At 73.2% G+C, this 226372-nt stretch carries 200 protein-coding genes, 3 tRNA genes, 6 pseudogenes and 1 riboswitch (2 of these 210 running past the window's edge); of the genes and pseudogenes, 121 read left to right on the forward strand and 88 right to left on the reverse strand.

Features of this window, described 5'->3' with window-relative positions; all coding sequences use genetic code 11:
• Window positions 1–1304 carry the 3' portion of a choline BCCT transporter BetT gene (betT, locus tag ACWH4W_RS17905; protein ID WP_473076727.1) on the forward strand. 817 nt of this gene lie to the left of the window's left edge, so 1304 of the gene's 2121 nt are visible here — the last part of the coding sequence; the start codon falls outside the window, past its left edge; its stop codon occupies window positions 1302–1304.
• Between the two features lie 62 nt (window positions 1305–1366).
• On the opposite strand, the gene ACWH4W_RS17910 is transcribed toward betT, so the two are convergent.
• A complete protein-coding gene (locus tag ACWH4W_RS17910; RefSeq protein WP_473076728.1) occupies window positions 1367–1972 on the reverse strand; it encodes an HD domain-containing protein in 606 nt (201 codons plus the stop codon).
• 213 nt (window positions 1973–2185) lie between these two features.
• Here ACWH4W_RS17910 and ACWH4W_RS17915 point away from each other — a divergent pair, with 213 nt between their 5' ends.
• Window positions 2186–2731: a hypothetical protein gene (locus tag ACWH4W_RS17915; RefSeq protein ID WP_473076729.1), complete on the forward strand. Its 546-nt coding sequence runs from the start codon at window positions 2186–2188 to the stop codon at window positions 2729–2731.
• 169 nt (window positions 2732–2900) lie between these two features.
• On the opposite strand, the gene ACWH4W_RS17920 is transcribed toward ACWH4W_RS17915, so the two are convergent.
• Window positions 2901–3674 (reverse strand): CDP-alcohol phosphatidyltransferase family protein, encoded by a 774-nt coding sequence (locus ACWH4W_RS17920; protein WP_473076730.1) that lies wholly within the window; start codon window positions 3672–3674, stop codon window positions 2901–2903.
• 108 nt (window positions 3675–3782) lie between these two features.
• Between ACWH4W_RS17920 and ACWH4W_RS17925 the strand changes: the two genes are divergently transcribed.
• From ACWH4W_RS17925 to ACWH4W_RS17945, 5 genes and pseudogenes are all read left to right on the forward strand, one after another.
• Window positions 3783–4778: a zinc-dependent alcohol dehydrogenase gene (locus ACWH4W_RS17925; protein ID WP_473076731.1), complete on the forward strand. Its 996-nt coding sequence runs from the start codon at window positions 3783–3785 to the stop codon at window positions 4776–4778.
• 114 nt (window positions 4779–4892) lie between these two features.
• Entirely contained in the window at window positions 4893–5291 is a 399-nt protein-coding gene (locus tag ACWH4W_RS17930) for a 6-pyruvoyl trahydropterin synthase family protein (RefSeq protein ID WP_473076732.1), read from the forward strand.
• On the forward strand, window positions 5288–6538 hold the full coding sequence (locus ACWH4W_RS17935) for a glycosyltransferase family 4 protein (protein WP_473076733.1): 1251 nt from the start codon (window positions 5288–5290) through the stop codon (window positions 6536–6538). The genes ACWH4W_RS17930 and ACWH4W_RS17935 overlap by 4 nt, the downstream gene beginning before the upstream one ends.
• A 95-nt stretch (window positions 6539–6633) precedes the next feature.
• On the forward strand, window positions 6634–7548 hold the full coding sequence (locus tag ACWH4W_RS17940; RefSeq protein WP_473077533.1) for a class I SAM-dependent methyltransferase: 915 nt from the start codon (window positions 6634–6636) through the stop codon (window positions 7546–7548).
• Window positions 7545–8504: pseudogene (locus ACWH4W_RS17945) on the forward strand (lysylphosphatidylglycerol synthase transmembrane domain-containing protein); the annotation flags it as partial. The gene ACWH4W_RS17940 and the pseudogene ACWH4W_RS17945, both read left to right, overlap by 4 nt.
• A gap of 176 nt (window positions 8505–8680) precedes the next feature.
• Here the strand turns inward: ACWH4W_RS17945 and ACWH4W_RS17950 are convergent.
• Window positions 8681–9448 (reverse strand): creatininase family protein, encoded by a 768-nt coding sequence (locus ACWH4W_RS17950; RefSeq protein WP_473076734.1) that lies wholly within the window; start codon window positions 9446–9448, stop codon window positions 8681–8683.
• Between the two features lie 42 nt (window positions 9449–9490).
• Between ACWH4W_RS17950 and ribA the strand changes: the two genes are divergently transcribed.
• Complete coding sequence (ribA, locus tag ACWH4W_RS17955; RefSeq protein ID WP_473076735.1) at window positions 9491–10150, forward strand: GTP cyclohydrolase II; 660 nt, start codon at window positions 9491–9493, stop codon at window positions 10148–10150.
• A 36-nt stretch (window positions 10151–10186) separates the two neighbouring features.
• On the opposite strand, the gene ACWH4W_RS17960 is transcribed toward ribA, so the two are convergent.
• Window positions 10187–11413, reverse strand: a complete 1227-nt coding sequence (locus ACWH4W_RS17960) for a serine hydrolase domain-containing protein (protein ID WP_473076736.1) — start codon at window positions 11411–11413, stop codon at window positions 10187–10189.
• Between the two features lie 48 nt (window positions 11414–11461).
• On the opposite strand from ACWH4W_RS17960, the gene ACWH4W_RS17965 reads away from it, so the two are divergent.
• Window positions 11462–11911 carry a PPOX class F420-dependent oxidoreductase gene (locus ACWH4W_RS17965; protein ID WP_473076737.1) on the forward strand — a complete coding sequence of 150 codons (450 nt, stop codon included), beginning with the start codon at window positions 11462–11464 and terminating at the stop codon, window positions 11909–11911.
• Between the two features lie 99 nt (window positions 11912–12010).
• On the opposite strand, the gene ACWH4W_RS17970 is transcribed toward ACWH4W_RS17965, so the two are convergent.
• The 8 genes from ACWH4W_RS17970 to ACWH4W_RS18005 all read right to left on the reverse strand — a co-directional run bounded on the left by ACWH4W_RS17970 (window position 12011) and on the right by ACWH4W_RS18005 (window position 22595).
• Window positions 12011–14398 (reverse strand): ATP-binding cassette domain-containing protein, encoded by a 2388-nt coding sequence (locus tag ACWH4W_RS17970; RefSeq protein WP_473076738.1) that lies wholly within the window; start codon window positions 14396–14398, stop codon window positions 12011–12013.
• Between the two features lie 315 nt (window positions 14399–14713).
• Window positions 14714–15316, reverse strand: coding sequence for a histidine phosphatase family protein (locus ACWH4W_RS17975; RefSeq protein WP_473077534.1), 603 nt, complete (start codon window positions 15314–15316; stop codon window positions 14714–14716).
• A 5-nt stretch (window positions 15317–15321) separates the two neighbouring features.
• On the reverse strand, window positions 15322–16206 hold the full coding sequence (gene gnd / locus ACWH4W_RS17980) for a phosphogluconate dehydrogenase (NAD(+)-dependent, decarboxylating) (RefSeq protein ID WP_473076739.1): 885 nt from the start codon (window positions 16204–16206) through the stop codon (window positions 15322–15324).
• A gap of 6 nt (window positions 16207–16212) precedes the next feature.
• The gene (pgi, locus tag ACWH4W_RS17985; protein ID WP_473076740.1) at window positions 16213–17850 is read right to left on the reverse strand and encodes a glucose-6-phosphate isomerase; all 1638 of its coding nucleotides are present in this window, start codon (window positions 17848–17850) and stop codon (window positions 16213–16215) included.
• Entirely contained in the window at window positions 17843–18778 is a 936-nt protein-coding gene (opcA, locus tag ACWH4W_RS17990; protein WP_473076741.1) for a glucose-6-phosphate dehydrogenase assembly protein OpcA, read from the reverse strand. Before opcA ends, pgi begins: the two co-directional genes overlap by 8 nt.
• Entirely contained in the window at window positions 18775–20391 is a 1617-nt protein-coding gene (gene zwf / locus ACWH4W_RS17995; RefSeq protein WP_473076742.1) for a glucose-6-phosphate dehydrogenase, read from the reverse strand. The genes opcA and zwf overlap by 4 nt, the downstream gene beginning before the upstream one ends.
• A complete protein-coding gene (locus ACWH4W_RS18000; RefSeq protein ID WP_473076743.1) occupies window positions 20388–20573 on the reverse strand; it encodes a hypothetical protein in 186 nt (61 codons plus the stop codon). Before ACWH4W_RS18000 ends, zwf begins: the two co-directional genes overlap by 4 nt.
• An 843-nt stretch (window positions 20574–21416) precedes the next feature.
• Window positions 21417–22595 (reverse strand): glycoside hydrolase family 16 protein, encoded by a 1179-nt coding sequence (locus ACWH4W_RS18005; RefSeq protein WP_473076744.1) that lies wholly within the window; start codon window positions 22593–22595, stop codon window positions 21417–21419.
• Window positions 22596–22943: 348 nt separating this feature from the next.
• Between ACWH4W_RS18005 and ACWH4W_RS18010 the strand changes: the two genes are divergently transcribed.
• Window positions 22944–24281, forward strand: coding sequence for a 6-phospho-beta-glucosidase (locus ACWH4W_RS18010; protein WP_473076745.1), 1338 nt, complete (start codon window positions 22944–22946; stop codon window positions 24279–24281).
• A 225-nt stretch (window positions 24282–24506) separates the two neighbouring features.
• On the opposite strand, the gene ACWH4W_RS18015 is transcribed toward ACWH4W_RS18010, so the two are convergent.
• Window positions 24507–25640, reverse strand: a complete 1134-nt coding sequence (locus tag ACWH4W_RS18015) for an ATP-grasp domain-containing protein (RefSeq protein WP_473076746.1) — start codon at window positions 25638–25640, stop codon at window positions 24507–24509.
• A 239-nt stretch (window positions 25641–25879) separates the two neighbouring features.
• Between ACWH4W_RS18015 and ACWH4W_RS18020 the strand changes: the two genes are divergently transcribed.
• A complete protein-coding gene (locus tag ACWH4W_RS18020) occupies window positions 25880–26737 on the forward strand; it encodes a metallophosphoesterase family protein (protein WP_473076747.1) in 858 nt (285 codons plus the stop codon).
• Window positions 26734–27393: a 4'-phosphopantetheinyl transferase family protein gene (locus ACWH4W_RS18025; RefSeq protein WP_473076748.1), complete on the forward strand. Its 660-nt coding sequence runs from the start codon at window positions 26734–26736 to the stop codon at window positions 27391–27393. Before ACWH4W_RS18020 ends, ACWH4W_RS18025 begins: the two co-directional genes overlap by 4 nt.
• A 110-nt stretch (window positions 27394–27503) precedes the next feature.
• Here the strand turns inward: ACWH4W_RS18025 and ACWH4W_RS18030 are convergent, their stop codons facing one another.
• The 3 genes from ACWH4W_RS18030 to ACWH4W_RS18040 all read right to left on the reverse strand — a co-directional run bounded on the left by ACWH4W_RS18030 (window position 27504) and on the right by ACWH4W_RS18040 (window position 29132).
• Entirely contained in the window at window positions 27504–27743 is a 240-nt protein-coding gene (locus tag ACWH4W_RS18030) for a hypothetical protein (protein ID WP_473076749.1), read from the reverse strand.
• A gap of 167 nt (window positions 27744–27910) precedes the next feature.
• Complete coding sequence (locus tag ACWH4W_RS18035) at window positions 27911–28450, reverse strand: toxin-antitoxin system, toxin component (protein ID WP_106411419.1); 540 nt, start codon at window positions 28448–28450, stop codon at window positions 27911–27913.
• Window positions 28451–28481: 31 nt separating this feature from the next.
• Entirely contained in the window at window positions 28482–29132 is a 651-nt protein-coding gene (locus ACWH4W_RS18040; RefSeq protein ID WP_473076750.1) for a helix-turn-helix domain-containing protein, read from the reverse strand.
• 223 nt (window positions 29133–29355) lie between these two features.
• Between ACWH4W_RS18040 and ACWH4W_RS18045 the strand changes: the two genes are divergently transcribed.
• Window positions 29356–30015, forward strand: a complete 660-nt coding sequence (locus tag ACWH4W_RS18045) for an MmyB family transcriptional regulator (protein WP_473076751.1) — start codon at window positions 29356–29358, stop codon at window positions 30013–30015.
• Window positions 30016–30206: 191 nt separating this feature from the next.
• Here the strand turns inward: ACWH4W_RS18045 and ACWH4W_RS18050 are convergent, their stop codons facing one another.
• The 4 genes and pseudogenes from ACWH4W_RS18050 to ACWH4W_RS18065 form a co-directional block, all read right to left on the reverse strand.
• Window positions 30207–31313 (reverse strand): aliphatic sulfonate ABC transporter substrate-binding protein, encoded by a 1107-nt coding sequence (locus ACWH4W_RS18050; RefSeq protein ID WP_473076752.1) that lies wholly within the window; start codon window positions 31311–31313, stop codon window positions 30207–30209.
• Window positions 31314–31740: 427 nt separating this feature from the next.
• Complete coding sequence (locus ACWH4W_RS18055; protein ID WP_473076753.1) at window positions 31741–32199, reverse strand: RrF2 family transcriptional regulator; 459 nt, start codon at window positions 32197–32199, stop codon at window positions 31741–31743.
• 358 nt (window positions 32200–32557) lie between these two features.
• Window positions 32558–33490 carry a hypothetical protein gene (locus ACWH4W_RS18060; RefSeq protein ID WP_473077535.1) on the reverse strand — a complete coding sequence of 311 codons (933 nt, stop codon included), beginning with the start codon at window positions 33488–33490 and terminating at the stop codon, window positions 32558–32560.
• Between the two features lie 507 nt (window positions 33491–33997).
• A pseudogene (locus tag ACWH4W_RS18065) lies at window positions 33998–34078 on the reverse strand (DUF2510 domain-containing protein); the annotation flags it as partial.
• A gap of 273 nt (window positions 34079–34351) precedes the next feature.
• Here ACWH4W_RS18065 and ACWH4W_RS18070 point away from each other — a divergent pair.
• A pseudogene (locus tag ACWH4W_RS18070) lies at window positions 34352–37031 on the forward strand (ATP-binding protein).
• Between the two features lie 6 nt (window positions 37032–37037).
• On the opposite strand, the pseudogene ACWH4W_RS18075 reads toward ACWH4W_RS18070, so the two are convergent.
• Together ACWH4W_RS18075 and ACWH4W_RS18080 are read right to left on the reverse strand one after the other, a co-directional pair.
• A pseudogene (locus tag ACWH4W_RS18075) lies at window positions 37038–37339 on the reverse strand (carboxymuconolactone decarboxylase family protein); the annotation flags it as partial.
• A 38-nt stretch (window positions 37340–37377) separates the two neighbouring features.
• Entirely contained in the window at window positions 37378–38376 is a 999-nt protein-coding gene (locus tag ACWH4W_RS18080; RefSeq protein ID WP_473076754.1) for a DUF3048 domain-containing protein, read from the reverse strand.
• 197 nt (window positions 38377–38573) lie between these two features.
• On the opposite strand from ACWH4W_RS18080, the gene ACWH4W_RS18085 reads away from it, so the two are divergent.
• Window positions 38574–39764: a zinc-dependent alcohol dehydrogenase gene (locus ACWH4W_RS18085; protein WP_473076755.1), complete on the forward strand. Its 1191-nt coding sequence runs from the start codon at window positions 38574–38576 to the stop codon at window positions 39762–39764.
• 190 nt (window positions 39765–39954) lie between these two features.
• Here the strand turns inward: ACWH4W_RS18085 and ACWH4W_RS18090 are convergent, their stop codons facing one another.
• Window positions 39955–42141 carry an OmpL47-type beta-barrel domain-containing protein gene (locus tag ACWH4W_RS18090; RefSeq protein WP_473077536.1) on the reverse strand — a complete coding sequence of 729 codons (2187 nt, stop codon included), beginning with the start codon at window positions 42139–42141 and terminating at the stop codon, window positions 39955–39957.
• Between the two features lie 14 nt (window positions 42142–42155).
• Window positions 42156–44582, reverse strand: a complete 2427-nt coding sequence (locus ACWH4W_RS18095) for a ThuA domain-containing protein (protein WP_473076756.1) — start codon at window positions 44580–44582, stop codon at window positions 42156–42158.
• 282 nt (window positions 44583–44864) lie between these two features.
• Here ACWH4W_RS18095 and ACWH4W_RS18100 point away from each other — a divergent pair, with 282 nt between their 5' ends.
• The 4 genes from ACWH4W_RS18100 to ACWH4W_RS18115 all read left to right on the forward strand — a co-directional run bounded on the left by ACWH4W_RS18100 (window position 44865) and on the right by ACWH4W_RS18115 (window position 48283).
• Window positions 44865–45854, forward strand: a complete 990-nt coding sequence (locus ACWH4W_RS18100) for a multicopper oxidase domain-containing protein (RefSeq protein ID WP_473076757.1) — start codon at window positions 44865–44867, stop codon at window positions 45852–45854.
• A gap of 88 nt (window positions 45855–45942) precedes the next feature.
• Window positions 45943–46983, forward strand: coding sequence for a LacI family DNA-binding transcriptional regulator (locus ACWH4W_RS18105; protein WP_473076758.1), 1041 nt, complete (start codon window positions 45943–45945; stop codon window positions 46981–46983).
• A gap of 108 nt (window positions 46984–47091) precedes the next feature.
• Window positions 47092–47886 carry a VOC family protein gene (locus ACWH4W_RS18110; RefSeq protein ID WP_473076759.1) on the forward strand — a complete coding sequence of 265 codons (795 nt, stop codon included), beginning with the start codon at window positions 47092–47094 and terminating at the stop codon, window positions 47884–47886.
• Between the two features lie 148 nt (window positions 47887–48034).
• Complete coding sequence (locus ACWH4W_RS18115) at window positions 48035–48283, forward strand: WhiB family transcriptional regulator (protein ID WP_473076760.1); 249 nt, start codon at window positions 48035–48037, stop codon at window positions 48281–48283.
• Window positions 48284–48309: 26 nt separating this feature from the next.
• Here the strand turns inward: ACWH4W_RS18115 and ACWH4W_RS18120 are convergent, their stop codons facing one another.
• From ACWH4W_RS18120 to ACWH4W_RS18130, 3 genes are all read right to left on the reverse strand, one after another.
• Complete coding sequence (locus ACWH4W_RS18120) at window positions 48310–49284, reverse strand: acyl-ACP desaturase (protein WP_473076761.1); 975 nt, start codon at window positions 49282–49284, stop codon at window positions 48310–48312.
• A gap of 326 nt (window positions 49285–49610) precedes the next feature.
• Complete coding sequence (locus tag ACWH4W_RS18125; RefSeq protein ID WP_473076762.1) at window positions 49611–51875, reverse strand: ATP-binding cassette domain-containing protein; 2265 nt, start codon at window positions 51873–51875, stop codon at window positions 49611–49613.
• Between the two features lie 10 nt (window positions 51876–51885).
• Complete coding sequence (locus tag ACWH4W_RS18130; protein WP_473076763.1) at window positions 51886–53508, reverse strand: ABC-F family ATP-binding cassette domain-containing protein; 1623 nt, start codon at window positions 53506–53508, stop codon at window positions 51886–51888.
• 322 nt (window positions 53509–53830) lie between these two features.
• Here ACWH4W_RS18130 and ACWH4W_RS18135 point away from each other — a divergent pair, with 322 nt between their 5' ends.
• Window positions 53831–54445, forward strand: a complete 615-nt coding sequence (locus ACWH4W_RS18135; protein ID WP_473076764.1) for a GOLPH3/VPS74 family protein — start codon at window positions 53831–53833, stop codon at window positions 54443–54445.
• Window positions 54446–54548: 103 nt separating this feature from the next.
• On the opposite strand, the gene ssgD is transcribed toward ACWH4W_RS18135, so the two are convergent.
• The gene (gene ssgD, locus ACWH4W_RS18140; protein ID WP_473076765.1) at window positions 54549–54962 is read right to left on the reverse strand and encodes a spore wall synthesis regulator SsgD; all 414 of its coding nucleotides are present in this window, start codon (window positions 54960–54962) and stop codon (window positions 54549–54551) included.
• Window positions 54963–55396: 434 nt separating this feature from the next.
• Here ssgD and ACWH4W_RS18145 point away from each other — a divergent pair, with 434 nt between their 5' ends.
• The 3 genes from ACWH4W_RS18145 to mmpA all read left to right on the forward strand — a co-directional run bounded on the left by ACWH4W_RS18145 (window position 55397) and on the right by mmpA (window position 56696).
• A complete protein-coding gene (locus ACWH4W_RS18145; protein WP_473076766.1) occupies window positions 55397–55720 on the forward strand; it encodes a plasmid stabilization protein in 324 nt (107 codons plus the stop codon).
• 76 nt (window positions 55721–55796) lie between these two features.
• A complete protein-coding gene (locus ACWH4W_RS18150; protein WP_473076767.1) occupies window positions 55797–56501 on the forward strand; it encodes an endonuclease V in 705 nt (234 codons plus the stop codon).
• Window positions 56502–56549: 48 nt separating this feature from the next.
• Window positions 56550–56696, forward strand: coding sequence for a morphogenic membrane protein MmpA (gene mmpA, locus ACWH4W_RS18155; RefSeq protein WP_473076768.1), 147 nt, complete (start codon window positions 56550–56552; stop codon window positions 56694–56696).
• Between the two features lie 668 nt (window positions 56697–57364).
• Here mmpA and ACWH4W_RS18160 read toward each other — a convergent pair.
• A complete protein-coding gene (locus ACWH4W_RS18160; protein WP_473076769.1) occupies window positions 57365–58543 on the reverse strand; it encodes a saccharopine dehydrogenase family protein in 1179 nt (392 codons plus the stop codon).
• 90 nt (window positions 58544–58633) lie between these two features.
• On the opposite strand from ACWH4W_RS18160, the gene ACWH4W_RS18165 reads away from it, so the two are divergent.
• From ACWH4W_RS18165 to ACWH4W_RS18180, 4 genes are all read left to right on the forward strand, one after another.
• Window positions 58634–58927 (forward strand): MmcQ/YjbR family DNA-binding protein, encoded by a 294-nt coding sequence (locus ACWH4W_RS18165; RefSeq protein ID WP_473076770.1) that lies wholly within the window; start codon window positions 58634–58636, stop codon window positions 58925–58927.
• A 139-nt stretch (window positions 58928–59066) separates the two neighbouring features.
• A complete protein-coding gene (locus ACWH4W_RS18170; protein ID WP_473076771.1) occupies window positions 59067–60227 on the forward strand; it encodes a CaiB/BaiF CoA transferase family protein in 1161 nt (386 codons plus the stop codon).
• Window positions 60224–61438, forward strand: coding sequence for an acetyl-CoA C-acetyltransferase (locus tag ACWH4W_RS18175; protein WP_473076772.1), 1215 nt, complete (start codon window positions 60224–60226; stop codon window positions 61436–61438). Before ACWH4W_RS18170 ends, ACWH4W_RS18175 begins: the two co-directional genes overlap by 4 nt.
• 34 nt (window positions 61439–61472) lie before the next feature.
• Window positions 61473–63653 carry a 3-hydroxyacyl-CoA dehydrogenase NAD-binding domain-containing protein gene (locus ACWH4W_RS18180; RefSeq protein WP_473076773.1) on the forward strand — a complete coding sequence of 727 codons (2181 nt, stop codon included), beginning with the start codon at window positions 61473–61475 and terminating at the stop codon, window positions 63651–63653.
• Between the two features lie 27 nt (window positions 63654–63680).
• Here ACWH4W_RS18180 and ACWH4W_RS18185 read toward each other — a convergent pair whose 3' ends face one another.
• On the reverse strand, window positions 63681–64397 hold the full coding sequence (locus ACWH4W_RS18185) for a MerR family transcriptional regulator (protein ID WP_473076774.1): 717 nt from the start codon (window positions 64395–64397) through the stop codon (window positions 63681–63683).
• Between the two features lie 360 nt (window positions 64398–64757).
• Here ACWH4W_RS18185 and ACWH4W_RS18190 point away from each other — a divergent pair.
• The 5 genes and pseudogenes from ACWH4W_RS18190 to ACWH4W_RS18210 form a co-directional block, all read left to right on the forward strand.
• Window positions 64758–65209 (forward strand): annotated as a pseudogene (locus tag ACWH4W_RS18190) (amino acid permease); the annotation flags it as partial.
• Between the two features lie 57 nt (window positions 65210–65266).
• Entirely contained in the window at window positions 65267–65743 is a 477-nt protein-coding gene (locus tag ACWH4W_RS18195; RefSeq protein ID WP_473077537.1) for a macro domain-containing protein, read from the forward strand.
• A gap of 70 nt (window positions 65744–65813) precedes the next feature.
• A complete protein-coding gene (locus ACWH4W_RS18200) occupies window positions 65814–67766 on the forward strand; it encodes a Xaa-Pro dipeptidyl-peptidase (protein ID WP_473076775.1) in 1953 nt (650 codons plus the stop codon).
• Complete coding sequence (locus tag ACWH4W_RS18205) at window positions 67763–69046, forward strand: M14 family metallopeptidase (protein WP_473076776.1); 1284 nt, start codon at window positions 67763–67765, stop codon at window positions 69044–69046. The genes ACWH4W_RS18200 and ACWH4W_RS18205 overlap by 4 nt, the downstream gene beginning before the upstream one ends.
• 85 nt (window positions 69047–69131) lie before the next feature.
• Window positions 69132–70853 carry a BCCT family transporter gene (locus tag ACWH4W_RS18210; RefSeq protein ID WP_473076777.1) on the forward strand — a complete coding sequence of 574 codons (1722 nt, stop codon included), beginning with the start codon at window positions 69132–69134 and terminating at the stop codon, window positions 70851–70853.
• Window positions 70854–70895: 42 nt separating this feature from the next.
• Here ACWH4W_RS18210 and ACWH4W_RS18215 read toward each other — a convergent pair whose 3' ends face one another.
• Entirely contained in the window at window positions 70896–71849 is a 954-nt protein-coding gene (locus ACWH4W_RS18215) for an FAD-dependent oxidoreductase (RefSeq protein WP_473076778.1), read from the reverse strand.
• Between the two features lie 395 nt (window positions 71850–72244).
• On the opposite strand from ACWH4W_RS18215, the gene ACWH4W_RS18220 reads away from it, so the two are divergent.
• Window positions 72245–73885: an ABC-F family ATP-binding cassette domain-containing protein gene (locus ACWH4W_RS18220; RefSeq protein ID WP_473076779.1), complete on the forward strand. Its 1641-nt coding sequence runs from the start codon at window positions 72245–72247 to the stop codon at window positions 73883–73885.
• Between the two features lie 45 nt (window positions 73886–73930).
• On the opposite strand, the gene ACWH4W_RS18225 is transcribed toward ACWH4W_RS18220, so the two are convergent.
• The 3 genes from ACWH4W_RS18225 to ACWH4W_RS18235 all read right to left on the reverse strand — a co-directional run bounded on the left by ACWH4W_RS18225 (window position 73931) and on the right by ACWH4W_RS18235 (window position 77450).
• Window positions 73931–76285 carry a Tex family protein gene (locus ACWH4W_RS18225; protein ID WP_473076780.1) on the reverse strand — a complete coding sequence of 785 codons (2355 nt, stop codon included), beginning with the start codon at window positions 76283–76285 and terminating at the stop codon, window positions 73931–73933.
• A gap of 105 nt (window positions 76286–76390) precedes the next feature.
• Entirely contained in the window at window positions 76391–76522 is a 132-nt protein-coding gene (locus ACWH4W_RS18230; RefSeq protein WP_251100090.1) for an LPFR motif small protein, read from the reverse strand.
• Between the two features lie 169 nt (window positions 76523–76691).
• Window positions 76692–77450, reverse strand: a complete 759-nt coding sequence (locus ACWH4W_RS18235) for an enoyl-CoA hydratase/isomerase family protein (protein WP_473076781.1) — start codon at window positions 77448–77450, stop codon at window positions 76692–76694.
• 119 nt (window positions 77451–77569) lie between these two features.
• Here ACWH4W_RS18235 and ACWH4W_RS18240 point away from each other — a divergent pair, with 119 nt between their 5' ends.
• Window positions 77570–78151 (forward strand): HdeD family acid-resistance protein, encoded by a 582-nt coding sequence (locus ACWH4W_RS18240; RefSeq protein ID WP_473076782.1) that lies wholly within the window; start codon window positions 77570–77572, stop codon window positions 78149–78151.
• A 180-nt stretch (window positions 78152–78331) separates the two neighbouring features.
• The gene (locus tag ACWH4W_RS18245) at window positions 78332–78793 is read left to right on the forward strand and encodes an ATP-binding protein (protein ID WP_473076783.1); all 462 of its coding nucleotides are present in this window, start codon (window positions 78332–78334) and stop codon (window positions 78791–78793) included.
• Window positions 78794–78844: 51 nt separating this feature from the next.
• Here ACWH4W_RS18245 and idi read toward each other — a convergent pair whose 3' ends face one another.
• The 3 genes from idi to galE form a co-directional block, all read right to left on the reverse strand.
• Window positions 78845–79438: an isopentenyl-diphosphate Delta-isomerase gene (gene idi, locus ACWH4W_RS18250; protein WP_473076784.1), complete on the reverse strand. Its 594-nt coding sequence runs from the start codon at window positions 79436–79438 to the stop codon at window positions 78845–78847.
• A 302-nt stretch (window positions 79439–79740) separates the two neighbouring features.
• Window positions 79741–80679 (reverse strand): cation diffusion facilitator family transporter, encoded by a 939-nt coding sequence (locus ACWH4W_RS18255; protein ID WP_473076785.1) that lies wholly within the window; start codon window positions 80677–80679, stop codon window positions 79741–79743.
• Window positions 80680–80814: 135 nt separating this feature from the next.
• Window positions 80815–81795 (reverse strand): UDP-glucose 4-epimerase GalE, encoded by a 981-nt coding sequence (gene galE, locus ACWH4W_RS18260; protein WP_473076786.1) that lies wholly within the window; start codon window positions 81793–81795, stop codon window positions 80815–80817.
• Between the two features lie 240 nt (window positions 81796–82035).
• Here galE and ACWH4W_RS18265 point away from each other — a divergent pair, with 240 nt between their 5' ends.
• From ACWH4W_RS18265 to ACWH4W_RS18360, 20 genes are all read left to right on the forward strand, one after another.
• Window positions 82036–83817, forward strand: coding sequence for a DUF5941 domain-containing protein (locus ACWH4W_RS18265; protein ID WP_473076787.1), 1782 nt, complete (start codon window positions 82036–82038; stop codon window positions 83815–83817).
• The gene (locus tag ACWH4W_RS18270; protein ID WP_473076788.1) at window positions 83814–84566 is read left to right on the forward strand and encodes a phosphocholine cytidylyltransferase family protein; all 753 of its coding nucleotides are present in this window, start codon (window positions 83814–83816) and stop codon (window positions 84564–84566) included. Before ACWH4W_RS18265 ends, ACWH4W_RS18270 begins: the two co-directional genes overlap by 4 nt.
• Window positions 84554–85615 carry an iron-containing alcohol dehydrogenase family protein gene (locus ACWH4W_RS18275; RefSeq protein WP_473076789.1) on the forward strand — a complete coding sequence of 354 codons (1062 nt, stop codon included), beginning with the start codon at window positions 84554–84556 and terminating at the stop codon, window positions 85613–85615. The genes ACWH4W_RS18270 and ACWH4W_RS18275 overlap by 13 nt, the downstream gene beginning before the upstream one ends.
• 13 nt (window positions 85616–85628) lie before the next feature.
• Complete coding sequence (locus ACWH4W_RS18280) at window positions 85629–86372, forward strand: CDP-alcohol phosphatidyltransferase family protein (protein ID WP_106411370.1); 744 nt, start codon at window positions 85629–85631, stop codon at window positions 86370–86372.
• 8 nt (window positions 86373–86380) lie between these two features.
• A complete protein-coding gene (locus ACWH4W_RS18285) occupies window positions 86381–87253 on the forward strand; it encodes a glycosyltransferase family 2 protein (RefSeq protein WP_473077538.1) in 873 nt (290 codons plus the stop codon).
• Between the two features lie 92 nt (window positions 87254–87345).
• Window positions 87346–88281, forward strand: a complete 936-nt coding sequence (locus tag ACWH4W_RS18290) for an ABC transporter permease (RefSeq protein WP_473076790.1) — start codon at window positions 87346–87348, stop codon at window positions 88279–88281.
• Window positions 88274–89053 carry an ABC transporter ATP-binding protein gene (locus tag ACWH4W_RS18295; RefSeq protein WP_473076791.1) on the forward strand — a complete coding sequence of 260 codons (780 nt, stop codon included), beginning with the start codon at window positions 88274–88276 and terminating at the stop codon, window positions 89051–89053. The genes ACWH4W_RS18290 and ACWH4W_RS18295 overlap by 8 nt, the downstream gene beginning before the upstream one ends.
• Window positions 89054–89413: 360 nt before the next feature.
• The gene (gene hpnC, locus ACWH4W_RS18300) at window positions 89414–90325 is read left to right on the forward strand and encodes a squalene synthase HpnC (protein ID WP_473077539.1); all 912 of its coding nucleotides are present in this window, start codon (window positions 89414–89416) and stop codon (window positions 90323–90325) included.
• Window positions 90322–91272: a presqualene diphosphate synthase HpnD gene (hpnD, locus tag ACWH4W_RS18305; RefSeq protein WP_473076792.1), complete on the forward strand. Its 951-nt coding sequence runs from the start codon at window positions 90322–90324 to the stop codon at window positions 91270–91272. Before hpnC ends, hpnD begins: the two co-directional genes overlap by 4 nt.
• Window positions 91272–91394 (forward strand): DUF6380 family protein, encoded by a 123-nt coding sequence (locus ACWH4W_RS18310; protein WP_473076793.1) that lies wholly within the window; start codon window positions 91272–91274, stop codon window positions 91392–91394. Before hpnD ends, ACWH4W_RS18310 begins: the two co-directional genes overlap by 1 nt.
• The gene (gene hpnE / locus ACWH4W_RS18315) at window positions 91391–92818 is read left to right on the forward strand and encodes a hydroxysqualene dehydroxylase HpnE (RefSeq protein WP_473076794.1); all 1428 of its coding nucleotides are present in this window, start codon (window positions 91391–91393) and stop codon (window positions 92816–92818) included. Before ACWH4W_RS18310 ends, hpnE begins: the two co-directional genes overlap by 4 nt.
• A 71-nt stretch (window positions 92819–92889) precedes the next feature.
• Window positions 92890–93954 (forward strand): polyprenyl synthetase family protein, encoded by a 1065-nt coding sequence (locus ACWH4W_RS18320; RefSeq protein ID WP_473077540.1) that lies wholly within the window; start codon window positions 92890–92892, stop codon window positions 93952–93954.
• 121 nt (window positions 93955–94075) lie between these two features.
• Window positions 94076–96115 carry a squalene--hopene cyclase gene (gene shc, locus ACWH4W_RS18325; RefSeq protein ID WP_473076795.1) on the forward strand — a complete coding sequence of 680 codons (2040 nt, stop codon included), beginning with the start codon at window positions 94076–94078 and terminating at the stop codon, window positions 96113–96115.
• Entirely contained in the window at window positions 96115–96756 is a 642-nt protein-coding gene (locus ACWH4W_RS18330) for a 5'-methylthioadenosine/S-adenosylhomocysteine nucleosidase family protein (protein ID WP_473076796.1), read from the forward strand. Before shc ends, ACWH4W_RS18330 begins: the two co-directional genes overlap by 1 nt.
• A gap of 5 nt (window positions 96757–96761) precedes the next feature.
• Window positions 96762–97784, forward strand: a complete 1023-nt coding sequence (hpnH, locus tag ACWH4W_RS18335; protein WP_473077541.1) for an adenosyl-hopene transferase HpnH — start codon at window positions 96762–96764, stop codon at window positions 97782–97784.
• A gap of 5 nt (window positions 97785–97789) precedes the next feature.
• Window positions 97790–98944: a flavodoxin-dependent (E)-4-hydroxy-3-methylbut-2-enyl-diphosphate synthase gene (gene ispG, locus ACWH4W_RS18340; RefSeq protein ID WP_473076797.1), complete on the forward strand. Its 1155-nt coding sequence runs from the start codon at window positions 97790–97792 to the stop codon at window positions 98942–98944.
• A 28-nt stretch (window positions 98945–98972) separates the two neighbouring features.
• On the forward strand, window positions 98973–99614 hold the full coding sequence (locus ACWH4W_RS18345; protein WP_473076798.1) for a 1-deoxy-D-xylulose-5-phosphate synthase N-terminal domain-containing protein: 642 nt from the start codon (window positions 98973–98975) through the stop codon (window positions 99612–99614).
• Entirely contained in the window at window positions 99611–101026 is a 1416-nt protein-coding gene (locus ACWH4W_RS18350; RefSeq protein ID WP_473076799.1) for an aspartate aminotransferase family protein, read from the forward strand. The genes ACWH4W_RS18345 and ACWH4W_RS18350 overlap by 4 nt, the downstream gene beginning before the upstream one ends.
• 70 nt (window positions 101027–101096) lie before the next feature.
• Window positions 101097–101720 carry a helix-turn-helix domain-containing protein gene (locus ACWH4W_RS18355; RefSeq protein ID WP_473076800.1) on the forward strand — a complete coding sequence of 208 codons (624 nt, stop codon included), beginning with the start codon at window positions 101097–101099 and terminating at the stop codon, window positions 101718–101720.
• Entirely contained in the window at window positions 101717–101845 is a 129-nt protein-coding gene (locus ACWH4W_RS18360) for a DUF6126 family protein (RefSeq protein WP_473076801.1), read from the forward strand. The genes ACWH4W_RS18355 and ACWH4W_RS18360 overlap by 4 nt, the downstream gene beginning before the upstream one ends.
• 27 nt (window positions 101846–101872) lie before the next feature.
• On the opposite strand, the gene ACWH4W_RS18365 is transcribed toward ACWH4W_RS18360, so the two are convergent.
• On the reverse strand, window positions 101873–102670 hold the full coding sequence (locus ACWH4W_RS18365; protein ID WP_473076802.1) for a tyrosine-protein phosphatase: 798 nt from the start codon (window positions 102668–102670) through the stop codon (window positions 101873–101875).
• Between the two features lie 544 nt (window positions 102671–103214).
• Window positions 103215–103379, forward strand: a riboswitch (cyclic di-AMP (ydaO/yuaA leader).
• A 4-nt stretch (window positions 103380–103383) separates the two neighbouring features.
• Between ACWH4W_RS18365 and ACWH4W_RS18370 the strand changes: the two genes are divergently transcribed.
• The 3 genes from ACWH4W_RS18370 (at window position 103384) to ACWH4W_RS18380 (ending at window position 106655) form a co-directional block, all read left to right on the forward strand.
• Window positions 103384–104328 carry a M23 family metallopeptidase gene (locus ACWH4W_RS18370; protein WP_473076803.1) on the forward strand — a complete coding sequence of 315 codons (945 nt, stop codon included), beginning with the start codon at window positions 103384–103386 and terminating at the stop codon, window positions 104326–104328.
• A 225-nt stretch (window positions 104329–104553) separates the two neighbouring features.
• Window positions 104554–105339 carry an SGNH/GDSL hydrolase family protein gene (locus ACWH4W_RS18375; RefSeq protein ID WP_290009576.1) on the forward strand — a complete coding sequence of 262 codons (786 nt, stop codon included), beginning with the start codon at window positions 104554–104556 and terminating at the stop codon, window positions 105337–105339.
• Between the two features lie 122 nt (window positions 105340–105461).
• A complete protein-coding gene (locus ACWH4W_RS18380; protein WP_473076804.1) occupies window positions 105462–106655 on the forward strand; it encodes an MBL fold metallo-hydrolase in 1194 nt (397 codons plus the stop codon).
• A 156-nt stretch (window positions 106656–106811) separates the two neighbouring features.
• Here ACWH4W_RS18380 and ACWH4W_RS18385 read toward each other — a convergent pair whose 3' ends face one another.
• The 6 genes from ACWH4W_RS18385 to ACWH4W_RS18410 form a co-directional block, all read right to left on the reverse strand.
• The gene (locus tag ACWH4W_RS18385) at window positions 106812–107420 is read right to left on the reverse strand and encodes a hypothetical protein (protein WP_473076805.1); all 609 of its coding nucleotides are present in this window, start codon (window positions 107418–107420) and stop codon (window positions 106812–106814) included.
• Between the two features lie 455 nt (window positions 107421–107875).
• Window positions 107876–109261, reverse strand: coding sequence for an MFS transporter (locus tag ACWH4W_RS18390; protein ID WP_473076806.1), 1386 nt, complete (start codon window positions 109259–109261; stop codon window positions 107876–107878).
• A 54-nt stretch (window positions 109262–109315) separates the two neighbouring features.
• Window positions 109316–110239, reverse strand: a complete 924-nt coding sequence (locus ACWH4W_RS18395; RefSeq protein ID WP_473076807.1) for an amidohydrolase family protein — start codon at window positions 110237–110239, stop codon at window positions 109316–109318.
• A gap of 15 nt (window positions 110240–110254) precedes the next feature.
• On the reverse strand, window positions 110255–110938 hold the full coding sequence (gene ligK / locus ACWH4W_RS18400) for a 4-carboxy-4-hydroxy-2-oxoadipate aldolase/oxaloacetate decarboxylase (RefSeq protein WP_473076808.1): 684 nt from the start codon (window positions 110936–110938) through the stop codon (window positions 110255–110257).
• 54 nt (window positions 110939–110992) lie between these two features.
• On the reverse strand, window positions 110993–112018 hold the full coding sequence (locus tag ACWH4W_RS18405; RefSeq protein WP_473076809.1) for an amidohydrolase family protein: 1026 nt from the start codon (window positions 112016–112018) through the stop codon (window positions 110993–110995).
• Entirely contained in the window at window positions 112015–113202 is a 1188-nt protein-coding gene (locus ACWH4W_RS18410) for a 4-oxalomesaconate tautomerase (protein WP_473076810.1), read from the reverse strand. Before ACWH4W_RS18410 ends, ACWH4W_RS18405 begins: the two co-directional genes overlap by 4 nt.
• 279 nt (window positions 113203–113481) lie before the next feature.
• Between ACWH4W_RS18410 and ACWH4W_RS18415 the strand changes: the two genes are divergently transcribed.
• The 12 genes from ACWH4W_RS18415 to ACWH4W_RS18470 all read left to right on the forward strand — a co-directional run bounded on the left by ACWH4W_RS18415 (window position 113482) and on the right by ACWH4W_RS18470 (window position 123621).
• Window positions 113482–114153 (forward strand): GntR family transcriptional regulator, encoded by a 672-nt coding sequence (locus tag ACWH4W_RS18415; protein ID WP_473076811.1) that lies wholly within the window; start codon window positions 113482–113484, stop codon window positions 114151–114153.
• A gap of 502 nt (window positions 114154–114655) precedes the next feature.
• Window positions 114656–116584, forward strand: coding sequence for a sensor histidine kinase (locus tag ACWH4W_RS18420; RefSeq protein WP_473076812.1), 1929 nt, complete (start codon window positions 114656–114658; stop codon window positions 116582–116584).
• Between the two features lie 56 nt (window positions 116585–116640).
• Entirely contained in the window at window positions 116641–117075 is a 435-nt protein-coding gene (locus ACWH4W_RS18425; protein ID WP_473076813.1) for a roadblock/LC7 domain-containing protein, read from the forward strand.
• 2 nt (window positions 117076–117077) lie between these two features.
• Window positions 117078–117449, forward strand: coding sequence for a DUF742 domain-containing protein (locus ACWH4W_RS18430; protein WP_416756727.1), 372 nt, complete (start codon window positions 117078–117080; stop codon window positions 117447–117449).
• The gene (locus ACWH4W_RS18435; protein ID WP_416753775.1) at window positions 117427–118056 is read left to right on the forward strand and encodes a GTP-binding protein; all 630 of its coding nucleotides are present in this window, start codon (window positions 117427–117429) and stop codon (window positions 118054–118056) included. The genes ACWH4W_RS18430 and ACWH4W_RS18435 overlap by 23 nt, the downstream gene beginning before the upstream one ends.
• Window positions 118057–118115: 59 nt before the next feature.
• Window positions 118116–118688: a GAF domain-containing protein gene (locus ACWH4W_RS18440; protein ID WP_473076814.1), complete on the forward strand. Its 573-nt coding sequence runs from the start codon at window positions 118116–118118 to the stop codon at window positions 118686–118688.
• Between the two features lie 184 nt (window positions 118689–118872).
• Entirely contained in the window at window positions 118873–119904 is a 1032-nt protein-coding gene (tdh, locus tag ACWH4W_RS18445; RefSeq protein ID WP_416753771.1) for an L-threonine 3-dehydrogenase, read from the forward strand.
• 27 nt (window positions 119905–119931) lie between these two features.
• A complete protein-coding gene (locus ACWH4W_RS18450) occupies window positions 119932–121131 on the forward strand; it encodes a glycine C-acetyltransferase (RefSeq protein WP_106411339.1) in 1200 nt (399 codons plus the stop codon).
• Between the two features lie 36 nt (window positions 121132–121167).
• Complete coding sequence (locus tag ACWH4W_RS18455; protein ID WP_473076815.1) at window positions 121168–122073, forward strand: LysR family transcriptional regulator; 906 nt, start codon at window positions 121168–121170, stop codon at window positions 122071–122073.
• A 43-nt stretch (window positions 122074–122116) separates the two neighbouring features.
• On the forward strand, window positions 122117–122698 hold the full coding sequence (locus ACWH4W_RS18460) for a helix-turn-helix domain-containing protein (RefSeq protein ID WP_473076816.1): 582 nt from the start codon (window positions 122117–122119) through the stop codon (window positions 122696–122698).
• Window positions 122695–123231: a GNAT family N-acetyltransferase gene (locus ACWH4W_RS18465; protein ID WP_473076817.1), complete on the forward strand. Its 537-nt coding sequence runs from the start codon at window positions 122695–122697 to the stop codon at window positions 123229–123231. Before ACWH4W_RS18460 ends, ACWH4W_RS18465 begins: the two co-directional genes overlap by 4 nt.
• A 30-nt stretch (window positions 123232–123261) precedes the next feature.
• The gene (locus ACWH4W_RS18470; RefSeq protein WP_473076818.1) at window positions 123262–123621 is read left to right on the forward strand and encodes an MmcQ/YjbR family DNA-binding protein; all 360 of its coding nucleotides are present in this window, start codon (window positions 123262–123264) and stop codon (window positions 123619–123621) included.
• A gap of 130 nt (window positions 123622–123751) precedes the next feature.
• Here the strand turns inward: ACWH4W_RS18470 and ACWH4W_RS18475 are convergent, their stop codons facing one another.
• Both ACWH4W_RS18475 and ACWH4W_RS18480 read right to left on the reverse strand, forming a co-directional pair.
• Complete coding sequence (locus tag ACWH4W_RS18475; protein WP_473076819.1) at window positions 123752–124669, reverse strand: transketolase family protein; 918 nt, start codon at window positions 124667–124669, stop codon at window positions 123752–123754.
• A gap of 48 nt (window positions 124670–124717) precedes the next feature.
• The gene (locus tag ACWH4W_RS18480) at window positions 124718–125425 is read right to left on the reverse strand and encodes a transketolase (RefSeq protein WP_473076820.1); all 708 of its coding nucleotides are present in this window, start codon (window positions 125423–125425) and stop codon (window positions 124718–124720) included.
• 149 nt (window positions 125426–125574) lie between these two features.
• Here ACWH4W_RS18480 and ACWH4W_RS18485 point away from each other — a divergent pair.
• The 5 genes from ACWH4W_RS18485 to ACWH4W_RS18505 all read left to right on the forward strand — a co-directional run bounded on the left by ACWH4W_RS18485 (window position 125575) and on the right by ACWH4W_RS18505 (window position 130112).
• Window positions 125575–125648 (forward strand) — tRNA-Pro (locus ACWH4W_RS18485).
• Window positions 125649–125928: 280 nt separating this feature from the next.
• The gene (locus ACWH4W_RS18490) at window positions 125929–127149 is read left to right on the forward strand and encodes an ABC transporter substrate-binding protein (protein ID WP_473076821.1); all 1221 of its coding nucleotides are present in this window, start codon (window positions 125929–125931) and stop codon (window positions 127147–127149) included.
• Window positions 127150–127154: 5 nt separating this feature from the next.
• Window positions 127155–128075 carry a carbohydrate ABC transporter permease gene (locus tag ACWH4W_RS18495; protein WP_473077542.1) on the forward strand — a complete coding sequence of 307 codons (921 nt, stop codon included), beginning with the start codon at window positions 127155–127157 and terminating at the stop codon, window positions 128073–128075.
• A complete protein-coding gene (locus ACWH4W_RS18500) occupies window positions 128075–128908 on the forward strand; it encodes a carbohydrate ABC transporter permease (RefSeq protein WP_473076822.1) in 834 nt (277 codons plus the stop codon). The genes ACWH4W_RS18495 and ACWH4W_RS18500 overlap by 1 nt, the downstream gene beginning before the upstream one ends.
• 25 nt (window positions 128909–128933) lie before the next feature.
• A complete protein-coding gene (locus ACWH4W_RS18505) occupies window positions 128934–130112 on the forward strand; it encodes an ABC transporter ATP-binding protein (RefSeq protein WP_473076823.1) in 1179 nt (392 codons plus the stop codon).
• A 52-nt stretch (window positions 130113–130164) separates the two neighbouring features.
• Here the strand turns inward: ACWH4W_RS18505 and ACWH4W_RS18510 are convergent, their stop codons facing one another.
• From ACWH4W_RS18510 to ACWH4W_RS18530, 5 genes are all read right to left on the reverse strand, one after another.
• Window positions 130165–130701 (reverse strand): NUDIX hydrolase family protein, encoded by a 537-nt coding sequence (locus ACWH4W_RS18510; protein WP_473076824.1) that lies wholly within the window; start codon window positions 130699–130701, stop codon window positions 130165–130167.
• 22 nt (window positions 130702–130723) lie between these two features.
• Entirely contained in the window at window positions 130724–131536 is an 813-nt protein-coding gene (locus tag ACWH4W_RS18515) for an SAM-dependent methyltransferase (RefSeq protein ID WP_473076825.1), read from the reverse strand.
• Window positions 131537–131675: 139 nt separating this feature from the next.
• Window positions 131676–132344 (reverse strand): endonuclease, encoded by a 669-nt coding sequence (locus ACWH4W_RS18520; protein WP_473076826.1) that lies wholly within the window; start codon window positions 132342–132344, stop codon window positions 131676–131678.
• Entirely contained in the window at window positions 132341–132673 is a 333-nt protein-coding gene (locus ACWH4W_RS18525) for a DUF3140 domain-containing protein (protein WP_473076827.1), read from the reverse strand. Before ACWH4W_RS18525 ends, ACWH4W_RS18520 begins: the two co-directional genes overlap by 4 nt.
• Before the next feature lie 43 nt (window positions 132674–132716).
• Window positions 132717–133199, reverse strand: a complete 483-nt coding sequence (locus ACWH4W_RS18530) for a Dps family protein (RefSeq protein WP_473076828.1) — start codon at window positions 133197–133199, stop codon at window positions 132717–132719.
• A 275-nt stretch (window positions 133200–133474) separates the two neighbouring features.
• Between ACWH4W_RS18530 and ACWH4W_RS18535 the strand changes: the two genes are divergently transcribed.
• Both ACWH4W_RS18535 and ACWH4W_RS18540 read left to right on the forward strand, forming a co-directional pair.
• Window positions 133475–134662, forward strand: coding sequence for a thiolase family protein (locus ACWH4W_RS18535; RefSeq protein ID WP_473076829.1), 1188 nt, complete (start codon window positions 133475–133477; stop codon window positions 134660–134662).
• A gap of 78 nt (window positions 134663–134740) precedes the next feature.
• On the forward strand, window positions 134741–135514 hold the full coding sequence (locus ACWH4W_RS18540) for a sulfite exporter TauE/SafE family protein (protein ID WP_473076830.1): 774 nt from the start codon (window positions 134741–134743) through the stop codon (window positions 135512–135514).
• Between the two features lie 330 nt (window positions 135515–135844).
• Here ACWH4W_RS18540 and ACWH4W_RS18545 read toward each other — a convergent pair whose 3' ends face one another.
• Window positions 135845–137263, reverse strand: a complete 1419-nt coding sequence (locus tag ACWH4W_RS18545; RefSeq protein WP_473076831.1) for a diacylglycerol/lipid kinase family protein — start codon at window positions 137261–137263, stop codon at window positions 135845–135847.
• 120 nt (window positions 137264–137383) lie between these two features.
• Here ACWH4W_RS18545 and ACWH4W_RS18550 point away from each other — a divergent pair, with 120 nt between their 5' ends.
• Entirely contained in the window at window positions 137384–138145 is a 762-nt protein-coding gene (locus ACWH4W_RS18550) for a cobalt-precorrin-6A reductase (RefSeq protein WP_473076832.1), read from the forward strand.
• On the opposite strand, the gene cobF is transcribed toward ACWH4W_RS18550, so the two are convergent.
• Both cobF and ACWH4W_RS18560 read right to left on the reverse strand, forming a co-directional pair.
• Window positions 138142–138918, reverse strand: coding sequence for a precorrin-6A synthase (deacetylating) (cobF, locus tag ACWH4W_RS18555; protein ID WP_473076833.1), 777 nt, complete (start codon window positions 138916–138918; stop codon window positions 138142–138144). The genes ACWH4W_RS18550 and cobF overlap by 4 nt on opposite strands.
• Before the next feature lie 48 nt (window positions 138919–138966).
• Window positions 138967–139512 (reverse strand): DUF309 domain-containing protein, encoded by a 546-nt coding sequence (locus ACWH4W_RS18560; RefSeq protein WP_473076834.1) that lies wholly within the window; start codon window positions 139510–139512, stop codon window positions 138967–138969.
• Window positions 139513–139651: 139 nt separating this feature from the next.
• Between ACWH4W_RS18560 and ACWH4W_RS18565 the strand changes: the two genes are divergently transcribed.
• Window positions 139652–139725: transfer RNA gene (locus tag ACWH4W_RS18565), tRNA-Pro, on the forward strand.
• 68 nt (window positions 139726–139793) lie between these two features.
• On the opposite strand, the gene ACWH4W_RS18570 is transcribed toward ACWH4W_RS18565, so the two are convergent.
• The 6 genes from ACWH4W_RS18570 to iolC all read right to left on the reverse strand — a co-directional run bounded on the left by ACWH4W_RS18570 (window position 139794) and on the right by iolC (window position 146339).
• Entirely contained in the window at window positions 139794–140735 is a 942-nt protein-coding gene (locus tag ACWH4W_RS18570) for an endonuclease/exonuclease/phosphatase family protein (protein WP_473076835.1), read from the reverse strand.
• 89 nt (window positions 140736–140824) lie between these two features.
• On the reverse strand, window positions 140825–141610 hold the full coding sequence (locus tag ACWH4W_RS18575; RefSeq protein WP_473076836.1) for a GntR family transcriptional regulator: 786 nt from the start codon (window positions 141608–141610) through the stop codon (window positions 140825–140827).
• A 48-nt stretch (window positions 141611–141658) separates the two neighbouring features.
• Entirely contained in the window at window positions 141659–143530 is a 1872-nt protein-coding gene (iolD, locus tag ACWH4W_RS18580; protein WP_473076837.1) for a 3D-(3,5/4)-trihydroxycyclohexane-1,2-dione acylhydrolase (decyclizing), read from the reverse strand.
• Window positions 143527–144420 carry a 5-deoxy-glucuronate isomerase gene (gene iolB, locus ACWH4W_RS18585; protein WP_473076838.1) on the reverse strand — a complete coding sequence of 298 codons (894 nt, stop codon included), beginning with the start codon at window positions 144418–144420 and terminating at the stop codon, window positions 143527–143529. Before iolB ends, iolD begins: the two co-directional genes overlap by 4 nt.
• 37 nt (window positions 144421–144457) lie before the next feature.
• The gene (locus tag ACWH4W_RS18590; protein ID WP_473076839.1) at window positions 144458–145333 is read right to left on the reverse strand and encodes a Cgl0159 family (beta/alpha)8-fold protein; all 876 of its coding nucleotides are present in this window, start codon (window positions 145331–145333) and stop codon (window positions 144458–144460) included.
• Between the two features lie 13 nt (window positions 145334–145346).
• Window positions 145347–146339 carry a 5-dehydro-2-deoxygluconokinase gene (gene iolC / locus ACWH4W_RS18595; protein WP_473076840.1) on the reverse strand — a complete coding sequence of 331 codons (993 nt, stop codon included), beginning with the start codon at window positions 146337–146339 and terminating at the stop codon, window positions 145347–145349.
• A gap of 318 nt (window positions 146340–146657) precedes the next feature.
• Here iolC and ACWH4W_RS18600 point away from each other — a divergent pair, with 318 nt between their 5' ends.
• The 5 genes from ACWH4W_RS18600 to ACWH4W_RS18620 are packed head-to-tail and all read left to right on the forward strand — an operon-like array spanning window position 146658 to window position 151628.
• Window positions 146658–147677 (forward strand): sugar ABC transporter substrate-binding protein, encoded by a 1020-nt coding sequence (locus ACWH4W_RS18600; RefSeq protein ID WP_473076841.1) that lies wholly within the window; start codon window positions 146658–146660, stop codon window positions 147675–147677.
• Complete coding sequence (locus ACWH4W_RS18605) at window positions 147677–148756, forward strand: ABC transporter permease (RefSeq protein ID WP_472089201.1); 1080 nt, start codon at window positions 147677–147679, stop codon at window positions 148754–148756. Before ACWH4W_RS18600 ends, ACWH4W_RS18605 begins: the two co-directional genes overlap by 1 nt.
• A gap of 5 nt (window positions 148757–148761) precedes the next feature.
• Window positions 148762–149673, forward strand: a complete 912-nt coding sequence (locus ACWH4W_RS18610) for an ATP-binding cassette domain-containing protein (protein ID WP_473076842.1) — start codon at window positions 148762–148764, stop codon at window positions 149671–149673.
• A 1-nt stretch (window position 149674) separates the two neighbouring features.
• Window positions 149675–150577 (forward strand): sugar phosphate isomerase/epimerase family protein, encoded by a 903-nt coding sequence (locus tag ACWH4W_RS18615; protein WP_473076843.1) that lies wholly within the window; start codon window positions 149675–149677, stop codon window positions 150575–150577.
• Between the two features lie 31 nt (window positions 150578–150608).
• Complete coding sequence (locus tag ACWH4W_RS18620) at window positions 150609–151628, forward strand: Gfo/Idh/MocA family protein (RefSeq protein WP_473076844.1); 1020 nt, start codon at window positions 150609–150611, stop codon at window positions 151626–151628.
• A gap of 46 nt (window positions 151629–151674) precedes the next feature.
• Here the strand turns inward: ACWH4W_RS18620 and ACWH4W_RS18625 are convergent, their stop codons facing one another.
• The 4 genes from ACWH4W_RS18625 to ACWH4W_RS18640 form a co-directional block, all read right to left on the reverse strand.
• Window positions 151675–152064: a hypothetical protein gene (locus ACWH4W_RS18625; RefSeq protein WP_473076845.1), complete on the reverse strand. Its 390-nt coding sequence runs from the start codon at window positions 152062–152064 to the stop codon at window positions 151675–151677.
• Window positions 152065–152496: 432 nt separating this feature from the next.
• A complete protein-coding gene (locus ACWH4W_RS18630; RefSeq protein ID WP_473076846.1) occupies window positions 152497–153501 on the reverse strand; it encodes a Gfo/Idh/MocA family protein in 1005 nt (334 codons plus the stop codon).
• Between the two features lie 70 nt (window positions 153502–153571).
• Window positions 153572–154348, reverse strand: a complete 777-nt coding sequence (locus tag ACWH4W_RS18635; protein WP_473076847.1) for an SDR family oxidoreductase — start codon at window positions 154346–154348, stop codon at window positions 153572–153574.
• Window positions 154349–154409: 61 nt separating this feature from the next.
• A complete protein-coding gene (locus tag ACWH4W_RS18640; protein ID WP_473076848.1) occupies window positions 154410–155585 on the reverse strand; it encodes a phytanoyl-CoA dioxygenase family protein in 1176 nt (391 codons plus the stop codon).
• A gap of 109 nt (window positions 155586–155694) precedes the next feature.
• Here ACWH4W_RS18640 and ACWH4W_RS18645 point away from each other — a divergent pair, with 109 nt between their 5' ends.
• Together ACWH4W_RS18645 and ACWH4W_RS18650 are read left to right on the forward strand one after the other, a co-directional pair.
• Complete coding sequence (locus ACWH4W_RS18645) at window positions 155695–156729, forward strand: LacI family DNA-binding transcriptional regulator (RefSeq protein ID WP_473076849.1); 1035 nt, start codon at window positions 155695–155697, stop codon at window positions 156727–156729.
• A 93-nt stretch (window positions 156730–156822) separates the two neighbouring features.
• Entirely contained in the window at window positions 156823–157401 is a 579-nt protein-coding gene (locus ACWH4W_RS18650) for a TMEM175 family protein (protein ID WP_473077543.1), read from the forward strand.
• Between the two features lie 63 nt (window positions 157402–157464).
• Here the strand turns inward: ACWH4W_RS18650 and ACWH4W_RS18655 are convergent, their stop codons facing one another.
• Window positions 157465–158622 (reverse strand): Gfo/Idh/MocA family protein, encoded by a 1158-nt coding sequence (locus ACWH4W_RS18655; protein ID WP_473076850.1) that lies wholly within the window; start codon window positions 158620–158622, stop codon window positions 157465–157467.
• 180 nt (window positions 158623–158802) lie between these two features.
• Here ACWH4W_RS18655 and ACWH4W_RS18660 point away from each other — a divergent pair.
• A tRNA-Pro gene (locus ACWH4W_RS18660) sits at window positions 158803–158876 on the forward strand.
• Window positions 158877–159087: 211 nt separating this feature from the next.
• Window positions 159088–159756 carry an MSMEG_1061 family FMN-dependent PPOX-type flavoprotein gene (locus tag ACWH4W_RS18665; protein WP_473076851.1) on the forward strand — a complete coding sequence of 223 codons (669 nt, stop codon included), beginning with the start codon at window positions 159088–159090 and terminating at the stop codon, window positions 159754–159756.
• 91 nt (window positions 159757–159847) lie between these two features.
• Here the strand turns inward: ACWH4W_RS18665 and ACWH4W_RS18670 are convergent, their stop codons facing one another.
• On the reverse strand, window positions 159848–160267 hold the full coding sequence (locus ACWH4W_RS18670) for an ankyrin repeat domain-containing protein (RefSeq protein WP_473076852.1): 420 nt from the start codon (window positions 160265–160267) through the stop codon (window positions 159848–159850).
• Between the two features lie 202 nt (window positions 160268–160469).
• Window positions 160470–163076 (reverse strand): CHAT domain-containing protein, encoded by a 2607-nt coding sequence (locus tag ACWH4W_RS18675; RefSeq protein ID WP_473076853.1) that lies wholly within the window; start codon window positions 163074–163076, stop codon window positions 160470–160472.
• 126 nt (window positions 163077–163202) lie between these two features.
• On the opposite strand from ACWH4W_RS18675, the gene ACWH4W_RS18680 reads away from it, so the two are divergent.
• The 3 genes from ACWH4W_RS18680 to ACWH4W_RS18690 are packed head-to-tail and all read left to right on the forward strand — an operon-like array spanning window position 163203 to window position 165774.
• Window positions 163203–164636: a S8/S53 family peptidase gene (locus ACWH4W_RS18680; RefSeq protein WP_473076854.1), complete on the forward strand. Its 1434-nt coding sequence runs from the start codon at window positions 163203–163205 to the stop codon at window positions 164634–164636.
• Between the two features lie 59 nt (window positions 164637–164695).
• Window positions 164696–165271 carry an RNA polymerase sigma factor gene (locus tag ACWH4W_RS18685; RefSeq protein ID WP_106416139.1) on the forward strand — a complete coding sequence of 192 codons (576 nt, stop codon included), beginning with the start codon at window positions 164696–164698 and terminating at the stop codon, window positions 165269–165271.
• Window positions 165268–165774 carry a hypothetical protein gene (locus tag ACWH4W_RS18690; protein ID WP_473076855.1) on the forward strand — a complete coding sequence of 169 codons (507 nt, stop codon included), beginning with the start codon at window positions 165268–165270 and terminating at the stop codon, window positions 165772–165774. Before ACWH4W_RS18685 ends, ACWH4W_RS18690 begins: the two co-directional genes overlap by 4 nt.
• A gap of 440 nt (window positions 165775–166214) precedes the next feature.
• Here the strand turns inward: ACWH4W_RS18690 and ACWH4W_RS18695 are convergent, their stop codons facing one another.
• The 3 genes from ACWH4W_RS18695 to ACWH4W_RS18705 form a co-directional block, all read right to left on the reverse strand.
• Entirely contained in the window at window positions 166215–167006 is a 792-nt protein-coding gene (locus tag ACWH4W_RS18695) for an N-formylglutamate amidohydrolase (protein ID WP_473076856.1), read from the reverse strand.
• A gap of 146 nt (window positions 167007–167152) precedes the next feature.
• The gene (locus tag ACWH4W_RS18700) at window positions 167153–169372 is read right to left on the reverse strand and encodes an NADP-dependent isocitrate dehydrogenase (RefSeq protein WP_473076857.1); all 2220 of its coding nucleotides are present in this window, start codon (window positions 169370–169372) and stop codon (window positions 167153–167155) included.
• Between the two features lie 246 nt (window positions 169373–169618).
• Window positions 169619–170716, reverse strand: coding sequence for a mechanosensitive ion channel family protein (locus ACWH4W_RS18705; protein ID WP_473076858.1), 1098 nt, complete (start codon window positions 170714–170716; stop codon window positions 169619–169621).
• Between the two features lie 391 nt (window positions 170717–171107).
• On the opposite strand from ACWH4W_RS18705, the gene ACWH4W_RS18710 reads away from it, so the two are divergent.
• Window positions 171108–172982 carry an ABC transporter ATP-binding protein gene (locus ACWH4W_RS18710; protein ID WP_473076859.1) on the forward strand — a complete coding sequence of 625 codons (1875 nt, stop codon included), beginning with the start codon at window positions 171108–171110 and terminating at the stop codon, window positions 172980–172982.
• A gap of 250 nt (window positions 172983–173232) precedes the next feature.
• Here the strand turns inward: ACWH4W_RS18710 and secD are convergent, their stop codons facing one another.
• From secD to ACWH4W_RS18730, 4 genes are all read right to left on the reverse strand, one after another.
• Window positions 173233–175551, reverse strand: coding sequence for a protein translocase subunit SecD (secD, locus tag ACWH4W_RS18715; protein ID WP_473076860.1), 2319 nt, complete (start codon window positions 175549–175551; stop codon window positions 173233–173235).
• Between the two features lie 63 nt (window positions 175552–175614).
• Complete coding sequence (locus ACWH4W_RS18720; RefSeq protein WP_473076861.1) at window positions 175615–176046, reverse strand: hypothetical protein; 432 nt, start codon at window positions 176044–176046, stop codon at window positions 175615–175617.
• Window positions 176043–176726 carry a response regulator gene (locus tag ACWH4W_RS18725; RefSeq protein WP_473076862.1) on the reverse strand — a complete coding sequence of 228 codons (684 nt, stop codon included), beginning with the start codon at window positions 176724–176726 and terminating at the stop codon, window positions 176043–176045. The genes ACWH4W_RS18720 and ACWH4W_RS18725 overlap by 4 nt, the downstream gene beginning before the upstream one ends.
• Entirely contained in the window at window positions 176723–177691 is a 969-nt protein-coding gene (locus ACWH4W_RS18730) for a HAMP domain-containing sensor histidine kinase (RefSeq protein ID WP_473077544.1), read from the reverse strand. Before ACWH4W_RS18730 ends, ACWH4W_RS18725 begins: the two co-directional genes overlap by 4 nt.
• Window positions 177692–177972: 281 nt before the next feature.
• Between ACWH4W_RS18730 and ACWH4W_RS18735 the strand changes: the two genes are divergently transcribed.
• The 6 genes from ACWH4W_RS18735 (at window position 177973) to ACWH4W_RS18760 (ending at window position 182565) form a co-directional block, all read left to right on the forward strand.
• The gene (locus ACWH4W_RS18735; protein WP_473076863.1) at window positions 177973–178299 is read left to right on the forward strand and encodes a TraR/DksA C4-type zinc finger protein; all 327 of its coding nucleotides are present in this window, start codon (window positions 177973–177975) and stop codon (window positions 178297–178299) included.
• A 46-nt stretch (window positions 178300–178345) separates the two neighbouring features.
• Entirely contained in the window at window positions 178346–178714 is a 369-nt protein-coding gene (locus ACWH4W_RS18740; protein WP_473076864.1) for a TraR/DksA family transcriptional regulator, read from the forward strand.
• Entirely contained in the window at window positions 178711–179514 is an 804-nt protein-coding gene (locus ACWH4W_RS18745; protein ID WP_473076865.1) for a rod shape-determining protein, read from the forward strand. Before ACWH4W_RS18740 ends, ACWH4W_RS18745 begins: the two co-directional genes overlap by 4 nt.
• 42 nt (window positions 179515–179556) lie before the next feature.
• A complete protein-coding gene (locus ACWH4W_RS18750; protein ID WP_473076866.1) occupies window positions 179557–180180 on the forward strand; it encodes an Rv1733c family protein in 624 nt (207 codons plus the stop codon).
• A gap of 326 nt (window positions 180181–180506) precedes the next feature.
• Window positions 180507–181538, forward strand: a complete 1032-nt coding sequence (locus ACWH4W_RS18755) for a glycoside hydrolase family 11 protein (protein WP_473076867.1) — start codon at window positions 180507–180509, stop codon at window positions 181536–181538.
• Between the two features lie 25 nt (window positions 181539–181563).
• The gene (locus tag ACWH4W_RS18760; protein ID WP_473076868.1) at window positions 181564–182565 is read left to right on the forward strand and encodes a polysaccharide deacetylase family protein; all 1002 of its coding nucleotides are present in this window, start codon (window positions 181564–181566) and stop codon (window positions 182563–182565) included.
• Between the two features lie 51 nt (window positions 182566–182616).
• On the opposite strand, the gene ACWH4W_RS18765 is transcribed toward ACWH4W_RS18760, so the two are convergent.
• A complete protein-coding gene (locus ACWH4W_RS18765; RefSeq protein WP_473076869.1) occupies window positions 182617–183261 on the reverse strand; it encodes a dienelactone hydrolase family protein in 645 nt (214 codons plus the stop codon).
• Window positions 183262–183479: 218 nt separating this feature from the next.
• Here ACWH4W_RS18765 and ACWH4W_RS18770 point away from each other — a divergent pair, with 218 nt between their 5' ends.
• Window positions 183480–183758, forward strand: coding sequence for a DUF6343 family protein (locus tag ACWH4W_RS18770; RefSeq protein ID WP_473077545.1), 279 nt, complete (start codon window positions 183480–183482; stop codon window positions 183756–183758).
• A 13-nt stretch (window positions 183759–183771) separates the two neighbouring features.
• Here the strand turns inward: ACWH4W_RS18770 and ACWH4W_RS18775 are convergent, their stop codons facing one another.
• Window positions 183772–184818, reverse strand: a complete 1047-nt coding sequence (locus ACWH4W_RS18775; RefSeq protein ID WP_473076870.1) for a LacI family DNA-binding transcriptional regulator — start codon at window positions 184816–184818, stop codon at window positions 183772–183774.
• Between the two features lie 138 nt (window positions 184819–184956).
• On the opposite strand from ACWH4W_RS18775, the gene ACWH4W_RS18780 reads away from it, so the two are divergent.
• The 5 genes from ACWH4W_RS18780 (at window position 184957) to ACWH4W_RS18800 (ending at window position 191088) form a co-directional block, all read left to right on the forward strand.
• Window positions 184957–186261 (forward strand): ABC transporter substrate-binding protein, encoded by a 1305-nt coding sequence (locus tag ACWH4W_RS18780; protein ID WP_473076871.1) that lies wholly within the window; start codon window positions 184957–184959, stop codon window positions 186259–186261.
• Between the two features lie 10 nt (window positions 186262–186271).
• Window positions 186272–187231: a carbohydrate ABC transporter permease gene (locus tag ACWH4W_RS18785; RefSeq protein ID WP_473076872.1), complete on the forward strand. Its 960-nt coding sequence runs from the start codon at window positions 186272–186274 to the stop codon at window positions 187229–187231.
• On the forward strand, window positions 187228–188046 hold the full coding sequence (locus ACWH4W_RS18790) for a carbohydrate ABC transporter permease (protein WP_473076873.1): 819 nt from the start codon (window positions 187228–187230) through the stop codon (window positions 188044–188046). Before ACWH4W_RS18785 ends, ACWH4W_RS18790 begins: the two co-directional genes overlap by 4 nt.
• Entirely contained in the window at window positions 188043–190412 is a 2370-nt protein-coding gene (locus ACWH4W_RS18795; protein ID WP_473076874.1) for a beta-xylosidase/alpha-l-arabinosidase, read from the forward strand. Before ACWH4W_RS18790 ends, ACWH4W_RS18795 begins: the two co-directional genes overlap by 4 nt.
• Before the next feature lie 481 nt (window positions 190413–190893).
• Complete coding sequence (locus ACWH4W_RS18800) at window positions 190894–191088, forward strand: hypothetical protein (protein ID WP_473076875.1); 195 nt, start codon at window positions 190894–190896, stop codon at window positions 191086–191088.
• 14 nt (window positions 191089–191102) lie between these two features.
• Here the strand turns inward: ACWH4W_RS18800 and ACWH4W_RS18805 are convergent, their stop codons facing one another.
• Complete coding sequence (locus ACWH4W_RS18805; protein ID WP_473076876.1) at window positions 191103–192794, reverse strand: sigma-70 family RNA polymerase sigma factor; 1692 nt, start codon at window positions 192792–192794, stop codon at window positions 191103–191105.
• A gap of 253 nt (window positions 192795–193047) precedes the next feature.
• On the opposite strand from ACWH4W_RS18805, the gene ACWH4W_RS18810 reads away from it, so the two are divergent.
• From ACWH4W_RS18810 to ACWH4W_RS18830, 5 genes are all read left to right on the forward strand, one after another.
• Window positions 193048–196080, forward strand: coding sequence for a hypothetical protein (locus ACWH4W_RS18810; protein WP_473076877.1), 3033 nt, complete (start codon window positions 193048–193050; stop codon window positions 196078–196080).
• Between the two features lie 83 nt (window positions 196081–196163).
• Window positions 196164–200858, forward strand: coding sequence for a DEAD/DEAH box helicase (locus tag ACWH4W_RS18815; RefSeq protein WP_473076878.1), 4695 nt, complete (start codon window positions 196164–196166; stop codon window positions 200856–200858).
• Window positions 200859–201007: 149 nt separating this feature from the next.
• Window positions 201008–202510 (forward strand): hypothetical protein, encoded by a 1503-nt coding sequence (locus tag ACWH4W_RS18820; protein ID WP_473076879.1) that lies wholly within the window; start codon window positions 201008–201010, stop codon window positions 202508–202510.
• Window positions 202511–202787: 277 nt separating this feature from the next.
• Window positions 202788–203024, forward strand: coding sequence for a hypothetical protein (locus ACWH4W_RS18825; protein ID WP_106411281.1), 237 nt, complete (start codon window positions 202788–202790; stop codon window positions 203022–203024).
• A gap of 72 nt (window positions 203025–203096) precedes the next feature.
• Window positions 203097–203336: a hypothetical protein gene (locus ACWH4W_RS18830; RefSeq protein ID WP_473076880.1), complete on the forward strand. Its 240-nt coding sequence runs from the start codon at window positions 203097–203099 to the stop codon at window positions 203334–203336.
• A 67-nt stretch (window positions 203337–203403) separates the two neighbouring features.
• Here ACWH4W_RS18830 and ACWH4W_RS18835 read toward each other — a convergent pair whose 3' ends face one another.
• Window positions 203404–204243, reverse strand: coding sequence for an SDR family NAD(P)-dependent oxidoreductase (locus tag ACWH4W_RS18835; protein ID WP_473076881.1), 840 nt, complete (start codon window positions 204241–204243; stop codon window positions 203404–203406).
• 153 nt (window positions 204244–204396) lie between these two features.
• Here ACWH4W_RS18835 and ACWH4W_RS18840 point away from each other — a divergent pair, with 153 nt between their 5' ends.
• The 3 genes from ACWH4W_RS18840 to ACWH4W_RS18850 all read left to right on the forward strand — a co-directional run bounded on the left by ACWH4W_RS18840 (window position 204397) and on the right by ACWH4W_RS18850 (window position 207186).
• The gene (locus tag ACWH4W_RS18840) at window positions 204397–204744 is read left to right on the forward strand and encodes a deoxyxylulose-5-phosphate synthase (protein ID WP_473076882.1); all 348 of its coding nucleotides are present in this window, start codon (window positions 204397–204399) and stop codon (window positions 204742–204744) included.
• Between the two features lie 55 nt (window positions 204745–204799).
• Complete coding sequence (locus tag ACWH4W_RS18845) at window positions 204800–205702, forward strand: oxygenase MpaB family protein (protein WP_473076883.1); 903 nt, start codon at window positions 204800–204802, stop codon at window positions 205700–205702.
• 248 nt (window positions 205703–205950) lie between these two features.
• Window positions 205951–207186 carry an oxygenase MpaB family protein gene (locus ACWH4W_RS18850; RefSeq protein ID WP_473076884.1) on the forward strand — a complete coding sequence of 412 codons (1236 nt, stop codon included), beginning with the start codon at window positions 205951–205953 and terminating at the stop codon, window positions 207184–207186.
• Window positions 207187–207250: 64 nt separating this feature from the next.
• On the opposite strand, the gene ACWH4W_RS18855 is transcribed toward ACWH4W_RS18850, so the two are convergent.
• The 4 genes from ACWH4W_RS18855 to ACWH4W_RS18870 form a co-directional block, all read right to left on the reverse strand.
• Window positions 207251–208447: a TetR/AcrR family transcriptional regulator gene (locus ACWH4W_RS18855; protein WP_473076885.1), complete on the reverse strand. Its 1197-nt coding sequence runs from the start codon at window positions 208445–208447 to the stop codon at window positions 207251–207253.
• Window positions 208448–208553: 106 nt separating this feature from the next.
• The gene (locus ACWH4W_RS18860; RefSeq protein WP_473076886.1) at window positions 208554–209645 is read right to left on the reverse strand and encodes an NAD(P)-dependent alcohol dehydrogenase; all 1092 of its coding nucleotides are present in this window, start codon (window positions 209643–209645) and stop codon (window positions 208554–208556) included.
• Window positions 209642–210178, reverse strand: a complete 537-nt coding sequence (locus ACWH4W_RS18865; protein WP_473076887.1) for a DUF4334 domain-containing protein — start codon at window positions 210176–210178, stop codon at window positions 209642–209644. Before ACWH4W_RS18865 ends, ACWH4W_RS18860 begins: the two co-directional genes overlap by 4 nt.
• A gap of 66 nt (window positions 210179–210244) precedes the next feature.
• Window positions 210245–210952 (reverse strand): TetR/AcrR family transcriptional regulator, encoded by a 708-nt coding sequence (locus ACWH4W_RS18870; protein ID WP_473076888.1) that lies wholly within the window; start codon window positions 210950–210952, stop codon window positions 210245–210247.
• A 258-nt stretch (window positions 210953–211210) separates the two neighbouring features.
• Between ACWH4W_RS18870 and ACWH4W_RS18875 the strand changes: the two genes are divergently transcribed.
• From ACWH4W_RS18875 to ACWH4W_RS18895, 5 genes and pseudogenes are all read left to right on the forward strand, one after another.
• Entirely contained in the window at window positions 211211–212365 is a 1155-nt protein-coding gene (locus ACWH4W_RS18875) for a CaiB/BaiF CoA transferase family protein (RefSeq protein WP_473076889.1), read from the forward strand.
• The gene (locus ACWH4W_RS18880) at window positions 212365–213390 is read left to right on the forward strand and encodes an LLM class F420-dependent oxidoreductase (protein ID WP_473076890.1); all 1026 of its coding nucleotides are present in this window, start codon (window positions 212365–212367) and stop codon (window positions 213388–213390) included. Before ACWH4W_RS18875 ends, ACWH4W_RS18880 begins: the two co-directional genes overlap by 1 nt.
• Window positions 213387–214538 (forward strand): acyl-CoA dehydrogenase family protein, encoded by a 1152-nt coding sequence (locus ACWH4W_RS18885; RefSeq protein WP_473076891.1) that lies wholly within the window; start codon window positions 213387–213389, stop codon window positions 214536–214538. Before ACWH4W_RS18880 ends, ACWH4W_RS18885 begins: the two co-directional genes overlap by 4 nt.
• A gap of 46 nt (window positions 214539–214584) precedes the next feature.
• Window positions 214585–215124 (forward strand): annotated as a pseudogene (locus ACWH4W_RS18890) (thiolase family protein); the annotation flags it as partial.
• Window positions 215125–215215: 91 nt separating this feature from the next.
• Window positions 215216–217048, forward strand: coding sequence for an AMP-dependent synthetase/ligase (locus ACWH4W_RS18895; RefSeq protein WP_473076892.1), 1833 nt, complete (start codon window positions 215216–215218; stop codon window positions 217046–217048).
• A gap of 85 nt (window positions 217049–217133) precedes the next feature.
• Here ACWH4W_RS18895 and ACWH4W_RS18900 read toward each other — a convergent pair whose 3' ends face one another.
• Window positions 217134–217529: a hypothetical protein gene (locus ACWH4W_RS18900; RefSeq protein WP_473076893.1), complete on the reverse strand. Its 396-nt coding sequence runs from the start codon at window positions 217527–217529 to the stop codon at window positions 217134–217136.
• 232 nt (window positions 217530–217761) lie between these two features.
• Between ACWH4W_RS18900 and ACWH4W_RS18905 the strand changes: the two genes are divergently transcribed.
• Window positions 217762–218688: a helix-turn-helix domain-containing protein gene (locus tag ACWH4W_RS18905; RefSeq protein WP_473076894.1), complete on the forward strand. Its 927-nt coding sequence runs from the start codon at window positions 217762–217764 to the stop codon at window positions 218686–218688.
• A 146-nt stretch (window positions 218689–218834) separates the two neighbouring features.
• Here ACWH4W_RS18905 and ACWH4W_RS18910 read toward each other — a convergent pair whose 3' ends face one another.
• Window positions 218835–219974 (reverse strand): acyl-CoA dehydrogenase family protein, encoded by a 1140-nt coding sequence (locus tag ACWH4W_RS18910; RefSeq protein WP_473077546.1) that lies wholly within the window; start codon window positions 219972–219974, stop codon window positions 218835–218837.
• Between the two features lie 127 nt (window positions 219975–220101).
• On the opposite strand from ACWH4W_RS18910, the gene ACWH4W_RS18915 reads away from it, so the two are divergent.
• Complete coding sequence (locus ACWH4W_RS18915; RefSeq protein WP_473076895.1) at window positions 220102–220728, forward strand: TetR/AcrR family transcriptional regulator; 627 nt, start codon at window positions 220102–220104, stop codon at window positions 220726–220728.
• Between the two features lie 37 nt (window positions 220729–220765).
• Here ACWH4W_RS18915 and ACWH4W_RS18920 read toward each other — a convergent pair whose 3' ends face one another.
• Both ACWH4W_RS18920 and ACWH4W_RS18925 read right to left on the reverse strand, forming a co-directional pair.
• Window positions 220766–222277 (reverse strand): aldehyde dehydrogenase family protein, encoded by a 1512-nt coding sequence (locus ACWH4W_RS18920; protein ID WP_473076896.1) that lies wholly within the window; start codon window positions 222275–222277, stop codon window positions 220766–220768.
• Window positions 222274–223260 carry an oxygenase MpaB family protein gene (locus tag ACWH4W_RS18925; protein WP_473077547.1) on the reverse strand — a complete coding sequence of 329 codons (987 nt, stop codon included), beginning with the start codon at window positions 223258–223260 and terminating at the stop codon, window positions 222274–222276. Before ACWH4W_RS18925 ends, ACWH4W_RS18920 begins: the two co-directional genes overlap by 4 nt.
• A gap of 294 nt (window positions 223261–223554) precedes the next feature.
• Here ACWH4W_RS18925 and ACWH4W_RS18930 point away from each other — a divergent pair, with 294 nt between their 5' ends.
• The gene (locus ACWH4W_RS18930) at window positions 223555–223794 is read left to right on the forward strand and encodes a DUF5302 domain-containing protein (protein ID WP_365422464.1); all 240 of its coding nucleotides are present in this window, start codon (window positions 223555–223557) and stop codon (window positions 223792–223794) included.
• A gap of 65 nt (window positions 223795–223859) precedes the next feature.
• Here ACWH4W_RS18930 and ACWH4W_RS18935 read toward each other — a convergent pair whose 3' ends face one another.
• Both ACWH4W_RS18935 and ACWH4W_RS18940 read right to left on the reverse strand, forming a co-directional pair.
• The gene (locus tag ACWH4W_RS18935; RefSeq protein ID WP_473076897.1) at window positions 223860–224840 is read right to left on the reverse strand and encodes a DUF2804 domain-containing protein; all 981 of its coding nucleotides are present in this window, start codon (window positions 224838–224840) and stop codon (window positions 223860–223862) included.
• A 232-nt stretch (window positions 224841–225072) separates the two neighbouring features.
• Window positions 225073–225642: a DUF6328 family protein gene (locus ACWH4W_RS18940; protein ID WP_365422458.1), complete on the reverse strand. Its 570-nt coding sequence runs from the start codon at window positions 225640–225642 to the stop codon at window positions 225073–225075.
• A 267-nt stretch (window positions 225643–225909) separates the two neighbouring features.
• On the opposite strand from ACWH4W_RS18940, the gene ACWH4W_RS18945 reads away from it, so the two are divergent.
• Window positions 225910–226372, forward strand: the beginning of a protein-coding gene (locus tag ACWH4W_RS18945) for an ABC transporter ATP-binding protein (protein WP_473076898.1). Its footprint extends 1238 nt past the window's final position; 463 of the gene's 1701 nt are visible here — the first part of the coding sequence; its start codon is at window positions 225910–225912; the stop codon falls past the right edge of the window.

The raw sequence follows: 226372 nt of genomic DNA on the forward strand, positions 1-226372 counted from the left end.
GCCTGTCGCAGCTCAACATCCTGCTCGCCACCCTGCTGATGTTCTACATCCTCGTCGTCGGCCAGCCGTTCCGGCTGCTCAACGCCGTCGTCCAGAACGTCGGCGACTACGTCAGCGGCTTCCCGTCGATGACCCTCAACACCTTCGCCTACGACCAGCCCACCGAGTGGCTCGACGCGTGGACGCTGTTCTTCTGGGCCTGGTGGGTCGCCTGGGCGCCGTTCGTCGGACTGTTCCTGGCGCGCATCTCCCGCGGCCGCACCCTGCGCGAGTTCGTCGCGGCGACGCTGGTCATCCCGTTCCTCTTCACCGGGCTCTTCCTGGCGATCTTCGGAAACAGCGCCCTGTTCCTGGTGCGCGACGGCAGCACCGAGTTCGGCGAAACCGCCATGAACGTTCCCGAGCAGGGCTTCTACACCCTGCTCGACCAGTTCCCCGGCTTCATGTTCAGCGCCGGACTCGCCACCTTCGTCGGCCTGCTGCTGTACGTCACCTCCGCCGACTCCGGCGCCCTGGTGATGGGCAACCTCAGCGCCGACCTGCCCACCCCGATGACCGACGCGCCGACGTACCTGCGCATCTTCTGGGCGGTGGCGACCGGTCTGCTCACCCTCGCGATGCTCATCGTGGGCGGTGTGCAGGCGCTCACCAACGCCACCATCATCATGGGCCTGCCCTTCTCCTTCGTGATGTTCCTGATCATGGCGGGGCTCTATCTGGCCCTGCGCACCGAGAGAATGAAGGTAGAGGCCCGCGTCAGCACGCTGCCCGGCTCGCTCTCCGGGCGCACGCACCACGGCCTGCCGGGCGCGCCGAGCTGGCGGCACCGGCTGGCGCGCGCGATGGCGTTCCCCGGCCGGCGCGCGGCTGCGCGGTTCGTGGAGCAGGTGGCCCGGCCCGCCTTCCAGGAGGTGGCTCACGAACTGCGGCAGCAGGGGGCCGAGGCGGAGGTCGTGGAGGGAACCGTCGAGGAGAACGGCCTCGCCCACGTCGGCCTGCGCGTGCCGGTCGGCGACGACGACGTGTTCGTCTACGAGGTCTGGCCCGTGGAACGGCCCACCCCCGCCTTCGCCACCCGGTCGGTCGGCGAGCACGACACCTATGTGCGGTTCGAGGTGCGGCTCGCCGAGGGCAACCAGGACTACGACGTGATGGGGTACGCCAAGGAGCAGCTCATCGCCGACAGCCTCGACCAGTACGAGCGGTACCTGGAGTTCCTGCGGTTGCGCCACGAGGCGTCCACCCGCTCCAACCTCCCCGACCACCGCCCGGACGCACCGGACGCGCACCTGCCGGAGGAGTGAGGAACCCGGGCGGGGCGGCCCGCTTCGGGCCGCCCCGCCCGGACGTTCCGTACGGCCGCCCGTCAACTGCTGACGGGCGGCCGTTCCACGTGCGGGGTGAGACGGGCGAGGTCCGGGTCGCCGAACTCGTCGCGCAGGGACTGGAAGGCGGTCACCTTCTCCTCGCCGAAGCGGCGGACCTGGGCGGCGTAGGCGTCGGGGGAGAGGAACCGCGTGGGGCGCGACTTGGAGTGGAACTTGTCCGCGTACATCACCAGCCGCTCCTCCGCCGTCTCCGCCAGGTAGTCGGCGGGCGGGACGGGGAGGTTCTGGCTCATGACGTCCTCCCGGGTCAGTCCGACCCCGGTGTGGTGGGAGCAGAAGCGGCACAGGGCGGCGGGGAAGCCCTCGCCCTCCAGGATCTCCTGGCCGAGCAGGCCGTGCCGGATGTAGTTCTCGTGGTCCAGCCGTCCGTCCTCGCCGTAGAGGCGGTAGACGCCGATGTCGTGCAGGAGGCAGCCGGCCCGGACCAGTTCGGCGTCGAGGTGGGCGAGGCGCGGCGACGCCAGCAGCTGCTCGGCGACGCTCCAGACGATCTCGCAGTGGCGGTGGACGGAGACGAACGCCTCGGCCGTCGGCGCGTGCTTCTCGTGCAGCGCGCGGATCTCTTCGGGTCCCGGAATCCTCACCCGGGGAGCGTAACAACCGCGGGTGGGAGCGGGCGGGGAGTTCCCGAGCGGGCAGGGGAGTCCACGAGCAGACGGAAGAGTTCCCGCCGCTGCCCTTTTCACGCGATCCGGTGATAAGGCGCGAAGCGGGCACGCGGCGGTCGTGCGGGCCGTTCGACGGGGTGACGGGGGCGGTCGTCGCCTCCGCGGGACACCGACGACGGGGGAGACCTCATGAGCCTGCAGTTCATGCGGAACGCGGACGGCACGGTCACCGGGCGCAACGAGACCAACGGCTTCACCGTGACCCACGCCGACGAGGAGGAGGTGAAGCGGCAGTTGTACGAGGACGCGGGGTGGGAGTACACGCCCCCGCCGCCCCCGGTCCGGCCGGGAAGCCATCGCTTCGTGCTGGTGCACGAGGAGGACGGAGGCTGCGGCTTCGGGGACGAGCGGTACGCGGGGCTGCGCGCGAGGCCGCCCGAAGGGTGCGTGCCTGCCGACCACGGACACTTCGCCCTGGAGTGCGAGCGTCCCGGCAAGACGCTGTTGGACGCCGTCGCCGGCACGGTCGCAGAGGTCCGCCGCGACCACGGGGTGGTGATGAACAGCCTGGAGGTGGCCGACAGGCCGGGGGAGTGGCTCGATGCCGAGGGGCGGGACGGTGCCGTCTCCGAGGAGGTGGCGCGCCTGGTGCTGACGGCCGCCCACCGGTCGAGACGGCTCGGGTACGGGCGGAAGGAGCTGGTACGGCTGCTGGACGCCACGGGGATCGAGTAGCCGGGCGGCTCGCGGGCACCGGCTGGCGCGCGTGCGGTCGCGGGCCGTCGGCTGAGGAGGGCAGGCCGGTGGGCCGGCGGTGACGTCGGCGCGGTGAGGCCGGCCAGGTGCTGCCGGCTCGGTGACCTCGGCTCGGTGACGCCGGCTCGGTGACGTCACCGAGCTGACCTCAGCTCGCCACCAGTTCGTGCGGCGCCCTGTGCGGGGCCGTCGCCGGGACCGTCCGCTTCGCCCGGTGCCTGCGGGACAGCCACAGCACGTCACGGCCGAACGACCACATCAGCAGGCCGAGGGCCAGCGCCACGATGCCGGTGTTCACCAGGCGAGGAAGGAGCGCGGAGGCCGCCACCAGCAGCAGGACGCCCTGGAGCGCGGCCACCGTCTTGCGGGCCGTGCTGGGAGGGAGCGGCGCGGTCAGCCAGGGCCAGACGCGGGCCGCGGCGACGAACACGTAGCGCATGGCGCCGATCAGCAGCACCCAGGGGCCCATCGCCACCGACACGTACACGCTGAGCACCAGGATCAGGAAGGCGTCGACCTCCATGTCGAAGCGGGCGCCCAGCGGGGTGGAGGTGCCGGTCCTGCGGGCGACCTTGCCGTCGACACCGTCGAGGACGAGGGCGACGGCCGTCAGGCCGACGAAGAGGGAGCCAGGGGGTGAGTCCTGGAAGGAGTCCGCGACCAGCGCGGTCACCCCGCCGACCAGGATGGCCCGGCCGAGGGTGACCCGGTTCGCCGGACCGAAGGTGCGCGACCCCGCCCGGTGCAGGGCCCGGGACAGCACCGCCCAGGTGGCGATCGCGAACACGAGGCCCGTGACCCACCCCGCGGGGCCCATGCCGATCGTGGTGCCGATCAGGGCCAGCAGCAGGATCTGTACGCCCGCCCCCAAGGCGGTTTCCTGCCGGACGAGCCTCGCGTCGTACGTGTTGTTCAGGGCCACCGAACACCCTCCGGCCGTGTGACAGAGTCGATCGACGCCGCTACCTTGTGCGCGGCCTGTGCACCACTCGGTACGCGCGCAGGATCCCGATCGTTCAGGAGGACTTCGATGAACCGCGTCGCACGTGCGTTCTGGCTCGACTCGCCTGGCCGGGGGGAGATCCGTGACGTGGACCTGCCGGAGCCGGGCCCGGACGAGGTCCTGGTGCGCGCCCTGTACTCGGGGGTGAGCCGTGGCACGGAGACGCTCGTGTTCCGCGGGGGCGTGCCGGAGAGCCAGCACACCGCGATGCGGGCGCCGTTCCAGGAAGGTGACTTCCCGGCGCCGGTGAAGTACGGCTACCTGAGTGTCGGCGTGGTCGAGGAGGGGCCCGGGTCGCTCACCGGGCGGACGGTGTTCTGCCTGTACCCGCACCAGACGCGGTACGTGGTGCCCGCGGCGTCCGTGACGCCGGTGCCCGCGTCGGTGCCGGCCGGGCGGGCGGTGCTCGCCGGCACCGTGGAGACCGCCGTCAACGCCCTGTGGGACGCGGCACCCCTGGTCGGCGACCGGATCGCCGTGGTCGGCGGCGGGATGGTCGGCTGCTCGGTGGCCGCGCTGCTCGCCCGCTTCCCCGGCGTGCGCGTCCAGCTCGTCGACGCCGACCCGGCGCGGGCGAGGACCGCCGAGGCCCTCGGCGTGGACTTCGCCCTGCCCGCGGACGCCGACGGGGAGTGCGACCTGGCGGTGCACGCCAGCGCCACCGAGCAGGGACTCGCCCGCGCGCTGGAACTGCTCCGGCCCGAGGGCACCGTCGTCGAGCTCAGCTGGTACGGCGACCGGAAGGTGAGCGTGCCGCTGGGCGAGGCGTTCCACTCCCGGCGGCTGACCGTCCGGGGCAGCCAGGTCGGCACCGTCTCCCCGGCCCGCGCGCACCGCGGCTACGGGGACCGTCTCGCCCTCGCCCTCGACCTGCTCGCCGACCCCGCCCTCGACGCCCTCGTCACCGGTGAGTCGCCCTTCGAGGAACTGCCCGACGTCATGCCCCGCCTCGCCTCCGGCGACCTCCCCGCACTGTGCCACCGGGTGCGCTACGGCGACCCCGGACCCGGCGCACACGCCTGACCTGAGAAAGGACGCGACACACGCTGAACACGGGAAGGAAGCCAGCCGTACTACTCGACATCCCCGCCTCTCAGACCGGCGGGAGCAGACGCGCCGCACCTGGAGGGTCGTCCGTTGTTCAGCATCACCGTCCGCGATCACATCATGATCGCCCACAGCTTCCGCGGCGAGGTCTTCGGACCGGCCCAGCGCCTGCACGGAGCCACGTTCCTCGTGGACGCCACCTTCCGGCGTGAACAGCTGGACGAGGACGACATCGTCGTCGACATCGGCCTGGCCACACGGGAACTCGGGGCCGTCGTCGGCGAGCTGAACTACCGCAACCTCGACAACGAGCCCGACTTCGCCGGGGTGAACACGTCCACCGAGTACCTGGCCAAGGTCATCGCCGACCGGCTCGCCGAACGTATCCACAAGGGAGCGCTCGGGGAGGGGGCCAAGGGCATCGCGCGGATCGCCGTCACCCTGCACGAGTCGCACATCGCCTGGGCGAGTTACGAGCGTGCGCTGTGACCGACACGACCTTCGACAGGACCGTGAGAACGACCGGCAGGACGCGCGACACGACCACCGGGACGGCGGGCCGCAGCGAAGCCGGCCGCCTGGACCGCGTACCCGCGCAGCCGTCCTCCCGGAGGAACGGCGGAATCATCCCCATGTCCCTGCGCTCCGTGCACTTCGTCATGCCGGGCGGGGTCGACGACCCGTCCGCCCCCAGCGGCGGCAACGCCTACGACCGGCGCGTGTGCCTGGACCTGCCCGGCTTCGGCTGGCAGGCGCACCGGCACCCGGTGGCCGGTGACTGGCCCCGCCCCGGCGCCGCCGCCCGCGCCGAACTCGCCCGCACCCTGCGCGCACTCCCCGACGGCGCGGTCGTCCTGCTCGACGGGCTGGTCGCCTGCGGGGTGCCCGAGATCATCGTCCCCGAGGCGGAGCAGGGGCGGCTGCGCATGGCGGCGCTCGTCCACCTGCCGCTCGGCGACGAGACCGGCCTGGACGCGGCCGTCGCCGCCGAACTGGACGCCCGCGAACGCGCGGTGCTGCGGGCTGTGCCCGCCGTCGTCGCCACCAGTGAGTGGGCGGTGCGCCGGCTCGTCTCCCACCACGGACTCGCCCCCGAGCGGGTCCACGTCGCCACCCCCGGCACCGACATCGCACCCCTCGCGCCCGGCACCGACGGCGTCTCGCACCTGCTGTGCGTCGCCGCGGTGACCCCGCGCAAGGGCCAGCACCGGCTGGTGGAGGCGCTGGCCACGGTGACCGACCTGCCGTGGACCTGCTCCCTGGTCGGCGGCCTCGCCCACGCCCCTGAGTACGTGACCCGCCTGCGCGGCCTCATCCGCCGGCACGGCCTGGAGGACCGGCTGGAGCTGACCGGCCCGAAATCCGGCGCCGCACTCGACGCCCTGTACGCCACCGCCGACCTGATGGTCCTCACCTCCTACGCGGAGACCTACGGCATGGCCGTCACCGAGGCCCTCGCCCGCGGCATCCCGGTGCTGGCGACCGACGTCGGCGGACTGCCCGAGGCCGTCGGCCGCGCCCCCGACGGCGGGGTGCCCGGCATCCTCGTCCCGCCGGAGGACCCGGCCGCGATCGCCGCCGAACTGCGCGGCTGGTTCGGCGAGGCCGACGTGCGACGGCGGCTGAAGACGGCCGCCCGCGGGCGGCGGACCGCGCTCGGCGGCTGGGCCGGCACCGCACAGAGCCTCGCGGAAGTCCTGCGCCGGCTCCCCACCGCGTCCGGGGAGGCGGCATGACACGACCGGCCACCACCCGGCCCGCCGCCGCGATCCCGGCCCGGCCCGGACTCCGGGACGCCACCGACGCGGCACCCGCGACACCAGGGGGCGACATGGCACCCGGCGGCTCCACGGGCGGCGCGTCGGTCATCCCCGGCGCCGGACCCGCCAGGCCCCGCCCCGGCGAGGAGGAGCCGCCCCGCTACGCACCCGAGTGGCTCCAGCTGCGCGAACCGGCCGACGCCGCCGCCCGCTCGTACGACCTGCTGGACCCGCTGCGCATCCGGCTCGCCAACCTGCCCGGGCGGGCCGGCGGCGGTCTCGTCGTGCACGACATCGGCTGCGGCACCGGCTCCATGGGCCGCTGGCTGGCGCCCCGTCTGGACGGCACCCAGCACTGGGTGCTGCACGACCGCGACCCCTATCTGCTGCACTTCGCGGCCGTCGCCTCCCCGCGCTCCGCCGCCGACGGCAGCCACGTCACCGTCGAGACCCGGCGCGGCGACGTCGCCCGGCTCACCTCCGACGCGCTGGCCGGCGCCACCCTGGTGACGGCGTCCGCCCTGCTCGACGTCCTCACCCGCGAGGAGGTCGGCGCGCTGGCCGCCGCCTGCGCGGGAGCCGGATGTCCGGCGCTGCTCACCCTGTCGGTGGCCGGACGCGTGGAGCTGACGGAGCCGCATCCCATGGACGCGGAGATCACCGAGGCGTTCAACGCCCACCAGCGCCGCGGCGGCCTCCTCGGCCCGGACGCGGTCACCGTCGCCGCCGAGGCGTTCACCGAGCACGGCGCGACCGTACGGCTCAACCCCAGCCCGTGGCGGCTCGGCCCGGAGCAGGCCGCGCTGACCGAGCAGTGGCTGCGCGGCTGGGTCGGAGCGGCGGTCGAGGAGCGGCCGGACATGGCGAGGCGTGCCGACGCCTACCTGACCGAGCGGCTCGAAGCCTGCGCGGCAGGGGAGCTGCGGGTGATCGTGCACCACACCGACCTGCTCGCCCTGTGCCGGCCGGTGGACGGTGGCGCATGAGCACGCACACGGGGGAGACGGCCGGGGCGGAGGCGCCCTCGACGGAGTTGCCGGCGGCCGAGGGCGGCGCCCGCAGCCTGCTCCGGCGGCTCGGCAGCCCCGCCGTGCGCACCCGCCTGGGCTCCCTCGCCGGTGTGCTCATCCTCGCCGTGCTGTTCTGGCGGCTCGGCACCGGCGCCTTCGTGGACGGGGTGCGGCGCATCGACGGGCCCGCGCTGGCCGCCGCCCTCGGCATCGGGCTGCTGACCACCGCGTTCAGCGCCTGGCGCTGGGCGCTCGTGGCGCGCGGCATCGGCATCGGGCTGCCGTTCGGCGCGGCCGTGGCGGACTACTACCGGTCCCTGTTCCTCAACGCGGCGCTGCCCGGCGGCGTCCTGGGCGACGTGCACCGAGCCGTCCGGCACGGCCAGGACGCCGGTGACCTCGGGCGGGGGATACGGGCGGTGGTGCTGGAGCGGACGGCCGGTCAGCTCGCGCTGTTCGCCGCCGGGGGAGTGGTCCTGCTGACCATGCCGTCCCCGGTCCACGACCAGGTGCGGCAGGCCGCTCCGCCGGCCGGGCTCGGCCTGCTGGGGGCGTGCGCGGTGGTGCTGGCCCTGCGGATGAACCGGGCGCCGTCCGGGCCGAAGCCACGGGCCGTGCGCGGAATGCTCGCCGAGGCGCGGCAGGCCCTGCTGTCGCGGACCACCGCGCCGGGCGTGCTCGTCTCGTCCGCGGTGGTCCTCGCCGGGTACGTCGCCATGTTCGTCCTCGCCGCGGACGTCGCCGGGGCCGGGGCGTCGGTGGCGGAGCTGCTGCCGCTGGCGGTGCTGGCGCTGCTGGCGATGAGCCTGCCGCTGAACGTGGGCGGCTGGGGGCCGCGCGAGGGCGTCGCCGCCTGGGCGTTCGGCGCGGCGGGGCTCGGCGCGGGACAGGGGCTGACGGTCGCCCTGGTGTACGGCGTGCTCAGCCTGGTGGCCAGCCTGCCGGGCGCGGCGGTGCTGGTGGCCCGGTGGTACGCGGCGGTCCGCGCCCGCCGCGCGGCGGACCCCGCACGGCCCGCACCACAGTCCCCGGCCGTTTCCCGGCCCCGCCCGCTCGCCCCGGACACGCCGGGGCCGGACAGGCCGGGTCCGGCCGCCCGGATTCCCGCTCAGCCGTCGGAGGCCAGGAGCGAGAAATACGCGGCGAAGGAATCCGCCAGGCTCGCGAGAAGTTCCTTCCCCTTTTCCGCGGTGCCCAGCGACGGCCGGCCGATGACACCGGAATCCGTATAGGCGGACATTCCTGTGGTGAGCAGATGACGCCGGTCGTCCGAGACGTGGTCGGACGTTTCGTAACCGGGACGGAGAACCTCGGGAGAAGTGTGCAGAAGAAGGGACGTCTCGATTTCGCCCGCGTGCATGTCGGTCAGCAGCGATGTTTCGACTCCGGCGCGCACCCGCGCCGCCTCCCAGTCCTCGGGGGCGGGGAAGAGCGCCATCCGCTCACCGCGCGCGGAGGCCTCCTGGACGACGTTGCCCAGCACGTAGTTGCCGCCGTGCCCGTTGACCAGGACCAGGGTGTCGACGCCCGAGCGGCGCAGCGAGTCGGCGATGTCCCGCACCACCGCGTGCAGGGTCACGGAGGAGAGGGACACCGTCCCCGGCCAGGCCGCGTGCTCGTGCGAGCAGGAGACCGTCACCGGAGGCAGGAGGTGCACGGGGTGGGCGTCGGCGACCGCCCTCGCGATCGCGCAGGCGACCAGGGTGTCCGTCGCCAGGGGCAGGAAAGGACCGTGCTGTTCGTAACTCCCGACCGGAAGTACCGCGATCTGACGTGAGACGCCGGCTCCCCGCGTCCGTACATCCTCAGTAGTGTCCGCCGGCAACAGACCGTGCACCGGGCCGTATGCCGCCGACCGCTCGTGTGAACCACCCATATCCGTCACGGCCTTTCGTCTCTGCTTAGGAACTCGGGAATCATGACAGAAAAAATAGGCGTACTCGGCACGCAGCCTCAGCGGCGGACCGGTGTGGAACGCGTCGTGAATGCGCCGCTGCCCACCGTGTACGGGGCGTTCCAGGCGGTCGGTTACCTGGACCACGACCGCGGTGACGAACAGGTGGCCCTCGTCCACGGCGACCTGGGCGCGGACCGGGTGCTCACCCGGCTGCACTCGGAGTGCCTCACCGGCGACGCCTTCGGCTCCCAGCACTGCGAGTGCGGGGACCAGCTGGCCGCGGCGCTGCGCGCGGTCGTCGCCGAAGGCGCGGGCGTCGTCGTCTACTTGCGGGGCCACGAGGGCCGCGGCATCGGTCTGCTCGCCAAGCTGCGCGCGATGGCGCTGCAGGCGGAGGGCCTGGACACCGTGGAGGCGAACCTGGCGCTCGGGCTGCCGGTCGACGCCCGTGACTACGCCGTCGCCGCCGGGATGCTCAAGGACCTGGGTGTGCGGTCGGTGCGGCTGATGTCCAACAACCCGCGCAAGCGGGAGGCGCTGGTGCGGCACGGCGTGGCGGTCGAGGAGCAGGTGCCGCTGCTGATCGAGCCGTGCGAGAGCAACATCACCTACCTGCGCACCAAGCGGGAGCGGCTCGACCACCACCTGCCGCACCTGGACGCGGTGGCGCACCTGTCCTGACGCCCCGTCGGCCGGCGGACCGGCCACCGGGAGGAGTCATCCGGCGAGTGCCTCGTGCACCAGCCGTCTGAGGTCGCGGAAGACGGTGTGGGAGGACCTGGGCCGCACCTGCGTGTAGAACTGCACGGTCAGGTCGCGGCCGGGGTCGACCCAGAAGGTGGTGGTGGCCACCCCGCTCCAGCCGTAGGCGCCGAGGCCGGACGGTTCCCGGGTGCGCGACGGGTCGACGACCACGGAGACGCCGAGGCCGAACCCGACGCCCTCGTTGCCGGGGTCGTCGTGCGGGGGGACGCCCACGGTGCGCAGATCGGCGCCGCCCGGGAGGTGGTTGCGGGTCATCAGCCGGACCGTCTCCGGACGGAGCAGCCGCGTGCCGTCGAGTTCGCCGTCGCGGCGCAGCAGTTCCATGAAGCGGTGCATGTCATGGGCGGAGGCCACCATGCCGCCGCTGCCGGACAGGAAGCGGGGGCGGCCCCGCAGCGGCAGTCCGGCGATCGGTTCGATGCCGCCCGCGTCCGTCTCGCCGTACAGCTCCGCGAGCCGGTCCGCCTGCGCGTCGGTCACCTCGAACCCGGCGTCCGTCATGCCGAGCGGCCGGAAGACACGCTCGGCCAGATACGCGTCGAGGGGGCGCCCGGAGACGACCTCGACGATCCGGCCGAGCACGTTCGTGGCGACGGAGTAGTTCCACCGCGTGCCCGGGTCGAACAGCAACGGCAGGCCGGCGTACACGTCCGTCGTCCCGGCGAGGTCCGTGCCCGGCGCCACCGACGACTCCAGCCCGGCCGCGCGGTACAGCGCGTCGACCGGATGGGCGCGGTAGAAGGCGAACGTCAGTCCGGCGGTGTGCGTCATCAGGTGCCGTACCAGCAGCGGGCCGGACGCCGGACGCGTCCGCACCTCCTCGCCCGAGCCGTCCACGTACACGCGCGGCTCCGCGAACGCCGGGAGGTGCCGGCCCACCTCGTCGTCCAGGGACAGCAGCCCGTCCTCCACCAGCATCAGCGCGCCCACGGTGGTGACCGGCTTGGTCATGGAGTAGATCCGCCACAGGGTGTCGCTCTCCACCGGCAGTCCGGCCGCCACGTCCCGCGCCCCGTACGCCGTCAGATGCGCCACGCGCCCCGCACGGGCGACGGCCACCAGGAACCCGGGCATCTCCCCGTCGTCGACCCGGCGGGCCAGCTCCCGGTCCAGCCGTTCCAGCGCGCCCGCGTCCAGCCCGGCCTCGCCGGGGTCGGCCTCCTGCCGCAGTACCGCCATCGCACACCTCCGGGGAACGCCGGCCCGGTGCGGGCCGTTGATCGAAGCATGACCCAGGACGCAGAACAGAACGCACTGCTCGCCCTGCTCTCCGAGGGGCACGACGGGGTGCTCGTCACGCTGAAACGCGACGGACGGCCCCAGCTGTCCAACGTCATGCACGCCTACTACCCCGACGAGCGGATCATCCGCGTCTCCCTCACCGAGGACCGGGCGAAGACCCGCAACCTGCGGCGCGACCCCCGGGCGTCCTACCACGTCACCACCCCGGACCGCTGGGCCTACACGGTGGCCGAGGGCACCGCCGAGCTGACGCCGGTCGCCGGGCAGCCGTACGACGAGACGGTGGAGGAGCTGATCCGGCTGTACCGGGACGTCAACGGCGAGCACGAGGACTGGGAGGGGTACCGGGCGGCGATGGTCCGCGACCGCCGGCTGGTGCTGCGGCTGCGCGTCGAACGGGCGTACGGCATCCCGCGCCGCGGCGCCGGGGCGTAGGCGCCGGGGCCCAAGGGGAGTGTCCGGCGCCCGCCCGCGGTGTCGCGCGCAGGCCGCCGGACGCCCCCGAGCCGGGCAGGCTCCGGCGCGCCCGGTCGCTCAGGCGCCGACGTACTGCGCGAGGTGCTCGCCGGTCAGCGTGGAGCGGGCGGCGACCAGCTCGGCCGGGGTGCCCTCGAAGACGACCCGTCCGCCGTCGTGGCCGGCGCCGGGGCCCAGGTCGATGATCCAGTCGGCGTGCGCCATGACGGCCTGGTGGTGCTCGATGACGATCACCGACTTGCCGGAGTCGACCAGCCGGTCCAGCAGCCGGAGGAGCTGCTCGACGTCGGCGAGGTGCAGACCGGTGGTCGGCTCGTCGAGCACGTACACCCCGCCCTTCTCGCCCATGTGCGTGGCGAGCTTGAGGCGCTGGCGTTCACCGCCGGAGAGGGTGGTGAGCGGCTGGCCGAGGGTGAGGTAGCCGAGCCCGACGTCCGCCATCCGCTGCACGATCCTGTGGGCGGCCGGCAGCCGCGCCTCGCCCTCGCGGAAGAACTCCTCCGCGTCGGTCACCGACATCCCGAGCACCTCGCTGATGTCGCGGCCGCCGAAGCGGTACTCCAGCACCGACGCGTCGAACCGCTTGCCGCCACAGTCCTCGCAGGTGGTGGAGACGCCGGCCATCATGCCCAGGTCGGTGAAGACGACCCCGGCGCCGTTGCAGGTGGGGCAGGCGCCCTCGGAGTTGGCGCTGAACAGCGCGGGCTTCACGCCGTTGGCCTTGGCGAACGCCTTGCGGATCGGCTCGAGGAGTCCGGTGTAGGTGGCGGGGTTGCTGCGCCGGGAGCCGCGGATCGGGGTCTGGTCGACCGCGATCACGCCCTGGTCGGACGGGATCGAGCGGTGCACCAGGGAGCTCTTGCCGGAACCGGCCACGCCGGTGACCACGGTGAGCACGCCGAGCGGGATGTCGACGTCGACGTTCCGCAGGTTGTTCGCCGTGGCGCCGCGGATCTCCAGGGCGCCGGCGGGCTCGCGGACGGTGTCCTTGAGCGAGGCGCGGTCGTCGAGGTGGCGGCCGGTGATCGTGCCGCTGGCCCGCAGCCCTTCGACGGTGCCTTCGAAACAGACCGTGCCGCCCTCGGTGCCGGCGCCGGGACCCAGGTCGACGACGTGGTCGGCGATCGCGATGGCCTCCGGCTTGTGCTCGACCACGAGCACCGTGTTGCCCTTGTCGCGCAGCCGCAGCAGCAGGTCGTTCATCCGCTGGATGTCGTGCGGGTGCAGCCCGATGGTGGGCTCGTCGAAGACGTACGTGACGTCGGTGAGCGACGAGCCGAGGTGCCGGATCATCTTGACCCGCTGCGCCTCACCGCCGGACAGGGTGCCCGACGGCCGGTCCAGCGAGAGATAGCCCAGGCCGATCTCCACGAACGAGTCGAGGGTGTGCTGCAGCGCGGTGAGCAGCGGCGCCACGGACGGCTCGTCGAGGCCGCGCACCCACGCGGCCAGGTCCCTGATCTCCATGGCACAGGCGTCGGCGATGCTGATGCCCTCGATCTTCGAGGAGCGGGCGCCCTCGGTGAGCCGGGTGCCGTCGCACTCGGGGCAGTCGGTGAAGGTGACCGCCCGGTCCACGAAGGCCCGGATGTGCGGCTGCATCGCCTCACGGTCCTTGCTGAGCATCGACTTCTGCAGCTTGGGGATCAGCCCCTCGTAGGTGAGGTTGACCCCGCCGACCTTCACCTTGGTGGGCTCGCGGTACAGGAAGTCGTGGAGCTCCTTCTCGGTGTACTTCCGGATCGGCTTGTCCGGGTCGAAGAAGCCCGACTCGGCGATGACCCGCACCACCCAGCCGCCGCCGGTGTAGGTGGGGATGGTGAAGGGATCCTCGCTCAGCGACTTGGAGTCGTCGTAGAGCTGGGTGAGGTCGATGTCGGTGACGGTGCCGCGGCCCTCGCAGCGGGTGCACATGCCGCCGGTCCGGGAGAACGTCACCTTCTCCGTCCTGGTCTTCTCGGCGCCGCGGTCGACGGTGAAGCCGCCGCTCGCCGACACCGAGGCCACGTTGAAGGAGAACGCCCCGGGCGGGCCGAAGTAGGGCTTGCCGAGCCGGCTGAAGAGGATGCGCAGCATCGCGTTGGCGTCGGTGGCGGTGCCGACCGTGGAGCGCGGGTCGGAGCCCATCCGCTGCTGGTCGACGGTGATCGCCGTGGTGAGGCCCTCGAGCACGTCGACCTCGGGACGGGCCAGCGTGGGCATGAACCCCTGCACGAAGGCGCTGTACGTCTCGTTGATCATCCGCTGCGACTCGGCGGCGATGGTGTCGAAGACCAGCGAGCTCTTGCCCGAGCCGGACACGCCGGTGAACACGGTCAGGCGGCGCTTGGGCAGCTCGACGCTGACGTCCTTGAGGTTGTTCTCGCGCGCCCCGTGCACGCGGATCAGGTCGTGGCTGTCGGCGATGTGACCGCCCGGCCGCTGCGGGCCCGTGCTCGTGACCATGGTCGTGGTTCTCCATCCGTCGGGCGGGGCCGTCGTCGCGGTCCCCGCCGGCGTTCCCCGGCTCGTCCCGGCCGGCGGCGAGGTGTGTCCGGCCGGCTCGTGGCGGCGCGTCCACGGCCGTGGTCCACAGCCGGCCCGGCGGGTCCCCCGCCCCGGGCGCCGCGCGCCACCGACAGCCTAGGCGGACGGCCCCCGCCTGTGCTTCTCGATTCCTGATCGGTCGCTGGCACGCCACCGACACGCCTCCGGAGACGGCGACGGCGCGTCCCGCCGGGCCGGAAGAGGCCGGCGGGACGCGCCGTGGCGGTCGGGCGGTCAGCCCTGTGCGGGTGCGGGCGGCCGGGTGTTCCACTCCGCGATCACCGGGGAGCCGTGCTCCAGGGACAGCCGGCTCAGGGTGCCCGTCTCCAGGCGGAACAGGCGGCCGTCGGACGGGGGGAGGCCCAGACGGCGGGCGGTGAGGACCCGCAGCAGATGACCGTGGCCGACCAGCATCACGTCCCCCCGCTCCAGGGCCCCGGCGACCCGGGCCAGCACCCGGTCGGCGCGGGCACCGACCTGCTCCGGGGACTCGCCGGGGGACCTCTCGCCGGGCGGCACCCCGTCGGTCCACAGGTCCCAGTCCGGCCGGGTGGCGCGGATGTCCGCGGTGGTCACGCCCTCGTACCCGCCGTAGTCCCACTCGCGCAGGTCCGGCTCCGGCTCGGCGCCGGCCAGGCCCGCCAACTCGGCGGTGCGGCGGGCGCGGACCAGCGGGCTGACGAGGACCAGGGCGAAGGCACGGTCCGTCAGCAGCGGGGCCAGGGACCTAGCCTGGGCATCGCCGGCGGGCGTCATCGGCAGGTCGGTGCCGCCGGTGTGACGGCCCGACCTGCTCCACTCCGTCTCGCCGTGCCGCGCCAGCAGCAGGTCCCCCACGGGCCTCATGCCTTCTTCGCGGACTCGACGGCGTGGCCGCCGAACTGTTTGCGCAGCGCGGCGATCATCTTCATCTGCGGGGAGTCCTCCTGCCGGGAGGCGAAACGCGCGAACAACGATGCCGTGATCGCGGGCAGCGGCACGGCGTTGTCGATGGCCGCCTCCACCGTCCAGCGGCCCTCGCCCGAGTCCTCGGCGTAGCCGCGCAGGCGGTGGAGGTGCTCGTCCTCGTCGAGGGCGTCGACGGCCAGGTCGAGCAGCCAGGAGCGGATGACGGTGCCGTCCCGCCAGGAGCGGAACACCTCACGGACGTCCGTCACCGAGTCGACCTTCTCCAGCAGCTCCCAGCCCTCGGCGTAGGCCTGCATCATGGCGTACTCGATGCCGTTGTGGACCATCTTCGCGAAGTGCCCGGCGCCGACCTTGCCCGCGTGGACGTACCCGTACGGGCCGTCCGGTTTGAGGGCGCGGAAGATCGGCTGGAGCCGTTCCACGTGCTCCTCGTCGCCGCCGACCATCAGGGCGTAGCCGTGCTCCAGGCCCCAGACGCCGCCGGAGACGCCCACGTCGACGAAGCCGATGCCCCGGGCGCCCAGCTCCTTGGCGTGCTTCTCGTCGTCCGTCCAGCGGGAGTTGCCGCCGTCCACGACGGTGTCCCCGGGCTTGAGCAGGCTGCCGAGCTGGTCGACGACGTGCTGGGTGGCGGCCCCGGCCGGGACCATCACCCACACCGCGCGCGGCCCTTCGAGCTGGTCGACCAGGTCGGACAGGTGCGGCACGTCGGACACTTCGGGATTGGTGTCGAAGCCGATGACGGTGTGGCCGGCGTTGCGGAGACGCTGGCGCATGTTGCCGCCCATCTTGCCGAGACCAACAAGACCGATCTGCATGTCAGTTCACTTCCTGCGTTCGCGGTAGGCGGCCACCAGCGCGGCCGTGGACGGGTCGAGGCCGGGGACGTCGGCTCCCTCGGTGAGCGCGGGCTCCACGCGCTTGGCGAGCACCTTGCCGAGTTCGACGCCCCACTGGTCGAAGGAGTCGATGTTCCAGATGGCGCCCTGCACGAACACCTTGTGCTCGTAGAGGGCGACCAGCTGGCCCAGCACCGACGGGGTCAGCGCGGTGGCCAGGATCGTGGTGGTGGGGTGGTCGCCCCGGAAGGTGCGGTGCGGCACCTGCTCCTCGGGCACGCCCTCGGCGCGCACCTCCTCGGCGGTCTTGCCGAACGCGAGCGCCTGCCCCTGCGCGAGCAGGTTGGCCATCAGCAGGTCGTGCTGCGCCTTCAGCCCGTCGCTCAGCTCCGCGACGGGGCGGGCGAAGCCGATCAGGTCGGCGGGGATCAGCTTGGTGCCCTGGTGGATCAACTGGTAATAGGCGTGCTGCCCGTTGGTGCCCGGCGTGCCCCACACGACCGGTCCCGTCTGCCAGGTCACGGGGTGACCCTGGCGGTCCACCGACTTGCCGTTGGACTCCATGTCGAGCTGCTGGAGGTAGGCGGTGAACTTCGACAGGTAGTGCGAGTACGGCAGCACCGCGTGCGACTGCGCGTCGTGGAAGTTGTTGTACCAGACCCCCAGCAGGCCGATCAGCAGCGGTGCGTTGGCCTCCGCCGGGGCGGTGCGGAAGTGCTCGTCGACGATCCGGAAGCCGTCCAGCATCTCCCGGAACCGGTCCGGACCGATCGCGATCATCAGCGACAGCCCGATCGCCGAGTCGTACGAGTACCGCCCGCCGACCCAGTCCCAGAACTCGAACATGTTCGCCGTGTCGATCCCGAACCCGGCGACCTTCTCCGCGTTCGTCGACACGGCGACGAAGTGCCGCGCCACCGCCTCCTCGTCACCGAGCCCTTCAAGAAGCCAGGCGCGGGCGGACGTGGCGTTGGTGACCGTCTCGATCGTGGTGAACGTCTTCGACGCCACGACGAACAGCGTCTCCGCCGGATCCAGGTCCCGGATCGCCTCGTGGAGGTCGGCGCCGTCGACGTTGGAGACGAAACGGAACGTCAGGTCCCGTGCGGTGTGGGCGCGCAGCGCCTCGTAGGCCATCGCCGGGCCCAGGTCCGAGCCCCCGATGCCGATGTTGACGACGTTGCGGATGCGCCGGCCCGTGTGGCCGGTCCACTCCCCGGAGCGGACCCGGTCCGCGAAGTCGGCCATCCGGTCCAGCACCGCGTGCACGGCCGGGACGACGTTCTCCCCGTCGACCTCGATCACCGCGTCCCTGGGCGCCCGCAGGGCGGTGTGCAGCACCGCGCGGTCCTCGGTGGTGTTGATCCGCTCCCCGCGGAACATCGCGTCCCGCAGCCCGAACACGTCCGCCGCCGCGGCCAGTTCACGCAACAGCCGCAGCGTCTCGTCGGTGACCGGATGCTTGGAGTAGTCGATGCGCAGGTCGCCGACGTGCACGACGTACCGCTGCGTGCGGGACGGGTCGGCGTCGAACAGCTCGCGCAGGGCCGGGACGCCCTGCGCGCGGTGCTGTTCCAGGGCGGCCCACTCGGGGCGGCGGGTCGGTTCGGGGACGTCAGACATGGGCGGGGGTCTCCTCGGTGGCCTCGCCGCGCAGGGCGACGGCGTACATCTCGTCCGCGTCGAGGCGCCTGAGCTCCTCGGCGATGAGTTCGGAGGTGGAGCGGACCTTCAGGGCCAGTCGGCGCGCGGGCTGGCCGGGCAGGGTGAGCGTGGCCAGGGGGCCCTCGGGGCGGTCGATGACGATCTCGCCGTCCTCGGTGCCCAGCCGGACCGCCGTGACCACCGGGCCCGCGGTCACCACCCGCTCGACGGGGACCCGCAGCCGGGCCTCCAGCCAGCGCGCCAGCAGCTCCGCGGCCGGGTTCTCCGCCTCCGCCTCGACGGTCGCGGAGGTGACGGCGCCCCGGGCCTGGTCGAGGGCGGCGGCCAGCATGGAGCGCCACAGGGTCAGCCGGGTCCAGGCGAGGTCGGTGTCGCCGGGCGCGTAGGCGCGCTGCCGGGCGCGCAGGGTCTCCATCGGGTTCTCGACCGTGTACAGGTCGGTGATCCGGCGCTGGCCCAGTGCGCCGAGCGGGTCGCGGGAGGGGTTCTCGGGAGCGTCGGCCGGCCACCACACCACCACCGGGGCGTCCGGCAGCAGCAGCGGCAGCACCACCGAGTCGGCGTGCTCGGACACCTCGCCGTAGGTGCGCAGCACCACCGTCTCCCCGGTGCCGGACTCCGAGCCCACCCGTACCTCGGCGTCGAGCCGGGACCGGGTGCGTTCGCGCGGGTTGCGGGCGTGCCGCTTGATGACGACCAGGGTGCGCGCGGGGTGCTCGTGCGAGGCCTCCTCGGCCGCCTTGATCGCGTCGTAGGCGTTCTCCTCGTCCGTGACGATCACCATCGTCAGGACCATGCCCACGGCCGGGGTGCCGATGGCCCGGCGGCCCTGCACCAGCGCCTTGTTGATCTTGCTTGCCGTGGTGTCGGTCAGGTCGATCTTCATGGCCTGCGCCAGCTCCGTCCGTCTCGTGCGAGCATCTCGTCGGCTTCCGCGGGTCCCCAGCTGCCCGATGTGTACTGCGCGGGCCTGCCGTGCGACGCCCAGTACTCCTCGATCGGGTCGAGGATCCTCCAGGACTCCTCCACTTCCTGGTGACGGGGGAACAGGTTGGCGTCTCCCAGGAGGACGTCCAGGATGAGCCGTTCGTAGGCCTCCGGGCTGGACTCGGTGAACGACTCGCCGTAGGCGAAGTCCATCGTCACGTCCCGCAGCTCCATGGAGGTCCCGGGCACCTTGGAGCCGAACCGCACCGTCATGCCCTCGTCCGGCTGGACGCGGATCACGATGGCGTTCTGGCCGAGCTCCTCGGTGGCCGTGGTGTCGAAGGGGGAGTGCGGCGCCCGCTGCAAGATCACCGCGATCTCGGTGACCCGGCGGCCCAGGCGCTTGCCGGTGCGCAGGTAGAACGGCACGCCCGCCCAGCGGCGGTTGTCCACCCCGAGTTTGATCGCCGCGTAGGTGTCGGTGATGGAGGACGGGTCGATGCCCTCCTCCTCGAGGTAGCCGCGCACCTTCGCGCCGCCCTGCCAGGCGGCCGCGTACTGCCCGCGCACCGTGTGCAGGCCCAGGTCCTCGGGCAGCCGCACGGCCCGGAACACCTTCAGCTTCTCGGTCAGCAGCGACGCCGCGTCGAAGGAGGCGGGCTCCTCCATGGCGGTGAGCGCCATGAGCTGGAGGAGGTGGTTCTGGATGACGTCGCGGGCGGCGCCGATGCCGTCGTAGTAGCCGGCCCGGCCGCCGATGCCGATGTCCTCGGCCATGGTGATCTGCACGTGGTCCACGAAGGACCGGTTCCAGATCGGTTCGAACATCTGGTTGGCGAAGCGCAGCGCCAGGATGTTCTGGACGGTCTCCTTGCCCAGGTAGTGGTCGATCCGGAAGACCTGCTCCGGGTCGAACACCTCGTGCACGATCGCGTTGAGCTCCTGTGCGGACGCCAGGTCGTGCCCGAACGGCTTCTCGATCACCGCGCGCCGCCAGGAGCCCTCGGGCGCGTCGGCCAGACCGTGCTTCCTGAGCTGCTGCACCACCTTGGGGAAGAACCTCGGCGGCACGGAGAGGTAGAAGGCGTAGTTGCCGCTGGTGCCCCGGGAGGCGTCCAGCTCGTCGACCGCCTCGCGCAGCTGGTCGAAGGCGTGGTCGTCGTCGAAGTCACCGGGCACGAACCGCATGCCCTCCGACAACTGCTGCCAGACCTCCTCGCGGAACGGGGTGCGCGCGTGCTCCTTGACCGCGTCGTGCACCACCTGCGCGAAGTCCTGGTTCTCCCAGTCGCGGCGGGCGAAGCCCACGAGGGAGAAGCCCGGCGGCAGCAGCCCCCGGTTGGCGAGGTCGTACACGGCCGGCATCAGCTTCCTGCGGGACAGGTCGCCGGTCACCCCGAAGATGACCAGACCGGACGGACCCGCGATCCGGGGCAGCCGGCGGTCCCGGGGGTCGCGCAGCGGGTTGGGCCAGCCGGACGGGGGCGCGGTGAGGGCGGTGACGGCGTCCGCCCGCTCCTCCCGCGCCGCCTCGGGGGCGTCCACCGCCGGTTCGGTGGTCTCGTCGGTCATTCCGCGTCAACTCCCTCGCTGTCGGACGCCGTCGCCGCCGCCTGGCGCGGCCACGGCCCGGCGTCCACGAACCTCGCCCTGCCCGGGTTCCCCGGCTGCCGCGCCCTCACGTCGTACGTGTTCCCGGCCGTCGCGGAGCGGTCCTCCCTCTCCAGGGTGTCCTCGTCCGCGGGGTCCTTCACCCCGGCGCACCCCCGTGGCGGCGGCTGTGCGCCTGCTCCGGACACTCCGGGCGGATCGAACACTCTGTCGCACAGGGTGCGGACCACGCTGATCGCCTTCTCTCTCGCGCTCGCGTCAACCGCGCCCGGCGTCCGCCGATTCCGGGTGGCCGGTCGTGCCGGTCCGCCGTGCGGGTGCTCGTCTCCGCGGCGTCCTCGATCCGGGCGGAAGGACCTCCGCAACGCGTTCACAAGCAAAAGTCTGACTTATCCGCACGAAGGTTCCGGTGTGCGCCCGCGGCGAAAGGAAGGCGCTGGGCACACCCGCCCGGCGGCCCCCGACGGATGTGTGACGGCCCGGGGAGGCGTGACGGGCGGATTCCCCCACAGGGGTGACGGCGGCACCCGGACGGCGGGCGGGGCGACGGCGGCGGAATGAGACCCTTCCCTTCCCGGTCGAGCGTCGAGCGTCGAGCGTCGAGTGTCGAGCGGAGAGTCTGCGGGGTCGGCAGGTCCACCGCTCCTCCCGGGGCGCCGAGTACCGCGGAACCGTCCTGGCCATGCCGCCCGGCTTCCTGCCCCGCGCCCCCACCGAGGCCACCGCCCCCCACCGCTGCGGCGACCGCCGCTGATACGCCCTGCCCCGCCCCGGCCCGCCGCACTCCGCGCCGCGTCGGACCAGCGGCGCGGTGAGCGCGAGGACGCCGTCACCCCGCCGCTGAGCCCGCACACGGCCGTGCCGCGCCACTCGTCGGGCCGGCGGGCCGCCCGCCGCCGGCCACGGCGTCAGCGCGTACGCCGACGCTCTCGGTCGCTCCCGGCGGGCCTTGCCCGCGTGGTGCGTGCCGTCACCGGGGAGACGCCTCAGGCGTTCACGACGGGCGGATGGTGCTGGAGACCGAGCGGCTCCTCGCGCACGGCAGCGCACGGCAGCGCACGGACACCGCCCCGGCCCCGTTCCGCGCGCAGCGCCGCTGAACGTCCGGGGTGAACACCGACGAGGGCTCCGCGCGGGGTGCGCGGAGCCCTCGTCGCCGGCCGGGGACCGGTGTGGGGGGTGGGGTCGGCGGGCCAGGAGGCGGTCAGCACCTGGACGTAGTCCACGAGCATCGAGTGGCCGGGCTCGGTGCCCGCGTCGGGGCCGCCGCCGAACGCGTCGGGGAAGCCGCCGCCCATCGCCACGTTGAGGATGACGAAGAAGCCGTGGTCCGTGGCGTTCGACCAGGTCGCCGCGTCGACCTGGCCCTCCCGGACGGTGTGGAAGGCGTCGCCGTCGAGGGAGAAGCGGATCTCCTCGACGTCCGAGGAGCGGTCCCACTCCATCCGGTAGGTGTGGAAACCGGCCTGACAGGCCGTGCCCCGGCAGGTGGTCTCACCGCCGATGCCGCTGGTCTCGTTGCACGGGCCGCCCGGCGAGGTGCCGCAGTGCATCGTGGCGAACACCGTGTCCCTGCCCTGGGTGTTCTCCATGATGTCCAGCTCGCCGACGGCGGGCCGGTTCCAGTGGTCGCCCCGGTAGGGGGCGCCGAGCATCCAGAACGCGGGCCAGTAGCCCTTGGCGGCGTCGCCGGTGACGTTCGGCACCCGGATGCGGGCCTCGACCCGCAGCTTGCCCCCGGCCGGGGGCTGGAAGTCGTCGCGGTCGGTCTCGATGCGGCCCGACGTCCAGTGGCCGGCGTCGTCGCGCCGAGGGGTGATGCGCAGGGTGCCGTCGCCGTCGAGCGAGACGTTGTCCGGACTGGACGTCATCGTCTCGATCTCGCCGGTGCCCCAGTTGGCGGGGCCGCCGGGGTAGCCGGTGCCGGTGGCGTACCGCCAGTCGCCGGTGTCGACCCCGCTGCCCTCGGGGCCGTCGAAGTCGTCGGCGAAGACCTGGGTCCACCCCGACGGCGGGAGCGGCACGGAGGCGCCGGCGGAGGGGCCGGTGAGGGCGAGGGCGCCCGCCCCGAGCGCCAGTGCGCCCGCGAGGGCGACGAGCGTGTGCCTGAGCCGCCGCCGTTCGCGGGGTGGGGGGGATCGGGGGGTGCCGGAGGTGACGTTCATGTGGGGGGGATGACCTCTCGGTGCTGATGGTGGCGGGGGTGTGTGCCCTGAGAGTCCGGAACTGCTCGTGAGAGCGCTCTCACGGTCGCGCCAATGTGCTCCGGGGGCTCTCCGGCGTCAAGAGGTGTAACCGTGAAAGTGTTTGCCATGCAGGGGAGTTCACCTTTCGGATGGGCGCGAACGGGGAAACCGGGCCGGGGTGGACGAAAGGCGCGTGGTGCCCGGGGTCGGCCCCGCGCGCCAGGCGAGGGAGAGCGGGGCCCGCGGAGTCCCGGGCCGCCGGGCGTGAGGGGCGGGCGGGGCGCGAGTAGGGTCGGGGGCGGGCCGTGACTGCGGGAAGGTGTGGATGTGAGGCTGACGATCCTGGGCGGTGGTGGCTTCCGGGTGCCGCTGGTGTACGGGGCGCTGCTCGCGGACCGTGCCGAGGGGCGGGTGACCCGGGTCGTGCTGCACGACGTGGACGCCGGGCGGCTGCGGGCGATCTCCCGGGTGCTGGCCGAGCAGGCCGCCGGGGTGCCCGACGCGCCCGAGGTGACCGCCACCACCGACCTCGACGAGGCACTGCGCGGCGCGGACTTCGTCTTCTCCGCGATCCGTGTCGGCGGCCTGGAGGGCAGGGCGAACGACGAGCGGGTGGCCCTCGCCGAGGGCGTGCTCGGCCAGGAGACCGTCGGTGCCGGCGGCATCGCCTACGGCCTGCGCACCGTCCCCGTCGCCGTCGACATCGCCCGCCGGGTGGCCCGCCTCGCCCCCGACGCCTGGGTCATCAACTTCACCAACCCGGCGGGCCTGGTCACCGAGGCCATGTCCGCCCACCTCGGCGACCGCGTCATCGGCATCTGCGACTCACCGGTCGGCCTCGGCCGCCGTATCGCCCGGGTGCTCGGCGCACGTCCGCAGGAGGCCTGGATCGACTACGTCGGCCTCAACCACCTCGGCTGGGTGCGCGGCCTGCGCGTGGCGGGCCGGGACCGACTGCCGCGGCTGCTCGGCGACTCCGCGCTGCTCGGTTCGTTCGAGGAGGGCCGGCTCTTCGGCGCGGACTGGCTGCGCTCGCTGGGCGCGATCCCCAACGAGTACCTGCACTACTACTACTTCAACCGCGAGGCCGTGCGCGCCTACCGGCAGGCGCACAAGACCCGTGGGGCCTTCCTGCGCGACCAGCAGGAGGGCTTCTACGCCGGGACGGCCGACCCGGACGTCTCCGCCCTGGAGTTGTGGGACCGCACCCGCGCCGAACGGGAGGCCACCTACATGAGCGAGAACCGGGAGGCGGCCGGCGCGGGTGAACGCGAGGCGGACGACCTGTCCGGCGGCTACGAGAAGGTGGCGCTCGCGCTGATGCGGGCGATCGCCCGGGACGAACGCACCACCCTGATCCTCAACGTCCGCAACCACGGCACCCTTTCACCGCTGGACGACGACGCCGTGATCGAAGTGCCCTGCCTGGTGGACGCCAACGGGGCGCACCCCGTCGCCGTCGACCCGCTGCCCGGCCACGCCGTCGGCCTCGTCTGCGCCGTGAAGGCCGTGGAACGCGAGGTGCTGACCGCCGCCCGGTCGGGGTCCCGCGCCACCGCCGTCAAGGCCTTCGCCCTGCACCCGCTGGTGGACTCGGTGAGCGTGGCCCGCCGTCTGGTCGACGCCTACACGGCCGTCCACCCCGGACTCGCCTACCTCGGCTGACAAGAGGCGAGCCGGCCTCGGGCCGGTCGGTCGCCCCCCGTGACAGCGGCCGACCGACCCGAGCTCCCCCCGGTCCCCCGTGCTCCCCCCCGGCGGCTTCCCCAGTCGCCGTTCACCATCAAGAGCCCGCGCGCCGGGGCCTGATACACCCTGGCGGAAATTTTTTTCGAGGAATTCTCGGGAGACCGCCGGCCGCCACCTGCCTCTGCGGCGGAGAGCCGGCCGCTAGTGCAGCGCTCCTGACGCCGTCCGCGGTTCGACGGGCGTCACCGGCGCCGGCAGCGCGTCCGGCGAGCCGGTGGTCGCGGGCGAGCCGGTCCGCTGCCGCGGCAGGGTCACCGGGAGCAGCGGGCGCGGACCGGACACCACCGTGTAGTCCTGGCCCAGGAACGGCGGGGTGATCTCGCCCGGGTCGTCGCCCAGCGCCAGCCGCACCGCGGCCCAGGGCGCGTTCACCCCGCACAGCGAGAGCTGGTGCAGCCCGCCCGCGGGCCGGGTGTTGACGTCCATCAGCACCGGGCGGTCGCCGAGCATCCGGAACTGGATGTTCGACAGGTGGTGCAGACCGAAACCCTCGGCGATCCGCCGGGCCGGCTCCAGCCACTGCTCGTGCAGCGTGAAGCCGCGCCTCCGGCCGTGCTTGGTGCGTCCGACGGCCAGCCGGACGCGGTTGTCCGTGCCGGTCAGGCAGTCCACGGACACCTCGGGCTGCTCCAGGCGCGGCATCACCAGCCAGTCGACCGGCTCGCCGGCCCGCCGCAGGGCCTCCAGCACCAGGCCGAGGGGGACCTGTGGGCCGGGGAAGCCGCTCAGCTGGGACAGCGAGAAGGAGTCGCGGGTGATCACCCGGAAGCCGACCCCGCCCGCGCCGGACGCGGGCTTGAAGCACGCCCGGTACCCGAGACGCTCCAACTCCTCGACGGCCGCGACGAGTTCGTCGGCGTCACGGACCCGCCACCACGGCGGCACCGGCACGCCGACCGACTCGACCGCCTGATAGGCGACCACCTTGTCCTCGAACACCGCCACCGCCTCGGGCGGCGGCGCCAGCAGCGCGGTCCCGGCCGACTCGAACTCGGCGCGGTGCGCGACGATCGCCGCCTGGTGCAGCCGGGGCACGAACACGTCGATCCCGCGCCGCGCGCACTGGGTGAGCGCGTACTCGACGTACGCCGCCGGGGACAGGTCCTGCGGCTCCAGTTCGGCGGTGTCGGCCGCGGCGAGCACGGGGGAGTCGGGGTCGCCGTGGGTGGCGTGGATCTCGACGGCCCGGTCGCTGGGATTTCGCCGCAGCTGATCCATGAAGAACACGTTCTCCGCGTACGTGCGGTTGAGCCAGACGCGTACGCGAGAGACCATGCAGGCCGCCTTCCAACGGTGTGCGGGCAGGGCTCGGAGGCCCGTGCCCGGGCATGACGTAGGGAGTTGTCACCGAACCGCCGTACGGGGGACACGTGTTCATGGCGGTGGTGTCGGGCAGATCATACGACCAAGAAGGGACGTCCTGATACCACGCCCGGGTGATGGTCCGCGGTTGTTCCGGCGGGACGGATGTGATCTCGTGGTGAGGTCCGGCGGCGGCTGAAGGAGCGACGGGGATGGTGACGGGTGGAGGCGGCCCTCAGGTGTGGGCCATCAGCGATCTGCACATCGGCTATGCCGAGAACCGCGACCTGGTCGAGGGCATGCGGCCCGAGTCGGCCGAGGACTGGCTGCTGGTGGCCGGCGACGTCGCGGAGACGGTGGAGGACGTCCGCTGGGCCCTCAAGACCCTCGCCGGCCGCTTCGCCCGCGTCGTCTGGGCGCCCGGCAACCACGAACTGTGGACCCACCCGAGGGACGCCGTCACCCTGCGCGGCGTCGCCCGCTACGAGCATCTGGTCGAGCAGTGCCGTGACCTCGGCGTGCTCACCCCCGAGGACCCGTACCCGGTGTGGGAGGGCCCCGGCGGCCCGGTGGCGGTCGCACCGCTCTTCCTCCTCTACGACTACTCGTTCCTCCCCTCCGGCTGCACCACCAAGGAGGAGGGCCTGGAGTACGCGCACGGCACCGGGGTGGTCTGCACCGACGAGAGCCTGCTGCACCCCGACCCGTACCCGACCCGGGAGGACTGGTGCCGGGCCCGCGTCGCCGAGACCGAACGGCGGCTCGCGGAACTCCCCGAGGACCTGCCCCTGATCCCCGTCACGCACTGGCCGCTGCACCGCCATCCGACCGAGGTGCTGTGGTACCCGGAGTTCGCCATGTGGTGCGGCACCGTGCTGACCGACGACTGGCACCGCAGGTACCCCGTCCACACCTCGGTCTACGGTCATCTGCACATCCCCCGGACGACCTGGCAGGACGGCGTCCGCTTCGAGGAGGTCTCGGTGGGCTACCCGCGTGAGTGGCGCAAACGGCCGGAACCGCCGGGGCGGCTGCGCCGGATACTGCCCGCGGAGGAGCCGGCCCGGTGATCGAGGACCTGCTCCCGCCGACGGTGGCAGCCGTCGAGGCCTACGGCGACGAGGGCGTGGACGCCCCGCTGTTCCCCGAGGAGGAGGCCATCCTCACCCGCGCGGTCCTGAAGCGCCGCCGCGAGTTCACCGCCGTACGCTCCTGTGCCCGGCGCGCCATGGAAAAGCTCGGCGTACCCGCGCGGCCCGTCGTCCCCGGAGAGCGCGGCGCCCCGGTCTGGCCCGCCGGAGTGACCGGCAGCATGACCCACTGCGAGGGCTACCACGCCGCCGCACTGGTCCGCGCCGACGACCTGGCGTCCGTCGGCATCGACGCCGAGAGGCACGGCCCGCTCCCCGAGGGCGTGCTGCCCGCCGTCTCCCTGCCGCAGGAGGCGGAGCGGATCAGCCGCCTGCTCGCGGAACGCCCGGACGTCCACTGGGACCGCCTGCTGTTCAGCGCCAAGGAGTCCGTCTACAAGGCGTGGTTCCCGCTCACCCGGAAGTGGCTGGACTTCTCGGAGGCGGACATCACGCTCCACCCCGACGGTACCTTCCACGCGACCCTCCTGGTCCCCGGCCCCGTCGTCTCAGGCCGCCGCCTCGACCACTTCACCGGCCACTGGACCACCGGGGCCGGCCTGCTCACCACGGCGGTGACCGTCCCGCACGCCTGATCACGACGACTCCCACTGCCCTACGGTCGGGTCGCCGGGGCCACCGGCCCCCGGGAGGCCGCCCCGGGCGCGACACGCGAGGAAGGAAGCGTGCCGCGCCCAGGAGGCGACTACCCCTCGGAACGCCAGTCCCTGACCATCCGGAAGAACGACTCCTCGTTCCCCGCCAGCCCCGCCCGCTCCAACGCCGTCTCCGTCTCCGCGAGAACGGAAGGCGGGACGACCGGCAGCACGTCCGGCCCCGGAGGGCCGCACCGGTCGTCGTCGAAGACGGCCCGCACCGTGTGCAGCAGTCTGAGATAGGCCTGGACGGCGGTGCGCTCGCGGTCGGTCAGTACGGCGGTGGGCATCGCTCGGCTCTCCCCGTGTCGTGGTCGTGGGTCCCACGCCCCCGCCCGAACGGGGGCGTGTCACCAGCTTGCCGCCCGCCACTGACAATCGGCCCGAGTCACCGCCCCGGCCGCGCGCCGCACACCCCGCGACCCGCCCCGCGATCCGCGGCTCAGTGGCCTCAGCCTCAGCTCTGCGGCCCCAGATACCCCAGCGACGCCCCGATCCGCCCCGCCAGGTGATCCCGCTGCACCGGCCCGCGCAGCGACGAACCGGCGAGGTACGTCCGGCACTTGCTGGCCAGCAGCAGCCCGAATGTCTCGGCCTCCTTCTCCTCCGCGAGGTCGAACCGGGTGCGCGCGGCGACCCGCAGCACGGTCGCCCGCAGGACGTCGTCGTCGAGGGAGGCGCCCCATAAACGGGTCGTGACCTCCGCGCCCGCCACGTGGTGACCGCGGTGACCGGCCTTCATGTGCCACAGCTCGTGGCCCAGGATCACCAACTGGTGGTCCGGCGCCGTGCGCTCCTCGACCACGACGAGGTCCTGGTCCGCCATGTCCAGCCACAGCCCGCTCGCCGTGCCCGGCGGAAAGGCCGCCGCGCGGAACAGCACCGGCCGTCCCCGGCGCCGGCTCATCGCCTCGCACAGGGCGGCGTAGAGATCGGCGGGCCGCGCCGGGACGGGAAGCGTCAGCTCCGTGACCAACTCTCCGCACAGGCGGCGCATTTCCCTACCGATGCCCACAGTTCTCCCCGGGTCACGACTTGGGCCGCTGGACGCTCTCCAGGAGCATGTCCAGCCACTCCGCGACCTTGTCGCGGTGCTGGTCGGTGGGCAGCTGAGCGGCCCGCCAGGCGATGCCCCGCACCCCGTGGTCCTGGAGCAGCCGCTCCAGCGGGTCCTCGGTCGCCGTGACCGACTCCCGCTCCGCGAGCTTCTGCAGCAGCTCCTGCTCGGTGTGCTGGAGGGCGCTCGCCAGCGCCTCCGGGTCCTCGGCGGTGAGAAAACCGGCGTGCACCCGGAAGAACCGCTGGAGGGCGTCGCAGTGCTCCATGGTGGGCCGCCGGTCACCGTTGATCAGCGCGCCGGCCTGCTGCCGGGACATGCCCGCCCCGTCGGCGATCTCCTGCTGCGTGTACTTGCGTCCGTTCGGCTTCAGCCGCGTACGGCGCAGCAGGTCCAGCCGCTGCAGGAAGCGTGCCTGCACATCGGGCTCGCCCGCGGGCCGCCCGCTCAGCAGCGCCTTGACCACGGGCTCCGGGACTCCGGACGCCACGGACAGCCGGCCCACGTCGAAGACCTCGCTGTGCGCCACGCCGAGCCGGTCGGCGAGTGCGGTGACGCGGGCCACGACGGAGGGCAGCGCGTTCGTCGGCGCGGCGCCCGGACCCTCGAAGCCACCCGTCACCGAAAGATCTCCTACGTCTCTCACAGGCTTCTCACAAGCGATTGCCGTGAACCTCACGGAGACTAGCCGGTGAAGCGAACTTCCATCCAGGTGTCGCCACAACTGTGGCCAATTTCAGCCGTCAACCGTGGCGGAATGCCACGATAGTTGACATGCCGCGCCTCCGGGCAGCAGGATCGGCACGCCGCGTCAGGGCCGCACAGGCAAGAGGGGTGACCTCCCGATGGCATATCAGGCAGGAGGGCGGCGGCCGGCACCGCGGCCCGGCCCCGGGACTCCCGAGGCCCAGGCCTATCTGCAGGACTACGCCGTCCTGCTGGACGCCGTTCCCTTCCCGTCGCTGGTCGTGGACCACCGATGGGACGTACTGCTCACCAACGGTGCTTTCCGGACACTTTTCCAGGGTGTCGAGCCGCATCCGACGGCCCACCCCGGCGCCAGCTTCCTCCGCTTCGTGCTGTTCCACCCGGACGCCGCCACGGTGCTCGGCGACCACGAGGCGAGCTGGTGTCTGCCCATGCTGGCGGACTTCGCCGCGACCGTCGAGCGGCACGCCCACGACCCCGTGCTGCACGCCGTGCGGCGGGACATCGCCCAGGACCCCATCATGGACGCCGCCTACCGGCACGGTCTGCCGCACTGGCTGCGCGCGGTGGGGGAGCGGGCCGCCGAACACGACGGCTCCGTAAGGCCGTTGCTTCATCCGGATCCGCGCTGGGGCGCCACGGAGTGCCGTCTGTTGGTGGAGACCACCTCCGTCCTCGAGGAGACGGAGTGCCGCCGGGTGACATTCGTCCTGCGGGAGACGCCCCGGGCCGCCGCCCGGGACCGCGCCGCCCGCCGCGCCGCCTCCCACCTGCGCGTGGTCCCCACCGGCGACTGAACCCCGGCACGACTGCCCGTTCTCCCCGAGCGTCAGGCCCGGCCGGCGACGTCCACCTGACCGACGATCCGGTCGTCGAGAACCACCCGCGGGGCGTCTGCGCGGCGGCTCCCGTGTCCCGAGCGGCTTGCGCCGTCGCCGTGACGGCCATGGCCGTCACCGTCTGGGGTCCCGTCGGGTCGCGGGCGTCGTCAGCGGACGCCGAGCCCGGCGTCGTCGACCCCGGGCCTGCCCTCGGCCGTGAGGACCTTGTTCAGCGGCTTCAGGTCGTAGATGCCGTTCAGGTCCGGCTTCTCCAGCAGGCCGGCCGACACCGCGTGCGCCGCCTGGGCGTCGAGGGTGGAGGCCAGCGGGTCGTCGAGGAAGGTGATGGACTCCCACGCCGGGTTCAGGACCTCGGCCGGCAGGGCCTTGCCGGACAGTTTCTCCAGCGCCTTGTTCGCGGACTCCTTCGCCTCGTCGGGGTTGTCGTTGATCCATTCGTTGGTCCTCACCGAGCCGCGCAGCACGGCCTCGACGACGTCCGGGTGCTCCTCGAGGAAGCTCTGCGACACGATGATGTTGGTGATCACGAACTTCTTGTCCGGCCAGGTCTCGGACTCGTCGAGCAGCACCTTCGCGCCCTCCGCGACCAGCTTGGACGCGGTGGGCTCGGGCACCCAGGCGCCGTCGACGGAGCCGGACCTGTAGGCGTCCGGGGTGATCTTGTTGTCCGTGCGCACCACGGACACGTCACCCTTGCCGCTCTGGGCGTCGACCTTCCAGCCCCTCTCGGCGATCCAGTGCAGGAACGCCACGTCCTGGGTGTTGCCGAGCTGCGGGGTGGCGATCCTCTTGCCCTTGAGGTCGTCCAAGGTCTTGATCGTGTCCGGGTCCACCACGAGCTTCACGCCGCCGGAGGCCGAACCGCTGATGATGCGCAGGTTCTTGCCGCCCGACCTGGTGTAGCCGTTGATGGAGGGGGAGGGGCCGATCCAGCCGATGTCGATGGATCCGGCGTTCAGCGCCTCGATCTCGGAGGGCCCGGCGTTGAACGTCGACGCCTTGATCCGGGTGCCGCCCAACTCCTTCTGGAGCAGGCCCTCCTGGACGCCGACCAGGGCGGTGGCGTGCGTGAGGTTCGGGAAGTAGCCGATCCTCACCTCGGGGGCGGAGAGCTTCTCCGCGTCCGGGGCGGCCTCCGCCCGCGGGGCGTCGTCCTCGGCGTCGGAACCGTAGCCGCAGGCGGTGAGCAGGAGCGGGAGGGCCGCCATGGCGGCGACGGTGCGCAGGATGGTGAGCGGTCGTGCGGCAGACACGGAGGTGTCCTCTCGGGAAAGGGCGTTCGGGACGAAGCCGGCGTACGGGCGTGGCTCAGGGGTGTGCGCTCGCGTGGCCGTCGGGCCGGCCTCGCGGGACGGGAGGGGCCGTGAATCGGTGCGCGGGTGCGGTGAGGTGGGCGGGCGGAGGCGCGCCGCCGGCCGCGGATGCGGCCCGGCGAGGCCTCAGGCCGGCTGACAGATGGCGCTGGACGTGCGACCGAAGTCGATGTGGCGGCGCGAAGTCAGCAGGGGGCGCGCGGCGTCGTCGTGCGGACGCGCGGTCATGGCCGCCCCCTGAAGATCCCTAGTTTTCCTACCTGGATGCTAGGGATCGTGGCAGAAGGCAGCCCTTGCCCCAAGAGGCGGATCACATGATGGACGTCACTCGCTCACATTGTGAGAAACCCCTGCCAGGAGGGTGGAGTCAGGGATTCACCCAGGCCGTCGGAGTGTCCGCCAACGCGGCCACCTCGGCGGGGAGTTGCGAGGACGCCACATCGGCGAGGGACACGCCCTCCAGGATCTGGCGCACGTTCGACCGCAGCGCGATCCACAGCGGCAGCAGCGACTCGGCGGGCCCCGAGTAGGACAGCTCCGGCGGGCGGACGCCGCGCACCGACACCAGCGGGCCCTCCACGACGCGGATGACGTCGGCGATGCTGATCGAGTCGGCGGGCTTCGCCAGCCGGTACCCGCCGTTCCCGCCGCGCCGGCTCACCACGAGGCCGCCCCGCCGCATGTCGTTGAGGATGCTCTCCAGGAACTTGTGCGGGATGTCCTGCGCGTCGGCGATCGCCTCGGCCTTGAGCGGCCCGTCGTCCTTGGACGACGCGAGTTGCAGCGCGGCGCGTACCGCGTAGTCCGCCCTGGCTGAGATCCGCATGCGGTCATTATCCCGTACGGTCTGTGCCGCTCTCCCCTCGTGGCCGGGGCGCGAAGCCGGTGGTCAGTCCGGTGCCTGCACGGCGTGGAGGCCGCCCGCCGAGGTGGCGGGGGGAGGCCGGCGGCAGGGCGCGGCCCCGGTCTCGGGCAGCCGCGACCGGGGCCGCGCGCCGAGATGTCCGCCGGCCCCGCCGGCCGCCAGGGCCGGCCCGGTCACGGCGCACGGCGACGGCTCCGCGCGCCCGGTCGGCCGGGCCGCACCGTGGGAACGGAGGCGGCGCACCACCCGGCCGGGCGGGACACCTCGTGAGCGGAGGGGCGCCCCGCCCGGCCGTACGGCCGGGGTCGCCGGGACGGCGTCAGACGTCCCGTCCGTTGCCGCGGCCGCCCTCGGCCACCGCGATGCCCTCGGCGATCTCGTCGAGGACCGTCTGCCGCTGGTCGGTGTCCACGCCGAAGCGCACGACCACGATCTGGTCCGGGCGGGCCGGGGACGGGAAGGCGAGGGACTGCACGAACCCGTCCGACCCCTCCTGGGTCACCGCCTTCCAGCGGACCAGGTACCCCTTCTGCCCGGCCACGGTCACCGCCTTGGACACCAGCACGTCGTGCGAGGTGATCCGCCCGTACGACTCACCGCCGTAGCTCTCCTCGGCGTTCGCGGCGATGTCCGCCTTCGCGACCTCCTCGGCGGTGGTGCCGCGGGTGCCCAGCACCACGGCCGGCGCCGAGTACGCGCCGCCCTTGACGCAGGTCTTCGAGGTGTCGCCGGGGCAGTCGTAGGAGTCCTTCGACGTCAGCGCGGCACCGACCTGCAGTTCCTCCCCGTACCAGCCCTCGGGCACGGGCAGGCTGATCCCGCTCAGCGAGTCGGTCACCGAGCCGCTCTCGACGCGGCGCGAGTCGTCGCCGTCGTCCTCGCCGTCCGCCCCGGGCCCGTCGTCCGGAGCGCCCTCGGGGACGCCGCGGTCGTCGTCCTGCGAGGCCGTGGTGGTCCGGCCCCCGTCGTCGTCGGCCAGCGCGTACACGCCCGCCCCGATGCTCGCGAGCACGGCGGCGGCCACGGCGACGGCTATCCCGACCCGCAGCTTGCGCCCTCGCCCGGGCGAGGGCGCGGCGGGGTAGGCCGGGTAGACGGGGTACGCGGGGTACGCGGGGTGTCCAGGCGTCCCCCCGCCGCCCACGCCGACCGCCCCCCAGACGGCGTCCTGGCCCGCCCCCGGCCCGAAAGCGGGGGTCTGCCCCGGAGCGGCCTGCCCTGGAGAGACCTGACTCGGAGCGGCTTGCCCGATGGCGGCCGGGCCTCCGGCCGCCTGCCCTGGAGCGGCCCGCTGCGCAGCCGCCGGCTGCGCAGCGGCCTGGTCCCCAGCCGTAGGCTGTCCAGCGGATCGGTCCTCAGCCGCCGGCCTCGCGGCGCCCTGGGGCACGGTGGCCTGTGTCGTGCCGGCTTGCTCCGCGTGGGCCCGCCCCGAGGCCGCCTGAGCTACAGCCGACTGACCTGGGGCGCCCTCGCCTGCGGCTGCCCGGTCCGTGTCGGCCCGGTCCGTGTCGGTCCGCCCCGCCGGTGCTTGGCCTGCGCCCGCCTGCTCCACCTGGGCCCGGTCCGCACCCGCTCGCCCCGCCAGTGCCTGGTCCGCGCCCGCCGGTCCCGCATCGGCCGGCCCCGGACCCGTCGGCCCCGAAGCCGCCGGCTCCCCGCCCGCCGGTCCCGCCTCGGCGGTCCGCTCCGCGCCGCGCCCTTCCGGCGTGTCCTGGGCGGCCCGGTCCGGCCGTCGGATCCGGGCCGTCCAGGCGGTGCCGTCCCACCAGCGTTCGGTGGGCGGGCCGTCTTGCGTCTGTCCGGGGTCGGGGTACCACCCGGGGGGAGTCACCTGCGTCATGCCCCCACCGTATGAGGTGACGGTGAAAGCCGGATGAGAGAGTCCGCGCCCACCCCGGCGCCGCCCCTTACCGGCCCGGCAGGTCCTGCGTCAACGGGCCGTAAGGGAACAGTCGTTGACCATTGGGCCCCTGGTGAGGGGCGGTCCGTGTCGATTCCCGTACCCGGTGTCACTCGTCACGGCAACACGTGCGCCGAGCGGGCTCCGCCGGGCCGGACGGAGGACTACGCTCGGATCCGGTACGTCATTCGGGCGACTCGGGGAGGCAGCGGGATGACGGAGGTACGGCCATCGGCGGCACCCTCGGCCGCCCTGTGGGAGCGAGACGAGGAACTCGCCGCCATCGCGGAGGCCGTCGACGTCCTGTGCGCCGACCGTCACTCGCCCGGCGCACTGCTGGAGCTGCGCGGCGAGGCGGGACTCGGCAAGACCGCCCTGCTCGCCGAGACCCGCCGCATCGCCGAACAGCGCGGCTGCACCGTCTGGTCCGCCCGCGGCGGCGAGACGTTGCGCACCGTGCCGTTCAACGTGGTGCGCCAACTCCTGCAGCCCGCCCTGGTGTCGATGCTGCCGGAGGAGGCCCGTGAGTACCTGGGCGACTGGTACGACATCGCGGGCCCCGCCCTCGGCATCGCCGACCCCGGCGACCGGCACCCCGACCCGCAGGGGGTGTGCGAGGGCCTGGTCACCGCCGTGCGCCGGCTGGCCCGCCGGGACTGGCCGCTGGTGCTGCTCATCGACGACGCCCACTGGGCCGACCAGGAGACCCTGCACTGGCTCGCCGCGTTCGCCGAACGCCTCGCCGACCTGTCGGTGCTCGTCGTGGTCGCCCGCCGCCCCGGCGGGATCAGCGGGGCGAGCGCCCGTCACCTGGACGCGATCGCCGCCGCGGCCGGCCGGCCCGTCACCAGCCTCAGCGCCCTCACCCCCGAGGCGGCGGCCGGACTCACCCGCGCCACGCTCGGGGAGAACGCGGACGCGGCGTTCTGCCGCGAGGTGTGGGCCGTGACGGCCGGCAACCCGTACGAGACCGTCGAACTCCTCGCCAAGGTGCGGGACAGCGAGCTGGAGCCGGTCGAGGCGCACGCCGGCGAACTGCGCGAGCTCAACCGCTCCGCGCGCGGCGGTGGCCTCGTCACCCGGCTGGAGGAACTCGGCGTGGACGCCACCCGGTTCGCCTGGGCCGCCGCCATCCTCGGTGACGGCATCACCGTCCACCTGGTGGCTCAGCTCTCCACCCTCCGCCCCGAGGACGCGGCCCGGTGCGCCGAACGCCTGCGCGGCGCCCGCATCCTGACGGTCCCCGACCCGGCGTCCGCCGGACCCGCCGAGCTGGAGTTCGTGCACCCGCTGATCGCGACCGCCGTCTACAACTCCATACCGGACGCGCTGCGCCGGGCCATGCACGGCATCGCGGCCCGTATCGTCAACGACTCCGGCCGGCGGGGCCGCCGCGGCCGCCCGCCACCTCCTGGAGGTGCACCCGGACGACGACGAGGAACTCGTCTGGCAGTTGCGCGAGGCGGCCCGCGAACACCTCGCCGTCGGCGCCCCGGACGCCGCCCGCCGCTGCCTGGAGCGCGCCCTGGAGGAGCCGCCCCGCCCCGAGGTCCACGCGCACGTCCTCTACGAACTGGGCTGCGCCACCTTCCTGACCGCGCCCGCCCGCACCATCGGCCACCTGCGCACCGCGCTCGACATGCCCGGACTGGCCGGCGACCGGCGGGTGGACGCCGTCATCCGGCTCTCCCAGGCCCTGCTGCACAACGACCAGATGGAGGAGGCCGTCCGCACGGTCGAGGCGGAGGCCGCCCGGCTGCCCGCCGGATCCGCCCGGATGCGGCTCCAGGCCGTGCGGTTCATGTGGGAGGGCCTGCACGCCGGCGAGTCCCTCACTCCGGGCCGCTCCGAACGCCTCGCCGAGCTCGCCGCCACCTGCACCGGCCGCGACAACGCCGAGCGGGCGCTGCTCATCCTGCGCGGCTTCGACGCGATGATGCGCGGGGAGAACGCCGAGGAGATCGTCGAGATCTGCGACCGCGCCCTGGTCAACGGCCGCCTCGCGCCCGGCCTCGGCTGGACCGACTCCGAGTGGGGCGTGGAACTGCTGCTGATGCTGGCCGGCTCCTACGCGTACACCGACCGCCTCGACCGCGCCGATGCCTTCTACAACGAGGCTCTGCAGGCATACGACACGGCCGGCTGGGGCGGCGGCCACCTGGCCCTCGCCCACGCCTACGTCGGACTCGCCCACCGCAGGCGCGGACGACTGGAGGCGGCCGAGGCCTCCCTGCGCGAGTCGCTGCGCCTCGCCGAACGCGTCGGCCGCGGACTGCCGCTGTACTGGACGGCCACCTGCAACCTGGTCGACACGCTGCTCGCCCGAGGCCATGTCGACGAGGCGTGGGGCGTGGCCGAACGGCACGGTTTCACCCCGCCCTACCCGTCCACCGTCGTGCTGCCCGACCCGCGTTCGGTGCGCGGCCGGCTGCTGCTCGCCGTGGGCCGCACCAAGGAGGGCGTCGACGAACTGGAGGCGGCGGAGAAGGCCGCCGCCGCGCGCGGTCACCACAACCCGGTGCACGTCTTCGCCGCCGCCGACCTGGCCCGTGCGCTCGCCGCCGAGGACCCGGCCCGCGCGGCCCGGCTCGCCGTCGACCTCCGCCGCCGCGCCGAACGCCTCGGCACCGACACGGCGCTGGGGGAGGCTCTGCGGGTGGCGGCCGCCCTGGAGACCGGGCAGCGCGCGGTGCGCCTCGCCGGCCAGGCGGTCGCCTGCCTGGAGGCCTCGCCCTGCCAGTACGAACACGCCGCCGCCCGCATCGAGTACGGCGTGCTCGCCCGCTCCGTGCCCGACCTGGAGCGGGGCGTGGCGCTGGCCCGGTCGTGCGGGGCGGACGGCCTGGTGGAGCAGGGCCGCGCCGAACTGGCCGCGGGCGTCGGACTCCGGTGACCCCTGTCCCTCCTCCTCGTCGAGCCCCCGCCGGGCGACGGCGAACGCCGCGTCGGCCGCCGGGACCCCGCAGCAGGCGGCCCTTCGGCAGCACCGCGCCGTCAGCGTGACCATGCTGCGTTCGCGGCGGGACAGCGCCGGATCGGTCCGGATCTCGCCCCGGGCGTGGCGGGGACGAGGTCCTGGAAGCGGGTGGTGAACGGCGTCCGCCGTGCCTGCGCCCGGTCCACGCGGGCGTCGCCGAGCACCGCGCGGCGCACCGCCGTCCCCCGCCCGGCGCGTCCTGCGAAGTGCGCGCGGCGCCGTGTCCGCGATCCGTCCCGCCGCCGCCCGGTGACGCGCGTGCTCAGCGTCCCGACGTCAGCAGCACCCACACCGGTCCCGGCGCGACGTTCACCGGCCCGCCGTCCGGCGAGGTGAGGGACGTGCCGTCCTCGGCGGCCGGCCGGCTCCAGGACGCCGGGTGGGCGCGTCCGTCGCGCAGCACCGTCGCCTTCCCCGAGCCCACCGTCTCCGTGTACGGCGTGTTGTTGCCGAGGAAGTCGCGGAAGCCGGAGGGGCGCACGGTCACCTCCTGCACGACCACCGTGGCCGCCGTCAGCCGGTCACCGTCCCGCGTGGTGGCGGGGGAGCCGTCCATCGACACCTGCCAGCCACGGTCGGCGTCCGACCAGGTGAAGGTGAAGCGGGCCGCCGGGAAGCGGACGGTGGCCTCGTCCTCGGGCGTGCCGCCGGCGGGCGCCGGACCCCGGCGGAAGCCCGTGGTCAGCGCGGCCTCACCGGGCGGGTCCTCGAGCACCCGGTCCGGGCGGAGGTACAGGTTGTGCGGGGCCGCCCGCGCGGAGTCCCGGGCGAAGGCGTCGGCGTCCGACTCCGGATCCACCGGCGTCAGCGGCGCCCGGTCGATCAGCGGCAGCAGCTTGCCCTGGGCCCCGGAGAAGACGAACAGGGGGCGGTCGAACTGGCGCAGCAGCTCCAGGTCGGACTCCCGGGCGCTGCGCACCGGCCCCACCGACTCGGGCAGCCGGGTGGCGTACACCGCCATCAGCCGGCTCAGCCCGCCCTCCACCTGCTCGACGTAGACCACGTCGGCCTCGTCGAGCCCCGTCGGGGGCCGGGCGGCGGGTGCGTTGTCGATCTTCACGGCGAGGACGGGAGGAGCCTCCGCCCCGTCCGCGTCCCGTGTCGCGGCCGACGACTCCCGCGCTCCGCGTCCGTCGTCCCCGGACCCGCCCGACGTGCAGCCCGCCGCCAGTCCGGCCGCCAGCAGAGCGGCCAGCAGCGCTCCGGCCCCCCTGCCGCCGCGCCGTCGCGGCGCCCCTCGTTCCGTGCCCACCGTCGCCACCGGCCGTCCTCAGTCATCCGCTGTTCCCATTGTGCGCTTTTCTGATCGTCTACGCCCCTGTCTGACCGGACGGGATTCCGCGCGGTGGAGTCCTCCGATCGGCCCAGCGACCGGCGGTTCGGCGTCCCGCGCCCCGGGTACCCGGACGCGACCGCACGGGCGTGACACACCGGCCGGCACGGAGGGAGCAGGCGGCGATGAAGGCACTGACCTGGCAGGGCAAGCGGGACGTACGGGTCGAGACCGTCCCGGATCCCAGGATCGAGGAGCCGACGGACGCGATCATCCGCGTCACCTCCACCGGACTGTGCGGATCCGACCTGCACCTGTACGAGGTGCTCACCCCGTTCATGACCCCGGGCGACATCCTCGGCCACGAGCCGATGGGCATCGTGGAGGAGGTCGGCGCGGCCGTCCCCGACCTCCAGGTGGGCGACCGGGTCGTGGTGCCCTTCCAGATCGCCTGCGGCAACTGCTGGATGTGCCTGACGGGCCTGCCCACCCAGTGCGAGACCACCCAGGTCAGCGGCGAGGGCAAGGGCGCGGCCCTGTTCGGCTACACCCGTCTGTACGGGGCGGTGCCCGGTTCCCAGGCCGAGTACCTCCGGGTGCCGCAGGCCCAGTACGGTCCCATCAAGGTGCCGGAGGGCCCGGCGGACGACCGCTTCCTCTACCTCTCCGACGTGCTGCCCACCGCCTGGCAGGCGGTCGCCTACGCCGACGTCCCCCGGGGCGGCAGCGTCGCGGTGCTCGGCCTCGGCCCCATCGGCGACATGGCCTGCCGGGTCGCCCAGCTCAAGGGCGCCGGACGGGTGTTCGGTGTGGACCTGGTCCCCGAACGGCTGCGCCGGGCCGAGGAGCGCGGCGTGGAGACCTTCGACCTGCGCTCCTTCGACGACGAGAAGGAGCTCGTCGAGGCGATCCGCGACCGGACCGACGGCCGCGGTCCCGACGCCGTGATCGACGCCGTCGGCACCGAGGCGCACGGCAGCACGGGGGCCCGCATGGTGCAGAACGCCTCAGCGGTGCTGCCCCGCAAGCTCAGCGGCCCGATGGCCGAGCGCTTCAGCGTCGACCGGCTCGCCGCCCTCTACACCGCCATCGAACTGGTCCGCCGCGGCGGCACCATCTCGCTCTCCGGCGTCTACGGCGGCATGGCCGACCCGCTGCCCATGCTCACCCTGTTCGACAAGCAGGTGCAGATGCGCATGGGCCAGGCCAACGTGCGCCGCTGGAGCGACGAGATCATCCCCTACCTCACCGACGAGGACCCGCTGGGCGTCGACGACTTCGCCACCCACCGCGTCCCGCTGGACGAGGCCCCCGAGGCCTACGACATGTTCCAGAAGAAGCGGGACGGCGCCGTCAAGGTGCTGATCAAGCCCTGAGCCACGGCGCCCGGGGCACGCCCCGCCGAGGATCTTTGCGAGGTCGTGGCGGACGGCCTCCTCCAGTTGCGCGTACGTGCGGCTCTCCGGGGCGCGGTCGGGGCGCGGCGGCGGAAACGGCAGCCGAGCCGGGGCAGGAAGCCGGAACCCCCGGCCTCCTGCCCCGGCTCCTACGGCGGGGAAACGCGGGTCACAGCTCCTTGATCCGCACGTCCCGGTAGGAGACGACGTCCGTCGTGCCGTGCACCTGCAGTCCGATGTAGCCGGAGGCGTACCGCCGTCCGTCCGTGCCCGGGTCGTCCGAGCGCGGCGGGGAGAAGTCCAGGCCGCCGATGTTGTCGAACTCGTTGATCAGCACGCCGTTGCGGTAGACCTCGTAGTGCTGGCCCACCACGCGGATCTCGTAGTCGTTCCAGGTGCCCTTCTGCGTCACGCCCGCACCGGCCAGGCCCACACGGTCGAAGCCGTAGACCGAGCCCGTCTTGTACATGTCGCCGGTGGGCGAGTCGAACACCTGGATCTCGTGCCCGAACTTGATGGCGGCCCACTCGGGACGGGACTCCTCCGGGTGGTCGTGGATCTGCGGGAACCGCACGAACACACCGGAGTTGGCGTTGCCGGTGCCCGGGGCGTCGTCACGCCACTGGAGCTTCAGCGAGAAGTCGCCGTACGTGCGCTCCGGGAACCACAGCATGCCGAGCCCGCCCCGGGTGGTGCCCGAGGTGATCGAGCCGTCCGGGTTCAGGCTGAACGAACCGCCGCCCACCTGCTCCCACCGGGCGAACGACTCCTCGGTGCCGTCCAGGATCGTGCGGTACCCCTCCGTCCGGCCGGGCGTGCCGATGCCGGACTGCCGGGCCGCCTGGTTGACCGCCCGGTACTCCCGCCGGTCGACGACCCCTTCCTCCTTCAGCGCGTCCAGCACGGCCCTGACGTGCTTCAGGAACAGCGCCTGCGACGTCCACTCCTTCTCGTCCTCGATCAGCTCGCCGATCCGGCACCGGTTGTCGGTCACCCGGTTCGGCACGCCCGAGTCGACCGTGCCGACGATCACGGTCAGCCGCTCGTCGTACTCGGGGCAGGGGGGCGCGGGCACCCCGCCGGACACCACCGTGAAGCTCACCGTGAGCGGCTCGGAGGTGTTGCCGGCCTCGTCGGTCGCCCGGTAGGCCACGGTGTGCCGGCCCGCCCGGTCGACCACCACGGGCGCGGTGTACGCCAGGTACGGCCCCGCGTCGAGGGAGTACTCGACGCGCGCCACACCGGACCCGCCGTGCCCGTCGTCGGCGCTGACCGTCACCGTGGCGCGGCCGACGTAGGCGCCGTCGGAGTTCTTCGTGCCCTGGACGGTGACACCGGTGGTGGGCGGGGTGGTGTCCTGCGGGGGAGCGGCGACGACCGTGAACCCCACGCTCTTCTCCGCCGCCGCGTTGCCCGCCTTGTCGGTGGCCCGGTAGCGCACGGTGTGGGCGCCCGCCTCGTGCACCATCACCGGACCGGTGTAGGTCTGCCAGGCGCCGTCCGCGCCGAGCGCGTACTCGATGGTGTTCACGCCGGAGCCGGTGTCGGACGCGGTGACGGTGACCGTCGCCATGTCGATGTAGTGACCGTCGGCGTTCCGCTCGCCGTCCACGGTCGCCGAGGTCTCCGGCGGCGTGGTGTCGTCCGTCGGCGGCGCGACGACGGTGAACTCGACGCTCCGCTCCTGGGACACGTTGCCGGCCCTGTCCAGGGCGCGGTAGCGGAGGGTGTGCGTGCCGATCCGGTCGACCACGACCGGGCCGGTGTACGGCTGCCAGGCGCCGTCGTCACCGAGCGCGTACTCGATGCGGTCCACGCCCGAGCCCTCGTCCGTGGCCTCCAGGACGACGCCCGCGGACCCGACGAATTCGCCCTGGCCGTTGCGCGTGCCGGTCACCTCGGCCGTGGCCTCGGGCGCGGTGGTGTCCTCGCCGCCGCCCTCGGTGACGGTGAGCACGCCCCGCATCTCGCCGTGGCCGGGGATGGTGCAGTGGTAGAGGTACCGGCCCGGGGTGAGCGTCACCTCCGCGGTGTGCCGGCCGCCCTGCGCGTCGGTCGGGTTGGCCAGGATGTTCAGCTGGACGTCGCTGTTGTACTCCGGGTCGGAGGTGACGAACGTCAGGGTGTGCGGCATGCCGGTGGTGTTGCCGGTGGCCACGCTGTTCTCGAAGACGATCGTCGCGGGACCGGCCACCGCGGTGGCCGGCGCGGACAGGTACCTGTCGATCTCGTTGCCGGCGGTCCAGGTGAGGACCTGGGCCGCCGCGCGGCCGCCCTCGGCCTCCGGCTGCCCGGCAGCGGGCAGCGCCCGCAGGCCGAGCACCATCATCAGGCCGGCCAGCAGCGCGGCCCACACTCTCGGTCGACGTGTCACTGCGTCCCCCTCGCCAGCTGGCCGGCGGCCGGGGTCGGCCCGCCGCCCGTGTAGGTGACCCGCCACAGCGCGGACCTGGCGTCGGAGGTGAAGAACCCGCGCCCGTAGTCCAGCACGTACAGCGCGCCGTCCGGGCCGAACGTCCAGCCCATCAGGTTCCTGATGCCGTCGTCGCCGACCGGCACGATCTTCTTCAGGGACTCCGAGTGCACCGGCAGACCGCCGTCGCCCTGGGTCCTCGGGTCCATCAGCACCGCGTTGCGCGGCTGGTCGGCGTCGTAGAAGTCGCCGACGAACCACTTGCCGTCCCAGTACGCGGGCCACTTGACGTCACTGGAGTTCGCGTCGTCGTAGCGGTAGACCGGGCCGTTCATCGCGGCCTGCCCGCCGCCCTTCAGCCAGGGCAGCCGGTACGTCGCCTCGTCCTGCTTGTAGGACGGGACGCCGTTCTCGTCGCGCGGGAAGTCGGGGCCGCCGCCCTGCGGCGAGTACCAGATGTTGTTGCCGGTCACCGGCGGCAGGTTCACCAGACCGTCGTTGTTCGGCGACTCGTTCTTCGGGTGGTCACAGTCGTACCAGCCGAGCGGCTTGGACGGGTCGGGCAGGTTGCGGTCCCGGTAGGGCTGCTTGTTGCCCATGCAGTACGGCCAGCCGCGGTTGGACGCCTCGGTGATGACGGCGAAGGCGTCGTACTTGGCCGGGCCCCAGGTCGCCGACGGGGCGCCGGCGTCGGGGCCGACCCAGCCCGCGTAGAGGATGTCGGTCTTCGGGTCGACGGAGATGCGCGCCGGGTTGCGCACGCCCATCACGTAGATCTCGCCGCGGGTCTTGCCGCCGCCCTCGTCGGTCTCCTCGCCGGTGAACAGGTTGCCCTCGGGCAGGGTGTACGTGCCGTCCGGCTCGGGGTGGATGCGCAGGATCTTGCCGTTGAGGTTGTTGGTGTTGCCGGCGGTGCGGCGGGCGTCGGCGAAGGACACGCCCTTGTAGTGGGGCTCCGGGTTGTTGCCGGAGTAACCACCGCTGAAGCCGCTGGAGTTGTTGTCACCGGTGGCGATGTACAGGTTGCCCTTGGAGTCCCAGGCCATCCCGCCGCCCGCGTGGCAGCAGCTGTGGATCTGCACCGGCCACTCCAGCAGCACCTTCTCGCTGCTCAGGTCCAGCTTGCCGGTGGCGTGGTCGAGCGTGAAGCGGGAGACCCGCCGCTCGGCCATCCGCTTGTCCCGGTCGATCCCCGAGTGCGGGGTCCAATGCAGGTACACCCACCCGTTCCGCGTGAACTGCGGGTCGAGTTCGATGCCGAGCAGGCCCTCCTCGACCTTGGTCAGCTCGTCGCCGCCGCCCTTGTTGCCGAAGACGGTGAGCGCGCCCGCGAGGGTGACCTCCTCGGTCCTCGGGTCGTAGACGTGGATCTCGCCCGTGCCCTTGCCGACATCAGGGTCGTTCCAGTCGGTGACGACCGGCTGCGAGGCGTCGGCGCCGCCCCGGCCGATGAAGAACACCCGGCCGTCGGGCGCGGTGACCAGGCCGTGCGGCTCGCCGATCTGGTCGTTCCGCCCGGGCTGGTTGGGCTTGGTGAGCCGCTCCGCCTTGTAGTTTCCGGTGATGGTCGCCTTGCAGTCGGCCCGGACCAGGCGCGTGGTCCACAGCAGGGCGCCGCGCAGGTGCTCACGGAAGTCGGTCTCGTCGTAGGACGACACCGTGCCGCCCATGCCGGTGTAGAAGGAGCGGCCGCCGTCGTAGTCGCGGCACCAGCTGACCGGGTGGTCCCAGCCGCCCGCGCCGGCGCCGGGCTTGTAGGTCGACTCGCGCACCCGGGCGACCGTGTGGACGTCGCCGGACGGGTTCTTCGCCCAGTTCAGCCACTTGTCGGGCCGCTTCCACTCCAGCGGCAGGCTCCTGGTCGCCGGGTGCAGCCGGTCGCCGACCTCCACGGTCGCCCGTTGCACCGTGGCCTGCCCCGCGGCCGGGCGGGCGCCGATCAGCCCGGTGAACCAGTCCGAGTAGGGCTCCGCGCGGGCCGCGTCGTGCAGGCCGACGAACCCGCCGCCGGCCTCCATGTACGCCTCCAGACCCGCCTCCTGCTCCGGGTCCAGGACGTCCCCGCCGCCGGTGAGGAACACGATCGTGTTGAAGCGGCTCAGCTTCTTGTCGTTGGTGAAGACCGAGGCGTCGTCGGTGGCGGTCACCGTGAAGCGCTGGTCCTCCGGACCGGTCTGCCCGATCCGCTCGATCGCCGCGATCCCGGCGTTCACCAGCGGCGACTCCTCACCGCCGGCCGCCGAGCCGTGGAACAGCAGCACCCGTACGTTCGCGCCGCCGGGCGGAGACGTGAGGGACATCGTTGTCAGGGACGGATCCGGGGCCGGGCGCGCGCTGGCGGCGGGGCCCGACAACAGGCCGGCGGCGACGACTCCGGCGGCCACGGTGGCCGCCCAGGCGCGTCGTCCCGTTCTCGTCCTTCGTGCGTTCGAGGTGCTCGATGTGCTCAACCCGCGCGTGTGCGAGGGCTCTTGACGCGATGTGGACCGCACGTGGCCACCCACCCCTCCTCGGTCGCAGCAACAGCGTCAAGGAAGCTAGACCTCTTTGCATCGGACGCCAATACCTATCGCAGCAAAGAAACGAACTTTGTCCTGAGTGTGGATAAACCCAGAGGCGACCGCTACGGTTTCACAGGTTCATGACAGCCACATGGGGAGTTCGGCATGGACAGACGCGGTTTCAACCGGCGGGTACTCCTGAGCGGCGCCGCGGTGGCGACGACATCGTTGTCGGCCGCTTCCGGGGCCGCGAGCGCCCCCGCGACGGCGAGGACCGCGCCCGCCGGGGGCGAGGTGCGCCGGATCACGCTGTACGCCGAGCGCCTCGCCGGCGGGCAGATGGGCTACGGCCTCGAGAAGGGCAAGGCGACGATCCCCGGCCCGCTCATCGAGCTCAACGAGGGCGACACCCTGCACATCGAGTTCGAGAACACCATGGACGTCCCGGTCAGCCTGCACGTCCACGGCGTCGACTACGAGATCTCCAGCGACGGCACCCAGCAGAACAAGAGCGCGGTCGAGCCCGGCGGCACCCGCACCTACACCTGGCGCACCCACAAGCCGGGACGGCGCGCGGACGGCACCTGGCGGGCGGGCAGCGCGGGGTACTGGCACTACCACGACCACGTCGTCGGCACCGTGCACGGCACCGGCGGCATCCGGGCCGGCCTCTACGGCCCGGTGATCGTGCGCCGCAAGGGCGACATCCTGCCGGACGCCACCCACACCATCGTCTTCAACGACATGACGATCAACAACAGGCCGGCACACACGGGCCCGGACTTCGCGGCCACCGTGGGCGACCGGGTCGAGATCGTCATGATCACGCACGGCGAGTACTACCACACCTTCCACATGCACGGTCACCGCTGGGCCGACAACCGCACCGGCATCCTCACCGGCCCCGACGACCCCACCCGGGTCGTCGACACCAAGATCTGCGGCCCCGCCGACTCCTTCGGCTTCCAGGTGATCGCGGGGGAGGGGGTGGGCGCGGGCGCCTGGATGTACCACTGCCACGTCCAGAGCCACTCGGACATGGGCATGGTCGGCCTGTTCCTGGTCAGGAAACCGGACGGCACCGTCCCCGGCTACGACCCGCACGAGCACGCCCACACCGCGGGCGCCGGGGAGGAGCCGCGGCACGCGCACTGACGGGCGGCCCGCACGTGGTGAGAGCGCTCTCGCCGCCGGGCCGGTCGGGGCTATCCTTTCGGCCGACCGCCAGGTGAGGAGCCCCGAAGTGAGCGATACGGCGTCACGTCCCACGCTGGAGGCCGTGGCCGCGCGGGCCGGGGTCTCCCGGGCCACGGTGTCCCGTGTGGTCAACGGCTCCGACGGAGTGCGCGAACCACTGGCCGAACGCGTCCGGCGCGCGGTGGACGAACTCGGCTACGTCCCCAACCAGGCCGCCCGCAGCCTGGTCACCCGGCGCCACGACGCCGTCGCCGTCATCGTGGCCGAGCCGGAGACCCGGGTCTTCGCCGACCCCTTCTTCGCCCGCCAGCTGCGCGGCATCAGCAAGGAACTGACCGCCCACGACAACCAGCTGGTGCTGCTGCTCACCGAGGACCGCGACGACCACGCGCGCGTCGCGCGCTACCTGGCCGGCGGCCATGTCGACGGCGCCCTGGTGTTCTCCCTGCACATCGACGACCCGCTGCCCGGACTGATCCAGCGGGCCGGACTGCCGACCGTGTTCGGCGGCCGGCCGCACTGGAACGGCGGCGAGGACGGCGTCCGGTACGTCGACACCGACAACCGCGGCGGCGCCCGCGAGGCCGTACGGCACCTGCTCGGCCTCGGCCGCCGACGGATCGCGCACATCACCGGCGCCCTCGACCAGACCTCGGCGGTGGACCGGCTCGACGGCTTCCGGGACGTCATGGCCGACCCCGACCCGGCGCTCGTCGAGGAGGGCGGCTTCACCGCCGTCGGCGGCGAGCGGGCGATGCGCGCCCTGCTCGGCCGCCGGCCCGACCTGGACGCGGTGTTCGCCGGGAACGACCTGATGGCGGCCGGCGCCCTGCGGGCGCTGCGCGAGCACGGCCGGCGCGTGCCCGAGGACGTCGCGGTGGTCGGCTTCGACGACATGCTGCCGATCGCCGAGCAGACCGAACCCCCGCTCACCACGGTCCGTCAGGACATCGAGGAGATGGGCCGCCTGATGACCCGCCTGCTGCTGCGCGACCTGGACCGCGGCGTCGCGCCGGACGAGACCGCGGGCGCCGCGCCCTCCGGGGTGGTGCTGCCGGTCACGCTGGTCCGCAGGGCGTCCGCCTGACCCCCTGCCCCGGCCGGCCGTGGTCCGTCCGGGTGCCGTCCGGGCGGGGGACGGTGAGGGGTGGAAGACTCGGCGGGGCAGGCGACGGGACTCCCCGGAGGAGGCACCATGCTCACCACCCGCTTCGTCGACGGCGCGCCCTGCTGGATCGAGGTCGGCACGCCCGACCCGGAGGGCGCCGCGTCCTTCTACCGCGCCCTGTTCGGCTGGTCGTACCGCTCCGCGGGACCCGAGGGCGGAGGCTACGGCTTCTTCGAGCGGGCCGGCCGGATCGTCGCGGGCTGCGCGCCGGTCGCCCGCGACCGGGGACCGGCCGCCTGGACGGTGTACTTCCGCAGTCCCGACGCCGACGCCACCGCCGACGCGGTCCGCGACGCCGGGGGGAGCGTGCCGGAGCCGCCGGTCGCCGTGGGGGAGCAGGGCCGGTCGGCGGTCGTCGCCGACCCGACGGGCGCCCCCTTCGGGGTCTGGCAGCCCGGGCGGCGCGAGGGCCTGGAGTCGGCCGGCGAGGCGGACAGCCTGTGCTGGGTCGAGCTGTACACGCCGGACATCGCCCGTGCCGCCGCCTTCTACCACGCGGTCCTCGGCTGGGGGACCGCCGCGGTGACCTTCCCCGGCGGCGTCTACACCTCCGTCGGCCCGCGGGCGGCCGGTGAGGAGGGCGCGTTCGGCGGGATGGTGCCGCTCGCCGACGACCCCGCGGAGCGGGACGAGGGTCGTCCGCACTGGCTGCCGTACATCGGCGCCGAGGACCCGGACACCGTGGTCGCGCGCGCCTCCGAGCGGGGCGGCCGGGTGCGGATGCCCGCCACCTCGGTCCCCGGGGTGGGCCGGCTGGCCCGCCTGGAGGACCCGTACGGCGCGTGCTTCGCGGTGCTCAGGGGCGACCCGCGCCCGGTCTGACGTCCGGCGCGCCGCCGTGCGCGGCCGGGCCGCCGGGCGTCATCATCGTGCCCGCCGCGCGGCTTCGCCGGGCCGGGGACGCCACCCCGGGCCCGGCGTTGATGCCGTGTTGATCGAACGTTTTTCCCGCTCGGGCACGCTTCCGGCCATGCACACCGACACATGGACGCCACCCGACCTCACCTGGCAGGAGGAGGCGCTGTGCGCGCAGACCGGGGGAGACTTCTTCTTCCCCGAGCCCGGCAGCTCGGTCCGTGAGGCCAAGCGCATCTGCGGCCTGTGCCTGATCCGTGCCACCTGCCTGGAGTACGCCCTCGCCCACGACATGCGCTTCGGCGTGTGGGGCGGCCTGTCCGAGAAGGAACGCCACGAACTGCGGCGCGCCGGACACCGGTAGGGGCGCCCCGGACCGCCCCTGCCGGCTCAGCCGGCGGCGCGGGCGGCCATCCGCGCCTTGCGGGCGGCGAGCTTCTCGTCGAACTTGCGTGCCTCGGCGTCCAGCCCGCCGAGGAACACACCGAGCTCCTCCTGCGCCTTGAGGCCCTCCGGGCCCAGCCCGTCGATCTCCATGATCTTCAGGAAGCGCAGCACCGGCTGCAGCACGTCGTCGTGGTGGATGCGCAGGTTGTACACCTCGCCGATGGCCATCTGCGCGGCCGCCCGCTCGAAGCCGGGGATGCTGTGGCCGGGCATGCGGAAGTTCACCACCACGTCGCGGACCGCCTGCATCGTCAGGTCCGGGGCGATCTCGAACGCCGCCTTCAGCAGGTTCCGGTAGAACACCATGTGCAGGTTCTCGTCGGTCGCGATCCGCGCCAGCATCCGGTCGCAGACCGGGTCGCCGGACTGGTGCCCGGTGTTGCGGTGGGAGATGCGGGTGGCCAGCTCCTGGAAGGCGACGTAGGCGACCGAGTGCAGCATGGAGTGCCGGTTGTCCGACTCGAAGCCCTCGCTCATGTGCGCCATGCGGAACTGCTCGAGCTTGTCCGGGTCCACGGCGCGCGAGGCGAGCAGGTAGTCGCGCATCACGATGCCGTGCCGGCCCTCCTCCGCGGTCCAGCGGTGCACCCAGGTGCCCCAGGCGCCGTCCCGGCCGAACAGCGTGGCGATCTCGTGGTGGTAGCTGGGGAGGTTGTCCTCCGTCAGCAGGTTGACCACGAGGGCGATCCGGCCGACCTCGGTGACCTTCGACTGGCCCTTCTCCCAGGCCTCGCCGTCCTCGAAGAAGCCGGGGAAGTTGCGGCCGTCGCTCCACGGCACGTACTCGTGCGGCATCCAGTCCTTCGCGACCTTCAGGTGCCGGTCGAGTTCCTTCTCGACCACTTCCTCCAGCGCGTACAACAGCCGGGCGTCGGTCCAGACGGAGGGGCTGCCGAGGTGGGGAGGAGTGAATGTCACGGGTGGCTCCGGGGGGACGGGGACATACGGACGTGCCGGCGAGCGGTGCCGGACAACCTACGGCATCGTAGGCTACGTACCCGTAGGCTACGTACCCGTAGGCTACGTACCCGTAGGTTACGTGGCCGTAGGTTAAGGGCATCGTAAAAGCCCGTGACCAGCGGGGCCTTCGCAAGGGCCGCCCTTCGGGCGTACGGGTCCCGCGGCCACACCGACAGGCAGGGCCCGCGGATCCCGGGTTACCCGGGGTCCGCGGGACATTCCCCCGGCTTCGGCGCGCACGGGACCGCCACGGGCGCCCGGGGCCGTGCCCCGGGCACCCCGGCTCAGCCCGTGGCCCGCCGCAGATGCTCCCCGGTGAACGACCCCGGCGCCCGCAGCAGTTCGGCCGGCGTGCCCTCGAACACCACCCGGCCGCCGTCCTTCCCGCCGCCCGGACCCAGGTCGATCACCCGGTCCGCGTGCGCCACCACCTGGAGGTTGTGCTCGACCACGACCACCGTGTCGCCCGCGTCCACCAGCCGGTCCAGCAGGCCGAGCAGCCCGTCCACGTCCGCCATGTGCAGCCCGGTCGTCGGCTCGTCGAGCACGTACACCGCGCCGTCCCGGTGCAGCCGGGTGGCCAGCTTCAGCCGCTGCCGCTCCCCGCCGGACAGGGTGGACAGCGGCTGGCCCAGCGTGAGGTAGGCGAGCCCGACGTCCCGCAGGGCGCGCAGCCGCCGCCGTACGCCCGTGTCGGGGAAGAAGTCCAGGGCCTCGTCGGCGGTCATCTCCAGCACGTCGGCGACCGAACGGCCGTCGACGGTCAGCCGCAGCACCTCCTCGCCGAACCGCCGCCCCTCGCAGTCCGGGCAGGTGGTGGTCACCGGGTCCATGAACGCCAGGTCGGTGTGGAGGATGCCGCGGCCGCCGCACGCGGCGCACGCACCGGTGGAGTTGAAGCTGAACAGCCCAGGTTCCGCGCCCGTCTCCCGCGCGAAGACCTTCCGCACGATGTCCATGATCCCCAGGTACGTCGCCGGGGTGGACCGCCCGGAGATGCCGACGGACGACTGGTCGACCACCACGGCCTCGGGATGGGCGTCGGTGAGCTCGGCGACCAGACTGCTCTTCCCCGACCCCGCCACCCCGGTCACCGCGGTCAGCACCCCGGCCGGGAAGCACACGGTGACGTCCCGCAGGTTGTGCCGGCCCGCCCCCTTCACCCACAACTCACCCGTGGGCTGCCGCACTTCCGTCTTCACCGCGGTACGCCGCCCGAGGCACCGCCCCGTCAGCGTGCCCGAGGCGGCCAGCTCCCGCGGCGTCCCCTCGAACACCACCCTGCCGCCCTCGGCGCCCCCGCCCGGCCCCATGTCGACGACGTGGTCGGCCAGCGCGATGACGTCCGGGTCGTGTTCGACGACCAGCACGGTGTTGCCCTTGTCCCGCAGACGCAGCAGCAGTTCACCGAGCCGGTGCACGTCCCTCGGGTGCAGCCCGACGCTCGGCTCGTCGAAGACGTACGTCATCCCGGTCAGGCTGGAGCCCAGGTGCCGTACGGTCTTCAGCCGCTGGCCCTCGCCGCCGGAGAGCGTGGACGTCGCCCGGTCGAGGCTGAGATAGCCGAGGCCGATCCGGTCGATCCGCTCCAGCGCGGCGACGGCGGCTTCGGCGACCGGCCCGGCCACCGGGTCGTCGATCGCCCACAGCACCGGGATCAGGTCGCACACCTGCATCGCCGAGAGGTCGGCGATGTTCCGGCCGTCGATCCGGGAGGCCAGCGCCGCCTCGTTCAGCCGGGCCCCGCCGCAGTCGGGGCAGACGCCCTCGGTGAGGAACTCCCGCACCAGGTCACGGGTCTTCTGGCTCATCCCCTCCAGGTCCCGCTTCAGATAAAGCCGTTCGAAGCGGTCGGCCAGTCCCTCGTACTCGGTGGTCCAGGTGCCGCCCGTGCCGTGCACGGTGACCTTGCTGCCGGGCCGCCCCCGCATCAGGAACTCCCGCTCGGCGGCGGTGAAGTCGCGCACCGGCTTGTCCGGGTCCAGCTCGTCGCTGTTGGTGTACGCCTGCCCCTGCCAGGTGCCCGGGGCGAACGGCGGGAACCGGACCGCCCCTGCGGCGAGGGAGCGGTCCGGGTCGACGATGCGGTCCCAGTCCGGCCGTACGGTCCGGCCCAGTCCGTCGCAGCCGGGACACATGCCCGACGGGTCGTTGAACGAGTACGCGGTCGCCGGTCCCGCGCTCGGGGCGCCGTGCCGGGAGAACAGCACCCGCAGCACCGAGTGCACGTCCGTCATCGTGCCCACCGTCGACCGGGAGTGGCCGCCGACCGGCCGCTGGTCGACGACGATCACCGGCGTCAGGTGCTCCAGCGCCCGCGCGTGCGGCCGCTCGTACTTGGGCAGCCGGTTGCGGACGAACCAGGTGTACGTCTCGTTCAGCTGCCGCTGCGACTCGACCGCGATCGTGTCGAAGACGACCGACGACTTGCCCGATCCCGAAACGCCGGTGAACACGGTCAGCCGGCCCTTCGGGATGCGGAGCGAGACGTCCTTCAGGTTGTTCTCGGTGGCCCCGGTGATGAGGAGATACGCGTCCTGCTGGGTCATGCCGCCGACGCTAGGAGGAAAACCCGACAGCTTCCGGCGTGATTTCCTTCAGTTCTCCCCCTTCCACCAGCAGCCAGCGCGTGATGCCGATCGACCGCAGGAACGGCAGGTCGTGACTGGCCACGACCAGCGCCCCCTCGAACGACTCCAGCGCCGTGGTGAGCTGCCGGACGCTTGCCATGTCCAGGTTGTTGGTCGGTTCGTCCAGCATCAGCAGCTGCGGCGCGGGCTCCGCCAGCATCAGCGCGGCCAGGGCCGCCCGGAAGCGCTCCCCGCCGGACAGCGTGTCCGCCCGCTGGTCGGCGCGGGCGCCCCGGAACAGGAAGCGGGCCAGCCGCGCCCGGATCCGGTTGTTGGTGGCGCCCGGCGCGAACCGCGCCACGTTCTCCGCCACCGTCAGCTCCGGGTCCAGGACGTCGAGCCGCTGCGGCAGGAACCGCAGCGGGACGTGCGCCGTCGCCTCGCCCGACACCGGGGCCAGCTCCCCGGCGACCGTGCGCAGCAGCGTCGTCTTCCCGGCGCCGTTGCGCCCGATCAGCGCCACCCGCTCCGGGCCCCGCAGGTCGAGACCCTTCACCCGGGCGCCGTACGCCGGCTCCAGATCCACCAGGGTGAGGACCTGGCGCCCCGGCGGCACGGCGGTGAACGGCAGGTCGACGCGGATCTCGTCGTCGTCCCGCACCGCCTCCACCGCGTCGTCGAGCCGCTCCTTGGCCTCGGCGAGCTTCTCCTCGTGCATGACGCGGTGCTTGCCGGCGGAGACCTGCGCCTGGCGTTTGCGCTCGCCCATGACGACCTTGGGCTCGCGCTTGGTGTCCCACATCTTCTGGCCGTAGCGCTTGCGGCGGGCCAGCTTGACCTGCGCGTCGGCCAGCTCGCGCTTCTGCTTGCGCAGGTCGGCCTCGGCGACGCGCACCATGCGCTCCGCCGCCTCCTGCTCCACGGCCAGAGCCTCCTCGTACGCGGTGAGGTTGCCGCCGTACCAGGTGATCCCGCCCGCGCGCAGATCCGCGATCTGGTCGACCAGGTCGAGCAGTTCCCGGTCGTGGCTCACCACGATCAGGACGCCCTGCCAGCTCTCGACGGCCGCGTACAGCCGTCTGCGGGCGTACAGGTCGAGGTTGTTGGTGGGTTCGTCGAGCAGCAGCACGTCCGGACGGCGCAGCAGCAGCGCGGCCAGCCGCAGCATCACCGACTCGCCGCCCGACACCTCGCCGACGGTGCGGTCCAGGCCGATGTGCCCGAGGCCCAACTCGCCGAGCGTGGCCCGGGCGCGCTCCTCGACGTCCCAGTCGTCGCCGACCGTCTCGAAGTGCTCCTCGGCCACGTCGCCCGCCTCGATGGCGTGCAGCGCGGCCCGCTTCCCGGCGATGCCGAGCGCCTCGTCGACCCGCAGCGCGGTGTCCAGCGTGACGGTCTGCGGCAGCCGGCCCACCTCGCCGGACACCCGGACGGAGCCGTCCGTGGGGGTGAGCTCCCCGGCGATCAGCTTGAGCAGGGTCGACTTGCCCGAGCCGTTGAGGCCGACGAGACCGGTGCGGCCGGGGCCGAAGGCCGCGTCGAGGTCCTCGAAGACGACCGTGCCGTCGGGCCAGGTGAAGGAGAGGGAGTGACAGGTGAGTGAAGCTGACATGCGGGCCTCCGCGGTTGCTGAGGGGGATCAGGGGCACACGCGTATCGAGACACCGCGGGAGGACGACCGGCAGCCGGGGAGGAATCCGGGGCATGAGAAAAGCCCTGTTGCGGAGGGACCGCAAGGACGGCTCGAACGCCGAGGTCGGACGCGGCGCACACACCTGACCGGTGTGAGGCGGTGTCTCAGAACCTCAGACGAGCAACGTCCTTCTCCCATCGACGGCAACAGAACCGACGACGACGCTACGCGCGGCCGCACCGGCCGTCAACGCGATTTACGGACACCTTCGGACCCCGTGTCCCCGCACCGAGGAGGCCCCGTGCCCGACGGCCCGCTCTCCCTGCCGGCCCGCCTGTGCCTGCTGGCCTGGGACACCGACCCCACCCGGGCCGCCCCCGTGGTGCGGGCCGGCGCCCTGGCCGACCTCGCACGGCGCGGCCTGCTGGTCGACGACGACGGCATCGTCACCCCGCGCGACCTCGACTCCCGCACCGGCGACCCGGCCCTGGACGGGCTGCTGGAGCTGGTCAGCGAGTCCTTCCCGCACGGCTGGCGCACCTGGGTGACGCTGCACGCCCGGCACACCCTGGACGCGGTCCGCGAGCACCTGGTGGCCGAGGGCGTGCTGCGGGCCGAGAAGCACCGGGTGCTCGGCGTGTTCCCGTCCGTGGACCACGTCCTGGCCGACACCGCCCGTGCGGACGCCCTGCGCGCCGAAGCACGCAGCGTCCTGTCCGGCTCCGCCGCTCCCGGGGACGTCTCCGAGACGACCGCGACGGTCCTCATCCTCGCCACGGCCGCCGGCCTTCCGGTCACCGCCTCGGGCACGCCCCCCGTCCTGTCGGCGAGCCCCGGATTCTCCGCCGTCCTCCGCGAACTCGAGACGGCCCTGCGGGACGCGGCCCCTGCGCCGGCGCTGCCCGAGGGGCGCTGAGGCGCGGCTGACGACGAACGGCCGGGCACCCCGCGTCACCCGGGGTGCCCGGCCGTTCGTTCGTGACCCGCGCTGCGCGGGGCGCGCCGCCCCGCGGACGTCCTCAGGCGTCCCGCATCAGTTCCGCGAGGTCGTGGTCGAGGTCGAGGTGGAGGTGTTCGAAGCCGGTCGGGACGATCTCGCTCGTCGCGGCCAGGAAGCGGCGCAGCTCGCCGGAGCGGACGTGGACCACGGCCGTGCCCTCCGGGGCGTGGAACTCCAGCACCGTGCGGTCGTAGCCGTACGGACGCACCCGTACGTCGCCGTGGCCCTCGGGGGCCTCCATGCCCGCGGCGAGCAGGTCGCGGGCGAACGTCCAGCACACGTCGACGCCTTCGAGGGTGGCGGGCGCGGGGAAGGTCATGCGGACGGCGAACGGATCGTCGCCGTCGTAGTGCAGCGTGGCGGGGATGTCGGCCATCCGCGGCGCGGCGGCGACCAGGCGGGCCTCTACGGGCTGCTCGATGACGGTGGACAACGCCTTGCTCCCTCGTGACGGCTGGGCGGGCTTCCGGGCGGATCGTGTCGGTCGGCTACCGGAAGAGACGCTGGAAGCGGCCATTCCGTGCGCATGGAGAGCGAGTGACCTCTGTCACCGCCTTCATGCACCCGAGTGACACGTCTCTCCTCCCGTCCGCCGCGGGCCACTTGGGCGCCCCCGGACGGTGTCCGGGCGGGGCGGCCCCGCGGCGGGCGGACCCGGCGGACCGCCGGCACCGGCTCGTACGACACACCGACCGCACGTCCGACGGGAACTGCCGCGCGGGGGAGGAGGGGCGGGTCGCCCGACCGGAGCGGCGACGTGGACGTCGGCCCTACATCCCGCCGGCCGGGGTACCCGACCGCCGTACGCGGCCGAGCGCTCGCCGAGCGCGGGAGAACGCGGGAGAACGCGAGAGAAAGGGAGCGGGCATGCCACGCGGTTCCAGCCCCAAGCGGGAGCGTCAGTACGAGCACATCAAGGAGAGCGCGGAGGACCGGGGCGAGAGCACCGGGCGCGCCAAGGAGATCGCCGCCCGGACGGTGAACAAGGAACGGGCCCGGTCCGGCGAGTCGAAGACCGCCAGCAAGACGTCGACGCAGGACATGTCCTCCGGCAAGCGCGGCGGCCAGCGGTCCGGCAAGGGCTCCCAGGGGCCGACCCGCGACCAGCTCTACGAAGAGGCCAAGAAGCGGAACATCGAGGGCCGTTCGAGCATGAACAAGGGGCAGCTCCAGCGGGCGCTCGGCAAGTGAGCGCGCCTCCGCGCGGAGCCGCGGGCCGGGAGGCCCCCTCCGCGCGGAGCGCCCCGCCCCGTAGGCTCGGGGCACCATGACGACCGTACGCACACCGGCCGGCCGGCCCGCCACCGAGGAAGAGGCCCGCGCGGTGCAGGACGCGCTCCGCGCGAAGGTGGTGCTCGGCGAACCGGGGCCGCCGCCCGGCACCGGCCACGTCACCGGCGTCGACGTGGCCTACGACGACGAGCGGGACGTGGTCGCCGCCGCGGCCGTCGTCCTCGACGCGGGGACGCTGGAGGTCGTCGCCGAGTCCACGGCCGTCGGCCGGATCTCCTTCCCGTACGTTCCCGGACTGCTGGCGTTCCGCGAGATCCCCACCGTGCTGGCCGCCCTCCAGGCCCTGCCCTGCGAGCCCGGCCTGGTGGTCTGCGACGGCTACGGCATCGCCCACCCCCGCCGCTTCGGCCTCGCCAGCCACCTCGGCGTCCTCACCGGCCTCCCCACGATCGGCGTGGCCAAGAACCCCTTCACCTTCACCTACGACGAACCCGCCGCCCCGCGCGGCAGCACCTCCCCCCTCCTCGCCGGCCACGAGGAGGTCGGCCGCGCGCTGCGCACCCGGGACGCCGTGAAACCGGTGTTCGTGTCGGTGGGCCACCGGGTGAGCCTGGACAACGCCTGCGCCCACACGCTCGCCCTGGCCCCCGCCTACCGCCTGCCCGAGACCACCCGCAGAGCGGACGCCCTGTGCCGGCGCGCCCTCCGCGAGGCCGCGCCGGCACTCACGGCGGACTGAGTACGCGTACGGATGCCCGAACGGCCGCCCGACGGCAGGGTGTTCGACATGTCGACGCACCGCACCACCCGCCCCCGCCGCACCCCCGTACGCCCCACCGGCCGAGCCGTCACGCTGGGCCTCGGCCTGGCGGTCCTGGCGGGCCTGGGCTGGGTGGCGGGAATGATCTACACCCTGATCACTTGGCCGCTCTGACCCGGGCGCGTGCGGTGCTCGCCCAGGCGCGGCGACCCGTAGACCGCCCCGACGTGCCGCTCCCCAGCGGTCGACGGCCCCGCCGGTGGCCGGCGGTCCTGACGGTCCGCCGGAGCGAAAGGGCGCCCGCCCGGCCGTCGAACGCACTGCCGCTCTGACCCGGGCGCGTGCGGTGCTCGCCCAGGCGCGGCGACCCGTAGACCGCCCCGACGTGCCGCTCCCCAGCGGTCGACGGCCCCGCCGGTGGCCGGCGGTCCTGGCGGCCCGCCGGAGCGAAAGGGCGCCCGCCCGGCCGTCGAACGCACTGCCGCTCTGACCCGGGCGCGTGCGGTGCTCGCCCAGGCGCGGCGACCCGTAGACCGCCCCGACGTGCCGCTCCCCAGCGGTCGACGGCCCCGCCGGTGGCCGGCGGTCCTGACGGTCCGCCGGAGCGAAAGGGCGCCCGCCCGGCCGTCGAACGCACTGCCGACGGACGCCGGCCACCGCCCGCCGCCCTCGGCGGGAGCGCCGCACGCCTGCGTGATCCGCCCGCGGCCTCTGGCCGGCCCGCCGGTCTCAGCAGCCCACCGCTCACCTCCCCGGAAGGCCGCGAGCCCCGGCGGGCAGCCCGCCGACGCACGTCGGCCCCCGCTGCCTGCCACGCTCCCCGGCCGCCCGCCGGGCACTCCTCAGCGAACCGCCGCCACCCGGAACCGGATCCCCGCCTCCTGAAGGCGGGAGATCAGTACATCCCCCATCGCCACCGCCGTCGTGACCTGGCCCGACGTCGGAGGCAGGTCGTCGAGGGCCAGGCACAGCGCGCTCTCGGCGAGCATCTTCGCCGTCTCGTCGTAGCCCGGGTCGCCGCCCGAGACCTCCGTGTAGACCCGGCGGCCGCCGCCCTCGCCGACGAAGCGGACCGTGAACCAGCTGCGGGCCCGCTTCTCGGGGCTCGGGCCGTCACCCGGCGCGAGGCGGGCGGACAGGGCGCGGCGCAGCGGCGGGACCTGGGCCGCCGCGACCAGCGTGCCGGCCGCGGCCACGCCGCCCAGGGCGACCGGTAGACTGCGCACCGCGGCGTAGTGGCGGTAGCGGAAGTCCGGTCCGTACCGGGCCAGCGCCTTCGCCGAGCGGCGCACGATCTGGCCGTCGATGGTCGGCAGGGGCAGCGCCCAGGCGTCCACCTCCGGCGCGTAACGCGGGGCGCCCGTCGGGGCGGAGGCGCGGCGGCCCACCAGCCGGGGCTCGTGGCGCCGGCGGTCCCGTGCGGCGGCGCGCAGCCTGCCGGGGCGGGCGAACTGGTTCAGCGCCGAGGCGAACGTGCCGCCCGAGAAGGCCGCGTCGGCGGTGACGTACCCGTCGACGGTCAGCGGCACGTCCTCCGGCAGCTGCCGCACCGTGAAGTACGCGCCCAGGTCGGGCGGCACCGAGTCGAAGCCGCAGGCGTGCACCAGCCGCGCCCCGGTCTCCCGCGCGCGGGCGTCGTGCCGGACGTACATCAGGTCCACGAACTCCGGCTCGCCCGTCAGGTCGACGTAGTCCGCCCCGGTGTCCGCGCAGGCGGCGACGAGTCCCTCGCCGTACTCCACGTAGGGCCCCACGGTGGTGGCGACCACGCGCGCCTGCTCGGCGAGGGCGCGCAGCGTGGCCGGCTCGGACACGTCCGCCCGCAGCACGCCCGCCCTCTCGCCGCCGGGCAGCCGCTCCCGCAGCTCCTCGAGTTTCCGTTCGCTGCGTCCCGCGACCGCCCAGCGCAGGCCTTCCGGCGCGTGGGCGGCCAGGTACTCCGCGGTCAGCGCCCCGGCGAAGCCGGTGGCTCCGAAGAGCACGATGTCGTACGGACGGTCCGTCCTGTTCAGCCTGCTCATGACACCCCTTGGTCGTGCAGCCGCGCCGCTGTCGGTGGCCGAGGCTAGCGTGAGGGGTGCGGAGCCCGACGACGAGCCCGGAGGAAAACGATGGCCGTGCCGCGGAACGCCCTGAGGAAGCGGGAGAAAGTGCGCGGCCGGGCCCTGCGCCTGCCGGGCGCCGACGAGGATCACCCCTGGGGCGAGACGGTCGCCGAGGCCGGCCGGGAGGTGTTCGTCTTCCTGGGAGCCGACGACGGAAGTCACCCGCTCGGGGTGACCGGGAAGCTGACGGACGAGTGCCCGGGCGCCGAGCCCGCCGGGTACGGCCCGGGCCGGGTCCGCGCCCCGCGGGCACCCCGGCGGCCGCGGGACGCGCGGACGGCGGAGCTGGGGGCCCGCTGAGGCGGCCGGACCGGGGGCGGCTCCGGAGGCCGCCGCCGTAGAGTGGCCAAGCGCTTGCTCGCCCGCCCTTGTGCCCGGTGGGCGGTGTTCCTAACATCACAGGTGTTACACCAGAAGTGTCACAGTCGATGGGGGTTCGATGACGGAGGCGACGGCGCCGGACCACGGCCCGCTCACCGGCGTGCGCGTGGTCGAGCTGGCCGGCATCGGCCCCGGACCGTTCGCCGCCATGCTCCTCGCCGACCTGGGCGCCGACGTGGTACGCGTCGACCGTCCCGGCGGCCCCGGACTCGGCATCGACCCCGCCCGGGACGTCACCAACCGCAACAAGCGCTCCGTGGTCGTCGACCTCAAGGCTCCCGGCGGCGCCGACCGCGTCCTCGGCCTCGCCGAGCGCGCCGACATCCTGATCGAGGGCTACCGCCCCGGTGTCGCCGAGCGCCTCGGCGTCGGCCCCGAGGACTGCCGGGCCCGCAACCCGCGCCTGGTCTACGGCCGGATGACCGGCTGGGGCCAGGACGGCCCCCTCGCCGACCGCGCCGGACACGACATCGGCTACATCGCCGTCACCGGCGCCCTCGGCATGACCGGCGAACCCGGCCGGGCCCCGGCCGCCCCCGCCAACCTCCTCGGCGACTACGCGGGCGGCTCCCTGTACCTGGTGGTGGGCGTCCTCGCCGCCCTCCACCACGCCCGCGCCACCGGCGCCGGACAGGTCGTCGACGCCGCCGTCGTGGACGGCACCGCCCACCTCACCTCGATGATCCACGGCATGCTCGCCGCCGGCGTCTGGCAGGACCGCCGCGGCGCCAACCTCCTCGACGGCGGCTGCCCCTACTACGGCACCTACGAGACGGCCGACGGCGGACACATGGCCGTCGGCGCCCTGGAGCCGCGGTTCTACGCCGAGTTCCTGCGCCTGCTGGACCTGGAGGACCTTGCCGGGGCGCACGGCGACGTCACCCGCTGGCCGGAGCTGCGCGCCCGGGTCGCCGGGCGGTTCGCCTCCCGCACCCGCGACGCGTGGACGGCCGTCTTCGAGGGCACCGACGCGTGCGTGGCGCCGGTGCTGTCGCTGCGCGAGGCCCCGCGCCACCCGCACCTCGCCGCCCGCGCCACCTTCACCGACCACGCGGGCATCACCCAGCCCGCACCCGCGCCGCGGTTCTCCGCGACGCCCGCCACCGTCCGCACCGGGCCCGCCCGGCCGGGCGCCGACACCGAGGACGTGGCCCGCGACTGGGACGTGCCCGGCCTGGTGTCCCCGCCCTCGAACCCCCAGCGAAAGGCCTCCTCGTGAGCACCGAAGCGTATGTGTACGACGCGATCCGCACCCCGCGCGGGCGCGGCAAGGCGAACGGCGCCCTGCACGGCACCAAGCCCATCGACCTGGTCGTCGGGCTGATCCACGAGATCCGCGCCCGCTTCCCCGGGCTCGACCCGGCCGCCGTCGACGACATCGTGCTCGGCGTCGTCGGGCCGGTCGGCGACCAGGGCTCCGACATCGCCCGGATCGCCGCCATCGCCGCGGGCCTGCCGGACACGGTGGCCGGCGTGCAGGAGAACCGCTTCTGCGCCTCCGGGCTCGAAGCGGTCAACATGGCCGCGATGAAGGTCCGTTCGGGCTGGGAGGACCTGGTCCTCGCGGGCGGCGTGGAGTCCATGTCCCGTGTGCCCATGGCCTCCGACGGCGGCGCCTGGTTCAACGACCCGATGACCAACCTCGAGGTCAACTTCGTGCCGCAGGGCATCGGCGCCGACCTCATCGCCACCATCGAGGGCTTCTCCCGGCGGGACGTCGACGAGTACGCCGCCCTCTCCCAGGAGCGCGCCGCCACGGCGTGGAAGGAGGGCCGCTTCGGGCGGTCCGTCGTCCCGGTGAGGGACCGCAGCGGTCTGGTCGTCCTCGACCACGACGAGCACCTGCGCCCCGGCACCACCGCCGAGTCCCTCGCGAAGCTCAAGCCGTCCTTCGCGGACATCGGTGAGCTGGGTGGCTTCGACGCGGTGGCGCTGCAGGAGTACCACTGGGTGGAGAAGATCGACCACGTCCACCACGCGGGCAACTCCTCCGGCATCGTCGACGGCGCCGCGCTGGTCGCCGTCGGCTCCAGGGAGGTCGGCGAGCGCCACGGCCTGACCCCGCGCGCCCGGATCGTCTCCGCGGCCGTCTCCGGCTCCGAGCCGACCATCATGCTCACCGGCCCCGCGCCGGCCACCCGCAAGGCGCTCGCCAAGGCCGGGCTGACCGTCGACGACATCGACCTGGTCGAGATCAACGAGGCGTTCGCCGCGGTGGTGCTGCGGTTCGTGAAGGACATGGGCCTGTCGCTGGACAAGGTCAACGTCAACGGCGGCGCCATCGCGCTCGGCCACCCGCTCGGCGCGACCGGAGCGATGATCCTCGGCACCCTCGTCGACGAGCTGGAGCGCCGCGACCTGCGCTACGGGCTCGCCACGCTCTGCGTCGGCGGCGGCATGGGCATCGCCACCATCGTCGAGCGCGTCTGACCCCCTCCCGACGGATCACCTGGAGCACACCCCCATGAGCAGCGAGTCCACCACCATCCGCTGGGAGCAGGACGACACCGGCGTCGTCACCCTCGTCCTCGACGACCCCCACCAGTCCGCGAACACCGTGAACAAGGCGTTCCGCGACTCCTTCGCCGCGATCACCGACCGCCTGGAGGCGGAGAAGGACTCGATCCGCGGCGTCATCCTCACCTCCGCCAAGAAGACCTTCTTCGCCGGCGGCGACCTGCGCGACCTGATCCGGGTCACCCCCGACACCGCCCGGGACCTGTTCGACGGCGGCCTGGCCTTCAAGCGCCAGCTCCGCCGCATGGAGACCCTCGGCAAGCCCGTCGTCGCCGCCATCAACGGCGCCGCCCTCGGCGGCGGCTACGAGATCGCCCTGGCCTGCCACCACCGCGTCGCCCTGGACGCCCCCGGCTCCAAGATCGGCTGCCCCGAGGTCACCTTGGGCCTGCTGCCCGGAGGCGGCGGCGTGGTCCGCACCGTGCGCCTGCTCGGCATCACCGACGCGCTGCTGAAGGTGCTCCTCCAGGGCACCCAGTACAGCCCGCGCCGCGCCCTGGAGAACGGCCTGGTCGACGAGGTCGCCGAGACCCGCGAGGAGATGCTCGCCAAGGCCCGCGCCTTCATCGACGCCCACCCCGAGTCCGCGCAGCCCTGGGACCGGCCCGGCTACCGCATCCCCGGCGGCACCCCGTCGCACCCGAAGTTCGCCGCCCACCTGCCCGCCTTCCCGGCCAACCTGCGCAAGCAGACCGGCGGCGCCCCCTACCCGGCCCCGCGCAACATCATGGCCGCCGCCGTCGAGGGCGCCCAGGTCGACTTCGAGACCGCCCAGGTGATCGAGGCCCGCTACTTCGTGGAGCTGGCCGCGGGACAGACGTCGAAGAACATGATCCAGGCGTTCTTCTTCGACCTCCAGGCGGTCAACTCCGGCGCCGGCCGCCCCAAGGACGTCCCGGCCCGCCAGGTCACCAAGGTCGCCGTCCTCGGCGCCGGCATGATGGGCGCCGGCATCGCCTACTCCTGCGCCCGCGCCGGCATCGACGTCGTCCTCAAGGACGTCTCCCCCGAGGCCGCGCTCAAGGGCAAGGGCTACTCCGAGAAGCTGTGCGCCAAGGCCGTCGCCAAGGGCCGCACCACGCGGGAGAAGGCCGACGCGCTGCTCGCGCGGATCACGCCCACCGCCGAGGTGTCCGACCTGGCCGGCTGCGACGCGGTCATCGAGGCCGTCTTCGAGGACACCTCCCTCAAGCACAAGGTGTTCCAGGAGGTGCAGCACGTCGTCGCGCCCGACGCGCTGCTGTGCTCCAACACCTCCACCCTGCCCATCACCGCACTCGCCGAGGGCGTCGAGCGGCAGGAGGACTTCATCGGGCTGCACTTCTTCTCGCCCGTCGACAAGATGCCCCTCGTGGAGATCATCAAGGGCGCGCGCACCGGCGACGAGGCCCTGGCCCGCGCCTTCGACCTGGTGCGGCAGATCCGCAAGACCCCGATCGTGGTCAACGACTCCCGCGGCTTCTTCACCTCCCGCGTCATCGGCCACTTCATCAACGAGGGCGTGGCGATGGTCGGCGAGGGCATCGAGCCCGCGTCGGTCGAGCAGGCGGCGGCCCAGGCGGGCTACCCGGCCAAGGTGCTCTCCCTGATGGACGAGCTCACCCTCACCCTGCCGCGGAAGATCCGCCGCGAGACGCAGCGGGCCGTCGAGGAGGCGGGCGGTGCCTGGACCCCGCACCCGGCCGACGCGGTCGTGGACCGCATGGTCGACGAGTTCGGCCGCACCGGACGCTCCGGCGGCGCCGGCTTCTACGACTACGACGAGAACGGCAGGCGCGGCCCGCTGTGGCCGGGGCTGCGCGAACACTTCACCAAGCCGGGGCACACCATCCCGTTCCGCGACATGCAGGAGCGGATGCTGTTCTCCGAGGCGCTGGACACCGTCCGGCTGCTGGAGGAGGGCGTGCTGACGTCCGTCGCCGACGCCAACATCGGCTCCATCCTCGGCATCGGCTTCCCCGGCTGGACCGGCGGCGTCCTGCAGTACGTCAACGGCTACGACGGCGGTCTGCCCGGCTTCGTGGCCCGCGCCCGGGAACTCGCCGAGCGCTACGGCGAGCGGTTCACCCCGCCCGCCCTGCTCGTGGAGAAGGCGGAGAGGGGCGAGGTCTTCACCGACGCCCGCTGATGTGGACGTGGCTCGGCGAGAGGCGGCTCAGTCCTCCTCGTCGAGCCACTCCCGCAGCTCCTCCCTCAGCGACCGCTGGAACGTGGTGAGCAGCGCCTGCACCACCAGCGGATGCATCCGGGCGGACAGGGACCGCACGTCGCGCGAGTCCTGGTCCGCCACCGCGTCGCGCAGCAGCCGCGACAGCTCACGGGCGGCGGCGCGGGAGTGCTCGGTGAGGACCGCGCGGGCGGCCAGCACCGACTCGTGCGACAGCGGCACGTCCAGCAGTTCCACCCCGAGCCGCAGCAGCCCGGCGTCCACCCGGAAGACCTCGTCGTCCGGGCCGGCGCCGGGCTCGCCGGCCCGCTCCACGACGTCCATCGCCGCGAGCCGCCCCAGCTCCTCCTCGCCCAGCGCGCGCCCCGCCCGGCGCTCCAGCTCCGCCCGGGACACCGCCTCCACCGTGCCCGGCGCCCAGGAGGCGACCACCGCCCGCTGCACGGCCAGGTCGCGCACGCTCAGGTCCGGCGGCAGCTGCGCCAGATAGCGTTCGATCGCGGCCAGGGTCATGCCGCGGCTCTGCAGCTCCTCGATCAGCTCCAGCCGCGCCAGATGCTCCCGGCCGTAGCGGCCGACCCGCCGGGGACCGAGCACCGGGGGCGGCAGCAGGCCCTTCGTGCCGTAGAAGCGGACCGTGCGCACGGTCACCCCGGCCCGGGCCGCCAGTTCGTCGATGGTCAGGGCCTCGGTCTCGGTCGTCATGTGCAGCAGTATCGCTGTCCCACCGGTGCTGTGACACCTCCGCTGTCAGATCGGCCCGCGAGACGCGGTCCGGTGTGAGGGGACCCGCCGTGTGACGCGGTCCATCGCGTATGCCCCCGCACATCGGAAAAGGTGCCCCGTCGGTCCGTGCCGTGATCACTTCGCGCCGGCCGGCAGCGTGTCGGACAGCCGGGCGCGATCCGCCCGGGCGCACCGGAGAGCGGAACCACGCGTGAGCGGGGACGCCGTCACCGCGGCAACGGCCGCACCACCCCTTGCGGCCGAGACCCCCGCGGACGCGGGCGACGCCGGTCGCGACAGGTCCTCAAGGCCCGCCACGTCAGCGTGATCGCCCTCGGCGGCGCGATCGGCACCGGCCTCTTCCTGCGCTCCATGGCGGCGGCGGGCTCCGCGCCGGAGTTCACCGCCCGCATGAACCGCAGCCAGGCCCCCACGGCGGCATCCTGCCGGCCTGCGTGTGCGTGCTCGGCGTCGGCCTCAGCCTCCTCGTGCCGGCCCGGGCCTTCGGGATCGTGCTGAACGTCGCCCCCCTCGGCATCATCAGCGCCTGGGTGATCCTCATGATCCGCCACCTGGTGTTCGTCCGCCGCGCCCGCGCGGGCCTCGTCACCCGGCCGTCCTTCCGGCTGCCCGGCAGCCCCGTCACAGAGATCGTCACCATCGCCTTCCCGGCGCCCGCCCTCGTGCTGACGGGGAACGGCCCCGAGATGGGCCGCAAGCCGCTGCTGCTCGTCCCCCCGATCGTCGTGACACTGGTCACCGGCTGGTACGGCGGGGTCCGCCGCGAGGCCGGGGCCGGGCGGTGCATCACCGGCGGCACCGTCGGCGGCGGCCGGTACGGTGCCGCCATGACCGAGATCACGTACCTGCGGGGTGACGCCACCGTTCCGTCGGTGAAGGGCGTCAAGATCATCGCCCACGTGTGCAACGACGTCGGCGGCTGGGGCAAGGGCTTCGTCCTCGCCCTGTCCCGCCGCTGGCCCGGGCCGGAGGCGGCGTACCGCGCCTGGCACCGCGGCCGTGCCGCGAACGACTTCGGCCTGGGCGCGGTGCAGCTCGTCCAGGTCGAGCGGTACGTGTGGGTGGCCAACATGATCGGCCAGCGCGGCGTCCGCACCGGCAGCAAGGGCGTCCCGGTCCGCTACGAGGCCATCGACACGGCCCTGGACCGCCTCGCCGGGCACGCCCTCGGACTCGGCGCGTCGGTCCACATGCCCCGCATCGGCTGCGGCCTCGCCGGCGGCAGGTGGTCGCGCGTCGAGCCGCTCGTGGAGCAGCGCCTGGTGCGGCGGGGGACACCGGTCACGGTCTACGACCACGACTGACGCCTCCGCGCCCCACGCGTCGTCAGGTGCCCTCTTCTGCGCGCGAGTTCACCGATGTACCGTCCGGCGCATGCCGATACGCACGCGCCCCACGACCTGGAGAACGCTCGCGACGGCGGCCACCGCCGCCCTGACGGCCACCCTGCTCACCACCCCCGCCGCGGCGGACGCCGCCCCCGGGGAGAGCCGCCCCGTCCACTCCTACGCCGACGCCATTCGCGAGGCCGTCTGGGTGGACACCGGCCTCGACGAGGACCGCGACGGACGCACCGACCGGGTCGCCGTCGACATCGTCCGGCCCCGCGAGGCCGACCGCAGGGGCCGCAAGGTCCCCGTCATCATGGACGCCAGCCCGTACTACTCCTGCTGCGGGCGGGGCAACGAGAGCCAGACCAAGACCTACGACGGACACGGCGACATCGCGCGGATGCCGCTGTTCTACGACAACTACTTCGTGCCGCGCGGCTACGCCGTCGTCGGCGTCGACCTCGCCGGGACCAGCCGCTCCGACGGCTGCGTCGACGTCGGCGGCCGCTCCGACATCCAGTCGGCCAAGGCGGTCGTGGACTGGCTGAACGGCCGCGCCAAGGCCTACACCGGCCGTACCGGCGGCGAACGGGTCCGCGCCGACTGGACCGACGGCAGCACCGGCATGATCGGCAAGAGCTGGGACGGCACCATCGCCAACGGCGTCGCCGCCACCGGCGTCAAGGGGCTGAAGACCATCGTCCCGATCGCCGCCATCTCCACCTGGTACGACTACTACTTCTCCCAGGGCGCCCCGCTCTACGGCTCCGGCCCCGACCGGCTCGCCCGCCACGTGCAGACGCCCGAGGCCCGCGAGAACTGCGCGGAGGTCGCCCAAAAGCTCGTCGACGGCGCCCCGCGCACCGGCGACCGCACCCCGCTGTGGACCGAACGCGACTACGTGCGCGCCGCGAAGAAGGTCCGCGCCAGCGTCTTCCTGGTGCACGGCATGCAGGACCTCAACGTGCGCATGCAGCACGTCGGCCCCTGGTGGGACGCGCTCGGCAGGAACGGCGTGCGGCGCAAGATCTGGCTGTCGCAGACCGGCCACGTCGACCCGTTCGACTTCCGCCGCGCCGCGTGGGTGCGCACCCTGCACCGCTGGTTCGACCACGAACTCCTCGGCATCGACAACGGCATCGACCGCGAACCCGTCGCCGACATCGAGCGCGCCCCCGACGAATGGGTCACCGCCACCGCCTGGCCCCCGCGCGGCACGCACACCGCGACGCTGCGGCCCGCCCGCGGCGCCCAGGAGGGCGTCGGCACGCTCGGCCTGCGCCCGGACCGGTCCACCGCCGCCTTCACCGACGACCCGGAGCTGAGCGAGGCCGACTGGGCCGCCCGGATCGACACCCCGACCCCGGAGAAGGCCGGCTTCGTCACCCGCCCGCTCACCCGCGACCTGCGCCTGGCCGGCTCCTCCCGGGTCACCGTCACCGTCACGCCCAGCACCCCGACGGCGCACCTGTCCGCCGTCCTGGCCGACCTCGGCCCCGGCACGATCCGTGACTACGCCGACGCCGGGGAAGGCATCGTCACCCTGCCGGAGCGCACCTGCTGGGGACCGAGCACCGAGGACGACAGCTCCTGCTACCGGGAGACCAGCGCCAAGACCGCCGACGTCGGCCACACCGTCGTCAGCCGCGGCTGGGCCGACCTCGGCGAGCACGCCGGCACCGGCCGGGGCGAACCGCTCGTCCCCGGCAAGCGCTACACCCTCACCCTCGACCTGGCCGCCACCGACCACGTCGTGCCCCGCGGCCACCGGCTCGCGCTGATCGTCGCCGGCACCGACCGCGGCCTGATCGACCCGCCGGCCGACACCCCGACGCTCACCCTCGACCTGGCCCGCACCTCTGCCCGGGTCCCCTTCGTCGGCGGCGCCGCCGCGTTCGCCCGCGCCACGTCCGGACCGCCCGTCGAGGCACCGCACACCGCCCCGGACGGCGTCCGTCCGCCCGCCGCCCACCGAGTCCCGGGGGACACCCGATGACACGCGCAGCGCTCCTCACCGCCACCGCCCTCGCGGCCCTCGCCGCCTCACTGGTCACCGCCCCCGCCGCCGGGGCGCACGACACCGGCGCCCCGCCGCGCACCGGCTTCGAACAGAGCCACGGCGCCCGGTGGACCACCGAGTCCGAGGAACAGCGTTTCCTCGACGCCGTCGACCGCGCGAGCGACCGCGTCCGCGTCACCCGGATCGGCACCACCGCGCAGAACCGCCCGCTGCGGCTCGTCCGCACGGGCGCGAGCCACGCGCCCCACAAGGTCCTGCTGGTGTGCAGCCAGCACGGCGACGAGCCCGCGGGCCGCGAGGCGTGCCTCACCGCGATCCGCGACCTGGCGTACGCCGAGGACCGCACGACGCGGCGCTTCCTCCGGCACACCACGGTGCTCGCCGTCCCCACCGCCAACCCCGACGGCCGCGCCGCCGGCACCCGGGGCAACGGCGACGGCGTCGACGTCAACCGCGACCACGTCGCCCTGAAGACCGCCGAGGGCCGCGCCCTGGCCGCCGTCATCCGCGACGAGCGGCCCGACGTGATCTACGACCTGCACGAGTACGGCGCCACCCCGCCGTACTACGACAAGGACCTGTTCGACCTGTGGCCGCGCAACCTCAACACCCGTCCCGCCGTCCACGACGCCGCCCGGTCCCTGTCGCAGGACCACGTCCGCCCCGCGGCCGGTGCCGCCGGCCACACCACCGGCACCTACGGCATCTGGACCGACCCCGTCACCGGTGACCCGATCCGGCAGACCGCCGGCGACGGCCAGGAACGCATCCTGCGCAACATGTCCGGCGTCAAGCACGGCGTCGGCCTGCTCATCGAGAGCCGCGTCGACCCCCTCACCGACGCCGAGAAGGCCGACGAGGCGCTCAACAACCGGCGCAGGGTGACCTCCCACCTCGCCGCGCTGGACGGCCTGATCCGTTTCTCCGCCGGCCACCGCGCGCAGGTGGAGGCGGTCACCGCCCGGGCCCGTGCCGCGGGGTACGCGGACCGCGGCCCGGTGTACCTCGGCGGCGCCGACAACGAGACGCCCGAACCGTCCGAGGTGCTCGTCGACCCGCCGTGCGGCTACCGTCTCACCGCAGGTCAGTACGCGGACGTGGGCGACGAGTTGGCCCTGCACGGCGTACGGGTCCGGCGGGACGGCGACGGGGTGCTCGTACCGCTGCGGCAGCCGCTGCGGGCGCTCGTCCCGCTCCTCCTGGACGGTCGCGCCACGTACCACCTGACCGAGGGGGAGGCACTCACGTCCTGCTGATGAGGTGAGTTTTGCGCCAACGGTGGTAAGGGCCTATCGGGAGGAGGGCTCTCCGCCCGATGGACCCGGACGAAAGGTTTCACCCGTGGCGCAGGACGACCAGAGCGACAAGGACCCCACGGCAGGCCCGCTGCCCGGCTCCGAAGCGGGCCTGCCCGGCCGGGGCAGGCCCCGCACCGACCGGGTGGTGTTCGGCGTCACCGCCGTGCTCACCCTGGCCTTCGTCCTGTGGGGAGCCGTCTGGACGGACTCGCTGGAGAACGTCTCCACCGATCTGCTGAGCGGACTGATGCACAACGGCGGCTGGGGCTTCATGCTGACCGCCTCCGGCTTCGTGGTGTTCGCCCTGTGGCTGGCCGCCAGCCGGTACGGCCGCATCAGGCTCGGAGCCGAGGGCGAGGAGCCGGAGTTCCGCACGGTGTCCTGGATCGCCATGATGTTCAGCGCCGGCATGGGCATCGGCCTGATGTTCTGGGGCGTGAGCGAGCCCCTCGCGCACTACGACACGCCGCCGCCCGGGACCAGCCCGCAGGACTCCGGCGACCGCATGTCGACGGCCATGGCCACCACGCTGTTCCACTGGACGCTCCACCCGTGGGCCATCTACGCGGTGGTCGGCCTCGCCATCGCCTACAGCACCTTCCGGCGTCGCCGCCGGCAGACCGTCAGCGCCGTCTTCACCCCGCTCATCGGCGAGAAGAACGCCAACGGCACCGGCGGCCGGGTCATCGACGTGCTCGCCATCATCGCGACCGTCTTCGGCTCGGCGGCCTCCCTGGGCCTCGGCGCGCTGCAGATCGGCTCCGGTGTGGAGAAGCTCGGCTGGATGGACGAGGTCGGCACCGGCCTGCTGGTCTCCGTCATCGCCGTGCTGACCGTGGCGTTCGTGGCGTCCGCGGTGTCCGGCGTGGAGAAGGGCATCCAGTGGCTGTCCAACACCAACATGGTGCTGGCGCTGCTCCTCGCCGTGTTCGTGTTCGTCGCGGGCCCGACCGTGGTCATCCTGGACCTGCTGCCGACCTCGGTCTTCGCGTACCTCGGCGAGCTGCCGGACCTGGCCGGCCGCACCGAGATCAGCGGCGGCGAGGGCGTCGCCGACTGGCTGGGCAGCTGGACCGTCTTCTACTGGGCGTGGTGGATCTCCTGGACGCCGTTCGTCGGCATGTTCATCGCCCGCATCAGCCGCGGCCGGACGATCCGTCAGTTCATCGGCGGCGTCATCCTCGTGCCCAGCGCGGTCAGCCTGGTCTGGTTCGCCGTCTTCGGCGGTTCGGCGATGCGCCTCCAGGAGCAGAACCGCCTCGGCGACGACACCACGCCCGAGGGCAGGCTGTTCGCCGTGCTGCAGGAGTACCCGATCGCCACCGCCACCAGCCTGCTGGTGATGGTCCTCGTGGGCATCTTCTTCGTCTCGGGCGCCGACGCGGCCTCGGTCGTGATGGGCACCCTGTCGCAGAAGGGCTCCCTGGAGCCGAGCCGCTGGGCCGTGGTCTTCTGGGGTGTGGTGACCGGGGCCGTGGCGGCCATCATGCTGCTGGTCGGCAGCGGTCAGGGCGACGCCCTGACCGGTCTGCAGAACCTCACCATCCTCGCCGCCGCGCCGTTCGTGGTCGTGATGCTCTTCATGTGCGTGGCGCTCATGCGCGACCTGCGCCGCGACCCGCTCGTCGTCCGCGACAAGATGGCCAGCGAGGCGGTCGAACTCGCGGTCATCGAGGGCCACACCAAGTACGACGGCGAGTTCGAGCTGCGGGTCGGACCCGGCCGCGGCCCGGACGTCGAGGGCGACCCCATCGGCAAGCACTGACCCGCCCGCGCGGGGCGGGCCGGCACGCGCCCGCCCCGCGCCTCACCCGGTGGCCAGCTCCGCCGCCCGCCGCGCGCACCCCCAGGCCACGGTGACGCCCGCGCCGCCGTGGCCGTAGTTGTGCACCAGCACCCGCCCGTCGGGCAGCCGGGTGCGCTCCAGACGGACGGCGTCCCGCGCCGGACGCAGACCCACCCGGTGCTCCAGCACGCGGGCGCCCGCGATCTCCGGGCGCAGCGCCGCGCACCGCCGCACGATCGCCCGGGCCACCGCCGGGTCGGGACGCACGGACCACACGTCCTCCTCGGCCGTGCCGCCCAGCAGCAGCCGCCCCGGCTGCGGGAAGAAGTACGCCATCGACCCGTCCGCCCCCTCGGTGACCATCCAGGTGCGGATCCCCGGGTTCTCCACGACGACCAACTGCCCCCGCACCGGCCGCACCGACGGGTCCGGCACCAGCTCCCGCGCCGCCAGACCCGTGCAGTTGACCACCACCGGCGCGCCGGCCTCCGCGAGATCCGCCACCGCACGCGTCTCGACGGTGCCGCCCGCCGCCGTCAACCGCTGTCGCAGGTACGGCAGATGAGCCGGCATGTCGATGAGCGGCAGCCGCGCCCACACCCCCCGGCCACCCGGGTGCTCCGCCTCCGTCACCGGACGCAGCCCCGGCAGCCGCGCGGCGGCCCACGCGCCGACCTCGTCCATCGGCGTCTCGCCCAGCACCCCCTCGGCCATCCGTACGCCCGTGGCCTCCGGCCGCAGCGCCAGCTCCTCGTACACGTCGAGCGACTCCAGCGCCCACGCCCGCGCCGACTCCGGCGGGTCGATGCGGTACGGCCACCACAGGGCGCCCGCGACCGCCGAGGTGGTCGCCCCGACCGGGTCCCGCGTCCACAGCCGCACCCGTACGCCCCGCTCGGCGAGGACCACCGCCGTGGTCAGCCCGACCACGCCACCGCCGACCACCACGACACCGCCGTCCGCTTCGCTTCCCATCCGGCGGACGGTAGCGGATGCCCGCTCGGGTGCGGTCCCGGGTGGGAGTGCTCACGGCCTGTCCGCCGAGCACGCGGCCTTCGGCCCGGCGCCGGCACCGCGTCCGGCTGGACCCGCCGGCGGCGAAGGGGGAGGCCTGCCTCGTGGCCCGCCCCGCCGGAACGGCGCCGGCCACCGCCGTGCCACCCGGGCCCCGGGGGACCTCCGGCACACGCCCGCGGCGTCGCACCGCCCGGCACGCGCTCCCCCGGCGGGGGACCCCGGCCGCGTTGCCGGACCGCCCACGTGGCTGCCCTCACAAGGACGCTCCGGTGCCCTGCCGTCGCACGCACCGGACCCCGTTCCTCCTCCCGCGCCCACGGACCGCACACCCACCCCCTAGGATCGGCGGTCTGATGACCGCCACCCTCGTCGCCAAGAACCTCGCCGCCGGACACGGCGACCGCTCCCTGTTCGCCGGGCTCGACCTCGTCGTCGCGCCCGGCGACGTGATCGGCCTGGTCGGAGCCAACGGCGCCGGCAAGTCCACGCTGCTGCGCCTGCTCGCCGGGCTCGCCGCGCCCGAGGAGGGCGAGCTGCGGCTCTCCCCGCCGACCGCCACCGTCGGCCACCTCCCGCAGGAGCCGGAGCGGCGGCCCGGCGAGACCGTGCGCGCCTTCCTGGCCCGCCGCACCGGCGTCGCCGAGGCCCAGCGCGCCATGGACGAGGCGACCCAGGGCCTGGTCGACGGCGCCCCCGGCGCGGACGACGCCTACGCGACCGCCCTCGAACGCTGGCTCGCCCTGGGCGGCGCGGACCTCGACGAGCGCGCCGAGGAGGTCACGGCGGGCCTCGGCCTGGCCGTCGGACTCGACCAGCCGATGACCGCCCTGTCCGGCGGCCAGGCGGCCCGCGCCGGACTCGCCTCCCTCCTGCTGTCCCGCTACGACGTCTTCCTGCTCGACGAGCCGACCAACGACCTCGACCTGGACGGACTGGAGCGCCTCGAACGGTTCGTGAGCGGCCTGCGCGCCGGCACCGTCGTCGTCAGCCATGACCGCGAGTTCCTCTCCCGCACGGTCACCAAGGTCCTCGAACTCGACCTCGCCCAGCGGCGGATCAACCTCTACGGCGGCGGCTACGACGCCTACCTGGAGGAGCGCGAGGTGGCCCGCCGCCACGCCCGCGACGAGTACGAGGAGTACGCCGACAAGCGCGCCGCCCTCCAGGACCGGGCGCGGACGCAACGCGCCTGGATGGACAAGGGCGTGAGGAACGCGCGCCGCAAGGCGGGCGACGACAACGACAAGATCGGCCGCAAGTTCCGCAGCGAGGCCAGCGAGAAGCAGGCCGCGAAGGCGCGCCAGACGCAGCGCATGATCGAGCGCCTGGAGGTCGTCGAGGAGCCGCGCAAGGAGTGGGACCTGCGCATGGAGATCGCGGCGGCCCCGCGCTCCGGCGCCGTGGTCGCCACCCTGCGGGACGCCGTGGTGCGCCGCGGCGGCTTCACCCTCGGCCCGGTGTCCCTGCAGGTCGACTGGGCCGACCGGGTCGCGGTGACCGGCGCGAACGGCGCGGGCAAGTCCACCCTGCTAGGCGCCCTGCTGGGCCGCGTGCCGCTCGACGCGGGCCACGCCGCCCTGGGCTCGGGCGTGCTGCTCGGGGAGGTCGACCAGGCCCGCGCGCTGTTCCACGGCCCGGAGGCGCTGCTGGACGCGTTCCGCCCCGCCGTCCCGGACCTGGAGCCGGCCGACATCCGCACGCTGCTCGCCAAGTTCGGCCTCAAGGCGGACCACGTGCTGCGTCCCGCGGCCACCCTCTCACCGGGCGAACGCACCCGCGCGGCCCTCGCCCTCCTCCAGGGCCGGGGCGTCAACCTCCTCGTCCTGGACGAGCCGACCAACCACCTGGACCTGCCCGCCATCGAGCAGTTGGAGTCCGCCCTCGACGCCTACGAGGGCACGCTGCTGCTGGTCACCCACGACCGCCGCATGCTGGACACGGTCCACGTGACCCGCCGTCTGCACGTCGCAGGCGGCACCGTGACCGAGCGGTGAGCCGGTCCCGGGCCCCGCACGGGGACCGGGACCGCGAACCACCGCTCAGCGGCGGCCGCTCCTCGGGTCCAGCAGACCCGCGCGGCGCAGGGCGTCCGCCATCGCGCCGTCGGCCGGCGCGGACGCCTGACGCGCACCGCCGCCACCGCGGCCCTGACGCTGCTGCGGGGGCCGCCCGCCGCGCTGCCGCCGCTCGCCGCCCGACGGACCGCCCTGCGGAGCCGCCTCGTCGTCGAGCCGCAGCGTCAGCGAGATCCGCTTGCGCGGGATGTCGACGTCCAGCACCTTCACCTTGACGATGTCGCCCGGCTTCACCACGTCCCGCGGGTCCTTGACGAACGTCTTCGACATCGCGGACACGTGCACCAGGCCGTCCTGGTGCACGCCGACGTCGACGAACGCGCCGAACGCGGCGACGTTCGTCACCACGCCCTCCAGGACCATCCCGGACGACAGGTCGGAGATCTTCTCCACGCCCTCCTTGAAGGCGGCCGTCCGGAACGCCGGACGCGGGTCGCGGCCCGGCTTCTCCAGCTCCTTGAGGATGTCGGACACGGTCGGCAGACCGAACGTGTCGTCCACGAAGTCCTGCGGCCTGAGCGAGCGCAGCACCGCCGTGTTGCCGATCAGCGAGGCGACCTCCTGCCCGGTGCTCCTCACCATCCGCCGCACCACCGGGTACGCCTCGGGGTGCACGCTGGACGCGTCCAGCGGATCGTCGCCGCGGATGCGCAGGAAGCCCGCGCACTGCTCGTACGCCTTCGGGCCCAGCCGGGCCACCTTCTTCAGCTCGGAGCGGCTCTTGAACGGCCCGTGGGAGTCGCGGTGCGCCACGATGTTCTCGGCCAGCCCCGAGGAGATGCCGGACACGCGGGCGAGCAGCGGGGCGGACGCGGTGTTGACGTCCACGCCCACGCCGTTCACGCAGTCCTCCACCACCGCGTCCAGCGAACGCGACAGCTTCACCTCGGACAGGTCGTGCTGGTACTGGCCGACGCCGATCGACTTCGGGTCGATCTTCACCAGCTCGGCCAGCGGGTCCTGGAGCCGGCGCGCGATGGACACCGCGCCGCGCAGCGACACGTCCATGTCCGGAAGCTCCTGCGAGGCGAACGCGGAGGCCGAGTACACGGACGCGCCGGCCTCCGACACCATCACCTTGGTCAGCTTCAGCTCCGGGTGCTTCGCGATGAGTTCACCGGCGAGTTTGTCGGTCTCGCGGGACGCCGTGCCGTTGCCGATGGCGATCAGCTCGACCGCGTGCTCCTTCGCGAGCCGGGCCAGCCTGGCGATCGCCTCGTCCCAGCGGTTCGCCGGGACGTGCGGGTGGATCACGTCCGTGGCGACGACCTTGCCGGTCGCGTCGACCACGGCGACCTTCACGCCCGTACGGAAACCGGGGTCCAGGCCGATCGTCGCGCGCGTGCCCGCCGGGGCGGCCAGCAGCAGGTCGCGCAGGTTGGCGGCGAACACCCGCACCGCCTCGTCCTCGGCGGCGGTGCGCAGCCGCAGGCGGAGGTCAATGCCCAGGTGCACCAGGATGCGCGTGCGCCAGGCCCAGCGGACCGTGTCCAGCAGCCACTTGTCGGCCGGGCGGCCCCGGTCCGCGATCCCGAAGCGGCGGGCGACGACGCCCTCGTACGACGAGGGGCCGTCCGTGGGCTCCTCCGGCTCCAGGACGAGGTCGAGGACCTCCTCCTTCTCGCCGCGCAGCATCGCCAGCACCCGGTGCGAGGGCAGCTCGGTGAACGGCTGGGAGAAGTCGAAGTAGTCGGCGAACTTGGCGCCCGCCTCCTCCTTGCCCTCCCGCACCTTCGCCACCAGCCGCCCGCGCACCCACATGCGCTCGCGCAGCTCGCCGATCAGGTCGGCGTCCTCGGAGAAGCGCTCGGTGAGGACGGCCCGGGCGCCGTCCAGCGCGGCCTGCGGATCGGCCACGCCCTTGTCGGCGTCCACGAACGCGGCGGCCGCGGCGAGGGGCTCGACGCCGGGATCGGCGAGCAGCCCCTCCGCCAGCGGCTCCAGACCCGCCTCGCGGGCGATCTGCGCCTTGGTGCGCCGCTTGGGCTTGAAGGGCAGGTAGACGTCCTCCAGGCGCGCCTTGGTCTCCGCGCCCCGGATGCGGGCCTCGAGCTCCTCGGTGAGCTTGCCCTGCTCGCGCACCGAGTCGAGGATCGCCGTGCGGCGCTCCTCCAGCTCCCGCAGATAGCGCAGCCGCTCCTCGACCGTGCGCAGCTGCGCGTCGTCGAGCATCTCGGTCGCTTCCTTGCGGTAGCGGGCGATGAAGGGCACCGTCGAACCGCCGTCCAGCAGTTCCACGGCGGCCCTGACCTGCCGCTCCCGTACGCCGAGTTCTTCGGCGATCCTGCCTTCGATGGACCCTGCGAGGGGTGTCGTCACGTTCCCGTACCGCCTTCTCCACTGAGGTTGCGCGGCAATTGTGGCAGGTGACGACGGTCATCGGGGTTCAGGGCGGCGACGCGCCCGGACACTCCCCGGGAGGACTCAGGCGCGACGGCCGCGCGCGGTGGAGGAAGCGCCGCCGAACAGCCGGGCGAGCGCCCGGAACGGCAGCGTCACGACGGTGGCGACGGCGCCGCCGATCTGGCGCAGGACGTCTGCGATGGCACGGAACACGTGTCTCCCCTTTCGTCGTCCGGCCCGTCCGGCCGGCCGACTTGCGGGTACCTCGTCCACGCCTCATCATGCGCCCGGCCGTCCCGCGCGCGGCACGGCGGAAAAGGCGGGAGAGGCCGGAAGGAGGGAAAACGCTCCCTCGTCGCCGAGTGCCGGACCAGGAGCAGGTTCACCCTGACGTGACCGCGTTCCAGGTGAAGCGCGGCGCCCTGCGCTCCAGGAACGCCGCCACGCCCTCCGCGGTGTCGTCGCTCGCGGCGGCCGCCTCGCGCCAGTGGTCGTCGCGGTCGGTGCGGCCGTCGGCGAACTCCTTCGCCGCCACCTGCGTCAGCAGCGACCGGGACGCCAGGATCCGCGTGAACTCGGCGACCCGGGCGTCCAGCGCGCCCGAGGGCAGCACCTCGTCCACCAGCCCCGTGCGCAGTGCCCGCTCCGCGTCGATCAGCTCGCCCGAGAAGAGGAGGTACTTGGCGGTCGCGGGGCCCACCAGCGACACCAGCCGCCGGGTGGCGGAGGACGGGTAGACGATGCCGAGCTTCGCCGGGGTCACCCCGAACCGCGCGCCCTCCTCGGCGAACCGCAGGTCGCAGGCGGCCGCGAGCTGCGCCCCGCCGCCCACGCAGTGCCCGCGCACGGCGGCCAGGGCCGGCTTGGGGAAGGCGGCGAGCGCCTCCTCGGCGGCCACGGCCAGCCGCTGCGCCTCCAGCGGCGACCCCCGGAGCGTGGAGATGTCCGCCCCGGCGCAGAAGGTGCCGCCGTCACCGGTGAGCACCAGCGCCCGCACGGCCGGGTCCTTCGCCAGCGCGCCGAGCAGCGGCGGCAGGGCCGCCCACATCGCGGCCGTCATCGCGTTGCGCTTCGCGGGATGGCGGATGACGACCGTGGCGACCGAGTCGGCGACGCTGTGCAGCAGCTGCGGCTCCTCCATGCGGCGGATGCTATCCACCCCGGTCACGGCGGTGTACGGCGGGCCGGGGCCGGCGTTACGACCGGCGCGGGCGGGGGACACGGAGGACGGGAAGGGGGGACGGGGCCCGGGAGGCAGCCATGGTCAGGTCCAGCGGGAGCGCGGCTCCGCACGATGAGGCGGAGAAGCTGAACCGCGGCTTCGGCTGGCTCGCCGTGCTCGGGGTGGTCCTCGTCGTCGCCGGACTGATCGGCCTGATCTACACGGCCGCCGCCACACTCACCACGATGCTGCTGTTCGGCTGGCTGCTGCTGGTCGGCGGCGTCGTCGGGCTGCTGCACGCGGTGCAGGCGCGGCACACGAACTTCTTCTGGCTGGGCGTGGTCGTGGCCGCCCTCAACCTCGCGGCCGGGGCGGTGATCCTGAAGACCCCGGAGGCCGCGGCCGAGGCGCTGACCATGTTCGCCGCGCTGTTGTTCCTCACCGGCGGTGTGTTCCGGCTGGCCGGCAGCCTGGTGGTGCGCGGCCCGCAGTTCGGCTGGACGCTGGTGCAGGGCGCCTTCGGGCTGCTCCTGGGCATCCTCGTCCTGGCCACCTGGCCGAGCAGCAGCCAGTACGTCATCGGTACGTTCTTCTCGCTGTCCCTGCTGTTCGACGGGCTGGGACTGATCGCCACCGGCTACGGCGGCCGGCGCATCGTGGGCATGGTCGCCGGGAAGTAGACGCGCGGCCCGCGGGCCCCTCGATCCGCACGACCCGAAAAGCGCCCCCGAACGGCATACAACGGGCCCGAACGGTCCCGCGCCCGCCCGAGCCGAGCGAGAACGGTCGGAAGCGCTCGATATCCGCTGACTTGTGTTCAGTGCGGAAGGGTGGAGGCGATCGGTCCCAACACTCGACGTGTGGCGACGAGCGAGCGTGAGGGTGGCGACCCACTGCCGTACGAAGGTGTCTGGCGGTTCACCGCCCCGGCCGTGGACGCCTCGGTGCCACAGGCCCGGCACGCCGTGCGGGACCTGCTGCTGCGGCAGGGCGTGCCGGTCGCGGACGACGTGGTGCAGGGCCTGCTGCTGATCGTCTCCGAACTGGTCACCAACGCCGTCAAGCACGCGGCGCTGCTGTCCCCGGTGCTCGCCGTCGAGGTCGCGGTGGGCGCCGAGTGGATCCGGGTGTCCGTGGAGGACAACCACCCCTACCGCCCCACCGCCCTGGAGAACGACTACGGCCGCACCGGCGGCCGGGGACTGCTCCTGGTGCGCGAGATCACGCGGGAGGCCGGCGGGGCCTGCGAGGTGGAGCACACGTCCACCGGCGGCAAGGTGATCTGGGCCGCCCTGCCGCTCAAGCCCGCGCGGCCCCGCTAGCCGCGGCGGCGCGTCCCCGCCCCGGGGCGGGGACGCGGTGAGGCGCTGCCGTCACCAGCCGGCCGACGGGCCCGTCAGCTCCCGCACGGCGGGCCGGACCGCGTCCAGCACGGTCATGAACCAGGCCGAGAAGGTGTCCCTCGCGTGCCGCTCCGCCAGCTCCTGCGGGGTCACGAACGCCGTCGCGGCGACCTCGTCCCCGTCGGGCCGCACCGGCGACTGCACCATGCCGACGAAGAGGTGGTTGAACTCCTGCTCCACCAGACCCGAGGCCGGGTCCGGGTGGTGGTAACGGACCGTGCCGGCCTCCGCCATCAGCGACGGCGACACCCCCAGCTCCTCGTACGTCCGACGGGCCGCCGCCGCGAACGGCGCCTCGCCCGGGTACGGGTGGCCGCAGCAGGTGTTCGACCACACACCGGGGGAGTGGTACTTGCCGAGCGCCCGCTGCTGGAGCAGCAGCCGGCCGCGCTCGTCGAACAGGAACACGGAGAACGCCCGGTGCAGCTTCCCCGGCGGCTGATGGGCGGAGAGCTTCTCCGCGGTGCCGACCGTCACGCCGTCCTCGTCGACCAGTTCCAGCAAAATCGGCTCGGCGGTGCCGCTCGACGGGCTGTTCGTCGCGGTGGCAGGTGTGATCGGCATACCCATCCTTCACTCGGTGTTCCCGCCCCAGTCTGCCGCACCAATCCGGCACTCCCGGCACTCCGGTCCTCCCCCGCATGTCCCGCCCCGGCGCGACGGACGGCCGGGGCGGGGCGGGGGACGGCACCGGACCCGCGCCGATCGCGCCGGTGGCGGGCGGCGGACACGCGCGTCCCCGGCGCCCGTCGGAGGGGGGAGACGCCGCCACCCGGGCGGAAGGCCGCGTTCCCCGGCGCGTTGGCGCGCCCAGACGCGTACGCGCCCCCGCAGCGCCCTCTACGCGCGCGGTGGCACCGGCCCGCTCAGTGACACAGCCGCGCCTCGTGCTCCGCGTGCCCGCTGGGCTCGAGCTGGAAGGTGCAGTGCTGCACGTCGAAGTGGTCGCCCAGGCATCCCTGCAGCTCGTGCAGCATCTTCTCGTGCCCTATCGCGTTCAGCGTGTCCGCGCTCACGACCACGTGCGCGGAGAGCACCGGCATCCCCGAGGTGATCGTCCAGGCGTGCAGGTCGTGCACGTCCTCGACCCCCGGCGTGTCCAGGATGTGCGCCCGCACCTCGGCCATGTCCACGCCCTTGGGCGCCGCCTCCAGCAGCACGTCGAGCGTCTCCCGCAGCAGCCTGAGGGTGCGCGGCACGATCATCAGCGCGATCACCAGGGAGGCGATCGGGTCGGCGGCCGTCCACCCGGTGGTGACGATCACCAGGGCGGCCACGATCACCGTGACCGAGCCGAGCGCGTCCGCCGCCACCTCCAGGAAGGCGCCGCGGACGTTCAGGCTCTCCTTCTGCCCGCGCATCAGCAGCGCCAGCGACACCAGGTTGGCGGCCAGGCCGACGGCGCCGAACACCATCGCCAGACCGCCCTCGGTGTCCGCCGGCGCGATGAACCGCTGGACCGCCTCGTACAGCACGTAGCCGCCGACACCGAGCAGCAGCAGGCAGTTGGCCAGCGCCGCGAGGATCTCCGCGCGGGCCAGCCCGAAGGTGCGCCGTTCGCTCGGCGGGCGGCCCGCGACGTGGATGGCGAACAGGGCCATGCCCAGCCCCAGGGCGTCGGTCGCCATGTGGGCCGCGTCCGCGACCAGGGCGAGCGAGTCGGCCAGCAGACCGCCCACGATCTGCACCACCATGACGAAGACCGTGATCGCCAGCGCGATCCGCAGCCTGCCCCGGTACGCCGCGCTGACCGTGCCGCCGGCCGGCGCCCCGTGCGCGTGCCCGTGATCGTGGCCTGCCCCCATGCCCGCCGCCGCCCTTCCGCCGCCGTCCTGCCGCTGCTCTTCCGGAGCACAGTGAACTACGGGGCGGGGGTATCGGGCAACGCGGCACTGAACACCGTTGTCATGTGCTCTGACCTGCGGAAACGAATCGCAGGTTCAGGCGCGCGGGGAACCCTGGAGGAGCTGCCACCCCTGCCAGGCGGACGCGACCATCTCGCGCATCGAACGGCGCGCGCTCCAGCCCAGGCGCTCGCTCGCGAGGGCGGCCGAGGCCACCGCGCGGGGCGGGTCGCCGGGACGCCGGGGCTCGACCACCGGGGTCCGCGTGTCGCCGGTGACCTCCCCGATGAGCGTGATCAGCTCCCGCACCGAGACGCCCTCGCCGCGGCCGACGTTCAGCGTCAGGTCGCCCTCGACGCCCCCCTCCGACAGCGCGCGCACCGCCGCGAGGTGGGCCTCGGCGAGGTCGGCCACGTGGATGTAGTCCCGGACGCAGGTGCCGTCCGGGGTGGGGTAGTCGTCGCCGAAGATGCGCGGGGCCTCGCCGCGGGTGAGCCGGTCGAAGACCATCGGCACGATGTTGAAGACGCCGGTGTCGGCCAGCTCGGGGGCCGCCGCGCCCGCGACGTTGAAGTAGCGCAGGCACACCGTGTCGATGCCGTGCGCCCGGCCCGCCGCCCGCACCAGCCACTCCCCGGCGAGCTTGGTCTCGCCGTAGGGGTTCACGGGGGCGCAGGGGGTGTCCTCGGTGATGAGGTCCACGTGCGGGTCGCCGTAGACGGCCGCGGACGAGGAGAAGACGAAGCGCCGGACGCCCGCCTCGGCGACGGCGCCCAGCAGGGCCGCAAGGACGCCCAGGTTCTCCCGGTAGTAGCGGATGGGCTGCGCCACCGACTCGCCGGGCTGCTTGCGCGCGGCGAGGTGCAGCACGCCGGTCGCGCCGTGCTCGGCGAGCACCTTGGTCAGCAGGTCACCGTCCAGCGCGGAGCCCCTGACCAGCGGGACGCCGTCGGGCAGCCGCGCCGGCATCCCGGAGGAGAGGTCGTCCAGCACGACGACCCGCTCCCCGGCGTCCGTCATGGCCCGCACCACATGGGCCCCGATGTAACCGGCTCCGCCGGTGATCAGCCACGTCATGGTGGTCCACCCTAAGGCGAGCCGCCGGCGCGGTTTGTGAGCCGGGGCCGGTATCCCCGATGATGAGCGCGGCACAGGAGCGGGCGAACCGCGTCGATCCGGCCGTCGAACGGGCGGTGAACGCGGGCTTCCGCGTATCCGATAGCCTCTGCCGACATGCCGCCCGCAGGACCCTGAACGGGCGCATCACCATGTACATGACCGGCGTGGACGCGTCGCACCCAGGGAGTGAGATTTCGGTTGCCGACCGCCATCGTCACCGGCCCCCCGGTCCCCGGCTCGTCACTCGAGGGCGACCTGCGCTCCCTCGGTTTCGACGTGCGGACCGCCGCCGGCGCCGCGGAGGCCGAGACGCTCCTCGCCCAGGTCCCCGAGGACGACCGGGTCGCCCTGGTCGACACCCGGTTCGTGGGCCATGTGCACGCGCTGCGCCTCGGCCTGACCGACCCCCGCTTCCCGCTCTCCGCGATCCCCGGCGCCGTGACCGCCCAGCGGTCCGGCCGCCAGGCCCTGACCCGCGCCACGGCCCGCGAGAACTCCAGCCGCGAGCGGGGCGCGGACACCACCGCCCTCGTCGAGGGCCTCCCGGACCGGGTCGCCGCCGCTCTCGACACCGACGTGCACCGCCCCGACCTCGGCAGCCTGGTCGCCGCCGTGCCCGCCGACCCGCAGGCCCGCAACGAGGCCCGGCAGTCCGTCGCCGCCGTGGACGAGGAGGCCGTCCGCCTCAGGTCCGCCGTCAAGGCCCGCGACGGCTTCTTCACCACCTTCTGCGTCAGCCCCTACTCGCGGTACCTCGCACGCTGGTGCGCCCGCCGCGGCCTGACCCCGAACCAGGTCACCACCGCCTCCCTGCTCACCGCGCTCGTCGCGGCCGGCTGCGCCGCCACCGGCACCCGCACCGGCTTCGTCGCCGCCGGCGTGCTGCTCCTCGCCTCGTTCGTCCTGGACTGCGCCGACGGCCAGCTCGCCCGCTACGCGCTGCGGTACTCCACGCTGGGCGCCTGGCTCGACGCCACCTTCGACCGGGCCAAGGAGTACGCCTACTACGCCGGCCTCGCCCTCGGCGCCGCCCGCGGCGGCGACGACGTGTGGGCCCTCGCGCTCGGCGCGATGGCCCTCCAGGCCTGCCGGCACATGGTCGACTTCTCCTTCGACGAGGCGCAGGCGGGCACCTCCACCGGCCCCGCCGCCGCCCTGTCCGGCCGGCTGGACCGGGTCGGCTGGACGGTCTGGGCACGCCGCATGATCGTCCTGCCGATCGGCGAGCGCTGGGCGCTGCTCGCCGTCCTCACCGCCCTGACCACGCCCCGCACCACCTTCTGGGTGCTGCTCGCCGGCTGCGCCTTCGCCGCCGCGTACACCACGGCGGGGCGCGTCCTCAGGTCGTGGCGCCGAGGCCGGGTGGAGAAGGACGCCGCCCGCTCCCTCGCCGACCTCGCCGACAGCGGCCCCCTGTCCGAGCTGCTGCCCCGCTCCTGGGCCCGCGGCGGTGTCGTCGCCGCCGCCCTCGGGGCGGTGCTGGTGACGGGCTCCGCCCTCGTGTGGGGCGCCGGATGGCAGACCGCGCTGGCCGCCGCCGGCTACGTGGCCTGCTCCGCCGCCGCCGTCGGACGCCCCCTCACCGGCCCCCTCGACTGGCTCGTCCCCCCGCTCTTCCGCGCCGCCGAGTACGGCACCGTCCTGGTGCTGGCGGCCGACGCGGAGGTGAACGGAGCCCTTCCGGCGGCTTACGGACTGGTGTCCGCGGTCGCCTACCATCACTACGACACGGTCTACCGCATCCGCGGCGACGCGGGCGCGCCCCCACGCCCGCTGGTGCGGGCGATCGGGGGGCACGAAGGTCGCACGCTGGCGGTCGCCGTTCTGGCGGCCGTGCTCACCGCGTCCGGATTCACCGTCGCGCTCACGGCCCTCGCCGTGGCCGTGGCTCTCGTGGTGCTCGCCGAGAGCACCCGCTTCTGGGTGGCCGCCCACCGGGGTGGCGCACCCGCCGTACACGACGAAGGAGAACCCGCATGATCGGCCTCGTGCTGGCGGCCGGCGCCGGCCGGCGTCTGCGCCCCTACACCGACACGCTTCCCAAGGCGCTGGTGCCGGTGGGGCCCGCGGGCGTGGAAGGGGAGCCGACGGTCCTGGACCTGACGCTCGGCAACTTCGCGGAGATCGGGCTGACCGAGGTCGGTGTCGTGGTCGGCTACCGCAAGGAGGCCGTGTACGAGCGGCAGGCGGCGCTGGAGGCGAAGTACGGGCTGAAGCTGACGCTCATCGACAACGACAGGGCGGAGGAGTGGAACAACGCCTACTCGCTGTGGTGCGCGCGGGACGCCCTGGAGGGCGGCGTGATCCTCGCGAACGGCGACACGGTGCACCCGGTGTCGGTGGAGCGGACGCTGCTGGACGCACGGGGTGACGGCAAGCAGATCATCCTGGCGCTGGACACGGTGAAGAAGCTCGCCGACGAGGAGATGAAGGTCGTCGTCGACCCGGGTGCGGGGATGACGCGGATCACGAAGCTGATGGACCCGGCGGAGGCGACCGGTGAGTACATCGGCGTGACGCTGATCGAGGGCGAGGCCGCCGGGGCGCTGGCGGACGCGCTGAGGGCGACGTTCGAGCGGGACCCGCAGCTGTACTACGAGGACGGCTACCAGGAGCTGGTGAACCGGGGCTTCCGGATCGACGTGGCGCCGATCGGCGACGTCCCGTGGGTCGAGATCGACAACCACGACGACCTCGCCCGCGGACGGGAGATCGCGTGCCAGTACTGACCCGGCTCATCCCCTCGCCGGTCGTCGTCGACATCCGCCCCGGCGCACTCGACGACCTGGCCTGCGTCCTGGCGGACGAGCGCATCTCGCAGTCCGGCCGGCTCGCCATCGCCGTCAGCGGCGGCTCCGGCGCCCGGCTGCGCGACCGCGTCGCGCCCTCGCTGCCCGGCGCCGACTGGTTCGAGGTCGGCGGCGGCACCCTCGACGACGCGGTCCGGCTGGCCGGCGCCATCCAGGGCGGCCGCTACGACGCGGTGGTCGGCCTCGGCGGCGGGAAGATCATCGACTGCGCCAAGTTCGCGTCGGCGCGCGTCGGCCTGCCCCTGGTCGCGGTCGCCACCAACCTGGCGCACGACGGCCTGTGCTCGCCGGTCGCGACCCTCGACAACGACGCGGGCCGCGGCTCCTACGGTGTGCCGAACCCGATCGCGGTCGTGATCGACCTCAACGTCATCCGCGAGGCCCCGGTCCGGTTCGTCCGCTCGGGCATCGGCGACGTCGTCTCCAACATCTCCGCCGTCGCGGACTGGGAGCTGTCCCACCGCGTCAACGGCGAGAAGGTCGACGGACTCGCCGCGGCCATGGCCCGGCAGGCCGGCGAGGCCGTGCTCCGGCACCCGGGCGACATCGGCGACGACGGCTTCCTCCAGGTGCTGGCCGAGGCCCTGGTCCTCACCGGCATCTCCATGTCCGTGTCCGGCGACTCCCGGCCCTCCTCCGGCGCCTGCCACGAGATCAACCACGCCTTCGACCTGCTCTACCCGCAGCGCGCCGCCGCCCACGGCGAGCAGTGCGGACTGGGCGCCGCCTTCGCGATGTACCTGCGCGGCGCGCACGAGGAGTCGGCGGCCATGGCCGAGGTGCTGCGCCGGCACGGGCTGCCGGTGCTGCCCGAGGAGATCGGGTTCACCGTCGACGAGTTCGTCCGCGTCGTCGAGTACGCCCCCGAGACCCGCCCCGGCCGCTTCACCATCCTCGAACACCTCGCCCTGACCACCGAACAGATCAAGGACGTCTACGCCGACTATGTCAAGGCCATCGGTAGCTGAACTCCGTCCGGTCGTGCACCCCGCGGGGGTCAAGGACCGGCGCAGCGGTGAGCACTGGATGGGACGCCTCTACATGCGCGAGGTGTCCCTGCGGGTCGACCGCTACCTGGTGAACACCCGGGTCACCCCCAACCAGCTCACGTATCTGATGACCGTCTGCGGCGTCCTCGCGGCCCCCGCCCTCCTGGTGCCGGGCATCACGGGCGCGGTCCTCGGGGTGGTCGCCGTCCAGCTGTACCTGCTGCTCGACTGCGTCGACGGCGAGATCGCGCGCTGGAGGAAGCAGTACTCGCTCGGCGGCGTCTACATGGACCGGGTCGGCGCCTACCTGACCGACGCCGCCGTGCTGGTCGGCCTCGGCCTGCGCGCCGCCGACCTGTGGGGCACCGGCCGCATCGACTGGCTGTGGGCCTTCCTCGGCACCCTCGCCGCGCTGGGCGCGATACTCATCAAGGCGGAGACCGACCTGGTCGGTGTCGCCCGCCACCAGAACGGCCTGCCCCCGGTGAAGGAGTCCGCCTCCGAGCCGCGCTCCTCCGGCATGGCGCTGGCCCGCCGGGCCGCCTCCGCCCTGAAGTTCCACCGGCTGATCCTGGGCATAGAGGCGTCCCTGCTGATCCTGCTCCTCGCGATCCTCGACGCCGCCCGGGGCGACCTGTTCTTCACCCGCCTCGGCACCGCCGTCCTGGCCGGGATCGCCCTGCTGCAGACCCTGCTGCACCTCGTGTCCGTCCTCGTCTCCAGCAGGCTGAAGTGAGCGCCGGCATGAAGGTCGGCGCGGTGATCATCACCATGGGCAACCGCCCCGACGAGCTGCGCGCCCTGCTCGACTCGGTCGCCAAGCAGGACGGCGACCCCGTCCAGGTCGTGGTCGTCGGCAACGGCTCGCCGGTGCCCGACGTCCCCGAGGGCGTGCGGACCGTCGAGCTGCCCGAGAACCTCGGCATCCCCGGCGGGCGCAACGTCGGCATCGAGGCGTTCGGGCCCGGCGGACGGGACGTCGACATCCTCCTCTTCCTCGACGACGACGGCCTGCTCGCGCACACCGACACCGCCGAGCTGTGCCGGAAGGCGTTCGCCGAGGACCCCTCGCTCGGCATCATCAGCTTCCGCATCGCCGACCCGGACACCGGCGTCACCCAGCGCCGGCACGTGCCCCGGCTGCGCGCCTCCGACCCGATGCGCTCCTCCCGCGTGACCACCTTCCTCGGCGGCGCCAACGCCGTGCGCACCCAGGTCTTCGCGGAGGTCGGCGGCCTGCCGGACGAGTTCTTCTACGCCCACGAGGAGACCGACCTGGCCTGGCGTGCGCTCGACGCCGGCTGGATGATCGACTACCGGTCCGACATGGTGCTGTACCACCCGACGACCGCCCCCTCACGGCACGCGGTGTACCACCGCATGGTGGCCCGCAACCGTGTCTGGCTGGCCCGGCGCAACCTGCCCGTCCCGCTCGTCCCGGTGTACCTGGGCGTCTGGCTGCTCCTCACTCTTCTGCGCCGGCCCTCGGGGCCCGCGCTCAAGGCGTGGTTCGGAGGCTTCCGGGAGGGCTGGACCTCGCCCTGCGGCCCCCGCAGGCCCATGAAGTGGCGTACGGTGTGGCGGCTGACCCGGCTGGGCCGGCCCCCGGTGATCTGACAAGCTTCGGGTCCGGGGAGCCGGCCCCACCCGGTCCCCGGCTCCTGGCAGGCCCGCGGGCCACGCACATCGAGGACGAAAGTTATCCACCAGTGAGTGAGACAACGCACGACGGAACGGTCGCGGCCGGCGCGTCCGTGTCGCCCGACGAGGACCTCCCGGCGGCCGAGCTGGCTGCCAAGTACGGGCTGTCCGTGAGCGGCGCCCGCCCGTCCCTCGGCGCGTACGTCCGTCAGCTGTGGGGGCGGCGGCACTTCATCCTGGCCTTCTCGCAGGCCAAGCTGACCGCCCAGTACAGCAGGGCGAAGCTGGGTCAGCTGTGGCAGGTGGCGACGCCGCTGCTGAACGCGGCGGTGTACTTCTTCATCTTCGGTCTGCTGCTGGGCGCCCGGAGGGGCATTCCGAGCGATGTGTACGTGCCGTTCCTGGTGACGGGTGTGTTCGTGTTCACCTTCACGCAGAGTTCGGTGCTGGCGGGGGTGCGGGCGATCTCGGGGAACCTGGGGCTGGTGCGGGCGCTGCACTTCCCGCGTGCGTCGCTGCCGATCTCGTTCGCGCTGCAGCAGCTCCAGCAGCTGCTGTTCTCGATGATCGTGCTGGTCGTGATCGTGGTGGCGTTCGGGAGCTATCCGGGTCCGTCGTGGCTGCTGGTGGTGCCGGCGCTGGCGCTGCAGTTCGTGTTCAACACGGGTCTTGCGCTGGTCTTCGCGCGGATGGGCAGCAGGACGCCGGACCTGGCGCAGCTGATGCCGTTCGTGCTGCGGACGTGGATGTACGCGTCGGGGGTGATGTTCTCGATCCCGGCGATGCTGGAGGACAAGGACGTGCCGGCCTGGGTGGCGGACGTGCTGCAGTGGAACCCGGCCGCGGTCTACATGGACCTGGTGCGGTTCGCGCTGATCGACGGGTACGACGGGTCGTACCTGCCGCCGCACGTGTGGGCGTTCGCGCTGGGCTGGGCGGTGCTGGCCGGCGTGGTCGGCTTCGTCTACTTCTGGAAGGCAGAGGAGAGGTACGGCCGTGGCTGACGACACGACGGGCGCGCGGGTGCCCACCGTCATCGCCGACGACCTGCACATCGTCTACCGCGTCAACGGCGCCCGGACCGGCAAGGGCAGTGCCACCGCGGCGCTCAGCCGGATCCTGCGGCGCGGCGAGGAGCGGGGCGTGCGCAAGGTGCACGCCGTGCGCGGGGTGTCCTTCGTGGCCTACCGCGGCGAGGCGATCGGCCTGATCGGGTCCAACGGCTCCGGCAAGTCGACCCTGCTGCGCGCCGTCGCCGGGCTGCTCCCGGCCGAGCGGGGCAAGGTCTACACCGACGGCCAGCCGTCCCTGCTCGGCGTCAACGCGGCCCTGATGAACGACCTCACCGGCGAGCGGAACATCATCCTGGGCGGACTCGCGATGGGCATGTCCCGCGAGGAGATCAAGGCCCGCTACCAGGAGATCGTCGACTTCTCCGGCATCAACGAGAAGGGCGACTTCATCACCCTGCCGATGCGCACCTACTCCTCCGGCATGGCCGCCCGCCTGCGCTTCTCCATCGCCGCCGCCAAGGACCACGACGTCCTGATGATCGACGAGGCGCTCGCCACCGGCGACCGGAAGTTCCAGAAGCGGTCCGAGGCCCGCATCCGCGAGCTGCGCAAGCACGCGGGGACGGTCTTCCTGGTCAGCCACAACAACAAGTCCATCCGCGACACCTGCGACCGCGTGCTGTGGCTGGAGCGCGGCGAGCTGCGCATGGACGGGCCGACCGACGAGGTGCTGCGCGAGTACGAGAAGTTCACGGGCAGGTAGCCCGCCCGGCCCAGAGCCCCGCCGGACCGTTCCGGCGGGGCCCGGTGTCCGCGAGAGCCGCGTCGGTCACCGGTGAGACGCGGACATCCGACGCCGGCGATGCGGTGGCGTGGGGCGCGGGAGACCCCCGTCGAGGAACGGCGCGTTGTACAACGTAAGCTGTACCGGTCCCCGAAAGGCGGCAATCAGGGCCATACTGCCCGACACCCTCCCTCGGCGCCATGGGGTGGACGCCTGGGCGGCGTGTCCGAAATAGTGTGAATTGGGTCAGCAGTGTAGAACGGGAGATGTGACGGCAATGGCTTCGGAGACTCCCCGGCTGGACTCAGCGTGCGCCGTCCTCTTCCCGGGCAGTCCGCGATGACGGCCGCCGACCCGGCGCGCCCCGCCGACCTCGAACGGGCCACGCTCGACAAGGCCGCCGCCGAGAACTTCCCGGTGGCGCCGTTCTTCCTGCCCAGGGCCTGGCGCGACGACCTCATGGCCGTCTACGGCTTCGCCCGCCTGGTCGACGACATCGGCGACGGCGACCTGGCCCCCGGCGGCGCCGACGCCCGCGCCCTCGGCGTCCCCGCCGAGGAGGCCGGTGACCGCCTCGCCCTGCTGGACGCCCTGGAGGCCGATCTCCACCGGGTGTTCGACCGCGCGGGCCCGGACCCCCGCCACCCCCTGCTGCTCCGCCTGGGGCCCACGGTCCGCCGCCGCGCGCTGACCCCCGGTCCGTTCCTCGGCCTGATCGCCGCGAACCGCCAGGACCAGCTCGTCAAGCGCTACGAGACCTACGACGACCTGCTCGCCTACTGCGAGCTGTCGGCCAATCCGGTCGGCCGCCTCGTGCTCGCCGTCACCGGGACCGCCACCCCGGAGCGCATCCGCCGCTCCGACGCGATCTGCACCGCCCTGCAGATCGTCGAGCACCTCCAGGACGTCGCCGAGGACCTCGGCCGCGACCGCGTCTACCTGCCCGCCGCGGACATGAAACGCTTCCACGTCCAGGAGGCCGACCTCGCCGCGCCCACCGCCGGCGCCTCGGTGCGTGCGCTCGTCGCGTTCCAGGCCCAGCGCGCCCTCGACCTGCTGGACGAGGGCGCACCCCTGGTGAGCAGCGTCCGGGGCAGGCTCAGACTCCTGCTCGCGGGGTTCGTGGCGGGAGGAAGGGCGGCCGTCCGCGCGATCGCGGCCGCCGAATACGACGTACTACCCGGCCCGCCCAAGCCCGGCACGGCGCAGCTGCTGCGCGAGGCGGGCGTGACTCTGCGAGGAAAGGGGTGATCCGGGCCGTGGAGTCACAAGCACCCGCGTCCGCACCGGTACTCGCCGCCTACAGCTACTGCGAGACCGTCACCGGCAGGCAGGCGCGCAACTTCGCCTACGGCATCCGGCTGCTGCCGACGTCCAAGCGGCGCGCCATGTCCGCCCTGTACGCGTTCTCCCGGCGGGTCGACGACATCGGCGACGGCCCGCTCGCCGACGACGTCAAGGTGGCCCGTCTCGAGGACACCCGCGCGCTGCTCGCCCGCATCCGCGCGGGCGCGGTCGAGGAGGACGACACCGACCCGGTCGCGGTCGCCCTCGCCCACGCCGCCGCGCACTTCCCGATCCCCCTCGGCGGCCTGGACGAACTGATCGACGGCGTCCAGATGGACCTGCGCGGCGAGACGTACGAGACCTGGGACGACCTGAAGGTCTACTGCCGCTGCGTGGCCGGGGCCATCGGGCGGCTCTCGCTCGGCGTGTTCGGCACCGAACCCGGCGCGCGCGGCGTCGAACGCGCCTCCGAGTACGCCGACACGCTGGGTCTGGCGCTCCAGCTCACCAACATCCTGCGCGACGTCCGCGAGGACGCCGAGAACGGGCGCACCTACCTGCCCGCCGACGACCTCGCCAAGTTCGGCGGCTCCGCCGGCTTCGCCGGGCCGACACCGCCGGAGGGCTCCGACTTCGCGGGCCTGGTGCACTTCGAGGTGCGCAGGGCCCGCGCCCTCTTCGCCGAGGGGTACCGGCTGCTCCCCCTGCTCGACCGGCGCAGCGGCGCCTGCGTCGCCGCCATGGCCGGCATCTACCGCCGCCTGCTGGACCGCATCGAGCGCGACCCCGAGGCCGTGCTGCGCGGCCGGGTCTCCCTGCCCGGCCGGGAGAAGGCGTACGTCGCGGTGCGCGGCCTGTCCGGTCTCGACACCCGGCACGCCGCCCGGCGCACCGTCGGGAGGCGCGCCTGATGGACACCCCCTACCCGGGCGGCAAGCGGCGGGCGACCCTCCGCCGCGCCGTCGCGTCCCCCACCGAGACGGCCGGCCGCGCACCTGTCACGCGGCCCGGCCGGGCAGGGGAGGGCGCATGAACCACGGCACCCGCTCCGAGGGGTTCCCGCGCACGGACGGACCGGTCCCGCCGGGACGTCATGCCGTCGTGGTCGGCGGCGGACTGGCCGGCACCACCGCCGCCCTCGCCCTCGCCGACGCCGGGGTGCGCGTCACCCTCCTCGAAGGGCGGCCCCGCCTCGGCGGACTCGCCTTCTCGTTCCGGCGCGGCGACCTGACCGTCGACAACGGCCAGCACGTCTACCTGCGCTGCTGCACCGCCTACCGCTGGTTCCTCGACCGGATCGGGGGAGCGGACCTCGCGCCGCTGCAGGACCGCCTCGACGTGCCCGTGGTCGACGTCCGCCGTCCCGAGGGGCGTCGGCTGGGCCGGCTGCGGCGCGACCCGCTGCCCGTTCCCCTGCACCTCGGCCGCAGCCTCGCCACGTACCCCCACCTCTCGTTCGCCGACCGGGCCAGGGCGGTCCGGGCCGCGCTCGCGCTGAAGGGCCTCGACCTCGACGACCCCGCCCTGGACGAGGAGGACTTCGGCAGCTGGCTCGCCGCCCACGGCCAGTCCCCGCGCGCCGTGGAGGCCCTGTGGGACCTGGTCGGGGTCGCCACCCTCAACGCCGTCGCCGGCGACTCCTCGCTGGCGCTCGCCGCGATGGTGTTCAAGACCGGGCTGCTGTCCGACCCCGGCGCCGCCGACATCGGCTGGGCCCGGGTGCCGCTGGGCGAGCTGCACGACCGGCTCGCCCGCCGGGCCCTCGACGCCGCGGGCGTGCGCACCGAGACCCGCACCCGCGTCACGTCCGTCCGCGCCGACGACGACGGCTGGACCGTCGAGGTCCCCGGCGAGACGCTCCGCGCCGACGCCGTGGTCATCGCCGTGCCCCAGCGCGAGGCGTACGGCCTGCTGCCCGCGGGCGCGCTCGACGAGCCCGAGCGGCTGCTCGGCATCGGCACCGCCCCCATCCTCGACGTCCACGTCGTCTACGACCGCACGGTGCTCACCCGGCCCTTCCTCGCCGCCCTCGGCACCCCCGTGCAGTGGGTCTTCGACCGCACCGCCGCCTCCGGGCTGCGCCACGGCCAGTACCTGGCGCTGTCCCAGTCGGTCGCGCACGACGACATCGACGCGCCCGTCGCCGCCCTGCGCGAGCGGTACCTGCCCGAACTGGAGCGGCTGCTGCCGCGCACGCGCGACGCCGAGGTGCGGGACTTCTTCGTCACCCGGGAGCGCACCGCCACCTTCGCTCCCGCCCCCGGCGTCGGACGCCTCAGGCCCGGCGCCCGCACCAAGGCACCCGGCCTCTACCTGGCCGGCGCGTGGACCGCCACCGGGTGGCCCGCGACCATGGAGAGTGCGGTCCGCAGCGGCGTCGGCGCGGCGGACGCCGCGCTGGGCGCCCTCGGCCGGCCCCGCCCACGCCACCTCTTCGCCCTCGAGGAGGCGGCCTGATGCTCCGGCAGAGCGGCGCGGCAGGTCCCCGCACCCCCGGTACCGCAACAAGAGGAGAGACTGTGCCCACTGTGCCCCCGGCCTCGCAAGCCGCTCGAAGGACCGCGGTGGACGTGTCCGCGCTCCTGGAGCGCGGCCGGACCCTGGCCACGCCGGTACTGCGGGCGGCCGTCGACCGCCTGGCGCCTCCCATGGACACGGTCGCCGCCTACCACTTCGGCTGGATCGACGCCCAGGGCCGGCCCGCGGACGGCGACGGCGGCAAGGCCGTGCGCCCCGCCCTCGCCGTGCTGTCCGCCGAGGTCACCGGCGCCGCCCCGGAGACCGGCGTGCCCGGCGCGGTCGCCGTCGAGCTGGTCCACAACTTCTCGCTGCTGCACGACGACCTGATGGACGGCGACGAGCAGCGCCGGCACCGCGACACCGTCTGGAAGGTGCACGGCCCCGCCCAGGCCGTCCTGGTCGGTGACGCCCTGTTCGCCCTGGCCAACGAGGTGCTGCTGGAACGCGGCACCGTCGAGGCCGGCCGCGCCACGCGCCGCCTCACCCGGGCCAGCCGGGCGCTCATCGACGGGCAGGCCCAGGACATCTCCTACGAGCACCGCGACCGGGTCAGCGTCGAGGAGTGCCTGGAGATGGAGGGCAACAAGACCGGCGCCCTGCTCGCCTGCGCCAGCTCCATCGGCGCGGTGCTCGGCGGCGCCGACGACCGCACCGCCGACGCCCTGGAACGGTACGGCCACCACCTGGGCCTCGCCTTCCAGGCGGTCGACGACCTGCTCGGCATCTGGGGCGACCCGGAGTCCACCGGCAAGCAGACCTGGAGCGACCTGCGCCAGCGCAAGAAGTCCCTCCCGGTCGTGGCCGCGCTCGCCGCGGACGGCCCGGCCGCCGCCCGGCTCGGTGAGATCCTCGCGGCCGACGCCAAGAGCAGTGACTTCGCGAGCTTCTCCGAGGAGGAGTTCGCGGCCCGTGCCGCCCTCATCGATGAGGCCGGCGGTCGCGAGTGGACCGCCGAGGAGGCACGACGTCAGCACACCATCGCCATCGAGGCCCTCGACACCGTGGACATGCCCGACCGGGTGCGGGACCAGTTCACGGCGCTCGCGGACTTCGTCGTCGTACGAAAGAGATGATCACCATCTTCGGTCGAATAGCCCTCGCGTAGTCGCCGGCCGGTGGTACGGGAGCACCCCACCGGCCGACGGCGGACCCACAGCAGACGCACCACTTGCAGGACTGCACGAAGGGGAAGCCATGACAGCGACGACCGACGGAAGCACCGGGGCGGCCTCGCCGTCCCGGCTCGCCGCGGCCAGCGAACACGACACCGACAGCCCCGAGGCGGCCGGGGTTCCCGACATCGCCGCCCGCGCCGTACGGCGCGCCACCGACTTCCTGCTGTCCCGTCAGAGCGACGAGGGCTGGTGGAAGGGCGACCTCGACACCAACGTCACGATGGACGCCGAGGACCTGCTGCTGCGTCAGTTCCTCGGCATCCGCGACGAGGACACCACCCGCGCCGCCGCCCTGTTCATCCGCGGGGAGCAGCGCGAGGACGGCACCTGGGCCACCTTCTACGGCGGCCCCGGCGACCTCTCCGCCACCATCGAGGCGTACGTCGCGCTGCGGCTGGCCGGCGACGCCCCCGACGCCCCGCACATGGCGAGGGCCTCCGCCTGGATCCGCGAGCAGGGCGGCATCGCCTCGTCGCGGGTCTTCACCCGCATCTGGCTGGCCCTGTTCGGCTGGTGGAAGTGGGAGGACCTGCCCGAGCTGCCGCCCGAGCTGATCTGGTTCCCCACCTGGGCGCCGCTCAACATCTACGACTTCGGCTGCTGGGCGCGGCAGACCATCGTGCCGCTCACCATCGTCTCCGCCAAGCGGCCGGTGCGCCCCGCCCCGTTCCCGCTGGACGAACTGCACACCGACCCGGACCATCCCAACCCTCCCCGGCCGCTCGCCCCGGCCCGCACCTGGGACGGCGCCTTCCAGCGGCTGGACAAGGGCCTGCACGCGCTGCGCAGGGCCGTCCCGCGCCGGCTGCGCCGGGCCGCGATGCACACCGCCGCCCGCTGGATCATCGAACGGCAGGAGAACGACGGCTGCTGGGGCGGCATCCAGCCCCCGGCCGTGTACTCGGTCATCGCCCTGCACCTGCTCGGCTACGACCTCAACCACCCGGTGATGCGCGCCGGCCTGGAGTCCCTGGACCGCTTCGCCGTGTGGCGCGAGGACGGCGCCCGGATGATCGAGGCCTGCCAGTCCCCGGTGTGGGACACCTGCCTGGCCACCATCGCGCTGGCCGACGCGGGCGTGCCCGCCGACCACCCGCAACTGGTCAAGGCCGCCGACTGGATGCTCGGCGAGCAGGTGGTGCGGCCCGGCGACTGGTCCGTGCGCCGCCCCCACCTCCCGCCGGGCGGCTGGGCGTTCGAGTTCCACAACGACAACTACCCCGACATCGACGACACCGCCGAGGTGGTCCTCGCGCTGCGCCGGGTCAAGCACCACGACCCGGAGCGGGTGGACAACGCCATCGGGCGCGGAGTGCGCTGGAACCTCGGCATGCAGTCGAGGAACGGCGCGTGGGGCGCCTTCGACGTCGACAACACCAGCCCGTTCCCCAACCGGCTGCCCTTCTGCGACTTCGGCGAGGTCATCGACCCGCCGTCGGCGGACGTCACCGCGCACGTCGTGGAGATGCTCGCCGTCGAGGGCCTCGCCCGCGACCCGCGCACCCGGCGCGGCGTGGAGTGGCTGCTCGCCGAACAGGAGCCGGACGGCTCGTGGTTCGGCCGCTGGGGCGTCAACTACATCTACGGCACCGGATCGGTGGTCCCCGCCCTGACCGCGGCCGGCGTCCCGACGTCCCACCCGGCGATCCGGCGGGCCGTGACCTGGCTGGAGAAGGTGCAGAACGAGGACGGCGGCTGGGGCGAGGACCTGCGCTCCTACCGTTACGTCAAGGAGTGGAGCGGCCGGGGCGCCTCCACCGCCTCGCAGACCGCCTGGGCACTGATGGCGCTGCTCGCGGCGGGGGAGCGCGACTCCGCCGCCGTCGAACGCGGCGTCGCGTGGCTGGCGCACACCCAGCGGGAGGACGGCTCCTGGGACGAGCCGTACTTCACCGGCACCGGCTTCCCCTGGGACTTCTCCATCAACTACCACCTCTACCGGCAGGTCTTCCCGCTCACCGCGCTCGGCCGGTACGTCCACGGCGAGCCGTTCAGCAAGAGACCGGCCGCGGCGGCCGCCGGCGCCGGGCAGGCGCTCGCCGAGGCGAAGGGCGGCTGATGAGCGGCCGGCCCGCCCCCGCCCCGCTGCTGATCGCCTGCGCGCTCGGCATCGAACAGCTCGCGCTGCGCAGGCGGGAGCGCACCGCCCCGGGCGGGCCGGTCACCGTGCTGCGCACCGGCATGGGACCGGTGGCGGCCGAGCGGTCCGTCACCCGGGTGCTCGCCGCCCCGGCGCTGCGCGGCGCCGCCGTCCTCGCCACCGGCTTCTGCGCGGGCCTCGCCCCCGGCATGCACCCCGGCGACCTGGTCGTCGCCGAGGAGACCCGGGACCCGCGGGGCAGCGTGCCCTGCGTCGGCACCGAGCTGCTGGTGAAGGAGCTGGTGCGCGCGGCGCCCGGACGCACCGTGCACACCGGCCCGCTCACCGGCTCCGGCCACGTCGTCCGCGGCCACGAACGCTCCGACCTGCTCGCCACCGGCGCGATCGCGGCGGACATGGAGTCGGCGGCCACGCTCCTGAGCGCCGTCCGCGCGGCCGAGCGCCCGGTTGCGGCCGTCCGGGTGGTCGTGGACGCTCCTGAACACGAACTCGTCCGCATCGGCACGGTACGCGGTGGAATATCGGCTTTCCGTGTCCTTCGTTCCGTCCTTCCGGCTTTCTATGAATGGCACCGTTCCTTGCTGCTCCCCAGGAGGTGAGCCAGATGGCCATGCCGCTGCGCCAGTCCGTCAAGGTCGCTACATACTTGGCCGAACAGAAGCTCCGCGGGCGGGACAAGTTCCCGCTCATCGTCGAACTGGAACCGCTCTTCGCCTGCAACCTCAAGTGCGAGGGATGCGGCAAGATCCAGCACCCGGCCGGTGTGCTCAAGCAGCGCATGCCCGTCGCACAGGCCGTCGGCGCCGTCCTGGAGTCCGGGGCGCCCATGGTGTCGATCGCCGGCGGCGAGCCCCTGATGCACCCCCAGATCGACGAGATCGCGCGTCAGCTGGTGGCCCGCCGCAAGTACGTCTTCCTGTGCACCAACGCGCTGCTGATGCGCAAGAAGATGGACAGGTTCACGCCCTCGCCGTACTTCGCGTTCGCGGTGCACATCGACGGGCTGCGGGAGCGGCACGACGAGTCCGTCGCCAAGGAGGGCGTGTTCGACGAGGCCGTGGCGGCCATCAAGGAGGCCAAGCGGCGCGGCTTCCGGGTCACCACCAACTCGACCTTCTTCAACACCGACACCCCCCAGACGGTCGTCGAGGTGCTCAACTACCTCAACGACGAGCTCGAGGTCGACGAGATGATGATCTCACCCGCCTACGCCTACGAGAAGGCGCCCGACCAGGAGCACTTCCTGGGAGTGGAGCAGACCCGGGAGCTGTTCAGGAAGGCCTTCGCGGGCGGCAACCGGCGCCGCTGGCGGCTCAACCACTCCCCGCTGTTCCTCGACTTCCTCGAGGGCAGGGTCGACTTCCCGTGCACCGCCTGGGCGATCCCCAACTACTCCCTCTTCGGCTGGCAGCGCCCCTGCTACCTGATGAGCGACGGGTACGTGCCGACCTACCGGGAACTCATCGAGGACACCGACTGGGACCGGTACGGCCGCGGCAAGGACCCGCGCTGCGCCAACTGCATGGCCCACTGCGGCTACGAGCCCACCGCCGTCCTCGCCACCATGGGCTCGCTGAAGGAGTCCCTGCGCGCCCTGCGCGAGACCGTCTCGTCGAGCAGGGCGTGAGGCGGATGACCGCAGTCTCCCTGGGCCTCCCCGAGGTCCCGGCCACGCTCGCCGTGCGGCGGAGGAGCCGGCGGATCCAGGTCGGGTCGGTGGCGGTGGGCGGGAACGCGCCGGTGTCGGTGCAGTCGATGACCACCACGCGCACGTCGGACATCGGCGCCACGCTGCAGCAGATCGCGGAGCTGACCGCGTCGGGCTGCCAGATCGTGCGGGTGGCCTGCCCGACGCAGGACGACGCGGACGCGCTGCCGGTGATCGCGCGGAAGTCGCAGATCCCGGTGATCGCCGACATCCACTTCCAGCCGAAGTACGTGTTCGCCGCGATCGAGGCGGGCTGCGCGGCGGTGCGGGTGAACCCGGGCAACATCAAGAAGTTCGACGACCAGGTCAAGGAGATCGCCAGGGCGGCGAAGGACCACGGCACGCCGATCCGGATCGGGGTGAACGCGGGGTCGCTGGACCGGCGGCTGCTGCAGAAGTACGGCAGGGCCACCCCGGAGGCGCTGGCGGAGTCGGCGCTGTGGGAGGCGTCGCTGTTCGAGGAGCACGGTTTCCGCGACATCAAGATCTCGGTCAAGCACAACGATCCGGTGGTGATGGTCGAGGCCTACCGGCAGCTCGCCGAGCAGTGCGACTATCCGCTGCACCTGGGGGTGACCGAGGCCGGTCCGGCCTTCCAGGGCACGATCAAGTCGGCCGTGGCGTTCGGTGCGCTGCTGTCGCAGGGCATCGGCGACACCATCCGGGTGTCGTTGTCGGCGCCGCCGGTGGAGGAGATCAAGGTCGGCATCCAGATCCTGGAGTCGCTGAATCTGCGGCAGCGTGGGCTGGAGATCGTGTCGTGTCCGTCGTGCGGGCGGGCGCAGGTGGATGTGTACAAGCTGGCGGAGGAGGTCACCGCGGGGCTGACGGGCATGGAGGTGCCGTTGCGGGTCGCGGTGATGGGCTGTGTGGTGAACGGTCCCGGTGAGGCGCGTGAGGCGGACCTGGGTGTGGCCTCGGGCAACGGCAAGGGGCAGATCTTCGTGAAGGGCGAGGTCGTCAAGACCGTGCCGGAGTCGAAGATCGTGGAGACGCTGATCGAGGAGGCGATGAAGATCGCCGAACAGATGGAGAAGGACGGTATCGCGTCGGGGGAGCCGGCCGTCACCGTGAGCTGAACAGCACGGAACCGAAGGGGGCCCGGGCGTGACGATTCCGGAGAGCATCCGGCAGCCACGTGACCTGAAGGCGCTGACCGAGGCGGAACTCGGCGGACTGTCGGATGAGATCAGGGAGTTCCTGGCGCACACGGTCGCCGGGACCGGGGGCCGCCTCGGACCCGGCCTCGGGGTGGCGGAACTCATGACCGCCCTGCACCGGGTCCTCGAGCCGTCGGCCGACCGCATCCTGGGGGACACCGGCCACCGGAGCTACGCGCACAAGAGCTACGCGCACGAGCTGTTGACCGGTCGTCAGGACGTCCCCGAGCCGCGCGGCGAGGGCGGCCTGTCCGGCTGCCCCTCCCGTGAGGAGCCCGAGCACGACGTCGTCGGCCCCACCCTGCCGCCGCCGGCCGCGGACCACCGGCCGGCGGCCGTCGTGGAGGACGACAGCCGCGCGGCCGGGGCCGGTTCGGCGGTGGCGCCGGTGCTGGGTGACGCGGAGGCCGACGTGCCGGTGCGGTGGTTCGGCACCCCGGAGCAGTTCCTCGCGCACGCCGAGCGCGGCGAGGTGCTCGCCGACACCGGACTCACGCCCGTCGCCGTCGCCGGACGGATCAGTGCGAGCCTCGCCGCCCCGGACGAACTCGCGAAACAGCCACTGGACGCACAGGAGCACCAGGTATGACCACCGCGGAGTCCGCGTCGGAGCCGTCACGGGCCGGGACGTTCGACCTCGGCGCGCTGCTGGCCGAGCGCGGGGCCGAGCGCTACGAGCTGCACAGCCGGTACCTCAACCCGCAGCTCCCGCGCATGCTGCACACCATCGGCTTCGACAGGGTCTACGAGCGCGCCGAGGGCGCCCACTTCTGGGACGCCGACGGCAACGACCACCTGGACATGCTCGCCGGGTTCGGGGTGATGGGGCTCGGCCGCCACCACCCCGTGGTCCGCAAGGCGCTGCACGACGTGCTGGACCTCTCCCTGGCCGACCTCACCCGCTTCGACTGCCAGCCGCTGCCGGGCCTGCTCGCGGAGAAGCTCCTCGCCCACAGTCCGCATCTGGACCGGGTGTTCTTCGGCAACAGCGGCACGGAGGCCGTGGAGGCAGCCCTGAAGTTCGCCCGCTACGCCACCGGCCGCCCCAGGGTGCTGTACTGCGAGCACGCCTTCCACGGGCTGACCGCCGGCGCCCTGTCGGTCAACGGCGAGGCCGGCTTCCGGGACGGGTTCGCCCCGCTGCTGCCCGACACGGCCGTACCGCTCGGCGACCTCGGCGCGCTGGAGCGGGAGCTGCGCAGGGGCGACGTGGCCGCGCTGATCGTGGAGCCGATCCAGGGCAAGGGCGTGCACGAGGCCCCGCCCGGCTGTCTGCGGGCCGCGCAGGAGCTGCTGCGCCGGCACAAGGCGCTGCTGATCGCCGACGAGGTGCAGACCGGACTCGGCCGCACCGGCGACTTCTACGCCTACCAGCACGAGGAGGGCGTCGAGCCGGACCTGGTGTGCGTGGCCAAGGCGCTGTCCGGCGGGTACGTGCCGGTGGGCGCGACGCTCGGCAGGGACTGGATCTTCAAGAAGGTCTTCTCGTCGATGGACCGGGTGCTGGTGCACTCCGCCAGCTTCGGTTCCAACGCGCAGGCCATGGCGGCGGGCCTCGCGGTGCTGTCGGTCATGGAGGACGAGCAGATCGTCGCGCACGTGCGCGCCGTCGGGGACCTGCTGCGGACCCGGCTGGCCGCGCTGACCGACCGCTACGAGCTGCTCGCCGACGTCCGCGGACGGGGCCTGATGATCGGCATCGAGTTCGGGCGGCCCCGCTCGCTGAGGCTGCGCTCGCGCTGGGCCATGCTGCAGGCGGCCCGCAAGGGACTCTTCGCGCAGATGGTGGTGGTGCCGCTGCTCCAGCGGCACCGTATCCTCACTCAGGTCTCCGGCGATCATCTGGAGGTGATCAAGCTGATCCCTCCGCTGATCATCGACGAGGGGGACGTGGACCGGTTCGTGGACGCCTTCACCGCGGTGATGGACGACGCCCACGAGGGCGGGCTCATCTGGGACTTCGGCAAGACCCTGGTGAAGCAGGCGGTCGCCCACCGGTGAGAATCCGGCGCGGTTTGCCTCAGAGGCAAGGAAATTGCCCCAGGGGTAAGTTCTGGTGCTCAATGGGGGCATGAGCTCCTCCGAGACCGAACCGCGGGCGGAGGCCGCCGAAGCGCTGCCCGCGGTCGCTCCGCAGCTGCGCGCCCTGCGCCGTCGGGCCTCCCTGACGCTGGAGGCCGCCGCCCGGCAGGCGGGTCTGTCGCCCGCCCACCTCTCCCGGCTGGAGACCGGACAGCGCCAGCCCTCGCTGCCGATGCTGCTCTCCCTGGCGCGGATCTACGGGACGACCGTCTCCGAGCTGCTCGGGGAGTCGGCCGCCGACCGGGACGCCGTGGTGCGCGCCGCCGACATGGAGCCCACGGAGGCGGGCGGCTGGTCGTACTGGCAGGCCGGCGCCGCCGGACGCGGCATGCAGGCCCTGCGGGTCCATGTGCCGCACGGCTCCCAGGGCGACATCGTGCGGGTCCACCCCGGCGAGGAGTGGCTGTACGTCCTCAAGGGGCGGCTGCTGCTGCGCCTCGGGGACACCCTGCACCGGCTGTCCCCGGGCGACAGCGCCCACTTCGACTCGCTCACCCCGCACCGCATCGCCGCGCAGGACGCCGACGGTGTCGAGCTGCTGTTCGTCCACACCCTGCTGCAGAGTCCCACGGCCGCCCTGTGCCTGGGCCCGACCCCTGGAGAGACACCGTGAGCGGCAAGGACATGGAGGAGAAGTTCCCCCGGGCCCTGTGGGTCCGTCTGTTCGTCTACGTCGTGGTCGGGCACGTCTTCGCGGCCTTCATCTACTTCCTCTTCGAGATCGCGCCGAAGAAGTAGCGGCCGGCCGGGCGACGGGAGCCGGCGTCAGTCGAGCAGGCGCTCGCGCAGCCGCTCCCGGAGGGCCGGCGTGAGACCGAGCCCCTGCTCCAGGTAGGCGTCCACGCCGCCCCAGGTCTCCTCGACGGTCTCGAAGGCCGCCGCCAGATACTCCTCGCGCGCGTCGAACAGCGGGCTGAGCAGCTCCATGACCTCGGGGGAGTAGGCGTCGGGGGAGCTGCCGCTGCGGCGCACCTTGTAGCGGCGGTGCTTGGCGTTGGACTTCAGGTAGTCCTCGACGATCGCGTCGCGCTCCACGCCCACGGCGAGCAGGGTGACCGCCACGGAGAGACCGGCGCGGTCCTTGCCGGCCGCGCAGTGCATCAGCGCGGGGACGCTGTCCTCGGCGAGCGCGCGCAGCACCTGGGAGTGCTCGGCGGTGCGCTCCTTGACGATCATGCGGTACGAGGTGATCATCCGGTCGGCGCCCTGGCCGTCGGCGAGGATCGCGCGGAGCTGGTCCAGGTCGCCGTCGCGCACCATCTTCCAGAACTCCGCGCCGTCGGCCGGGTCGCTCAGCGGCAGGTTGACGTTGCGCACGCCCGGCAGCTCCACGTCCGGCCCCTCCAGCTTCTGGTCGGCCGCGTTGCGGAAGTCGAACACGGTGTGCAGGCCGAGCGAGGAGAGGAAGACGGCGTCCTCCGCGGTGGCGTGGGCGAGGTGACCGCTGCGGAACAGCACACCGTGCCGCACCCGCCGGCCGTCCACCGTGGGCAGCCCGCCCACGTCGCGGAAGTTGCGCACCCCGGTCAGCTGGGGCTCGGTCGACGGGATCTCCTGCGTCACGGACGGCTCCTCCCACTCGGCGCCGTCGCCGCGGCTCGTCGACGGGCACCACTCGACGATACGACATACCTGCCTGGGGCAATGAGTTGTCCACAGGGTGACTGAGCGGGCCCCCGGTCGGCTGGTGACGTGCTGAGAAACGTCGCTTTTTATTCGATTTTGTGAGGCGTGTGACGGGTTGGTGTCACGGGAGACCGGAGGCTGCCATCGTGTCGGCTGCGGCGTCGGACTTCGGGTGATTGAGGCGTTCTGTCCGATTAGGCCGGTTAGGGGTAACTTGCTCCGATGGAGCGGGAATTGAGGATGGGGTGCGTGAGCATCGTCATACCGGTGACCGTGCGCTGTCGCCATGTCCACGTAATTCCCCTCCCTGGCAAGGGAATTCGCCCGTGTGCCGCTTCCGACATCAACGCACGGTGACGTCTTTTTCCCCTTTCGATCACGTAAAAAGCGGGTTCGCGGGAACCCGCGCTTGTTTCGCCCCGTCGGGGTCGCTTACGTTCCCAACCGATCCGGACGGACGCCTAATCCTGCCGCCGCCCGGAGCCCGCACACACTGACCCGACGTACGGCAGGAGCGGGGGACCCACAGGTACCACTGCCTGTTCCGGACCCCGGAAACAGGCTTGGGGTTAAGCCGCGCGGCAACGCGGCCGGACATCTCCAGTCCGCACCCGACAGCTCACCTCGTAGGCGCCGGAGAGGAATTCGTCATGCCCGCGAAGGGTAAGCACCGCCGTACCAAGGCTCAGCGTTTCACCCGCTCCATCGCCGTCGCCGGAACCGGTGGCGCCGCGCTCGCCCTGCCGTTCCTCGGCGCCACCGGCGCGCACGCCGCGACGCCGCAGTCGGCCCCCGAGAAGTCGGTCCAGTCGCTGTCCGTCACCGGCCAGCAGGCCAAGGCCGACAAGGGCGACGAGGCCCGCACGTACACCGTGAAGGCCGGCGACTACCTCGCCAAGATCGCCGAGGCGGAGCACGTCGACGGCGGCTGGAAGCAGCTCTACGCGGACAACCGCGAGGCCGTGGGTGACGACCCGTCGCTCATCCACCCGGGTCTGAAGCTCTCCGTCGACGGCAAGGCCGCCGCCAAGAGCACGCCCCGGCAGTCCACTTCGCCGCAGGCGCCGAAGTCCGCCGCTCCCAAGGCCGAGCAGCCCGCCGAGCAGCCTGCCGAGAAGCCCGCTCAGCAGCCCGCGCAGAAGTCGTCCGAGGAGTCCGCCTCCGACGGCGCCTCCACCCAGACCACCTCCGGCTACAGCTCGCCGGTGCCCGGCGGCGGCGTCGGCACCGCCTACAAGGTGGCCGGCAGCATGTGGTCCAGCGGCTACCACACCGGTGTCGACTTCAGCATCCCGACCGGCACCTCCCTGAAGGCCGTCGGCGCCGGCACCGTCGTCTCCGCCGGCTGGGGCGGCGCGTACGGCAACCAGGTCGTCATCAAGCTGAACGACGGCTACTACGCCCAGTACGCCCACCTGTCCTCGCTGTCCGTCTCGACGGGCCAGACGGTGAGCGCCGGCCAGCAGGTCGGTCTCTCCGGTGCGACCGGCAACGTGACCGGCCCGCACCTGCACTTCGAGATCCGCACCGGCCCGGACTACGGCTCGGACGTGGACCCGATCTCGTACCTCCGTTCCAAGGGCGTCTCCATCTGACCCCTCGCGGCACCCTTCCTGACACGCGCGCCGAAGGCCGGCCCCCGATCCACGGGGCCGGCCTTCGGCGTGTCCGGGCCCGGCCCGTACCTGTTCCGGGCTCGGTCAAACCCGGGAGTGGCTTATCTCACCGCCCGTCAACCCCTCCCTACGGTCGCGTAGGTCACATCGGAAGGTGAATCATGTGCGGCTGTGGCAGACGATTCGAAGAGTGACAAGGCAACAGTGATCGGGTCGTACGTGGCGGTGGGGGACAGCTTCACCGAGGGCGTCGGCGACCCCGGCCCCGACGGGGCGTTCGTCGGCTGGGCCGACCGGCTCGCCGTCCTGCTCGCCGACCGCAGGCCCGAGGGCGACTTCCAGTACGTCAATCTCGCGGTGCGCGGCAAGCTGCTGGACCAGATCGTGGCCGACCAGGTCCCGCGGGCCGTCGAACTCGCCCCCGACCTGGTCTCGTTCTGCGCGGGCGGCAACGACATCCTGCGTCCGGGCACCGACCCGGACGAGGTCGCCGAGCGCTTCGAGAAGGCCGTCGCCCGGCTCGCCGCGGCGGCCGGCACGGTCCTGGTGACCACCGGGTTCGACACCCGTGGCGTCCCGCTGCTCAAGCACCTGCGCGGCAAGATCGCCACGTACAACGGGCACGTGCGGGCCGTCGCCGACCGGTACGGCTGCCCGGTGCTCGACCTGTGGTCGCTGCGCAGCGTGCAGGACCGCAGAGCCTGGGACGCCGACCGGCTGCACCTCTCGCCCGAGGGGCACACCCGCGTCGCGCTGCGCGCGGGCATGTCCCTCGGCCTGAAGGTGCCCGCCGACCCGGAGCAGCCGTGGCCGCCGCTCCCGCCGCGCGGCACCCTGGAGATCCGCCGGGACGACGTCCACTGGGCCCGCGAGTACCTGGTGCCGTGGATCGGCCGCCGTCTGCGCGGCGAGTCCTCCGGCGACCACGTCACGGCGAAGGGGCCGCTGTCCCCGGACGACATCCGCTCGTGGATCGCGGCGGTCGCATGACGACAGGGGCGGGTCCGGAGCCCTGGCCCGGACCCGCCCCTGCGGGCTCTTCCACAACCCGCACCCGCTGTCGGAGCCGCCGCACATAATGGAATCTCCGATCGATTCCCTGTGGAGGTACCGTGGCCGCTTCTTCCGCCCCCGGGCCGGGGCTGAGCGCCCTGCGGCCGCCGGCCTTCGGTGCGGAGCCGACAGGTGAGCGCCTGGCGCGGATCCGCAGGTCCCCGCACTTCGCGAACGGCGTGTTCCGGAACCCGGGCGGCCCGGCCCGTGTGCGCCCCTCCGGGTCGGGCCGGGACATGGCCAGGCTGTACCTGGACAAGGACGCCCGCTCCCGCCGCGCCCCGCGGGCCGGGATCCCGGTGCATCCCACCACCCTCGCCGACCTGGCCCGCCCGCCCGCGACCGGGCTGCGCCTGACGTGGACGGGGCACTCCGGTGTGCTCGCGGAGATCGACGGGCAGCGGGTGCTGTTCGACCCCGTGTGGGCAGAGCGCTGCTCGCCCTTCCCCTTCGCCGGACCGAAGCGGCTGCACCCCGTTCCGCTGCCGCTGTCCGCGCTCGGCCCGGTGGACGTCGTGGTGATCTCCCACGACCACTACGACCACCTGGACATGCCGACGATCAGAGAGCTGGCCGGCACGGACACCGTGTTCGCCGTGCCGCTCGGGGTGGGCGCGCACCTGGAGCGCTGGGGCGTCCCCGCGGAGCGGCTGCGCGAGCTGGACTGGCAGGAGTCGACGCGGGTCGGCGGGCTCACCCTGACCGCGACCCCGGCCCGGCACTTCTGCGGGCGGGGCCTGCGCAACACCCAGCACACCCTGTGGGCCTCCTGGACGGTCGCCGGTGAGCGGCACCGCATTTACCACAGCGGCGACACCGGCTACTTCGACGGCTTCCGCGACATCGGCGCGGCCCACGGCCCGTTCGACGCGACGATGATCCAGGTCGGCGCCTATTCCGAGTTCTGGCCGGACATCCACATGACGCCCGAGGAGGGCGTGCGCGCGCACCTCGACCTCCAGGGCGGGGAGCCGGGCGGCGTGCTGCTGCCGATCCACTGGGGGACGTTCAACCTGGCGCCGCATCCGTGGGCGGAGCCGGGGGAGTGGATGAAGGACGCCGCCGAGGAGGCCGGCCAGGCGGTGGCGTTCCCCCGGCCGGGAGAGCCGTTCGAACCGGCGGGGAGGCTGCCGGTGGAGGCGTGGTGGCGGGCGGTGTCCGGTCCGATCGCCCGTCCGTGGCGGCGTTCCCGGATCGCTGAGGGTGTGGCCGGGACGAGCGAAGGGCGTCTCGGCCTCGCCGGTGAGCGGTGACGTCGGCCGGGGACGAGGCGGGCCGGTGGTTGCCCTTCGCCAGGGCCGTGCCCCTGGCGAAGGGCAACCACACAACCCGGAACGGATCACTCAGGGGCCGGCCGGGTCCGGTGCGTGCGTTCTCGGTGTTCTCCCAGGCCGAGAGGTGACACCGCCTCAGATGGTCGGGGTGTCGTCGACGACCGGCTTGTGAATTTCGACGACCGGCTTCCACCCCGTGGAGAACTCGATGAAGTCCGCGCGGGTGGGGTAGGTGTCGATCGCCCGACGGTCGCGCTTGGGGTTGTCGCTCCCCTTGCGTCCCCGGGGGATCTGCTCCTCGTAGATGTCGACCTTCACGTCGGGGACCTCCTTGAGGCCCTGGCGCCAGATCTGCACGACGTCGGCGCCGAACGCCTGCCGGACGGCAGCGTAAAGGGCCGTGAGGGACCCCTTGTCCCCACCGGGGACGAAAAGAGCCAGGTCCAGCACGACACCGGCGGACTGGAGGACCTCGATGGTCGCCGAGCCGTTCTCGTCGGCCAAGTAGATTCCGGCTTCGTTCTCGTCGTCGGGAAGACAGGTGACCTCTTCCTGGAACACGGTTCTCGCCGTGATCGAGCCGCCCTCGAAATTCTCGCCGGGCTTGGTCAGAAAAGCAGGGACATAGCAGTCGGGAAGTTTGAGCGCTGCGGTGTCGGCGGAAACGAAGATCTTGTCCTTCACGCCGAGCTTCGTCACCTCTTCCAGTGAGAGGCGGCGAGCGGCGATCTTCTCCGTGTTCACGATTTCCCTTTCAGGTTGCACTGCCCCTTCGGGCGAGGACGCTATCACGAAACCCTGAGGTCAACTGCCCAGTGATTGTTGGGTACATGGCCTCTGACGGCCTGCGCAGGGGGATATTGGAGCGAGTGCCACTCGGTCGGGAACACGCATCCGCCGGGCAGTATCCCTCGTCATGGTGTGGGTGATCAACTGGGGATTGCATTCCGGTGCGTTGGGTGGCACGGAGGAACCAAAAGAGGGTTTCCGGTAGATACCGCCCACATCGCCTTCGGGGGCGGCGAGGTGAGACGATCCATTCGTCGTGCACCTCGAAGAGCGCAGCGGAAACCAGCCGGGCGGCCCGGCGCACGCCCAGTTCCTGCTCGCGGGTGACCGCTGGCCCGGCGGGCACGACACGAGCGACGGGCGGGCCGGAGATCTCCCTCCGGCCCGCCCGTCGCTCGCCCCACCCGCGCTCAGGGAGTGGCCGTGACCGGCTTCGGGCCGGTCCCCGCCGCCGCTGCCTCCGCCGCGAGGCGGCGGCGCCGGGTGGCGGGTCCGAACACCGCCAGGACCACCGCACCCAGCGTCCAGGTGCCCGCGATGACCATGAAGACCGCCTGGTAGCCGATGCCGTTGTAGACACCGGCGATCATCAGCGGCCCCACCGCGTTCGACAGCCGCCCCAGACCGTAGGCGATGCTCGTGCCCAGCGAGCGGCCCTCGGTGCCGTACAGCTCGGGGGCGTACGCGTACGCCAGGGCCGTGTAACCGCGCTCGAACAGGTTGACCAGGAAGCCGAAGACGACGATCAGCACCGGGGTGAAGGTCAGCCCGTAGAGCAGGCCTGAACCGGCGATGACCAGGCCGAACACCACCAGGCACCACTTGCGTTCGAAACGGTCGGTGACCATCGCCGCGAGGAAGGAGCCGAGCGGCGCGCCCACGGTCGTCAGCGCGACGTAGAAGATCGAGTCCTCGACGCTGACGCCCTCGGCGGCCAGCAGGGTCGGCGCCCAGCTGGAGTAGCCGAAGAAACCGATGGTCTGGGTGATCCACAGGACCGACAGCAGAATCGTCGGGTACAGGAACTTCTTGTCCTTCAGCATGGTCAGGCCCGGCTTGACCGCCGGCCCCTTGGGCTTCGGCTGCTGCGGCTCGGGCAGCGGGCCGTGCTCGGCCGTCGCACCGGCTTCGATGCGGGCCAGCACCGCCTCCGCCTCCTCGTGCCGGCCGCGCGTCTCCAGCCACTGCGGGGACTCCTCGAGCCGCCGCACGAAGAACAGGAACAGCGCCCCCAGCGACCCCCAGAGGTAGACCAGCCGCCAGGACCAGTCGGACATCGGCACCACCGCGGAGGCGATCAGGTTGGTGACGGGCGTGCCGCAGATGCCGATGACGATGGCGTACGCCTGGAACTTGCCGCGCTTGGCGCTGGGGAACAGCTCGCTGATGTAGACGACGGCGACGACGGTCATCGCGGACAGACCCGCCGAGGTCAGCACGCGGAACGCGCCGAGGGACCAGATGTCCCAGGCGAACACGCAGGCGAACGACCACACCGTGAACCACAGGGTGGTCAGGGTCAGGGTGCGTTTGCGCCCCAGCCGGTCGGCCAGCCCGCCGGCCACGACGGCGCCGATGAACATGCCCACGAAGGACAGGGAGGTGACGTAGGCGACGGTGTCGACGTCGGCGCCCCACTGCTCGCGTACCACCGGCGCCGTGATGGCGAAGGTGTTGATGTCCGCGAACTCGAAGAAGTAGGCGAACGCCACCGCGAGGATGGTCCGCTTGTGGAACTTCGTGATCGGCAGCCGGTCGATCCGGTTCGCCGCGTTGGTGGTGCGGATGTGCTGCACTGCACGCTCCAGGGAAGGGGAGGACCCGTCTCACCGGGCCGGGGGGTGACGACGTCAGCGGGCCTCTTCGGGCCAGTACAGACGCAGGGGGTTGTCGACGAGCAGCGCCCGCCGGCGCTCGGGGGTGGTCGCGATGCGCGGGATGTGGTCGACCAGCAGACCGTCGTCGGGCATGTGGTCCTTCAGGTTCGGGTGCGGCCAGTCGGTGCCCCACAGCACCCGGTCGGTGAACTCCTCGACGACCTTGCGCGCGAACGGCACCACGTCCCGGTAGGCGTGCCGCTCCCCGTCGAGCGCGGGCGGTCCGCAGACCGTGAGCCGCTCGGGGCAGGACACCTTCACCCACACGTCGTTCGCCGCCACGAACCGCAGGAAGCGCGCGAACTCCGGCCCGTCCGGGCTGCGGGTGACGTCCGGGCGGCCCATGTGGTCGATGACCAGCGGCACCGGCAGGGAGGCGAAGAAGGACTCCAGGTCCGGCAGGTCCGCCGCCTCGAAGTACAGGACGACGTGCCAGCCCAGTGGCGCCACCCGGCGGGCCACCGCCTCCAGCGCCTCGCGCGGCGCCGCGTCCACCAGGCGCCGGACGAAGTTGAAGCGCACCCCGCGCACTCCGGCGTCGTGCAGCCGGCGCAGCTCCGCGTCGGTGACGTCCGGGCGGACCGTCGCCACGCCGCGGGCGCGTCCGCCGGCCGTGCGCAGGGCGTCCACCAGGGCGCTGTTGTCCGCGCCGTGGCAGGTGGCCTGCACGATCACGTTGCGGTCCACGCCCAGGTGGTCGCGCAGCGCGAACAGGTCGTGCTTGGAGGCGTCGACCGGGGTGTACTTCCGCTCCGGGGCGAAGGGGAACTCGGCGGCGGGGCCGAAGACGTGGCAGTGGGCGTCCACCGATCCCGGCGGCAGGACGAACGAGGGCTTGCTCGGCCCGCGGTACCAGTCGAGCCAGCCGGGGGTGACCGCGGTGTCGTGGTCGGTCATCGTGCTCCTCGGATCTCAGTCGACGTAGGTGAGGCCGAGCTCGGCCAGCGGTTCGCGCATGCCGTACATGTCCAGGCCCAGCTCGCCGGCCCGGAACCGCTCCCGCTTGCCCTCCTCGGCCGCCTCGCGCCGTGCGGACGCCTCGGCGACCTCGGCGGCCCGGGCGGCCGGGACGACCACCACGCCGTCGGCGTCGGCGACGATCACGTCACCCGGGTTGACCAGGGCGTTCGCCACGACGACGGGGACGTTGACCGACCCCAGGGTGGCCTTGACGGTGCCCTTGGCGCTGACCGCCCGGGAGAAGACGGGGAAGTCCATCCCGCGCAGGTCGTCCACGTCGCGGCAGCCGCCGTCGATCACCAGGCCCCGGGCGCCACGGGCGCGCAGCGACGTGGCGAGCAGCTCCCCGAAGAAGCCGTCCTCGCTCTCGGTCGTACAGCCGGCGACCACGACGTCGCCCTCGCGCACCTGCTCGGCGGCGACGTGCAGCATCCAGTTGTCGCCGGGCTGCAGCAGCACGGTGACCGCGGTCCCGCACAGCCGCGCGCCCTCGTACACCGGCCGTATGTAGGGGCGCATCAGGCCGAGGCGGCCCATCGCCTCGTGCACGGTCGCGACCCCGAACCGTGACAGGGCCTCGACCGCGGCCGGGTCGGCGCGGTCGACGGTCCGGTGGACGACTCCGAGCTGGTGCATGGTGCGTTGCTCCTTGCTTTCGGGGGCTTCCGGCCCCGCGGGGGACGGGCGGGGTCAGCGGCCCTGGGCGGTCAGACGGGCGTCGAGGCGGGGGTAGACCCGCCGGGCGTTGTGCTCCTCGACGGCGGCCAGGTCCTCGGGGGGCAGGCCCGCCTTCTCGACGTAGCGGCGGGTGTCGTCGAAGTGGTGGCCGGTGCGCGGGTCGATGCCGCGCACCGCGCCGACCATCTCGGAGGCGAAGAGGACATTCTCCACGGGCATCACCTCGAGCAGCAGGTCGATGCCGGGCTGGTGGTAGACACAGGTGTCGAAGAACACGTTGCGCAGCAGCGACTCCTCCGGCTCGGGACGGCCGAGCGCCTGCGCCAGCCCCCGGAAGCGGCCCCAGTGGTACGGCACGGCGCCGCCGCCGTGCGGGATCACCAGCCGCAGGTCCGGGAAGTCGGCGAACAGGTCGCCGGAGAGCAGCTGCATGAACGCGGTGGTGTCGGCGTTGAGGTAGTGCGCCCCGGTGGTGTGGAAGGCCGGGTTGCAGCTGGTGGAGACGTGCACCATGGCCGGCACGTCCAGCTCGACGAGCTTCTCCCACACCGGGTACCAGGACCGGTCGGTCAGCGGGGGAGCGGTCCAGTGGCCGCCGCTCGGATCCGGGTTGAGGTTGACGGTGACCGCGCCCAGCTCCAGCACCGCCCGCTCGATCTCCGGGACCACGGTCGCCGGGTCCACGCCGGGGGACTGCGGCAGCATCGCGCCGGGGACGAAGCGGTCCGGGTACAGCTCGGACACGCGGTGGCACAGGTCGTTGCAGATGCGCGCCCAGGCGGCGGACGTGGCGAAGCCGCCGATGTGGTGCGCCATGAACGAGGCGCGCGGGGAGAAGACGGTGACGTCGATGCCGCGCTCGTCCATCAGCCGGAGCTGGTTGGCCTCGATCGTCTCGCGGATCTCGTCGTCGGTGATCACCGGCCCCTCCGGGGCGGGTGCCCGCAGCGGGTCGGTGAGCGCGGCCACCTGCGCGTCACGCCACTGCCCGAGCGGGGCCGGGGCGGTGGTGTAGTGACCGTGGATGTCGATGATCACGAGTGCTTCTCCTGACGGGTGGGAGCGGGGTCCCAGACGGAACGGGGGACGAGCAGGTCGCCGGCCATGAGCAGGCGGGCGGTGCGCAGCAGCGCGGAGCGGGCCACCCGCTGCGGGTCGGCGGGGTCGAGGCCCAGGGTGACGCTGAACTCGCCGGAGGGGTGCTCCACGGAGACGGTGGGCTCCGTGCCGGAGACCCCGGCCGCCACGTCCCGGGCGACGGTGCCCTCGATGACGCAGGCGGTGGCCGCGGTGACGGCGGCCAGCACGCCGATGGACTGGTGGCAGACCCGGGGGATGAGGCTGCGGGTGCTGAGGGTGCCGCCGTGCCGGGGCGGTGCGACCAGGGTCATCTTCGGGTGGTTCCGCCCGCTGACGTCACCCAGGCCCATCACCTCCCCGCACACCAGGCGCAGCGCCTCCACACGGGCCTTGAGCGCCTCGTCGGCGTCGATCCCGGCCGGGGACTCGTAGCCGGTCGCGCCCAGCCGGGCGGCCTCGACGATCACCAGCGGCTGGCCGTTGTCGATCAGCGTGACGTCCACGGCGCCGACCCCCGGCACCTGCACGGTGTCCCGTGCGCGCCCGGTGGGCAGGAGGGCCCCCGCGACGGAACCGGCGGTGTCCAGGAAGCCGATCTCGACCGGGGCGGCGGTGCCGGGGACGCCGTCGATGCGCGCGGCGCCGTCGTAGGCGACGTGGCGTGCCCCCGTGGCGTCGGCCGGGGTGGCGACGGTGATCTCGGCGACCATGCCGGTGTTGCGGGTCAGCACCCGGGCCGTCGTGCGGTCGCCGGTGGGCACGACCATGCCGGTCTCGACGGCGAAGGGCAGCACGGCGGCGAGCATGTTGCCGCAGTTGGCCGACGTGTCGACGGTGTCCCCGTCGGGCTGCACCTGGGCGAAGGTCCACTCCACGTCGACACCGGGCTCGGTGCCCGGTCGCACCAGGCCGATCTTGCTGGTGAGAGGGTGCGCGCCGCCGACGCCGTCGATCTGCCGCGGGTCGGGCGAGCCCATCGCCGCCAGCAGGACGGCGTCCCGCGGGCCGGGGGCGGCGGGCAGCAGTCGCGCGTCGAAGAAGGGTCCGCGCGAGGTGCCTCCCCGCATGAACAGGCACGGGATCGCGGTCTGGGAGCCGCGGCGGGCGACCTCGGGGGCCCGGACGGCTGCGACGGCGGACATGGTCGCTCCTTCGGTGGACGGGTGTGAGGCGGCGGACGGGTGTGACGCGGCGGACGAGCGTGCCGCGACGGACGGATGCGGCGCGACGGGACGCGACGCGGTGATCGGTGCGAATATGCGAGGAAGCTAAATCATCAACGAGATTGTTGACAAGATGTTCCGAAGAAATCGTTAACCTGAGCCGGTCCGGGTGGGGTCGTCCCCGTACCGCGCATTAGGGTTCTCCCAGCGAGAGCCGTCGGGGACGGGCGGCGGAGGACGAGGGAAGAGGTCGACGGAGTGACGGACAAGCTGACGGGTGCCGCCGGCCGCGAGTACGTGGCGAACACCATCCGGCAGGCCCTGCGCTCCGGGGACCTGGTGCCCGGCCAGCGGCTCGTCGAGCTCGACCTCGCCGAGGCCTACGGGACCACGCGCGGCGCCGTCCGTGAGGCGCTGCAGGACCTCGCGGCCGAGGACCTCGTCGAGATCGTCCCCCGCCGCGGCGCCCGCATCCGCGCGGTGTCCGTCGCCGAGGCCGTGCAGATCACCGAGTGCCGGTCGGCGCTGGAGCAGCTGTGCGCGCGGAAGGCGGCCGGCCGGGCGAGCGAGGAGCAGCGCGCGGAGCTGCGGCGGATCGGCGCCGACATGCGGCAGGCCGTCGCGGACGGCGCCTGGGAGGCGTACTCCGCCCTCAACCAGCGGCTGCACGAGCTGGTCATCGAGGCCAGCGGGCAGGAGGTCGCCCGTCGGCAGCTCGAGCGGCTGAACGGGCCGATGGTCCGCTTCCAGTTCCGGCTCGCCCTGCGCCCGGGGCGCCCCGTGCAGTCCCTGCCGCAGCACCTGGCGATCATCGACGCGGTGGCCGGCGCCGACCCGGACGCGGCGGCGCGGGCGGTGGCGGCGCACCTGGACGACGTGATCGAACAACTGCGGGCGTCGGCCGCGCAGACGCCCGCGCCCCGCGTCTGAGGGGCGCCCGCTCCCGCCTTTCGCTACTCAGGGTGATGTTTTGGCCGAAGGGGGCGGTCCGCCTTCGGGCCGTCCCCGTGACCGCTGATGTCCTGGGGGCGCACCCTGTCCGATCCGCGCTCCCTTTCACGCTTCCGTGCCCTGCATGCTCCCCTGACCGCTTCTGACCAGCGTTGACTGCTCCGCGATCGTCCCTGTCGCATCCGGTCGAACGGTTATCGGTCTGTCGTACGACACCTCATACCAGAGCGCGATGCTGTCCGCACGAGTTTGTCAACTGCCCACCGCACATGATGCGCTGGCGACTACGGTGAGTGTCGGTCGCCCGGCGTGACGTCTCGCGACGGCTCATGCCGCAGGACGTCTCGCGCCGGGGGGCGCGTCGTAGGGGACGTAGGAATCGGGATCAGGGAGCGGGGACCGGCACGTGCAGCCACAAGGCGGACGAGGGAGCCGACGGGGCGAGGGGCCCCGCCGCTCGGGACCGGCCGGCGCCACGGTCGTGGCCCGCGCGCCCGGGAGCGGCGCGGCCCCCGAGGCTCCCGGAACCGGCCCCGGCGCACGTCGCGACGGCACCGCGGCCCGGCCGGAGCGGCGCGAGGGGGGACGGCACGGACGTCCGCCGGCCCGCCCCGCGCCCGGTCCGCCCGAGTCGCCCCTACGGTCCCAGCTCCTCCGTCTCGCCGTGCTGCCGCCCGTCGCGGTGGCGCTGAGCGCCTGCGCCGCCGTGCTGTTCACCGTCCGCTCCAGCGGGGTGCGGCCGACCGGGGCGCTGTGGGCGGTGCTCGGCGGCGCCACCGCCGTGGCACTCGCCGGCATCGTCATCGCCGCCGTGGCCGCCGAGCGCGCGGCCCGCTCCGTGCACGACCGTGTGGGCGCTCTGCGACGCGGCACCGCACGGCGCGAGGCCGACCTGCACGTGCTCGTCGAGGCGCTGCGCACCGGCGAGCCGCCGCCCCCGCGCGGCCGGCGCACCGAACCGGCCGGCGACGGCGACGAGTTCGACCAGCTCGCGGCCGACCTCGCCCGCGCCCACGACGGCGCCGTCACCGCCGTGGTGCGGGCGGCGCAGCTCTCCAGCCAGGCCGGCAGCGAACAGAAGCTCGAGGTGTTCGTCAACCTCGCCCGGCGACTGCAGTCCCTCGTCCACCGCGAGATCTCCCTCCTCGACGAGCTGGAGAACGAGATGGAGGACCCCGACCTGCTCAAGGGGCTCTTCCACGTCGACCACCTCGCCACCCGCATCCGCCGCCACGCGGAGAACCTCGCCGTGCTCGGCGGGGCCGTCTCCCGCCGGCAGTGGAGCAACCCGGTGCCCATGACCGAGGTGCTGCGCTCGGCGATCGCCGAGGTCGAGCAGTACTCGCGGGTCAAGCTCGTGCCGCCGGTCGACGGCACCCTGCGCGGGCACGCGGTCGCCGACGTCATCCACCTGCTCGCCGAACTCGTCGAGAACGCCACGGTGTTCTCCGCCCCGCACACCCAGGTGCTGCTGCGGGCCAGCCTCGTCACCTCCGGACTGGCCGTCGAGGTCGAGGACCGCGGCCTCGGGATGCCCGTCGGCGAGCAGGACCGGATGAACGCGCTGCTCGCCGACCCCGACCAGGTGCACGTCGCCAGCCTGCTGGCCGACGGCCGGATCGGCCTGTTCGTGGTCTCCCAGCTCGCCCGGCGGCACGGCATCCACGTCCGGCTGCAGACCAACATCTACGGCGGTGTGCAGGCCGTGCTGGTGGTCCCGCAGTCCCTGCTCGGCGGCGGACCGGCCGCCGTGACGGGGGCGTCCGGGGCGGACGCCGTACTGCCGCCGGCGGACACCGGCGAGATTCCGACGGCCCGTCACGCGCCCGCCCCGGTGGACACCCACGCGGACGCCCCGGCTCCGGCGGACACGGTGACGCACGCCCCCGCAGCCGGGACCGTCCCGGCCGGAAACCCCCCTGCCCCCACCCCCGCGCCGCCCCTCATCCCGGCCGCCCGCCCCGACGACGGCGCCGTACCCCCGCCGCTGCCCCTGCGCGGCGCCCGTACCGCACGCCCCACTCCCGCCGAGGCCGTGCCCGGCGTCCACCAGGACGGGCACGCCGGGCACGCCGGGCACAACGGGTACGACGAGTACGACGGCGCCGGGGACCCGGGACCCGCCCCGCTCGTGCCCCGCGCCACCCCGGTGCGCGGCACGATGAGCAAACCGCGACTGCCCCGCCGCCGCGCCCAGGAACACATCGCGCCGCAGCTGCGCGACGGGCCCGCGCCCCGGCAGGACGGCGAGCACGTCGCCGGCCACGACCCCCAGCTGATGGCGGCCTTCCAACGGGGCATCAGCCTCGCGGAGTCCCGGCCGGAGCCCCCCGCGCCCGCGCGGCCGGCCGTGCCCGCGCCCCGCACCGACCACACCGCCCGGCACGACGGGAGCGCGTCCGCCGGATGACCACCCCCACCCCCAGCGCTCCCGCAGACCTTCGTACCCCAAGGAGTCGATCCACCATGGCGAGCGATGCGCCGACCGCCCAGGTTTCCGACCTCGACTGGCTGATGAGCGGCCTCGTGCAACGGGTACCGCACACCCGGAGCGCCGTCCTGCTGTCCTGCGACGGACTGGTGAAGTCCGTCCACGGCCTCGACCCGGACGCCGCCGACCACATGGCCGCCCTCGCCTCCGGCCTGTACTCCCTCGGCCGCAGCGCCGGCGTCCGCTTCGGCGACGGCGGCGAGGTCCGGCAGGTCGTCGTCGAACTCGACTCGACCCTGCTGTTCGTCACCACCGCCGGGTCCGGCACCTGCCTCGCGGTGACGGCCGGCCGGGAGGCCGACGCGGCGGTGCTCGGCTACGAGATGGCGATGCTGGTCAAGTCCGTCCGGCCGTACCTGATGACCGCCCCCCGGCAGCAGGGTGCCGAGCCCCCGGCGATGAGGCCTTGAGCGTGCGGACGGCCGGTGACGGGCCGTGGCTCGACGACGCGGCCGGCCGACTGGTGCGCCCCTTCACGGTCAGCGACGGCCGGACCCGGCCGACCGTCGCCCTCGACCTCATGTCGCAGGTGCGGACCACCGGCGTCACCCCGCTCGGCTACCTCGGCCCCGAGCACGCGCAGGCCCTCGACCTGTGCCGCGCCCCCGTCCCGGTCGCCGAGGTCGCCGCCCACCTCGGGCTGCCGGTGGCCGTCACCAAGGTGCTGCTGGCGGACCTCGTCGACTGCGGGGCGCTGACCGACAAACCCCCCGCGTTCCACCACCACCCCACGGACCGGGCCCTTCTGGAGGCAGTGCTCGATGGACTACGACGACAGCTCTGACCGGGCCGGCGGCGCCGGGCACGGCGACGACCTGTTCCCGACCGCCCTCAAGATCCTGGTGGCGGGCGGGTTCGGGGTGGGCAAGACCACCTTCGTCGGCGCGGTCAGCGAGATCGCGCCGCTCAGCACGGAGGAACTGCTGACCACCGTCAGCGCCGCCACCGACCGGCTCGACGGCATCGAGAACAAGGTGGAGACCACCGTGGCCATGGACTTCGGCCGCCTCACCCTCGACGCCGCACACGTGCTGTACCTGTTCGGCACGCCCGGCCAGGAACGCTTCTGGTTCATGTGGGACGAGCTGTGCGAGGGCGCGCTCGGCGCGGTGATCCTCGCCGACACCCGGCGCCTGGAGGAGTGCTTCGCCGCGGTCGACTTCTTCGAGCAGCGGGGCCTCGGATTCATCGTGGCCGTCAACGAGTTCGACGGCGCGCACCGCTACGCCCCCGAGGAGGTGAGGGCCGCCCTCGACCTCCCCGAGGAGGTGCCCGTCGTCCCCTGCGACGCCCGGATCTCCAGCTCCGGCGTGCAGACCCTGCTCACCCTCGTCCGCCACCTCATCGCGCACGCCCCCGCCACACCCACGGGGCACGGCGCCCCCATGTGACCCCCGCACCCCTCACGGAGCCCCTCCATGAACGTCGCCCACGCCCCGGGAGCCCGCCCATGAGCTACGACCCGCCCCGCCCGGCCGGTCGGCTGCTGCTCACCCCGGAGGACCGGCAGGCGCCGGAGCGCGCCCGCAGGCTGCGCCGGCTGGGACTGGGGGAGCACCCCGATCCCGAACTCGACGCCTTCGCCCGCGGCCTCGCCGAGTTCACCGGGGCGCCCTACGCCGTGGTCAACCTCCCCGGCGAGCACGGGCAGTTCTTCGCGGGCCTGCACACCCCGGGCGTCCCCCCGGCCCTCCGCGGCGACGGCACCGGCGCCCTGCTGGGCCGGGCTCTCCCCCGCGACCACGGCTTCTGCCCGCACGTGATCGCCCGCGGCAGGGCGCTGGTGCTGGAGGACGTCAACGACTACCCGCGGTTCGCGGGCAACGCGGTGGTGGACGAGTTCGGCGTCCGCTCCTACATGGGGGCGCCGCTCACCGACGGCACCGGCATGGTGCTCGGCACCGTGGCGGTCAGCGACGTCCGGCCCCGCGGCTGGGGACAGCCCGGCCTCGCCGCCATCAAGGCACAGGCCGCGGAACTCGTCACCCGGCTGGAGCGCCGCGAGAGCGACGGCCTGCTGTGAAGCGAGGGGCGCGCCCGCGCCCGGACGGGTGACGCGTGAAGCAAAGCTGTGGCCGCGCTTAAGAAATCCTCGATGGACCGGCGAGGGTGTCGTACGGCAGATTGCAGTGCGATTCCACTCCTCTTCCCGGACCGGGCCGCTTCGGCGTGCCCGGACCCGGGACTCACCCTCAGGAGCCGTAGCGTTGAAGGCGCTGGTCAAGGAGAAGGCGGAGCCCGGGCTGTGGCTCATGGACGTCCCGGAGCCCGCCGTCGGACCCGGCGACGTGCTGATCAAGGTGCTGCGCACCGGTATCTGCGGCACCGACCTGCACATCCGGAACTGGGACGGCTGGGCGCGGCAGACCATCGACACCCCGCTGGTCCTCGGGCACGAGTTCGTCGGCGAGGTCGTGGAGACCGGCCGGGACGTCCCCGACGACATCAAGCCCGGCGACCGGGTCAGCGGCGAGGGCCACCTGGTCTGCGGCAAGTGCCGCAACTGCCTGGCCGGCCGCCGCCACCTGTGCCGCGCCACCGTCGGCCTCGGCGTGGGCCGCGACGGCGCGTTCGCCGAGTACGTCGTGCTCCCCGCCACCAACGTGTGGGTGCACCGCGTCCCCGTCGACCTCGACGTCGCCGCGATCTTCGACCCGTTCGGCAACGCCGTGCACACCGCGCTGTCCTTCCCGCTCGTCGGCGAGGACGTCCTGATCACCGGCGCCGGACCCATCGGCCTGATGGCCGCCGCGGTGGCCCGGCACGCCGGCGCGCGCAACGTCGTCGTCACCGACGTCAGCGAGGAGCGCCTGGAGCTCGCCCGCAAGATCGGCGCGACGCTGGCACTGAACGTGGCCGAGTCGACGATCGCCGACGGACAGCACGCCCTCGGCCTGCGCGAGGGCTTCGACATCGGCCTGGAGATGTCCGGCCGCCCCGAGGCGATGCGCGACATGATCGCCAACATGACGCACGGCGGCCGCATCGCCATGCTGGGCCTGCCCGCCGAGGAGTTCCCGGTCGACTGGGCCCGCGTCGTCACCTCGATGATCACCATCAAGGGCATCTACGGCCGCGAGATGTTCGAGACCTGGTACGCCATGTCGGTGCTGCTGGAGGGCGGGCTCGACCTCGCCCCCGTGATCACCGGCCGCTACGCCCACCGCGACTTCGAGGCCGCCTTCGAGGACGCCGCCGGCGGCAAGGGCGGCAAGGTCATCCTCGACTGGACCGCGTAACCCATCTGCCTTCTCAGGAGCCCCGTCATGTTCGACACCGTGCGCGACGACCTGCGCGCCACCCTCGACGAGATCCGCGCCGCCGGCCTGCACAAGCCGGAGCGCGTCATCGGCACCCCGCAGTCCGCGACCGTGAACGTCACCGCCGGCGGCCGCCCCGGCGAGGTCCTCAACTTCTGCGCCAACAACTACCTGGGCCTCGCCGACCACCCCGAGGTGATCGCCGCCGCCCACCAGGCCCTGGACCGCTGGGGCTACGGCATGGCGTCCGTCCGCTTCATCTGCGGCACCCAGGAGGTGCACAAGGAGCTTGAGGCGCGGCTGTCGGCGTTCCTCGGCCAGGAGGACACGATCCTCTACTCCTCCTGCTTCGACGCCAACGGCGGAGTGTTCGAGACGCTGCTCGGCCCGGAGGACGCGGTCGTCTCCGACGCGCTGAACCACGCGTCGATCATCGACGGCATCCGGCTGTCCAAGGCGCGCCGCTTCCGCTACGCCAACCGCGACATGGCGGACCTGGAGCGCCGGCTGAAGGAGGCCGCCGAGGGCGGCGCCCGCCGCACGCTGATCGTCACCGACGGCGTCTTCTCCATGGACGGCTACGTCGCCCCGCTCGACGAGATCTGCGACCTCGCCGACCAGTACGGCGCCATGGTCATGGTCGACGACTCGCACGCCGTCGGCTTCGTCGGCCCCGGCGGCCGGGGCACGCCCGAACTGCACGGGGTGATGGACCGCGTCGACATCATCACCGGCACGCTCGGCAAGGCCCTCGGCGGCGCCTCCGGCGGCTACGTGGCCGCCCGCGCGGAGATCGTCGCCCTGCTGCGCCAGCGCTCGCGTCCGTACCTGTTCTCCAACACGCTCGCCCCGGTGATCGCCGCCGCCTCGCTGAAGGTCCTCGACCTGCTGGAGTCGGCGGACGACCTGCGCGTCCGGCTGGCCGAGAACACCGCCCTGTTCCGCCGCCGGATGACCGAGGAGGGCTTCGACATCCTCCCCGGCGACCACGCCATCGCCCCGGTGATGATCGGCGACGCCGCCCGCGCCGGACGCATGGCGGAGCTGCTGCTGGAGCGCGGCGTGTACGTGATCGGCTTCTCCTACCCGGTGGTGCCGCAGGGCCAGGCCCGCATCCGCGTCCAGCTCTCGGCGGCGCACTCCACGGACGACGTGAACCGCGCCGTGGACGCCTTCGTCGCGGCCCGTGCGGAGCTCGACGGCTGAGCGTCGCGCTCCGCTCCGTTTGAGACAATCGATCCCATGATCGAAGCGCGGCGGCTCCACATCCTCCGTGCGGTGGCGGACCACCGCACGGTCACCGCGGCGGCCGCCGCGCTGTACCTCACCCCCTCGGCCGTCTCCCAGCAGCTCACCGCGCTGGAGCAGGAGACCGGCCACCGCCTGGTCGAGCGCGGCGCCAAGGGCGTACGGCTGACCCCGGCCGGGGAGATCCTGCTCGGCCACACCCACGCGGTCCTCGCCCAGCTGGAGCGGGCCGAGGCCGAGCTGGCCGCGTACGGGGCGGGGGAGGCCGGCACCGTCACGGTGGCCGCCTTCGCCACCGGCATCGCGCAGGTCGTCGTGCCCGCGGTGACCCGTCTCGCCCGGTCCGCGCCCGGCATCCGCATCCGGGTGCGGGACGCCGAGGGCGACGCCAGCCTGCCGATGGTCCTGGACCGGCAGGTCGACGTCGCCGTGGCGGTCGAGTACCGCGGGGCGCCGTCCGCCGACGACCCGCGCCTCACCCACGTCCCGCTGTACGCCGAGCCCTTCGACGCGGTCGTCCCCGTCACCCACCGGCTGGCCGACGGTCCCGAGGTGCCGCTCGCGGAGCTGGCCAAGGACCCCTGGATCGGCCCGTACCCCGGCAACCCGTGCCATGACGTGGTCGTGTTGGCCTGCGAGAACGCCGGGTTCCAGCCCCGTCTCGAACACTCCTCGGACGACTTCCGCGCGGTCGTCGCCCTCGCCTCGGCCGACGTGGGCGTGGCCCTGGTGCCCCGGTCGGCGCTGCGCGGCATGGACCTCACGGGTGTGGTGGTGCGTCCGGTCGACGGGGTGGCGCCCACGCGCCGGGTGTTCGCCGCCGTGCGCCGGGGTGCGGAGGGGCACCCGTTGATCCGCCCGGTGCTCGACGCGCTGCGCGCGGCCGCCGAGGACGCCTGAGCGCCCCTTCCGAGACGTTCATATCCGGGATATCGTCCCGGATATGAAACATGAGGAACGGGCCGCCCCCGATCCCGTCGATGTGCGCCTCGGCGCCCGGCTGGCCGAGCTACGAGCCGAACACGGCTGGTCCCTGGGGGAGTTGGCGGAACGCAGCGGAGTCAGCCGGTCCACGCTGTCCCGGGCCGAGCGGGCCGATACCAGCCCCACCGCCTCCCTGCTCAACCGCCTCTGCGCCGTCTACGGCCGCACCATGTCCCAGCTGCTCAGTGAGATCGAGGCGGAGCCCGCGCCCGTGGTGCGCGCCGCCGGCCAGCCGGTGTGGCAGGACAGGGCCTCCGGCTTCGTCCGCCGCTCCGTGTCCCCGCCGCACGCGGGACTGCGCGGCGAACTCGTCGAGGGACGCCTGACCGCCGGCGCGGACATCCCCTACGACCGGCCGCCCGTCCCCGGCCTGGAACAGCACATCTGGGTGCTCGAAGGCGCCCTCGCCGTCACCGACGGGGACACCGAGCACCGCCTCGGCGAGGGCGACTGCCTCCGCCTGCGCGTGTGGGGCCCCACCCGCTTCCGCTGCCCCGGCCCCGAGGACGTCCGGTACGTAGTGGCGGTGGTGCGGCCGTGATCGTCGAACGCCCCGACGCCGCCCGGCTGCTGGGCATGACCGACGCGTTGGCCGAGCTGCTGGCCGACACCGTGGACGGGGGCGCGTCCGTCGGCTTCCTCGCCCCGCTCGGCCGCGCGGCCGCGACCGCCTGGTGGACGGAGCGGTGCGCGTCCGTCGCCGCCGGCCGGCTCACGGTGTGGACGGCGTACGAGGAACCCGGCCGGGTGCTGGGCACGGTGAGCCTCGCCCTGCCCGCCGACAAGCCCAACGGCGGGCACCGGGCGGAGCTGGTGAAGCTGATGGTGCACCGCACGGCCCGCGGGAAGGGACTCGGCCGCCGGCTGCTGGCGGTCGCGGAGGAGGCGGCGGCCGCGGACGGCATCACCCTGCTGCACCTGGACACCGAGACCGGCAGCCCGGCCGAGCGGCTGTACCGCACGTCCGGCTGGACCGAGGTGGGGACGATCCCGGACTACGCGGCGGACCCGGGCGGGGTGCTGCGGCCCACGACGCTCTACTGCAAGCGGCTGTCGTCGCCTCCCCCCGGGTGATTGTCGGTGGCGGCCGCTACCGTGCCTGCCATGCCGGATGCCGAAGACGTACGACGGATCGCCCTGTCCCTGCCGGAGACGACGGAGAAGACCGCCTGGAGCATGCCCACGTTCCGGGTCGCCGGGAAGATGTTCGCCACCGTGCCGGAGGACGAGACGTCCATAGCCGTGCGCTGCCCGAAGGAGGAGCGGGACGAACTGGCCCTCGCCGAGCCGGAGAAGTTCTGGATCGCCGGCCATGAGGCGCAGTTCGCCTGGGTGAGGGTCCGGCTGGCGGCGCTGGAGGACGAGGGCGAGCTGCGCGACATCCTGGCCGACTCCTGGCGGCAGGCGGCGCCGTCCCGGCTGCTCGAGGCGCACCCCCGGCTGGGGCTGCCGCCGGAGGGCTGACGGCTTCGGGGCCGTGCGGCCCCATCCGGTTGTCAGTGCCCCGTGGCACCATCCCGGTCATGCGTGGCCGCCGGGTCCGGAGGGGGGTCCCGGCGGCCGCACCGCGCGTGTCCCGTGCCCGAGCGGCGGGTCAGACGCCGACGGGCACGCCCCCGGCGGTGAACCGGGTGATCCGTGCGCGCAGCGACCGCGCGTCCAGGCCGTGCGCCGCGAGGTGCTCGTCGAACCGCCCGTAACGCCGCAGCTCCCCCCGGCCCACGCCGAGCCCCAGCACCCGGTGCGGCACGTCGGCCAGCGCGTCGTTCGCCGCGCCCGTCGAGGTGCCCGCCAGATACGGCTCCACCAGTACGACGTCCGTCCCCGCCGTCGCGGTGGCCCGGCGCAGCGCGGCCGCGTCGAAGGGGCGGACCGTGGTGGCGTACAGCACGGTGACGTCCAAGCCCGCCGTCGCCGCGAGCACGGGGTCCAGCATCGGCCCCACCGCGACCACCACTCCCGCGCGGCCCTCCCGGACGGTGAGGAAGTGCCGCCCGTCCACGGGCCGGCCGGCCGCGTTCGACTGCAGCGACAGCCGTACGTACACCTTGTCGTCACCGGCGGCCACCGCGCGCCGCAGCAGCGTCTCGGCCTCGTCCGGATGACCCGGCACGTGCACGGTCCAGCCGTCCAGGGTGTCGAGCAGCGCCACGTCGCCCGGCGCCATGTGGGTGTAGCCGCCGGCGGGCCAGTCGAAGGACGCGGCGGCGCTCACCAGCACCGCGCCCACGCCCTGGTGCCCGAGATCCAGCTTGACCTGCTCGAACGGCCGCTCCACCAGGAAGCTGGCGAAGGTGTGCACCACGGGCCGCAGCCCGGTCAGCGCCATGCCGGACGCCGCGCCGACCAGCAGCTGTTCCCGGATGCCGACGTTGACCACCCGGTCCGGGTGGCGGCGCAGCGCCTCGCCGAAGCGGTCCACGCCGACCTCCGCGAGGACCACGGCGACCCGCGGGTCCTCGTCCAGCAGCCGGGTGACGACAGGGGCGAAACGATCACGCATGCTGTCCACGGGGATCGTCCTTTCGTTGCGTGAGGTGACGGGAACGGGGTCGGGTGCTCATGCGTCCTTGGGCTCGACCCGGGCGACGACGACGTGCGGCCTGCCCGGGTGCGGGGCGGTGAACGCGGCGTACAGCGCCTCGTGGTCGCGGCCGTCGACCGTGCGGGCGGACCACCCGGCCGCCTCGAACCGCGCGGCGATCCCGCCCGGACGGGCGTAGGACGCCGAGGAGTTGTCGACGACGACCGTGTGCAGCCGGTCGAGGCCCGCGGGACCGGCGAAGGCGATCGCCTCGTGGTTGCTGCCCTCGTCCAGTTCGGCGTCCCCGATCAGCGTCCACACCGCGGGGCCGGGCCGGCCCTGCGCGCGCAGCCCCAGAGCCGTGCCCACCGCGATCGGCAGCCCGTGCCCCAGCGATCCGCTGCCGATCTCCACGCCCGGCACCAGCGTCCGGTCCGGGTGGTGACCGAGCGGGGAGTCGTACGAGCCGAAGCCGGGCAGCCAGTCCACCGGCAGGAACCCCTTGGCGGCGAGCACGGCGTAGTACGCCATCGGCCCATGGCCCTTCGACAACAGGAACCGGTCCCGCCCGGGGTCGTCCGCGCTCCCCGGGTCCACCCGGAGCACCCGGTCGTAGAGCACCCACAGCACGTCCAGCGTCGACGTCGCCGCCGGTCCGTGCTTCTCGTCACCGGTCATCAGCTCCATCAGGCCAGGGAGCTCGGTGTATCCGTACGTCTGTGTGTGCTGTTCGGTGATCGTCATGCTGTCGATCGTGCGACCTCAAGTAAACTTGAGGTCAAGTGTCACCCGGAGGTGTCGGGCGCGAGGAAACGGATGCGCGATCACCGCGCCGAGTGCGGTATGGTTTCCGTGCGCGTTCGGCCGGGGGAAACCCCAGGTCAGACGGGTAACGGGACGTGGCGCAGCTTGGTAGCGCACTTGACTGGGGGTCAAGGGGTCGCAGGTTCAAATCCTGTCGTCCCGACGTGACGGACGTCGGAGGCCGCTTCGGGATCACTCGAGGCGGCCTCTTTTCGTGTCCCTCCTCCCGTGCCGACCCCCCTCTTGTGCTCGACGCAGCCGGGCGAATCGTCCGCGTATGTCCTTGATGTCGCTTTCTCCGCTCTCTAACGTTCCGCCGGGAGACACCGTCGCGGTCCCGGACGTCCGCGGCACCGCCTGGGAAATGGGGTGTGGAGCGAGTGCACGCGAGGTGCGGACGTCACAGAAGGCCGCGACGCGCGCGGGCGCTGCTCGCCCTGACCGTGCTCGCCTCGACGCTCGCCGCCTGCGGCGGTGACGACGAGGGATCCCGCCCCACCCTCAACTGGTACAACTTCCCCGACGACTCCGGCGCCCTCCAGGAGGCCGCCGACCGGTGCAGCCGTGAGTCCGGGGGCCGCTACCGGATCGTCTACAACAGGCTGCCCCGCGAGGCCGACGGCCAGCGCGAGCAGCTGGTGCGCCGGCTCGCCGCCGAGGACGACTCCCTCGACATCCTCGGCCTCGACATCACCTGGGCCGCCGAGTTCGCCGAGGCCCGCTGGATCCGCGAGTGGACCGGCGAGAACGAGCGCCGGGCCACCGAGGGCACCCTCGAGGTGCCGCTGCGGACGGCGACCTGGAAGGACAAGCTCTACGCCGTCCCGTACAACACCAACATCCAGCTGCTCTGGTACCGCGAGGACCTGGTGCCCACCCCGCCCACGACCTGGGCCGAGATGCTGGACATGTCCCGCGACCTGGCCCGGCAGGGCAAGCCGCACTACGTCGAGATCCAGGGCGCCCAGTACGAGGGCCTCACCGTCTGGTTCAACTCCCTGGTCAACAGCGCCGGCGGCGCCATCCTCAACCCGAGCGCCACCGAGCCGTCCCTCGGTCCGCCCGCCGTGCGGGCCGCCTCGATCATGCGGGACCTCGCCCGCTCACCGGCCGCCGACCCCTCCCTGCCCAACCAGATGGAGGACCAGAACCGGCTGGCGATGGAGTCGGGGGTGGCGGCCTTCGAGGTCAACTACCCCTTCGTCTATCCGTCCATGAGGAGCAACAACCCCGAGCTGTTCGAGCACTTCCGCTGGGCGGTCTACCCCCGCGTGGACGCCGACCGCCCCTCCCGGCCCACCATCGGCGGCATCGACCTCGCCGTCAGCGCCTACTCCCGCCACCCCGACCTGGCCTTCGACGCCGCCCTGTGCCTGCGGAACCGGGAGAACCAGCTCGCCGCGGCGCTCAAGGGCGGACTGCCGCCCACCCTGCGCGCCCTCTACGACGAGCCGGAGTTCATGAAGGAGTACCCCTTCTCCAAGGAGGTCCTGGCCTCCCTGGAGTCGGCGAGCGTACGGCCGCTCACCCCCGCCTACCAGAACGTGTCGATCGTCGTCTCGCACACCCTGTCCCCGCCCTCCGACATCGAGCCGGAGAGCGCGGTCTCCACCCTCAGGGAGCAGATCGACGAGGCCCTGCGATCCGAGGGTGTGATCCCGTGAGCACCATGGCAGAGCCGGCGAAGGACGAGACGAAGGCCAAGAGGGCGCCGTCGGCCGGCGCCCGGCAGGAACGGCGGCTCGGCTGGCTGCTGTGCGCGCCGGCCGTGACCGTCATGCTCGCCGTGACCGCCTACCCGATCGGCTACGCGGTCCACCTGTCCCTCCAGCGCTACGACCTGCGGTTCCCCGACCGCGCCGAGTTCATCGGCCTGAGCAACTACGGGGCGGTGCTGACCTCCCCGTTCTGGTGGGACGCCTTCTGGGTCACGCTGTTCCTCACCGTCGTGTCCGTCGCCATCGAGCTGGTCCTCGGCATGGGCCTCGCCCTGGTCATGCACCGCACGATCTTCGCGCGCGGCACGGTCCGCACCGCCGTCCTCATCCCGTACGGCATCGTCACCGTCGTCGCCGCGTTCTCCTGGCAGTACGCCTGGACCCCCGAACTCGGCTACCTCGCCGAGCTGTTGCCCAGCGGGGAGGCCCCGCTCACCGAGCAGTGGCCGGCGCTGTGGCTGATCATCCTGGCCGAGGTGTGGAAGACCACCCCGTTCATGGCGCTGCTGCTGCTCGCCGGCCTCGCCCTGGTCCCCGAGGAGACACTGAAGGCCGCGATGGTCGACGGAGCCACCCCCTGGCAGCGGTTCACCAAGGTGATGCTGCCGCTGATGAAACCGGCGATCCTGGTCGCCCTCCTCTTCCGCACCCTGGACGCCTTCCGGATCTTCGACAACATCTACGTCCTGACCGCGGGCGCCCACGGCACCGGATCCCTGTCCATCCTCGGCTACGACAACCTGTTCACCGCGCTGAACCTGGGCATCGGGTCGGCGATCTCGGTCCTGATCTTCCTCTGCGTCGGGATCATCGCCTTCACCTTCGTCAAGCTGTTCGGCGCCGCCGCACCGGGCGCGGAGGTGAAGCGCTGATGGCCGCCGCAGGCAGGTCGCACGCGACGCGATGGGGCGTCGTCAACGTCGTGGTGGTGCTGTACGCCCTGTTCCCGGTGTGGTGGATCGTCGCCCTGTCGTTCAAGGACCCCAGCACCCTCACCGACGGCAACTACATCCCCACCGACTGGACCCTGGAGAACTACCGGGGGATCTTCCGGACCTCCGAGTTCACCCGCGCCCTGGTCAACTCCATCGGCATCGCCCTCATCGCCACGGTGATCGCCGTCATCCTCGGCACCATGGCCGCCTACGCCGTGGCCCGGCTGCGGTTCCCCGGCAAGCAGGTGCTCATCGGGATGTCGCTGCTGATCGCGATGTTCCCGCCGATCTCCCTGGTGTCCCCGCTGTTCGACATCGAGCGGCGCATCGGCATCTTCGACACCTGGCCCGGGCTGATCATCCCGTACATGACCTTCTCGCTGCCGCTGGCGATCTACACGCTGTCGGCGTTCTTCCGGGAGATCCCCTGGGACCTGGAGAAGGCCGCCAAGGTGGACGGGGCGACGCCCGCCCAGGCGTTCCGGATGGTCATCGTGCCGCTCGCCGCGCCGGGCGTGTTCACCACCGCCATCCTCGTGTTCATCTTCTGCTGGAACGACTTCCTCTTCGCGATCTCGCTGACCTCCACCGAGTCCGCGCGCACGGTGCCCGCCGCGATCGCGTTCTTCACCGGCAGCTCGCAGTTCCAGCAGCCCACCGGATCGATCGCCGCGGCCGCCGTGGTGATCACCGTCCCGATCATCATCTTCGTCCTGCTCTTCCAGCGGCGGATCGTCGCCGGCCTCACCTCCGGCGCGGTCAAGGGATGAGCCCGACGGCAAGGAGGCAGCATCCATGGCCGAGATCGTCCTCGAGGGAGTCACCAAGCGCTATCCCGACGGTTCCCTCGCCGTGCGGGACGTGGACCTCGACATCGCCGACGGCGAGTTCGTGATCCTGGTCGGCCCGTCCGGGTGCGGCAAGTCGACCACCCTGAACATGATCGCGGGCCTGGAGGACATCACCGAGGGCACCCTGCGCATCGGCGGGCAGGTCGTCAACGACCTCGCGCCCAAGGAGCGGGACGTGGCCATGGTGTTCCAGAGCTACGCCCTCTACCCGCACATGAGCGTGCGGGAGAACATGGGCTTCCCGCTGCGGCTGGCCAAGGTGGACAAGGACACCGTCGACCGCAAGGTCGAGGAGGCCGCCCGGGTGCTCGACCTCGTCGAGTTCCTGGACCGCAAGCCGGCCAACCTCTCCGGCGGACAGCGCCAGCGGGTGGCGATGGGCCGGGCCATCGTCCGCGACCCCAAGGCGTTCCTCATGGACGAACCGCTGTCCAACCTGGACGCCAAGCTCCGCGTGCAGATGCGCACCCAGATCTCCCGCATCCAGCGCCGCCTGGGCACCACCACCGTGTACGTCACCCACGACCAGACCGAGGCCATGACCCTCGGCGACCGGGTCGTCGTGATGCGCCAGGGTGTGGTCCAGCAGGTCGGCACCCCCGCCGAGCTCTACGACACGCCCCGCAACCTGTTCGTCGCCGGCTTCATCGGCTCCCCGGCGATGAACTTCCTCCAGGCCTCCCTGACCCCGGACACCCTGCACACCCCGCTCGGCGACCTGCCGCTGGACGACCGCATGCGCCGGGAGCTCCAGCGGCGGGACGCGCCCCGCGAGGTCATCGTAGGGCTGCGGCCCGAGGCGTTCGAGGACGCGAGCCTGGCCCGCGACACCAGCGGCCCGGTCGTCACCGTCACCGTGGACGTGCTGGAGTCCCTGGGATCCGACGCGTACGTCTACTTCAGCGCCGAGGGCGGCCCGGTGAGCACCGCCGAACTGGACGAGCTGGCCACGGACTCGGGCCTGAAGGACACCGGCGCCGGGGCGGACCAGCAGATCGTGGCCCGGCTGGACGCGGCCACCCGCGCCCGGGAGGGCGCGCCCGTCGAGCTGCGCCTCGACCTGTCGAAAGCGCACGTCTTCGACCCGTCGGACGGGGCCAACCTCACGCACTCGCAGAGCTGATCCCGCTCCGTCCGGACCGCTCCGAACGGGACGGTCCGGACGGCGGTACGCCTCAGACCACGCAGCCCGCGTGCGCCAGCGCCTGCTTCAGCAGCACCCCGTGCCCGCCCGGCATCTCGCTCTGCACCGCCCGCGACACGGCCTCCTGCGGGGTGAACCACACCAGGTCCAGCGCGTCCTGCCGGGGCCGGCAGTCACCCGTCACCGGCACGATGTACGCCAGCGACACCGCGTGCTGCCGGGGGTCGTGGAACGGGGTGATGCCCTGGGTGGGGAAGTACTCCGCGACCGTGAACGGCTGCAACGACGCCGGCACCCGGGGCAGCGCCACCGGTCCGAGGTCCTTCTCCAGATGACGCAGCAGCGCGTCGCGGACCCGCTCGTGGTGCAGCACCCGGCCGGAGACCAGGGTCCGGCTGACCGTCCCGTCGGGCCCGATGCGCAGCAGCAGACCGACGCTGGTGACCTCACCGCTGTCGTCCACACGCACGGGGACGGCCTCGACGTACAGGATCGGCATCCGGGCGCGTGCCTGCTCCAGGTCGTCGGAGGACAGCCAGCCCGGCGTGGTCTCGGTCATGTCAGACATTGCTTGATCATACTTTCGAGGGTCAGGGCTTCACGGCCACCGCGCCGTACTGGGGCACCACCGGAGGGGAGCCGGGCTCGGCGCGCCACTGCGAGCAGGAGACGAGACCGGGCTCGACCAGCTCCAGTCCGTCGAAGAACGCGGCGATGTCCGCCGCGCCGCGGGCGGTGATCGGGGGAGTGGCGTTCGCGTTCCAGAACTCCATGGCGGGGACCTGGAGTTCCCCGCCCACCTCGGGGTCGAAGGTGGGGTGGGTGAGCGCCAGGAAGCTGCCGGGGGGCACGACCGCCATGATCCGGTTCACGATCTCCCGGGCCTTGTCCGTGTCCGGCACGAAGTTGAGGATGCCGAGCAGCATCACCGCGACCGGCCGGGAGAAGTCCAGCGTCGCGGACGCCCGTTCCACGATGACGTCCGGGTCGTGCACGTCGGCGTCGATGTAGTCGGTGGCGCCCTCGGCCGTGCCGGTCAGCAGCGTCCGGGCGTGGACGAGGACGATCGGGTCGTTGTCGACGTAGACGATCCGCGCGTCCGGCGCGATGCGTTGCGCGATCTCGTGGGTGTTGTCCGCCGTCGGCAGTCCGGTGCCTATGTCGAGGAACTGCCGCACCCCGCGGTCGCGTGCCAGATACGTCACCGCGCGGCCCAGGAACTCCCGGTCCGCGCGGGCGATGTCCCGGATGAGCGGGATGATCGACGCGACGTGGTCCCCGACCTGCTGGTCGACCTCGTAGTTGTCCTTGCCGCCGATCCAGTAGTTCCACACGCGCGCGTTGTGCGCCACACCGGTGTTCAGCCTCGCCGAGCCGCTCGTCGGGGTGTGGCTCTCGCTCAACGGTCTCTCCCTCTCCCTTGCCCGCGTCCGGCCCGTGCGGGCCGACCCGGCCATTGTGCATCGCGGTGATCAGGTTGTCCCGGGAACGGAACGGGCCGCCCCGTGGAACGGGGCGACCCGGAGGGAAGCTGAGCGGGTGTCAGCGGGCCGCGGCTCTGCGCAGGGTGTCCTCGGCGACGTCCTCGTCGAGCGCCGCGCGCACCAGGGCCGAGGACGGCACGGCCGGTTCCGTCCCGTCCGGGAGGCCGAGCAGCCGGTCCGGGCCCTGCGGCAGCCCCAGTCGCCCGGCGCCCGGCAGTGCCTTGGCGTCCACCCGGGGGACCGTCTCGGGCCACACCGCCTGCACCTCGCGCAGGAAGACGGCCGCGCCGGAGGGACCGGTGCCGGGGAACTCCCGCGGCGGACGGCGCAGTCCGTTCACGTCGCCGTCCGCCTCGGCGCGCAGCCGACGCAGGTCGCCGCCCCAGCGGTCGAGCAACAGCTCGGCCGCCTCGCCGAGTTGGGCGGCGGTGCGCTCGTCGTAGCGCCGGTAGCCGCCCCGGCCGAGGGCGTCGACCCGCTCCCGTCGGCTCGCGGCGGCCGTCCGGCGGGGGTCGCGCAGCCCCGCCGCGTGCAGGGCGCGGGCGGTGGCCACGGCGACCGACCCCCGGATGCGGGCGCTGAGCAGATGGGCGAGCACCAGCAGCCGGTACAGCGACTGCGGGGTGTTCCGCAGGGCGATGCCCGCCTCGTGCGCGTACGTCTCGCCGTGCGCGTCGACGAGGGCGCGTACCACGGTCCGCCCGTCGTCGCGGCCGGCCACGGTCACGCCTTGAGCGGGTCGTGGCCCAGGCTCATCAGACGGTGGCGACGGTCCGCGTCCTCGGCCGCCGGCTCGTTCTCCAGGTCGGTCTCGCCGGTGACCGTCTCCACGACCTCCGCCATCACCCGCAGGTCGTCCTCGGTGAGATCGGTGCGGCGCTTCTGCAGGATGGCCAGGACGTGCTGCCCGGTCTCGCTGCCCGCCCGGTCCGGCAGCGGCTCCGTCGTCTCGCCGGCGTCGCTGACCCGCAGCCAGGCGGCCAGCTCGGCCGACGTCATGTTCACCACGCGGTGGAAGTCCTCCCACAGCGCGTCCATCTCGAGGGCGTCGCTCATCATGTGCCCCTTCGTTCCCGTACGTCGTGCGCCCGGGGGCGTCTCAGGACTCCCGCGGGTGGTTCTCCGCCTCGAACATCCAGCGCTGCTTCTCCAGGTCGGCGGTGACGGAGATCAGCAGGTCCTGCGTGACCAGGTCGGCCTTCTCGGTGGCGTCGATACGCTCACGCAGCCGCGTGATCGCCGCGCCCAGGGCGTCCGTCATCACCTCGACGGCCTCCGAGTCGCGCAGCCAGCCCTCCGCGGGCGCCGGCAGGGAGAAGACCTTGGCGATCGTCTCCGGGCGGCCGTCCGGCGGCACGCCGAGCGCCGAGGCGCGCTCCGCCACCGTGTCCGCGTGCGTGCGCGCGGCCGAGACCACCTCGTCGAGCTGCAGGTGGACCGAGCGGAACCGCGGCCCCACGACGTTCCAGTGCGCCTGCTTGGCGATCAGGGACAGGCCGAGCAGGTCGACCAGGGTCTCCTGGAGGGCCTCGCCGGAGATCCGGCGGGCCTCGTCCGGAAGTGTGCTCCTCACGACGGTCATGAAGTGGTGTTCCTCCCAGTTGATGCGCTCGTGGCGCGGGGGCGGGGCCCGCGTGCGACGCCGCCGCGCGGGCCGCGCTCCGCGACCACTCCGTGAACGCGCGGGTACCCCGGCCCACCGGGACAAACCCGGCCGGCGGCACGGGAGGACCGGCCGTGACCTCCGGGATCTTCCCCGGGAGGGGCCGGGCGGTCTATAGTCCGAAACTAGCGGTGCTAATTAAGTGAGCCGCCGATCGGCAGCCCGGCCGTCGGCTTCCGGATCAGGAGTCCCCGTTGCGTCCCGTCCACTTCGCGGCCGCCCGCCGCACTCCCCTCGGCAAACTGCGCGGAGCCCTCTCCGGCGTCCGGCCCGACGACCTCGCCGCCGCGGTGATCCGCGGCCTGGTCGCCGACGTGCCCGCGCTGGACCCGGCCCGCGTCGACGACGTCTACTGGGGCGCCGCCAACCAGGCCGGCGAGGACAACCGCAACGTCGCCCGCATGGCCGCCCTGCTCGCGGGCCTCCCCGAGTCCGTCCCCGGCGCCACGGTCAACCGCCTGTGCGCCTCGGGCCTGGAGGCCGTCACCACCGCCGCCCGCGCCATCGCGGCCGGCGAGGCCGACATCGTGATCGCCGGCGGCTCCGAGTCCATGAGCCGCGCCCCCTTCGTGCTGCCCCGCCCCGACGAGGCCCTCCCGCACCGCATCGAGACGCACGACACGCGGCTCGGCTGGCGGCTGGTCAACCCGGCGATGAAGGAACTGCACGGCCTGCTGGCCATGGGCGAGACCGCCGAGGAGGTCGCCCGCCGGTACGGCATCACGCGCGAACGCCAGGACGAGTTCGCCCTGCGCAGCCACCGGCGTGCCGCCGAGGCCCGCGGACACGGCCACTTCGACGACGAACTGCTGCCGGTGACCCGACCGGACGGCGTGGTCGTCGACGCCGACGAGTGCGTCCGCGAGGACACCTCCCTCGAGAAGCTCGGCCGGCTGAAGCCGGTGTTCCGCGCCGGGGGCTCGGTCACGGCGGGCAACGCCTCCCCGATGAACGACGGCGCCGCCGGGCTGATCCTGGTCAGCGAGCAGGCCCTGGACGACCTGGGCCTGGAGTCGCTCGGCCGCTACGTCGCCGGCGGCTCCGCGGGCGTCCACCCGGACGTCATGGGCATCGGCCCCGTCCCCGCCACCCGCAAGGTGCTCGCCCGCGCGGGATGGGACATCGGCGACGTGCAGGAGGCCGAGTTCAACGAGGCGTTCGCCGCCCAGGCCCTGGCCTGCGTCGACCAGCTCGGCATCGACCCGGAGCGGGTGAACCCCGACGGCGGCGCCATCGCGCTCGGCCACCCGCTGGGCTGCTCCGGCGCCCGCATCCTCACCACCCTGCTGCACCGCATGCGCCGCACCGGCGCCGGACGGGGCCTCGCCACCATGTGCGTGGGCGTGGGCCAGGGCAGCGCGGTGCTGGTCGAACGGGACTGACGGACGGCCGCCGCGGCGGTCACCGGGCGGGACGCGCCGCACCGGCGGCCGGTGCACGCACGTACCATCGGTCGCCGCATGAACACCACGACCCTCTGGAACCTCACCGGCTGGGAATTCGCCGCGCTGGCCTTCGCGGCCCTGCTCGTCGGGTTCTCCAAGACCGCCGTCAGCGGCGCGAACACGGTGAGTCTCGCCGTGTTCGCCGCCGTCCTGCCCGCCCGGGAGTCCACGGGCGTGCTGCTCCCCCTCCTGATCGCCGGGGACGTCCTCGCCGTGCTGACCTACCGGCGGCACGCCCACTGGCCCACCCTGTGGCGGCTGTTCCCGGCCGTCGCGGCGGGCGTGGTCGTCGGCACCGTCTTCCTGATGTGGGCGGACGACGGGATCGTACGGACCTCGATCGGGGCGATCCTGCTGCTGATGGCCGGGGTGACGATGTGGCGCCGGCGCCGCGCCGACGCCGAGGCGGAACCCGACGGCGTCACCACCCGGACGGGCCGCGTCAAGGCCCGCTCCTACGGCGTCCTCGGCGGCTTCACCACCATGGTCGCCAACGCGGGCGGCCCGGTGATGTCGATGTACCTGCTCTCCGCGGGCTTCCGGAAGCTGGGCTTCCTGGGCACCTCGGCGTTCTTCTTCCTCATCGTCAACACGTCCAAGCTGCCGTTCAGCGCGGGACTCGGCCTCATCGACGCGGACTCGCTGCTGCTGGACGCGGCCCTGGTGCTGTTCGTGGTGCCCGGCGCGTTCCTCGGCAAGTGGGCGGTGGCCCGGATCGACCAGCGGTTCTTCGAGCACCTGGTCATCGCGGCGACGGTGGTGGGGGGACTGCAGCTGTTGCTGCGCTGAGCGGGCGGGGGTCAGGAGCCGGACGGCCGCCCCGTCCTGCTCCGCACTGCGGCCGGCTCCGGCAGGGGATCCGGGGCGTCCGCGGGGCGGCGCCGGGACGACTGGGCCGGTGCGGGGCCCGAGGCGTGTTTTCCCGCCCTGCTGCCCCGCGTGGCGGCCGGAGCCGACGGGAGGGCCGCGTGTCCGTGAGGTGCGGCCGGCCGGACCGTGTCGCGCGCGGCCGGCCCGGGCGGCCGTTGGGGCCGCCGGTCCGCTCGGCCGTCGGCGTCCGTGGCCGCGGACGGCTCCGCGTGTCCGTGATGCCGGTGCCGGCGTTCGGCCGGTCCGGGTTCAGGGGCCGGGCGGGCCGCCCGGTGTCGTCGTCTCCAGGCGGTCGGGTGTCTTGAGGTGCCGTGACGTGTGGCGGGGCCGGTGAAGGTGGCTCGGGGCCGCCGCGCGGCCGACCGTCGCGGCCAGCTTGCGCAGGCGGCGCCAGTCCAGCCGGGGCGGGCCCGGGGCGACACCGGGCCGTCTGCGCGGCACGCGGACCCGCAGCGCGCCCGCCGCGATACGGCAGCGCACGGGCGCGGGCAGCACCATCGCCTCGCCGTCGACACCCGCCTCGATCTCGTCCCGGTCCGCCTCGACGACCACCTCCGGCGCCGTCAGCACCGTCAGCCCCGCCGGGTCCGGGTTCAGCAGCAGCGCGGCGGCGCTGATCGCACCTTCCACCTTCACCCCGAGGACGCCCAGCGTCCCCGAGTCCAGCCGCTCCCGCCGCCCTAACCCGAACGGGTCGCCGGTGCGGTACGGGTTGTTGCTGACCAGCACCGCCTGCGGCGCGGTCAGCGTGGTGTCCCCGGCGCGGGCGACCAGCCGGGGCCCCTGCTGCCCGGTGAGCAGGTCCGGCAGCATCTCCAGACTCGTCCCGAGCTTGTCGTCGCGGTACGCGGGACTCTGCACGATCGCCGCGTACGCGCCGAACGACGCGTTGTTCACGAACGGCTGGTCCCCGGCGAACCCGAGGTCGACCCGGAGCTCCACCCCGTCCGTCAGCGCGTCCAGGCACGCCGCCGGGTTCCCCCGGTCCAGACCGAGGTCCAGCGCGAAGTGGTTGCGGGTGCCCGCGCTGATCACCAGGAACGGGATGTCGTGCTCGGCGGCCACGGCCGCGACCAGCGCCTGGGTGCCGTCGCCGCCCGCCGCGCCCAGCAGGTCCGCGCCGTCCGCCACGGCGGCCCGCGCCAGCTCCGTGACATCGTGCTGCCTGCCCGGCTCCAGCAGCACCACCCGCGCGCCCAGCCGCTCCGCCTTCTCCCGCAGCCGGAACCGGCCCACCTTGCCGCCGCCCGACCGCGGATTCATGATCAGCACAGGCTTCCGGGGCGGCGGCAGCCGCCGCTCCCGCACCGGGGTGTGCCCGCCGGTCCCGCGCAGCGCGTACCTCCCGCTCCACACCGCCAGACCCCACAGCGCCAGCGACACCAGCAGCGCCCAGAACAGCGTCACCGCGAACAGCGCCAGCAGACCCGCCGGAACACACACCGCGACCAGCGCGGCCCCCCACCGCAGCGGCCCGCGCAACGTCAGCGTCCACCACAGGGCCGCCGCGCTCAGCCCCAGCCCGGCCGCCCCCAGCACCAGGAGCAGCAGTCCGCGCAGCCCGCCGTAGACCAGGGGGGTCGCCACCGCGAGCGCCGCCGCGAGCAACGCCCCCCGCGCCGCCCACCGTTGGGCGTGATAGCCCCGCATGCTCCAGTCCACGGCCATGACTCCTTAGGTCGCCCGGCGTCATCGTAGGGCGAAGACGCACAGGCGTGCGGGCCGACGGCGATCATCGGCGGGCGGGCCGCCGCCGGGTGTCCGGGCCCCGGCCCGTACGCTCGGCGCATGTCCCCGCACGTGCTGATTCTCGGCGGTACCACCGAGGCGCGCAGGCTCGCCGCCGCGCTGGCCGCCCGCCCCGGCACCCGGGCCACCACCTCGCTCGCCGGACGCGTGACCCGGCCGGGCGCGCTCGACGGCGAGGTGCGGGTGGGCGGCTTCGGCGGCCCGGAGGGACTGGCGGCCTGGCTGCGCGAGGAGGGCGTGGACGCCGTCGTCGACGCGACCCACCCGTTCGCCGCGACGATCACCGAGAACGCGGCCCGCGCCACCGCCGCCGCGCGGGTGCCCCTGCTGGTGCTGCGCCGCCCCGGCTGGCAGCCCGGCCCCGGCGACCGCTGGCACCCGGTCCCCTCCCTGGAGACGGCCGCCGCCCTGCTGCCCGGACTCGGGCGCCGGGTCTTCCTGACCACCGGGCGTCTCGGCCTCGCCGCCTTCGCCGGACTCGCGGAACTGAGCTTCGTCGTACGGTCGGTCGAACCCCCCGAGCCGCCCCTGCCCCCGCACACCCACGTCGTGCTGGCGCGCGGCCCGTTCAGCGTGGCCGACGAGACGGCCCTGCTGCGCGAGCACCGCGTCGACGTGCTGGTGACCAAGGACAGCGGCGGCGCGGCGACCTCGGCGAAACTCACCGCCGCCCGCGACCTCGGACTCCCGGTCGTCGTCGTCCGCCGCCCGCCCCTGCCCGACGGCGTCACCGCGCTCCCCGACGTGCCGGCGGTGCTGCGCCGGCTGGACGGCGTCCTCGCGCGGACCCGCGAGACCTAGCGGTCGCCGGGGGAGCGGCGCAGCAGATACGTGTCCATGATCCAGCCCTTGCGCTCCCGCGCCTCGGCGCGCAGCCGCTCGATGCGCGGGGCGGCCTCGGCGACCGGACCGGAGACCAGGATCTCGTCCGGGGTGCCGATGTAGGCGCCCCAGTAGATGTCCACGTCCTCGCCGGCGAAGGCGCGGAAGCGCTGGTGGGCGTCCAGCATCACCACCACGTCGTCCACCCCCGCGGGGAAGCCCTCCTCCGCCAGCCGCCGTCCCGTGGTGATCTGCACCGGACGCGCCACCCGGTTGAGGCCCGTGCGGTGCCGGGCGACGAGGGCCGACACACTGCTGACGCCCGGTACGACGTCGTGGTCGAAGGCGACCGTGCCCCGCTCCCGCACCTCCTCGAGGATGCCGAGCGTGCTGTCGTACAGCGCAGGGTCGCCCCACACCAGGAACGCGCCGGTCTCGTCCTCGCCCAGCTCCTCGGTGATCAGCCGCTCGTAGACGTCGGCGCGGGCGCTGCGCCAGTCGCCGACGGCGGGGGAGTAGGCGGCGCCGCCCGCCGAGCGGTCCCGCTCCGGGTCACGCGCCTCGACGACGCGGTACGCGCGGTCCGCCAGGTGTGTCTCCAGCATGTCCCGGCGCAGCCGGGTCAGGTCCGCCTTCGCCTCGCCCTTGTCCAGGAGGAAGAACACGTCCGTGTCCCGCATGGCCTTGACCGCCTGCAGGGTGAGCTGGTCGGGGTCGCCCGCGCCGATACCGATCACATGAAGAGTCCGCACGCCCCGAGTCTGCCGCACGCCCCCGGACGCGCCCGCACCGCACCCGGATCAGGCGGCGCCCCGCAGCCGGGGGGCACGCGCGCCCGGGTCCGGCGGACCGGCGTCCCCGCGCTCCACCTCCGCCGCCAGCTCCCGCGCCCAGGCGATCACCCCGGGCAGGTCGATCCCGTGCGGCCGGCTCCCCGCGCCCGCCGCCCACTCCTCGGCGGCGCCCGCCCCGCGCCGCAGCAGCCGCGCCCCGCCGGTCGCGTTCCCGCGTGCGGCGTGCGTGAGCCCGACGGCCATCTGGGCCAGCCCCCGCCACAGCTCCCGCTCCTGCTCGGGACCCGACTTCCAGGCGTCCTCGAACACCTCGTGCGCGTGGAACGGCTTGCCCTGGTCCAGCAGCCGCTGCGCCTCGGCGACGCTCTCCTCCGGCCGCCGCACCACCCCTTCCGGCTGCCGGGGCACGCCCTCCTCGCCGTAGGGCAGGGGCCGCCCGAGTCCGTCCCTCGGGCGCGCGTTGCGCGCCCGTCCCTCCTCGTCGCGGTCGCGCCCGGGGACCGCGCGGCCGGTGGATCGGCTGTCCGTGGATGTGCTGTCCGTGGTGCCCATACGGCCGATTGTGCCCCGGCTCACCGCACCGCTCACCGCACCGCTCATCGCCCGGCTCCCCGCCCGGCTTCGGTCAGGCGCCGGGTGTGCGGTACAGTGCTCATCGCGCGATCACGCGGTTCACCCGCGCGACGCGCACCGGGACGTGGCGCAGCTTGGTAGCGCACTTGACTGGGGGTCAAGGGGTCGCAGGTTCAAATCCTGTCGTCCCGACTTGCGACGCAGCAGGTCGTCGGGCCGTATCGGAGCTCTCCGATACGGCCCTTCCCGTAGGGGCCGTCTCAGCGGAGCGTGATCCGGGCCGTCACCGGCAGGTGGTCGCTCCCGGTGGCGGGCAGGGCGCGGAGGAGGCCGACGGTCGCCGAGCGGGCCATCACCTGGTCGATCCGCACGAGGGGCAGCCCGGCGGGGAAGCTGAACGCGAACCCGCGTCGCGGCACCTCCAGCCGGGACGTCAGTGGCGCCAGACCCCGGTCGTCGACCGTGCCGTTGAGGTCGCCCAGCAGGATCACCCGGTCCAGCGGCTCGGCCGCCACCGCCCGTCCCAGCAGTGCGGCGCTCTCGTCCCGCCGGGCGGACGCCAGGCCCCCCGGCCCGATCCGCACCGACGGCAGGTGCGCCACGTACACCGCGACCTCGCCGTGCGCAGTCCCGGCCACCGCCCGCAGCCCCCGGCTCCACGGCCCGGTGAGGTCCGCCGGCTTGATGTCCACCGCCCGCGCGCCGCTCAGCGGGTACCGCGACCACAGCCCGACGGTGCCCCGCACCACGTGGTGCGGATAGCGCGCGCCGAGGGCCCGCTCGTACGCCGGCAGCGCGTCCGGCACCAGCTCCTCCAGCGCGATCAGGTCCGCGTCCGCGGCGGCGAGGGCGCGGGCGGTGTCCGCCGGGTCGGGGTTGTCGTCGGCGACGTTGTGCTGCACCACGACCAGGTCGCGCGGCCCGGCCGCGTCCGCGGGCAGCAGCAGCCCGCCGAAGAGGTGGGTCCACACCGCGACGGGCAGCAGCACGGCCACCAGTGCGGCGGGTGCTCGGCGCAGCAGGCCGTGGAGGAGCAGAGGGACGACCGCGAGGCCGAGCCACGGCAGGAACGACTCCAGCAGGCTCCCCAGCCGGCCCGGGGTGTTCGGTACCGCGCGGTGGAACGCCAGCAGCCCCGCCGTCAGCACGGCGAGGGCCGCCGGCACCCGCCCCCGTACCGGACGGGAGGTCACGAGGTCCACCGCCGCTCCCTTCGCTCGCCCCGGTGATCGGTCCGGGTGACCGATCCTGATGACCAGGACGAGCCGGGGCCGCCTTCCGGTTCACGGATTCACGGTCTGACCAGCAGCTGGAAGTCGAAGGAGTACCGGGAGGCGCGGTAGATGTGGCTGCCGTACTCCACCGCCCGGCCCGTGTCGTCGTAGGCGGTGCGCCGCATGGTGAGCAGTGCCGCGCCCTCCTCCTCGTCCAGGCGGGACGCCTCCTCGGCGGTCGCCGAGCGGGCCCCGACCGTCTGGCGGGCGCTGTGCAGGGTGATGCCGGCCGCGCGCATCATCCGGTACAGGCCGGTCGCCTCCAGCCGGGCGCCGTCCAGGTCGAGCAGGCCCGCCGGGAGGTAGTTGCCGAGCAGGGCGACCGGCAGGCCGTGGGTGCGGCGCAGCCGCTCCAGCACGATCACCTCCCCGCCCTCGGGAAGACCCAGGGCGGCGGCGACGCCGGGCGGGGCCGGGACGGTCTCGTTGCGGACGACCTCCGTGGTCGGGGCCTGCCCGGCCGCCTCCAGGTCGTCGTAGAGGCTGGTCAGCTCCAGGGAGCGGCGCACCTGGCTGTGCACCACCTGCGTGCCCACCCCGCGCCGCCGCACCAGCAGCCCCTTGTCGACCAGGGACTGGATGGCCTGGCGGACGGTGGGCCGGGACAGGCCGAGGCGCACGGAGAGGTCCACCTCGTTGCCCAGGAGGTCGCCGGGCGCGAGCACCCCGTTCGAGATCGCCGCTTCGAGCTGCTGGGCGAGCTGGTAGTACAGCGGCACCGGACTGCCCCGGTCCAGGACGAAGTCCAGGGAGTGCGGCGCGGGGCCGGCCGCGGCGCGTGCGGGGTCACCGGTCTTCGCCATGGACGTGCCTTCCTGTCGGGGCTCCGGGGCGGGGCGCGGGGGACGGGTTCACAGGTGGCGGCGGCGCCCGGCGACCTGGGCGTCGTAGCGTTCGCGGGCCTTTCGCGCGGGCTCGCGGGTGGCGACCTCCGCGACCGGCACGTCCCACCAGGCCTCGGCCGGGGGAGCGGTCGGCGTCGGGTCGGTCTCGACGTGGACGCAGGTCGGGCGGTCCGAGGCACGGGCCTCGGCGAGGGCGGTGCGCAGCTCCCGCACCGTCTTGGCGCGCAGCACGTCCATGCCGAGGCTGGCCGCGTTGGCCGCGAGGTCCACCGGCAGCGGGGCGCCGGTGAAGGAGCCGTCGGGGGCGCGGAACCGGTAGGCGGTGCCGTAGCGCTCGCCGCCGGTCTCCTCCGACAGGCCGCCGATGGAGGCGTAGCCGTGGTTCTGCACCAGCACCACGTTGACCGGCAGGCCCTCCTGGACGGCCGTGACGATCTCCGTGGGCATCATCAGGTACGTGCCGTCGCCGACCAGCGCCCAGACGGGCGTGCCGGGCGCGGCCTGCTGGACGCCCAGCGCGGCCGGGATCTCGTAGCCCATGCAGGAGTAGCCGTACTCCAGGTGGTACTGGCGGGGGCTGCGGGCGCGCCACAGCTTGTGCAGGTCGCCGGGGAGCGAGCCGGCCGCGTTGATCACCACGTCGTCGTCGCCGACCACCGCGTCCAGCGCGCCGAGCACCTGCGTCTGGGTCGGCACGGCGGTGTCGTCCTCGGCCCGCAGGGCGGCCGCGACGACCTCGTCCCAGCGTTCCTTCCCGGCCCGGTACTCCGCCTCGTACGCCGCGTCCACCCGGTACCCGGCCAGCCCCTCGGCGAGCCGCTCCAGGCCGGTGCGCGCGTCGCAGACCAGGGTGCGCGCGGCGAGCTTGTGGGCGTCGAAGCCGGTGATGTTGAGGTTCACGAACCGCACGTCCGGGGCGCGGAACAGGGTGCCGGAGGCGGTGGTGAAGTCGGTGTAACGGGTGCCGACGCCGATCACCACGTCGGCGTCGCGGGCCAGCGCGTCGCTCACCGCGGTGCCGGTGTGGCCGATGCCGCCCAGGTCGGCGGGGTGGTCGTGGCGCAGCGAGCCCTTGCCGGCCTGGGTGGAGGCGACCGGGATGCCGGTGGCGTCCACCAGCGCCCGCAGCGCGTCCTCGGCCTCGCTGTGGTGCACCCCGCCGCCCGCGACGATCAGCGGCCGCCTCGCCGCCCGCACGGCCGCCACGGCCGCGTCCAGTTCCACCGGGTCCGGGGCGGGCCGGCGCACCGTCCACACCCGCTCGGCGAAGAACTCCTCCGGCCAGTCGTACGCCTCCGCCTGCACGTCCTGCGGCAGCGCGAGGGTGACGGCGCCGGTCTCGGCCGGGTCGGCGAGCACCCGCATCGCGTTCAGCGCGGACGCGATCAGCGCCTCGGGGCGGGTGATCCGGTCGAAGTAGCGGGACACCGGGCGGAGCGTGTCGTTGACCGACACGTCGGCCTCGACGGGGTGCTCCAGCTGCTGGAGCAGCGGGTCGGCGGCGCGGGAGGCGAAGTAGTCGCCGGGCAGCAGCAGCACCGGCAGCCGGTTGATCGTGGCGAGCGCGGCGCCGGTGACCAGATTGGTCGCGCCGGGGCCGATGGACGTCGTCACCGCCTGCGCGGAGAGCCGGTCGAGCTGGCGGGCGTACCCGACGGCCGCGTGCACCATCGCCTGCTCGTTGCGGCCCTGGTGGTACGGCATGACGTCGCGGTACTCGACCAGCGCCTGCCCGAGACCGGCGACGTTGCCGTGGCCGAAGATGCCCCAGGTGCCCGCGATCAGCCGGCGGCGCGCGCCGTCCCGCTCGGTGTACTGGGCGGCCAGGAACCGCACCAGGGCCTGGGCGGTGGTCAGTCGGCGGGTGGTGGCGCTCATGCGGACCTCTCCGGTGCGGTGTAGAGGGGGAGTCGGGGGTCGACGGGCTGCTCGGGCCAGGTGTCGCGGATCCAGGCGTGGTCGGGGTGGTCGCAGATCAGCCAGGCGCGCTCGGCCCCGGGTCCCGCCATGACGTTGAGGTAGTACATGTGGTGGCCGGGCACCGCCATGGACGGCCCGTGCCAGCCGTCCGGGATGAGGACGACGTCGCCGTCGCGCACCTCGGCCAGCACGTCCGTGTCGCGGCCCGGACCGGACGGGGAGACCCGCTGGTAGCCGAGGCCCGGCGTGCCGTCGTGGGCGGCGAACTCGAAGTAGTAGATCTCCTCCAGCACCGACTCCTCGCCCGGCCGGTGCTCGTCGTGCTTGTGCGGCGGGAAGGACGACCAGTTGCCGCCCGGGGTGAGCACCTCGACCGCGATCAGCTTGTCGCACTCGAAGACGCCCGCGGCGCCGAAGTTGTTGACCTGCCGGGAGCAGGTGCCGGTGCCGCGCAGCTCCACCGGCACGTCCGAGGCCGGCCCGTAGCGCGCGGGCAGCCGCCGGGCGCAGCGGGCGCCGGTCAGCGCGAACCGCCCGCCGGCCGCCGAGGACACGGTGACCCGGGCGTCGCGCGGCACGTAGGCGAAGTCGGTCACGCCGTCGAACACGCTCGTCCGTCCGGTGAGTCCGAACTCCTCGTGGCCGAGGTCGTCGTCCGAGGCGACCGTGCACCCGCCGCTCAGCGGCAGCACGATCCACTCGCTGTCACCGGTGTCGAAGGCGTGCGTGCCGCCCGGCGCCAGCTCGAGCACCCGCAGGCTCGAGTGGTCCCAGCCGGCGGTCCGCGGACTCACGTCCACGGAGTAGGGGCCGGCGGCGGCCTTGCCCGCGGGAAGGTGATGGGTCATGGGTGCCTCCGTCTGCGTCCGTCGTCGTACGGGCTGGTCACAACAGGCCGACGGCGGTGTCCACCGCCGTCTCCACGCTGCCCTCGGCCGGGTAGAGCAGGGAGCGGCCGACGACCATGCCCTGCACGGTGGGCAGCCGCAGCGCCTTGCCCCACCGCTCGTAGGCCGCCTCCTGGTCGCCGACCTCGCCGCCGAGCAGCACCACCGGCAGCGTCGAGCTGCGCAGCACCTCCGCCATGTCGTCCACGTCCTCGGTGACCGGCAGCTTCAGCCAGGTGTAGGCGGAGGTGCCGCCCAGTCCGGAGGCGATGGCGATGGACCGGGTCACGGCCTCGGCGGACAGGTCGTTGCGGACGCGTCCGTCCACCCGGCGGGAGAGGAACGGCTCCACGAACACCGGCAGCCGGTGCGCGGCCATCGCGTCGACGGCGCGGGCGGCGGACTCCAGGGTGGCGAGCGAGCCGGGGTCGTCGTAGTCGATCCGCACCAGCAGCTTGCCCGCGTCGAAGCCGAGCCGGGCGATGTCCTCGGCGCGGTGCCCGGTGAAGCGGTCGTCCATCTCGAAGGACGCCCCGGCCAGGCCGCCGCGGTTCATCGAGCCCATGACGACCTTGTTCTCCAGCGCGCCGAGCAGCAGCAGGTCCTCCAGGATGTCGGCGGTGGCCAGCACCCCGTCCACGCCCGGCCGGGACAGCGCGACGCACAGGCGTTCCAGCAGGTCGGCCCGGTCGGCCATGGCCAGGCGCCGGTCGCCTATGCCGAGCGCGCCCCGGGCGGGGTGGTCGGCGGCCACGATCATCAGCCGTCCGCTGTCGCCGATCAGCGGACGGCGGGCCCGGCGGGCGGCCGCCTCGGCGACGGCCTCGGGATGCCGGGCGCGGACCGTGGTGAGGTCGGGGATGCTGAGATTCAAGGAAGGGCTCCGTTCAGGACTGGCTCGGCCGGCCCGCCGCGTCCGGCTCCACGGCCCGCGCGAGGAGGTCCGCGACCTCCTGCCCGGTCGGCATGGCGGACGAGCAGGACAGGCGCGAGGCGACGAGGGCGCCGGCCGCGTTGGCGTGGCGCATGGTCCGCTCCAGGTCCCAGCCGGAGAGCAGACCGTGGCAGAGCGAGCCGCCGAAGGCGTCGCCGGCGCCGAGGCCGTTGACCACCTCGACCGGCACCGGCTCCACCTCGGCCCGGGCGCCGTCCCGGTGCACGGCCAGCACGCCCCGCGGACCCTGTTTGACCACCGCCAGCTCCACCCCGGCCGCCAGCAGCGCCTCGGCGCACGCCTCGGGCTCGCGCACCCCGGTGGCGACCTCGCACTCGTCGAGGTTGCCCACCGCGACCGTGGCGTGGCGCAGCGCCTCGCGGTAGTACGGACGGGCCTGGTCCGGGTCCCGCCAGAACATGGGACGCCAGTCCAGGTCGAAGACGGTGGTGCCGGCCTTGGCCCGCGCCTCCAGGGCGTGGAGGGTGGCGGTGCGGCTGGGCTCCTCGCTCAGGCCGGTGCCGGTGATCCAGAAGACGCCGGCCGCGCGGATCGCGGGCAGGTCCAGCTCGTGCGGGTGGATCTCCAGGTCGGGGGCCTTGGGACGGCGGTAGAAGTAGAGGGGGAAGTCGTCCGGCGGGAAGATCTCGCAGAAGGTGACGGGGGTCGGGTGGGCGGCCACCGGCGTCACCCAGCGGTCGTCCACGCCGAAGTCCTTCAGCGCCTCGTGCAGATAGGCGCCGAAGGGGTCGTCGCCGGTGCGGGTGATCACCGCGGTGGAACGGCCGAGCCGCGCCGCGGCCACCGCGACGTTGGCGGCCGAACCGCCCAGGAATTTCCCGAACGTCTCCACTTGCGACAACGGCACCCCGGTCTGCAGGGGATAAAGATCGACCCCGATGCGACCCATGGTGACCAGGTCGAAATACTGTGGTGTGTCGGCCATTGAGCGACGCTCCTCGAGCTGCTGGGGATGCGGGTGCCAGGGCGCCCTGCCACGGTGGGACGTGCTTGTGGGACCTGCCGCCTTCCAGGTGTAGGTCTCGAGGGGCGGCGGTGTCAATAGTTTGTACTTACATTCGGACGAGCGCGTGAAATGATGTCTTAACAAAGTATTGACAGCAGGCGGTTTCGGGGATTGGATCGCGTCCCAGCAGAACCGCCGTGTGTGATGGCACACACCCCCGGACTCCCGAGGTTCCGGGCACCGGACTCTCGGACTCCTCGCCCTTTCCCCCGTGAAGCACAGTGAGGTGCAGGACTGATGGACCGCTCTTCCCACCCCCGCTCCCGCAGAGTCGCACCCTTCGTCGCGGCCGCGGCGGCAGCCGCCCTGACCCTCGCCGGTTGCTCCAGCGGTTCCGGCGGCAAGAAGGCCGAGGAAGGCGGAGCGGACGCCTCGGCCGGCAAGGCCTCGACGCCTCGGATGACGGTCGCCCTGGTCACCCACCAGGCGCCCGGTGACACCTTCTGGGACATCGTCCGCAAGGGCGCGCAGGCCGCCGCCGACAAGGACAACGTCAAGCTGATCTACTCGGCCGACCCGAACGCGGGCAACCAGGCCAACCTGGTGCAGAACGCCATCGACCAGAAGGTCGACGGCATCGCGGTCACCCTGGCCAAGCCGGACGCGCTCAAGGGCGTCATAGCCAAGGCCGAGGCGGCCGGCATACCCGTCGTCGGCCTGAACTCCGGACTGAGCGACTGGAAGGACCTCGGGCTGCTGCAGTTCTTCGGGCAGGACGAGACCGTCGCGGGCGAGGCGTTCGGCAAGAAGCTCAACGAGGTCGGCGCGAAGAACGCGGTCTGCGTCGTCCAGGAACAGGGCAACATCGGTCTCACCCAGCGCTGCGCCGGCCTGGAGAAGACCTTCGAGGGCAAGACGCAGGTCCTCAACGTCAACGGCACCGACATGCCGTCGGTGAAGTCGACCATCACCGCCAAGCTGAAGCAGGACACCTCCATCGACTACGTCGTCACCCTCGGCGCGCCCTTCGCGCCCACCGCGGTGCAGTCCGTCGAGGAGGCCGGCAGCAAGGCCAAGGTCGCCACCTTCGACCTGAACAAGGAGCTGACCGGCGCCATCCAGGACGGCGACATCCAGTTCGCGGTGGACCAGCAGCCCTACCTCCAGGGCTACCTCGCCGTCGACGGCCTGTGGCTCTACAAGAACAACGGCAACTACAGCGGCGGCGGCGAGCAGCCCGTCCTGACGGGCCCGGCGTTCGTCGACAAGTCCAACGTCGAGGCGGTCTCCGAGTTCGCCGCGAAGGGCACCCGGTGATGAGCATGGCCCAACAGGCTGAGCCGGCGGCGACCGTGCCGCCGGCCTCCGGCCCCGAGAAGCAGAAGGACGGCCGCACCGCGCGGCGCCCGCTGGCGCTGCGGCTGCTCGCCCGGCCCGAGGTCGGCGTGTTCCTCGGCGCGGTCGCCGTCCTGGTGTTCTTCCTGTTCGCCGCCCCGCCGGTGCGCGACGGCAGCTCGATGGCGAACATCCTGTACCAGTCCTCGACCATCGGGATCATGGCGCTGCCCGTGGCGCTGCTGATGATCGGCGGCGAGTTCGACCTCTCGGCCGGCGTCGCCGTCGTCACCTCCGCGCTCACCGCGAGCATGCTGAGCTACCAGCTCACCCTGAACGTGTGGGCGGGTGTGATCGCCGCCCTCGTGGTGTCCCTCGCGGTCGGCTTCTTCAACGGCTGGATGCTGGTGAGGACCGGACTGCCGAGCTTCCTGGTCACCCTCGGCACCTTCCTGATCCTCCAGGGCGTGAACCTCGCGGTGACCAAGCTCGTCACCGGCAACGTCGCCACCGACAGCATCGCCGACATGGACGGCTTCGACCAGGCCAAGGCGCTCTTCGCCTCCAGCTTCGAGGTCGGCGGCGTCCAGGTGAAGATCACCGTCATCTGGTGGCTCGTCTTCGCCGCCCTCGCCACCTGGGTCCTGCTGCGCACCAAGTACGGCAACTGGATCTTCGCGGTCGGCGGCAACAAGGACAGCGCCCGCGCGGTCGGCGTCCCCGTCACCTTCACCAAGATCTCCCTGTTCATGCTGGTCGGCTTCGGCGCCTGGTTCGTTGGCATGCACAACCTGTTCTCCTTCAACACCGTGCAGTCCGGCGAGGGCGTGGGCCAGGAGCTCATCTACATCGCCGCGGCGGTCATCGGCGGCTGTCTGCTGACCGGCGGCTACGGCTCGGCGATCGGACCGGTCTTCGGGGCCTTCATGTTCGGCATGGTGCAGCAGGGCATCGTCTACGCCGGCTGGAACCCCGACTGGTTCAAGGCCTTCCTCGGCGTGATGCTGCTCGGCGCCGTCCTCATCAATCTGTGGGTCCAGCGCACGGCGACCCGGAGGTGACCGCAATGACCGACAAGACGACCGGCACCGACGGTGCCGTCCGCACGGACACCCCGGCAGGCGAGGACCGCCCCCTGGTCGAGCTCCGCGCCGCCGGCAAGTCCTACGGCAACATCCGCGCCCTGCACGGCGTCGACCTGACCGTCCACCCCTCCGAGGTGACCTGCGTCCTCGGCGACAACGGCGCCGGCAAGTCCACCCTCATCAAGATCGTCTCGGGGCTGCACCAGCACACCGAGGGCGAGTTCCTCGTCGACGGCGAACCGGTCCGGTTCTCCACCCCGCGCGAGGCCCTCGACCGGGGCATCGCCACCGTCTACCAGGACCTCGCCGTCGTCCCGCTGATGCCGGTGTGGCGCAACTTCTTCCTCGGCTCCGAGATGACCAAGGGCCCCTGGCCGCTGCGCCGCCTCGACATCGACCGCATGAAGCGGACCGCCGACGAGGAACTGCGCAACATGGGCATCGTCCTGGACGACCTGGAGCAGCCCATCGGCACGCTCTCCGGCGGCCAGCGCCAGTGCGTGGCGATCGCCCGCGCCGTCTACTTCGGCGCCCGCGTCCTCATCCTCGACGAGCCCACCGCCGCCCTCGGCGTCAAGCAGTCCGGGGTCGTCCTGAAGTACATCGCCATGGCCCGCGACCGCGGCCTCGGCGTCATCTTCATCACCCACAACCCGCACCACGCCTACATGGTCGGCGACCACTTCAACGTGCTGCGCCTGGGCACCCTGGAGCTCAGCGCCGACCGCAGCGAGGTCAGCCTCGAGGAGCTGACCAACCACATGGCGGGCGGCGCGGAACTGGCCGCGCTCAAGCACGAGCTCGCGCAGGTCCGCGGCGTCGACACGGAGGGGCTCCCCGAAACCGGCGACCTCCGGGCACCCACGGCCGCAACCCCGGAAGGGAAGTCCTGACATGGCAGTCGCGCTCGACCGCATCCGGGTCGGTTCCGCCCCCGACTCCTGGGGCGTCTGGTTCCCCGACGACCCGCAGCAGGTGCCCTGGCAGCGCTTCCTCGACGAGGTCGCCGAGGCCGGCTACTCCTGGATCGAACTCGGCCCCTACGGCTACCTGCCGACCGACCCGGCCCGCCTCACCGACGAGGTGCGGAGCCGCGGCCTGCGGGTCTCCGCCGGCACCATCTTCTGCGGACTGCACCGCGGCCCGTCCGAGTGGGACGCCACCTGGGAGCAGGTCGGCCGCGTCGCCGCGCTCACCCAGGCGATGGACGCGAAGCACCTGGTCGTCATCCCGTCCTTCTGGCGGGACGACAAGACCGCCGAGATCCTGGAGCCGCCGGAGCTCACCACCGAGCAGTGGGGCCACCTCACCCGCGGCATGGAACGCCTCGGCCGCGAGGTGAAGGAGACGTACGGCCTGGACATCGTCGTCCACCCGCACGCCGACACCCACATCGACACCGAGGAACACGTGGAGCGCTTCCTCGACTCCACCGACTCGCGCCTGGTCAACCTCTGCCTCGACACCGGTCACTACGCCTACTGCGGCGGCGACAGCGTCAAGCTGATCGAGACCTACGGCGAACGCATCGGCTACCTGCACCTCAAGCAGGTGGACCCCGAGATCCTCGCCGACGTCGTCAAGAACGAGATCCCCTTCGGGCCCGCCGTCCAGCGCGGGGTGATGTGCGAACCGCCGGCCGGCGTGCCGGAGCTGGGCCCGGTCCTCACGGCCGCGCAGAAGCTGGGCGTGGACCTGTTCGCGATCGTCGAGCAGGACATGTACCCGTGCGAGCCGGACAAGCCGCTGCCCATCGCCGTCCGCACCCGCAGGTTCCTCCGCTCCTGCGGCGCCTGACCACCCTCACCCGGACCGGGAGGCGACACACATGAACCGGCGCGAGCCCCTCGGCATCGCGGTCGTCGGCACCGGCCGCATGGGCGCCGACCACGTGCGGCGGATCGACCGGGTGATCAGCGGGGCGCGGGTCGCCGCGGTCGTCGACATCGACGGGGAACGGGCCGAGGCCGTCGCGGCCGGCGTCGACGGCTGCACCGCCCACACCGACGCGGCCGAGGCGTTGGCGTCGGCGGACGTCGACGCCGTCCTCATCGCCTCCTCCGGGCCCGCCCACGAGGCGGCGCTGCTCACCGCGTTCGCGCACGACCTGCCGGTGCTGTGCGAGAAGCCGCTCACCCCCGACGCGGCCTCCGCGCTGCGCGTGACGGAAGCCGAAACCGCCCTCGGCCACCGCCGGGTGCAGGTCGGCTTCATGCGCCGCTACGACACCGAGTACGTCCGCCTCAAGGCCCTGCTGGACAGTGGACAGCTGGGCCGGCCGCTGATGCTGCACCACCGGCACCGCAACGTGGCCAGCCCGCCCTTCTTCACCAGCTCCATGCTGATCAGCGACTCCGTCGCCCACGAGGTCGACGTCACCCGCTGGCTGCTGGGCCACGAGATCACCGCCGTGACGGTGCTGCGCCCCGCATCCTCCTCCGGCGCCCCCGAAGGACTGCGCGACCCGCAGTTCGTCGTCCTGGAGACCGACGGGGGCGCGCTCTCCGACGTGGAGATCTTCGTCAACTGCGGCTTCGGCTACCAGGTGCAGGCCGAGGCGGTCTGCGAACGCGGCACCGCCCGCATCGGCGACGGCCACCAGCTCGTCACCCACACGGCAGGACGCTGGGGCGGCACCGTCGCCCAGGACTGGACCGAACGCTTCGCCCAGGCCTACGACGACGAGGTCCAGGCCTGGGTCGACGCCACCCGCCGCGGCGAGGTCACCGGCCCGAGCACCTGGGACGGCTACGCCGCCGCGGCCGTCTGCGAGGCCGGCGTCCGGGCGCTGGAACGGGGCGGCCGGGTGGAGGTCGACCTCGCGCAGAAGCCGCCGCTGTACGCCTGAGCGCGCGGGGCCGGCCCTGCCGTTGACGTCGCCGCTCGTCACGCCGTCAGGTGGTCACGTCGTCCAGCCACGGCACGAGGCCCGTCAGGCCGTTCGGCACCCCCCCCCGCTCGCACGGCGGCATCGCACGGGGCCGCCATGCGGGGGGCCTGCGGGACGGCAGCCCAGCCGGCCGTGCCCGCCGCATGGAACGCGAGGCCGCCCTGGTCGGGGACGCCGTGGAGCGGGCGCCGCAGGGCACGGTGAGCGACCCGGCCTGCCCGTGCGCCCGCCCACTCACCCGCCCGCGCTGCGACCGGGCGCGGCACGCCGCCCGCCCAGGGGCGAGCATCCGCAGCGCGTGCAGGCCGTACCAGCCGAGGACCATCAGGGCGCCGCCCGCCGGCGGCAGGGACCGGCCGGGGGCGTCGGCCTCCGAGGCGGGGACCGCCACCATGGCCTCGGCATGTCGCAGTTCGCCGAGTTCCCCGGGGGCCGGCAGTGCGTGCAGCCGCCCGGTGACCGGGTGGGAGAGGCAGCGGAAGGCCTCCGCGAAGGGCCGCCTCCCGCACCTCCCCGGCGTCGCTCGCCGACGGCTTCTCCGTCGGCACGTGCTCGCCCACCGCCGCGGGATCAGGTCCCACGGGCCGTGCGGCCCGTCGGCGAGCGGGGGGTGGACCGCCTGGCCACGGGCCGGCGAGCAGCTCGGCGTACGAGCCGTGGGTCCGCTCCACGTCGTGTGCGGCGGCGGAGGCCTCGGCGCGGGAGCGGCCGCGGGCGGCCACCGCGACCGGGCGGTGGCCGCCCGCCGGGCCGGGGCGACGAAGGCGCCAGGTGGTCCGCGCGGCCCCCGGCGTCCCGGTGCGCGGCGGCCGTGGAGCGGGTCCGTTCAGGCCTGCCGTACCTCCTCGACGGTGACGGGACGGTGCTCGTGCAGCGACCGGGTGCACGCCTCGGCGATCCAGCCGGCCTCGAGGGCGTCCTCGATCGTGCACGGCGACGGACGGACGCCCGCCACGACCTCGGTGAACGCGGCGAGTTCGGCGCGGTAGGCGTCGGCGAAGCGGTCCATGAAGAAGTCGTGCGGCACACCGGCCGGGAAGGTCACGCCCGGCTCCACCGAACGCAGCGGCAGCTTGTCCTCCAGGCCCACCGCGATGGAGTCGGTGAAGCCGTGGATCTCCATGCGGACGTCGTAACCCCGGGCGTTGTGGCGGCTGTTGGAGACCACCGCGAGGGTGCCGTCGTCGAGGGTGAGGATCGCCCCGGTGGTGTCGGCGTCGCCCGCCTCCTCGATGTAGCCGGCGCCCCGGTTGCCGCCGGCCGCGTACACCTCGGTCACCTCGCGGCCGGTCACCCAGCGGATGATGTCGAAGTCGTGCACCGAGCAGTCCCGGAAGATGCCCCCGGACGCCGCGATGTACGCGGCCGGCGGCGGCGCCGGGTCCAGCGTGGTCGACCGCACGGTGTGCAGCGTGCCCAGCTCTCCGCCCCGGACGGCGGCGCGGGCGGCGACGAAACCGGCGTCGAAGCGGCGGTTGTAGCCGATCTGCACCGGCACGTCCCGGCCCGCGACGGCCTTCAGCACCTCGACGCCCTCGGCCATGGTGCGGGCCACGGGCTTCTCGCAGAAGACGGGGACGCCCGCCTCCACGCAGGCCGTGATCAGCCCCGGGTGGGCGTCGGTGGCGGCGGCGACGACCACGCCGTCCACCCCGGCCGCGAGCACCGCCTCGGGGGAGTCCGCGACCTGCGCGCCGAAGCGCTCCGCGGCGGCCTTCGCGGCGTCCGCGAACGGGTCGGAGACGACGAGGGACTCGACGGCGTCGAGCCCGGACAGGGTCTCGGCGTGGAAGGCGCCGATGCGGCCGAGGCCGAGGATTCCGATGCGCATGGGGCGGTGCTCCTTGGGTGCGGGTGGTGCCGTCGGTGCGGCCGGTCGGTGCGGGCGGGTCCGGGGAGGGTCAGTCGAGTCCGCCGAGGACGTTCTGGTCCCAGTCGATGACGGATCCGGTGACCACCCCGGACCGGTCGGACAGCAGCAGGACCACGAAGTCGGCGATCTCGTCCGGCTGGCCGAGCTTGCCCATGGGCAGCCGCGCGGCGGCCCGCTCCCGCCAGTCGTCGCCGGCGCCGTGGAAGGTGCGCTGCGTGGCGTCCTCGCCCTCGGTCGCGGTCCAGCCGATGTTCAGGCCGTTGATCCGGATCCGGTCCCACCGGTGGGCGTGCGCCGCGTTGCGGGTCAGGCCCACCAGACCCGCTTTCGCGGCGACGTACGGGGCGAGGAACGGCTGCCCGCCGTGCGCGGACGAGGTGATGACGTTGACGATCGTGCCGGGCTCGGCGCGCCGCACCATGTCCGCGACCGCCGCCTGCATGGCGAAGAACGGCGCCTTGAGGTTGATGGCGACGTGCTGGTCGAACAGCTCCGGCGTGGTGTCCAGGAGCGTGCCGCGCGAGGTCAGCCCGGCGGAGTTGACCAGGCAGTCGATCCGTCCGTGCGCCCGCACGACCTGGGCGACGGAGTCCTTGGCCTGCTCGGCGTCGGCCAGGTCGGCCCGTACGAACATGGCCTTGCCGCCCTGTCCGGCCAGTTCGGCGACCAGCGCCTCGCCCGGCTCCGGGCGGCGGCCGCTGACCGCCACGACCGCGCCCTCGCGCACCGCGGCCCGTGCGACGGCGGCGCCCACGCCCTGGCTGCCGCCGTTGACGAGGACGACCTTGTCGTCGAGAAGTCCCATGATGTCCTTCGGTGTCCTTCCGGTCTCTTCCGGGTTCTTCCGGGTCCTTCCCGGTCCCGGGTCAGCTCGCGCGCCGCGCGGCGCAGGCCCGCAGCTCGTCGCGCAGGGCCCGGGCGGTCCGGCCCTCGCGCAACGCGCGGCGCACCACGTCGGCCTGGGAGGGCGGGGCGAGCCCTTCGACCGGCGGGTCGTTGTCCAGGTTGGTGGGGAACGGGTAGCCCTCGGCGCTCGCCGCGATCACGTTCTCCAGCCACCGCTCCGAGGCGCCCTCGGCCTTGCGCGCCAGCAGCACCGGGTAGACGGCGCCCACCACGGCCTCGCGGTCCACGGTCTCCATGGCCCGCCCGAACGCGGAGGACACCTGGAGCAGGTTGGCCGCGCGCCGGATGTCCGCCGAGCGGTTGGCGCCGGCCGCGTGGAACAGCGCCGGGTTGAAGAACACGGCGTCGCCCTTGGCCAGCGGGAGCTGGACGTGGTGCTCCTCGAAGTACGCCTGGAACTCGGGCCGCCGCCACGCGAGGTAGCCGGCCTCGAACTTCTGCGAGTGCGGCAGGTACATCGTCGGCCCGGACTCCACGGGCATGTCGCAGTGCGCGACGGCGCCCTGGAGGGTGAGCACGGGGGAGAGGCGGTGCACGTGCGCCGGGTAGGCGGCCGCGGTCGCGTCGGAGAGGAAGCCCAGGTGGTAGTCGCGGTGCACGGTCTGCGCCGCGCCGCCCGGGTTGACCACGTTGACCTGCGAGGTCACCTGGTAGCCGGGGCCCAGCCAGGCCGTGGACACCAGGGCGATCATGTCGTTCGCGTAGTAGTCGGCGAACGCCGCCGGGTCGTGCAGCGCGGCCTTCTCCAGGGCGTTCCACACCCGGTCGTTGGCGCCGGGCGCGGCGAAGTGGTCGCCGGCGGTGGCGCCCGAGGCCCGCTGCTGGGCGATCAGGGCGTCGAACACGGCGGTGGTCCGGTCCACCACCGAGGTGTCGGAAAACGCGCCGCGGATCACCACGATGCCGGGACCGTCGGCGAGGGCGCGGACCAGCTCGGCCTGAGCGGTGCGGCGGTCGGCGAGCGCCAGCCGCTCGGCGTCGTAGAGCAGCACGTTCCGCTCGACGGCGGAGGCCAGCGGGTGGGCGGAGGCGTCGGTCGACTGCTCGACCAGGGCGCGGAAGGCGTCCAGATCGCAGTCCCGCTCCGACAGCCAGGCGGCCGGCGCGGGGGTCTGCACGGAAGACGATGCGGACATGGAATCGTCCCTTCGGGTCACGGAGCGACGCGGGTGATGTCATTCTTGTCAGAACAAACCCCTCGCACCACCATCAGGAACCCATCAAAAACCCTTCAGGAGCAGTCGCATGGGTCACCCGTTCCCGATCCGCGAAATCGCACGTCAGGCCGGAGTGAGCGAGGCCACGGTGGACCGGGTGCTCAACGGCCGCGGCGGGGTGCGGGAGAGCACCGCGCGTGAGGTGCACCGGGCCATCGCCGACCTGGACCGGCAGCGCACCCAGGTCCGCCTGGTCGGCCGGACGTTCATGGTGGACATCGTCATGCAGTCGCCGGAGCGCTTCTCCACGGCCGTCCGCGCCGCCCTGGAGGCCGAACTGCCCTCCCTGCACCCGGCGGTGGTGCGCTCCCGCTTCCACTTCCGGGAGACCGGACCGGCGGAGGAACTGGTCGCCGTCCTCGACCGGATCGCCCGCCGCGGCTCCCAGGGCGTCCTCCTCAAGGCCCCCGACGTCCCCGAGGTCACCGCCGCCGTCGGCCGCCTCGCGGCGGCCGGCGTGCCCGTCGTGACCCTGGTGACGGACCTGCCGGTCAGCGCCCGCGTCGGCCACGTCGGCAGCGACAACCGCGCGGCCGGCGCCACCGCCGCCTACCTCATGGGCCAGTGGCTCGGCGACCGGCCCGGCAACGTGCTCACCAGCCTCTCCAGCGGCTTCTTCCGCAACGAGGAGGAGCGCGAGATGGGCTTCCGCAGCACCATGCGCGCCCGGCACCCCGGACGCACCCTCGTCGAGATCGCCGAGGGCCAGGGCCTGGACGCCACCCAGTACGACCTGGTCCGCGCCGCCCTCGAACGCGACCCGGAGATCCGCGCGGTCTACTCGATCGGCGGCGGCAACATCGCCACCCTGCGCGCCTTCGAGGACGCCGGACGCGAGTGCGCCGTGTTCATCGCCCACGACCTCGACCACGACAACACCCGGCTGCTGCGCGAGCACCGGCTCTCCGCCGTCCTCCACCACGACCTGCGGCACGACCTGCGCGAGGCCTGCCACCTGGTGATGCGCGCCCACGGCGCGCTGCCGCCTGCCGGGCCCACCCTGCCGTCCGCGATCCAGGTGGTCACCCCCTACAACATGCCCGCCCCCGCCGTGGCCGGGTGACCCGCCGGGCGTGTACCGCCCCGCTCCGGGCCCGCCGTGCCTACCGTCGTGCGCATGAGGAAACCGACCACGGAAGGCGGGCCGGACCGGCTGGTGGCGCTCTCCGACGGCGTGTTCGCCATCGCCATCACCCTGCTGGTCCTCGACCTCCGCGTGCCGCAGGGGCTGGACTCCGAGGGGTTCCACGAGGCGCTCGGCGACCTCCTGCCCAACCTGGGCGCCTACGCGATCACCCTCGCCGTGCTGGCCGGCTTCTGGCGTGACCACCGGGCCCTCTTCCGCCCGGTGCGGCAGGTGGACGCCGACGTGATCTGGCTGACCGTCCTCGGCCTGGGCCTCGCCGCGCTGCTGCCGTTCCCCACCGCCCTGGTCTCCGAGTACGGCGACGAACGCGCCTCCGTCGTCATCTACTCGGCGGCGGTGGCCTCCCTCGGCGCCGTCCACCTCGCCCTCGCCGTCGTCATCAGCCGCCGGCCCTGGCTGCGCGGCGACGCCGGACCCGTCCGCGACGAGTTCCTCTACGCCCTCGACCTGGGCGCCACCGTGGCGGTGTTCGTGGTGTCCGTTCCGCTGGCCCTGCTGGTGGGGCCCGCCGCCATGTGGTGGTGGCTGGTCCTGGTGCCGGTCAAGGTGTGGCTGGGGCGCAAGGAGGACGCACGGGCGGCGGGATGAGCGGCAGGGCCGGGGCCGCCGGGCGTGTCACCCGGGCACGTCCACCGGGGGCGGCCAGGTGCGTCACCCGGGCACCTCCACCCACGTCCCGTCCTCCGCCGACCGCGCCATCGCGTCCAGCACCGTGGCGCTGTGCACCGCGTCCGCGAGGGTGGCGCCGTACGGGACGCCCTCGGTGACCGACCGCAGGAAGCGGTACGCCTCGATCACCTTCAGGTCGTCGTAGCCCATGGCGTTGGCCGCGCCCGGCTGGAACGCGCCGAACTCACCGTCGCCCGGGCCGACGTACACGGTGCTCACCGGCTGGTCCTGGTAGCCGGTGCCGCGGCTGACGCCCAGTTCGTTCATCCGGCGGAAGTCCCAGAACACCGCCCCCTCGGTGCCGTGCACCTCGAAGCCGTAGTTGTTCTGCTCGCCCACGGAGACCCGGCAGGCCTCCAGCACGCCCCGCGCGCCCGACGCGAACCGCAGCAGGCAGCTCACGTAGTCCTCGTTCTCCACCGGCCCCGGCTCGCCGCCGGCCGCACGGGAGTGGCCTGCGGTGGCGGCGGCCGGACGGGCCCGCTCCGGCAGGAAGATCGCGGTGTCAGCGGTCAGGGACGCGATGTCGCCGAGCAGGAAGCGGGCCAGGTCGGCGCCGTGCGAGGCCAGGTCGCCCAGCACCCCGCTGCCGCCGCGCTCCCGCTCGTAGCGCCAGGTCAGCGCCCCCTCGGGGTGAGCCGCGTAGTCGCTGAACAGCCGGACGCGGGCATGCGTCACCGTGCCGATCCCACCGGAGGCGATCAGTTCGCGGGCGGCCTCCACGGCGGGCGCGTTGCGGTAGTTGAAGCCGACGGCGCCCTGGACACCGGCCTTGGCGACCGCGTCCGCGACCGCCCGGGCGTCCTCGGCCGTCAGGCCGACCGGCTTCTCGATCCAGAGGTGCTTGCCGGCCTCGGCCATGGCGACGCCGATCTCCCGGTGCAGGAAGTTCGGCGCGGTGACGCTGACCGCGCGCACGCGGGGGTCGGCGGCCACGTCACGCCAGTCGCGGGTCGTCGACGCGAACCCGAACTGCGCGGCGGCCTCTTCCGCCCTCCCCGGTACCTCCTCGGCGACGGTGACCAGCTCCGGACGCAGCGGCAGCCCGGGGAAGTGGTGCGCCACCCGCGCGTACGCCTGGGTGTGCACCCGCCCCATCCAGCCGAATCCGACGACGGCGACGCCCAGCGCATCCACCATGACTGCCTCTCTCGGGCCGGGTCCTGTCCTGCCCGCCCACCTTCAGGGCCGCCCGTCTGTCCTGTCAACCGTTTGACAGGACATTGCTCAGGACCGCTTCCCCGGGACCCCGCCCGTCCTCCCCTCCGCATACGGTAGGGTTGACCTGCGAGATCACGCGGTTCGCCGCGGGAGCCGCATCGGGACGTGGCGCAGCTTGGTAGCGCACTTGACTGGGGGTCAAGGGGTCGCAGGTTCAAATCCTGTCGTCCCGACGATGCGAGAGCAGGGGGCCCGCCGCATGTCGGCGGGCCCCCTGACGCGTGCCGGGGAGATGGACGCCGGGCCACGGGCGTTGCACGGGACGTGACCAGGGGCGGCCCTCGACGTCGACGGCCGGGACGAGTCCGCGGGCGGCTGACGCCCGTCGTGCGGGATCACGGGGAGCCCTGCGCCGGACCGAGACCGTCTTCTAGGGTCGTCCGCATGACGACCGACACCGGCCCCGCCTCCGGCCTGCTCTTCGACGCCCTGCGGGCGGACGCCCTCACCAGCACGGAACAGTTGCGCGAGCTGTACCCGGAGCCGAACGCGAACGCGCTCCGCAAGGAGACCGGCCACCTGACCGACGAGGCCCGGGCGCTGATCGGCTGCGCCTCCCTGGTGTTCGTCGGCAGCGCGGACGCCGAGGGCCGGGCGGACGTGACCCCGCGGGGCGGCCCGCCCGGGTTCGTCTCGGTGCTGGACGAGCGGACGCTGGCGATCCCCGACGCGACGGGCAACAAGCGGCTCGACACCCTGCGGAACGTGGTGGAGACCGGACGCGTCGGCCTGCTCTTCGTCGTCCCCGGCCGCACGACCACCCTCCGCGTCAACGGCCGCGCCTGCGTCTCGGCCCGCCCGGAACTGCTCGGCCGGCTCACCCCGGTGGGCAAGCCGCCGGTCTCGGCGATCGTGGTGCAGGTCGAACAGGCCTACCCGCACTGCCCCAAGTCGCTGATGCGCGGCAACGCCTGGCAGCCGGAGCGCTGGGTGCCCGCCGACGCCCAGCCGAGCAGCGCCCGGGTGACGCTGGCCCAGCTCGACCTGCCGGGCCTGACGATCGAGCAGATCGAGGAGACGGAGCGGGAGGCGCTGCGCACGCGCTACGAGTGAGCGCGAGGCCTGCCGGCCTGCTCAGGGGTCAGCACGGCGGCCACCATGGCCAGGACGGCGACGGCCACTCCGGCGCGTACGGGGTGAGTGCTCACTCCGCCCGGGCTCCGGCGGTGAGGAGCACGTCGACCGTCTCCTGGTGTGGCCCGTTCATCGCCCACAGGAGCGGTGACCACCCGGTGCCGTGGTCCTCACGGAGATTCGGATCGGCCTCGTGCTCCAGGAGCGCGCGCACCGTCTCGACGTGTCCCCAGCACGCGGCCCCGCACAGGGGCGTCCCCTGGTCCCCGTGACCGCTCTCGGCATCGGGCGGGGCCCCGGCCGCGAGCAGACGCCGGACCTTGTCGGTCGCTCCGTGGACCGAGGCGGCGTAGAGGGGCGTGGTGCCGTCGCCGTCCCGGGCCCCCGGGTCGGCCCCGGCCCGCAACAGCGCGTCGACCTCGCGGGTCTCCCCGGACGTCACCGCCTCGACGAGCCGCCGGGCCAGCTTCTTCTGTCGTCGCCTGTTCACGGTCGCCCAGACTACGTGCCGGTCCGCCCGTTTCACCGTGCAGCAAGGCGCACAGCAGGAGTCGGCCGGCCGCCAGGACCGTTCACGCCGTGGCCGTCAGCAGGCCGTCCGTCAGGAACGCGCCTCGTACTCCCCGTGAGGGGGAGGAGGGCGCCGAGGCGGGGTCCGTGCGGCCGGGGGCGTCGTGCGGCATCGCGTTCCCTCACGCCGCCCCGAACGCCGTGAAGGCCCACCCCGTGGCCCGGTGCAGGGCGTCCGCGGGGAGGGCCGCCCGGGCGTCGCGGAGGGCCTCCGGGAGGGGGAGGCCCGCGGCCAGGCCCTCGTGCAGCGCCAGCATCAGCGGGACGACCGCCGCGTCGTTGACCGGGGCGCTGCACGCCACCACGCCCGCCGTGCCCAACGGCAGCAACGCCGTGACCAGGCCGAGGAGTTCGTCCGCGCCGACCGTGGCGAAGCGGGCCGTGTCGCAGCAGGACAGGATGAGGCGGTACGGGCTGCGGCCGAGCCGTTCGAAGTCGTGCACGATCAGCGGGCCGTCCGCCATCCGCAGCGAGGAGAACATCGGGCCGTCCGTGCGGAACGCGCCGTGCGCCGCGATGTGCGCCAGCCCGGCCCCGTCCAGCTCCGCGAGCACCCGCGGCACCGTCGCGTCCCGGTGCTCCAGCACCGTCGCGCCGCCGTACCGGGCGGCCAGCCGGGTCACCTCCGCGCCGCCCGTGGCGAGACCCGGGCCGCGCACCAGCACCTGGCGTCCACCGCGCGGCGGACGCGTCTCCCGCGCCCGCAGCCAACTGCTCGCCGACGGCGACACGCTGACGACCCGTTCCCGCAGCGACGGCAGCAGCGCCCACGGCACCCGGTGCAGCCGCCCCGGCGGCACGATCACCACCGGCCCGTCGCCCAGGTGCGCCGCGGCGGGCCCCAGCAGCAGCTCCTCCAGCCGGCGGCCCGCCGCCTCCACCACCGGGAGCCGCGCCTGCGCCCCCGGATGGGCCAGCCGCCGCAGCCCCGCCTGCACATGCTCGGCCTCCGTCTCGGCCGCCGCCAACGACCCCGCCTCGAACCGGCGCACCCGGCCCTGCCCGCACAGCAGCACCTGCACCCGCCCGTCGACCACCGCCAGCTCCACCAGCCGTACGCCGTCGCCCAGACGCTCCAGCAGACGGCCGGCGTCGAAGCGGGTGTCGTCGCCGGACGCCTCGCCCCGCATGTGCAGGGTGCGGGAGCGGATCGCCCGCTCCAGGCGGCGCTGCTCCCGCTCCAGGGCCGGCACCGGCCTGCCCTCCATCCGGGCCTCCTCGGCGCGGGCCGCGATCTCCCGGTAGGCGGTCATGTGGCTCAGCAGCTCCGGGTCGGCGGGCGGCCGGGTCGGCGGAGCGGACAGCGCGGTGGCCCGCCAGCGTTCGCTCCACACCAGCAGCCGCCGCGGCCCGCCCGACCGCAGGGCGGCCTGCTGCGCCAGCGCCGCCAGCTCCGCGCCCTGCGCGGTGGCCCGCGCCCGCAGCTCCGACGCGCCCAGCGTCATCCGGTGGTCGTCCAGCACGTCGAGCCCGCGCCGGCACGCCTCCAGCACGCCCCGCGTGGAACCGGCCGCCCGCGCACGCAGCGCCTGCGCCGCCCAGCCCGTCATCCGCGCGAGCGGCGGCCCGCCGCGCCGGCTGCGCGCGGCCACCGCCATGTGCCGCTCCGCGTCCGCCGTCCGGCCCAGGTCCAGCGCGATCCGCCCGGCCAGCAGGAACGCCTCCGGGGCGGCCGGCGCGCCGAGCTCCGCCAGCCGCCCCGCCACGGCCGCCGCGTCCGCGACCAGCCTGCCCGACCTCTTCCCGGCCTCGTACCGGGCCCCGATCAGCACCAGCCGGGCGTGCGCCTCCCACCAGGCGCGCCGCTGCCCCGCGAACAGCCGCACGGCGAGCCCCGCCCGTGCCATCGCCGTCCCCGGGTCGTCGGCCTGCCGGGCGGCCCGCGCGGCCGCCAGCAGCAGCTCCGCCTTGCGCGTCGACTGCCCGCCGATGGAGTCCAGTTCGGCGATCGCCGTGTCCGCCTCGGCCAGTGCCTCCGCCGCCAGACCCGCGGCCATCAGCACCTCGCAGCGCCGGATGCTCAGCATGAACGTCGGCGTGCCCAGCTTGGCGTACCGCTCCTCCGCCTCGTCCAGCAGCCGCAGTGCCGCCGGGACGTCACCGGAGCGGAAGGCGGCCAGCCCCCGGCTCTCCACCGCGTCCGCCTTGTCGTGCTCCTGGTCCGTGTCCGCCCACAGGTCCTCCGCCGACGCGAAGTCGGCCTCCGCCCGCTCCACCGCGCCCAGCGCCAGATGCACCGTCGCCCGCAGCGTCAGCGCCCGCGCCGTCCAGATCACGTCCCCGGCCTGCCGCAGCACCGGAACGGCCCGCCGTACGTCCTCCAGGGCCTCCTTGTGGTGGCCCAGCACCCACCACGCGTACGCCCGCCGGAACAGCACCCGGGCACGGGTGTGGCCGGTGCCGCGCCGCACGCCCCGGCTCAGGGCGTCCAGGCCCTGCCGGGTGCGTCCCGAGTGCACCAACGCGACCCCGAGGGTGGCGAGGACGTCCGCCTCCCGGTCCGCCGAGTCCGCCCGCGCCGCCCAGTCCCGCGCCCTGCGCAGATGACGCAGGGCGAGCCGGATGTCCCCGAAGTCCCGCTGCCAGATGCCGATCACCTGGTGGGCGACGGAGGCGTGCAGGGGGGCCGGGCGGTGGCGCAGCACGGACTCGGCCCGGGTCAGCGCCTCGTTCGGGGCGGCGAACACCAGCGGAAGGAGGTCCTGCACCGCGTCGCTTCCCGCTGTCACCTCCCCGATGGTAGTGGTCCGCGACCACGCCTCACAGGTACGGCGTTGTATCAAAGGAGGGCCCGGAGACTCTTCTTCACGACAGCTCCGCGGCTCCGGCCCCCGTCGCCCAGTGGAGGACACGCCATGCCACCCCAGCGCTTCCGTGAGCAGTTCCGGCAGATCCAGCGCTCCATGCCGGACGTCCCACTGGCCGTGGGACCCGACGACAGCGGGGAGTTCCTCTACGAGAAGGGTGTCGTCCTGGCCCGGGAGGGGGAGGAGGCGCAGGTCGTCGAGGACACCGTGCGCGGTCACTTCACCACGTTCGCCGCCGGCGTGCCGGACCGCGTGCGCCGCCTCGGCCCCGCGGCCGACCGCTCCGGCGTCGTCCGCATCCGGGTGTCCGACCCCGGCGAGGGCGACGCCGGCGGCGACCCGGCCGTCCAGGGCGCGTTGCGCGCGCTCGCCGCGGTGGAGGGACGCGCCGGACGCCGCATGGTCAGCCGCAACCACGTGGTGCACATCGCCGTCAACGCCTGTCCGGGCGACGAGCCGGTGCCCGTGACGCGCGACGCCCCGCCCAACCCGGGCCTGGCCGGGACCGACGGCGACCCGGCCGGGGACGCCGCGCGGGTCCTGGTCGTCGACACCGGGCTGATGCACGACTACCGCTCCTACCCGCCGCTCGCCCGCACCCGGGGGGACGCCCAGGTCGCCGAGTGCGACGACGACGGGATCCTCCAGCAGTACTGCGGCCACGGCACGTTCATCGCCGGACTGGTCGCCGCCGTCGCCCCGCACACCGACATCACCGTCAGCGGCGCCCTCAACGACGCGGGGGCGGTGCTGGAGCACGAGTTCGGCGAGAAGCTCTTCGACGCCGTCGACGCGGGCGGCTGGCCCGACGTCCTCAGCCTCTCCGCCGGCACGTCGAACGGCCGCACCGACGGCCTCCTCGGCGTCGACGCCTTCATGCGCGAACTGCGCGCACGCCGCACCCTGCTGGTCGCCGCCGCGGGCAACAACGGCAGCGCCACGCCCTTCTGGCCCGCCGCCTACGCGGATCTGCCCGGCTACGAGGAGGCCGTGCTGTCGGTCGGCGCGCTCCGCGCGGACGGCGAGTCCGACGCCTGTTTCAGCAACCACGGGGCCTGGGTGAAGGCGTACGCCCCCGGCGAGCGGCTGGTCAGCGCCCTCACCGGCTTCGATTCGCCCGTGCCGTACGTGTACCAGCACTCCACCTACGACGCCTGCCGTTACGGCTTCGACTACGCCTGCACCTGCCACCACCCGCGCCACACCGGCGTGTTGAGCGAGGACGACGGGCCCGCCAAGCCGGACCAGGTGATGTTCGAGGGGCTCGCCCAGTGGAGCGGCACCTCGTTCGCGACCCCCGTCGCGGTCGGCATGATCGCCTCCCACATGGCGGCGCGGGGCGAGCGCGACCCGCGTGCGGCCCGGCGGCAACTGATGGACCACGTCGACGCGTTCGTGGACGTGCGCGGGGTGCCCAAGCCCGCGCTGCTGCCGCCCACCTGGCGCCCCGTACGCGTCCCGGCGCCCACCGCGCGGCCATGACGACCGGAACCATGCCCTCCACGGCGTACCATGACGTGCCGTACATGAGGGGTGGCACCGTGGAGCGTTCGGAAGTCGGCGCGTTGGTCCGGTCCGCTGTCGACGGCGACGCGGCGGCCTGGAAGGCGATCGTGGAAGGGCTCGGCCCGCTGGTCTGGTCCGTGGTGCGCGCGCACCGGCTCTCGGACGCCGACGCCCACGAGGTCTACCAGACCGTGTGGTTCCGCTTCACCCAGCACCTGGACCGCATCCGCGAGCCGGAGAAGGCGGGCTCCTGGCTGGCCAGCACCGCGCGCCACGAGTGCCTGAAGGTGCACCGCGACGCGCGGCGGCTGGTCCTGACGGACGACCCGCGGCTGCTCGACACGGTCAGCGAGGACGGGGAGCCCGAACAGGCGCTGCTGGAGACGGAGGAGGCCGCCGCGCAGGGGGAGCGGGTGCGGCGGCTGTGGCAGGCGTTCGAGGAACTGGGCGAGCGGTGCAGGCAGTTGCTGCGGGTGCTGATCGCGTCGCCGCCGCCCAGTTATCAGGAGGTGTCCGCCGCGCTCGACATCGCGGTGGGCAGCATCGGACCGATGCGCCAGCGCTGTCTGCGCCGGCTGCGGGCCCGGCTGGAGACACGGGGGACGGCATGAGCGGCATGGACGACGACCTGAGCGACGACATGGGTTTCGACGACGGTACGGGCTTCGACGACGGCCCCGGCGCCGACGAGGAGCTGCTGGAGGAGGAGCTGCGGCAGGCCGCGGCCGTCCTGGACCCGGTGCCGGCGGCGCTGTTGCAGAGCGCCGTCGACGCGTTCGCGCTGCGCGACCTGGACGCGCGGGTCGCCGAGCTGACCTTCGACTCGCTCGTCGACGCGATTCCCGTGCGGGGCGCGGCGGCCGCCCCGCGCATGCTGACGTTCGGCGCGGGCGAGGTGACGCTGGACGTCGAACTGACCGAGGAGGGCCTCATCGGCCAGGTCCTGCCGCCGGGCCCCGCCCGCATCGAGGTCCTGGACGGCCCCCGCCCGGCCGCCACGGTCACCGCCGACGACATGGGCCGCTTCACCGCGGCCACGACCCCGTCCGGCCCGTTCGCCCTCCGCCTGCACACGGCCGACGAGGTCGTCATGACGGAGTGGCTCCGCGCCTGACCGGCCCGCCGGCCCGCCCCGGCCCGCCCGGACGAGGCCGTCCGCGGCCTCACGCCGTGCGACCCGGGGCGACGAGTGGTCCGCGGAGGGGCCTCCTCGCCCGGTGGGCCGGGCGCGGCGAGTGCTCGCCGGGCCGGAGTCCGCTGCCGTCGGCAGGGGCGGGCAGGCGCCCGGTCGCGGGCGGAGGGCGCGCGGTCTTCCGGCCGGGACGGCCGGTGGCATCGCCCGGCACCCTCCGGCGGCCTGCGCCGCGTCGGCCGGGCGCGTGAGCGCTTGCCGTCCCCGGCGCCGACAGGCACGCAGCCGTCCGTGCGGACGCGACCGAACGGCTGCACGGGTTCGCGCGGGCGGAGGAGCGCTTGTAGTGGGCGGGTGTCTTCAGGCGTCCCGCCCGGTGGTGTCCTGCCCGGTGGTGTCCCGCCACGTGGCGGGACACCGCCTCACACCGCGTCGATCAGTGCCGCCAGCGCCGACGCCAGGCGGGGCAGGCCCTCGTGGGCGGGGCCGCCCGGCTCCGTCATGTAGGTGTCGCGGCGGATCTCCACCATCAGGGCCGACACCTCCGCCCGTGTGCCGTAGAAGTCCAGCGGTACGTACGTGCCGGCGAACGGGCTGTCGAGGCCGGTCTCCCCGCACGGCGCGAACGCCTCGCGGGCGGCCGTGAGGAGGGCGGGCGGGGTGTGGAAGGAGTCGGTGCCGAGGCACACCGCGGGGCGCGGGCCGTCGCCGTGGAGCTCGTACGGCAGCGGGGCGCTCGGGTAGGAGTGCACGTCGACGATCACGCACCGCCCGGTCGCCGCGAGCCGGTCCGCCACCGCCTCCGTCATCGCCCGCGCGTACGGATGGAAGTACCGCTCGACCAGCGGTTCCGCGTCGAAGCCGTCAGGGCGCAGGAGGTCCTTGTGCGTGGTCTTCGTGTAGACCGCGCCCATGCCGACCGCGAGCATCTCCTCCCGCTCGTCGGGGAACCGCTCCGGGTCCACGACCAGCCGTGACAGCCGGTTGACGAACCGCCACGGCGTGACCCCGGCCGCCCGGGCCGCCTCCTCGGCGATCGCCGCGGTGTGCGCGTCGGTGATGTGGTCCAGCTCCCGCTCCAGCGCGGGATCGTCCAGGACGATCCCGGTCCGTACGTCCGCCGGTACCTCCCGCGCCGAGTGCGGCACGTGGAGGATCACCGGGGAGGCGGGATCGCCGGGGAGGAGGTCGAACGAGGGGGGCGCGACGGTCATGCGGTGCTCCGAAGGTGCTGTCGGTGGTGTACGACGATCAAGGTGCCACACGCCACTGACAACGGCCCCCTGCCCCGGGGCAGGGGGAACGGCTCCGCCCCGGCCGGGCGGGTCGCCGGCCGGGGCGGAGCCGGGGGACGTCCGGGTCAGCTCAGGGACGCCAGCAGCTCGTTCCACGTGGTGGACGGGCGCATGACCGCGGAAGCCTTCGCCGGGTCGGGCTGGTAGTAGCCGCCGATCTCGGCCGGCTTGCCCTGGACCGCGTTCAGCTCCTCGACGATCTTCGCCTCGTTGGCCGCGAGGCTCTCCGCGAGCGGCGCGAACGCCTTCGCCAGGTCCGCGTCCTCGGTCTGTGCGGCCAGCTCCTGCGCCCAGTACAGGGACAGGTAGAAGTGGCTGCCGCGGTTGTCGATGCCGCCGAGACGACGGGTCGGGGACTTGTCCTCGTTGAGGAAGGTCGCCGTGGCGCGGTCGAGGGTGTCGGCGAGCACCTTGGCGCGCGCGTTGCCCGTGGTGGAGGCGTAGTGCTCCAGCGACGGCACCAGCGCGAAGAACTCACCGAGGGAGTCCCAGCGCAGGTAGTTCTCCTTGACCAGCTGCTGCACGTGCTTGGGCGCCGAGCCGCCCGCGCCCGTCTCGAACAGGCCGCCGCCCGCCATCAGCGGGACCACCGACAGCATCTTGGCGCTGGTGCCCAGCTCCAGGATCGGGAACAGGTCGGTCAGGTAGTCGCGCAGCACGTTGCCGGTGACCGAGATGGTGTTCTCGCCGCGGCGGATGCGCTCCACCGACAGCTTGGTCGCCTCGACCGGGGCGAGGATCCGGATGTCCAGGCCCTCGGTGTCGTGCTCCGGCAGGTACTGCTCGACCTTGGCGATCAGGTTGGCGTCGTGCGCGCGGGTCTCGTCCAGCCAGAAGACGGCCGGGTCGCCGGTGGCGCGGGCGCGGGTGACGGCCAGCTTCACCCAGTCGCGGATCGGCGCGTCCTTGGTCTGGCAGGCGCGGAAGATGTCACCGGCGGACACGGCCTGCTCGATGACGGCGTCGCCGTTCTGGTCGACCAGGCGGACGGTGCCGGTGACGGGGATCTCGAAGGTCTTGTCGTGGCTGCCGTACTCCTCGGCCTTCTGCGCCATCAGACCGACGTTCGGGACCGAGCCCATGGTGGACGGGTCGTAGGCGCCGTTGGCGCGGCAGTCGTCGATCACGGCCTGGTAGACGCCGGCGTAGGAGGAGTCCGGGAGCACCGCGAGGGTGTCGGCCTCCTGGCCGTCGGGGCCCCACATGTGGCCGGAGGTGCGGATCATGGCCGGCATGGAGGCGTCGACGATGACGTCCGAGGGGACGTGCAGGTTGGTGATGCCCTTGTCGGAGTCGACCATCGCCAGGTCCGGGCCCTCGGCGAGCTCGGCGTCGAAGGACGCCTTGATCTCGGCGCCCTCGGGCAGGCTCTCCAGGCCCTTGTAGATGCCGCCCAGACCGTCGTTCGGGGTGAGGCCGGCGGCGGCGAGCTTGTCGCCGTACCGCGCGAAGGTCTTCGGGAAGAAGGCGCGCACCACGTGGCCGAAGATGATCGGGTCGGAGACCTTCATCATCGTGGCCTTCAGGTGCACGGAGAACAGCACGCCCTCCTGCTTGGCGCGGGCGACCTGCGCGGCGAGGAACTCGCGCAGCGCGGCGACCCGCATCACGGAGGCGTCGACGACCTCGCCCTTGAGGACGGGCACCGACTCGCGCAGCACGGTGGTGGAGCCGTCGTCGCCCCGGAGCTCGATGCGCAGCGCGCCGTCCTCGGCGATCACGACCGACTTCTCGGTGGAGCGGAAGTCGTCCCGGCCCATCGTGGCGACGTTGGTCTTGGACTCGGCCGTCCAGGCGCCCATGCGGTGCGGGTGGGCCTTGGCGTAGTTCTTCACCGAGGCGGGGGCGCGGCGGTCGGAGTTGCCCTCGCGCAGGACCGGGTTCACCGCCGAGCCCTTGACCTTGTCGTAGCGGGCCTGGATCTCCCGCTCCTCGTCGGTCTTCGGGTCGTCCGGGTAGTCGGGCAGCGCGTAGCCCTGGGCCTGCAGCTCGGCGACGGCGGCCTTGAGCTGCGGGATCGACGCCGAGATGTTCGGCAGCTTGATGATGTTGGCCGCGGGCGTCTTCGCCAGTTCACCGAGCTCGGCGAGGGCGTCCGGGATGCGCTGGTCCTCGGTGAGGTACTCCGGGAACACGGCGATGATGCGCCCGGCGAGCGAGATGTCCCGCGTCTCCACGGCGACACCCGCCTGCGAGGCGTAGGCCTGGACCACCGGCAGGAAGGAATACGTCGCCAGGGCCGGGGCCTCGTCAGTGTGCGTATAGATGATGGTCGAGTCAGTCACCGGGTGCTCCGCTCCACGTCTGCAACATTGCTCGACATCAAGATATCTTGTGACGGCCTCCGGCTCGACAGGGGTCCGCGCCGAATTCCGCGGGAGCGTCCTGCAGAGGCGCGGAGAACCGCGCGGACGGGGTCCGGCGCGGAGCCCCGGCCCGAGCCGGAACACCGCGCCGGCCCGCCTGCGCACCCCGTGGCCCGGCGGGCCCGCCGGGCCGCAGCACCCTGTGCCCGCTGCGGCCCGCCGCCGTCAGACCGGCCGGGCGGTGGTCATGTCGTCCGGGACCGCCGATCCGTCCCGCTGGGACGGGATCAGCACCGTGCCCTGCTGGAGGGCGACCGTCCGGGCGGGGGACGGGATGCGGATGCCCTCCTCGCGGTAGCGGCGGTGCAGCCGCTTGATGAACTCGTGCTTGATCCGGTACTGGTCGCTGAACTCGGCCACGCCCAGGATCACGGTGAACCCGATGCGCGAGTCGCCGAAGGTGTGGAACCGCACCGCCGGCTCGTGCTCCGGCACCGCCCCGGTGATCTCGGTCATCACATCGGCGACGACCTCCTTCGTCACCCGCTCCACGTGCTCCAGGTCGCTGTCGTAGGACACGCCGGCCTGGACCAGGATGGTGAGCTGCTGCTGGGGCCGCATGAAGTTGGTCATGTTCGTCTTGGCGAGCTGGCCGTTGGGGATGACCACCAGGTTGTTGGACAGCTCGCGGACGGTCGTCTGGCGCCAGTTGATGTCCTCGACGTAGCCCTCCTCGCCGCTGCTCAGACGGATGTAGTCGCCCGGCTGCACGGTCTTGGAGGCGAGGATGTGGATGCCCGCGAAGAGGTTCGCGAGCGTGTCCTGGAGCGCCAGCGCGACCGCCAGACCACCCACGCCGAGGGCGGTGAGCAGCGGGGCGATGGAGATGCCCAGCGTCTGCAGCCCGATCAGGAAGCCGATCGAGAGCACCAGGATCCGGGTGATGTTCACGAAGATCGTCGCCGACCCGGCCACGCCGGACCGCGACTGGGTGACCGAGCGCACCAGGTCCGCCACCACCCGGGCGGCCGCCACGCTCGCGACGAGGATCACCCCCAGGGTCAGCACCTGGTTGACCGTGTGCTGCACGGTCCGGGTCAGCGGCAGCGCCGCCGCCGCGGAGGCCGCTCCGGCCGCGACGGCCGCCCACGGCGCGACCGTGCGCAGCGCGTCCACCAGGATGTCGTCGCCGCGCCAGGCGGTGCGCTCGGCGTGCCGGGCCAGCCAGCGCAGGACCATGCGGAGCAGGAACGCCGCCAGGAAGCCGGCGGCGAGGGCGATTCCGGCGTGCACCAGATCGTCCACGGTGAGGGAGCGGGTCACCGCTCACCCCCCGCGCACCCCTGGGCCGACGGCCGTGTCTCCTGGGCCGAGGGCCGTATGTGAAGTCGTGTCACGTGATGTCACCTGCTCGAGGTATACGGGATCCATCGGTGCCGCACCCGTCATGACCTGCGGGGGCACCGTCGCTCATCCTGCCGTATCCGGAAGGGCAGTTCGTACCACGTGGCGTGCTGAGAGCGGTCCTGCGGCCGGTCTCACGGCCCGTCGGCCGAGCCGGCCGGACCGCCCGGACGTGAACCGGGTCGCACCCTCCAGACCCTCCGTCAGCAGCGTGGCCCCGTGCCGGAGTTCGGCCGCCGTCCGCGGGCCGGACCGGCGGGGCGGGCGCGCCCTTGACCTCAATCATGGTCGAGGTTCTAGCGTCGCCGTTATGAGCATGGAGACCACCGCATGGGTACAACTGCGCAACGTCGTGACCGCCGAGGACGGGCACCGCCCGGTCACCCGGGACACCCTGCGCCGGATCGGCGCCTTCGCCCGCCCGCACCGCCGCCGGCTGGTCCTGTTCGTGCTGCTCGGCACGGCGACCGCGGCGCTCGCCGTCGCCACGCCCGTCCTCGCGGGACGGGTCGTGAACACCATCGTGTCGGCCGGGGACCCGGACACGGTGGTGCGTCTCGCGCTGCTGATCGCGCTGATCGCGGTGGCCGAGGCGGCCCTCGGCGTACTGGGGCGGAGACTGTCGGCGGCCCTCGGCGAGGACCTCATCCTGGGGTTGCGGACGGCCGTCTTCGACCACGTGCAGCGGATGCCGGTCGCGTTCTTCACCCGCACTCGTACGGGAGCGCTCGTCTCCCGTCTCAACAACGACGTCATCGGCGCCCAGCGGGCCTTCAGCACCACCCTGTCGACGGTGGTCGGCAACCTGGTCACCCTGGTGCTCACCCTCGGCGTGATGCTGACGCTGTCCTGGCAGATCACCCTCCTGTCGCTGGTGCTGCTGCCGGTGTTCGTGGTCCCGGCCCGCCGCATGGGCCGCCGCATGGCCGGCCTCCACCGCGAGGCCGCCGCGCTCAACGCGGCCATGGGCACGCGGATGACGGAGCGGTTCTCCGCGCCCGGCGCCACCCTGGTGAAGCTGTTCGGGCGGCCCGAGGAGGAGTCCGAGGAGTTCGCGGAACGCGCCCGCCGGGTGCGGGACATCGGCGTGCGCACGGCCACCGCCCAGACGGTGTTCATCACCGCGCTCACCCTCGTCTCCGCCCTCGCCCTCGCCCTGGTCTACGGGCTCGGCGGCCGGCTCGCCCTGTCCGGCGCCCTCGACGCGGGCGCGGTGGTGGCGCTGGCGCTGCTGCTGACCCGGCTGTACGCGCCCCTGACCTCGCTGGCCGGGGCGCGGGTGGAGGTGATGAGCGCGCTGGTCAGCTTCGAGCGGGTCTTCGAGGTGCTGGACCTCGAACCCCTCATCCGGGAGCGGCCCGACGCGCGCGAGGTGCCCGAGGGCCCGGTCGCGGTGGAGTTCGACGACGTCCGCTTCGGCTACCCGTCCGCCGACAAGGTCTCCCTGGCCTCCCTGGAGGAGGTCGCCACCCTCGACACGCGCGGCGGCGAGGAGGTGCTGCACGGCATCTCCTTCCGCGCCGAACCCGGGTGGACCGTCGCGCTCGTCGGCTCCTCCGGCGCCGGCAAGTCGACCGTCGCGGCCCTGCTGCCCCGCCTGTACGACGTCGACTCGGGGGCGGTGCGGGTGGGCGGCGTCGACGTCCGCGAGCTGAGCGCGGCGTCGCTGCGGGCCACGGTCGGCATGGTGACCCAGGACGGTCACCTCTTCCACGACACCGTGCGCGCGAATCTGCTGCTGGCGCGGCCGGACGCGGGCGAGGACGAGGTCTGGGAGGCGTTGCGCCGGGCCCGCCTGGACACGCTGGTGCGGGCGCTGCCCGACGGGCTGGACACGGTGGTCGGGGAGCGCGGGTACCGGCTCTCCGGCGGGGAGCGGCAGCGCATGACGATCGCGCGGCTGCTGCTGGCGCGGCAGCGGGTGGTCGTCCTCGACGAGGCGACCGCTCACCTGGACAACACGTCCGAGGCTGCCGTGCAGGAGGCGTTGGGGGAGGCGCTGGAGGGGAGGACGGCGGTGGTGATCGCCCACCGTCTGTCGACCGTGCGGGCGGCCGATCTCATCCTCGTGGTCGAGGGCGGGCGCGTGGTCGAGCGTGGGACGCACGAGGAGTTGCTGGGCGCGGGTGGGCGGTACGCGGAACTGTACCGGACGCAGTTCGTGGGGGAGGCGGCGGTTGTGTGAGGGGGCGCGTCGGCGGGAGCGCGCGGGTGGGTGGGGGTGAGCGCGCGGTTCCCCGCGCCCCTTGGGAGTGGGTCGCGGGGACGGTGCGGGTTCGTGGGGGCTGGGCGCGTAGTTCCCCGCGCCCCTTTGCGGGGCTCGCACTGCAGGGGACGGTGCGGGTCCGCGGGGGCTGGTCGCGCAGGTCCCCGCCCCCCTGGAAGGGGCGCGGTGCCGCCGCCGGCTTTCCGGCCGGCGGCGGCACCACGTGGGGCTACAGGCGTTCGCCCGTCGTCGCCGTGCGCTGCGGGCGTTCGGCGGTCCGGGTGGTCGCCGGCTTGCGGGAGCCGCCTGCGCGGCCCCGCTTGCGGCCGTCCTGTCCGCCGCCCGTGCGCGCGTCCAGCTCGATGGCGAGGGGAGACGCGGTCAGGACCGACGAGTACGTGCCGATGACCATGCCGATGAGCAGGGCCAGCGCGAAGTCGGTCAGCGAGTCGCCGCCCAGCAGGGCCAGCGCGGCCAGGATGAAGATCACGCCGATACCGGTGTTCACCGTCCGCGGCACCGTCTGCAGGATCGCCTGGTTGGTGACCTGCGCCAGCGGCGCCTTGGCGTCCTTGCGCCACAGCTCCCGGATGCGGTCGAAGACCACCACGGAGTCGTTCACCGAGTAGCCGATCACGGTCAGCAGCGCCGCCAGGAACACGCCGTCGATCGGCTTGCCCAGCCAGGCGAACACACCGGTGAGGATCACCACGTCGTGCGCCAGCGCGGCCACCGCGCCCGCGCCGAACATCCACCGGAACCGCACCGCCAGGTACAGCAGCTGCGCGGCGAGCGCGAGGCCGAGCGCGATCAGCGCGTTGCGCCGCAGCTCGTCGCCGAGGCTCGGACCGATCAGCTCGTCGCGGACCTTCTCCGCCCCGCCGCCGAGCTCGGCGACGGTCTCCTCGACCTTGACCGCCTCCTCGTTGGTCAGCTCCTCGGTGCGCACCGTCAGGCCGCTGTCACCGGAGGACTGCACGACGGCCTGCGGGAAGCCGGCGTCGGCGAGGGCGGCGCGGGCCCGGTCCGGGTCGACGGTCTGCTCGGTCGAGTACTCGATCAGCCGGCCGCCGGTGAACTCCACGCCGAAGTTCAGCCCGCGCACGAAGATGCCCGCGGCGGCGACGGCCAGCACCACGGCGGACAGCCCCAGCCAGCGCAGGGGGCGCCGCATCAGCTGCGGGTCGCGGCGGGTGAGGTACGCGCGCACCCGGCCCACGGAGGCCAGACCCGTGATCTGGGGACGCCGGTGCACCCAGCGGCGCGCCACCGCGAACTCGGCGAGCACCCGGGTGATCACCAGGGCGCTGATCATGGACGCCAGCACACCGATGCCGAGCGTGACGCCGAAGCCCTTCACCGGGCCGGACGCCAGCACGAACAGCAGCGCCGCCGCGATCAGCGTGGTCACGTTGGAGTCGGCGATCGCGCTGAAGGCGCCCTTGAAACCGGCGGTCAGGGCCGAGCGGCCGCTGGGCCGGTTCCGCTTGGCGTACTCCTCCCGGGCGCGTTCGAAGACCAGCACGTTCGCGTCCACGGCCATGCCGATGGCCAGCACGAAACCGGCGAGGCCGGGCAGGGTCAGGGTGGCGCCGAGGGCCGCGAGACCGGCGTACGAGATCAGGCCGTAGCAGAGCAGGGCCACGATGGCGAGGAAGCCCATGAGGCGGTAGACGACCAGCACGAACAGGGCCGTGAGGGCGGTGCCGACGACGGCGGCCCAGGCGCTGGCGCGGATGGCCTCGGCGCCCAGCGTCGGGCCGACGGTCCGCTGTTCCACCGTCTCCACCGGCACCGGCAGGGCGCCGCCGTGCACGAGCAGCGCGAGCTCCTTCGCCTCGTCGGGGGTGAAGGAGCCGGTGATCTGCGTGGACCCACCGGTGATGCCCGCACCGCACGCCACCGACGGGTCGACCTGCGGCGAGGAGATGATCTTGTTGTCGAGCACGATGGCCACCCGGCGCTTCGGGTCGCCCGCCGGGTTGCAGGCGGCCTCACCGGTCAGCCGGGCCCAGCCCTTGCCGTCCTCGAAGTCGATGGTGACGTGCCAGCCGGCCCCGCTCTGCGGGTCGAAGCGGGCCTCGGCGCTCTCGACGTCCTGGCCGCTGAGCGCGGCCTTGTCGAGGTGCAGCCGCTCGCCCGCCTCGTCGGGCAGCACGCGCTCGCCTTTCGGGAGGTTCTTGCCGTCCTGGGCGCCCGGCCCCTTGACGGCGTGGACGGAGAGCTGGGCGGTGCGGCCCAGCACCTCGGCGGCCTGCCGCGGGTCCTGCACGCCGGGCAGCTCGACGATGATCCGCTGGTCGCCGGAGCGGACGATGGTCGGTTCGGCGACGCCGAGCGCGTCGACCCGGCCGCGCAGCACCTCCAGGGTGCGGTCGGTGGCCTCGGCGTCGGCCTCGAGGGTCTCGGTGGAGCGGGTCTCCAGCACGATCTGGGTGCCGCCCCGCAGGTCCAGTCCCAGACGGACCGGAACGGTGACGGCGACGAACACGGACACGGCGATCACGGCAAGCGCGAACAACGCCCTGACGCGGGCGGGACGTTTCACAGATGCCTCCAGTAAGGCACTCGTGCCCGTCGGCGGGCACGCGGAAGAGGGGAAGGGGACGGTTCAGACGCTGGAGGCGGCGGGCGGCGCCCGTCCCAGATCCGCCGGGACGTGCGCGGCGGCCGGCGGCGCGTGACCGGCCGCGGGCGCGGGGCGCGCGGGCCGGGGCGGGACCCGCGGCGTGTGCGCGGGCGTGAACAGCAGCGGGCCGGCGGCGGCGTTCCGCTCGCCGACGTCCCGCTCCGGCCGGACGAGCACGGTGCGGGCGGCGACGTACCCCTCGTCGCTGTGCGGCTGCGTGCCGGAGGAGTACGTCGGCGTGCCGGGGGAAGCCGGGAAGTACGCGGGGGCGGCCGGGGCCCCCGTGACCGCCGACGCGGGGGCCGTGCCGGGGGTGAAACCGAGGGTCAGCAGAACGGCCGCGAACGCGGCCAGGACGGCCGCGGCGGCCTTCAGCGGAAGCCGGGCGGCACGGCCCGGGACAGCGACGGTCAAGGTTCCACGAGCCCCGCGCGGATGGCGTAACGGGTCAGCTCGAGCCGGTCCCGCAGCCCCAGCTTGTGCAGCAGGTTCTCCCGGTGCCGCTGCACCGTCTTGACGCTGATGAACAACAGCTCCGCGATCTCCTTCGACGAGTGACCCTCGGCGACCAGCTTCAGCACCTCCTCCTCGCGCGGGGTGAGCACCTGCTCGGGAGCCTCCTCGCCGTGCCGCACCCGGTCCAGGTAGTTGCGGATCAGGGCCGTCACCGCCCCCGGGTACAGGAACGGCTCGTCCCGCATCGCCGCCCGGCAGGCGGCGACCAGATCACGGTCGGCGACGGACTTGAGCACGTAGCCGCCCGCCCCGGCCTTCAACGCCTGGAAAAGATACTGCTCATTGTCGTGCATCGTCAGCATCAGGATGCGCAGCCCCGGCTTCAGCGCGGTCAGCTCCCGCGCCGCCTGCAGACCGGTCAGCCGCGGCATGGCGATGTCCAGCACCGCGAGGTCCACGTCGCGGGTGCGGGCCATGGCGATCGCCTCGGCCCCGTCGCCGGCCTCGGCGACCACCTCCAGGTCCGGCTCCCGGTCGAGGATGAGCCGGACGCCGCGCCGCACCAGCGCGTGGTCGTCGGCGAGGAGGATGCGGATCGTGTCCGCGGGGCGGTCGGCGTGGATGTCCTGGTCGTTCATGACTGCTTCCTGACGGCCGGCACGGTCAGCCGGATTCGGGTACCGCTTCCTGTTCGGGAGACCACGTCCGGGCTCCAGACGTCCAGGGTGGCCCCGATCAGCAGGGCGCGTTCACGCATTCCGCGAAGTCCCGCGCCCTCCCGGGCGGCGCCGATGCCGCGCCCGTCGTCGGCCACCTCCACCACGACGCCCTCCTCGGTGCCGCGCAGCGCCACCTCCACGGACCGGGCCTCGGCGTGCCGGGCGGCGTTGGTCAGACCCTCCTGCGCCACCCGGTAGATCACCAGCTCCGTCTCGTGGTCCAGGGCGGGCAGGTCCGGATCGAAGCGGCGCACCACGCGCAGCCCGGTGTGGGTGGAGAACTCCGTGGCCAGCGAGGTCACCGCGCTCACCAGGCCGAGATCGTCCAGCACCCCGGGACGCAGCCGGCGCACCAGCCGCCGCACCTCGTCCAGGCTGCCGCGGGTGATCTCCTGCGCCTGCTGCAGCTCCTCGCGCAGCGGCTCCGACGCCTCGTCGGACGCCCGCTTCAGCGCCAGCAGCACGGCCGTCATGCTCTGCCCCACCTCGTCGTGCAGCTCCTGGGCGATACGGCGCCGCTCGCCCTCCTGGGCCAGGATGGCACGGGCGCTGCTCGCGGCGCGTTCCCCCTCGAGGCGCTCCAGCATCGCGTTGAAGGCGCTCACCAGCTCGGCCACCTCGCCGCCGCCGCGCACGGGCAGCCGCTGACCGGGGCGCAGCAGGTCGACGGTGGTCATCAGCCGGGTCACGCGGTCCAGCGGGGCCAGACCGATGCGCAGCAGCGCCGCGTTGGCGACGAGCATCACGCCCAGGCCGCCGACGAGGATCACCGCCTCCGTCAGCAGCACCGGCACGGACACGGTCACCGGAGCCCACAACAGCAGCGCCGTGGCGCTGCCCAGCACCACGGCGTTCAGACCGAAGATCCGCCAGTACAGGGACACGGAGGTCACGCCTTCCTCTTTCTCGTCTGCCTCTACTGTCGGTCACCGCGTCCCCTGATGCGGCAGCGACCCCCTGGTCCCGGCGGACACCGGGCCAGCCTGCCCGGGGACCCCGGCCCGGTCGATGGGCCGCGCGCCCCATTTTCCGCCGACCGCCGGACCCACGCCGCGCGGGGTGGGTCCCCGGACCCCGCACAGATGGGTCCCGCGCCCGATGGGACGGCACGACGGCTCAGGTCATGGTGGAAGCGTCACCCCGTACATCCCCCAGGAGGAAACACGTGTCGCTCGACCTGCCCCGCACCGAACCCCGTACCGCGAACCCCGCCGCGGACGAGGTCCGCCTGCGCCTGGAGCACGCGCGGAGCACCAGGCTCGCGCAGCTCAAGGCGCTCGACGAAACCGGGGACAGCCCCGGCGACCACCTGATGTCGAACCAGAGGGACGCGATCAAGGGGGTCCTCGAGGAGATCGAGGAGGCCTTCGCGCGGGTCGAGGACGGCACCTACGGCACCTGCCTGGGCTGCTCGAAGCCGGTACCGCCGGAGCGGCTGGAGATCCTGCCGCACACCCGGTACTGCGTCGGCTGCCAGCGCCGCGCGGCCTGAGACGCCCCCCGTCCGTCCGTCCATCCCGCTCTGCCCGAGGGGTGCAGTGGTGACCCACCAGACCATCGGCGAGCGCGACGAGATCCTCAGCGCCGAGGACCTCGTCGCGCTCCGTGAGAACCTGCACGAGCAGCGGCTGTTCCGCGAGGAGCAGCTGCGGCAGTTCGCCGCGTCGAGCCGCGCCGACGACCGCCGCGTGCGTGAGGACGCCGCGCAGGTCGAGGTCGGCGTCAAGCTCGCCGCCTCGGCCCGCATGGTGCTCGCCGACGTGGAGGAGGCGCTGGCCCGGATGGACTCCGGGAGTTACGGCGTCTGTCACCTCTGCCGCCGCCCGGTCGAGCGTCACCGCCTGCTGATCGTCCCCCAGGCCCGCTACTGCGGGCGCTGCCAGCAGGTGCGGGAGGCCGGCCGGTGACCGTGGTCCGGCACCCCCGGCCGGCTCCCGCACGGCACCGGCACTGGCCGCTGTGCAGGCGCTGCTCAGGTCTCGCTCTCGACCTGGGCAGCGCCCGCACGCGCGCGTTCATCGCCGGACGGGGCATGGTCCTGGACGTGCCCACCGTGACGTTCCCCGGCTCGGGGGCCGTCCACCCCATCCAGCGCGGCACCATCGTCGACACCGCCGGCGCCGCCCGCATGCTGGACCGGCTGCTCGGCCACCGCGTGCCGCGGATCGGCCGCCCGCTGGTCGTCGTCACCTCCCCGGTGTTCGACGGGCCGGCGTTCCGCACCGCGGCCCGCACGGCCGTGGAGGTGCTCCGCCCGCGCGCCGTCCTGACGGTCCCCGGCGCGCGGGCGGTCGCGCTGGCCGCGGGCGCCGACCACGTCCGGCCGCTGCTGGTGGCGGACATCGGCGCGCACCTCACCGAGGTGGTGCTGCTCGCCGACGGCGCGGTCACCGACGCACGGCGCACCGCGCTGGGCACCGCCGACCTGTCCGACGGCACACCGCCGGAACTGATCACCGAGGCGGTGGTCGGCATGGTGACGGCGATGCTGCGGCAGGACCGCACCTCGCTGACCCGCACCGCGCTGCGCCGCGGCGTGCTGCTGGCCGGCGGGGGAGCGCTGCGCCCCGAGATCACCGGCGGTCTGCCGGGCGGCCTGAACTGCGCGGTGCAGCCCGTGCCGTCCCCGCACACCGCCGCCGTGCGCGGCGCCGCCGGCCTGCTGGCCGCCGCGCACCACCATCCGCCGGCCGACGGCGCCCTCTGACCCGGCCTCTGCCTGCGACCGCTACCGGAAGGAGCCGTGAACGTGGCGGGTGGGACACCCGTGGCACAGCCGCCCCCCGGTCCGCCCCCGCGCCCCCTGTTCTGGCGCTGGCGGTCCAACCCGCTGCGCCGCCGCACCGACAGGGTGCAGGCATGGCTGGGCCTCGGGGTGCTGATCGCCGTACTGGCCGTGGCCCCCGTGGCCGCCGCACTGGTGGGCGACGCCGCCCACCGGCACTACCAGGACCTGGCGCGCCACCAGCAGCGCACGCGCCATCTGACCGACGCGACCCTCGTCGCGGACGCCCCCCGGCACCCGGAGCCGGGCTCGGACGAGGAGAAGGGGACCCGCTACCCGGTCGAGGTCCGGGTCGTCACCCGCGAGGGACGGACCCGCGTCACCCGGGCGGAGGTGACGCCGGGGCTGACCGCCGACAGCACCGTCCGCATCTGGGTCACCGCCGAGGGCGAGGCGACCGACGCGCCGCTGACCGGCAAGGAGGTCCGCAGCCGCACCGCGGGCTGGGCGCTGCTCGCCGCGATCGGCGTCGCCCTCGCGGGGACCGCCATGCACGCCGTGTCCAGGTTCGCACTGCGCCGCCGCAACCTCGCCCGCTGGGACGCCGCATGGGCGGAGACGGCCCCGCGCTGGACGACGCCCACCTGACGCCGCCCCCCGATCGTGAGCCGCCGGCACCGCCCCCGTACCGGCGGCTCACCCGTGTGCGCACGTGGTCCGCGCCCACGGAAAAGTCCTACGAAAGTTTCGATTCTGTGCGATCGATCTTCGAAGGCATGCTGAGCGATGATTCGCTGCTCCATCCTTCAAGTGTCCGCACTGACGTGATGAGCTGGTCATACGTATTCACGTCGCAATCTCCGGTTGCTCGAACTTTTCGAAACCCTAACCGAAACTGTTGACGGTTGACGCGCTCAGATCAACACTGTCACGGCATCGACCTCCCCATCGAGCCGTAACAGGAGGCGTCACCCATGCATGTGTCCGCACCGCCCGGCGGCCGCAGACGCGGCCGACTGATCATGAACGTGAAGAGCGCCTGGACGATCGCTCTCGCCGCGCTCACCGCGCTGCTCCTCACCGGCACCGCGACCGCCGCCCCCGTCATCTCCACCAACCAGACCGGCACCAACAACGGCTGGTGGTACTCCTTCTGGACCGACGCCCAGGGCACGGTCTCCATGGACCTGGGCTCCGGCGGCAGTTACAGCACCCAGTGGCGGAACACCGGGAACTTCGTGGCCGGCAAGGGCTGGAGCACCGGCGGCCGCAAGACCGTCAACTACTCCGGCACCTTCAACCCGTCGGGCAACGCGTACCTGACGCTGTACGGCTGGACCACCGGCCCGCTGATCGAGTACTACATCGTCGACAACTGGGGCACCTACCGGCCCACCGGCGAGTACAAGGGCACCGTCACCAGCGACGGCGGCACGTACGACATCTACAAGACCACCCGGTACAACGCCCCCTCCATCGAAGGCACCCGCACCTTCGACCAGTACTGGAGCGTCCGGCAGCAGAAGCGCACCGGCGGCACCATCACCAGCGGCAACCACTTCGACGCCTGGGCGAGCAAGGGCATGAACCTGGGCAACCACAACTACATGATCATGGCCACCGAGGGCTACCAGAGCAGCGGCAGCTCCAACATCACCGTGAGCGAGGGCTCCGGCGGTGGTGGAGGAGGCGGCGGTGGCGGTGGCGGCGGTGGCGGCGGCGGCGGCGGCGGTGGCAACGGCGGCTGCACCGCGACCCTGTCGGCCGGCCAGCAGTGGGGCGACCGCTACAACCTCAACGTCTCGGTGAGCGGCTCCAGCAACTGGACCGTCACCATGCGGGTCCCGTCCCCCGCCAAGGTCTCCGCCACCTGGAACGTGACCGCTTCCTACCCCGACAGCCAGACCCTCGTCGCACGGCCCAACGGCAACGGCAACAACTGGGGCGCGACGATCCAGACCAACGGCAACTGGACCTGGCCGTCGGTGTCCTGCAGCGCAGCCTGACCCGGCACGAGGAGGACCCCCACACATGAGCACCGGAAAGCGACAGCCCGTCTCCCGGTACCTGGTCCCGGGCGTGGCCGCCGCCGCACTGACGGTGGCCGCCACCGTGAGCACGGGCGTCGGCGCCGCCCCCGCCCAGGCGGCCGCCTGCAACGGGTACGTCGCGCTCACCTTCGACGACGGCCCGTCGACCGGCAGCACCGTGAACCTGCTCAACGCGCTGAGGCAGAACGGCCTGCGGGCCACCATGTTCAACCAGGGCCAGTACGCCGCCGCCAACCCCGGTCTGGTCAAGGCCCAGGTGGACGCGGGCATGTGGGTCGCCAACCACAGCTACACCCACCCCCGCATGACCCAGCTCAGCCAGGCCCAGATGGAGTCGGAGATCTCCCGCACCCAGCAGGCGATCGCGAGCGCCGGGGGCGGGACGCCGAAACTGTTCCGCCCGCCGTACGGCGAGACCAACTCCACCCTGAGGTCGGTGGCCGCCAGGTACGGGCTCACCGAGGTCATCTGGGACGTCGACTCGCAGGACTGGAACAACGCGAGCACCGACGCGATCGTGCAGGCCGCCTCCCGGCTGAACGACGGGCAGGTCATCCTGATGCACGACTGGCCGGCGAACACCATCGCCGCCATCCCGCGCATCGCGCAGAACCTGGCCTCCCGGGGGCTGTGCGCCGGCATGATCTCCCCGCAGACCGGCCGCGCGGTGGCCCCCGACGGCTCCGGCGGCGGCGGGGGAGGGGGCGGCGGCAACGGCTCCTGCACCGCGACGCTGTCCGCCGGCAGCAGATGGGGCGACCGGTACAACCTCAACGTCTCGGTCGGCGGCTCCGCCGACTGGACCGTGACGATGAACGTGCCGTCCCCGGCGAAGGTGCTGAGCACCTGGAACGTCAGCGCCTCCTACCCCAGCAGCCAGACGCTCGTCGCCAGGCCCAACGGCAGCGGGAACAACTGGGGGGTGACGATCCAGACCAACGGCAACTGGAACTGGCCGACGGTCTCCTGCACCACGAGCTGAGAACAGCGGCGAGCCGCGGAGCGTTCCGCGCCGCGGCTCGCCGTCCCGCGTTCACCCCAGATGCTCGCCGAACCACCCGGCGGCCAGCTCCGCGACCCGCTCCAGCGCGCCCGGCTCACCGAACAGATGGCCGGCGCCGGGCACCACGTCCAGCCGGTGCGGTGCGGACAGCCGCCGTGCGGCCCCGCGGTTGAGATCCAGCACCTCCGGATCCGCGCCGCCCACCACCAGCAGCACCGGGCACGCCACCAGGCCCAGCACGCCGCCCGCCAGATCCGGCCGCCCGCCCCGCGAGACGACCGCCGCCACCCGCCGCGGCCGCTCCGCCGCCGCGACCAGCGCCGCCGCCGCTCCCGTACTGGCCCCGAACAGCCCCACCGGCAGGTCCACCGCGTCCGGCCGGTCCTCCAGCCAGTCCACGGCGTGCGCCAGCCGGCCCGCCAGCAGACCGATGTCGAAACGGTGCCGGCCCGTCGCCGCGTCCTCGTCCTCCTCCGCACCGGTCAGCAGGTCCAGCAGCAGCGTGCCGAACCCCGCTCTCCGCAGCACCCCGGCGACGGCCCGGTTGCGCGGGCTGAGCCGTGAACTGCCGCTGCCGTGCGCGAACAGCACCACCCCGCGCGCCCCCGCGGGGAGCTCCAGATCACCGCGCAGGGCCGCCGCTCCCGACGGAACCGTCACCGACGCGCTCACCATGCCCGGCCACCTCCTCCGGCCGCCCCGGTCCGGCCCGCCGGGTACCCACGCGGGCCCGGTCGAGACGGCGGCGGTTTGCCGCCCGCCACGAGGGCTACCCGATGTGGACCACGAGGTGAAGGAGGTGCGTGGACGTGCCCGACAGCCGTGCCGGTTCCTCTCCCCACGAGCCCCGTACGGGCTCCGGCCGGGAGCCGGTCTCCCGTGCCCGTTCGGGGATGATCGGCAGCAGGCACCCGCGGTCCGGCACCGAGCCGGTCACCGCGCGCAGCCCGCTGAAGCTGCGGCTGCTGCTGTCCTCCGTCTTCCTGCCGCTCTTCGTCGCGGGCACGGTGCTGTTCGCGGTGTGGGCGGCGGGCTCCGACGCCGGGGACAGCCCCGGACGCGGCCCGCTGACGCTCATCGCCGTGGTGTGCGGCGTCCTCGCCCTGACGGCCGCGCTGGACCTCGGCGTCGTGCTGCGCCGGCTGCGCCGGGAGCGCGGCTCCGCGCACTGACGACCGGGGCGTCCTAGTCGCCCCGGTCACCCTGGTCGCCCCGCTCGTCGAGCGGGGCCGTGCTCTGCCGTACCACCAGGCGCGTCGCCAGCTCGATGCGCTGGGCCGCCGCGCCCGGGTCGTCCGGGCGCAGCAGCATGCGGGTCGCCTCCTCGGCCATGTGCCGCAGCGGCTGGTGGACCGTGGTGAGCGGCGGGCTGGACCACTGGGCGAGCGGTACGTCGTCGTAGCCGACCACCGAGAGGTCCTCCGGGACCCGCAGTCCTTTGACGCGGGCCGCCTCCAGTACGCCGAGCGCCTGCAGATCGCTGCCCGCGAAGATCGCCGTGGGCCGGTCGGGACCCTGAAGCAGCTCCATGGCGTGCTCGAAGCCGCCCTGCACGTGGAAGTCGCCGAAGCGGGTGAGCCGGGGGTCCGCCTCCAGGCCCGCCATCGCCATGGCCGAGCGGTAGCCGTCGAGGCGGGCCAGCGAGCAGAGCATGTCGCCCGGGCCGGTGATGATGGCGATCCGCCGGTGGTTCCGCTCGGTGAGGTGCCGGGTGGCGGCGAGGCCGCCGGCCCAGTTGGCGGAGCCGACCGACGGCACGTCCGGGTCGGGGTCGCCGGCCGGGTCGATGACGACGAACGGGATGGCCGCCGCCCGCAGTTGGCGCTTGATGTCCTGCGGCAGGCTGGAGAACACCAGCACCACGCCCAGCGGCCGGCGCTGCAGCACGCCCGGCAGCCAGTCCGGGTCGGGGGTGTGCCGGGTGCCGCTCTCGGTGAGCACCACCGTCGCGCGGTTCTCCTTCGCGACGTTCTCCACGCCCCGGATCAGCTCCATCGCCCACACGCTCTCCAGCTCGTGGAACACGATCTCGATGAGCGGGTAGCGGGTCGCGGGCTGCACGCGCCGGCGGTAGCCGTGCAGGTCCAGCAGCTTCTCCACCTTGGCGCGCGTCGCGCGTGAGACATCCGAGCGGCCGTTGAGCACCTTCGAAACTGTCGGCATCGACACCCCGGCCTCTTTCGCTACCGCAGCCAGGGTGACACGCCCGCTCGTCTCGTCGTCTTCACGCATACCCGCAGGATAGAGCACCGCCCCTCGATAACGGTTTGGCCGAGTCGTGACTCGACCGTTGACCCCAACTCCCGTCTGACCTACTGTCCCTCGGCATGGACTTTCGGCGATGACGCCGAAACTTTCGAAAGGCGAACGATGAAGACACGTGCGCGCTTGCCCAGACTGATCGCCACCGGTGCGACGCTCGCCCTCGCCCTGAGTCTGTCGGCCTGCGGTGGCGGCGACGGCGGGGCGTCGGCGGACGACGGCAAGATCCATATCCTTGTCTACGGGGACGCCACCAACAAGATCGAGAAGCAGATCGTCGACAAGTTCAACGAGACGTCCGACGTCAAGGCGGTCCTCGACACCATCCCCGGTGCCGACTACCAGAAGAAGCTTCAGACGATCATCAGCACCCCGCAGGCCCCGGACGTCTTCTTCAACTGGGGCGGCGGCAGCATCAAGCCCTTCGTCAAGGCCGACCTGCTGCTCCCGCTGGACGACTTCATCAAGAAGAACCCGGACCTCGAAAGCAAGTTCCTCCCCTCGGTCTTCAACAACGCGGTCGTCGACGGCAAGCCGTACGGCATCCCCATGCGCGGCACGCAGCCGGTCCTGCTCTTCCACAACAAGAACGTCCTGAACAAGGCGGGCGTCAAGCCGCCGAAGACCTGGGACGAACTGCTCGACGCGGTGGAGAAGCTGAAGGACTCCGGCGTCACCCCGATCGCGCTCGGCGGCGGCGACGTCTGGCCCACCCAGATGTGGTTCCAGTACCTCTACGACCGCATAGCCGGCCCGGAGCTCTTCCAGAAGGCACTCGAGGGCGACAAGAGCGCCTGGGAGGCCCCGGAGAGCAAGAAGGCCCTGAAGATGATCAGGGAGCTCGTCGACGCGGGCGCCTTCGGCAAGAACTACGACTCCGTCAAGTACACCAACGGCGGCTCCGTCGCGCTGGTCGCCCAGGACAAGGCCGGCTTCGAGCTGATGGGCTCCTGGTACTACTCCCAGCAGCTCACCGACCACCCGGACTTCGCCGAGAAGGGCCTCGGCTACTCCGCCTTCCCGGCCGTCGAGGGCGGCAAGGGCGACCCGAAGAACGTCGCCGGCAACACCAACAACTACTACTCGGTGCTGAAGAAGACCAAGCACCCCGAGGCCGTCGCCGAGTTCCTCGAGCTCATGTACTCCGACGAGTTCGTCAAGGCGCAGCTCGACGTCGGCAACCTGACCACCACCACCAACACCGACCAGTTCATCGAGACGTCCGCGACGCCCGAGTACTCGCGCTTCCAGTACGACCTGGTCGCCGACGCGCCGTCGTTCCAGCTCTCCTGGGACCAGGCGTTCCCGCAGTCGGCGGCCTCGGACATGCACAAGGCCATCCAGCAGTTCTTCAACGGACAGCTCGACGCGGACGGCTTCATCAAGGCCATGCAGGCCCTCCCGACCGAGTGACGAACGGCTCATGACCACAAAGATCACGAGCGCTCCGCCCGCCGCCGGACCCCGCAAGGGGTCCCGGCGGCGGCCGGCCGCCTCCCCGTCCGTGTCCAAGGTGGGCCGCCCGGGCTTCGCCTGGGCGCTGCCCGCCGCGGTGTTCTTCGCCCTCTTCGCGATCGTCCCGCTCGTCATGGTCGCGGTGCTGTCCTTCATGAGCTGGAACGGGCTCGGCTCGCCCCAGTGGGTCGGCACCGACAACTGGTCGCGCCTGATGGACGACCCGGTGATGCTCAAGAGCGTCTGGCTCACCCTGCTGCTGACCGTGCTCGGCGTGGTCATCCAGACCCCGCTGAGCATCATGCTCGGCGTCTGGGCGGCGGGTTACCAGCGCAACCGCGCGGTGCTGTCGGTCATCTACTTCATCCCGCTGCTGCTGTCCGCCACGGCCGTCTCCGTGCTGTGGCGCGCCCTGCTCGACCCGAACTTCGGCATCCCCGCCGACGCCGGCTGGCTCTTCGGCGACGGCAACCTGTTCGGCGAACAGGCCACCGCCATCGGCGTGCTGGCGTTCGTGAGCACCTGGCAGTTCACCCCGTTCCACACGCTGATCTACCAGGGCGCCGCGCGCTCCATCCCGCAGGTGCTGTACCAGGCCGCGGAGATCGACGGCGCGGGCCGCTACCGGCAGTTCTTCCACATCACGCTGCCGCAGCTCCGCAATTCCATGATCACGTCGATGATCCTGATGATCGTCGGTGGCCTCACCACCTTCGAGACCGTCCTCATCCTCACCCAGGGCGGCCCCGGCACCGACACGACCATCAGCGCCTACTACATGTACGACAAGGCCTTCAAGGGCTTCGACTTCGGCGCCGGCTCCGCCATCGCCCTCGCCCTGGTCGTCGCCGCCACCATCATCTCCCTGGTCGTGGTGAAGGTCTCCGGCTACGACAAGATGCGCAGCTCCATGGAAGGTGTGTCATGAGGCGCCGCCCCAACTACCTGGCCGGCGCCGGCTCGCTCGTCTGGCTGTTCCTGGTCGGCCTGCCGCTGTACGTGATGCTCGCGGCGACCCTGCGCACCCGCCAGGACTACGCCGGGAACGGCCCGGTGTCCTTCCCGGACACCTTCACCCTGGACAACTACACCGGCGCCTTCGACTCGGGCTTCGGCCGGTACTTCCTCAACACGCTCGTCGTCACCGCCTGCGTGATCGGCATCGTGCTGCTGCTGGTCCCGCCGCTCGCCTACGCCATCGTGCGCAGCCGGGCCCGGACCACGTCGGCGATCTTCCGGCTGTTCCTGCTCGGCCTGGCGATCCCCGCCCAGGCCGTCATCGTGCCGATGTTCTACCTGATCAGCCAAGCCGGGCTGTACGACAACCTGCTCGGCGTCATCCTGCCCACGGCCGCCTTCTGCCTGCCGATGTCCGCACTCATCCTCAGCGGCGCCATGCGCGACATCTCCCCGGAACTGTACGAGGCCATGGCCATGGACGGCGCCACCCCGCGGCGCATGTTCTTCCAGCTCGTGCTGCCGCTGTCCCGGGGCGGACTGTCCACCATCGTGGTCTTCTCCGCGCTCCAGGCATGGAACGGCTTCCTGTTCCCGCTCGTGCTGACCCAGTCCGACTCCACCAAGGTCGTCACCCTGGGCCTGTACGACTTCCAGACCGAACACGGCATCGACATCCCCGGGCTGCTGGGAGCCGTGGTGCTGTCCATGGTGCCCATCCTGCTCGTCTACCTGTTCGCCCGTCGCGCCCTGGTCCAGGGCCTGATGGGTGTCGGAGGAAAGTGACCGCGAACGTGGCCGTAGAGACCACCCCCGAAATCCCCCTCTGGAACGATCCCTCCCACCCCGTCTCCGCCCGGGTCGACGCGCTGATCGGCGCCATGACCCTCCCGGAGAAGATCGCCCAGCTGTACGGCGTGTGGGTCGGCGCCTCCGCCAACGGCGGCGAGGTCGCCCCGCACCAGCACGACATGGAGGAGGCCGTCGACCTCGACGCGCTCCTGCCGTCCGGCCTGGGCCAGCTCACCCGCCCCTTCGGCACCGCCCCCGTCGACCCGGCGCTCGGCGCGCTCTCCCTGCTGCGCACCCAGACCCGCATCACCTCCGCGAACCGCTTCGGCATTCCCGCCGTCGCCCACGAGGAGTGCCTGGCCGGCTTCGCCGCCTGGGGCGCCACCGCCTACCCCGTGCCGCTGTCCTGGGGCGCCACCTTCGACCCGGACGTGATCCGCCGGATGGCCGCCGCCATCGGACGCGACATGCGCGCCGTCGGCGTCCACCAGGGCCTCGCCCCCGTCCTCGACGTCGTCCGCGACCCCCGCTGGGGCCGCGTCGAGGAGACCATCGGCGAGGACCCGTACCTCGTCGGCACCATCGGCACCGCCTACGTCCAGGGCCTGGAGTCCACGGGCGTCGTCGCCACCCTCAAGCACTTCGTCGGCTACTCGGCCTCCCGCGCCGGACGCAACCTCGCCCCCTCCTCCGTGGGGCCGCGCGAGCGCGCCGACGTGCTGCTGCCGCCGTTCGAGATGGCGATCCGCGAGGGCGGCGCGCGCTCCGTCATGCACGCCTACACCGACATCGACGGCATCCCCGCGGCGGCCGACGAGAGCCTGCTCACCGGACTGCTCCGCGACACCTGGGGCTTCGACGGCACGGTGGTGGCCGACTACTTCGGCATCGCGTTCCTCAAGACGCTGCACGGCATCGCCGGCGACTTCGCCGACGCGGCCGGCGCCGCGCTCGAGGCGGGCGTCGACATCGAGCTGCCCACGGTCAAGGCGTTCGGCGCCCCGCTCGCCGAGGCCGTCGCCGACGGCCGGGTGCCGGAGGCCCTGATCGACCGCGCCCTGCGCCGCGTCCTCACCCAGAAGGCGGAGCTGGGCCTGCTCGACCGCGACTGGAACCCGGTGCCGCCCGCCTTCGACGGCGCCGACCTGGACGACCCGGAGGCCCTGCGCGGCAAGATCGACCTCGACGGACCCGGGAACCGCGAGCTGGCCCGGGAGATCGCCGAGAAGGCGGTCGTCCTGCTCAGCAACGACGGCACGCTGCCCCTCGGCCGCCCCCGCCGCATCGCGCTCGTCGGCCCCAACGCCACCGAGCCCGCCGCCGTCCTCGGCTGCTACTCCTTCCCGCAGCACGTGGGCGTGCAGTACCCGGACGTCCCCGTCGGCATCGAACTGCCCAGCCTGGGCGAGAGCCTGGCCGCCGAGTTCCCCGACGCCGAGATCACGGTCGTCCGCGGCACCGGCGTCGACGACGGTGACCTCTCCGGCATCGCCGAGGCGGTCGCCACGGCGCGTGACGCCGACATCGTCATCGTCGCCCTCGGTGACCGCGCCGGCCTGTTCGGCCGCGGCACCAGCGGCGAGGGCTGCGACGCACAGTCCCTCGCGCTGCCGGGCGCGCAGCAGGAGTTGCTGGACGCGCTGCTCGACTCCGGCACGCCGGTGGTGACCGTCCTGCTCGCGGGCCGTCCCTACGCGCTCGGCCGCGCGGTGGAGGACTCCGCGGCGATCGTGCAGTCCTTCTTCCCCGGCGTCGCGGGCACCCGGGCGATCGCCGGCGTACTCAGCGGGCGTACGAACCCGTCCGGCCGCCTCCCGGTCAGCGTCCCGCGCACCCCGGGCTCCCAGCCGACCACGTACCTCGGCGCCAGGCTCGCCCAGGCCAGCGAGGTGTCCAACATCGACCCGACGCCGGCGTTCGGCTTCGGACACGGCCTGACGTACACGACGTTCGCGTGGAGCGACCTGACCGTGGACGCCGAAGAGGCGCCGACAGACGGGGAGTTCACCGCGTCGCTCACCGTGCGCAACACGGGGGAGCGGACCGGCACCGAGGTCGTCCAGCTCTACCTGCACGACCCGGTCGCCTCCGTGGTCCAGCCGGTGCAGCGCCTCGTCGGTTACACCCGCCTGGACCTGGAGCCGGGCGAGGAGCGCAGGGTGCGCGTCACGGTCCCGGCGGACGTGGCGTCCTTCACCGGCCGCGACGGCCGGCGGATCGTCGAACCGGGCGAGCTGGAACTCCGCCTGGCCGCGTCCAGCACGGACGCACGCCTCACGACGACGGTCACCCTGACGGGGCCGGTGCGGGAGGTCGACCACACGCGGCGGTTCCGTGCGGAGTTCTCGGTGGAGGACTGACTCGTCCCCTCTCGCACCACACCGGCCCGGACCGCAGAAGCGGTCCGGGCCGGTGCACACTTGCTCGGCCTACCCGCGGCCGCAGTGGACGACTGTGTGTCAACTAGCGCTCCGCCGAGGAGATCCTGCTCTGGTCCCGCTCCCTCCTCGACAGCGAACCCGTCGCTGACCTGACCGGTGACGGTCACGACACCCTCGCTGGCTACCGCTCCCTGCTGCACGGCGCCCACCCGGCGCGCGAGGGACACGGGTCGGAGAACGAGGAGGCCGACGCCGCCGTCCGGCAGGTGCGCGGCTGGACGGGACGCCGGAGTCACCCCGTCGGACACCGCGGTCTGCGCCCGCTTCAACACCCTGGCGGGCAAGCTCGCCGGTCGGCTCACCGCGGCCGAGATTCCCGTGGTCCGGGTGCGCGGCGGCGAACCCGACAGGGCGGTCGGGGCGCGGGTGTCGATCCTGCACAGCACGAAGGGACATACCGGTGCGTCGCCGTCGCCGGGGCCACCGCGAGCGCCTTCCCGTTTCTCCGGCCGTCACCCCCGCCGACGTGGGCCGTCTCCAGCACGCCACCGACCTGGCGGCCGAACGCTGCCTGCTCTTCGTGGTCTGCACCCGGCCCCGGGAGGCGCTGTACGTGTCGTACGGCGGACGGTCCAGCGAGTTCCTGCCGGAGTGAGGCCGTGTTGCGGCTCAGTCGGCGGTGCTGTAGACCGTGCGGAACCCAGAGCGGTGTTGCCGGGGAGTGGCCATGATCGGGCGCCTCATGAACAGCACCCGGAACCACTCGTCCTCCAGCAGGACCGTAACGATCTCACCGGCGTACTGCACACCTACGAAGATTGTCTGTTGGTACACCCTGATCTGTCCGGCGTGGTTGACCTTCCGGGTCACGTAGAGCTCGTCTGCCAGATCCACCGGTGGATCCACAGGAGCAGTATGTGGTTCCGCGGCTGGAGATGACGGGGCGACGACCGGGGGCGGCGGACTGACGAGCGGTGGCTGAAGGTACCTCCAGGTGTGCGTGCGCAGCTTCGACATGGCCTTGGACTCGACCTGGCGCACGCGCTCCCTCGTGACTCCCAGGACCTGGCCGATGGCGTCGAGGGTTGACTCCGGTCCTCCGTCGAGCCCGTACCGCAAGGTGATCAGCCGACGCTCCCGGTCACTAAGGCAATCGAGGAGATGGTGCACCTCTTCCGGAGACAGGTCTTTGTAGAGGGTGTCGGGTTCGGACCAGTGCGGCCCGCGGATGGTCCGGTCGACCTCCTCGTGCAGCGCGTCATCACCGATTGCCTCGGTCAAGTCTTCCAACGGGACGGTGTGGCGCACCCGGGACAGCAGGGTTCGCGCTTCTTCCACGGCGACACCTGCGTGGGCGGCCACCGTCGTGAGGGAGTCGGCCGGGGCCACATGCCCAAGCTTCCGTGCGGCCTTGTGAAGTGCGGCCACGGCTTCGTGGGCGTGTGCCGGGAGACGCACCGTGCGACTCTTGTCCGCCAGAGCCCGATGGATCGCCTGGCGGATCCAGTTCGTGGCGTAGGTCGAGAACTTGAACCCCTTACGGTGATCGAACTTCTCGATTGCGTGCAGCATGCCGATATTGCCTTCCTGGATCAGGTCCAGGAAGTCCAGCCCGTGCCCCGTGTACCCGACAGCGATGCTCACCACCAACCGGAGGTTCGCGCAGGCGAAACCTGTGAAGGCCTGTTCACCGAGCAGGACGAGTTGCTCGAGCTCGCGGTGGAGCTTCGGGGCGATCTTCCTGCCGGCTTCGTCCAGTTTCTCCCGCGCCAGCAGTCCTGCCTCGATGGCCTCGGCCAGTTCTGCCTCCTGCTGACGGGAGAGCAGCGGGTATGCGCCGATCACCTTGCGGTAGTACTTCAGCGAGTTGAACACGGGCTGACGCACACCGGAGTCCTCGAAGGCCGTGTCAGCAGCATTGGTTGCAGTGCACGCCGGAGGCTTCGGTGCCGGTGCCGACTGGGGTGGGCGCAGCGTTTGTACCGTCAGTGCGGCCAGATCGAGCCTGCTGTCCGGTCCCAACTCGATGGTGAAGTGCGGACCTGGCGCTCTCTGCGTCGGAATGACGGGGAGCCCGGGAGGTGCGGGCGCCTCCTCCGGGGGCCGGGCAGGCGTGGGACGGCTTGGCTCGGGCGGCACCGCCGGACTGCTGGGCGGCGCACCGAACGAGGCCGCCAGGGCGGGAGGGAGTGTGACCCCTTCCTGCGCGGCCCGGCGCAGAGCCTCGGTGACGGCAGTCCTATCCGTCCCGGTCAGCAGCTGCCGCAAGGCGGCCGGATGGAGCACGCGCTCCGTACCTGCCGCTGCCAGAAGCTTCGCGTGTAGCGCGGCCGATGCCCCAGCCTCGACATCCGTCGTCACCGACGTCCCCCTCCCGTGTGCCCCACAGCAACCCAGCGAGCCCTCATGTATTGGAGCATTGGCCACTGACAAACACGTCACGTCCGGAGCCTGGCACTCGTTGTCAGGCGGGGCTCTGCATACGCCCCGGAAGAAACGGTGCACGATATTCCGCATGCGCAGGTTCTGTGTTTCAGGCGCAAAGGAATGGTAGAACGGTAAACATCAGCCGAGCCGGACCGCAAGAAGATGCGGCCCGGTCGGGGAGGGAAACATGCTGGTGGATCCCGCGCAGCTGCTGGACGACTGCGAACGGGCGTGGCGCGAGGCGGGGGAGCCGTCGGCCGCCGACGGGACGGACTCCGTCGTCCGGCGCACCGTGCTCGTCCTGGAGGCGCTGGTGGCCTACGTGCTGCTCGGCGAGCGGTCCGGGCTGCCGCGGGACGCCGTGTTCACGCGATGGCCTGCCTGTACGGTGTACGCCGTGGCGTTCAGCGCGCAGAGGGGGGACCCCGGCCTCGCAGACCTGCTGTCCGAGGCGCGGACGCGTGTCGTCACGGCTCGTCCCGAACTCGGCCGCCGTCGCGCCGCCTCGAGAGCAGTGACGGCCGACGAGGCCTGGCTCGCAGCCGCACAGGAGGCGGCACGCTCGCTGGGCTGGGCCTGGCGTTCGCCGGCCGTCGCGGACCTGTCGGACGCCTCCTTGCTCGTCCCCACGCCCCAGGTGGTTGCGGCCCCTCCGGAACTCCGCCTCGGCCCCGGCGCCGGCAGCGTCCTGCTGACCCTGCCCAGTGGCCCGGACGCAGCCGCCTGGCAGCTGGCGGCCGACGGTGAGTCGTTCACCGTGTCGCCGCCGCACTGGGTCCTGCCCGGCCCCGTGCGCCGCGTCGAGGCCACCGACCCGGTCGGCACCACCCATGCGTCGGCCGTCGTCGACCCGGACACCGTCCTGCTGGCCTTCGCCGCCGACGGCCACCGCATCCCTCTCGACGAGCCACTGCCCGCCACCGAGATTCACCTGCTGCACGTGGGCACCCTGGAGACGGAGGGCGCACAGGCCGCGATCGTCGAACTGCCCACTCCGTACGGCTGGAGCGGGTGGACCCTGAGCCAGGTGTCCCTGGCCGGCGTCACCCGGCTCCGTACCTCCGAAGCCGCGCCGGGCAGGTGGCTGGAGGTGGCCGTCGGACGGTCGTTCGGCTGGGAAGGGGGTGCGACGCTGCCCTGGCTCACCGGTGAGGACGGAGCACCGGTGTGGCACCGGCGGCCCGCGCTCCGGCTCCGGCGCCGGCCGGGGGAGCCGGAGGCGCAGCACTGGCAGGTGGAGGTGCGCCGCTCCGGCCACGAGGTAATCCTGGCCTGCCGCACCGGCGCGCCCGGTGCCCTCCTCGACCCCTGGGAGCACGTTCCCGGCCCACTGCTCGGCCCGTACGAGATCCTCGTCCACCGTCCGGGGCGGCGGGGTCGGCGCCGTCTCACCGCTTTCCTGGCCGAAGGCGTGGAGACCACGCCTTCGGCCGAGTGGCGCCTGTTGGCCCCGCAGGGTGGACTGGTGCCGACGCGACTGGACCTCCGTACCGGCGGACCGATCACCGTCTCCCGGAACGTGGTCGAGTTCGCCCCGTACGAGACCACCAGGGGCCTCGCCCTGCGCGACGGTACGCGCGGGTTCCGGGTCCAGGCGCTCGTCCCGTACTCCGAGGTCCGCCTGGAACTCGACGGCAGTCCTCTTCCCTGGTCGATCCGTCCGCTCGACATCGACGCGGCCGACCTGGCGCGGGACAGCGCCCTGACCGTGCGCCTGCCCGAGCAGGCGGTGGCCGTGACCCCCGAACTGATGCTCGTCGTCGAGGGAACGACCCTGGTCAGCCTGCGGCCGGAACGACGCATACGGACCCGCAAGGGCGACCTGCGCTACTCCCTGACCGCCCTGACGGACACCGCCCGCGACTGCGCCAAGGCCGAGCTTCGGCTACTGGTCGCGGGGCAGGACGTGCACGTCGGCACCATCCGCACCCATCCCATCGCACAGGACGTCGTACCGGACGGCACCGGACTGCTGCTGCGCGGGCTGCGTCACCCCGGCGAGCTGACCGCCCGGCTCTACCAGGCCCTCGCCCCGTGGCGGCAGCCGCTGAGCGTGCTGGTCGACGACAGCGGCCGTGTACCGCTGCCCGCCGCCTGGCGGTCGGCCGGTCCGCTTGTCGTGAGCCTGCACGTCGGGACCCACACGGCCGACGCCGCACCGGCCTGGCCCAGCCTGCGTGACCGCGACACCCTGGTACTGCGCCGTTCCCCTTGGACGTCCTCGGTCGTCGACGGCACCGCAGCGGCCCGGACCACGGAGTACCTGGGCGGGCGCGGAACGCTGCCGCGCGGCACCGACGCCGTTCCATACCAATGGATCGTGGCCGCCCGCGGCCGGGACCTGCAGGAGTGCGGTGCGAAGGAGACCGCACCGGCGGAGTGCGTGCAGGCCTTGGGGGAGGCCGGGGTCGACGCCCTCCTGGGGGCGGCCGGCAGTTCCCTGCGCTCCGGCGAGTTGGCCGCCGCGCTGGTGAGCAGCGGCCTGGCCGCGTTGCGCATCCGGGAGGTGACGGACCCGGCCGCCGTACGCCCTGTCTGGCGACGAGCACCCCTGTGTGGGCTGCTGCTCACGGCACCGCTGCTGCCGTACCTGTCCGGCGACCCGGCCTACGAGATCGTCGAGTTGTATCCGGAGGAGAAGGAACTCATTGACGAGGTGGGGCAGTTCCTGGGAAGCGCCGGTACGGCGATCCTGTCCGGGCAGGGTGACCCCAGCCGCACGGTCGGCCGGTTCGACGCTCACGCCCGAGCCCTGAACGAGCTTCCTGAGATTCAGCAGCAGGCCGTGTGGCGCACGGCGGGTGTCGTACCGCGCGGGCTTCTGGACACCGACACCCGGACCGCAGCCGCCTGGCAGGCGTTCCGCGACCGGCGCACCCTTCAGTACTACGCCGTGCGTGAGGAGTGCGAGGAGTGGCTGACGGCCCTCGAGAACTTCCTCGAGGACGGACACCCATTCCTGGTCACGGCGTTCCGCGACCGGGGGCCGGGTTCGCTGCGCGGCCCCGGTGAAGCCTGGATGCGGGTGCCCCAGTTCTCGCTGGGCTGTGCGCTGATCGCCCGGCTCGCCGCCTCGGAAAATCCTCGGGCCGCCAAACTGGAGCGGGGGCTACGGTCGCTGTGGGCGTCCGTGGCCGTCCACACGCCCGACCTCACCGCTGTCGATCTGGCTCTCGCGGAATGCCTGGTCACTGCAGAGACCGTGCAGGCCACCGGCTGAGCCCGGCCGGAGACAGCCGTACCGGTCTTTGGCCGTCGTCCCCGTCACGCCCACCCCGTCCGCAGCAGACCCGGAGCCAGCCCGTGCACAGCCTCGACCCGCTCGCCACGTCCACGCTGATCAGCGACACCTACCGCCGCTATCTGCGGTCGCTGCTGCCGCTGCGGGAACCCCGTCTGGCCGAGGCACTCGCCCAGGCCATCGACACCAGCCCGCTGCTCACCAAGGGCCCTCTGCTGGAGGCCACCCCCGCCTACGCGCCGGGCGCCCCCCTGAACGAACTCATCGGCGAGGGCGTACTGGATCCGGCATTCCGGCAACTGACGGGTCCCGCTCTGCCTGCGGACCGCCCCCTGTACAGTCACCAGGAGCAGGCACTGCGCAAGGCCGCAGCCGGACGCAACCTGGTCGTCGCCACCGGCACGGGGTCCGGCAAGACCGAGAGCTTTCTGCTGCCCATCCTCAACGCGCTCGCCGTCGAACACGCCCGCGGCACCCTCGGTCCCGGTGTCCGCGCCCTCCTGCTGTACCCCATGAACGCGCTGGCCAACGACCAGATGAAACGCCTACGCCGACTGCTCGCCGCAGCTCCCCACATCACCTTCGGCCGCTACACGGGTGACACCAGGGACGACCCGCGCCGAGCCGCCGACACCTTCGAGCAGCTCAATCCCGGCGAGCCACGCCTGCCCAACGAGTTGCTCAGCCGCCGTGAGATGCGCGCCGCTCCGCCCCATCTCCTGCTCACCAACTACGCCATGCTGGAGTACCTGCTGCTCCGCCCCCAGGATATGGACCTCTTCGAAGGGGAGCACGCGGGCGGCTGGAAGTTCATCGTTGTCGACGAGGCTCACGTCTACGACGGAGCACGCGGCGCCGAACTGGCCATGCTGCTGCGCCGGCTGAAGGACCGGGTGGGCCAAGGACGCGACATCCAGGCCATTGCCACCAGTGCCACCGTCGGCGCGGAGGAGAACCCCGCCGCCGTCACCGCCTTCGCCCAGGCACTCTTCGACGCCCCCTTCCACTGGGACGCCGACAACCCCGCCGCGCAGGACCTCGTCACCGCGACCCGGGTGGTCACGCCCGACGGCCCGCACTGGGGACCGCTGCCGCCCACCGAGTACCTGCGCCTGGCCGCCACGGCCGACCCCGGCCCCGAGATAGTGTCGGCCGCACGCATGCACGGGCTGCCCGCCGACACCACTCCGGCCGCCGCCCTCGCCGCCGAAGCAGGCACCGCCGCCCTGCGTCGAGCCCTCGCCGAGGGGCCCCGGCCCGTGCGCGACATCGCACAGGCAGTCTTCCCTGGTGATCCGGTGGGACCGGCCGCCCTCACCGCGCTCATCCAGCTCGCGAGCCAGGTGACCGACATCGACGGCGCCCCGGTCCTCTCCGCCCGCTACCACCTCTTCGCACGGGCCACCGAAGGCGCGTTCACCTGCCTCGCCCCGGACGGTCCTCACCTCGACCTGGCCCGCCACGAAATCTGCCCGCACTGCACACGGCCCTCCTTCGAGCTCGGCGCCTGCCGTCGCTGCGGTGCCGTCCACCTGCACGGCACCCTCGACGGCCCTGGTGCCCGGTCCCGCCTTGCGCACCGCAAATCCCCCGACAAGCCCCACACCTGGCTGCTCCTGGACGGGGACGACTCGGGCGCCGGCATCGACGAGGACGACGAAACCCTCGGCGAGAGCACCAAGGGAGGACTCAGCGAACGCAGGCTGTGCACCCGTTGCGCCACCGTGCACCCCGCTGGAACGGTGGTCTGCACGGCGGACGACTGCAGGGGGACCGAACTGCGCCGCGTACACCAGCTCGACACCCGCGAGGGAACCCCGGCCTCCTGCCTCTCCTGCGGCGCCCGCGGTCACGGCATGATCCGTCTTTTCGAGACGGGCAACGAGGCGGCTGCCTCCGTCCTCGGTACGGCCCTCTATCAGGCGCTACCCCCGGAGACCGACGGACCCGCCGCCGCGCTGCCGGGACGTGGCCGCAAGCTGCTGTTCTTCAGCGACAGCCGCCAGGCCGCCGCCTACTTCGCCCCCTACCTCGAGGACTCCTACACCCGTATTCAGCACCGGCGTCTGATGACTCAAGCCGTCCTGAAGGGCTGCCCCGACCCCGACGAGCCGCTGCACATCGACGACCTCGTCGCCCACACCATCCGCAACGCCGACCGCGCCGGAGTCTTCCGCCGCAACGACTCGCGCCAGGCCAAGCAGCGCGAGGTCGCCCTGTGGGTGATGCAGGAAGTGCTCAGCGTCGACGACCGTCAGTCGCTCGAAGGCCTCGGACTGCTCCGGGTCGATCTCGACCGCGAGCCCTTCTGGCAGCCGCCCGCCGCGCTCGCCTCACTCGGCCTGACCGACGACGAGGCCTGGTGGCTGGTGCAGGAACTGCTGCGCACCGTGCGCAACCAGGGTGCGCTCACCATGCCCGAGGACGTTGACGCGGGCGACGAGGCGTTCGCCCCGCGCCGCGGGCCCGTCTGGGTCCGCTCCAAGGGATCCGACGCCAAACGCAAGGTGATCAGCTGGCTGCCCAGTGCCGCGGGCGTCTCCAACCGGCGCGTCGACTACCTGGAGCGGGTGCTCGACGTCGTCGGGCACCAGGGAGACCGGCGCGGGGCCGCTCTGGAGATCCTGGGCCGACTGTGGACCGACCTCACCACCGGACACCTCGCCGACTGGATGCAGGGGGAGAACCACTCCGGCATCGGCGCGGTCCGTCGGCTCGACCACGCCTGGCTGCGCCTGCGGCCCGTCACCGAGGACAGCGAGCCGCTTCACGCCTGCGACCGCTGCCGCCGCGTCGTTGCCGTGTCCGTACGCGGGGTGTGCCCCACCCTGCGCTGCACCGGCCGCCTCGAGGAGTACAAGCCGACCACCGAGACGGACGGCCACCTCCGCCGCCTCTACCGCACCTTCGACCCTGTTCCGCTGCGTGCCCAGGAACACACGGCACAGTGGACCGGCGAGAAGGCGGCAGAGATCCAGGGCGAGTTCGTCCGTGGGCAGGTCAATGCCCTGTCCTGCTCCACCACCTTCGAGCTCGGCGTCGACGTGGGCGAGCTGCAGGCTGTCGTCCTGCGCAACATGCCGCCCTCCACCGCCAACTATGTACAGCGGGCCGGACGCGCCGGCCGGCGTGCGGGCTCCGCCGCGCTCGTTCTCACCTACGCCCAGCGACGCCCTCACGACCTCGCACGGTTCGCGGAGCCCCAGCGGATGATCGCCGGAGAGGTCCGGGCCCCGATCGTCCCCGTCGACAACGTCCGGATCGACCGGCGCCATGCCCACTCGATCGCCCTCGCCGCGTTCTTCCGCGCCATGAAGGAGGAACGGGGCCGCATCTGGCGCACGGCGGGCGAGTTCTTCCTTCCTGACGACACCACCGGCGAGACCGCCGCCCACCTCGTGCGTGACTGGCTCACGCCCGTCCCGGAGAGCGTGGCGGCCTCGATCCGCCGGGTGCTTCCCGCGAGTGTGCAGGACGAGATCGACGTGGAGTCGAGTGCCTGGGTCGGTGAACTGGATCGGCTGCTGCGGGCGGCGGGACAGATCCTCGACCAGGACGTCACCGCCTACAGCGACCGACGTGACCAGGCGGTGGCCGCCCGCAAGTACCGGTTGGCGGACATGTACGAGAAGGTCATCCGCAACCTGACACACCGTGACCTGCTCGGCGTCCTGGCCAACCGCAACGTCCTGCCCAAGTACGGCTTCCCCGTGGACACCGTCGAGCTGCGCATCCCGCAGGACAGCGGCGCCGTATCGGGCCAGCTCGAACTCACCCGCGATCTCAGCGCCGCCGTCCACGAGTACGCGCCGGGAGCCGAGATCGTGGCGGGCGGCCGTCTGTGGGCGTCCGCGGGCGTCTACCGCCTACCCGACCGTGAACTGGTCAGCCGTTACTACGTCGTGTGTGACGTCTGTGGCCGTTACGAGGAGGCCGCCGAGCCCGTGGATCCCACCTGCACCGCCTGCGGCACGCTGTCCACCTCCGCGCCGCGTCGCTACGTCGAGCCGGTCTACGGTTTCGTCGCCGCGCGCGGGCCCCAGCGCAGTCCGGGACAGACACCGCCGCGCCGCTCCTGGTACGGCAACGTCTACATGTCCACCGACACCGCGGACGTCCACGAGGGAACCACTCTCTTCACCTCCGGACACACCACGATCTGGTCGGCGGGCGCCCGGGGCGAGATGGTCGTCGTCTCGGAGGGGCCGGGCGGCGCCGGGTACGAGATCTGCGACTGGTGCGGCTGGGGCCGTCCGCATGCGCGAGCGGCGTCCCGGGGCGCGGCACACCCCCATCTGCTGAAGGACGCGCAGTGCACCGGCCCGCTCCGGGTCGTCTCCCTCGCGCACCGGTACCAGACGGACTTCCTCCAGATCCACCTCGACCCGCTCACCGCCCTCAGCGCGACGCAGGAAGTCCTGCGCTCCGGTCTCTACGCATTGCTGGAAGGCGCGGCCGCCCACCTGGAGATCAGCAGGGACGACATCGACGGCACGGTCCACACCGCAACCGACGGCATGCCGTCGCTGCTGCTCTTCGACACCACGCCAGGCGGCGCGGGTAACACGATCCGCATCGGTGAGCATCTCGAAGCCGTCGTCGAAGCGGCGGCCGACCGGGTGGGCGGTTGTGAATGCGGCCCCGAGAGCAGTTGCTACGCATGCCTGCGGACCTTCCGCAACGAGCGCTTCCATGAACTGTTGAGCCGCCGCGAAGCCATGGTGCTCCTGGGCGCCTTGTCAGGAGTCAGCAGTTGACCACATGAAGGTGAAATGTGGAATGGGGAGTGGCTTGTGAAATGAGTGTAGCGTGCACATACTGGTGCCGGAATTGATCAGTGCGACGTCGCCCCCGGCGGGCGCGGACAGTCCCGGGGGAAACAGTGAAGGGTCCGGACAACAGACTCGTGCAGACCGCGGTGATCGGGAGCCCGCACTCGGGACGCGCGGTCATCCTGCCGACGGACGCCGACGAACTGCTGCGGTGGCGCCGCGGTCACCGTACCTACACGTACTGGTGCGGAACCCAGCTCGGCGGCTGTGGCAACGAACTTTCCGACCGGCTGTACCGGGACAAGGTCTGCCACTTCGCGCACCGGCCCCATACCTCCTGCCACCGCACGGCCACGGGAGCCAGCAGCGCCGACCACCTCTTCATCAAGGACGACCTCGCCGCCTGGACCGGCAGACTTGGGATCAAAGGACGTGCCACCTCACGCAATCTGGGATCCGGACCCGGCGACGCCGTCGACTTCCGTACCGGGAACGGCGGGCAACAGCACGTACGTTTCCAGTTCAGCAAGCTCTCTCATGCCGAGTGGGCCGGCACGCGTGATCGGCTGACGCCTGAGGCGGCCACCCTCGACTGGGTTTTCGGACCGAACACCGTGCAACCGGAAACCGTGGAAAAGCTGTGCGACGAGTACGGATTCCTGCTTCGTTTCCGCTTCGAGACGCACGGCGCGGCCCGGCACATTCGGCTCCGGGCGGAGACCCCCGGAAGCAGCACCGAATGGGTGCCGCTGCATGCCTGCGTCATGGCTCCCGAAGGGCTGCGGGTGCCAGGAGCAGAGTCGCGACGCCGTACCTCCGGTTCGCGACCTGCCGGCGCGGCAGGTACCGCGGTGGCGCCGAGGCCGAGCAACGACCAGGTACGTGCGCTGAGGGAGGCACTGGTCAGCGCCGCACGCCTCCGGACCCGGCCGACCTGGGAGGTGCTGTGCCGCACGGCCGGCGGTGACCTGCTGCATGTGTCTCCGCGGGACCGGGTCGGCCTGCTCATCGCCGTGGAACGGGCGGGCGGACAGGGCGCGCCGCTGCTGTCGGCCCTTCTGAGAACCGAGAAGGGCGAACCACCGCACTACATCGGAGCAGTCGTCTCCGCTGTCGGCGGCGGGACACCGGCCACGGCACAGGTGCTGAAGCGCTGGTGCCAACGGGAGGCCGACCGGGCGTTTGCCGTGCACGGAACGCCGTCCCGCACCGCTCCGGCGCGTCTGGCACTCACCGCCGACGGGCGGATCGCCGCGCAGAGAGCCGAGCCGGTGGCGCGGCGAACCATCGTCCATGTCGAGGCCCGCGCCTCGGTACTGGAAGTCACACCGCTTCATGAAGCTCTGTGCGGTGCACGGGAGAAGCAGGACAGGAGGCTGGTGGTGGGTCTTCTCGAACAGGCGGAGGATTCGATAGTCACCCTGCCGAAATCCGAACATGCCAAGCTGCTGCGAGAGATGAGGACAGCACGCGACTGGCTGAACAGTGAGGTGGCGAAGAGCAAGCGGAAGCGGAAGCGTCGGACACTCGTGGATCCGCAGGAGAGGGCGCGGACGAAGAAGAAGGGCGACACGCTGAGGGACGCCCGTCCGCTGAAGGGCGTCGGGAAGAAGCCCGGGAAGAGGAAGCCGTCGTAGCGAACCCGCGCGCATGACGGCCGCCGCCGGCACTGTGCCGACGGCTTGCGACACGCAGAGACCTCGTACATCTGTCTTCCGTGTCGGGCGACACGGAGAGCCGGACCCCTCCTGCACGTCGGCGGTCGCTTCGGCAAGAGTTGCTGGGGGGCAGGCCACGGCGGCCGGGCAGGAGCACGGTCCCGTCCGTCACCCCCGTCCGAGGCTCCCCACGGTCCACGCGCATGACGTCGGCCCCGGCGCGGTACCCGGCCCGTACTGCGGAAGGGAGCGGATCATGGCGGTCTGTGAAGTGTGCGGGAACGACTACGCCCTCTCCTTCGAGGTGCACACGGTCGGCGGTTCGGTCCACACGTTCGACAGCATCGAGTGCGCCGCCCACAAACTGGCGCCCATCTGCGACAACTGCGGGTGCAAGGTCCTCGGCCACGGTCATCAGGCCGACGGCCAGTTCTTCTGCTGCGCCCACTGCGCCCGCGCCCAGGGGCACGCGGAGCTGGCCGACAGCGCGTGACCGTGAGCGAAGGGTGACGACGAGAAGCGCGCGGGATTCTGCGCCACCGACCGACTCACCGGAGTGTGACGAATGATCGACGAGAGCCATGTCAGGGACCTCTGTGACGCTGCGAACGACGATGCCGCGCTCGTCCTGCTGGAAGGCAGGGCACGCGTGGTCGACCGGCCGTCGGGAGAGGAGTCCCGGGGAGCGCTGCTCGTGATCACCAAACGCGACCTGGTCGAGCGACTGGGGCCCGACCCGAGCGACCAGGCCCTGCACGACGTGGCGGGGACCCTGACCGACACGGTCGGCAAACTGGGCGCCTGACGTGGTTCTCCCGCGGTGACCGCCCGCTCCGGCATGGACGGAGGCGGTCACCGCCTGTCGGGCGCGATCACTCCGCACGCACCTCGGCCTGCCCGTAGCGCGGTGCCATACGGCGGCCCGACCCGGCGCGCAGGTCCAGTTCCGCCGCCGCCAGCCGGGACACGGCCTCCGCGTCCGTCAGGCCGGGCACGCACACCACCTCGCCGGCCTCCAGACCGGCGAGGGACGCGGTCACCACGTCCGCCGCGGGCATGCCGCCCTCGTCGTGGACGCGGCGCTCACCGCTCACCGGGGTGTCCCCGGCGCCGAGGTGGAACTCGGTCGCCGTGAGCCCCGGGCACACCACCTGCACCCGCACCGGGGTGCGGGCCAGCTCGGCGGCCAGGGTGCGGGTGAAGGTCACCGCGTAGCCCTTGGACCCGGCGTAGACGGCCCGCTGGGGGAGCGGGTCCGGCGGGAGGTCGCCGGCGAAGGCGAGGAGTGACGCCACGTTGATCACGGCGCCCCGGCCGCGCGCCAGCATGCCGGGCACGGCGGCCCGCGTCAGCGCCGTGAGCGCCACGACGTTCACGTCGAGCACCCGGGTGAGGAGGTCGGCGTCGACCTCGGCGAACGGGCCGTAGCCGTTGATGCCGGCGTTGTTGACCAGCAGGTCCACGTCGTCGGCGGACGCCCGTTCCGCGACGCGGGCCACGTCCTCCGGGCGGCCCAGGTCCGCCACCAGCGTCTCGACGCCGGCCCCGCCCTCCTTCAGCACCTCTTCGGCGAGGGTGTCCAGCCGCTCCGCCCGCCGGGCGACCAGCACCAGCCCCCAGCCGCGCGCGGCCAGCCGGGTCGCGTACTCCCACCCGATGCCGGAGGAGGCCCCCGTGACGAGGGCCGTGCCGGGTGCGTCGTGCGAGGTCATGTGCGTGATCCCTCCGTCGCCGGGTGGTGCCGTGCCGGACCGCCGTCCGACCTGCGCCGGGTGTCCCGGCGGGGCGCGGGCGAAACGCGGCGGCAGCCGTCCTGCGGGTGTCGAGAAGGCGTGGAGGCGGCGTCGCGCCCCCACCCTCATCCCATGCCTCCCTCCCGGACCTCCTTCGTCCGCCTGCCGTACCGGGCCTCCTGCAAGCAGCCGCATCCGGCGCGGACGCGGGACGGCGAGGCCGACCGGCGGGTCTGCCCGCGCTGCGCCGGCGCGCTGATCCACGTCGGCGCCGCCTTCGCCGCGCCGCCGCGCCGGGACACCGAGGGGTGGCGGGTGCTGTCCGTGCTGCTGCACGCCGGCGTCCGCTTCTCCACGAGCTGCTGCGGCGGGCCCGGATATCGGCCGCGCGCGCTGCGGGAGGTGCGCGAGCGGATGGCGTATGCCAAGCGCACCGGCGAGCCGATCGCCAGGGCGCTGGTGCGTTCCGAGCTGCCCTGACGTCCGGCCGCGGACGCGCCCGCACGCTACGAAAGGGGCGTGGGAGGCTGGAGGCATGGACACGGGACGGGCGGCGCACTCCGCCGACGGGGCGATACCGGCACCGACACCGGGTGGTGACCGTACGTCCCGTACCGACCCCGTGCCGTTCACCCCCGACACCCTCCTCTGGGACATGGTCGGCGACATCCGCGTCCTGCTCTATCTCCCCGCCGCCCTCGTCCTCCAGGTCGCGCACCCGGCCGTGGGCGCCGGGGTCGACGAGCACAGCGTCTTCCGCACCGACCCCTGGGGCCGCGCCCGTCGCTCCCTGGACTCGCTGCAGCTGTGGATCTACGGCGGTGACCGGGCCGTGGAGGAGGGGCGCAGGCTGCGCCGGCTGCACCGGGACATCAAGGGCACCGACACGCGTGGGCGTCCGTACCACGCGCTGACGCCCGCCTCCTACGCCTGGGTGCACGCCACCGGCTTCCCCGTCTTCCTGCGGGCCGCCGAATATCTGTTCCGGCCGTTCGACGAGGCGGGGGAGCGGCGGCTGCACGAGGAGGCGCGGCAGCTCGGGCGCATCCTCGGCATCCGGGAGCGCGACATGCCGGGCTCCGTCGAGGAGTTCCGGGTCTACTTCGACGCGACCGTGCGGGACGAGCTGGAACGGACCGCCGTCGTCGAGGAGTTGCTCGATCCGCGTCGCCCCGTGCCCCCGCCGCACGGAGCGGGGGCGGTGCTGCGGCTGCTCTGGCCCGTGCTGCGTCCCGCCTTGCTGCGGCTTCAAGTCTTCGCCACCAAGGGGCTGTTGCCGCCCGTCGCCCGCGAGCGGCTGGACATTGACTGGTCGCGGGGTGATGAGCGGCGGCTGCGGCTGCTCGGCCGCGTCGTCCGCACCGTGGTGCCGCGCCTGCCGGAACGGCTTCGCTGCCTGCCGGTCGCGTACGCCGCACGTCGCGCCGCCCGCGCCTGACCCTCCCGCTACGGCCGTACCGAGCCGCCTCCGGGCGCGGCGCCCGCCCCGACCGCAGGTCCGCCCCGGAGTGGGCGCCACTCCCCGTCACCTACCTCCGTCATGCCCATTGCCCCGCCTCCCGGCCCTCGCTATGTTAATTGAAAATCACATCCGTGCGACGAGGTTCCGCACGCATCTGTCGCGCAAATGGCAAGTCTGCGAAGGCAACCGGAAGTCTCCGGCCCTCTAGGGAAGCAGGTAAGTCAATGGAGAACCTCAGCAGGAGAAAGGCCCTGACCCTCGGAGTCGCGCTGGGCGTCGTCGGCGCCGCGGCGCCCATGCCCGCGTGGGCGTCGGCCGGTTCGGCCGCCGGGGCCGCGACCGGAGCCGGAACCCTCACCGGGGCCGGGGCCGCCGCGGGTCCGGGCCCCGAGTGGATCTGGGACGACGCGGCGGACCCGCTGACGGCCCGGATGCTCGACGACGGCCACGTCCCGGCGATCAACCGGGCGTGGGAGAAGTGGGTGCACAACAACGACCCGATCCCCGGCGGCCTCCCCTCCGACTTCGCCGCCTACCTGGCGCAGGCCAACCGGCTGCCCTCCTGGGCCGACCAGGCCAAACTCGCCCGCGCCGCCGACTTCAACCGGCGCCGCGACACGTACCTGTTCATGCTGTACGGCCTCGGCAGCGGCATCATGAGCACCGTCATCCCCCGCGAGGCCAAGAGCGTCTACTGGTCCGCGGGCGGCGCCGACATGCAGGACCGCGCGGCCAAGACGTTCACCTTCGGCTACGACCTCTCGCAGCTCGGCGCGTTCAGGCCGACCGGGCAGTTCGTCGTCACCGCCAACAAGACCCGTGTGGTGCACGCCGCCGTACGCCACCTGCTGCCGCAGTCGCCGCACTGGAAGGCGGTCGCCGACGAGACCGTCCCGATCAGCGCCGCCGACATCCTCGTCACCTTCCACAGCCTCGGCACCTACGTGCACCAGAAGCTCCTCGAGTGGAGGATCCCGTACCCGGCCGCCGACCAGGAGGCCTTCCTGCACATGTGGCAGGTGGCCGTCCATCTGCTCGGCGTGCCCTACGCGCACATCCCCAAGACCTGGGGGGAGGCCGTCGCGCAGTCGCAGCAGGTCCTCACCCCGATCCTCACCCCCTCGCCCGAGGGCATCGCGCTCGCGGAGAGCCTGCTCGGCCTCACCGCGCAGATCGACCTCGGCGTCACCCGTGGCTTCCTCAACGAGTTCGTGCGCTACGTCCTCAGCGACGAGGTCGGCGACTGGCTGGGCCTGCGGCGCGACTACGCGGCCGCCGCGCTGGTGCGCACGGCGTGGCCGGCGTTCCTCCTCTTCCGTGAGGGGCTGTCGCCCGTCATGCCCGGCGCCTTCTACATGCTCGACCAGTTCGTACGGGCCCTGGCCATGCTGTTCCTCAACAAGGGCTCCTCGGCGTTCACCACGCCCATCACCATCCCCACCGGCAACCGGCCCACCTGAGCGGACGGGACCGCGGAGACACCCGCCCGGCCCCGCCCCGCGGCACCACGGCCGAGGGGCGGAGTCACCGACCCAGGGCGCCCAGCACCAGCGCGGTCACGGCCTCGCGGTTCTCCGGGGTGTCCCGCCACCGCAGGGCCCGCCCCGCCTCGACCACCACACCGAAACCCGCGTGCACCAGCACCCGGGCCTGCCGGGGGTCCAGCTCCGGGCGCACCAGCCGCAGGTGCTGCTCCCACACGGCGATGTGCTCCCGCTGCGCTTGGACCACCGGACGCCGCAAGTCGTCGCGCAGCCCCGCCAGCTCGGCCTCGGCCACGCTGTTCAGCTCGGTGTGCTCGAAGCTGTAGGCCACGTACGTCGCCGCCAGCGCGACGACCGCCTCGCGCGGGCCGGCCACCCCCTGCAGACTCCGTTCCACGCCCTGCGACAGCAGCGCCGCCGCCTGGAGGCAGGCCGCCGCCAGGATGTCGATCTTCCCGGGGTAGTGGCGGTACAGCGCGGACGGGGTCAGGCCGACCGCCTGCGCGATCTGCCCGTTGGTGACGTTGGCGAAGCCGTACCGGGCGAACAGCGGCACGGACGCGGCGAGGATCTCCCCGCGCCGGGTGCGCGGGACGGGCCGGGCGGGCAGTTCCACCGGGTGCGCGCCGGGCGGGACCGCCGCGGGGTCGCTCGCGGCCACCCCGAGCGCGGCGGCCGACAGCAGCTCCTCCGCGCGCCGTTGGGCGATGGAGGTGCGGTGCATCGTGACCGACCCGATCGCGCCGAGGGCCGCCACCGCCCGCAGCCGTTCGTCGGGCAGCGGATGCTCACGTTGCACCGCTTCGTCGACCCGTTCGACCAGACGCCCGAACTTCACCCGCAGGCGCCGGCGGTCCTCGCGGTTGAGGTAGCGCGCCTCCCAGCGGTACACGCCGCCCGACGCGCGGTGCGTCACCGTGATCCGGGTGAGCGCCGTGAGGACGTCCGTGAGGCCCGCTCCGGACGGCACCTCGTCCAGCGCCGCGACCAGGCCGTCCACCATGACGTCCGCGCACTCCGCGAACAGCGCGTACTTGTTGGGGAAGTGCCGGTACAGCGCGGCCGCCGAGATGCCGACCTGGGCGGCGACCTCCTCCATGGAGGCCGTGTGATAACCGCGCTCGCTGAACACCCGCCCGGCCGCCTCGAGGATCAGCTGTCTGCGGTTGCGGGGCCGCGTGGCCGGAGCCGGCTCGACGGGCGTGGCCGAACGGGCGGACGAGGAGGCGGGAGCCATGGCGATTAGTCAATCACACGGGGTGAGGCGGCCGGGCTCCCTCCGTTTTCCGGCCCGGCACGGGCACGGCACCGTACGCCCCCGCGTGTGCCGGAAGCCTCTCCGCTCAGTCGAACAGGAGCACCGGTTTCACCACCCCGCCCGTCTCCATGGCCGTCACCGCCGCCCCGATCTCCTCGAACGGGAAGACCGTCACCAGCGTCTCCAGCGGGAACAGCCCGCGGCGCCACAACCCGATCAGATCCGGAAGGAAGCGGCCGGGGCGTGAGTCGCCCTCGATGACCCCGTGCACCCGCACCCCCTTCCCGAGCAGGGACATCACGTCGAACGTCACCTCGCCGCCCAGGCCGAGCAGGGCCAGCTCGCCGCGCGGGCGCAGCGCGGCGGCGGCCTGCCGGGCCACCTCCGGGCGTCCCGTGGTCTCCACGACGTGGTGCGCCCCGCCGCCCGTGAGGTCCCGCAGCGCCGCCGCCAGACCGCCCCCCGGCGGCAGGGCCGCCTTCGCGCCCAGTTCGACGGCCAGGGCACGGCGGGCGGGGACGGGGTCGACCGCCACCACCGGGTCGCAGCCCACGGCCACCGCCGCCATCACCGCGCTCAGCCCGACCCCGCCCGCCCCCATGACGACCAGCGACGCGCCGGGCTCGGGCCGCAGCCGGTTGAGCACGGTGCCCGCACCCGTCTGCCCGCTGCAGCCGAGCGGCGCGGCGACCTCGTCGGGCAGGTCCGCCGGCACCTTCACCACACCCCGCTCCCGCACGACGGCGTACGTGGCGAAGCTGGACTGGCCGAAGAAGCCGCCGTGCACCGGTGCGCCGTCGCGGGAGAGGGGAGTGGTGCCGTCGGCGCGCCCGCCGGAGAAGTTCAGCGACCGCGCGTGGAGACAGTAGGCGGGGTGGCCCGTCGCGCACTGCTCGCACGCGCCGCAGCTCGCGAAGGTGAGGCAGACCCGGTCGCCGGGCGTCACGCCCCTCACCCGCGCGCCGACCGCCTCGACCCGCCCCGCGCCCTCATGGCCGAAGACCATCGGGGTGAGCCGGCGGGGCCAGGCGTCCCGCATGCCCAGGTCGGTGTGGCAGACGCCGGCCGCGGTCACCCGCACCAGCACCTCGTCCGGCCGTGGCTCCTCGAGGTCCAGTTCCCGCAGGGTGAACGGGGCGCCCGGCGTCTCGGCGACCGCCGCGCGGATCCGCCTCACGCGCCCTCCCCGGCGCCGGTCCGGGGCGCGCCGCCGCCGTCCGCCTCGGCGCCGCTTCCGGACGCGGAGGCGCGCTCGAGGAAGAAGTAGGAGAACGGCCCCTCGGCCGGCACGCCCTTCCCGTTCATGATCCCCAGCAGCGTGTCGTCGTCCACCCGCTTGAAGTGGTCGAACACCGGCCGCCCGTCGTACACCATGGTCGCCGTCGACTCGCCCCGGAACTCCACCGTCCACAGGCTCGCCTCGCCTTGGCCCAGCTCGGTGTCGGAGTACAGCTCGCCCGTCTCGTCCCAGCACATCAGCGGCTTGGCGTCGTGCACGGAGTGGAACGTCTTGCCGTACCAGCCCGCCTTCGCCAGCACGCCGTTGAGCGGGTGACCGGTGTCGAACTCCCCGCCCTTCCACGCCCCGAGGATCTCCTCGGGGCGGACCGTCGGCAGCGCGGCCCAGATCGCGTCGAGTACGCCGGGGTCGACCCGGCCGTCCCGCTGCCGGAGCTCGCGGAACAGGGTGCGCGCCTCGTGCAGGTCCATCACACGTGTCCTCTCGTCGTCGGTGCGGGCCGGCGCGGTCAAGGCGCGGTCAAGGCCCGGTGTGCCTCACCGCGACGCCCGGGGCGCCGCGCCGCGCGCCGCCGGGGGCCGCCCCGGGAACGGCAGCACGACGTCCCCGGCGACCGCGGCCGGGTGGCCCACCGTGCCGAGGCTCAGCAGCACGTGCCGTTCCGCGACCTCCTCGGCGGTGAGCGGGCCGTCCTCGCGGAACCAGTTGGCGACGCCCTGGCACATCACGAGCACCGAGCGCACCGCGTCGGCCGGGATCGGGGTGGTGAACACGCCCTGGGCGCGCCCCTCCTCGACCGTGTCCAGCAGCATGTGCTCCAGATAGTCGCGAAGGGCGACGTAGCGGGCCCGGTTCTGCGGCTCCAGACTGCGTATCTCCGTGTCCAGAAACGCCAGTTGGCGGCGGTGGGTCATGTACAGCACGATCGACTCGACCATGCCGCAGAAGCGGGCCAGCGGGTCGTCCCCGGCCTCCCGGGCCGCCGCCCGGCAGCGGTCCAGGACGTCCTTGATGGACGTCTCCAGCAGCGTCGCCAGCAGTGCCTGCTTGTTCTCGTAGTGGTAGTACAGCGCGGGCACGGTGACCCCCACCCGGCCCGCTATGTCCCGGACCGACGTGCCGTGGTAGCCCTGCTCGTTGAAGGCCCGCATGGCGTGCATCAGGATCGGGTGCAGATCGAGCGGGGCGTAGGAGCGCCAGTGCCCCGCCGACGGGGTGGTCTCCTGGCCGGGCGCGGTGTTCAAGGGCTCTCCTCCGGTGCTGCGGCGGTCGGCGGCATCGTACGGCGGTGTGTCCGGCCCGCCTCCCTCCCGCGCTTAGCGATCGTTCAGGAGATCGTGGCGCACGACGGCCGACCCGCAGTCACTTTCCTCCTCCTCGCCGACAAAGACAAGTACTGCACGGGGAGTTGACCGCTCCGTCTCCCGCTCCTACGTTGAGCGAACGCTCAGTAAGTCCCCGGTCGTGGGCGGTTGCTCCGCCGCGCACCGAGAGAGGAACCCATGAGCCCCACTTCCACCCACCCTCCCGGCCGCACCGTCGCGGGCCCGCTGGACGGGGTGCGCGTGGTCGAACTGGCCGGCATCGGACCCGGACCGTTCGCCGCGATGCTCCTCGCCGACCTGGGCGCCGACGTGGTGCGGGTGGACCGCCCCGGCCGCGCCCCGCTCGGCGGCGACCCCGCCCGCGACCTGACCAACCGCAACAAGCGGTCCGTCGTCGTCGACCTCAAGGCGCCCGAAGGACCCGCCGCCGTGCGGGCGTTGGCGGCGCGCGCCGACATCCTGCTGGAGGGGTGCCGGCCCGGCGTCGCGGAGCGGCTCGGCGTCGGCCCCGACCGGTGCATGGCCGACAACCCCGCGCTGGTGTACGGCCAGATGACCGGCTGGGGGCAGGACGGCCCGCTGGCCCCCCTGGCCGGGCACGACATCGGCTACATCGCCACCGCCGGCGCCCTGTCCATGATCGGGGCCTCCGGCGGCCCGCCCGTCTTCCCCGCCAACCTGCTCGGCGACTACGCGGGCGGCTCCCTCTACCTCACCACCGGCGTCCTCGCCGCCCTGCTCACCGCCCGCGCCACCGGCCGGGGCCAAGTCGTGGACGCCGCCGTCGTGGACGGCACCGCCCACCTCACCAGCCTCTTCTGGGGCATGCTCGCCGAGGGCACCTGGCGCGACGAACGCGGCCGCAACCTCCTCGACGGCGGCTGCCCCTACTACGCCGTCTACGAGACCTCCGACGGCGACTGGATGGCGGTCGGCGCCCTGGAACCGCACTTCTACGCCGTGTTCGTCTCCCTGCTCGGCCTGGACGCCGACGAGCTGCCCGACCGCACCGACCCGCGCGCCTGGCCCGCCCTGCGCGCCGCGTTCACCGCCCGCTTCAAGTCCGCCACCCGCGCTCGCTGGACGGCCGTCTTCGAAGGCACCGACGCCTGCGTCGCCCCCGTGCTCTCCCTCCAGGAGGCGGCCGGGCACCGGCACCTGACCGCGCGGGGCACGTACACCGAGGCGCACGGCGTGACCCAGCCCGCCCCCGCACCCCGCTTCTCCGGCACCCCCGGCACGCTCCGGCGCCCGCCGGCCGTCCCCGGCGCCCACACCTTTGACGTGGCCCGCGACTGGGACGTGCCCGACCTGCTGAAGGACCACACCTGATGGAGCTGTCCTCACCCCTGGCCTACGCGGAGGACCCGCGCACCGCCGCCGACCGGGCCGCCGCCCTGGAGTCCGCCGGGCTCGACGCCGTGTGGGTCGCCGAGGCGTACGGCTTCGACTCCCCGACGATCATGGGCTACCTCGCCGCGAGGACACGGCGCCTGCGCATCGGCTCCGCGATCCTCAACGTCTACTCCCGCACTCCCGCCCTGATCGCCCAGACCGCCGCCGGACTCGACGCCGTGAGCGGCGGGCGCGCCGTCCTCGGCATCGGCGCCTCCGGACCGCAGGTCGTCGAGGGCTGGCACGGCCGCGTCTACGACCGCCCGCTGGGCCGCGTCCGCGAGGTCGTCGAGCTGTCCCGGCGGATCTGGCGGCGCGAGGTGATCGAGCACCACGGCATCACCGACCTGCCCGTCCCGCCCGAGAAGGGCGGCACCCTCGGCAAACCCCTGAAGCTCCTCAACCACCCCGTCCGCGACACCGTCCCGGTGTACCTCGCCGCCCTGGGCCCGGCCAGCGTCCGCACGGCCGCCGAGATCGCCGACGGATGGCTGCCGTTCCTCTACGCCCCCGAACACGCGGCGAAGGTCTGGGGCCCGTCCCTCGCCGAGGGCGCCGCCCGGCGCGACCCCGCGCTCGGCCCCCTCCAGGTCGTCGCGGGCGGCCTGCTCGCCCTCGGCGACGACGCCGAAGCCGTGCGCGACCTCATGCGTCCCACCGTCGCCCTCTACGTCGGAGGCATGGGCGCGCCCGGCCGCAACTTCTACTTCGACCTCGTCCGCTCCTACGGCTACGAGGCCGCCGCGACCGCCATCCAGGAGCACTACCTCGCCGGACGCAAGAAGGACGCGGAGGCCGCCGTGCCGGCCGAACTGCTGGAGCAGCTCTGCCTGGCCGGCCCCGAGGGCTACGTCCGCGACCGCGTCGAGGTCTTCCGCGAGGCGGGCGTGACCATGCTCAACGTCACCCCCGTCGGCCCCGACCCCGCCCGACTGATCGAGCACGTGAGGAGCTGGCTGTGACGACCCCGGAGCGCACCCTGTACGGCCCCGGCCACGAGGCCTTCCGCGAGACGGTGCGGACCTTCCTGACGAAGGAGGTGCTGCCGCACCACGAACGCTGGGAGCGGGACAGGGCGGTGGACCGCGAGGTGTGGCGCTCGGCCGGCCGCCAGGGCCTGCTGGGCCTGGCGGTCGACGAGGAGTACGGGGGCGGAGGGACCGACGACTTCCGCCACAGTGCCGTCCTCATCGAGGAGTTCGCCCGCGCCGGCGCCTCCGGGCTGGCGCTGAGCCTGCACAACGACATCGTCGGCCCGTACCTCACCCGTCTGGCGAACGAGGAGCAGAAGCGCCGCTGGCTGCCCGGCTTCACCTCCGGCGACCTGGTCACCGCCATCGCCATGACCGAACCCGGCGCCGGCTCCGACCTCCAGGGCATCCGCACCACCGCCACCGACCAGGGCGACCACTACCTGCTCAACGGCGCCAAGACGTTCATCTCCAACGGCATCCTCGCCGACCTCGTCGTCGTGGTCGCCCGCACCACCCCCGAGGGCGGCAGCGGCGGGCAGAGCCTGCTGGTCGTCGAGCGTGACATGGACGGCTTCGAACGCGGACGCAACCTCGACAAGATCGGCCAGAAGGCGCAGGACACCGCCGAGCTGTTCTTCACCGACGTGCGCGTGCCCAAGGAGAACCTGCTGGGGGAGGAGAACCGGGCCTTCGCGTACCTCATGGGCAACCTCGCCCAGGAACGGCTGGCCATCGCCGTCGGCGCCGCCGCCGCGGCCGAGGAGATCCTCGACGTCACCACCCGCCACGTGAAGCAGCGCGAGGCGTTCGGCAGGCCGCTCGCCGGGCTCCAGCACATCCGGTTCGAGATCGCCGAGATGGCCACCGAGAACGCGGTCACCCGCGCCTTCGTGGACCGCTGCGTCGCCGACCACAGCGTGGGCCGGCTCGACGCCGTGCACGCCTCGATGGCCAAGTGGTGGGCGACCGAGCTGAACAAGCGCGTGGTCGACCGCTGTCTGCAACTCCACGGCGGCTACGGCTACATGAGCGAGTACAAGGTCGCCAGGGCGTTCCTCGACAGCCGCGTCCAGACCATCTACGGCGGCACCACCGAAATCATGAAGGAGATCATCGGCCGCTCCCTGCTGCGCTGAGCGCCGGCCGGCCCCGCACCCCCGCCCCGGCCTGGAAGGCCTCCTCGTGAGCACCGAGGCGTATGTGTACGACGCGATCCGCACCCCGCGCGGGCGCGGCAAGGCGAACGGCGCCCTGCACGGCACCAAGCCCATCGACCTGGTCGTCGGGCTGATCCACGAGATCCGCGCCCGCTTCCCCGGGCTCGACCCGGCCGCCGTCGACGACATCGTGCTCGGCGTCGTCGGGCCGGTCGGTGACCAGGGCTCCGACATCGCCCGGATCGCCGCCATCGCCGCGGGCCTGCCGGACACGGTGGCCGGCGTGCAGGAGAACCGCTTCTGCGCCTCCGGGCTCGAAGCGGTCAACATGGCCGCGGTGAAAGTCCGTTCGGGCTGGGAGGACCTGGTCCTCGCGGGCGGCGTGGAGTCCATGTCCCGTGTGCCCATGGCCTCCGACGGCGGCGCCTGGTCGGCGGACCCGCGCACCAACCACGACACCGGCTTCGTTCCGCAGGGTGTCGGCGCGGACCTCATCGCCACCATCGAGGGCTTCTCCCGGCGGGACGTCGACGAGTACGCCGCGCTCTCCCAGGAACGGCCCGCTCCCGACACCGGGTACGCCCGCAGGGGCCTTCCCCCCACGCCCCGGTCCCCCCAGACGTTCTCTCCCCGACCCGCAACGCAAGGAGGCCCCGATGACTTCGCCGTCCCGCACCGCAGGCGACCCGCCCGACGACCCCGCCGCCCGCACCCTGCCCCAGCTCCTGGCCCGCAACGCGCACGCGTACCCCGGCCTGCCGGGCCTCTCCTGGCAGTCGGACGACCCCGACGCCGACTGGGCGACGCTCACCTGGGGCGAGATCCACGCGCACACCCGCGGCCTCGCCGCCGGCTACCGGGCCCTCGGCGTCGGCCGCGGCGACCACGTGCTGATGATGATGGCCAACCGGTCCGAGCACTGGCTGTCCGACCTGGCGCTGGTCCGCCTCGGCGCGGTCCCGGTGAGCGTCTACGGCACCGCGGCCCCCGAGCAGATCACCCACATCGCGCGCAACTGCCGCGCCCGCCTCGCCGTCGTCGGCGGAGCGGACCAGCTCCCGGTGTGGGAGCCGCTGCTGGCCGACCCCGACACCCCGCTGGAACGGCTCGTGGTGGCCGACGCGAGGGCCGAGGGCGCGCACGTGCCGTACGCGTCGCTGCTCCGTGAGCCGGTGCCGGAGGAGTTCGGCAAGGAACTGGACACCGCCCGTCCCGAGGACCCGCTGACCGTCGTCTACACCTCCGGCACCACCGGCGAGCCCAAGGGCGTCGTCCTCACCCACCGGGTGGTGCTGTCCAACGCGCTCGCACTGGACGCCGTGGTGGAACTCCCGCCGCACGTCGAGCACATCTGCTACCTGCCGTTCGCACACATCGCCGAGCGGATGCTGGGCATCTACCTGCCCTGTCACCGCGCGTCGCACGTCTACCTGTGCGCCGACCCGACGAAGGTCGGCGAGGTGGTGCGCACGGTGCGCCCGGCGCAGTTCTTCGGTGTGCCGCGCATCTGGGAGAAACTGTCCGCCGCCGTGCGGGCCGTGCTCTCGCTGATGCCGGACGACCGACGGGCCGTCATCGACGCGGCGTTCGAGGTCGCGCGCGAGCACGTCGGGTACCGCGAGCGCGGCGAGGTGCCGCCGCCCGGGCTGGAGGAGCGTTACACCCGCGTCCGCAAGGAGGTGCTGCTGCCCATGCTGGCGGCCGGCGGCCTGGACCGGGTGACCTGGTCGGCCAGCGCGTCCGCGCCCATGCCGGCCGACGTGGTGAGGTTCTGGGCCGGGTTCGGCGTCGTCATCATGGACGCCTGGGGGCTGACCGAGACCACCGGCGTCGCCACCAGCAACAGCCCGAGGACCGGTTTCCGGCTCGGCTCGGTGGGCCGCCCGGTGGAGTCCGTGGAGCTCCGCATCGCCGAGGACGGCGAGATCATGGTGCGCGGCACGTCGGTGTTCGACGGCTACCTCCAGCCGGACGGCTCCGTGCGGTCCGCGCTGGACGCCGACGGCTGGCTGGCCACCGGCGACATCGGCCGGATCGACGAGGACGGCTACCTGTGGCTCACCGACCGCAAGAAGGAGATGATCATCACCTCGACCGGCAAGAACGTCTCGCCGGCCCTGGTGGAGAACACCCTCAAGGAACACCCGCTGATCGGCCAGGCCATGGTGCACGGCGACAACCGCTCCTACCTCGTGGCCCTGCTCGTCCTCGACGCGGAGGCCGCCCCGGCGTGGGCGGCGGCGCACGGGATCGAGACCGACGGGGGGCCGGCGGCGCTCGCCGGACACCCCGGGATCCGGGCCGAGGTGGACCGCGCGGTGGCCGCCGCCAACACCCGCCTCAACCGCACCGAGCAGGTCAAGCGGTACCGGCTGCTGGCCGAGGAGTGGGGCCCGGCGACCGGTGAGCTGACGCCGTCGCTGAAGATGCGGCGCCGCGTCATCCGCGACAAGTACGCCGGCGACCTGACCGCGCTCTACGACGACTGACCGCGGTCGCCCCCCGACCGGGTCCTTCTCATCGGTTTTCCTGGTGGTCGATGGTGTTGCCGGTGTGGGTGTCGGTGCCCGCGGGTCAGGCGGCCCAGCTGCCGGTGGACTTCGCGTCCGAGCGGAACTCGAAGGCGAACAGGGCGCCGTCCCGCACGTTGCTCGCGATGACGTTCCACTGCCCGGCGCGGGCGAGGGTGTAGTTCGCCTGGCACTCCAGGCGGCCGTTGGTCTCGAAGCAGACCTTCACGTAGCGGTTCGTGTTGGGCTTGAGGTTGATGTCGGCGCACGCGCTTGAGGTGCTGAACACATCGCCCGCCGGGAGCCAGTACGTTCCGGCCGGCTTGAGGTAGCTGTTCGCGCCGCCGTAGCAGGAAGCCCGCGCGATGTCGTGTGCCTGGGCCGCCGGAGCGAGGCCGAGGGCGCCGCCCGCGAGTACGGCCGATATCGCGGTCGCGGTGATGCGCTGACGCATGGGCATGAGGTCTCCCCTTGGGATCGACGAGTCGGGTGGGTGCTCCGGCCGGGGCGGCACCGAGCCTGCTGGAGTGGGCCGGACGGGGACAAGAGCCGTCGCTGTCCCGGACAGCTCACTGACTGTCCGGCCTGGTCAGCGCCTTGTCCGGGTCTTGTTCGGGGCTTGTCCGGATCATGAGGACCGTGGCGGGAAACGGGATTGTGCGGCCGATCGGGCAGGGCCGACGATGTGCGGCATGGAGATCAGAGGGTCCGTTGATCCCCGACAGGCGCGTGACACCGCTGAGTTCATCACCGCCATGCGGGAGCTCAAGGAACGGGCGGGGCTGACGTACCGCCAGTTGGAGGAGCGCGCCACCGGGCACGGCGAGGTGTTGCCGCGCAGCACCCTGGCCGATGTGCTGCGCGGCCGGACCCTGCCGCGTCCGGAACTGCTGGCCGCCTTCGTACGAGCCTGCGGGGACGGCGAGCGGGTGGCGCAGTGGCTGGCGGCCCGGGACGGCCTCGCCCGAGGGGAGGCGACCGAGGAGAGGGGCGCGGATCCGAGGCGGGGCGTCCGCCTCGGTGCGCGGGTGTTCGGGCTTCCCGTCCTACCGGCGTCGGTGGTCCTGGTGGCGCTCCTGGCCGCCGCCGTCTGGGCTCTGGTCCCCTCCCGGGACGACGGCGGCTCGAAGGACGCCGGAGGCGAGGGTCTCGCCGCGGCCGACGCACGGTCCCCGTTGCCCGAGGGCCGTGTGCAGATCCGTCCGGTCCTGGTGGACGGCCTTTGTCTGACGGACGGCCACAGCAGCCGGTACACGTCACTGGTCGCCGTGCAGCGGCCGTGCGACGAGGTCGCGCCCCAGGAGACGACGCTGGTTCCGCTCGGCGGGAACACCTTCCGGATCCGCTGGTACCACCCCGACCACGGCCCCGGCTGTCTGAAGGCCCTGGCCGGGGGGCCGGGTTCCGGGCTGCTGGAGCCGTGGGGCGACTGCGGGAAGACGACCCCGTTCCGGATCGCGCCGGCCGGGCCGGACGGAAGCCGACGGTACTCGCTGCGTGTCGACGGCCGGGGCTGCGTGGGCGTCAGCGACGCGGACACCTCGGAGGGAGCCGAGGCCGTGGTGGAGCCGTGCCGACCGGAGGACAGCCAGGTCTTCGTCATCCGGTCGGCGCCGTGAGCTCGAGAGCCGACCTCGCCGTTCGGACACGACCCTCGGCCGTGCCGGCTGGGCGTTTCCACCCGGTGCGGCCCCGGTAGGCGCGCGTTGACCGCGCGCGGAAGCGCCGGCCGGAGGTGTTCGAATCCGCAGGGTGAATCTCGAGCTCAGAGCCCGTACGTCTTGCCGATGACGTCCCGCTGGATCTCGCTCGTCCCGCCGTAGACCGTGGAGACGACCGCGGCCCGCAGATGGCGCTCCATGTCGAACTCCGTGGTGTAGCCGTAGCCGCCCATCATCTGCATGCCCTCCAGCGCGGTGCGCTTGGCGAGTTCGGTGGCCTTCAGCTTGGCCATCGACGCCTCGCGCGGGAAGAGTTCGTCCGGCCGCGCGTCGCAGTCCAGGGCCACCTCGCGCACCAGCAGCCGCGTGCACTCGATCTCGGTGGCCAGGTCCGCGACCCGGTGCCGCAGCGCCTGGAAGGAGCCGACGGGCCGCCCGAACTGCTCCCGTTCACGGACGTAGGCGACCGCGTCGTCGAAGGCGCGGCGGGCCAGGCCGAGCATGTTGGCGGCCAGGAACAGCCGTTCGTGGTCGAGGCCGGCCATCAACTGCCTCCACCCGCCGTTCACCTCGCCGACGACGGAATCCGCGGGCAGGCGTACGTCCGTGAGGTGGACGTCGTTGACCTCGCGGCCGCGCATGGTCTCGATGCCCCGGATCTCCACGCCCGGCGTGCCGGCGGGCAGGTGGAACATGGTCAGCCCGCCGTGCTTGTCCTCGCCGGTGCGGGCCACCAGCAGGATGCTCCCGGCGCAGTGCGCGTTGGAGATCCAGGTCTTCTGGCCGTCGATCACCCAGGTGCCGTCCCGCTCCCGGCGGGCCCGGCAGCGCAGCGCCCCGACGTCCGACCCGGCCCCCGGTTCCGACATCGCGATCGCCAGCACGTCGCCGCGGACCGCGCCGGACAGCACCTCCCGCCGCTGCCGCCCGGTGCCGAACCGCTCGTACGCCTTCGCCGTGATCACCGTCGTGATGAAGCCGCCGCACGGCACCATCCCGTACGACGTCTCCTCCAGGAACAGGCAGGCGTCGGCCGTCCCGCCGCCGGCGCCGCCGTACTCCTCGGGCAGGCAGATCCCGAGCCAGCCCAGGTCGGCGAGGCGGCGGTACAGCTCCGGGTGGTGCGCCTCGCGGCCGCCGTCCGTCAGCGCGTCGCGCTGTTCCCGGGTGCCGCACTCGCGCTTGGCGAAGTCGCGTACGGCCGCCGCGAACGCGGCCTGTTCCTCGGTGAGTCGACTGCCCATCTGGTCCTCCGGGATGCGGGTGCCGGTCGGCGGCTCGGTCGGGTGGGGCGCGTTCTGAAGATACAAAGATATGGTAGTTGTATCATCGCCTCTCGGGGAGTCGTTCGCCGGTATCGTGAGGAGCACCATGAGAACTGACACGAACGACTCGTGGCTCGCCCGGGTCCTCGCCCGGCCCGAGCCCGAGGACGACACGGCGCGGCGGATCCTCGACGCGGCCCTGGAGCAGTTCACCCTCCTCGGCGTGCGCCGTTCCTCGGTGGACGACGTCGCCAAGCGGGCCGGTGTCTCCCGGGTGACCGTCTACCGGCGCTTCCAGACCAAGGACCGCCTGGTCGAGGAGACCCTGCTGCGCGAACTGAGCCGGTTCTTCGCCCGGCTCGACGCGGTGGTGGCGGGCCTGCCGACCATGCGGGAGCGGGTCGTCGAGGGGTTCGCCGTCGCCCTGCGCCACAGCCGCGCCCATCCGCTCCTCGGCGGCATGCTGCGGCTGGAGCCCGAGGTGGTGCTGCCGTACCTGACCGTGCAGGGCGGCTCCTCGCTGTCCGCCACCGTCGAGTACCTGACGGGGCATCTGCGCCGGGCGCAGCAGGCGGAGGGCCGGCCCGACCAGGACCCGCGTCCGGTCGCCGAGCTGATGGTGCGGGTCGCCGTGTCCTTCCTGCTCAACCCGTCGAGCTGCATCGAGATGGAGGACGAGGACCAGGCCCGCGCCTTCGCCCGGCGCTATCTGGCCCCGCTGCTGGACGCCTGACCGCCCCGGCGGCGACGGGCAGGCGTCCCCGCGCCGTTCAGCGCCGCCGGTGCAGCGCACGCGCCAGCCGCACCGCGCGCTCGCGGGTGGCCGCCGGGACCGCGAAGGAGGTCAGCGCGATCGCCGGGGCGAACCGCTGGACCGTCATCGACTGCACGGAGGTGAACGCCCGCAGCCCCTCCGCGCCGTGGATCCGCCCGAACCCGGAGTCCTTCGACCCCCCGAACGGCAGCGCGGGCACCGCCGCGAAGCCCAGCACCGAGTTCACCGACACCGCGCCCGCGCGCAGCCGCGCCGCGATCGCCGCCCCCGTGCGCCCGCTGCCGCAGAACACCGCGGCCCCGAGGGCGTAGCGGGAGGCGTTGGCGCGCTCCACGGCCTCGTCCACGCCCGCCACCGCGTTGACCACCACGACCGGTCCGAACGTCTCCTCCGTCATCGCCGCCGCGTCCTCCGGCACCTCGGTCAGCACCACCGGGGCGACGTAGGGCGCCCGCACCGACGCGGGCCCGCCCAGCAGTGCCCGTCCGCCCGCCGCGACGGCGCCGCCGACGTGCCGCTCGACGACGGCGGTCTGGCCGGGCAGCGTCATCGGCCCGTAGGCGGCGTCCGCGCCGGCCCCCGTGGGCAGCGCCGCGGCCCGCTCCACCACCCGCGCGCACAGCTTCTCGTGGATCTCCCGCACCGCGTAGACGCGCTCCACGCCCGCGCAGGTCTGCCCCGCGTTGCTCAGCGCGCCCCACACGATCGCGTCGGCCGCCGCGTCCAGGTCGGCGTCGGCGGTGACGATCACCGCGTCCTTGCCGCCGCACTCGGCGAGGAACGGCGTCAGCGTCTGCGCGCACACCGCCATCACCTTCCGCGCCGTCCCCGGCGACCCGGTGAACGCCAGCTTGTCCACCCCGGAACGGGCCAGCGCGTCCCCGGTCGCAGCCGCCCCCGTGACCGTGGTGAGCAGCCCGGCGCACTCGGGCGCGGCCGAGTCGAACAGCTCCGCCAGCAGCACCCCCGTGCCCGGCGTCAGCTCCGACGGCTTGAACACCACCGCGTTCCCCGCGGCGAGGGCGTACCCGAGGGAGCCCATCGGGGTGTAGAGGGGGTAGTTCCAGGGGCCGATCACGCCGACGACGCCCAGCGGACGGTGGACCAGCGAGGCCCGCTGATGCGCCGTGAACAGCCCGGTCCGCACTCTCCTGCGGCCCAGCACCCGTGGGGCGTTGCGGGCGGCCCACGCCAGGTGCTCCAGCGTGAGCACGACCTCCAGCGCGGCGTCACCGGCCGGCTTCCCGGTCTCCTCCGCGATGGTGCGGGCCACCGTGCCCAGGTCGTCGGCGAGCGCCTTCTTCCAGCGCAGCAGCAGGTCACGGCGGCGCGACGCGGGCAGCGCCGCCCACCCCGCCTGCGTGGTGCGGGCGCGGGCCACGGCACGGGCGACGTCCTTCGGCCCGTGCACCGGGTACTCGGCGAGCCGCTCGCCGGTCGCGGGGGAGTGCGTGGTGAACGTGGTGGCGGAGGCGCGCGGGGCGGCGCCCGGGATGGTCCCGGTCATGGGGTCTCCTCATGAAGGGACCGGACGGCGGACGGCCGCGACGGCCCGGGGACCGTGCCGGGCGATTCCTCGTCCGGCGGTTTCTCGTCCGGCGGTTTCTCGTCCGGCGGTTCCTCGTCCCGCAGCGGCAGGGCCGGACGGGAGTGCGCCCAGTGCGGGCCCAGGTCGTCCAGGGTCCAGCCGAAGGGATAGGTGCGCGCCTTCGGGCGACGCGGGAACCGCTCCGGCCGGGCCGGCAGCAGCCGGAGGGCAACGGCGCGCAGGCGCAGCGCCCGGTGCGCGACCGCCCGCAGCCAGGCCGGCTGCGGGCGGAACCCGAGCGCCGCCAGCAGCGGTTCGTCGAGCACGGCCAGCGTGGCCCGTACGGCGATCCGGCGCAGCGGGGCCGGGTACCAGGCCGCCATGACGCGCAACGTGGCCGCGGCGACCCGGCGGTTGGCGGGGTCGTAGGCGAACATCTCCCGCTCGTAGGCGTCGTGGAGCCGCTCGAACTCGGCGTAGGTGCCGGGCACCGAGGAGATGCCCATCATCTCGCCCATCCGCCGGCCCACCAGCGCCAGGCTCTCGGTCTCCTGCGCGCACAACGGCCGCCACCCGTACCGGTCGATCCACCGCTTCGGCCCCACCACCGTGGTGGCCAGCACGTACAGGAAGTCCTCGTTGGGGATGCGGTACCGGCCGTGGATGCGGTTGAGGTGACGGGCGGCGGCCCGCCCGTGCTCCGAGTCCATCCCGTCGCGCACCATCTCGTACGCGATCAGCACCGTGTCGTCGTAGCGCTTCTGCCCGGCACGCTCGAACTCCTGCGTGCGGTCCAGCAGTCGGGAGATCCGGGGGACGCCGTAGTCGCGCAGGAACGCGACCGACGTGCCGTGCAGGTAGTCGCGGGGGAACTCGTACCGGGTGATCCAGCGGTAGATCTGCTCGAAGTCCCGCTGCGGATCCATCTGCCGCATCCGGGCGAGCCTGCGGTGACGGCCCATGCTGATCCCTCCTGTCGGCAACGCGGCCACCGGCTCGCCGGGCGAGGGACCGGAGGCGACGGAGACGTGGAACACGGCCCTGGTGTGCAACGGAGATACTGAAATTATTGACTTGTAACATCGGGCGTCAAGAGCGCGGACGCGTTCAGGGGCGGTTCCGGGAACGCCGGCGCCGGGGGGACACCCCGCAGGTCCACCGTCACCACAGAGCGGCGCGCGCCGGAAAATACCCGGCGCGTACGGGCCCCGGCGTGACAAGCTGTGCTGGCCCGTTCCCGGACCCAGGAGGTCACCATGACCGCAGAACCGCCCGCCACGGAAGGTCCGGAGCCGGCCGCCGCCGCGACGTCCCCGGTCACGCCGGACGACGACGGCGCCTACGACCTGAAGCGCAAGTTCCGCGAGGCCCTGGCGCGCAAGCGCGGCGCCCAGGCGGAAGCGGCCGAGGCCGTGGGCAACCCGAACGCGTCCAAGGTGCGCGCCACGCACGGTCCGGCGACGGGCCGGCGGTCGTTCCGCCGCAAGAGCGGCTGAGCCGGTCCGTCCCGCCCCGTCCGTGACCCGCGCGGTTCACGGGCGGGGGCGCGGGAGCCCCGCCCTCACCACCGGTTGCGGGCCTCCTCCGCCCAGCCGGTGAGCTCGTCGAGAGCCACCCAGGAGCCGTCGTCGGCGCGGGCGCGCCCCGTGAAGCTCCCGAAGCACTGGTGCGTGTCGTTGGACACCACCCCCAGGCTCGTCCTGGCGGTCCGTACGTGGAAGGGGCGGAACTCCGCCTCCACCCGGGGCCCGTTGATCCGCCACGGACGCAGCCAGTCCGTACGGTCGTACTCCCAGACGAGTTCGTCGCCGATCTTGTGCAGGCGGCCGTCGACGAACAGGGCGTTCTCCGTCGCACCCGTGCCGTCGGTCCACCGGCCGCCGAGCTGGACCGCCCGCCCCGGCGCGCAGCCCGCCGCCCAGTTCCACGTCATGGAGTACGGCCACTTGCCGCGCCCGTGGTCGAGGACGGCGAAGGAGTCGGACGCGTCGAACGCGACCTCCCGCGAGCCGAGCGTCAGGCGGCCGTGGACGGGGCGGCCGAGGTCCTTCACCGTGTACTGGAAGCGGCGCTCGCCCCACGGCACCACCACGCCCAGCGACTCGCGCCCCGGCACCAGCGGCGCCTCGGCCTCCAGCCGGACACCGGGAGCGGCCGCGCTGATCGTGGTGCCCTCCGCGTGCTGGACGAACTCCAGCGTCACCCCGCCGCCCCGCGCGGACGCGGTCCCCGTCCCGCTGCGGTCCGGCATGCGCACGCCCCTCGCCAGCGGCGTCACCGCGTCCTCGGCCAGTTCGCGGCCGGTGGCCCGGTCCAGCACGTACACGCCGTGCGTGCCGGCGTAGTCGAGGGAGGAGGCGACCAGGCCGACGACGTGCGACGGCGTGACGATGCCCCAGTACTCCCAGCGTTTGACGCGCCCCCACCCGCGCAGGTTCGCCCGGTGCAGCGGCCGCCGGGTCCAGCCGACCGCCTCCGGATCGAGCCGCCCGTCGGGGAGGCACAGGTCGACGGGGGAGGTGATCTCACGTTCGGCGGTCATGTCAGCGCGGCCCTTTCGCCCGGGTGACGCGGCCCGGCCGGGTCCAGCGGACCCCGGGCACGGTCACCTGTGTCCGTGCCCCGTCATACCGTGGGACACGACCGCGGCGTACGCCGCCCCGGAAAGCGCGACGGGCCGTCCGGGAACTCCTGTTCCCGGACGGCCCGTTCCTCCCGCACCTCGTCCCCGGCCCGTACGCGCCACCCTTGTGAGGAACGACGACCGCCGGCCGTCACATCTGGTTGCGCCGTGCGCGGCGGGCGGCGCGGCGGCGCAGCCGGAGCGGCAGCACGTACCAGCACAGCCCGAACCACAGCATGACCCCGCCGACCAGCACCTCGGCGAGCACGCCCGGCACGACGAACCGCAGGATCAGCAGCAGCGTGCAGCCGATGGTGAGCGCGAGCAGCACCATCCCGCACACCATCAGCCGCCCGGCCATCTCCACCACTTCGTCCTTCATCCGCTGCCCGGACAGGAAACGGTGGATGGACACCGGAGCGATCAGCGCGCCGGTGGCGGACGCGCCGAACACCACGGTCATGACGTAGATGACCTTGTCCAGCGTCTCCAGTTCGCGGAACAGCGGGGTGAAGGCCACGCTGAGCAGGAAGCCGAAGAGGATCTGCACACCCGTCTGCGTGACGCGTGTCTCCTGCAGCACCTCGTTCCAGCGGCGGTTCACCCGCTCGCGCGCCGACTCCGGCGGCTCGCCACCGGGCCACGAGGCGTGGGCGTCCTGGTGCGCGCAGCAGACGCTCTGCTTCTCCATCGGCTCGGCCGGCTGCTCCGTCATCGTCATGGCGTCCTCCCCTGTTCCAGGCGGACCGTTTGCCCCGATCAGCGCCGGTCATGCAAGATCCGGGGCAAACGAGGCCGACCGCACACGCCGGGCCACGGCGCCCCGTGCCCGGCCGCACGGCGAGCGCCCCGCGGCCCGCCGACGGCACCCCCGAGACCGCGCCGGGGAAGCGGGACCGGGGCCGATCCGCGGCCGGACGTCGTTGGTAAGGTTCGGCTGACCTAACCTGCGCGCCCGTACGGTGTCGCCGCTCCGAAGGACTCACGCATGCCCGGCAGCCCACCCCAGCCCCGTACGCCCCGGGCGGTGTTCGCCGCGGCACTGCGGCGCCACCGCGGGCGGCTCATGGCCGGCTGGCTGCTGCTGGCGCTGCACCAGGCCGCGGAGGCCACCGTCCCGATCGCCATCGGCCTGGTCATCGACCGCGCCGTGGCCACCGGTGACGTCACCGCGCTGCTCTGGTCCGTCGCCGGCCTGACGGCGCTCTTCACCGTCCTCGCCTACGCGTACCGCCTCGGCTCCCGGCAGGGCGTGACCGCGATGGAACGGGAGGCGCACCTGCTGGGCGTCGACGTGGCCCGCGCCGCCCTGGACCCGCGCGGCCGCCGTACGGAGCTGCGGACCGGCGAACTCCTCACCATCGCCTCGTCGGACGCGCAGCGGGCCGCGTCGATCATCCACGCGGTGTCCTTCGCGGTCGCCGCGGTCGTCGCCATCGTCGTGTCGTCCG

The organism is Streptomyces sp. DSM 120436 (assembly GCF_055778765.1).

What these genes read in the sequence shown, in the direction of transcription:
- ACWH4W_RS17915 (WP_473076729.1), top strand. Translation starts at nt 2,186, where the DNA reads ATGAGCCTGCAGTTCATGCGGAACGCGGACGGCACGGTCACCGGGCGC.
- ACWH4W_RS17925 (WP_473076731.1), top strand. Translation starts at nt 3,783, where the DNA reads ATGAACCGCGTCGCACGTGCGTTCTGGCTCGACTCGCCTGGCCGGGGG.
- ACWH4W_RS17940 (WP_473077533.1), top strand. Translation starts at nt 6,634, where the DNA reads ATGGCACCCGGCGGCTCCACGGGCGGCGCGTCGGTCATCCCCGGCGCC.
- ACWH4W_RS17950 (WP_473076734.1), bottom strand. Translation starts at nt 9,448, where the DNA reads ATGGGTGGTTCACACGAGCGGTCGGCGGCATACGGCCCGGTGCACGGT.
- ribA (WP_473076735.1), top strand. Translation starts at nt 9,491, where the DNA reads ATGACAGAAAAAATAGGCGTACTCGGCACGCAGCCTCAGCGGCGGACC.
- ACWH4W_RS17960 (WP_473076736.1), bottom strand. Translation starts at nt 11,413, where the DNA reads ATGGCGGTACTGCGGCAGGAGGCCGACCCCGGCGAGGCCGGGCTGGAC.
- ACWH4W_RS17965 (WP_473076737.1), top strand. Translation starts at nt 11,462, where the DNA reads ATGACCCAGGACGCAGAACAGAACGCACTGCTCGCCCTGCTCTCCGAG.
- ACWH4W_RS17970 (WP_473076738.1), bottom strand. Translation starts at nt 14,398, where the DNA reads ATGGTCACGAGCACGGGCCCGCAGCGGCCGGGCGGTCACATCGCCGAC.
- gnd (WP_473076739.1), bottom strand. Translation starts at nt 16,206, where the DNA reads ATGCAGATCGGTCTTGTTGGTCTCGGCAAGATGGGCGGCAACATGCGC.
- pgi (WP_473076740.1), bottom strand. Translation starts at nt 17,850, where the DNA reads ATGTCTGACGTCCCCGAACCGACCCGCCGCCCCGAGTGGGCCGCCCTG.
- opcA (WP_473076741.1), bottom strand. Translation starts at nt 18,778, where the DNA reads ATGAAGATCGACCTGACCGACACCACGGCAAGCAAGATCAACAAGGCG.
- zwf (WP_473076742.1), bottom strand. Translation starts at nt 20,391, where the DNA reads ATGACCGACGAGACCACCGAACCGGCGGTGGACGCCCCCGAGGCGGCG.
- ACWH4W_RS18005 (WP_473076744.1), bottom strand. Translation starts at nt 22,595, where the DNA reads ATGAACGTCACCTCCGGCACCCCCCGATCCCCCCCACCCCGCGAACGG.
- ACWH4W_RS18015 (WP_473076746.1), bottom strand. Translation starts at nt 25,640, where the DNA reads ATGGTCTCTCGCGTACGCGTCTGGCTCAACCGCACGTACGCGGAGAAC.
- ACWH4W_RS18020 (WP_473076747.1), top strand. Translation starts at nt 25,880, where the DNA reads ATGGTGACGGGTGGAGGCGGCCCTCAGGTGTGGGCCATCAGCGATCTG.
- ACWH4W_RS18030 (WP_473076749.1), bottom strand. Translation starts at nt 27,743, where the DNA reads ATGCCCACCGCCGTACTGACCGACCGCGAGCGCACCGCCGTCCAGGCC.
- ACWH4W_RS18035 (WP_106411419.1), bottom strand. Translation starts at nt 28,450, where the DNA reads ATGCGCCGCCTGTGCGGAGAGTTGGTCACGGAGCTGACGCTTCCCGTC.
- ACWH4W_RS18045 (WP_473076751.1), top strand. Translation starts at nt 29,356, where the DNA reads ATGGCATATCAGGCAGGAGGGCGGCGGCCGGCACCGCGGCCCGGCCCC.
- ACWH4W_RS18055 (WP_473076753.1), bottom strand. Translation starts at nt 32,199, where the DNA reads ATGCGGATCTCAGCCAGGGCGGACTACGCGGTACGCGCCGCGCTGCAA.
- ACWH4W_RS18085 (WP_473076755.1), top strand. Translation starts at nt 38,574, where the DNA reads ATGAAGGCACTGACCTGGCAGGGCAAGCGGGACGTACGGGTCGAGACC.
- ACWH4W_RS18100 (WP_473076757.1), top strand. Translation starts at nt 44,865, where the DNA reads ATGGACAGACGCGGTTTCAACCGGCGGGTACTCCTGAGCGGCGCCGCG.
- ACWH4W_RS18110 (WP_473076759.1), top strand. Translation starts at nt 47,092, where the DNA reads ATGCTCACCACCCGCTTCGTCGACGGCGCGCCCTGCTGGATCGAGGTC.
- ACWH4W_RS18115 (WP_473076760.1), top strand. Translation starts at nt 48,035, where the DNA reads ATGCACACCGACACATGGACGCCACCCGACCTCACCTGGCAGGAGGAG.
- ACWH4W_RS18125 (WP_473076762.1), bottom strand. Translation starts at nt 51,875, where the DNA reads ATGACCCAGCAGGACGCGTATCTCCTCATCACCGGGGCCACCGAGAAC.
- ACWH4W_RS18130 (WP_473076763.1), bottom strand. Translation starts at nt 53,508, where the DNA reads ATGTCAGCTTCACTCACCTGTCACTCCCTCTCCTTCACCTGGCCCGAC.
- ACWH4W_RS18145 (WP_473076766.1), top strand. Translation starts at nt 55,397, where the DNA reads ATGCCACGCGGTTCCAGCCCCAAGCGGGAGCGTCAGTACGAGCACATC.
- ACWH4W_RS18150 (WP_473076767.1), top strand. Translation starts at nt 55,797, where the DNA reads ATGACGACCGTACGCACACCGGCCGGCCGGCCCGCCACCGAGGAAGAG.
- mmpA (WP_473076768.1), top strand. Translation starts at nt 56,550, where the DNA reads ATGTCGACGCACCGCACCACCCGCCCCCGCCGCACCCCCGTACGCCCC.
- ACWH4W_RS18160 (WP_473076769.1), bottom strand. Translation starts at nt 58,543, where the DNA reads ATGAGCAGGCTGAACAGGACGGACCGTCCGTACGACATCGTGCTCTTC.
- ACWH4W_RS18165 (WP_473076770.1), top strand. Translation starts at nt 58,634, where the DNA reads ATGGCCGTGCCGCGGAACGCCCTGAGGAAGCGGGAGAAAGTGCGCGGC.
- ACWH4W_RS18170 (WP_473076771.1), top strand. Translation starts at nt 59,067, where the DNA reads ATGACGGAGGCGACGGCGCCGGACCACGGCCCGCTCACCGGCGTGCGC.
- ACWH4W_RS18180 (WP_473076773.1), top strand. Translation starts at nt 61,473, where the DNA reads ATGAGCAGCGAGTCCACCACCATCCGCTGGGAGCAGGACGACACCGGC.
- ACWH4W_RS18185 (WP_473076774.1), bottom strand. Translation starts at nt 64,397, where the DNA reads ATGACGACCGAGACCGAGGCCCTGACCATCGACGAACTGGCGGCCCGG.
- ACWH4W_RS18195 (WP_473077537.1), top strand. Translation starts at nt 65,267, where the DNA reads ATGACCGAGATCACGTACCTGCGGGGTGACGCCACCGTTCCGTCGGTG.
- ACWH4W_RS18200 (WP_473076775.1), top strand. Translation starts at nt 65,814, where the DNA reads ATGCCGATACGCACGCGCCCCACGACCTGGAGAACGCTCGCGACGGCG.
- ACWH4W_RS18205 (WP_473076776.1), top strand. Translation starts at nt 67,763, where the DNA reads ATGACACGCGCAGCGCTCCTCACCGCCACCGCCCTCGCGGCCCTCGCC.
- ACWH4W_RS18215 (WP_473076778.1), bottom strand. Translation starts at nt 71,849, where the DNA reads ATGGGAAGCGAAGCGGACGGCGGTGTCGTGGTGGTCGGCGGTGGCGTG.
- ACWH4W_RS18220 (WP_473076779.1), top strand. Translation starts at nt 72,245, where the DNA reads ATGACCGCCACCCTCGTCGCCAAGAACCTCGCCGCCGGACACGGCGAC.
- ACWH4W_RS18235 (WP_473076781.1), bottom strand. Translation starts at nt 77,450, where the DNA reads ATGGAGGAGCCGCAGCTGCTGCACAGCGTCGCCGACTCGGTCGCCACG.
- ACWH4W_RS18240 (WP_473076782.1), top strand. Translation starts at nt 77,570, where the DNA reads ATGGTCAGGTCCAGCGGGAGCGCGGCTCCGCACGATGAGGCGGAGAAG.
- idi (WP_473076784.1), bottom strand. Translation starts at nt 79,438, where the DNA reads ATGCCGATCACACCTGCCACCGCGACGAACAGCCCGTCGAGCGGCACC.
- ACWH4W_RS18255 (WP_473076785.1), bottom strand. Translation starts at nt 80,679, where the DNA reads ATGGGGGCAGGCCACGATCACGGGCACGCGCACGGGGCGCCGGCCGGC.
- galE (WP_473076786.1), bottom strand. Translation starts at nt 81,795, where the DNA reads ATGACGTGGCTGATCACCGGCGGAGCCGGTTACATCGGGGCCCATGTG.
- ACWH4W_RS18270 (WP_473076788.1), top strand. Translation starts at nt 83,814, where the DNA reads ATGATCGGCCTCGTGCTGGCGGCCGGCGCCGGCCGGCGTCTGCGCCCC.
- ACWH4W_RS18285 (WP_473077538.1), top strand. Translation starts at nt 86,381, where the DNA reads ATGAAGGTCGGCGCGGTGATCATCACCATGGGCAACCGCCCCGACGAG.
- hpnC (WP_473077539.1), top strand. Translation starts at nt 89,414, where the DNA reads ATGACGGCCGCCGACCCGGCGCGCCCCGCCGACCTCGAACGGGCCACG.
- ACWH4W_RS18310 (WP_473076793.1), top strand. Translation starts at nt 91,272, where the DNA reads ATGGACACCCCCTACCCGGGCGGCAAGCGGCGGGCGACCCTCCGCCGC.
- hpnE (WP_473076794.1), top strand. Translation starts at nt 91,391, where the DNA reads ATGAACCACGGCACCCGCTCCGAGGGGTTCCCGCGCACGGACGGACCG.
- shc (WP_473076795.1), top strand. Translation starts at nt 94,076, where the DNA reads ATGACAGCGACGACCGACGGAAGCACCGGGGCGGCCTCGCCGTCCCGG.
- ACWH4W_RS18330 (WP_473076796.1), top strand. Translation starts at nt 96,115, where the DNA reads ATGAGCGGCCGGCCCGCCCCCGCCCCGCTGCTGATCGCCTGCGCGCTC.
- hpnH (WP_473077541.1), top strand. Translation starts at nt 96,762, where the DNA reads ATGGCCATGCCGCTGCGCCAGTCCGTCAAGGTCGCTACATACTTGGCC.
- ispG (WP_473076797.1), top strand. Translation starts at nt 97,790, where the DNA reads ATGACCGCAGTCTCCCTGGGCCTCCCCGAGGTCCCGGCCACGCTCGCC.
- ACWH4W_RS18350 (WP_473076799.1), top strand. Translation starts at nt 99,611, where the DNA reads ATGACCACCGCGGAGTCCGCGTCGGAGCCGTCACGGGCCGGGACGTTC.
- ACWH4W_RS18355 (WP_473076800.1), top strand. Translation starts at nt 101,097, where the DNA reads ATGAGCTCCTCCGAGACCGAACCGCGGGCGGAGGCCGCCGAAGCGCTG.
- ACWH4W_RS18370 (WP_473076803.1), top strand. Translation starts at nt 103,384, where the DNA reads ATGCCCGCGAAGGGTAAGCACCGCCGTACCAAGGCTCAGCGTTTCACC.
- ACWH4W_RS18395 (WP_473076807.1), bottom strand. Translation starts at nt 110,239, where the DNA reads ATGACCGACCACGACACCGCGGTCACCCCCGGCTGGCTCGACTGGTAC.
- ligK (WP_473076808.1), bottom strand. Translation starts at nt 110,938, where the DNA reads ATGCACCAGCTCGGAGTCGTCCACCGGACCGTCGACCGCGCCGACCCG.
- ACWH4W_RS18410 (WP_473076810.1), bottom strand. Translation starts at nt 113,202, where the DNA reads ATGTCCGCCGTCGCAGCCGTCCGGGCCCCCGAGGTCGCCCGCCGCGGC.
- ACWH4W_RS18425 (WP_473076813.1), top strand. Translation starts at nt 116,641, where the DNA reads ATGGCGAGCGATGCGCCGACCGCCCAGGTTTCCGACCTCGACTGGCTG.
- ACWH4W_RS18435 (WP_416753775.1), top strand. Translation starts at nt 117,427, where the DNA reads ATGGACTACGACGACAGCTCTGACCGGGCCGGCGGCGCCGGGCACGGC.
- ACWH4W_RS18440 (WP_473076814.1), top strand. Translation starts at nt 118,116, where the DNA reads ATGAGCTACGACCCGCCCCGCCCGGCCGGTCGGCTGCTGCTCACCCCG.
- ACWH4W_RS18450 (WP_106411339.1), top strand. Translation starts at nt 119,932, where the DNA reads ATGTTCGACACCGTGCGCGACGACCTGCGCGCCACCCTCGACGAGATC.
- ACWH4W_RS18455 (WP_473076815.1), top strand. Translation starts at nt 121,168, where the DNA reads ATGATCGAAGCGCGGCGGCTCCACATCCTCCGTGCGGTGGCGGACCAC.
- ACWH4W_RS18460 (WP_473076816.1), top strand. Translation starts at nt 122,117, where the DNA reads ATGAAACATGAGGAACGGGCCGCCCCCGATCCCGTCGATGTGCGCCTC.
- ACWH4W_RS18470 (WP_473076818.1), top strand. Translation starts at nt 123,262, where the DNA reads ATGCCGGATGCCGAAGACGTACGACGGATCGCCCTGTCCCTGCCGGAG.
- ACWH4W_RS18480 (WP_473076820.1), bottom strand. Translation starts at nt 125,425, where the DNA reads ATGACGATCACCGAACAGCACACACAGACGTACGGATACACCGAGCTC.
- ACWH4W_RS18495 (WP_473077542.1), top strand. Translation starts at nt 127,155, where the DNA reads ATGGCAGAGCCGGCGAAGGACGAGACGAAGGCCAAGAGGGCGCCGTCG.
- ACWH4W_RS18500 (WP_473076822.1), top strand. Translation starts at nt 128,075, where the DNA reads ATGGCCGCCGCAGGCAGGTCGCACGCGACGCGATGGGGCGTCGTCAAC.
- ACWH4W_RS18505 (WP_473076823.1), top strand. Translation starts at nt 128,934, where the DNA reads ATGGCCGAGATCGTCCTCGAGGGAGTCACCAAGCGCTATCCCGACGGT.
- ACWH4W_RS18510 (WP_473076824.1), bottom strand. Translation starts at nt 130,701, where the DNA reads ATGTCTGACATGACCGAGACCACGCCGGGCTGGCTGTCCTCCGACGAC.
- ACWH4W_RS18525 (WP_473076827.1), bottom strand. Translation starts at nt 132,673, where the DNA reads ATGAGCGACGCCCTCGAGATGGACGCGCTGTGGGAGGACTTCCACCGC.
- ACWH4W_RS18530 (WP_473076828.1), bottom strand. Translation starts at nt 133,199, where the DNA reads ATGACCGTCGTGAGGAGCACACTTCCGGACGAGGCCCGCCGGATCTCC.
- ACWH4W_RS18540 (WP_473076830.1), top strand. Translation starts at nt 134,741, where the DNA reads ATGAACACCACGACCCTCTGGAACCTCACCGGCTGGGAATTCGCCGCG.
- ACWH4W_RS18545 (WP_473076831.1), bottom strand. Translation starts at nt 137,263, where the DNA reads ATGGCCGTGGACTGGAGCATGCGGGGCTATCACGCCCAACGGTGGGCG.
- ACWH4W_RS18550 (WP_473076832.1), top strand. Translation starts at nt 137,384, where the DNA reads ATGTCCCCGCACGTGCTGATTCTCGGCGGTACCACCGAGGCGCGCAGG.
- ACWH4W_RS18560 (WP_473076834.1), bottom strand. Translation starts at nt 139,512, where the DNA reads ATGGGCACCACGGACAGCACATCCACGGACAGCCGATCCACCGGCCGC.
- ACWH4W_RS18575 (WP_473076836.1), bottom strand. Translation starts at nt 141,610, where the DNA reads ATGGCGAAGACCGGTGACCCCGCACGCGCCGCGGCCGGCCCCGCGCCG.
- iolD (WP_473076837.1), bottom strand. Translation starts at nt 143,530, where the DNA reads ATGAGCGCCACCACCCGCCGACTGACCACCGCCCAGGCCCTGGTGCGG.
- iolB (WP_473076838.1), bottom strand. Translation starts at nt 144,420, where the DNA reads ATGACCCATCACCTTCCCGCGGGCAAGGCCGCCGCCGGCCCCTACTCC.
- iolC (WP_473076840.1), bottom strand. Translation starts at nt 146,339, where the DNA reads ATGGCCGACACACCACAGTATTTCGACCTGGTCACCATGGGTCGCATC.
- ACWH4W_RS18600 (WP_473076841.1), top strand. Translation starts at nt 146,658, where the DNA reads ATGGACCGCTCTTCCCACCCCCGCTCCCGCAGAGTCGCACCCTTCGTC.
- ACWH4W_RS18605 (WP_472089201.1), top strand. Translation starts at nt 147,677, where the DNA reads ATGAGCATGGCCCAACAGGCTGAGCCGGCGGCGACCGTGCCGCCGGCC.
- ACWH4W_RS18610 (WP_473076842.1), top strand. Translation starts at nt 148,762, where the DNA reads ATGACCGACAAGACGACCGGCACCGACGGTGCCGTCCGCACGGACACC.
- ACWH4W_RS18615 (WP_473076843.1), top strand. Translation starts at nt 149,675, where the DNA reads ATGGCAGTCGCGCTCGACCGCATCCGGGTCGGTTCCGCCCCCGACTCC.
- ACWH4W_RS18620 (WP_473076844.1), top strand. Translation starts at nt 150,609, where the DNA reads ATGAACCGGCGCGAGCCCCTCGGCATCGCGGTCGTCGGCACCGGCCGC.
- ACWH4W_RS18625 (WP_473076845.1), bottom strand. Translation starts at nt 152,064, where the DNA reads ATGGTGGCGGTCCCCGCCTCGGAGGCCGACGCCCCCGGCCGGTCCCTG.
- ACWH4W_RS18630 (WP_473076846.1), bottom strand. Translation starts at nt 153,501, where the DNA reads ATGCGCATCGGAATCCTCGGCCTCGGCCGCATCGGCGCCTTCCACGCC.
- ACWH4W_RS18635 (WP_473076847.1), bottom strand. Translation starts at nt 154,348, where the DNA reads ATGGGACTTCTCGACGACAAGGTCGTCCTCGTCAACGGCGGCAGCCAG.
- ACWH4W_RS18640 (WP_473076848.1), bottom strand. Translation starts at nt 155,585, where the DNA reads ATGTCCGCATCGTCTTCCGTGCAGACCCCCGCGCCGGCCGCCTGGCTG.
- ACWH4W_RS18645 (WP_473076849.1), top strand. Translation starts at nt 155,695, where the DNA reads ATGGGTCACCCGTTCCCGATCCGCGAAATCGCACGTCAGGCCGGAGTG.
- ACWH4W_RS18655 (WP_473076850.1), bottom strand. Translation starts at nt 158,622, where the DNA reads ATGGTGGATGCGCTGGGCGTCGCCGTCGTCGGATTCGGCTGGATGGGG.
- ACWH4W_RS18665 (WP_473076851.1), top strand. Translation starts at nt 159,088, where the DNA reads ATGACGACCGACACCGGCCCCGCCTCCGGCCTGCTCTTCGACGCCCTG.
- ACWH4W_RS18680 (WP_473076854.1), top strand. Translation starts at nt 163,203, where the DNA reads ATGCCACCCCAGCGCTTCCGTGAGCAGTTCCGGCAGATCCAGCGCTCC.
- ACWH4W_RS18690 (WP_473076855.1), top strand. Translation starts at nt 165,268, where the DNA reads ATGAGCGGCATGGACGACGACCTGAGCGACGACATGGGTTTCGACGAC.
- ACWH4W_RS18695 (WP_473076856.1), bottom strand. Translation starts at nt 167,006, where the DNA reads ATGACCGTCGCGCCCCCCTCGTTCGACCTCCTCCCCGGCGATCCCGCC.
- ACWH4W_RS18710 (WP_473076859.1), top strand. Translation starts at nt 171,108, where the DNA reads ATGAGCATGGAGACCACCGCATGGGTACAACTGCGCAACGTCGTGACC.
- ACWH4W_RS18725 (WP_473076862.1), bottom strand. Translation starts at nt 176,726, where the DNA reads ATGAACGACCAGGACATCCACGCCGACCGCCCCGCGGACACGATCCGC.
- ACWH4W_RS18755 (WP_473076867.1), top strand. Translation starts at nt 180,507, where the DNA reads ATGCATGTGTCCGCACCGCCCGGCGGCCGCAGACGCGGCCGACTGATC.
- ACWH4W_RS18760 (WP_473076868.1), top strand. Translation starts at nt 181,564, where the DNA reads ATGAGCACCGGAAAGCGACAGCCCGTCTCCCGGTACCTGGTCCCGGGC.
- ACWH4W_RS18765 (WP_473076869.1), bottom strand. Translation starts at nt 183,261, where the DNA reads ATGGTGAGCGCGTCGGTGACGGTTCCGTCGGGAGCGGCGGCCCTGCGC.
- ACWH4W_RS18770 (WP_473077545.1), top strand. Translation starts at nt 183,480, where the DNA reads ATGATCGGCAGCAGGCACCCGCGGTCCGGCACCGAGCCGGTCACCGCG.
- ACWH4W_RS18775 (WP_473076870.1), bottom strand. Translation starts at nt 184,818, where the DNA reads ATGCGTGAAGACGACGAGACGAGCGGGCGTGTCACCCTGGCTGCGGTA.
- ACWH4W_RS18780 (WP_473076871.1), top strand. Translation starts at nt 184,957, where the DNA reads ATGAAGACACGTGCGCGCTTGCCCAGACTGATCGCCACCGGTGCGACG.
- ACWH4W_RS18785 (WP_473076872.1), top strand. Translation starts at nt 186,272, where the DNA reads ATGACCACAAAGATCACGAGCGCTCCGCCCGCCGCCGGACCCCGCAAG.
- ACWH4W_RS18790 (WP_473076873.1), top strand. Translation starts at nt 187,228, where the DNA reads ATGAGGCGCCGCCCCAACTACCTGGCCGGCGCCGGCTCGCTCGTCTGG.
- ACWH4W_RS18810 (WP_473076877.1), top strand. Translation starts at nt 193,048, where the DNA reads ATGCTGGTGGATCCCGCGCAGCTGCTGGACGACTGCGAACGGGCGTGG.
- ACWH4W_RS18825 (WP_106411281.1), top strand. Translation starts at nt 202,788, where the DNA reads ATGGCGGTCTGTGAAGTGTGCGGGAACGACTACGCCCTCTCCTTCGAG.
- ACWH4W_RS18830 (WP_473076880.1), top strand. Translation starts at nt 203,097, where the DNA reads ATGATCGACGAGAGCCATGTCAGGGACCTCTGTGACGCTGCGAACGAC.
- ACWH4W_RS18835 (WP_473076881.1), bottom strand. Translation starts at nt 204,243, where the DNA reads ATGACCTCGCACGACGCACCCGGCACGGCCCTCGTCACGGGGGCCTCC.
- ACWH4W_RS18840 (WP_473076882.1), top strand. Translation starts at nt 204,397, where the DNA reads ATGCCTCCCTCCCGGACCTCCTTCGTCCGCCTGCCGTACCGGGCCTCC.
- ACWH4W_RS18845 (WP_473076883.1), top strand. Translation starts at nt 204,800, where the DNA reads ATGGACACGGGACGGGCGGCGCACTCCGCCGACGGGGCGATACCGGCA.
- ACWH4W_RS18850 (WP_473076884.1), top strand. Translation starts at nt 205,951, where the DNA reads ATGGAGAACCTCAGCAGGAGAAAGGCCCTGACCCTCGGAGTCGCGCTG.
- ACWH4W_RS18855 (WP_473076885.1), bottom strand. Translation starts at nt 208,447, where the DNA reads ATGGCTCCCGCCTCCTCGTCCGCCCGTTCGGCCACGCCCGTCGAGCCG.
- ACWH4W_RS18865 (WP_473076887.1), bottom strand. Translation starts at nt 210,178, where the DNA reads ATGGACCTGCACGAGGCGCGCACCCTGTTCCGCGAGCTCCGGCAGCGG.
- ACWH4W_RS18875 (WP_473076889.1), top strand. Translation starts at nt 211,211, where the DNA reads ATGAGCCCCACTTCCACCCACCCTCCCGGCCGCACCGTCGCGGGCCCG.
- ACWH4W_RS18880 (WP_473076890.1), top strand. Translation starts at nt 212,365, where the DNA reads ATGGAGCTGTCCTCACCCCTGGCCTACGCGGAGGACCCGCGCACCGCC.
- ACWH4W_RS18895 (WP_473076892.1), top strand. Translation starts at nt 215,216, where the DNA reads ATGACTTCGCCGTCCCGCACCGCAGGCGACCCGCCCGACGACCCCGCC.
- ACWH4W_RS18900 (WP_473076893.1), bottom strand. Translation starts at nt 217,529, where the DNA reads ATGCCCATGCGTCAGCGCATCACCGCGACCGCGATATCGGCCGTACTC.
- ACWH4W_RS18905 (WP_473076894.1), top strand. Translation starts at nt 217,762, where the DNA reads ATGGAGATCAGAGGGTCCGTTGATCCCCGACAGGCGCGTGACACCGCT.
- ACWH4W_RS18910 (WP_473077546.1), bottom strand. Translation starts at nt 219,974, where the DNA reads ATGGGCAGTCGACTCACCGAGGAACAGGCCGCGTTCGCGGCGGCCGTA.
- ACWH4W_RS18915 (WP_473076895.1), top strand. Translation starts at nt 220,102, where the DNA reads ATGAGAACTGACACGAACGACTCGTGGCTCGCCCGGGTCCTCGCCCGG.
- ACWH4W_RS18920 (WP_473076896.1), bottom strand. Translation starts at nt 222,277, where the DNA reads ATGACCGGGACCATCCCGGGCGCCGCCCCGCGCGCCTCCGCCACCACG.
- ACWH4W_RS18925 (WP_473077547.1), bottom strand. Translation starts at nt 223,260, where the DNA reads ATGGGCCGTCACCGCAGGCTCGCCCGGATGCGGCAGATGGATCCGCAG.
- ACWH4W_RS18930 (WP_365422464.1), top strand. Translation starts at nt 223,555, where the DNA reads ATGACCGCAGAACCGCCCGCCACGGAAGGTCCGGAGCCGGCCGCCGCC.
- ACWH4W_RS18935 (WP_473076897.1), bottom strand. Translation starts at nt 224,840, where the DNA reads ATGACCGCCGAACGTGAGATCACCTCCCCCGTCGACCTGTGCCTCCCC.
- ACWH4W_RS18940 (WP_365422458.1), bottom strand. Translation starts at nt 225,642, where the DNA reads ATGACGATGACGGAGCAGCCGGCCGAGCCGATGGAGAAGCAGAGCGTC.